The sequence below is a fragment of the Bacillus swezeyi genome (genome assembly GCF_030908325.1).
GTDB lineage: Bacteria > Bacillota > Bacilli > Bacillales > Bacillaceae > Bacillus > Bacillus swezeyi.
In genome coordinates, this window is sequence record NZ_CP133085.1 from 283563 (window position 1) to 514248 (window position 230686).

Here is a 230686-nt window from a genome sequence, read left to right on the forward strand (position 1 = left end):
GTCGAATACCATACGAATATTTTGAAAGCCCTTCAACAAAGAGATCCTTATCAAGCCTATCATCATATGTATGAGCATTTGAAATTTGTGCGCGACAAGATATTGAATGGTCTAAATGGTGAAAATACTGTTCATTAGCCGTTTGGACAATTAGAAAAAGGACAGTCTTGAGCCGTTTGACAGCGCTTTCTATTTTTGGAGCGGTACGCCTGATCATACTTGCTGCACCGCTTCAAAATCGATGATTAAAAAGGGGAGTTGGTCTTAACCTATGGCTGCACATGTAAATCAAAACGAAGCCCCGCTTTACATTAAGGTGAATGCAAAAGACAATGCAGCGATTATCGTCAATACAGGGGGTCTTGCCAAAGGAACGGTATTTCCTTGCGGGCTCGAGCTGCAAGAACGCATTCCCCAAGGGCATAAAGTGGCTCTGGCAGACATAAGCCAAGGCGGCGCTATTATCCGCTACGGTGAAATCATTGGCTATGCCGTCAAACCGATTGAAAAAGGCGGGTGGATTTCTGAATCGCATATCAGACTGCCGGAAGCCCCGCCCCTCGAAGAATTGCCGATCTCGAACAGAATTCCAGAATCAATGCCGCCTCTTGAAGGGTACACATTTGAAGGATATCGGAATGATGACGGGAGTGTCGGAACGAGAAACGTCCTCGGCATTATGACAAGCGTACAATGTGTGGCAGGCGTTCTCGACTACGCCGTTAAACGAATTAAAGAAGAGCTCCTTCCTAAATACCCCAACGTTGACGGAGTGGCGGCATTAAATCATCAGTACGGCTGCGGAGTGGCCATCAACGCTCCTGAAGCAAACATTCCGATTCGAACGATTCAAAATATCGCCAGGCATCCTCATTTCGGAGGTGAAGCGATGGTGATCGGACTAGGCTGTGAGAAGCTGCTTCCGACGAGGATAGCGCCTGAAGGCGGCGCCGAAAACATTCTCTCATTGCAGGAACGGCAAGGGTTTCAGCAAATGATACAATCGATTATGGAAATGGCCGAAGAGCGTTTACAAAGACTGAATGAGCGAAAGCGGACAACATGCCCGGTCTCAGATTTGGTCATCGGTCTGCAATGCGGGGGCAGCGACGCTTTCTCCGGTGTAACCGCCAACCCGGCTGCGGGGTATGCAGCCGATTTACTGGTTCGCGCGGGTGCCGCGGTGTTATTTTCAGAAGTAACCGAAGTTCGTGATGCCGTTCATTTATTAACACCGCGCGCTGTCAATGAAGAAGTTGGCCGCGCCCTGATTCGGGAAATGGCCTGGTATGATCGCTACCTGGAAAGAGGTGAATCAGACCGAAGCGCCAATCCGTCGCCCGGGAACAAGAAAGGCGGGCTGGCAAACGTGGTGGAAAAATCGCTCGGATCGATTGCGAAATCGGGAAGCAGTCCGATCAATGCCGTATTGGCGCCCGGTGAAAGGGCGGTGCAGAAGGGGCTTATTTTTGCGGCAACGCCTGCCAGTGATTTTGTGTGCGGCACTCTGCAATTGGCCTCGGGAATGCATCTCCAAGTGTTCACCACAGGCAGAGGCACGCCGTACGGCCTTGAGATGGCTCCGGTTATCAAAGTGTCAACCCGGCATTCATTGTCAGAAGATTGGCGCGATTTAATCGACATTAATGCCGGGCGAATCGCAACCGGTGAAGCCTCAATAGAGGATGTCGGCTGGGAGATCTTCCGGACGATTCTGGATGTTGCAAGCGGGAGGAAAACGTGGGCTGAACATTGGGGACTCTCCAATGATTTGTGTTTGTTCAATCCGGCGCCTGTCACTTGAGCTGAATAGTTATTACTTCATTAGTGTGGAAGGCAGATTGATATATCGGTCGCAAGCCCCGGAAAATCGAGAGGGACTAGAAAAATAAATAATTTTGTAAAAAACACACGCTTTTCAATTACAATGAGTGTAATTGCACGTGTGTTTTTTATTTTGAAAAGGATGGGTGAAGAGATGCAGCGTATATTGCTTATTGAAGATGATCATTCGATCAGTGAAATGGTCAATCATTATTTAACAAAAGAAGGATTTCAGGTCGTCCTTGCCTTTGATGGAGAAGAGGGCATTCGATTGTTTCAGCAGGACAATTATGATGTGATCCTGCTCGATGTCATGCTTCCTAAACTGAACGGAATGGATTTTCTGAAAATAATCCGCGAACAGAGCAAGGTCCCGATTTTAATGATTTCTGCAAAAGACGGGGATGTGGAAAAAGCGCTGGGGCTTGGCTTTGGTGCGGATGATTATATTGCCAAACCGTTTTCGATGATCGAACTGACCGCAAGAATAAAAGCCGCCATTCGGCGGGCAACGCAATATTCCGTCAGTGAGCCGGCAAATCAAAAAATATTACGTGTCCACGAGCTTACGGTTGATATAGAAAATGTATCCGTACAAAAAAATGGTGAACCGCTTGAGCTGACATCAACGGAATGGAAGATGCTGACTTTGTTTGTGACAAACCCTAAAAAAGTGTTTACAAAAGAACAAATCTATCGTTCGGTTTGGAATGAGGATTATTTTGGCGATCAAAATATTATTAACGTCCATATGAGGCGCCTGAGAGAAAAGATAGAGGATGATCCTTCCTCCCCACAATATATTAAAACGCTTTGGGGCATCGGCTATAAATTAGGAGAGTTTTAGGATGACAATGTTATGGATTGGCATTCTGATAATTTTAGCGTCTCTCAATATCTTTCAATATAAAATGAAAAAACAACGGGACCGAAACTTGAAGTACACCACGGAAAAGCTCAGTGTGATGCTAAATGAGCAGGCGGCTGATCAAATTTTATTAGGAACAGATGATAAAGTACTGCGGGCTCTGCTCGTGCAAATTAACCTGTTTGTTGAGGAGCATCAGCACATAACAGCCCGTTTTGCAAAAACGGAGCAGTCTATGAAACGAATGCTGACCAATATGTCCCATGATCTGAAAACTCCGCTGACCGTCGTGCTCGGATATATCGAAGCGATCCAAAATGATTTAGACATGGCCGAAGAGGAGCGAGAAAGGCTGCTGGAAAAGCTTTACCAAAAAACAGGTGAAATCATACAGCTGATGGATTCTTTCTTTGACTTGGCCAAGCTTGAATCAGAGGATAAGCAAATACTGCTCACTAAAATACATATCAACGAAATATGCAGAAGAAACATTCTCCAACACTATGATGCTGTTCAGGCAAAAGGTTTTAAAGCAGTCATCGACATCCCGGATACTCCGGTTTATGCACATGGAAATGAAGAAGCGCTTGACCGGATTCTGCAAAACCTTTTATCAAATGCGATTCAATATGGTGCAGACGGAAAGCTGATCGGACTCTCCCTTACATATGATGAAACGCGGATTGTCATTACTGTATGGGACCGTGGGAAAGGGATTAGTGAGCATGATCAGCAGAGGGTGTTTGAAAGGCTGTATACCCTTGAGGAATCGAGAAATAAAGCGTTCCAGGGAAGCGGGCTCGGTTTAACAATTACAAAAAGGCTCATTGAGAAAATGGGAGGGGACATCTCTCTCCAAAGCAAGCCTTATGAACGGACAGCGTTTTCCATCACGTTAAAACGAATGACCTACTAGCAAACGTAAGAATTTCTTAAGAAACAAGAAATAAAAAAGACAGCGTCCATCGCTACAATAGACGCATAGCAGAGACAGGAAAGGAGAAACAGTGTTGACATACATCGTACAAACAAGCGGGCTCACCAAAACATTCAAAGGTCAAGAAGTTGTTTCAAATGTAAGCATGCATATACGAAAAGGAGAAATATACGGTTTTCTCGGCCCGAACGGAGCCGGGAAGACGACCATCATGAAGATGCTGACGAGCCTCGTAAAACCGACAAGCGGTGAAATCAATATCCTTGGGCATAAGCTGACAAATCGATCATACGAGATTCTCGGCAAAATAGGCAGCATGATCGAATACCCGATTTTTTATGAAAATCTGACAGCTATAGAAAATTTAAATCTGCATTGCGAGTATATGGGATATCACAATAAAGCCAAGATTCAAGAAGTGCTGGACATGGTGAATTTAAAAAATATCGACAGCAAACCCGTCAAAACATTTTCGCTTGGTATGAAGCAGCGTCTTGGAATAGCGCGGGCCATTCTCACCAAACCCGACTTGCTCATCTTGGATGAGCCGATTAATGGCCTTGATCCTATCGGAATTAAAGAAATCAGAAACTTATTTCAAGTATTGAGCAAAGAGTATGGAATGACATTGCTCATCTCAAGCCACATCCTGAACGAAGTAGAGCAAATTGCAGATACAATCGGAGTGATTCGGGATGGCAGACTTGTTGAAGAAGTGTCTATGGAAAGCGTAAGGGGACGGAACACTGAGTATATTGAACTCGTGACGCCGAATCAATTGCAGGCTTGCTTTGTGCTTGAACATGAGCTTCAAATTGCTAATTTTAAAATCCTAAATGATAAAACGATCCGAATTTATGATGCCGAAGCTTCTCAAACAGCCATTTCCAAAGCCCTGGTTTTGAATGATGTAGAAATTGAATCCATGAATAAAAAGCATACTTCGCTTGAGGACTACTTCCTCAGCTTAATCAACGGCAATGCGGTCAATGCATAAGGAGGCGGGGAAATTTGCTGAATTTGATTAGAATCGAAATGAAAAAGCAGAAGCTGGGCTGGTATGTACGCGGAGCCATTTTTGCCAATTTAATCATTCTCGGTTTTCTGTGGATGGTTACCTACACAGAAGGCAAGGATACGTTCCAAACTATTAATGAAACATTTCTTGTGATCGGCACTTTCGTCAGAGCAGTTTTTATCATTTTCGGCGCTGTGCTGATCTCAAAATTAGTGATTTCAGAGTTTAAAAACAAGACAATACTTGTGATGTTTACGTACCCGATCAACCGAAAAAAGCTGCTGGCTGCTAAACTGCTGATCGCAGGCGGGCTGACCTTCTTCACGATATTGATATCAAATGCATGCGTTGCAGCTGCTTTTTTTCTGCTGAACTCAATCTATGATCTCATACCCGGTGAATTAACAGCTGATATGGTTTCTCAGCAGGCTCTAAAAATGATAGTTTTTGCTTTCGGCGCCGCAGGAACCAGTTTAGTACCCATCTTTTTCGGGATGCGAAAGCATTCCACTGCGGCAACTATCATTTCGTCTGTCGTGATCAGCATGCTGATCAGTTCCACAAGCCCAGGCTATTCTATTTCTTCAATTGTTTATATTCCCTTATCTCTGGCCGCTGTCGGTCTGGCTTTTTCCTTTATGGCTGTTAGGCGAATCGAAAAAATAGATGTATTTTAACGGAGTTGAAGTTCAATGCTGAATTTGATTAAATTGGAGTTTCAAAAAACAAAATTAGGGTGGTATTACAAAGGTGCAGTGATTGCAAATCTATGTATTCTCGGTTTGTTGTGCTTGATCGGGTCAGAGGAAAAAAGCCTCCCTCAAGTAAAAATGTCGATGGCTGATGCGGCATCCACGCTGCTGCTTATAGGGGTTTTTGTGAGGTCTGTGTTTATTGTTTTTGCAGGCGTGTTGATTGCCAAACTGGTCATCGGAGAGTATAAAAATAGAACCATCACGGTTATGTTTACATATCCAGTCAGCCGAAAAAAACTGATGGCTGCAAAACTTTTACTCACTGGCGGAATAACCTTTTTTACAATCATTGTGTCCGAACTGGTTCTTGCATATATTTTCTCGCAGCTCAATGATTTTTATCAATTCAGCCCGGAAAAGCTGACGATGCAAGCCATAGGAAATGAGATTGGCAGTATGCTGATTTATGCTGCTTCCTCCACAGGATTGAGTTTTATTCCATTATACTTTGGAATGCGCAAACAATCAGTTCCTGCCACCATTGTGTCATCCTGCATTTTGATTACGCTGATCAGTCAGCAAAGTCCTGGATTTTCGCTTGCTTCTATTATTTATATCCCGATTTCATTGGCTGTAGTAGGGATTGTCATCGCGTTTTGGTCTATTCGAAAAATTGATCGGGAAGATGTGTTATAATATCGGCTATTTGTTCAACCGTAAAATCCGGCCATTTAGCGAAGGTGCTTCAAAGTGAAGAAAATAATATGATCGCTCAAAACATATGAAGTGCCATAACTGACAAATTGACGGAATACCGGCATTTACCTATACTTGAAGAACTGAAACAACAAGAAAACGGGTGAACATGTCATGGAATTTGAAATTCGCTATATTTCTTTTTACGTCATCCAGGTCGATGGCAAGGATGAGCAGGCCAACAAGCAATATAAACATTTTCAGACGCTGGATACAGAGGAATTTGAAAACAGTGAGCTGAAGGATTTCTTAGACGGGGAATTGAAAAAAATCGTCAAGCGGAAAGCCGAGCGCCATCCAAAGTCAGAGCAGGTGCCGACGAAAATCGGCCGCTTCATCACAGAGCCGGGGCATGAGCTTGATTCTAATCCGAACTACAATCTGTTTCACAAAACAAAACTGGCAGAGACAAAGGAAGAATTCAATGAACTGAGCGAACAGTTCGTCCGCACATACCTCGACACGAGCGCCGTCAGGGGAGGCGTTTTTTTAGTGGCGACAGCCGTACCGCGCAAATACTTCGATGATACATTTGTCTTTGTCATGAAGTGCGACTTTGAACCGAAGGTCGCTTCGATCGCCGATGAATCCTCGCTGATCCGCAAGGTCGAAATGGCGATCACGACAAAAAACATGAAATCGATTCAGTATCCGCACATGCCTGAAGAGGGGATGACAGAGGAAAGCGAAGTGAAAATCCACCAGGCCTCACACGCGCGCTACTTTGAAGATTTCTTAAAGTTCGTCGAGTACGGCGAGTCGATGCCGGAAATCATGAAATCGCAAGTGATGAACATGGTGCAGGAACATGTGTATGAAACATATGAGGACAGCAGCGAAGAGCGCCAGCAGTTTGAACACGACCTCGAAATCTGGGAAGCGAGCGAAAAGCGGGAGATTCAGGAACGCCTTGATACGCATCAGGTGGTCGAAGCCGCCGCCCAGATCGTCGAGCATGTTCCCGAGGCAGAGCTGAAAATGAAGCTCGGAGAAACCGAGATTAAAGGATTGCTTGCCGACTTCGGGGACTCGATCCACCTCGCAAAAGTGAACGGCCGCTATGTGGCGCTGATTGAAGCGGAGACGATTTCGTTTGAGAAAGGCAGTTCTCCGGTGGAGTTTTATAAGCCTGAAGGGCTGCATGAAGTGATTGAGCGGATTCGGAATAAGGATTAGAGAAAGTTGGACACTTTTATTGGAAAAAGGCATCCGCACATGTGGGGTGCCTTTTGTCTATTTCACTTTTTGCTTTTCTCGAAAATGAAATGACGGTTTTAGGATCGAAAATAAACTTAGGAATGTACATTCACTATTTTAGATGAATGAGGTGTTCATGATGTTAGAAATGAAAGCTGGGGCGGCGATCCAGATGACTTTTTTGTTTCATTCGAGTTTTTCAAACGATTGATATGAAGAGCGGTGTCTTTGGCGGAACCTGCATAAAAGCACTTTTCATCGCTGATGGCTTCGTTCAGGCTGACCGCCGCTAGATGTGCGGGAATTCCTGAAGGCTGAATTTTAATGCCCTTTTTTCTGCTTTCATAAGTGCACTTCCTTTATCAGGATGATTTACATGATACTTGAATTTTTCGTTGTGAGTCATCAGAAAACCTGTTAAAATAAATCTAATGATAAAGAACGGAGGGATTTCCTAAAATGGGATACATTAGATTCCGATTGAACTTTGTCCTCGCTAACTAAATAGTGAACAAAGTCTCTGCCTGTATGCAGGGTAATCGGGATTGGTCTGCCTATTTTTAGGGAACCCTTATACAATAAAAGAGGGGGAGGCGCGGATTCCTGCGCCTCTTTTTTTTCTTTAAAAATGGAAAACCGCTCTTGCTGAAGAATAACCTTCAGTTTATTTTTCATATCTTTTTTCCGTTTACTGACAGCACAGGCAGATGACCTGTGTTTTTTGATGGAGAAAATCAGTAAAGGGGAAATCATAGATGACAAACGTACATGAGCAAATTGAAAATATGTTGAAATTGGCGGAGAAACACGGACTTCAGCTAAATAGGGAAAATGCACAGATGAATGAGTCGGGCATGGATTTTCAAGTCGTTTTTGCCGATGATGCATCTGGGATGAGATGGGTGCTGAGGAAGCCGAGGCGCGAAGATGTGATTGAAAGGGCCGCGGCTGAAAGCAGGGTGCTGAAGCTACTTCAGCACCACCTCCCTGTTGACGTGCCGGATTGGCGCATCCATACACCGGAATTGATTGCGTATCCGAAGCTTGTCGGAGTTCCGGCCGCAGTCATTGATATGGAGATTAAAAATTATGTATGGAATATGAATCATCAGCCGCCGTCTGAAGCGTTTGTCAGATCGTTAGCCAAAACGCTCTCAGCTTTGCATGGAATCAATCATCAGACCGCGGCTGAAGCGGGGATACAAGTGATGAATCCGCATGACGTACGGCAAACAAAAGCGGAGCAGATGGAGCGGATCAAAGAAGAGCTTGGTGTCAGTGACGTTCTCTGGGAGAGATGGCAGAAATGGCTGTCTGACGACTCGTATTGGCCTTGGTATACCGCGTTTATTCACGGAGATCTGCATCCGCCCCATATTCTGATTGACGCAAATGATCAAATCACAGGCCTGTTGGATTGGACGGAAGCAAAAGTCGCCGATCCGGCGAAAGATTTCCTCCTTTATCAGACAATTTTGGGAGAAGAGGAGACGGCCCGGCTGATCGCTCATTATGAGGAGGAAGGCGGCCGCGTCTGGCCGCGGATGAAAGAGCACATTGCTGAAATGCAAGCCGCCTACGGTATTGAAATCGGCATGTTTGCTCTTCAGACAAAACAAAAAGAGCACCTGGAGATGGCGCATGAGGCGCTAGGGGTAAAATAGGGAAGAGGTTGATAATGAGTTGAGGCTATCGATCTATTCGATAGCCGTTTTTTATGACAGAAAAACCTTTTCTACCAACGCAAAAAAAGCCGCTTTTTCGTCTTTTGGCAGTTTGTCGAACATTCTGTCAATCAATGCTTGACGGTTTTCCACCATTTGCGCGGCGATCCGTTTTCCCTCTTGTGAAAGTTCAAGCCAGACGGTGCGGCGGTCTTCATTATTCCTTGATCTGATGACAAGCCCTTCTTTTTCCAAATGGTTCAGAGCAGTCGTTGTCGCTGAGGGAGAAAGCGATACCTCCTGCAAAATGGTCTTTACCGTACATGTTTCGTGTCTGTAAATGATACGCAAAATAAACCCTTTAACGCTTGTGACGTTTTTGGGGAGCGTTTCTTCGTCTAGTTTTTTTGAAGAACGCAAATATTTCGTCAAGGCATGATCCAATAGATGGGCTTCAATCCGATGGTGCTTCATGAAGGTTTCCTCATTTCCGGCATCGTGTAAAAGGGGATCAGAATCAATCCACTGATCTAATCAAACATAGGTCAATTTTATCATAAGTCAAGGCATTGAAAAAATGTTTTAGCTATTTGTGAATCATCCAAATTAATTACTTTTGTTATTAATTCACAAACGTAACAATTCCATAATGAAATTGTTTTACAATGGATATTTTTTGTTTTAGAATGAATTTGTGCGTCACATAATCTAACCAGATTTTGTGAGAAACAAAGAAAATTTGGAGATGAAAATTTTGGGTACACTTCAGCAACTAATCAATGATCATATGGAAAACTCAGATGAGTTAGAAGCATTGTCCGGGGGAAACCGAACATTTACGTTTAAGGAATACCATCAACGGATCAGCCAACTGGCTCATTATCTGCTGGAGGAAGGTGTTCAAAAGGGAGATCACATTGCGGTTTTATGTAAAAATAACCACCACTTTCCCGTCATATTGCTGGCATCATTAAAAATCGGCGCGACGGTCGTTCCTTTAAGCTGGCAGCTGACATCTTATGAGTTAAAGGGAATCTTGAATAACTGCCAGCCGAAGGTCATGTTTTACGACATGGAGTTTGCCGATATATTGTCACCGCTTCGCAAGCAGTTTCAGTTCTGCCTGATGATCGAAGCGGGCGCAGGAATGAATACGACCGAACAGTTTGAAAGCCTTTTTACGGATCGGCCATTGCAGGTCAAGGCTGAGCAGGTGACAGAACATGATTTGGCTTTAATGCTGTTTACCTCCGGCACGACCGGGAATCCGAAGGGCTGCATGGTGAACCACGGCAGTCTGACAGCTTATTTGACAGAGGTGAATGTCAAAGCGAAGCGGCTGAAAGGAACCCGCTTTTTAGCAAGTCACCCGCTGTATCACATGAGTTCGCTCAATCATGTATTCCAGGCGGCTTTTGAAGGAATTGCGCTTTATTTCTTATGGGACCCGGAACCGTATGAGATACTGCAGGAGATCGAGAAAAAACGGATTCAAATGATGATGGCGTTTCCTTCTGTTTACACTTATATGCTTGAGGAAATGAAAAGGCACCAATTTGACCTGTCATCCGTTAAGATGTTTGTTTCAGGCGGAACAAAGGTGCCGGTGCGTTTGATCAAGGATTACAATGACTGCGGAATCCAAATGGTGCAAGGTTATGGAAGTACAGAGGCATGGACGGTCAGTGTGTGGCGGCCTGACATGGGCTGGGATAAAGCCAATTCGGCCGGTAAACCGATTCCGAATGTCAGTGTGAAAATCGAAGATCCGGACACACATGAAGAGCTTCCAAGAGGTGAAGTCGGTGAAATCGTCATCAAAAGCCCTTATGTTTTCGAAGGATATTATCAAAACCCGTCTGCTACGCAAAAGGTGCTGAAGGACGGCTGGTTTTATATGGGAGATTCGGGCAGACTTGATGAAAACGGATTTTTATATATTACCGGACGCTATAAAGATGTGATTGTATATGGCGGGGATAATATATACCCTGACCAGGTGGAAGAAATTATCGACCAAGTGCCTGGCGTCGTGGAATCAGCCGTTATCGGCGTTCCTGATGAGATGTACGGAGAAGTTCCAAGAGCATATGTCGTAAAAAATGAAAACTCAAATCTGTGTGAGGAAGACATCATATCATATTGTAAAGAACGCCTGTCAGACTATAAAATTCCTGAAATCGTATTTGCGGAAAATCTTCCGAAAAACAGGCTCGGCAAAATTGTCAAAAAAGATTTGCGGGAGCTGGCTGTAAAAGGGCAGCAGTGAGAAAAGCGGGAGCTGAACTACGGCTGCTGAAGCGGCTGCCAGAGGGGATCGAATAAGCGGTAGTCTGCCAAAGTAAAAAACCGGCTCAGGAACAAGGGAACTGAGCCGGTTTTTTATGACTACATCATCTCTGGATCTGTCACAAGGATCGTCTTAATGGATGTAATTTCCTTTTTCTCTTTTGTTGCCGGGTCAATGCCCATCAGGTTGTGAATGGCCTCTTCAAAATTCTCCACCTTTACCTTTTCTGTGATCAGCGTTGAGAGCTGAGGAAGGTCTGAGGCGCAGGCTAAAGCCGCTTCCATGATCTGTCTTGCCTCTCCGGTTCCCACAATGGTTACGCCATTTGAGAGCGGCTGAAAAGGTTTGACCTTCATTTCATATGTGTCATCAAAACCCATGGGAACAAGTCTTCCGCCTTTTTCAATCAATGGATAAGCCCACTCCAGCTGATTGCCAATGGCATCAAAAATGACGTCAAATTTTCTTCCTTGATTGATTCGGTAAACTTCCTCAAGGCTTAATTCTTCAGGATGATATACGTGATCAGATAGCTGGCGCGCGGCCTCCGCTCTATAGTCTCCGATCTCTGTTGCAACCGTCAGCCTTGCCGATTTTTTTGCCATCATCTGAACAAGCAGGCCGATTGGGCCCGATCCTAATACCAATACGGAGTCATCCGGTTTTATTGCGGCTTTTTCCAACACATTCAAAACGCAAGATAGGGGTTCAATTAAAACGGCCCGCTCCTACTCCATTGAATCTGGTATTTGATAAATAAATCGATCTTCATCCACATAGTATTCTGCAAAAGTTCGATGAGCTCCGATTTTCAACTGCCAGTCATCAAACGTCTCACAATAACAGGTCAGCCCCTTTCTGCAATAATAGCATTTTCCGCAGAACTGGGTAGGATCAATAATGACTCGATCACCGACCTTGACATTTTTGACGTCTTTTCCGGTCTCGACGACCACTCCGCAAGATTCACGGCCCATGATCATGTTGTGGGCAGCGTACATTTTTCCTTTCAGTACATTAAGATCGGTTCCGCATATGCCGGTGCCGTATATTTTCACTTTATCTTCATTTGATTTTTCAATTTGGGGTTCGCTTACATCTAAATATTCCAGTTGATCTGAGGGTGTCCTTAAATATTTGTAAAACATGAAATATAGGGTGTTGGAGTGCTATTTTTATGTTATGTTAACAATAATTGGTTTTTGAGAGATCTGTTGTTTAAGAGAGGTTTTTTGCAATCGCTAGACCATCTAAAAATGACCCAAGGAGATAAAAGATGAAAACTAGCCTGTTGTGGATTAGTTGTTTTTCTTACGGATTGATTGCTTTTACTCTCGTTATTCTCGGAGCAATACTGCCGGAGCTGCTGGCACATTATTCTCAAAGTTACAGTGATGGCGGAGTATTGGTGTTTTCTCAATTTACGGGCTTTTTAATAGGGGTGCTTGGAATGCCTCTATTGGTCAAAAAACTGGGGAGAAAAAAGGTCGTTCTTGCCGGCTTGGCCTCTGCTTTTTTTATTTGTGAGTCTTGCCGGGCTTGGAGCAGGTTTAGTCGAACCTTGTGTCGGAACGATCATTCTGACGATTATTAAGGATAAACAAGCCTCAGCTATGAGCAAGCTGGAAGTTGCTTACGGATTGGGAGCGCTTTTTATGCCTTTGTTATCAAGCTTTTTAATCAGCAAAGGCTTATGGACATGGGCTTTTCTTGTATTAGGGCTAAGCGCATTCATGCTTATGATCGGCTGGAAACGACTGAAATTCGGACATTTGGATGGGCTGCTGGCTGATCAAGAAGGCGGTCAGAATCAAAAGGTCCAGCACCGGTCAAGCTATCGTGAAAAAAGTCTGCTGTTTATTTCTTTAGCTGCTGTCTATTTCTTCTTTTATGGAGGCAGTGAAGTATCCATTGTCAACTTTATGCCGGCGATTTTCGCTGAAAACTGGGAGATCTCCAATTCGCTGGCAACGATTTCGGTGACGATTTACTGGTCGGGAATGGTCATTGGACGAGCATTAACGGGGATCGTGTCCGAGAAACTCACCTACCATCGTTTTCTCAGGCTGATTAACATCGGCAGCTTGGCTGCACTTGCTGCATTAGCAGTCAGCGGCAGCGTTTGGGCGGGGTTTGCCCTTTGCTTTTTGATCGGGCTGTTTATGGCAGGAATGTTCGCGATCGCTTTGATCATTACCAATCATTTTTTCCCCGGGAAAACGGAGCAGACGACAAGCATTTTGCTTGCTTCCAATGGACTCGGAGGCGCAATGCTGCCGATCGCCATGGGGGGGAGCTTGGATCGTTTTCCGATTCAAACGGCATTTTGGCTATTGACTGTTTTAGGGGTCATTATGTTGTTTCTTGTGCTTGTGCTGCAGATATTGGAATCCACTAAGTCACGTATTCTCAAAAAATCCGAAAATAGCGGTGTTAAATCTATTTAGGCTTTTGCAAAACCGGTGTCCGTTTGTACAAAGGCATTGGCTTTTTATCGTCCAGCCGCGATATGGCGATTTATATTTCCGCTTTTTGTAACCTTTCCCAATTTCGAACCCACTACAACAATAGGAGGTGGAAAAGATGAGCTACAAGCGGAAAACATTGATGACACTTATCTTGCTTTTGCTGATGGCGGGCTGTGGAAGGGAGACGGAGACTCTTGACCGTTCAAAGGAATCTCCTAAACAACGGTCATCATCGAATATGGAGCAGTCTTTTGCAGCAGGTGAACAGAAATTCGCTCTCGCTTTATTTCACGAAATCATCAAACAAGAAGGGACTTCCGAAAATGTATTGATCTCCCCGTACAGTGTTCAGCAGGCTTTGGCCATGACGGCCAACGGCGCCCAGGGAGACAGCCGAACCGAGATTCTAGACACTTTATATCTTCATCAAATGAACATCTCAGATATCAACAAAACGTCAAAATCTCTTCTTCAATCCTTTCAATCACTTCCAAACGGTGAGCTGTCCGCCGCCAATTCGGTGTGGTCAAAGCGGGAGATCAAAAAGAGCTTTATAGACAGGATCACAGGTCTTGGGAATGCTTATCAGCTTGATCAAGATCCGAAACAGGCCGCTGATCAAGTGAACGGCTGGGTATCAAAGAAGACTAAAGGACGCATCGATCGAATCATTGATGATGTCGGCCCTGACATTCTCGCTTACATCATTAACACCGTCTATTTTAAAGAAAGCTGGAAAGAAGAGTTTGATCAACATTTGACCGTTGATCAACCGTTTTATTCAGAAGCCGGCTCTGCCAAAAAACACCCCATGATGACACAGACAAACCGCTTTCCATATTTGCAAAACAAGCATTTTCAAGCCGTCAAGCTTCCCTTTAAAGACGAACGCCTGTCTTTAGCCGTTTTTCTTCCGGAAAAAACGGAAAATCTCCAGTCCTTTCTGAAGCGATTAACCTATCAAAATTGGCGCAGGTGGCAAGCGGGATGGAAAATGAAACAGGTGGAGCTCAAACTGCCGAAGTTTTCTTTTGAAACAGAAGCCATTTTAAATACGCCTCTGAAAAAGTTGGGAATGCGAACGGTTTTTCAACAGGCGGATTTTTCAAATCTATTTGCCGGAAAAGACGAGGCTTATATAAATGAAGTCAAGCACAACACATTTATCAAAGTGAATGAAGCCGGTACTGAAGCCGCTGCTGCAACGAAAGTCGAAATCGTTGAATCAGCATCTGTGCCTGATGTTGTGATGACTGCCGACCGTCCGTTTTATTTTGCGGTGATCGATGAAAAAACCGGCATCATTTTATTTCTCGGCAGTGTTGTTGACCCTGGAAAGACTAGCTGAAATCCTCCAAATCAAGGAACAAACACGCGGAGGGTATATTTTTACCATTATTTATTAATATCACTTAAAACTTACATTTTATTACCGATATAAGGAAAGGGAGTTCCTTTTTGGAGATCAATGAATGGGAGGCAAGACAAATGAAAAAAAGTTTATGCTTTTTGATGTTCAGTCTTTTGTTGTTATCGGTTCCGGTGTATTCGGCTTCAGCGAGCGTTTACGAAGACGAGTACGAACCAAATAATTCAGCCGCTAACGCGTATGATATCGGATTGTGGAAATATAAGACGATTTCCGCAACGATTCATAGTCCCGAAGATCAAGATTTTTATAAGTTTTATGCCACAAAAGGGGAACAGCTTGCCGTTCACCTCAAGAATATCCCGGCAGGTACAGATTATGATCTCGTTTTATTAAAAGACACCTACGGCTATCCCGCCGTCGATTCTTCCGAAAGAACGGGAACCCAAAATGAAATCATTCGTTTTGATGTTCCTGAAACGGGAAAGTATATCGCCGCTGTCAAATCAAAAAATGGCACATATGATGGATGGGGGTTTTACAGGCTTGAATTTATAGACAGAATGAAAAGCGGCACATATACGGCCAGATTGTCTCCATCAGCAATATCCAGCCCTGGAAAAGGGACCGTCTCGCCAACTGCTGTCGTGAATCTGGCAAATGTCTCAGCCATTCCTAACGGAGCGGTCGTAAAGAGCGTATCGGCAGAAGGAACGATTTCCCCGAGTCTTGGCAACACCTTTAGAGAAGTGTTAAACAAAGAAGAAGGCGTCTGGCATACGACCGTTTCCGGAGGAACACTGTTCCCGGACATTAAATTGGAAAACGGACTGCCTGTCAAAACGACATGGAATGCCAGGTATTACTCACTTGCATGGAGCAGTTCAACTTGGAAATCACCGCAGTTGAAGATCAACTACCAATATGACCAAACATACGATTGGTAAAATATACCGATATAGAAAGGAGCTCCCATGAATATTCGAGATACGGTAAAACTTGCGCTTTTTACAGAAAAGCTGATGGATTCACTTTCAAAGCAGTCAAACACAAAAAAGTCTGAGACCGAAGCCGCTGCAAAAAAAGATACGCTGACTATCAGCAAAGAGGCTGAAGAAGCGCAAAAAAACGGACAATCTGGAAAAACGCGAATGAATGGTGCACAGTCTGCCATTTATTCTCTCTATGTAGACAGACAGCGCCTCAGCAGCACGATCGAAGAAACCCTCAGCGAAAACGGTATCACCCTTGCAGAAAATGAAAGCATCCAGATTCATATCGATGGCAAAAATCACATTACAGTTGAAGGGACTCTTGATGATCAAAAAAGAGCGCAAATAGAAAAGGCGCTGAATGGGGTAGAACAGCTGGGAGCGAGGCTGTTGAGCCATTGGGACTTAGTCGGTGAACAGAATGGAACGCCAATAGACAAAGCCGTTTACGAAAAATGGCATGTCAATGAGTTTTTAAAAACGATGGCAGGGCAGACTCTGTCTGACGTCGGTTTGAATGAAGCGGGAGAAATAACAGGCGGAAATGAAAAGCTCGGCCACATTATACAAGCAGCCGCCGATCCGAAAAGTGATTTGGAAAACAGCTTTCAAAACATGTTGAAAAAGCTGAAGAATGTACTAAAAAAAGGACCTGACACAATCGCCGACAGATCCGCTTCGTTCGGCTATTCCGGCGGAACGCTCATTGACCTGAATGTTTCGAAAGGATTTTCCACCGGACAGATTGAGGAGTGGCTGGATGATTCGTTTTTAAGAAAGGCCATCCTGAATGGCTGATCGTGGGAAATAGATTGTCATATTGCAAAAATAAGCTATGAAGTATAAAGCAGGCCGGGGGGGGGCTTGCTTTTTTTTAGACAAAAAAATTAAAAATTTCGCATTGACTCTCACGTTGCGTGATACTTTATAGTCAATATCAAAGGGAGGTCAGATTCATGAAAATGAAGGTGAAGGAAGTTGCTGATCTAGTCGGCATCAGTGTGCGCACACTGCATCATTATGATGAAATCGGATTGTTGACTCCGGCGGAGATAACCGAGGCCGGTTACCGGCTCTATTCAGATGACGATCTGGAAAAGCTGCAGCAGATTTTGTTCTTTAGAGAGCTCGACTTCCCTTTAAAAAAGATTAAAAACATTCTCGATAGTCCTTCTTTTGACCGGAATGAAGCGCTTCAGATGCACCGGAAAATGCTTTTGGAGAAACGCAGGCGGCTGGATCAAATGATTGAGACAATCGACAAAACGATACAATTTGCGAAAGGGGAAATTGAAATGACAAATGAAGAAAAATTCGCAGGCTTCGATTTCAGCCAAAACCCATATGAAGAGGAAGCGCGTGAACGCTGGGGCGATGAAGCCGTCGACAAATCGAAGGCTCATATCGCCGCCATGTCTGAAGATGAGCGAAAAGCGATGGAACAGCGATATGACGCCATTTACAGAAAAATCGCCGCCATCCGAAAAGGCGAGCCTGACTCAGAAGAGGCACAGGCGGCCATTAAAGAGTGGTATGATTTTTTAAACGCCAATACAGGCCATCACTATTCGCTTGAAGCTTTCAAATGCCTCGGGCAAATGTATGTCGATGACGAACGCTTTACGAAAAACATCGATCAATACGGCGCCGGCTTGGCGAAGTTCATGTGCGACGCCATGGCGGTGTTTGCGGATCGGAATAAGAAATCATAATAGTTGGTGCTTTTTCAAAAGGTTATAGAAAATGACAAAATCGCCTCCTTTATAGCATAAGGGGGCGATTTTCACACAGCCATAAGGCTGTTTCAACAGAAAGCCATGAATCATGTATTGTATTCATGGCTTTTTTCGTTCCTTCATTTTGTTTTGAAGTAAGAAAACGCTCTCGGCATTTGAGAGCGTTATGGTAAAATATTCTTTGTACACAAAAGCTATGTGCTCACTTAAGGGAGTTCTTGCTCATCCCCATTTGAAAGGGGGTGATGCATCATGACAACATATGAAACAATCTCTTTAATGATTGCTTTTGGCATGTTAATTGCCGTGTTGTCTAAGAAAGAAAAATAGACACTCCCTTAAGCCCTAGCAAGTGAAAGGGATAGTGTCTACATTAGAGCTATCTGAGCAAGCCCCTTGGTGGGCCGCTTTGTGTACAGCGACTCGACTGTTGGCGCAGTCGGGTCTTTTTTATTTTATGCATTTCTTAAAGAAGAAATACATTTTACATGTGGTGATCATACAGTGTTTCTTCTTATGTGAAATGCATGGCAAAGAAGAATTAGGCTTATGAAAATAGGTTATTCCATACATTTATATTACTAATTCGAGTCTGCAAAAGCAACTCATAATACGCGATGAGTTCATTCAAAAAATGAACATATAACGCTGATTGACACATGCCCATTTTCAAAGTAATATATTTTACAAATCATGTACGGTCAAACGATATTGAAGAAGAGCAAGTACGTGTCAGAGCTGGGGTTTTAGAGAGTCGGTGGCTGGTGTGAACCGATACCCCCCTGATGCCGAATGGGCTTCTGAATCGCATCGCTGAAGCGCAGTAGGCGATGCCGGGATGTTCTCTCCGTTATCAAGAGAAAAATATCGAAAGGGTATTTCCTTTCCGTATTTTTGTGAGCGAATCGTTTATGCGATTAATAAAGGTGGTACCGCGAGACCCTCGTCCTTTTGTGACGAGGGTTTTTTGTATTTTTTAAGGAGGTGGTGGCAATGGAAGAAGGGTGGCCGGTGTGGCCATATGGTTCAAATCGGAAAGGAGGTGGACGAATTGGTGATCACGACAGATGATCTGGAAACCACGTGTCCAAATTGTAAAGGAAGCGGCAAAAAAGACCGGCTCCCTTGTCCGAAATGCTCGGGAAAAGGTGTCATCCTGACGGGGCAAGGAAATACATTGCTTCATTTTATCAAAAAACATCTTCATGAATAAAGGATGAGTGTAAGAAATGAAACGAGCTGAGAAGAGCATAGTTGAGCAGAGCGAAGATTTGCGGGGCAGTCTTCATGTGGCTGCCGGCCTATTTTTCATGGTATTTGGGACGATGTGTTTTGCATCAAAATCGATCTTTGTCAAATGGGCTTATGAGCAAGGTGCAGCACCCGAGGCGGTATTGTTATTTCGGCAATTGATTGCGGCGCCCATGTTTTGGCTGATTTATATGGTCTACCGTTCAAAGCTGCCGGCTAAACCGAAACATAAGGATGTCATTAAAGCCTGCATGGCGGGGCTGCTCTGTTTTTTTCTGTCGCCATTGTTTGATTTCATCGGCCTTCATCATGTCTCGGCGATTGTCGAACGGATGCTGGTCATGAGCTATCCTATTTTCGTATTGATTATATCCGTTGTGTGGAAAAAACAGATGATGCCGATTCGTGATCTGATTGCGATTTTGCTTGTGATCGGCGGGCTGTTTTTCGCTGTTGGCGGCTGGGATGCACAAGCGGTCAAAGCGAACATGGCGGGAGCGGCTTTGATTATTCTGTCGGCCATCTTTTATGCCGTTTATTTGGTTGTATCGGGACAACTTGTCCATCAAATCGGCGGCATTCGCATGAATGCATACGGAATGTCGGCGGCAAGCCTGGCAATGGCCGGTTATACAGGGGTTCAAGCAGCGGGAGAGCAGCCGGTCAACTTGGTTTCCTACCATCCCTCAATGTACGGTTTATTTATCATGATTGCGGTGGTCACGACGGTCATTCCTTTTGTGTTCATGCTTGAAGGCATTAAGCGGCTCGGAGCGGAGCGAGGGGCTTTCATTTCAATGGCCGGCCCTGTGCTCACCATTTTCTTCGGGGTCTTGTTTTTAAACGAGCGTTTAAGCTCCATCCAGTGGCTTGGATGCTTTATTGTGCTGTTGGTCATTAGTTTATTAGAGTACCGAAAACTAAAGCGGTAGAATTGTTAGTACAGCTGCACATCTGATCTAGAAACGCACATGCTTTCAGATGGCAGCTGTACATCTATGTTTTTTTGATAACGTATGTCTTAGCCGCGAAGACGTGAACAGCTTGTTTCTTTTTTTCTAAAAAAACGACTGTGAGATAAAACAGCCTTGATATGATAGCACCCATGAAGGGATGTAGCGGACGCCATGATGTGCTGACCGGTAGCGAAGAGATAATGCGAATTCTAAAAACCGCCTTTCCAATAGTGCCTTGAAGCTTTGTCAACCGTATCAACAGCGGATACAAAATGTATACGAGTACTGCTGCTGTGATCACAAAAGGAGAACCGACTTCAAGTCAGACGAGACGTGCAACCCAACCGTAATCAGACAGTCGGTCAACAGTGCGCCTTGTACATTGCAATGTGTATAACGTCCTCTCTATGATGCTATAAATGGGGGATGAATCCTGATTTTCGACAAGTATTTTTATAGGATGATAAAATTTGACTATTCCGCTAAATCATACTCATTTTCACTAACCGATTTCCCACTCTCCAAAGTTTTGATAAAATAAATAAGTTGTAGTAAATGATACGGAGGTTTAATCGTGGGAAAAGTAAAGAGAAATATGCCCTGCCCTTGCGGAAGCGGCCTGAAATATAAAAAATGCTGCGGCAAAACGGAGGCGGAATTTCCGTCTATTGCGGTGCAGGAACTGAAACAAGTACAGAAAGATGTCATGGAATTTGCTTTTACGGAACATAAAGAAACGATCGATCAATTTCTCAACCAATATTCTTTTCTATCAGATTTAGAACAATCCGCGCAAAAAATATGCGTCTTTAATTTAGGGGTATGGGGGGTATTTTCCCAGCCGCTCGCAGAAGGCGGGTTGACGATTTTTGAAGACTACCTGAAGAGAAAAGGTTCATCCATTCTCAGATCGCAGACAAAAGAAGCCGTTGAAACATGGACAAATTTAGCCCCGGCTTTGCTGCGCGTGAAACATATCGGAGATGCTCTGATTCGTTTTGAGGATGCCGTTACAAATGAAGAAGTAACCGTGAAGATGAATGTGAAGCGGGAAGGGCCTTTTGTAGGCGAGTATGTGCTCGGATTTCCGATCAAGGTCGGCGGCCATACGGAATTCTTTTTGCAATTCACGATCTATCCTGCAAAAATGGCAGAGGCTCTTAAAAGCAGGCTAAGCGAAGCTTTGGATCGGTTTACAGGAGAAGGCGGAGCGAAAGAACAATTGATGAGAGAAGATTTTCACCATGTTTTAATGAAGCTTTGCCAACAAGAAGAGCATCCATCGCCTGAACAGGCTCCTCAAGAAATCGAATGGGCCAATGACATGGAAAAAGAGACAGCGCTTGTTATTGAAAAAGGGATGCTTGATGAAGGACATTCGGAAACGTTTGCTTCCTGGGCGGTCGGACTATGGAAGTCATATTGCGCCAAAAAAGCGCCGGTCATCAAAAAAACCGAAGCATTTGCGGCTGCCTTAGAGTATTTTATCAATACGGTTTCCAAATCGGACAAATCGGTATCACAGGCAAAGCTTGCGAAAAAATACGGTGTCAGCGCATCGACCGTATCGAATCGTTTCAAAGATATTGAATCTGTCTTAAAAGAAGAGCTAGATCATCATCTTGAGCTGATGCCTTCTTAAAATGAATATACGCTGTGGACTCAGGGCCGCTAAAACCTTCCGGGAAATCGGAAGGTTTTTTTATGTTTTATACATTTTGATTAAATCTTGAGAAAAATGTTTTAAGATATCGTAGCCCAAACAATAAAACAGGGAGAGGGTTATACGATGGATACGATTCTACTGGAAACAAATCATCTTCAGAAAAAGTTTGGAAGAGCTTCAGCTCTCTCAGATGTCTCACTGACAGTCTATAAAAACAGCATTTACGGGCTTTTGGGGCCTAATGGAGCCGGAAAGTCCACGACCTTAAAACTATTAACCGGAATTTTGAATCCGACTTCAGGGGATATTCTTTTTGCGGGGCGGAAATGGCAGAGGTCCGTTTTAAAAGACATCGGTTCATTAATAGAATCCCCGCCGCTTTACAACAATTTAACTGCTTTTGAAAATGTTAAGGTTCATGCGACATTATTGGGTCTTCCGGATGCGAGAATAAAGGAGGTGCTCAAAATCGTTGATCTGCAACATGCCGGGAAAAAAAGGGCAGGTCAGTTTTCGATGGGGATGAAGCAAAGGCTTGGGATCGCCATTGCTCTTTTGAATCACCCTAAATTATTAATACTTGATGAGCCCACAAACGGACTCGACCCGATCGGCATCCAAGAGTTGAGAGAACTCATCAGATCATTTCCCGAGAAGGGGATTACTGTCATATTATCAAGCCACATGTTGTCAGAAGTAGAGCAGATCGCAGACCATATAGGAATTATCAGCAGCGGCTGCCTCGGATATCAAGGGAGAATAAATAAGGGGGACGACCTGGAGCGCCTTTTTATGGAGGTTGTCAAATCAACCCGCGGGATAGAAGGTGGAGAAAGATGATCGGACAATATGTAAAAGCGGAAAATCTGAAGTTTAAAAGAACCTTTTCGAGAAAAATGATTTTTCTTGTACCTTTTATCAATATTTGCTACGCCTTTTTCATGAACCCCGGATACTTTGTATCGGGTACATATAATTGGTGGTCTATCATTTTGATGCCGGTGCTGATCGCATTGCTGTGTGCGCTGTCTCATCAAAAGGAAAAGAAAGCGTCAAATTACAACGGGATTTTTTCGTCGCCGATTCAGTTGCATATGATGTGGTATGTAAAAATAGGAGTCATTGCTATCTATTCATTAGCGTCTCAAGTTGTTTTCTTAGGCTTTATGTTTGTCATGCAGCTGATCATTCCTCAATTTCCAGCTGTCAATTTTACTGTTGTTAGCGCGAGTCTGCTGCTTTGGATCACTACTTTATGGGAAATACCGCTCTGTTTATTCATCGCGAGAAAGTGCGGGTTTACGGCTGCCGTCATGTTGAATCTGCTGGGCAGCGTCATTTTCGGCAATATGTCGGCAGCAAGCCCTTTTTGGTGGGTAAACCCGTGGAGCTGGCCGATCAGAGTCATGTGCCCCGCGATTGGCATTCATCCAAACGGTCTGCCGCTCGAAACCGGCGATCCTTTGAATAGCTGGTCGGTTGTTCCTTTAGCCGTGGTGCTTTCTGTTCTTTTTTGTACTGTTTTGTTGATGTTGACCAGGCGGTCTTTTTCTCCCGCTGTCGACCGTGGAGCAAAAAAACGGGGGGCGGTTTGATTTGTTGTTATTTTTCAGATGTTTGCTTGCTGATGTTAGAAAAACGAAACGCACCTCTTTTATATGGCTGCATGCAACGATTCCTTTCATATGCGCCGGTTTCTTTCTGCTTTATTTCTATCACAGGGAGCATCAGCCAGATCAATTGTATCGGGCATATATCGAAGCTATTGCGGTTGCTCTGCCGCTTCTCATTGGGATTGTGTGCGGAATGGCAGCGTCTTTGGAAGAGCAGGCAGGCAAATTTCAAGTCCTGTTGGGAGGTACATCTCCCAAACTGGCGGCTTATTTAAGTAAAATGACGCTGCTAATCGTTATGAACATCTGTGCAATTTACCTGGCTATCGGTCTGTATCTGTTCGGATTGAGATTTCTTTTTCATGTGCCGAATCTTCCATATTCTCTTTTTGTAGAGGGCGGGGCATGGCTTGCCGCCGGAAGCGTCGCACTCTATTTCATCTATTTTTTTATCAGTTGTGCCTTTGGAATGGGAGCATCAGTTTTAATAGGAGGAGCTGGTCTTTTGATGACCGCTTTAATGAATACGGGACTGGGTGATGCGGTCTGGAAATATAATCCCTGGGCATGGGGGATTAGATTGGCAGAATATAAAGGAGCCGAGCAATTCAGCCAATTCGATGCTTTCTTATTATCTCTCCTGCATCAAGAAATCAACAGAGGGGCATTGATCATGGTGTTTGCTATAATAACTTTATTCATTGTGAGCATGATTTGGTTTATCCGCTGGGAGGGAAAAAAGGCTTATGAGTAATGTGAAAAGGGTGGTCGCTGAGTGGCAAAGATTTTAGTAGTAGATGACGAGAAAGATATTCTGATACTCATACAAAATATTTTGCGCAGAGATGAGCACCAAGTGCATACACTGGATCAGGTTCCCATGGACACCCTCGACGTTTTTGAAGGCTATGATTTAATTTTGCTTGATGTCATGATGCCGGAAGTGGACGGATTTGAACTGTGCGGGAAAATCCGCCCGATTGTAGACTGTCCGATTCTGTTTCTCACAGCTAAGACAGAGGAAGAAGCTATTGTGAAAGGCCTCATGACAGGAGGAGACGACTATATTACCAAGCCATTCGGCGTTCTTGAACTCAGTGCCAGAGTCAACGCCCATTTAAGAAGAGAACAGAGAGAAAAATATCAGACAAAACGGCTGATTTCTGGTTTTTTATTTCACTTTGACAGCAAGGAAGTATTTATTCATGATCAAAAATTAAATTTGACAAAAAATGAATATAAAATATGTGAGCTATTGGCTGTACATAAAGGGCGTATTTTTACAAGAGAAGAAATTTATGATCAAGTATATGGTCTGGATGGAGATGCAATGCATTCCACGATAACCGAATTTATCAGAACGATTCGAAAAAAATGCAAAGAATATCATGCAGACCCCATTAAAACAGTATGGGGTGTTGGATACAAATGGGAGTAGGCAAAAGAAAAAAGACGCTGCGCAAAGAGCTGATCAAGTATATGGTGACTTTGTCCTTCAGTTTAATCGCTGTCACTGCGCTATATGTTGCCGTCAATACGCTGGGAATGAATGCAGGCTTGTTTTATCCGGCCAATTATTATGAACACAAAGCTGAAAAGCTGAAGCCCCTGATTCAATCAGCTGAACGAATAGAGGAAGGCATGATTCCGGATACGATGAGATATGCCGTTCTTGATAAGAAATCAAAACAAAAAACGGCAGGAAACATAAAGGAATCCGACCTTCCTCTAGTGAGGAAAAAAATAGGCAACAAGCCGTATGTCAATTATAAGCAAAAAGGTTACTTGATCATTGAACGCAAAGACGAATATTGCGTATTAGAGTATTCCATGCGGGCTGAATTCCGTGCTTCTTTTCTGAGAAAGCATTTTCCGAATTATGAGCTGACAAGTCTATGCATCATGGTGATCCTTCTAATGACAGTTATTTTTATTGTGACGACTCTCTTTGCCAATCGATTAAAAAAACATTTTGAAACATTGAACACAATGGCCAAACATATCAAGAAGCAGAACCTTCATTTCACACCGGAATTTTCAAATATTAAAGAGTTTGATCATGTGATTGACTCGCTAATTGATATGAGGGATGCCCTGAAAGCCTCTCTTCAGGCGCAATGGCATTTAGAGAAAACGAAGAAGGAACAGATCGGCGCATTGGCCCACGATATTAAAATTCCAATGACGATTATTAAAGGAAATGCCGAATTGCTGAGTCTATCACCGCACAATCAAGAGCAGTCCGATTATATTAAGTATATTCTTGATGCCGGAGATAAAATCGACCAATACATTGACCAATTAATTCATCTGTCGAAAACAGAGGAGACATTGCATATCGAGCTGAAAAGAACCAAGGTGAAAGACCTGGTCGAAAGCGTGCTGAATGATACGGCAGCTTACTTAGGAAGCAAAGATATTGAAATTGTAGTAAAAGAACAGAACTTGGAAGGGCAAAAAACGGCAATCGACACCGGCCTTCTTCACCGGGCGCTGATGAATATTCTGTCGAACGCCGCAGATCATACGCCTGAAGGGGGGAAGATTGTTTTGGAAGCTGCCTGTACAAACGATACTCTCATTTTTACTATTACAGACAGCGGAAAAGGCTTTTCTCCGGAAGGGCTAAAAAAAGCAGCCCAGCTTTTCTACATGGAGGATAAAAGCCGGACATCCAATGGACATTACGGCATGGGACTTACCTTTGCGCTCAGCATTGTCAAGCTTCATCAAGGCGATTTGGCGATAAAAAATGCAGAGACGGGGGGCGGCCAAGTCAGCATAATCATTCCGTTGTTTACAGAATAAGGGCTTTTTCCGTTTCGGGTAGATGACGCTCCGAAACGATTGACGGTTGATAACTGATAAACCTCAAAACCTTCCGAAGCCGTTCGGAAGGTTTTTTACGGTTCCTGAAGCTCCTTTTTTAGACATTGATAAAGCCTCGCACCCGCCTGTTTAAGCGGATAGGCTGACGTTTTGCAAAGGATGCCGAACGTCACGCTGATCGGGTTGTCCTTGATGAGGCGGACGGCTGTTCCAGTGGGAGGGGGAGAAATGATGCTTTTGGGAATAAGGGCGATGCCGAGCCCTGCGGCCACATAGTTTTTCAAAGCGGTCATACTGCCGACCTCCATTGTATTCATTTGACTTCCCGGCAGCTCCTGAAAAGCGATTTCGACTTTTTTTCGGTATGTGCAGTTGCTGGCCGTGATCAACAGACGGTGATCCCTGATATCTTTAAGAATGATGCTCTCATTTTTGCCGGCGGGGTGTCCTTCAGGCATTAACACAGCCAGTTCCTCAGCATAAAGCGGTTCAAAATAGAGGTCTGTTCCCATTGCCGGAGTTGAACAGACGGCAAGGTCGAGATCTCCCTGAACGAGCCGTTCTCCCAATGTCGCCGAGTTCGCAATATCGACGGATACTCGAATCTTCGGATAATCCGCTAAAAATTTCCCCAAAATTCGGGGCAATTGGGAGCTCGCGATCGGTTCGACTGCCCCTAAACGAATATGTCCCGCCTCTCCAAGCAATAAATCTGCCATGTTGTTTTGAAGGTGGTCCATATCCTTGACGATATGTCTGCTCTGTTCAAAAAAAAGCCTGCCCGCTTCAGTCAGCCTGAAGGTTTTCCCTCGTTCAAGCAAACGAATTCCGACGTCTTCTTCGAGTTTTTTGATTTGCATCGTAACCGTGGACTGGGCATAATTTAATTCCTCTGCCGCCCGGTTAAAACTCCCGCATGTCACGATTTTATGAAATGTCTTTAACGTTTTCAGATCCATCACCATCACCTCAATATCAATTCAATAAAATTGAACCAATCATTCAAATGATTCAATTATACAAAACTAAAAAACCATTATACACTATAAATCAAATCAAAGGAGGAGTGATAAAATGCCGTTTGTCCGAATTGATCTTGTAAAAGGCAGAACAAACGAAGAGCTTCGCTGCATCAGCCGATCTGTTCACCAGGCGATGACGGAGTCAATCGATGTTCCGAAAGACGATTATTTTCAAGTCATCACACAGCATGATGAGGAAGAGTTTTTCTTTGATCCGAACTACATGAACATCCAGCGAACGAAGGGTTTGATCTATGTTCAAATCACAATGAAAGAGAGGCCGCTCGAAAAGAAGCGCTCTTTATATCAACATATTGCAGATCGATTGAAGAATGACGCGAACATTCGCAAGGAGGACGTCATGATCATTGTAACCGAAAATGTGAAAGAGAACTGGTCGTTTGGAAATGGTACGGCACAGCTTGCATCAACTGAAAAAGGAGTGCTGAAAAATGGACATGAAAAATAAAACGGCTCTTGTGACAGGAGGCGGCACGGGGATCGGAAAAGCAGTATCCATTGCCTTAGCAAACCGCGGCGTGTCGATTGTTGTAAACTATTCACGTACAAAAGCCGAAGCTGAAGAAACGGTTGAGATGATTAAAAGTGAAGGCGGGCGCGCAATCGCGGTGAAAGCAGATGTTTCACAGGTAAGTGAAGTAGAAGACATGTTTGAAGCAGCGGTACAGGAGTTCGGGACTGTCGATTTTCTCGTCAATAACGCAAGCATCACCAGACAAATTGAGCTTGGCGACTTGGATGCGGCTACTGAGGAAGTCTGGGATGAACTGTTTGCCGTTAATGTCAAAGGGATGTTTTACTGCGCCAGGGCGGCGGCTCCTTTCATGAAGAAAAATAAACAAGGTGCCATCGTAAATGTCGGCAGCATCGCCGGGCTGACAGGTTCTGGTTCATCTCTTCCATATGCCGTATCGAAAGCTGCGGTTCACGGGCTTACGAAATCATTGGCACATGCGCTTGCACCGGAAATTAGAGTTTGCAGTGTGGCGCCCGGTGCGGTCTCTACGAGATGGTGGGAAGGGCATGAAGAAAAAATGAAGCGGCTCAGCCAAAAGCTCCCGCTCGGGCGGGTCGCGGAACCGGAAGACATCGCCATGCTGATCTGCGCGGTTTTGGAACAAGAAGCAATCACAGGCCAAATTATAACGGCAGACTGTGGTCAAACGTTGTAGCAATCCTCTTGTTCTGAGTATTTTTCCCTATTCCTATATGAAACTATTTACCTTATGATGAAACATATAGAAATAGAAAAAAGAGGGAAGTCTGCATGAGACGTTTACAATCTTTAGAAGCAATCGAAAAAGTAAAAAGTGGAGATCGGCATATTTTACGGGATGCGGAATGGTTAAAATATCTTTTTTTGACAGAGGAACAAAATATTAATTTGGAGCGGGTTTCTTCTCTGGAAAAGATGCCTTCTCACCCCGTTCTTCTTTATGTTGAAAAAACGCTGCACATTTTGGAGCAAACCGATATTCCGCAGCATGAAAAAGACATCATCGAAGAGGTTCTCATTTGGAGTGAGGCAGCTAAATGCGGTCAGCCCCATAAAAGAAAGGAATGGCGGGACAAAGGGTTCCAGCTCGCGATTCATAATATAGGATCGGCGCAGATTTATGCAAATCGGAACAAGACACTTATGCCTGATCGGCAAGACATTGAGGAACTGGTATATATTTTGATTTTGACGCACGGCCTTGTCGGACAGTATATCCGCGGGGAAACGAGGTACCGGCAATTCACGCCTCTGATTGATTGGATTGAAGCATCTAGAGCGGCGGACATCGACATGAAACGGGTTCTGTATGGACTGAACAAATGTATTATTGCAGGGGTTTCGCCTGAGCTTTGGGAATCAATTGAGCAAGACGTGAACCAGGTCATTATGCAGATTGCCGAAGGGAAAAGGAACAAGGACTGGCCGTTTCCGGAAAGAATGAAAAAATTACGGAAACAAGCGCTCAGTTTGGGGGAAGACAGCAGCTTTTATGAGCGATTTCTGAAGGAGCATTCGGCTGAAGAGGTACTGCGGCAGTTGTTTGAGAAAGCAGACTTGTGGTATGTGGAATCTGCACTTTCTGCGTTCAGTTTCGAAGAGTTTGTCAAAATCTTTTTGCTGATCCTTCGTTCAGCCAATCCTTTATCAATCAGGCACATCAGCTTTGAACCGCTGATGAAGGATATGTACCGCGACTATCAAGGTGTACGGCATACGAATATTTATAAGAAGCGGATTATCGAAGCATGCCTGAAAGACATGTCCATCAGCGATTTGCTTTATGGCGAGGTGCCGGTGAATGAGCATGTATCGCTTTCTGTCCAGCCGTTTGATCAAGCTTCTGAAATTGTAGGTGTCACTTTTTCGTTTTCAAAGGCCGGACTGAAGCTGATCGAATTTTGCCAGGAAGCGGAGAAGTCGCCTTTATATGAACGGGCGATCGTACTGCTATATGACTTTTTTGAGTTTCGCAAGGATTCATTTGACCGCCTGCAAAATGAGCAGGCTTATTTGTCTGATATGAATGGTGCGGAAGATTATAAAAAGAAGATTGCAGATTATGCCGTAGGAGAGAAGATGCTTGATATCGGAGCCGGCGGCGGAGTAATGCTTGATTTGCTGACAGAGCATCATCCGGAAGCCGAGATCATCGGAATCGATCTGTCGGTCAACGTCATTGAAGAGCTGCAAAAAAGAAAAGTGCGGGAGCATAAACCGTGGCAGGTCAAACAGGCTGATGCATTGGATTTGCCTGAGTACTTTGAACAAGAAAGTGTCGACACCATCGTTTTTTCATCCATTTTGCATGAACTGTTTTCATATATTCCGTATGAAGGTAGGAAATTTAATCACCGCGTCATCTCGAAAGCATTAAAAAGCTCATTTGACGTACTGAAGGCAGGGGGCAGAATCATTATCAGGGACGGAATCATGACAGAAGACAAGGGTGAGCTGCGCTGTATCCGCTTTAAAGATCCGCGCGGAATGGATTTTCTGAAAAGGTATGTCCGCGATTTTAAAGGGCGCAGCGTACAGGTTCTCAAGATGGAGAAGGATGCGGCGATGCTGTATGTCAATGATGCGATGGAATTTCTCTATACATATACATGGGGGGAAGAAGCGTACCCTCATGAAGTGCAGGAGCAGTTTGGCTATTTTACGCCTTCGGAGTTTAAAGCCTGTATTGAGAAAGAGCTTGGGGAATGTGCGAATATTCTTGTGTTCGAGCATTATTTGCAGAAAGGGTATGAAGAGCATCTCTCTCCTAAAATTGAATTGACCGACCGGCATGGTGATCCCGTTTCTTTGCCTGACAGCACCTGTTTTATTGTCATTGAGAAAAGATAGCAAAAAAGCACCTTCTAAAGGTGCTTTTTGCGTTAGTTTTTAAAGAAGCTGCTGAAGTAATCCTCAGTCGTGTAATCATTAAGGTCAAGCTGCCATTTGCCGTCTTTTGTTTTGTTCATTTTGACTTCAACGGTTTTTTCGCTTGAAGCGGTCTCTACCTTTTTGAGTTCTTCCACCATGGCGTCGATTGTAGGGCTGATTAGTTCCTCGCGGGAAATGTAATCTTTTCCGCTGTTTTTGACGTATTCTTCCATTCTCTTTTGAACTCTTTTTTCGAGATCTGAGCTATCGATCGGTGTGACTGTTGTTTCAACTGTCGCTTCGTCGCTTGTAATCGTTTTTGTAACCGCTTTGACTTTTGCTTTGTCCTGATAGACGTTTTGAATAGTGCTGATCAGCTTGTTCAATTTCTTTTTATCGACTTGATCTTCATCATAGATGCCCATATTCTTGATAAGCGATTTTTGGCCGCCTTCAAGATAATCAGTAACGATTTCACGTTTGTTTTCGCCCGTCAATTTTTCAAAGTTGTCGTTATCCTTGCCGAAAAGCGTGATATCTGTATAAGCAAGCAAGGCTTTGGCCGGATCGTCAAGCTTTTTGGCAGTATCTAAAATGTCGCTGCTGCCGCCGTCGATTGTGAATTCAATCGGCTCGACTTTTTCGTCGCCATAAGTTTCAGGTGTATATTCAAGCTGAAACTTTTCGCCTTTATCAACCTGGTAGTAAATATATCCTTCGGTTGATTTATCAGGATTTAGCGAGGCGGACGAAAGCCCTTCATTATTAGAATACATTGACACATCCGAAACTTTAGAGTCGTCCTGGTAAAGACTGAACGATCTCTTGTTGATGGACAATGGTTTTTGGCCTGTATTCTTTATGGACACTTTTACTTTTAAGATAAGTTCGCCTTCACCTAGTTTTGTTGTTGAATCCTCAGGCAGTGTATATTCGGAGCTGACAACTTTAACCTCTGCATTGTCCGCTTTTTTTGTATCTTCTTTTTCACCGCTTGCGCTTTTATTGCCTCCGCAAGCTGCTGACACGACGGCTACGATCATCAAAAGCATCATCAGAAAAAACTTTTTGCTGCGCATGGTCTGTCTCCTTTTTTATTAATTTTTTCAATGTTATGTAAATGAAAAGAAAATGCCGGTTCAGTGCATAAAGCCCTCTCTTCGGGATGGATCTTACTCAAGTCCCGGTCATTTCATTTATCTAACAGTGAAAATTTGATTATAAATCTTCCTTTTTCCTCAGTTTCTATAAAAAAACAGAAACAACATCACTCATTTTAAGGTTTAAAGAATCATTAATAAATAGGTGATAAATACTAATTTTGGACAATGATTTGCAAGATTAGACATGATTTCAAAGTTTGGGTAGTACAAAGAGACTAAAACTTTAGGATGACACAAGTGTGTATTAAATTGAAGAAAATCCATTTTTTTCAGCGTTCAGCATAAATATTCACTAGAGAAATATAAGAAATCGCTTCGGAAAGTCAGTGAAGGAGAAACCGATGGACAAATCCCTGCGGATGAATAAATAGTCCTGGTTTCGGGTTTCCTTAACTTAAGCTTAAAATTTAGTAGATCAATCGATGCAGAATGCCTTGAGATTTTCTCTCTGGTTGATGGCGCAGAAATGATTAGAGGGGACTGGCAGTTCACAAGAGGAATGCTTTTGCTAAAACAGCCGGCGGTGATCGGCTCAAATGAAGAATCGGCGAACATCCGATGCTAGAGAGGGTAAAGGCACTCGGCTCAACATGAAGTGAAAAGCCGAAAAGGCTCTTCACTTGATGCCAATCATCATTGCGATGATGATTGCGGCAGCGCCGATGATGAACCAGCCGACGATCAGTTTCCAGACAAACTTGATCCAGCGTTCATAAGGAATGCCGGCAATCGCGAGCGAAGCCATCAGTACACCTGAAGTCGGAATAATGGAATTGGTAATACCGTCTCCATATTGATAAGTAAATTTTCGTCAAGAAATGGAGGTGAGCTGATCGCCCTTTTAGAAGCTGATTCTATTGTTAGTTTTACTTTATCTAAAGCGGTTGAAAAAACAAGATGTCCTTTTTTGGGTCTCCTAGAAAGGGATAAGGCTCGATTAGTGGGGTAGTATAGCTCTGTTAATCAAAAAAGAGCCGGCGGTGCGTCAGATCTTCGAGTGGAATCCATAAGGGCCTTTACCATCTCCAATCGGGATAAACGGCAGGAAAGATTGCTCTGTTCTGATCTGTTATGAACCGGTTATCCCCATTCAACCAGTTTGCGTCGTAAAGATCTTCCATTAAAAAAGCTTCTGAATTTTTCGGAATAATTTCTCTGTACAGCCACAAAGCCATAACATCATCATTTTTAACTTTGACCTTATAGTATGAATTCACCTCATAAAAACAGAAAATTAACAAAATTTAAACAGGTATGAAAGGGATGGAGTCAGAGAAAATACAAATACATAAGCTACATACGAAGAAGCAGGGAGAGATCGAAAAACATGATGAAAAAGCAAATATTGTTTATGGTTTTAGGCTTATTGCTGATGATTACCGGGTGCTCCGGTTCAAATGAGCCTTTAAATGAAACAAAAGCTGAAGCGAAAACGGAAACCAAGACAGTCAACACGGCTCAAAAAAATCAAGATTTGCCCAATATAAAACTCCTGGCCACAGGCGGAACGATTGCAGGCGCGGATAAGTCAAAAACGTCGACGACCAATTATAAAGCGGGTGCGGTCGGGGTTGATACACTGATCGAAGCCGTTCCGGAGATGCAGGATCTTGCGAATATCAGCGGCGAACAGATCGCTAATATTGGCAGTCAAAATATGACAAATGACATTTTGCTGAAATTGAGCAAACGTGCCGGGAAGCTGCTGTCTTCTGATAATGTCGACGGGATTGTCATCACTCATGGCACAGATACTCTGGAAGAAACGGCTTATTTTTTAAACCTTGTCATCAAAAGCGATAAACCGGTCGTCGTTGTCGGATCTATGAGGCCATCAACAGCAATCGGAGCCGATGGGCCTGCGAACTTATACAATGCCGTAAAAGTAGCGGCGAGCGAGAAGGCGAAAGGAAAAGGAACGCTTATCGTCATGAATGACCGCATCGGAGCCGCACGGTACGTGACAAAAACCAATACAACTGCTCCTGATACATTTAAGTCGGAAGAGATGGGCTTTCTCGGCAATATTGCCGACGACATTTATTTTCATAATGAAGTGACGAAAAAGCATACGATAGAAACGGATTTTGACATTTCAAAAATCGATAAGCTTCCTCAAGTCGACATTATTTACGGTTATCAAAGCGACGGGCGCTATTTATTCGATGCCGTTGTCAAAGCAGGGGCGAAAGGGATCATCTATGCGGGGAGCGGAAACGGCTCGATTTCCGATGAAGCAAAAAAAGGCGCCGCAGCGGCTGTGAAGAAAGGAGCGGCCGTCATTCGCTCCAGCCGTACCGGAAGCGGAGTCGTAACACCGAATCCGGAGCTGGAAAAGAAACATCTGTTGGCCTCCAATTCGTTGAACCCGCAAAAATCCCGGATTTTGCTAATGCTGGCACTGACCAAAACAGATGACCCTGAAAAAATCCAGAAATATTTTAATGAGTATTGATCAGAAAGCTGCCGATGATTCGGCAGCTTTTATAAATCCTGTGTTAACCGGATCATATCGATGCATTGGATGCCATTTTCATAAATGGGTTCTGAATAATGCCTTATAAAAAAATCCCGGTCTACCCCTGTGATTCTGAATCCGCATTTTTGATAGAGAGCCAGCTGTCCGATGCTTGAATTTCCGGTGCCCATTTCAATCGTTTTGAACCCCTCTGATTTTGCCGTTTTTAGTGCATGCATGATCAGTTGTTTGCCGATTCCCTTTCCCTGCATCTCTTCTTTGACTGCAATGTTGACCAATTCGGCCGTTTCAGGCCTTGTTGCCAGCAGTATATAAACCCCGGCAATTTCCCGGTTGATTTCAGCAGTAAAACATTGTCCTCTTTTGGCATAGTCTTTAACTAGTTTTTCTGAAGGATCTGCCGACAGCAGCAAGTCCATCGGAAGTGCGTTTTCCGATGGAAGTTTTCGAATGATCATTTTATTTTCCTCCTATCCTAAACAATTGAAATCCTCGAGGGGCTCGTGCAAAATAGTAAACACAAGCGAACTCAAAAGAGAGGTACCGATATGAATATATCTGAATATATGGCGTATGACGCCGTTGGCTTATCTAAGCTTATCAAAAAAAAGGAAGTGGCAGTAGACGAATTAATCGATACCGCTTTCGGCCGCCTGGAGCAAGTCAATCCCGGGATTAATGCGGTCGTGCGGACGAGAAAAGACCGGGTCAAGAGTGAAAGCGGACAGCTTGATGTTTCACGGCAGCCGTTCGCCGGTGTGCCCATTCTCTTAAAAGATATTTCCCAAGCGATAAAAGGGGAGCCGCTGACAGCTGGTGCGAAGCTGCTCAAGTCATACACCGCAAAGCGCGATTCGAATTTTGTCGCCAGGCTGCGCGATGCAGGGTTTTTATTTCTCGGGCATACGAATACACCTGAATACGGATTGAAAAATATTTCTGAGCCTGAGCTGTACGGGCCCACGCGGAATCCGTGGAATCCCGCTTATTCGCCGGGAGGGTCGAGCGGCGGCTCGGCAGCGGCGGTGGCAGCGGGAGTTGTTCCCGTGGCGGGAGCGAGTGACGGGGGAGGCTCCATCCGGATTCCGGCTTCTTTTGCCGGCCTTTTCGGTCTGAAACCGACCCGCGGCAGAACGCCTGTAGGGCCTGGAGCCGGGCGGCAATGGCAGGGTGCGTCCATTGATTTTGTTCTTTCTCGAACTGTCAGGGACAGCGCGGCACTGCTGGACATTCTCCAAACGATCCAGCCTGAGGCCGCTTTTCAAACACCTTTATTCCCCGGCCGTTATGCCGAGGATATGAAAAAAGGGGCAAGCCGCCCTATGAAAATCGCTTTTTCAGTACAATCTCCAGTCGGCACGCCTGTCAGTGATGAGGCAAAACGAGCCGTCTATCACACCGTTAAATGGCTTGAAGCAGAGGGGCATGATGTTGAGGAACAGACAAATGGAGTTGACGGACTCCGTTTAATGGAAAACTACTATTTGATGAACAGCGGTGAAATTTCCGCAATGATTTTAGGGATGGAAAAAACGCTTGGAAGACCGATCACAGCGCAGGATGTTGAAATCGTTACATGGGTGCTGAATGAAGCCGGTAAAAAAGTGACGGCCGCTGAATTTACGGCAAGCCTGGCCTCGTGGGATAAAGCTGCCGCGCAAATGGCGGCATTTCATGAAACATATGATGTATATGTCACGCCTGCAACGGCATTCCCAGCTCCAAAGATCGGCGAGCTGACCCATACACAAAAAGAAACCGAAGAACTCATGAAGGTTGGCGGAATGGAAAAGAGCGAGCAGCAGTCGCTTGTGTATGAGATGTTTTTGAAGAGCTTGACGTATACCCCATTCACACAGCTTGCTAACTTAACCGGACAGCCGGCGATGAGCGTGCCGGTCCATATGACAAACGACGGGCTTCCGCTGGGGGTTCAGTTTACGGCGCCGAAAGGAAAAGAACATTGGCTGCTTCGAATCGCCTTCACATTAGAGCAGTCTGATTTATGGATTGGCATGAAAGGAAACCCGATGCTCGGATAAATAGCCAGTAAAAGAAGAACGGCCTTAAACGGGCCGTTCTTCTTTTTTTTCATACAGCATTTCAAGCTCATCGACCAAGGATCCGACATATTCAACAGCCTGACGGATCGATTCATCAGTCGACATATCGACGCCGGCGTTCTTTAAGAGGTCGAGAGGTTTCATTGTTCCGCCTGCTTTCAAGACGTTCAGCCATCTGTCCACAGCCGGCTGGCCTTCACGCTTGATCATCTGTGAGACAATTGTTGAAGCCGTCAATCCTGCTGAATACGTGTAAGGATACAAACCCATGTAATAGTGAGGCTGGCGCATCCAAGTCAAGCTTGCACCTTCATCAAGCACCACTTTCCCGCCCCAGAATTCAGACAGCACTTCACTTGTTTGTTCGGACAGTACAGACGCGGTGAGGGCATGGCCCTGTTCAGCAAGCTGATAAACTCTGCGCTGATACTCCCCCTCAAGCAGGTGGGTGACGAAATTGTGATAATACGTACCCATCAGCTGATTGATGACCCAGCGCTTCATTTTCGGATCATTGGTTTTTGAGAACAGGTGCTGGGCGAGGAGCATTTCGTTCATCGTCGAAGGCGCCTCAATGAAATATAATGACGGCCGGACATTCATGATCCGCTGATGGCGGTTTGCGAAGTAAAAATGGCCGGCATGGCCGAGTTCATGGGCAAGGGTAAAGACATCCCTCATCGTATCTGTCCACGTCATCAGGATATATGGATGTACACCGTACGGGCTTGAGCAAAACGCACCTGTTGACTTGCCGATATTGTCAGCCAAATCGACCCACCTTTCCGTTAAGGCGGTTTGCATCGCTTGCGCATATTCAGGGCCCATCACTTGTAAAGCCTCGACAATCATGTTTTTTGCATCTGCAAAAGTGGTTTTGGGGTTGAAGCCGTGGTCGAGCGGGGCCTGCAAATCGCAGAAACGCATCTCGTCCAGACCAAGCATGCGTTTTTTCAAGCCGGCATATCTGCGCATATGAGGAGCAAGCTCGCGTTTAATGACATCAAGCTGGTTATGATACATATCAAGCGTAACGCTCTGCGGCTGAAGGAGCATATGGGTGACCGATTCATATCCGCGCAGGCGGGACATGGCCACTTGTTTTTTGACTTCTGTTTCATAGGCGGCGGCTATTGTATTTTTATAATTTTGCAAAGTATTGACAAAGGAATCAAAAGTTTGTCTGCGGATGTCCGTATCAGGGGAAAACATGTAACGGCCTTCATATAGAGCGAACGAATTTGCAAGCTCTTTGCCTTCGCGGTTCTGAATCGGCTCAAACTGCATATCTGCGAGTTTCGCCATTCCGAAGATTTTGTAGGGCGCTCCGTATACTTCGCCCAAAACGGCCAACGCTTCTTCCGTTTCCGGTAAAAGCTTGTACGGCTTGCGCTCTAAAATTTCCGTCAGCATTTTTCGGAAAGGTTCCAGTTCTTTTTCATTTTTTATGTACGTTTCAATGAAAGCTTCAGGAAGGTCAAGAATCTCTGATTGAATAAATGAAAGGCCTGCATTGATTTTCGCCTGCAGCGCGGCCATTTTAGAAGCATTGGCTTGGTTGATGGGATTCGTCAAATCTTCTGATTTTTTGAGGTGAGTATAGGCGGCGGCCTGGTTCAAACGCTGCATGATCTTCTCTTGCATCGTTAAACACTCAAGCAGGACATTCGCTCCTTCATGAAGTCTGCCTTTAAAGGCGGCGATTTCTGACAGCTCGCGCTCAATTTTAAGCAGCTCGTCTTTCCAAGCTTCATCTGAGGGAAATAAATCAGTCAGCTTCCAGGTCAGTTCTTCAGGCACTTCTGAACGGTTCAATCTCTTTTCAGCCACTTTTTTCAATGTATATCCTCCAATTCAAAATATTTCGTGTTTCTAATTAATTATATAGAAGTTCGAGGGGGAATGAAATAAATAAAAAACGACGATTTCTAACGAAACCATCGTTTATTTATTAGGTTCTGTTGTTCCGTCCGCCCATGCTTCTCATCACAAGGCTGACGATAAAGATGAGTATGATCGCGCCGATCAGGGCGGGGATGATGTTGAAGCCGCCAATCGTCGGCCCCCAGCGTCCTAATATCGTTGACCCCAGCCATGAACCGATAAACCCGGCAATAATGTTTCCGATAATCCCTCCTGGCACATCCCGTCTAATAATAAGGCCTGCAAGCCAGCCCAAAATACCTCCGATAATTAATGACCAAATAAATCCAAACACGGATTCATACCTCCTTGATTCTTTCCGTCTTAAGGTTAGTTTTTGAAATTGATGAAGAATTATACACCTTTTTTCTACATGAAACCATTCGGATTATCAAACGTATGACATACAAACATCATGAAACGGCATACAACTTTTAAAAACCAGAGAGGAGCTTGACATGAGACAACCTTTGGAAGAATTAAAAGGTTTTTGCGAGTTTGCTGAAAAAGAAATGAAACGGTGGAAAGTTCCCGGCGCTGCTGTTGCGGTCATAAAGGAAGATGAGGTCGTGATGGCGGAAGGTTTCGGATATAAGGACAAAGAACGGAAATTAAAAGTGAATCCGAACACGATGTTCGCGATCGGTTCAGCGACTAAAGCCTTTACAACCGCATCGATGGCGCTTTTGGCTGATGAAGGAAAAATGGAATGGGATCAGCCGGTCAGGGAATACCTGCCGGAGTTTGACATGCATGATTCTGTTGCGGCTGAACGGCTGACCCCCAGAGATTTGGCATGCCACCGTTCCGGCCTTCCCCGGCACGATATGATGTGGTACAATTCCCCTTTTTCAAGAGAGGAGCTCCTCAGGCGGATTCGCTATCTGGAGCCGAATCAGGGTTTTCGGTCCGTGTGGCAGTATCAGAATCTCATGTATACGACAGCCGGCTACCTAGTGGGAAGAGTTGCCGGAACGACGTGGGAAGATTTTGTGCGCGAGCGGCTGTTTAACCCTTTAAATATGAAATCAAGCAATTTTTCAGTTGAAGACATGCAAAAGCATCCTGACCATTCCCTCCCATATCAGGAAAAAGGCGAATCGGCTCAACAAATCCCTTTCCGCAATATTGATATGATCGGACCGGCGGGTTCGATCAATTCGAATGTGGTGGATATGGCCAATTGGGTGAGATTTCAGCTTGGCAGCGGCAAGTTCAGCGGAATATTATCGGCTGCAAGTCTGAATGGAATGCATACCCCTTGCATTCCATGCGACTCGCTTTTTAAAGCGAAGGAGCTTCCGGTTTGCAGCTACGGACTTGGCTGGTTTATTGAACCTTACCGGGGATATCACATGATTCATCACGGAGGAAATATTGACGGTTTTTCATCACTTGTAGCTTTCATGCCTTATGAAAAAATCGGCATCGTCATTTTGACCAATATGAACGGCAGCCTGCTTCCGAATGTGCTGGCATACAATATATTTGACCGTATGCTCGGTCTTGAGGAAATCGACTGGAGCGGCCGGCTGAAAGGTGAAACGGAAAAAATCAAAAAAACTGTCTTTGGACAGGACCGCACTGCAGATTTAAGCAGGATCGAAGGAACGGAGCCATCCCATGGTCTTGAGGATTATACGGGGATATACGAGCACCCGGGCTACGGTGAAATGAAAATAGAGCTGGCGGACGGAACATTGCAAGCGCTGTTCAATTCGTTTGTGATGCCTTTGACTCATTATCATTATGATACGTTCGAGATGGAGCTGAAGCTTACCGAGACGAAAATGCTGGCGTCATTTACCGCAGATGTGAACGGACATATCAGCAGGTTATCTGTTCCGTTTGAAATGGCGCCGGGCGCGAAAGGAATCGAGTTTGTCAAAAAGCCTGATGAGCGATTGCACGATCCTGAATTTCTCGCATCGCTTACAGGGAAATATGTGCTGGAAGACGGAACAGAGGTTGCCGTTTCCCTCAGAGGAGAGCGGACGCTGTCGGTTGCGTTGCCTGGACAGCCTGTTTACGAGCTATTACCTTACCGTGAGATGACGTTCCAATTGAAAAATCTTCCTGGATACAGCATTCGGTTTGAGACGGATGATTCCGGACAGGTGAAAGGCCTTCGGTTTATCCAGCCGAACGGGGAGTTTCCTGCTGTCCGGAAATAACCGCTCAGGGGACATCAATCGCTTTATTTCCCGAGAAATATACAAGGTTGTCGAACAGACTCAATTCTGCTGCTATTCAGCGCTGGCTTCCAAAAGCAGATCTGCGAGATGGACGGCTCTGACTCGGTCTGACAGTCCTGCCCGTTCGATGCCGAGCTGCATTTGCAGCAGACAGCCGGGATTTGCTGTGACGATCGTTTCCGCCTGAACCGACTTTGCTGCTTCCATCTTAGAATCGAGGATTTTCATCGACATTTTTGCTTCGACAATATTATAAATTCCTGCTGAGCCGCAGCAGCTGTCCGCATTTTTCATTTCCTTAAACTCAATTCCTTTAATGCTCTGGAGAAGCCTGCGGGGCTCGGCAGACGTTTTCATCACATTGCGCAGATGGCAGGAATCTTGATAGGTCACAGTCTGATCCGGCAGTTCAAGGGTTTTTTGCTCAAAATCCAGCTCCAAGAGGATTGAGGAAAAATCCCTCAATTTTTCTGTGAAAGCCTTTGCCCGTTCGCACCAGTATGGATCATCTTTCAGAAGGTGATCATATTCATTTAAAAATGCTCCGCATCCTCCTGCATTTGTCACGATGTAATCAGCATCTGATTTTTCGAATGCTTGAATGTTCCGTTTTGCCAATTGAACGGCCAGATTTTTCTCTCCGCTGTGTCCGTGCAGGGCGCCGCAGCAGGCCTGGAGCCCGGGGATGACGACCTCGCATCCCGCCATTTGCAGCAGTTTTATGGTCGCCATGTTTGTATCTAAAAACAAGGTATCCATGAGACAGCCTGAGAAAAAAGCGGCGCGCTTTTTGTGTTCGCCGACCGGCGGCAGGCGGTCCGGCCGTTTTTTCAGCTGTTTTAGATCCGGGACTTTGGGCAAAATGCTTTCCATTTTTGCAAGATGCTCCGGCAATATCCGCAGCATCCCGGATTTGCGGATGATGGTTTGCATGCCGGAACGCTGATAAAAGCCAAGCATTCCGGTCAATGCCCGGATTCTGTTTTGGTGAGGGAAAAGCCCTTTAAATACAGCACTGCGAAGAACTCTTACGGGAAATGAGTGTTTTTTATGCTGCTGAACAATGTCTCTTGCCTCCTCCAATAAACGCCCGTACTGAACACCTGACGGACATACGGGTTCACAGGCGCGGCAGCCGAGGCAAAGGTCAAGCGAGCGTTCGACATCTCCATCAGGCTCAATCACCCCGTCAACGACCGCTTTCATTAAAGCGATGCGTCCCCGCGGGGAATGGCTCTCCTGATAGCCGGATTCTATGTAGGTCGGGCAGGATGGAAGGCAGAATCCGCAGCGCATGCAATTGAGCAGTTCTTCTTCATCCATCCGTTCTTTAAATTGCTGCTGTATCGCCTTTTTTTCTTCAGCTGTCGTCATCTTGCCACCACCACTCGTTTGCGGGAGTCTTTCGCAAATATCTTCCCGGGATTTAGAATGTTGTTTGGATCAAATGCTTGCTTTACGGCTTTCATCGCGGCCACTCCCGCTTCCCCGATTTTAAGTTCCAGATAAGGGGCTTTCATTTCGCCGACCCCATGTTCCCCGGTGATTGTGCCTCCGAGTTCAACGGCCTTTTTGAAGATATCCTCAAAAGCCTGTTCGACCCGTTCCATTTCTTCGCTGTTCCGAACGTCTGTCGTGCATGTCGGGTGAAGATTCCCATCACCGGCATGGCCGAATGTACAAATGGTGATTTGATGCTTTTCAGCAATGCTGTTTATCGCTTTAACCATTTCGGCAATTTCTGAACGGGGGACTGTGGCATCTTCCAAAATTGTTGTCGGCTTCAAGCGCGCTAAAGCGGAAAGTGCAGCTCGCCGCGCATTGCGAAGGTTTTCAGCTTGAGCTTCCGTCTGTGCTGTCTGCACAGATACGGCATTTCCTTTTTTGCAGATCTCTTCAATGATGCCGATATCTCGTTCGACCGTTTCAGGCGAACCATCCTGCTCAATCAAGAGAACTGCTTTGGCATGGACCGGAAGGCCGATTTTTGCAAAATCTTCAATGACTTGCAGTGTCGGCTGATCGAGAAATTCAAGTGTTGTCGGAATAATTTTATGAGCGATGATGTTGGATACGGATTTGGCTGCAGAGTCGATATCTTGATAGAGGGCGAGGACGGTTTTCTTTGTTTCGGGAGCCGGGATTAATTTTAATGTCGCTTCAGTGATGATGCCCAGTGTCCCCTCAGAGCCGACAAACAGACGTGTCAGGTCATAGCCGGCGACATCTTTGGCGAGCTTGCCTCCGGTGCGGATGATGTCTCCGTTTGCCAGAACGATTTCTAAAGCCATCACATAATCGCGGGTCACCCCATACTTCAGGCCGCGCAGACCGCCTGAGTTCTCATTGATATTTCCGCCGATTGTTGAAATTTTCATTGAACTTGGATCAGGCGGGTAAAACAGCCCTTTTTCTTCTGCTGCTTGAATCAAGTCAAGAGTGATGACGCCGGGCTGAACGGTCATGGTCAAATTTTCTTCGTCGATTTCCAAAATCTGATTCATATGTTTAAACAGCAGGACGATTCCGCCTTCTGTCGGACATGTACCTGCGCAGAGATTTGTACCCGAACCTCGCGGCACAATCGGGATGTGATGAGCATTGCAGATTTTCAGTATGTTTGATATTTCTTCTTTGCTGCGCGGCGCGATGACGGCATCAGGCATTGACTGGAACTGTGGTGTGGCATCATAAGAATAGACGAGCCGCCCGGCGTTTGAATCATCATAATTTGTCCGCCCGACGATAGCAATCAGCTTGGATTTGATTTGGGGGGAAATCATTTTTGATCACATCCTTTACCAATCATTATACAAAATAAAACGTTTTCAAAAAATCATTCTTTTAACCTTATAAACTAAAAACAACCCGCTTTCAAAAGAAATGGGTTGTTTTCAGTGTGAAGAGAAGGCATTATTGTGTCAGCTCGATCGCTTGGTCCAGAACTTTTGCTCCGTTCATCATTCCATATGCCATTTGGTCAATGATATCGACCGGTGTCTGGTATTGTTCCGCTCGTTCTGCAATTTGTGTTTTTAAATAGCGGACTTGCGGTCCGATCAATATGACATCAATATCATCCATATGGCTTTGTAAATCCGCTTCAGCATAAGCGTTGATTTCTGCGACTATTTCACGGCTTTCCGCTTCTTCTCTCATTTTTTTCACCAGCATGCTGGTCGACATTCCGGCAGAACATACAAGTGCTATCTTCATTTTTGGTTTTCTCTCCTCAGCTCTTGATATAAATGAATCATTTCTTTCGCTACATCTTTTACAGTCATTGACGTCATCAAATGGTCTTGTGCATGGATTAACAATAGATTGGGTGAAAGGCCTTCGCCTTGTGCTTCTTTTTGCAATAAGCGGGTTTGCGCCTGATGCGCTTGAAGCAGTTCCGCTTCTGCTTCTTGGATCTTTTGATTCCCTGAATCGTACTCGTTATTTTTCACATACTGTAATGCTTCCATTGCAGATGAACGCGCATTTCCAGCATGCAAGATGATTTCAAATGAGACCTGTTCTAAATGTAGTGTATCCGCCATGAAATTCACCCCTTGTTTAGTTATTTTGTTGCCTGATGCAGAGCGGATCGTTCTGCCGCTTTAATGAATGGCAGGTAGAGCAAGACAGCCAGCACCAGGTTGAAGATTTGCAAAAAGACTCCCCGGATTGATCCTCCGGTTACGAGATAACCGCTGACAATCGGCGGCGTCGTCCACGGGAGAATGGCTACAGTTTTCGGAACGAGCCCAAAGGCTAAAGCGATGTACGATGTAACCGTTAAAACTAATGGAATCAATAAAAATGGAATGAACATAATCGGATTTAATACGATAGGAAGGCCGAACAGAACAGGTTCATTAATGTTAAAAAGGCCGGGTGCGAAGGATACCTTTCCGATTGTTTTGTAGTGCTTCGATTTCACGCCGATGAAAATAGCAGCGAGCAAAGCCAATGTTGTCCCTGATCCTCCCATAAACACATAGGAATCAAAGAAGGGCTTGGTCACGATATAAGGCACTTCAAAAGCGCTCATTCCTTGCGAGAATAAATGCTGATTTTCCTGAATGAGCGGAAGGTAGATGGATTCCATGATCGGTCCCAGGATATTTGTTCCGTGCAATCCGAAAAACCAAAGCAAGTGATTCAAAAAAGTAAAAACCAAAGCTGATCCAACCGTATTGGATAGGCCTTGCAGCGGTTCCTGGATCGCGCTGAAGACCAGCTCGTGTATGCTTTGTCCGAAAAAATAAACGATCAGAGTGTTAAATAATCCTGCTGCCGCCAATATCACAGCAGCCGGCAATAAAGCGTTCAAGGATTTTGTAACGCCATCAGGTACACCATCAGGCATTTTGATTTTAAGTTTCTCATTTTGAGAGAAGAGCCTGAATGCTTCCGTTGATAGCAAAGCCACGATTAATCCGACGAAAAGGCCTTGAGCCCCCAGCCAAGTCATTGAAAAACCGAAGTCTTCTGTCGTCGGTGTAAGTACGGCGAATGCCCCGACCCCGATTAATGCGGCGGAAAGACCATCAGTCTTATAAGACTCTGCAAGCTTGAAACTGACAGCTGCAACGGCCAGCAGACTTAAAATGGCAAATGAACCATTCCATATAGCTCCGCCGGCAGCCGTCCATCCTTCTCCAAAAAGGCCAGTCATGAAATCTTGAAATGCCGGTATAGGGAAATGATTGACCAGTATGGCAAGAGAGCCGATGATGATTAAAGGCATAATGGCAATGAATCCATCGCGTATGGCAATTAAGTGCCTTTGGGAGCCGATTCTTCCAGCGATCGGCATGATTTTAGATTCGATGAACGCCATGATTTTATTTTGTTTCATCATGTACATTTGCCTCCTCAAAGAACTGCGGGAGATAACGTTTATGAGCCTCAAGCATTTCATTCATCACCGATTGGGCTTTATGATCAGATGAAATCAGCGGATTCATGATCATAGCGGAATACAACATGTTGTCATCACCCGTGACCGCTGCTTCGATGACTAATTGTTCGAATTTTTTCATAGAGATCACCGCACCGCTGATTGAATCTGGCAGTTTTCCGACTGTCAGCGGTATGGGTCCGCTTTTTGTGATGACACTGTTGACTTCGATCACAGCATCATGTGGAAGATCTGGTATGCTTCCTTTATTCAATGTGTTGACGGTCTGAATATCCATCGAATGATGATAAAGCGAGTTCATTAATGAGCAGGCTGATTCACTATAATAAGCCCCGCCGCGTTCTTCCAATTCTTTAGGCTTTTCATGGATGTCTGCGTCTTTGTATTTTTCAAACAGCTGCTTTTCTACGTCCATGACGGCTTCTGCGCGTGTCCCTTTGTTTTTGTATGCTTCGATATCTTTTGCGAGCACATCTTCATACTGATAGTAGTACTGATGATACGGGTTCGGAAGCATGCGCAAAGAACGTAAAAATTGGCGATTCCAAGGCAGCATCGCAATATTGGAAGGAGAATAGTCTATGGTGTCATTCAATAGATGATCTATTGTCTCCTCTGTGCGGTCTACTCCGTCTATCCATACCTTTTGTCCGAAGACGAAATGGTTGAGCCCTGCGAATTCAATCATGACACGGTTCACATTTACGTCGAAAATTTCTGCGATGCTGTTTTTCATGTTATAAGGGATATTGCAAACCCCGATGACTTTTTGATGGGCTCCATGCTTCAATAAAGCTTCAGTCACGATGCCTGCTGGATTTGTAAAATTGATCAGCCACGCTTCTGGACAAATCTCTTTTATATCGCGAGCGATGTCCAGCATGACGGGAATGGTCCGCAAAGCTTTAAAAATACCGCCGGCTCCATTTGTTTCTTGGCCGATAAGACCATGGCTGAGCGGGATTCTTTCATCCAGCGCTCTGGCCTTCAATCCTCCGACTCTTATTTGAACCGTGACAAAATCCGCATGTTTAAGCGCTTTCGCACGATCTTTTGTATAGCTCAATTCAATCGGAACATCCGCATGTTTGATCATTCGCTTCGCGAGTTCTGAAGTGATGCGTACTTTTTCTTCCCCTTCCTCAATGTCGACGAGAACAATCTCTTTCACTGGAAAATGCTGATGCCGTTTGATGATTCCTTCAATGATTTCTGGTGTGTAGCTTGATCCCCCGCCTATAATGACTAACTTCAGCGCCATAATCCCCCTCCTCAAATCTCTATTTTTGAAAGCGCTTAACACAATTGAAACTTAACATGTAGTAACAAATTTGTCCATACATATTTGTTATAACAAATTATTTTTTTTGAGAACTTTTTGTGTTATTCTATAGTTAATAATTTCACGCCAAAGGAGAAAATGAATGGTAAAGCAACCACAACTCCACAGTCGAATTAAACAAGATATTGTAGATAAAATAGAGAGCGGCTATTACCCGTCTGGCAGCCTGCTTCCGACGGAGTCCGAATTTTGCAAAATGTATGATGTCAGCCGAACAACGCTGCGGACCGCCTTGAATCATTTGCTTATGGAAGGAGCTATTTACCGCAAACAGGGGAAAGGGACATTTGTCGCAAAAGGAAAAGTAAAGCAGATCTTAAGTTCCAGCAATCTTCGCTATGCAGATCAATTAAAAGCGCAAGGTATTAAACCGAAAATCAAAGTTGTCGATTTGCAAAAAATAAAACCAGTCAAAAAGATCCAAAATCGCCTTGGGATTGATGGTGAACAAATGGTCTATCAGGTGAAGCGGATTCGGTATGCAGATGAGGAAGAAATCCAGTTTGAAACAGCCTTTATCAGAGCGGATCTCGTGCCGGAGATAACGGAAGAAATGGCCAATATTTCATTGTACCAGTGCATTAACAGTCAAGGAAATACGATTAAAAGAACCGAAGAGCAAATCAAAATCTTTATTTCCGATGAAGAAATTGCACAGCATTTGAATATCACACAAGGCACGCCTTGCTTCCAGATTGCAACACAAACATTTTTGGCGTCTGAAGAAGTCGTGGAGTTTTCTCTGGCTTATTTCCGCGGAGACCGCGTTGAATTCTTCATAGAACGCGACTATGAATCAAGGGGGTTATGAAGGATGAAATCTTTAATCATAAACGCCGATGATTTTGGATTTTCAAGGGGAGTCAACCTCGGCATCATTGACGCGTTCCAGCGCGGGGTGCTCACATCGACTACGATCATGACCAATATGCAAGAAATGAAACATGCCGTCTCACTTGCAAGGGAAAATCATGAACTTGGGGTCGGCGTTCATTTGACATTGACAGCAGGACGTCCGCTTCTCAGCGGGCTGCAAACGGTTACGGATGAAGATGGGGATTTTCGCAAGCTTTCATACTATCAAGGTTTTTTCGATATCGACCTTGATGAAGTGTATAAGGAATGGAGAGCACAGATAGAAAAAGCCCTCTCCTGCGGCTTGCATCTAACGCATATCGACAGCCACCATCATATTCATACATACGGAAATCTTCCCGAGGTGTTTGTGAAGCTGGCGAAAGAGTATGATCTGCCCTGCAGGAAGGTGAACGATCATCATCCTTCCTTGTGGAAGAATGTGAGATCGAATGATGCCTTTGAGTTGAAAGTGGACAGACTGAAAGACTTATCATCCTTCCTTGATCTTCATCCAGACGCGGAAGCTATTGAAGTAATGTGCCACCCGGCTTATGTTGATAAATTACTGCTCGAAAAATCTTCATTCCATTATCCGCGGGTCTATGAGCTTTCATTATTGACAGACCCTTCGTTGAAAGCGGCTTTAATACAATGTTCGGATATTCGCCTTATTTCTTATGCCGGTCTTTAAATCTACAATTCTTGTAAAAACATGAAAAGGGCTCATGTTTATCGTCAGCTTGCCGGTTCTCCAAGTCTGGATGCTGGAAATGTCCAAGGCGTTTCCAAGCATTCAATACTAAACAGCATTGACAATTCAGAATATTATAATTATTATAAATTTGTCATAACAAATTTTGCGTCATTAAGCTTTTGCATGAAGCTATTCTTGCTATATAAGGTCTAGACATCTATACGTGTTTCAGCTTCATATTGCTTTAACCGATATAAACCCGCTATTTTTCCATCAGGATAGATTCAAACCGCCATTCTAATGTTTGACCTCCATCCACACTTACGGTTTGAATCCGCATATGAAACCCAAAAATGTAAGCGTTTTCTTATTGTCGTCTTCATTGTCATCAGCTGCTATGTCATGACAAGGCGAATATAAACCTATTGAAAAGGGGGTGAACAAAATAGAGTTTCATTGATGAACAGCCAAAAAAATTGATGAAAAGGAGATGAAAAAAGTGTTTTCAAACAAAAAGTTTCTCGTTTGTTCTTTCATTTTTGCGATGATTTTAAGTCTGTCGTTTTTTAATGGGGAAAGTGCAAAAGCCAGTTCTGACAAAAGCTATAAAATTATCGGCTACTATCCGTCCTGGGGCGCTTATGGAAGGGATTTTCAAGTATGGGATATGGATGCTTCTAAAGTCAGCCATATTAATTATGCATTTGCTGATATTTGCTGGGAGGGGAGGCATGGAAACCCTGATCCGACAGGCCCGAATCCTCAGACATGGTCTTGCCAGGATGAAAACGGAGTGATTGATGTTCCAAATGGATCAATCGTTATGGGAGACCCATGGATCGATGCGCAAAAGTCAAATCCCGGTGATGCTTGGGATGAGCCGATTCGGGGCAACTTTAAACAACTATTGAAGCTGAAAAAGAGCCATCCTCATTTGAAAACATTCATATCAGTTGGCGGATGGACTTGGTCAAATCGCTTTTCAGATGTTGCGGCAGATCCTGCGGCAAGAGAAAATTTTGCTGCTTCAGCAGTAGATTTTTTAAGAAAATATGGGTTTGATGGAGTCGATCTTGACTGGGAATACCCGGTTAGCGGAGGGCTGCCGGGAAACAGCACCCGTCCGGATGATAAAAGAAACTACACGCTACTCTTGCAGGATGTGCGCGAAAAGCTTGACGCCGCAGAAGCAAAGGATGGCAAGAAATACTTGCTGACGATCGCCTCCGGCGCCAGCCCTGAATATGTAAGCAACACTGAATTAGATAAAATTGCTGAAACCGTTGATTGGATTAACATTATGACCTATGACTTTAATGGCGGATGGCAAAGTATAAGCGCCCATAACGCCCCATTATTCTATGATCCAAAAGCGAAAGAAGCCGGCGTTCCAAACGCTGAGACATATAACATTGAAAGCACCGTGAAGCGCTACAAGGAAGCCGGTGTCAAAGCGGACAAATTAGTGCTTGGAACACCGTTCTACGGCAGAGGCTGGAGCGATTGTGAATCTGCAGACAACGGAGAATATCAAAAATGCGGACCGGCAAAAGAAGGGACGTGGGAAAAGGGGGTATTTGATTTTTCAGATCTTGAAAAGAACTACATCAATAAAAACGGATATAAAAGATATTGGAATGATCGAGCAAAAGTGCCGTTCTTGTATAATGCGGAGAATGGAAACTTCATTACCTACGATGATGAAGAATCATATGGATACAAAACCGATTTTATTCAATCAAACGGATTAAGCGGGGCTATGTTTTGGGATTTCAGCGGTGATTCAAATCAGACTTTGCTCAACAAGTTAGCAGCCGATTTAGGGTTCACTCCGGGTGGGGATCATCCAGAGCCGCCTTCATCTGCACCGAGTAATTTGCGTGTGACCGAAAAAACCGTAACCAGTATCAGTCTGGCGTGGGATGCACCAAGCGACGGAGCAAACATCGCAGAGTATGTGCTGTCATATGAAGGCCGGTCCGTAGCGGTTAAGGAAACATCGGTGACAATCGGGGAATTAAAGCCGAATACGACATACTCATTTACAGTATCAGCAAAGGATGCGGACGGAAAGCTCCATACCGGACCAACTATAGAGGCAGCAACAAACTCTGATCAAACATGTGGATATAACGAATGGAAAGATACAGCCGTCTACACAGGCGGAGATCGAGTCGTCTTTAACGGTAAAGTGTATGAAGCGAAATGGTGGACGAAAGGAGAGCAGCCGGATCAGGCCGGTGAGTCGGGTGTATGGAAATTAATCGGTGATTGCAAATAAATCAGTTTGATAGAAAACGATAAAGAGAGATTGGGATTCCCGTCTCTCTTTATGAGAAAGGAGTATGAATGAAGTGAAAAGAGCCGCTTTATTTACCTTATCATCGATGCTGCTCCTGTCACTGTTGATCCCGTCCCAGAACATTTCCGCAGACTCCCCAAGCAAAAAACAGGCTTGCCGTCCAGAAGGGCTGTGGGATTCAGGCGTTGCAAATATTCCATATTGCGATGTATACGATCGGGAGGGGCGCGAAAAGCTGGCCAATGATTTAGACCGCAGAATGATCGGCTATTTTACGGGCTGGCGTACGGGAAAAGGCAATCAAGATCGTTATTTAGTAAACGATATCCCCTGGAAGTACTTAAGCCACATTAATTATGCATTTGCTCATATCGGAGAGGATCATCGGGTTTCAATCGGGAGCGAGGCGGATGTGAACAACCCGTCTCTAGGGATGACCTGGCCGGAGTATCCGGATGTAAAGATGGATCAAACATTGCCGTATAAAGGCCATTTTAATCTTCTTCACCAGTTTAAAAAGAAATACCCGGATGTAAAAGTGTTGGCGGCAGTCGGCGGCTGGGCTGAAACCGGCGGTTATGTTGATAAGGATGGGAACCGAATACCAAGCGGGGGCTTTTACTCTATGACAACGAATGGTGATGGATCTGTGAACCACAAGGGAATCAACACCTTTGCCGAATCTGTCGTAGCGTTTCTCAGAAAATATGAATTGGATGGAATTGATATTGACTACGAATATCCCACAACTATGCAAGATGCCGGTAATCCGTCAGATTGGAGCATATCCAACCCGAGACGCAAGGGGTTAAATAAAAGCTTCGATGTATTGATGAAAACATTAAGAGAAAAACTTGATCAAGCATCTGCTGAAGATGAACAATATTACATGCTAACCATTGCGGCGCCATCATCAGCCTATTTGCTGAGGGGCATGGAAACATTTAAACCGCTCCGATATGTCGATTATGTCAACATCATGTCCTATGATCTCCATGGAGCCTGGAATGAGTTTGTCGGACCTAACGCTTCCTTATATGATAACGGCGAGGATGCAGAGTTAAAGCAGTCCAACATATACAGCACGCCGGAATATGGGGGGATCGGCTATTTAAATACAGACTGGGCTTACCATTATTTTAGGGGAGCAATGGAGGCAGGCCGAATCAATATCGGCGTTCCTTATTATACGAGAGGCTGGAAAAACGTGAGCGGAGGAGTAAACGGTTTGTGGGGCAGCGCTAAAAGTTCTGATTGTCCTCAAGGCCTTACCAAATGCGGCGACGGGGCAGTCGGGATCGATAATATTTGGCATGATCAAGATGAGCAGGGAAATGAATTGGGAGCAGGGGCAAATCCGATGTGGCACGCCAAAAATCTTGAAAAAGGCATTGCCGGTTCTTATTTAGAAAGGTACGGACTAAGCAAAGCCGATTTAAAAGGCTCTTACACTAGACATTATGACTCAGCGCTTGCGGCACCTTGGCTATGGAATGACGAAAAGAAAGTGTTTCTATCTACTGAAGACGAGGAATCAATAGAAACAAAGGCCGACTATGTCATTGAAAAAGGAATCGGCGGTGTCATGTTTTGGGACTTAAGCGGTGACTATGATTGGTATCCCGACAGAAATGACAACAATGGAGAGTACGGTATCGGCAGTACATTAACGAGAACCTTATATCATAAATTTGCGGACGCGCCACCATACGATAATCGGCTCAGCACGTCACCTTTGCCTGGCGAATCACTTGATATCAACATAGAGTTTACCGATTATCCATTAGGAGATCAAAATTACCCGATCCATCCGAAAATGAGGCTGACGAATAACAGTGATGTCACAATAACAGGAGGATCTGTGATCGAATTTGATGTACCTACCTCTACTTCACCCCGATTTGGAAGCTGGAGCGGTGACCAGGTTGAAGTGATTTCTAAAGGGCATACAGGGCCGAACCTTGGCGGGCTGACAGGAGATTTCCACCGCGTCGGTGTGACCCTATCAAATTGGAAGTCAATTAAACCAGGTGAGACAGAGGAGTTTCAGCTTGTCTATTACTTGCCTATCAGCGGACCATCTCATTTCACCGTCACCATAGATGGGAAAAAGTACAGTCTGAAAGGCTAGTGAGGGCGGCTCCTATTCCGGCAAGCACAGCTGTAGCAAAAAACGAAGACAAGCCCGTTCCCGAGGGAAGCGGGCTTGTCTTCATGTCCTTATTGTTTTATTGCGCGCTGTTCTTCCAGTTTGTTAAATTATCAAAGACTTCTTTTGTGATGCGGGTGCCTCTGTTGTATGAAGAACCTCCGTATACTCCATTCGTATGAACCGCAAGAGAGCATGGGCCGCTGCAATTCGTCCGTGAACTGCTTTGTTCAAATACAGGTGAACCGCTTTGCCCTCCGTAAGTGTCCATCGCATATTGCAGTTTGTAAGTTTCTGATACGGCGATCGATCCTGAATGCTGCCACTGGGTGCCCGATGGTTTGTCACCTGGATATCCGCTGACGGTCACGCTTGTCCCAACGAGGGATGAAGTGGTGTATGAATATCCAAAATAACCGACGGTGTTGCCGATTGGCTCACTGAGTTCGATGGCGCCGTAGTCATAATTGGTGTTTCCGCTTCTCCAGCCCGACGGAATGAAATAACGCGTCGATTTAACAGATCCGTAAGGGGAGCTTGAACCATTTCGGCCAGGGGAAACGGTGGCTGTCCCCGCGTATGAACCGCTTGATGTGTCATAGATGCAGTGTCCCGCCGTTGCAACGGTTTTCGGGCCGATCAGCCAGCCGGTGCAAGAGCCGATACTGCTTGAGATATGAACGATTGCTCTGTAAGGATATGCGGTTGTATTGGTGACTCTTGCCCGATCATCTGATCCGATCACGGATTCAAGGCTGTATGGGGATTTGGCAGGCGCTGTTTTTACCGCCTTTTCACCTTGAACAGAACCGCTGCTTTTACCGGTGCCCCTAAATGCTTTTGCATATGCTCCGTTTTGATCGCTCATAACATTTGGGTCATAGGTAACCGATGAATCAGAATGGTATGAAGGATCGTTTGAAACCGGAGTATGAGGCGATGGTGCGGCTTGTGCGGAGTGAATGCCCATAGAATAGATAGAAATTCCAATAAGACCGGTGATAAAAGTACGTTTGACGCTTTTTTTCATAACCAAATCATATCACTTCCTTATTTTGTTTTATTTGCAAGTTAGATATTAACAAAATAATTCTGAATTTTCCATATAATTATAAAAGATCATCCTAAAGATAGATAATACGATTTTGTTTTTATATGAATTATTCCGGGTAATCGAAGAGAAAGAAATGTAAGAGGAGGGCTTTCTGTGTATAGAGATTTAAAAGGGAAGACAGCCATCGTAACCGGTTCTTCCAAGGGAATCGGAAAGGCGATTGCCGAACGGTTTGGCAAGGAAAAAATGAATGTCATTGTCAATTATCACAGCGATTCCGCAGGTGCGCGAGAAGCGGTTGACAATATTAAAGCAGCCGGAGGCGACGCTCATGCGGTGAAGGCGGATGTTTCTGAAGAAGCGGGAGTCAACGCGCTTCTTCAAGCAGCAGCTGAACATTTTGGAGCCATTGATGTCATGGTGAATAATTCTGGCTTCAACGGCAAAGGCGCACTTCCTCATGAGCTGGGCATTGATGAATGGCAAAAAGTGATGGATGTCAATTTAACCGGTTCATTTCTCGGTGCCAGAGAAGCTGCAAAATATATGCTGGAGCGAGATGTCAAAGGAACCATTCTCAATATATCAAGCGTTCATCAGCAAATTCCGAGGCCGAACAATGTTCATTATGCAGCATCAAAAGGCGGTATGAAGCTTTTAACCGAAACACTCGCACTCGACTACGCAGAAAAAGGCATCCGCGTCAATGCGATCGCCCCGGGAACGATTGCAACAGAGAGCAATGAAGATTTGGAGGGGAGCCATCAAACAGAACAGTTAAAGAAAATCCCGATGAACGCATTTGGCAGACCTGAGCAAGTGGCTTCAACGGCGGCTTGGCTCGTTTCGCAGGAAGCCGGCTATGTAACAGGCGCTACATTATTTGTTGACGGCGGGATGACGCTGTATCCTTCACAGCTGGAATCATAACTGAATGGTCTGCTCTTTCGCCAGCCGGTGCATTTTGAATTTTCAGGTGGAAAATGAGAAAATAAACCAAAACAAACCGGCTGGATGGGAGAGTATATATGATGTTTAAAGAACTCAAGCAAACCGTCGGCAAGTTAAGTGAACAGGAAGCGAAAAGCGTCTTGCTTAACATTTTGCTGACGATTGACATGCATCAGGAATCCAAAAATTCAAAGAAAGAATTTTATCAGCAAATGGCTGATATATGCGAAGACTTGAAGAAAACCCGGGATCGCCCGAAGCGCAGTCGGGCAGTTAAAGCTGTTCACATCACTTTTGGCCGTGCGGCTGCCGGAACTCTAAAAATGATGCTTAAACAGCTGGGAAAGGAACATGAAGAAAGCACTATCACCCTTCCTCAAATATTTTCAATCGGTCCGCTTCATCAATTGGATTCAAAAGAAGGCCGTATGAAACGCCTTGAATGGCTGAAGGAGCGGCTCAACGATTTTTTTGATGAGCTTGAAGAAGATTATCACTGTTTTGAAGAAGAGATTGCCGCGTTAAACAGCATTTCTGAGCATACCCGTGTCATCATTTGGGCAGGAGAGAATGCATATGAGCAGACAGGTTTGAGATTCGTGCACCAATTGCTGCATAAGAAGCCAAATGACATTTTTCACATCCATACTTCAAAGGCTTTTCCTTATATCATTCATTCAGGTGAATTGAGTGATGAAAAACTTAGATTGATTTATGAGAAAGGTCATCATAAGTCAAGCGTGACAGCTGAAGAGCGGCTGAGCTTGGCAGAGGAATGGAAGGCTTTGTCTCAGGAGGACAGCGTGCTGAGAATTTGGGAAGACCGCAGAATAAAAAGCGTGGAGGAGACCTTCTATGATTCATTCATCATTGAAAAGGCAAAACAGCTTCAGAGAAGCCGTTCAAAAAAAGACTTCATTGTTTGCCCGAGGGTCATCGGAGAAGTTCTCGGCCATTTAGATGACCGTATCGGCGATGAATTTATCGAATATCGCATCCGAACGTTAATTTATAAAGGGGTTTTTGAGATCAAAGGCGTCCCAAAAGCGATGAGATACTACAGTATAAGGCTGAAATAGGTTTTACTAATCAAATCCATTTATCTCAATTTTTATGAAACTCTTAGACCGCCGTTTCGTACATAGTGTTAAAAGAAATGGAAAGAGAGGGAGAATTAGATTTGGCCAGTGAACAATTAAAACAAAAGGCGCGGCAAATCGGTGCGATTCCAGAACAATATCAGCTCATCATCGAAGAGTATGGCGAAGATCGTGGAACAGAAGGAGGGGCTTTTTTTGTTTGGCAAAACGCTGACAACGAAGAACACATTTCGGTTGAATTGGATCATGATGGACGATTAATCAGTCTTTCAAAAGAAAACGTCCCATTCGAAAAAAATGCCCTCCCGGAGGCCCGGTTGCTGGAGATGGCCCTTCAATTTGTCGAACACCATTATCCGCATGCGGCTGAAGAATTTGTTTTTCAAGAGAAAAAAGAAACAGAACAAGCTGTTCAATATACGTACGCTCAGACCGTACTTGACCTGCCGCTTCCGCAAACCGGCTTCTATGTGAACATCGCTAAAAGCGGAGAGGTGATGAAGTTTCGCTATGACGGCGGAACGCATTCTTATTCCATTCCAAAACAGATTGCTGATAATCAGCAAGTGATCTCTCATTATCTTGACCAAATTGAATTTGAACTGGCGATAGAACACATTCGTCAAGAACTGTATGAAGGAGGAGATGATCAGCCGCATCTCATTTATGAAACAGAGTTGCCGTTTATCAGCTATCCTGCCTCTTCCTCAGCCGAATGTGAAATAAAACAAAATGTCGATGATGAAGATCAGGCAGAAACGCTGCCGCTTCCTTTATTGTCTGGAGCTGAGCGTGAAGCAGATATCGATGAAATGATCGGGTTCAGTCCGTCTTTTCGGAAAATTCGCGAAGCAGACTTGGGAGATTCGATTGGAACCATCTGGCGCGAAGGAAGCGATCCAGAGCCAGACGACCGGAGTATAGCGGGGTATTTTGAAAAGCGTAATCAAAACACGCTGAAAATCACGAAAGATAAGAAGACTGGGAAGCTAAAGGGGGTGGCATCTTTTATTCAAAACGAAGGACCTCCCGTTTGGACCGAACAAGCATGCCTTAAACAGGCATTGCAGTTTCTCTATCAGCTTTACCCAGAGGCTGAAAAACTTTTCCGAATGCATCCTTCGGAAAATGAAGAGAATGAGCGCACAGCCCATTTTCAGTTTGACCTCCAATATGAAGGCGTGCCGTTAAGATTGGGATTTGCCAATATCAGCATCGACCGGACAAACGGCCGGGTCGCCGGATATCTCGGTCCTGATATTGAGCCGGAAACGCTGAAAAGGCTGAATCCGGCGCCGGCTATTTCGGCTGAAGAAGCAAAAGCCGTTTTTGCTTCAGCCTTTGATGTTTCGCTGCAATGGGAGAGGGATTACAAACGGGAAATAAATGATCTTTACAAGCTCGTCTATCGCCCTGTATACCCGGTATTTATCGATGCCCATGACGGAAAAGTTTTTATGATGAAAACGATCTGAGAAACGATGATGACAGCGTGCGGCCGGGATACCATTTCAGTCTTCAGCACCTGTGGCGATCGGGTGTTCGGGATAGCTGATCCAATCGCTCCAGCTCCCGGCATACAGCTTCACATTTTGAAATCCGGCTTCCTTTAAACCAAGCACATTAGGGCAGGCTGATACACCTGACCCGCAATAGACGACGATTTCGCTGCTTCTGTCTAATGAGGCGTAGTGCTGTTTCAGCTGTTCTTTGCTTTTCCATTTACCCTCTTCTGTCAAGTTGCCTTTCCAAAAGTAGTTTTTGGCACCAGGAATATGGCCCCCCTGTTGATCAAGAGGTTCGGTTTCTCCAGTGTATCTGGCCGGTGCACGCGCATCAATCAAGATGGTATCTTCTCGGTTGAGCCGGTCTTGTACCTGTTTGGCATTCAACAGTTCCACTTCTTTAAGCGTCAGCTCAAAATCACGCGCAACAGGATGCGGGATTTCAGTCGTGACGTCATACCCGGCCTTTACCCAATTAGAGAATCCGCCATCCATAACATAGACACTGTCATGGCCGAGGTAGCGGAGCTGCCACCAAAAGCGCGCCGCAAACATGCCGCCGCTGTCATCATAGACCACTACGGCAGTATGGCGGTCTATTCCGATTTCGCCAAGTTTCTTTGCCAGTTTTTCCGGAGAAGGAAGAGGGTGCCTGCCGCCGTGTTTTTCTAATTCCCCTGATAGATCCTCTTTCAAATCAACATATACGGCTCCAGGCAGATGTCCTTTCATATACGCTTTCCGGCCTTCTTCAGGCCTCGTCAATTGGAATCTTACATCAGCAATGACCGTTTGCTCAGGTTTTTCCTTCAATCGTTTGTATACCCATTCCGGGCTTTTGACTGTTGACAATTTGCACCCCTCCGCTTCGAATTTTTTGTGCAATTCTGATAATAGAAGAATAGCTTTATTCCAGTCAGGATGTCAAAGAAAGCTGTGAGGCAATTTTTCTTGGTCATCACCCAAATGAAAAAGAATATGATAAAGGTGACGACACAATGGGGGTGGAATAAAAATGGCAGTGGTTAAGGCTACAGCTAAGGACATCGACCTTTTGGCAAGGCTTTTGAGAGCGGAAGCTGAAGGTGAAGGGGTGCAAGGAATGCTTATGGTCGGAAATGTCGGCATCAACCGGATCAGAGCAAATTGTTCCGACTTTGTAGGGTTGCGCACCATTCCGCAGATGATTCATCAGCCGCATGCCTTTGAGGCTGTGACACACGGGTATTTCTATCAAAGGGCGCGGGACAAGGAAAAGCGTTTGGCGCGGAGGACGATCAACGGGGAGCGGCTCTGGCCGGCGAAGTACAGTTTGTGGTATTTCAGACCGGCGGGGGCGTGTCCCGGACAGTGGTATAATCAGCCGCATGTCGGGCGCTACAAAGCACACTGTTTTTATGAACCGACAGCTGAAGAGTGTGAAAATGTTTATAATACGTTTTAACACGGCAATCCCTTTTCAGATGGATCAGCACCTTCTGAAAAGGGTTTTTTGTTTTTAAAAACCCCGCTCTGGCCTATAGAAAAAGCTCTGCCAACCTTTCAAACGACTGCTTTTTGTCTTCAAACCGGTATACATTCGTCAAAACCATGATTTCTTCTGTTTGATAGCGTCCTGAGAGCTCAAGCAGTTTTCTTTTGACTGTTTGAGGAGAGCCGATGACCATTCGTGCGCGGTTTTTGAGTATTCTCATTTTATCTGAGGCAGTGTATGATGCAGACTTTGCTTCTTCAATGCTCGGAACGAGGCTGGACAGCCCTTTTTCGACCCGAAGCAGCCACAGATCCTGGCTTAAGCTGAGCTCCTCGGCCTTTTCATCGGTTGCTGCACAAACGACAAAGACAGCGGCTAATGAATGGGGCCGGGGAAAGAAAGAGGAAGACTGAAAGCTTTCATGATAGGTTTTAAAGGCGTTTTCCCCTCTTTCGGGATTGATGAAATGGCCGAATACATATCCGGCTCCCGTATCGGCAGCCAGTTTTGCGCTGTTTTCTCCGAGCCCCAAGAGCCAAGGCTCCGGCGGGGCTGTCGTGAGGGGTGCGGCTTTTATTCCGGCATAGTCGTGTCCGGAAGGAATGGCGTCTGTCAGATAGTAAATCAGATCTTGAAGCTGTCTCGGAAAATCCTCCAGGCTTTTATTGATTCCATCCGTCAGCGCGAGACGTGTTTTAGCGCCGCCGCCTGGGGAGCGGCCGAGACCCAGGTCGATTCGTCCGGGATAAAGCGCTTCAAGCTGACGGAAGTTTTCAGCTACTTTAAAAGGGCTGTACTGTGGAAGCAGCACACCGCCGGAACCGACACGGATGTTGGCGGTTTTTGCCGCGATATGGGCGATCATGATTTCGGGAGCAGTGCTTGCGAGGCCGCGTGTATTGTGATGCTCGGCAAACCAGTATCGTTTGTAGCCCCATTTATCCGCAAATTCCGCCAGCTTTGTCGAATGCTTCAGCGCCGTGTACGCATCTGAGCCTTTTGATACAGGTACTTGGTCGAGAATGCTGAGTTGTATCATCGTCTCCGGCCTCCCTTTTGGCTTCCTCATAAGTGTAAAACAAGCATATGAAAAAAGGCCGGCAGGGTCAAATCAATAGAGTCAGCCTGATGATAAACAGAATCAGTCAAAACATGACAGGGTTGAAACAAAAACGAAATATAAATGTAATATAACTTGGCACCTATTGTCGAAAATAGATGTTATAATAACGTTTGTACATAAGTTTCGGATATATTTACCATAGGTCATAAGTCTTAAAGAATCATTTTTTCACACATTCATATTTTGCGAAATTTACATATTGAAAGACAAAGAATACATAGGGAAAGAGGAGTAAAAGTGAAGAAAAAAGTTTATGCTTTTGGTTTGGCGTCGGTTATCGGGACAGCTGGTCTATTTACCCCTTTTATGAACAACACGGCATCAGCGGAAACATCCCAGCAGAAGCAAGAAATCCAGAAAAAACGTTCGGAAGTTAACTCTAGCATTGAAAGCAAAAGAAACGAAGTTGCAAAGCTTCAAGATGAGCAGAAAAAGCTGGAAGATAAAATCAAAGAGCTTGATCAAAAAGCGCTTGAAACAAGCAATAAAATTGAAACAAAGCAAGAAGAAAATAAAAAAATGAAAAAAGAAGTGGAATCTCTGAAAAAAGAAATCAAAGAAACTGAAAAGCGGATTGAAGAGCGTTCAAAAGTGATTAAAAAACGCGTGCGCAGCCTGCAGGAAAACGGCGGATCGCAAAACTACATCAATGTTCTTCTAGGCGCGCAAAGCTTTGGAGATTTCATTACCCGCGCAACTGCTGTTTCAACGATTGTCGATGCGGATAAAGACCTGCTGGACGAGCAGGAAAAAGATAAAAACAAGCTTGAAAAAGCAATGACTGATTTAAATACGAAGCTGGATGAAATCCAGAAAACATTGGCTGATCTGAAAACCCTTAAAAAAGATCTGGATAAGCAGCTGAAAGACCAGGCAAGTCTTTCTGAACAGCTGAAGTCCAAGCAGGCGAAAGCTGAATCAGAGTTAAGCGACCTGAAAAAAGAATCCGGCTCGCTTACAAAAGAAGAGGCCGCACTTGAACAAAAAATTAAAGAAGAAAAAGCCGCAGCAGCCGCTGTAGAAAAAGCAAAACAAGAATCAGCTACAGCGAAAAAGTCTGATTCAGGTTCAATCAGCAAATCCAGCGGTTCTTCTGACAAGGGTTCATCAAGCAGCAGCAAAAGCAGCAAAAGTAGTAGTCCGTCAAGAAACTATTCTTCCGGCTCGGTTGTAAGCAGCAATGGAAGTGCGATTGAAGGGGCGATCAGCACAGGTTCAAGCATCGTCGGCAGATCTCCGTACAAATGGGGAGGCGGACGCTCTCAAGCTGATATTAACAACCGTCGTTTTGACTGTTCATCTTTTGTACGCTGGGCTTATGCGTCAGCTGGCGTAGAGCTGGGATTCGGCGCCACAACAAGCACACTTGTCGGCAAAGGCCGCGCTGTCAGCGCATCTGAGATGAAACGCGGAGACTTGGTCTTCTTTGACACATATAAAACAAACGGCCACGTGGGAATTTATCTAGGCAACGGAACTTTCTTAAACGATAATAGCTCACGCGGAGTATCGGTCGATTCCATGAGCAACTCGTATTGGAAAGCTGCCTTCAACGGAGTTGTAAGACGGGTCGTTGAGTAACACGCAGAAGAAGAAAAACCGCCATTCCGAAAGGAATTGGCGGTTTTTTTCGCAAGTACTGACTTTTTGTAAACCCAAACGATGATTGTAAACATTTATCTTACCTCGACTATTTCTCCATGCTGTTGTTGGTCTCGCTCAAAAATCTAACAGGGTTTTGAGTCATTCCCTAAGTTGCTAACAAAGCTGGAGCTTCCAAATGGGCTGAGTGCATTTTTGGGTTAATCGTTTAAAAATAAGCCAGAAGAAAAGACTGTCTCATTCATTACTTGACTTTTGTTTTACTGTTGGAGAAAAATCTCCGTTGGGGGAAATAGTACACAAGGCGAAACTTTATCCATAGTAACAATAAATTTTGGCCGCAGAGAAAACCACCCAAGATAAAGGGTGGTGATACAAATTTATTTAAAATCGTTAAGTCTAATGATTTTTGAAACTGAAAAGTCTCCAACCTTGTATTCTAAGAACAGCTATTGATAGCTATATCAAATGCATCTTCAGGAATATATGTTTTTCCGCCCTTATCTTTGAAAGGAATTTGATTCTCCCTTAAACATTTTTTGTTTTCCTCGGTAACAGTGTCTGCTCCCCACTGTACATCCTTATCTGTATAGTTTTTTTGACAAGCTGAAAGAAAACAAGCGATAGAAATAAGTATAATTATTTTCTTCAATAAAAAGCACCTTCCCTTCTTTGAAACATTCTTTCCATCTATTAAGAACTAATGCACAAGAATTTACATCCAAAGGGATAGATAAAGAAATGGATCTTAGTAACAATGAAACTGGAAGATTTCTTGCGGTTCAAAACTATTATACATATAGTAGTGCACAATATAGTAAGACTTTAGAAAAATGGTTAAACAGGGAAGTCTGGTGAGGATTGTGAAGGGGAAATTAGCAGTTACAAACGGTACTACCGGAAAATTTTTGGACCTAACTTAATTAATTTCAAATTAGGTTTATAGGAACATCAGGTTAATTATGTTATCGAAAATTTTATGGATTTCAACGTTACAAGACACCACCCGTTTATCACGGGTGGTGATTATTTACAGCGGCAGGTCGCGTTTTTTAAAGATCATAATGCTGATCAGAAAAGCGGCCGAGCCGATGGTGAATAGAATGAGAGATACTTCCGCGATATTGGCATTGCCGTTGACAATATCGCTCGGTCTGAATAAAGAGAAAATCGATATGTTTCTTAACCATTCTGTTTTCTCGCTTAATTTGCCGATCAGATCTAAACTGAAGAATAAAAATGTGATGCCTCCGGAAAGCCCGAGGGCTCTTTTTTCATCATTTGAAATGGCCGAAAAGAGAAACGAAATGCCGCTGACCGCAAAGAAAAGCAAGAAACCAAGCAGATTGAGCATAAGAAACCTGGACATATTGAAGTCATACTCATCCCCGAGCATCAAGTGGTAGCCTGCCAGCCCGGCAATGGTTGTCACGGCCATGATGACAAATAAACCTGTAGTCAGGACGCTTGCCTGTGTGAAAGCAACTTTTCCCCTCGTTGTCGGCGTTGATAATATATAAGCCATTGAACCTTGATCAACCAGTTTTGCCAAAAGCTTAGTCGACAGCATCACAGAGAAGATCGAAAGAATAACGATAAAGATAAGGCCGTAATATTCTCCTGACATAAAATCCTCAAGGTTTCCGAGCCCGTTTTCAAATCCAAAAGCGTTTAGAAAACCTTCAGGCATCGATTTGATCAGTTTCTCAATATCCTCTGCATTTCCTGCCATGCTCGGATAGATGCCCAATATGAGTAGAATATAGAAAGCGGAGCCCATCGCATAGCTCATGATTCCTTTCATATTCGTTTTCATCATTTGTTTGTAGAGGGCAAGATTCATTGCACTGACCCCTTTCTGTCATAGTAATCCATAAACACTTCTTCCAAGCTTTGTGATGAAACATCGATGTGCCGAATCTGATATTTGGCGGTTTCTTTAATCAATTGGTCATGATTACCCAAGACGGCGACTCTGACCCGATTGTCCTGACGGGATTCGATTTGCAGTCCGGATTCCATGAATGCCGGAATGTCGGCAGGGTTTTCAAACGTTACTTCAAACACCTTCCGCTGCATCGACTGCAGCTCGCGAATATCTTTGACAGCGATGATGATGCCGTCTTTAATGATGGCGGCCCTGTCACAGGTCTTCTCGATTTCCGGAAAGCTGTGGGAGGACATTAAAAAAGTCGTTCCTCTGGCTTTTTCTTCGAGCACGATGTCAATAAACACTTGTTGCATCAGCGGGTCAAGGCCTGATGTCGGCTCATCAAGGATGATCACTTCAGGACTGTGCATGAAAGCGGCGACAATCCCGACCTTTTGCTTCATGCCTTTTGACATTTTTCTAATCGGCGTGTGAACATCGAATTGCAGCCGTTCGATCAATTCGTTGCGCTTGGCCGTATCATGAACGCCCTGCATGTCTGCCATAAAATCGAGAAACGTTTTTCCTGTCATCCCCTCGATAAAAGCGATTTCCCCCGGGAGATAGCCGATATGCCGCTGAACCTCGCCTTGTTTTTTCAAAATGTCCATCCCGTTTACTTTTATGTCACCTTTATCAGCTCTCATAAAGCCCATGATATGGCGGATGGTCGTCGATTTTCCGGCGCCGTTCGGTCCTAAAAATCCAAAAACTTCTCCTTTTTGCACGGCAAATGATACATCAAATATGCCTTTTCCGTTTGAAAATTGCTTTGTCAGTCCTTGAACTGTCAGCATGGTGGCACCTCCAACAAATGAAAGATATGAAATAATTAAATAAAAATATTACATAATTTATTTTACGTTCATATGAACTTTTTTGTCAATGAGAATTGATGAAATATTTTTATGTTATAATTTCATTAAGAATTTTTAATAAGGATGGTTATATGAACGGATTTGAAAAAAGAGCTTTGCTGATTAAAGAAAGGATCAGGAAAACGACGCTGGAAATGCTTAAAACGTGGGAACCAAAGCGAATCCGGATAACCGATATCGCAAAACAGGCAAACGTATCACAAGTGACGATTTATAATTATTTTGGCAGCAAAGAAGCGCTGTTGAATGAAGTCTTCAAAGAATATATTGACCAAGCCGTCGGCGAGTTTGAAGAATATATGAAAAAAGATATACCGGTAAAGGAAAAGATCGAATTGATGATTTTGCAAAAGAAAGAAGCCAATGATCAACAGTTTGCTTTGACGATGGTGAAGGAGCTGATGATTGAGGATAACGAAATCATGGACTATATAAAAAAACAATATGACGACAAAATCATCCCCCTGATGCTCCAAATGATAGAAGACGGCCACCGGTCAGGCGAGATCTCTCCTAAAGTCACCGCACAGGGCCTTCTCGTTTTTATGAACATGATTATTGAACATTCCAAAACATTGGGTGAAGAATATGAAAAGAACAGACAATTTGCGGAAGAGATGCAGCATATTTTTTTCTACGGCCTTTGCGGAAGGCCTTAGCCACAGGGCGGGCAAGGGAAAATCCTTCGTTTTGAACAATTGTGTCATCTCTGTCATTTCTGTGAATGGGTGAAACAATTTCCTCGCTTTTCCGTATATAAGGCAGATACAAAAAACGAAAGGATTTACCAATGATGAAGTACTCCTTTTTCTTTTTTATGCTCATTGCTTTTTTTCTTCTCTCGGGATTTTCTATAGCGGGTCAATCTTTTTCAATTGACCGTGTTGATATTCAAGCCAATGTCAAAGAAAATGGCGATTTGGATGTTCAGGAAATGTATACATACGATTTCAAGGGCTCCTTCAATGGGGCGACAAGATCGTTCAGCAAGGATGAAACAGGGCGCATCAAAGGCTTTAAAGCGTACCTGCTTCCGAAAGACGGGGGAAAACGAGGCGGGGACCGGCCGTTAAAAACAACACTGGAAGATGGAACCTACTTTGCTTATACCTCATCTAAAGATGAAAGAAAAAAAGTGCTGTTTCACTATGTTGTCGAAGATGCCGCGCAAAAATTTGAAGACACCTCTGTTTTACGTCATTCTTTTTATGAAAAAACAAACACAGACTATCATCATGTGAAGATCCAGGTGAAGCTGCCGGATTCGGTAAAGGCATCCGATATTCATGCGTTCCTGCGTGATAAAGGTGACGGTGAGATCACTAAAGTTCACAACCGAACCGTTACTTACCAAAGCGGTTTTTTCCGGGCGGGGACAAGCTCAGAGCTGAGAATATATTTCCCGCAAAGCGCCCTGCCAAAGGCGGTCCGCCACCCGTCCTACGAGACGAAAGAAGATTTGCTGGCAGAGGAAAAGAGTGAGGCACACCGTTATGCCAAGCGGGATGAACGGCTGGGAAGCGCAGATAGGCTGACATGGATTTTTTCCAGTATTATCGGTTTGCTGATTATCTTTATCCTCTTTCTTTCATTGATGAAAAAGAAGCGCCAAAAGCTGCTGCCGATTGAAAGGCTGGAAAACTTTGATCCTGTGCTGGTTGCTTTCTTATTCAAAAAAGGAAACTTCACAGACTCCGACTTGCTGGCCGGTCTGCTGTCGCTTTATCAGCGGGGGCTGATCACAATGAAAAAGGTGAAGGCGGAAGATCGGTTTCTTCGTGACAGCAAAGCGCCTGATGAGACATATCAATTCGAATTCTCGGGCCATAAATCAGAGCTGCCGAAGCCGGATCAGCTCTTAATTGAAAAGCTGTTTGAACAAAAGGGAAATGACACTTATTCGTTCAGGCTTGACTCGCTCAGCGGACCGACCGAGGAGGAAATTGAACAGGGGGAAGGATTGGAGAAGTACGAGCGAAAGAGAATCATTCTTCAAAACGTCGTTCAAAAATGGACGGAAAGCATTAGACAAGATGCTGTATATAAAGAGTTTTTCCAAGAGAACCGCTGGCTCCGGATGCTGTCGCTTTCACTGCTTTTCGTCCATACAGGGCTCCTGCTCTATATCCTGTATGCGGATATTGCGCCTCAAGCCGGTTTTATGTCGGCGTGCATCATATTTGGGTTTGCCTTATCGGCGGGGATTGTTCTGGCCAAGTTTAAACTGTATACCATCTTGTTTTTTCTCGGGCTGTTTTTTGCATCTGTCTTTACGGACAGCATCCATACCATTATGTTTTACGGTGTATGCCTCGGGCTGTCTATTCTGTTAATTGCCCTCATTCCGTCTATTAAGGAAAGCAGGTGTGCCTCCATCTACAGGAGTTCGGTTCTTTCATGGAGAAATCAGCTGAAAAAAGGAGAATGCCTTTCAGGCAGAAGCCTTTCTGAAAATGAAAACATCATGGTATATGCGATTGTGCTTGACATTGAGGATGAATCCATGGCATTTATCAAAGAATCGGAAAACAGGCTTGAACATGCCTTTCCTATACTTGGAATGGCCGCTGCCGGCTATTTTCATTATCCGTTTTACAGCTGGCAGCAATCAGCGGCTGCTCAGAATCATGCCCATGAGGCGGGAAGTTCGGGATCGGACGGGGGCAGCGGAGCAGGGGCTTTCTAATCGACGACCAACAACTCAAGTGTGGCCCGAAACCTTTGCAGTCCAGGAAGAGCGGGTCTCGGGCTTTCACAGGATGTGATGATGGCGGTGTTCGGAGAGGACGTCCGCGCACTTAACCGTCGTTCCTTCCTTTTAGATGTGATGACGGCGGAGTTCAGGCAGGACGCCTGAGCCTTCCTTGAACGTGAGCACCGACTCAGCAGGCCTGACAACGAATGCGATGGTTTGTCGACACGCTGAGGTTATCGACTTTGCGATAGCCTTTTCATCAGCTTGGCGATTTCGGTCTTGTAAAGATTATTCCCGCATCCGCTGTTCCGCCGTTTTTGTGCTTGGGGTGACGGGTTTATGCCCATAGGCTTTCGCCAGACCGAATGCCGGCATGTTGTGATAAAAAGTTTCGTAGCGGCCCTTCGGGATCGTATATGTTTCATGATAAATGCCGACAGCGCCTGATGCGGCTGTTTTTTGATAAAAGCGGCGCCAGGCTGCCATATGCTTTTTCCCTTTTGCATAATCGGTCAAAGCTTCGAAAGAGCGCCAGTATTGAATAAGAAAGATCGTCCGGAAATTGATGGATGATTCTAAAGAGAGGAAGCCAAGATTCTTGTTTTGATAAAGCTCGCGAATCATTGGAGGCATAGCAGTAAAAACCGGCCACCATTTATGAACTGCGTGCCATTTGTTGATTCTCATGCCAATCACAAATACAACCACTTCATCCTCGGGATCAGCCGTAAAAGGCTTAGTGATGATCGTTTTTCCCATCTGTCTCGTCCTTTCCGCTTGTCAGCCGTCTGATTGTCGCTTCACACCATTCGATTCCGGCCAGTGTGCTGCGCTTTCCAAAATCCAGTGTAAACAGCCAGTACTCAGCATCTGTTGAATGATCGCTGCACGACACGATCGACTGTTCGATTGCTTGATACGTCTCATACCGTTCCTGCAGCTTGTGCTGATATTCCTTGACTTTACGGCAGTCACCGAGCGCTTCTGCTGTTTGCAGAAAAATAGCTTTAGCAGAAACTCGTTTTTCTCTGTTGCAATTTCCTTGATCGGCTCTTCCAGCCAGCTTTGCAGCGCTTTTTTTCCCTCGGCTGTGATCTGGTACTCCTTTCTGTCCGGTTTTCTTTCTTGTGCAGCTGGTGCAGCCGTTACCAATCCGGCTTCTGTTAATTGATTGAGAGCTGGATAGATTTGGCCGTAGCTGATTTTCCAAAAGTGATGCAGGCTTTGATCGATCATTTGCTTCATTTCATATCCTGTCCGATAGCCGGCTGTCATCAATCCGAGCAATGCATAAGTCGTCTGGTTTCTCTTTGTCATGAATGCCGCCTCTCTATACCTTTTTGATATATGGTAGCGAAACCGTTTTTCATTTGCAATATGATGACACAATTTCTCTATCAATGGATTAGGCTCAAAAGATTATAAAAAAATATGAATTTATACGAAACTTTTAGATGGATCAAGCCGTATATATAGTTAAGCGAGTTAAATAATGATTCATTAGTCGTGTATTTGTGCAGAGATGAATCACGCTGGCGTGATCATTAGATTTTTTAAAGCTTTTTAACTTATGCAGCAAAGTTTATGATGAATGAGGGAGTGAACGATTTGGCTATTTCTTTAGAAAAAGGTCAGCGGGTTGATTTAACAAAAGGTAATGCGGGGCTTTCAAAAATTATGGTCGGCCTCGGCTGGGATCCTGTTGCTTCTGGCAGCGGCGGTTTTTTTGGTAAACTGTTTGGAGGGGGCGCCCCGAATATCGATTGTGATGCCTCTGTGCTGATGCTGGAAAATAACAGAATGACAGAAAAGAAGAATGTCATTTACTTCGGAAATTTAAGAAGCAGATGCGGCAGTGTTGAGCATACAGGCGACAATTTGACAGGGGAAGGAAGCGGCGATGATGAGCAGATTATCGTAGATCTTCACAAGGTTCCCGCACATATTGACAAGCTGGTGTTTGTCGTCAATATATACGACTGCGTCAAACGAAACCAGCATTTCGGAATGATCGAAAATGCATTCATACGCGTTGTTGATATGAATCATCGTCAAGAGATGGTCAAATACAATCTCAAAGACGACTATTCAGGACGGACAAGCCTGATTGCGGGAGAGATATACCGCGACGGAGGCGAATGGAAATTCACGGCTGTCGGAGAAGGCACAAACGATACGAGCATTACGGAAATCGTCAAACGCTACGCCTAACTAAAAAAGCGAAAAGGAGCGATGGAGATGGCAATCTCACTAGCGAAAGGGCAGAAGGTCGATTTAACCAAAACAAATCCCGGGCTTTCAAAGGTAGTCGTCGGATTGGGCTGGGACGTCAATAAATATGACGGAGGAGCCGATTTTGACCTTGATGCCAGCGTATTCCTGCTGGATGCCGAAGGCAAATGCGCTTCAGAAAAAGACTTTATTTTCTATAACCAAACACAAGGCGGCAACGGTTCTGTTGTACATACAGGCGACAATCGGACAGGCCAGGGCGAAGGAGACGATGAGCAGGTGGCGATCGACTTGAACTCCGTACCTGCCGATATTCATAAAGTTTCTTTTGTCATTACAATTCATGAGGCGGAAGCCCGCAGCCAAAACTTCGGTCAAGTGTCAAACGCCTATGTCCGCGTGATCAATGAAGATTCCGGCGAAGAGTTAATCCGCTATGATTTGGCTGAAGATTTCTCGATTGAAACGGCGCTGATCACCGGTGAACTTTACCGTCATGGCGGAGAGTGGAAATTTTCAGCGATCGGCTCAGGCTATCAAGGCGGACTGGCGCGGATTGCCACTGATTTCGGCCTGCAAATCGGCTAGCTATTTGGATCGGAAGACACAGAATGCACTGACTGCAGCGGCCTGATATTTCGTAAGGAGGTTTTACACATGGCTATTCAGTTATCTAAAGGACAGCGAATCGATTTAACGAAGACGAATCCGGGCCTAACAAGGGCATTGATCGGATTAGGCTGGGATACAAACAAATATACCGGCGGAGCAGACTTCGACTTGGACGCCTCCGCCTTCCTTGTCGATGGCAGCGACAAATGTGTGAACGATCACGACTTTGTTTTTTACAATAATCTTGAACATCCGAGCGGTGCTGTCATCCATACGGGCGACAATCGGACGGGCGAAGGTGAAGGCGATGATGAGCAAATCATTGTCGATTTTTCCAAAATTCCTGCACATGTTGAAAAAATCGGCATCACGGTTACGATTCATGACGCAGAAAGCCGCAGCCAAAACTTTGGACAAGTCTCCAATGCATTTGTCCGGCTGGTTGATGAGTTTACAAATGAAGAGCTGCTTCGCTTTGATTTAGGCGAGGATTTTTCGATTGAGACAGCGGTTGTGATTTGTGAATTGTACCGCCACGGATCAGATTGGAAATTTAATGCCATCGGCAGCGGATTTTCCGGAGGATTGGCATCGCTTTGCCGCAATTACGGCTTGCAAGTTTAGTTTTGCTGACTGAACCACGCTGTGGTTCAGTCTTGCTTTTCAATATTAGGAGGTAACCAAAAGTGGATTTATTTCATCATATTATTTCAGTTTACGCCTCGTTTTTTGACTGGGACATGTGGGTCGAGGTCTTAACCGATCCAGTCTCTTGGGGGCTGATCGGCTCTCTCGTTGTGCTGGAAGGACTTTTATCAGCGGATAATGCCTTGGTTCTCGCTGTCATGGTCAAACACCTTCCGGAAAAACAGCGCAAAAAAGCGTTGACCTACGGTTTGATCGGTGCATATTTCTTTCGATTTTTATTTATCGGGCTCGGCATGATCCTGATTAAATTCTGGTGGATCAAGCTGGTCGGCGCCGCATATCTGGCGTGGCTCGTGATCAAGCATTTCTTTATCGGTGAAGGCGATGATGAATCCAACGCCTTGAAAAAAGACAGCTGGATGGTTCGAGTTTTCGGGGTTTTCTGGGCTACAGTCATTTCTGTGGAACTCATGGACCTTGCCTTTTCAGTAGATAGCATTCTTGCCGCATTTGCGGTGTCTGAAAAAGTCTGGGTGCTGTTGATCGGCGGTATGCTCGGCATCTTAATGATGCGGACAGTCGCGAAATTCTTCCTTAAGCTGATTGATAAAGTGCCAGAATTGGAAACAACGGCATTTGTTTTAATCGGAATCATCGCATTGAAAATGGCCGGAAGTATATGGCACATTGAAATGCCGCACAGCGTGTTCTTTATCATTCTGATTGTCGCTTTCGCAGCTACATTTATCATTCATTATATGAACAAACAAAAGGCTGTCAAAGAACAAACGGCTGCTTCAAAAGAAGAATAAAAACGCAAATACAAAAAGGGGGGGAGTGGATCTGCTCCGTCCCTTTTTACATCATAGGAGAAATCAATTTCCTATTCAGAAGAAGGTGACCCGTGTGCAATACTTTCATTTTTTATCCCCCTCTCAAAAAGAACATGTCTTTTTCAAACAGCCGGAGCCGGTGACGAAAGATTCTCCGAAACACATACTTGAGTATGCGCTGGGAGCTACGCTTTATGTTCCGGGAAACCGCAAAGATATTGCGGACATGATCATTAAGCAAAAATATCCCGAACTTTGCTCGGTTGTTTTTTGTCTTGAAGATTCAATCGGTGACTGTGAAGTTCTTCAGGCTGAAAACAATCTTGTCAGTCAGGCCGATATCATTTATCAGGCTCAAAAACTGCGGACAATGGACAGCGATGTTCTGCCGCTGATGTTCATCCGTGTGCGGGAGCCTGAACAAATGCTTGAACTGGGCAATAAGCTGGGCCGGGCGCTGCACTTGTTTACCGGGTTTGTTTTCCCTAAGTTTTCAACATTTAATGCTGAGCACTATCTCGATACGTTATCAAAATTATCAAAAGAATCCGGCATCACCTTATATGGAATGCCGATTTTTGAGACGCCTGATTTACTAGCGATGGAAACAAGGACAAAAGCATTGCAGGAATTGAAATCGACGCTCGTCTTTTATCAGGATGTCATTCTGAACATACGGATCGGCGCTACTGATCTGTGCGGCCTCTACGGGTTGAGAAGGAAGCCGCATACGCCGATATACAGCATTATGGTCATCGCTGATTTTATCAAAGACATGATCAATTATTTCGGATTGCAGTTTGTAATATCCGGACCTGTATGGGAGTACTTTGAAGACACTGCCCAAACCGATGCGCTTCTTACGGGCCAGACTTCGTATTGGACAAAAGGCAGAGGTGGAGATCTGCATTGTTTCAATGCATATATGGACGGACTGATCAATGAAACACGTCTTGATCTCGCCAACGGCATTCACGGCAAAACCGTGATACATCCGACACATTTAAGAGCGGTGCAAAGCCTTCATGTCATTTCAATTGAGGAGTACTTGGACGCCTTAAGTATTGTCGAAAGTGCTGACGGCACCCGCGGTGTTGTGAAAAGCTCTTTTTCCAATAAGATGAACGAAATCAAGCCGCACTTGAGCTGGGCGAAAAAAATACTTTTAAAGTCAGAGATATTTGGGGTGTATCATGAAAACCGCAGCTACATGGACATACTTGCAGCACAAAAACCGATTTCGAATATTGGATCATATGGAAGTTGAATTGTCGATTGCTGACAATCCGCTCTCTATCCCGCCCCAGGCGTTGTTCGAGATGGCGGCGAGAATCAATAAAAAGCGGGGCTTTTTGTTTGTCAGCAAAGTCCTCGGCAAACACATACCGGTTCATCCTTTAAAGCCGCTGCTTGCCTCAGGGCTGTTGGCGATGGAGCATGCCGAGAGAACTTCCGGGTCTGTGATGGATGTGAAAGCCGAAGTGGCGGCAGGGCTTTTAGAGGAGGATCATGAGAGTGTGAAAAAGGCTTATGATCTTCTGAAACAGCAGCGCATTCAGCTGTCTGAATCTCCGATCGTCATCGGGTTTGCGGAAACGGCGACAGCGCTCGGGCACGGTGTGTTTGACTGTATTGAAGACGCGGCGTTTATTCATACAACAAGAGAGGCCTTGCAGGACATTCATCCGGAGCTTGTATTTGAAGAAGAACATTCTCACGCCGTTGATCAGCGATGCTATACAGACGGGCCGGTGTTTGCCTCTGAGGGACCTGTGATTCTTGTAGACGATGAAATCACAACCGGAAAAACGGCGCTGAACATCATCAAAGATATCCAGAAAAAGCACCCGCGGAAGGCGTATGCAATTCTTTCTCTATTAGACTGGCGCTCTGAGGCGCATAAAGAAGAGTTTCGCAAAGCGGAAGCAGAGCTCGGTGTGACCATCTCGACGACCGCTTTGCTGTCCGGGGCTGTCGCATTTCATGGAACAACGCTGGATCAATCATCCTATGATTATGAGCCGGAGGGCGCTGCACAGAACGTTTCCGTCCGCCAAATTGATCTTGGTGAGTACTTCACAGCGCTTCCGCATGCAGCAGAAAAGACTGGTGAAGCCTCATTTGTGAAAGAGACCGGCCGTTTTGGCATCACTCAACATGATAGACGGGATATCGGGAAGGCCTGTCAGAAAGCGGGCAACCGCCTTCATACAATGCGAAAAGGGAAGCGCGTGCTGTGTTTAGGGACAGGCGAGTTTATGTATCTTCCGATGAAAATCGCGGCTTTTATGGGGGAACATGTTTCCTATCAATCAACAACGAGAAGCCCGATTCATCCGTCTGACAGAGAACGCTATGCCGTAAAGAACGGCTACTCCTTCCCAAATCCGGAAGATGAGGCTGTGAAGCATTTTGTCTATAATCTCCCAAAGCAGGGCTATGATGAAGTGTTTGTGTTTGTTGAAAAGCCGGTCACACAAAAGTCGCTGCGGCCGCTCCTTGAGATTTGCAGCGATAGAAACATAGAGAATGTCACCATTGCGACTTTTTCCAAAGGAAGTGATAGCCATGACTGATAGAGCGGTGAGGATGGGCAGCTATCCAGCATCTGATGTGACCTTTCTTCTAAAGGACCTGTCAGGCATTTCAATCGAAAAAAGCACAAAGGAAAGGGAAAATCTGATTCAAAGCGGCACACATTATTCAGAAATGCTGCCTGTTGAATATAAACCGACAGGCGAATATATGAATTTGTTTTATGCGTCGCTTGAAGACAGCAAGCGAAAGGTAGCCGAAGCTGTCGCGATTGTCGCTGAACAAATTGTTCAAAAGCGCGGATTACATACAGTGCTGTGCAGTTTGGCGCGGGCCGGGACGCCGATCGGCGTGCTGATTAAGCGGTATATTGAATATAAGCATCATAAAGCGCTCCCTCACTACAGCGTTTCGATCATCCGCGACAGAGGAATTGACGAGAATGCGCTGCACTATATCCTTAGGCGCCACCCCGGAGATTCGGTTGCATTTATTGACGGCTGGACGGGAAAAGGCGCGATTACAAAAGAATTAACGAGGGCTGTTTCCGATTTTAATAATAAATACGGAACAGCGCTTTCTTCTGAGCTGGCGGTCCTGGCAGATCCGGGATACTGCTCATCGTTATTTGGAACGAGGGAAGATTTTCTTATTCCGAGCGCCTGCTTGAATTCCACGGTATCCGGTCTTGTCAGCAGAACCGTGTTAAATGAAAAATGGATTGGAAAAGACGATTTCCACGGAGCAAAATATTATGCTGATCTGCTTGAGGAAGATGTATCAAATCTCTATGTCGATGCAATTGCCGCCGAGTTTCCCGCAGTAGAAAAAACGGCCGCGGAAACGGCAGCCGTGCTGATGGAGGACAGGGAGGAACCGGATTGGCGCGGACTGGCGTCAATCAACAGCATTCAAAAAGAGTTTGGCATTGATAACACGCATCTCATTAAACCCGGTGTTGGTGAGACAACGCGTGTCCTGCTGCGCAGAGTGCCTTGGAAAATTTTAATCAAGCCCGGTTCAGAAAAACGGCTGAAACACATCTTGCTTCTTGCCGAAGACAGGGGCGTCCTGGTGGAAGAATACACGGATATGTCATACAGCTGCTGCGGATTGATACGTCCGGTCGGGAGGGACAAATGAAAGCTTTCGCGAGTGATTTAGACAGAACACTGATTTATTCAAAAAAAATGATCGACACCTATGGGGGAGAGGCCGGCTGCCAGCTGATCGAAACGCTTGACGGCAGAGAGATTTCCTTTATTTCGGAGAAGACGAGGGAGAACCTTCGCAAGATCCATGAAGAAATGCTGTTTATTCCAGTCACGACCCGGACGACGGAGCAATACAAGAGAATCACCTTTTTTCAAGAGGCCGTGATTCCTGAATACGCGATTACAACGAATGGAGGCTGCATTTTAAAAAACGGCAGTCCAATCAGGGAATGGTCCAGCTTCATCGATGGGCAGCTTCAATCCTGCATGCCGATCAAGGACATGCTGGAGGAAATCGCCAAGCTTCCGTTGTCACAGCTGGCAGAAAGAGTCAGGACGGCACACCACTATTTTGTATATTTGATTTTCAGTGAAGAAAATGTGGGCAAGATCAATGCCTCTGCCGCAAAAGCATGGGCGGCTGATAAAGGATGGCAGGCATCTCTGCAAGGGAGAAAGCTTTATTTTATTCCAGAGCCGCTGAATAAATGGAGAGCGGTTGATTATTTAAAAAACCGGCTGAACATTGACGAAGTATATGCGGCTGGGGATTCGCTGCTTGATTTTGATTTGATCGCGCAGGCTGATTACGGTGTTTCTCCCGCCCACGGAGAAGTGCTGCAACATCATCCCGATCTCAATGCAACAGTCCGGCTGGGCATGAATGCAGCAGACGATATAACGGAACATATTGTTAACCTCCTGATTCCTTCAAGCCAAAGAAAACAAACAATATTTTAGGATGATCAGTCATGATTAAAATAATTGATCTCAGCAGCCGCGACATTCTCAGTTCCCAGCAAGCTTGTGAAGAATGGGGAATTGACTCGTCAACGCTCCGCAAAAGAGTACACGATTTTCCTGTAGGAACAATCAGAAAGTTTGGGACAACCTATGCTGTGACCAGAGCCGGCATGTGCGCCGTTTTTGGACGGGAAAATGAAACCCAAATGAAGAAAGGGGGGACGGCTGAGCGCTATGAATCATGATGTGAACATTCAAAACGCACAGGTTAATGATGATGAATGGAAGCAGATCGTCCATAAGCCGCTATCAGAAAGAACCCCTTATGAAAAAGGCGATCGACTGACGTTCAGCCGTGTGGCTGGGCGGATTCTCGGGACGCCGCATGATGAAACAGATTACTATATCCATTTGCATGAGCTGTATGTGTCAGACGATTTTCATGTTTTGAGCGAGACGCTTGAGAAGACAATTGCTCCGGAAAGGTTTCAGGCCATACAGCAAATCCATATGATCAATCAGAAAGAAAAAGGGCTTTCCGTCAATCGGTTTGTCGCTTTTCTTGACGGAGAGCAGCTTATCGTCAAGCATCCCAATCCCGCCATGCACCGGCATTTAAGGAAGTCGCTTATCGAAGTGCTGCAGACGTTTCAGTCTTCCCATGAAACGGGTTTTAACGATCCTGACTTTCGCCGGGTTCTTCTTGATCTTGTCAAATGGATGGGCAATCATCTTGAGAAGTGGCTGAAAGAGGCCGATATTGAAAATGACATGCCGAAAGTGATTTGGTACGGGGATACAACAAAAAGCCAAAGGTATTTTTTATACTACTTGATGCTCGTCGGGTGTGATGTGCTGATTTTTCATCCGGAGGGAAAGGATTCATTTCAGGAAATCGATCCGGATCAAAAGCTTTCTTTTGTCTACTCTTATCCGGGAACCTCCGCACTCGAGCCGTTTCCGACAGAAAAACCGCAGCGCAAATCAACGGTGGCTTACCGCTCAACAAAGGAATTGGACACTGTGCTGCACAATGAAGATTCCCTGATGTATAAACCGTGGCAATTCAGGGAGCACACTCCGGTTTCCGTCACACTGAAAACTACCTATGATGAGCTGTTTTTAATCGCAAAAGAGCGCGCTTTTATCAGGCCGAATTTTCAGGCGTCCAAATCAACAGTGGACATTCCTAACTTGTTTGCGATGGTCATGGGTGTCTCCGGCAATGAGAAAGAGTACTGGGACCGTTTGCAGACATTGACGGAGTATAAGGAGTCTTATACGATCCGGCGCTTTCCGTTTACAAGTGAAGAGAAGTCGAATTATCAGTTCCATTACGGCCATGCTCTTGATCAAACAGGCGGGATCGATCCCGGCCGGTTGATGGAAAGCAATGTCTGGCGCTACAAGCATTTGCCTGAGGGCGTTCAGCGCGGCATAGCCCAAGCCGTTTCACGGATGTGCAAAAACCCGAGTCTTTTGGCATTAAACAATGAAAAAGAAGCGGATGTGCAGCTGTATCTGTTTACACAGGCAGTATGCCTTCCGCCGGAGCTTGTGAACCTGATTCAGACTTTTGACTATTCACAGACAGTGCCGAAACTGATCTTGTATCATACCGAACAGACAGGCGCATTATCGCGGTCGGATGCTGCGGCTCTGCTTTTATTAAATGAAATCGGCATCGATATCATCGTTTATAATCCTCCGGGTCATAAATGCATCGACCACTATATTGATGATCAGCAGTTTGATACTCACTGGCTTGATGAAATGTCATTCAATCAGGAGTTCAAGGAGCCGTCAATCGTACGAAAGTTCATCAATAAAATCTTTTAAATAAGGGGGCCATCCAGATGGCAAATACGAATGAAACAAACATCGTCAACATCAATAAAGAGGAAGAAATCACGGTTGAAAAAGCGGAGGATATACGTGTCAAACTGCGCCAGGAACCTGAAGTGCAAAGCCTTGCCCAGCAGATTGACGCGAAAAATCAAGTGGCGCTTTTAGAATTCGGAAAGGAACCTGCTCTTGAAATTTCCAAATTCTCCGACCGCATTCTCTCAATGATGAGAACGAACAGTGTCACAGATTCTGGAGCCATGCTGACCCAGCTCGGCAAAATCATGGACCGCTTTGACAAAAACGATTTTGAAGAACAGAAGGGCCTTCTGTCTAAATTCTTCAAGCGCGGCAACAGCTTAATCGAGAAGATATTTAAAAAATATCAAACACTCGGCGGTGAAATTGAAAAAATCAATGTCGAAATTTCCAAGTATAAAGATGAAATGACAAAATCGACAGTAACGCTCGATGAAATGTACGAGAGCAATCTCAACTACTATGTGGAACTAGAAAAATATGTCGTGGCCGGCCAAATGAAAATAGAAGAATTGCAGCAGCTGATCCCTGATTATGAGGCGAAAGCGGCCAGCGGCAACCAAATGGCGCAGATGGAGCTCGACACGCTTCGTAACGGCATTCAGGCATTGGAAGAACGAGTGTATGATCTAGACATGGCGCGGATGGTTGCGATCCAAACAGCACCGCAAATCCGCCTGCTTCAGCGAGGAAACACAAAGCTGATCGGAAAAATCAACTCCGCTTTCATCATCACGATTCCGATCTTCAAAAACGGCATCATCCAGGCTGTTACCGCCAAGCGCCAGAAGCTTGTCGCTGATTCAATGAGCGAACTCGACCGCCGTACAAACGAAATGCTGAAACGAAATGCCGAGAACATTTCCAGCCAGTCCGTCGAGATTGCCAGAATGTCAGGCAGACCTAGCATCGATATTGAAACAATCGAACAATCTTGGAATACGATTGTCAAGGGGATGCAGGAAACCAAGCAGATCGAAGAAGAAAACAAACGTCTGCGCGAGGAAGGATCAAAACGTATTCTTGAGCTTCAGAACAATATAAAAAAAACCGCATTGAACGGTTAATGCGGAAAGTGAGCCGCCCTCGGGCGGCTTTTTCATTTCAGATATGTTCATAGAAATGAAGAAAATCTCGGCATGAGGGGAGCAGTTTTTTATGTTATGATGGACAATGAGAGTGATATGGAAAAAAATATATAAAAATGAAGCGGGTGGAAATCATGGTCACATGGTGGTTGGCGTTCGGCGGCGGTTTCTTGTCGTTTATTTCTCCGTGCTGCCTGCCTTTGTATCCTTCTTTTATTTCTTACATTACCGGGATTTCAGTCAGCGATTTGAAACATCAAAACTCAAAACATATGAATCAATCCGTGATGATTCATGCAGCATCTTTTTTGGTTGGGTTTTCCGTTATCTTTTACATACTGGGTTTCTCGGCCAGCTCAATCGGACTGCTATTTGTGAAGTACCACAATTTGATCCGGATGCTGGGCGGAATTTTTATCGTTGTCATGGGGCTGTTTTTACTTGGGGTTTTTCGCCCTGCATTCATGTTGAAAGAACGGCGGTTTTCATTTAGAAAAGGAAAAATAGGCCTATTCAATTCGATGGTGGTGGGGGTGATCTTTGCCGCAGGATGGACGCCTTGCATCGGCCCTATTTTTGGCACGATTGCATATGCAAATTTTGAAAACCCCAATCCCGCTTACACCTTTATGACGGTGACCGCCTATTCATTGGGATTTGCGGTTCCTTTTTTGCTGATGGCTTTTTTTATCGGAAAAATAAAGCCGTTCATGAAATACTCGAATATGCTGATGAAAGCGGGCGGCGCCATCATGATTATCATCGGTGTCCTTCTTTATACAGACAATATGATATGGTTTAATATTTGGTATTCGAATTTGACAAACCTTTTCTAGATTCCCTCCGCGCCCTGCGGCGTCAGATGCACGGGAGGACGCGGGGATCACCCTGCCTTACGCCAACAATATATACAACTAAGCCTTCTTTGCGGCACTGAAAAATGACCACCGGCTTCAGTCTCACACCTTGAGGAAACGAGCGGCGGTGAATTGCCGCACGAAAGAACGACCAAATACAAAAAGCTGATGGGCCGTCTTGAACGGTTCACCAGCTTTTATATTTTAGGGGGCTTTTGAGGCAGCCCTTTCTAAATTCTGATTGATTTCTCCGCGGCTTTCCATTGTTTTTTCCATCCGGCCTGAGCGAGTAAAAGCAGCCCCAGGGCTAAAAAAGCGATGCCGGAAAAGGTGAGGAATCCGCTTGAATAAGTGCCGGTTATTTGCTTTAGCGTTCCAAGAATATTCGGGAGAAAGAATCCGCCGATTCCCCCGGCAGCACCAACGATCCCGGTCACCATTCCGATTTCTTTTTGAAAGCGCTGGGGCACAAGTTGGAATATCGCGCCATTCCCCATGCCGAGGCAGCCCATCCCGATAAACAATGCAGCCGTGACAACCCCGAGCGACGGGAGCATGCTGACGGAGCACATGCAAAGAGCCACACCGACAAACAAAAATTGGAGCAAGCGCACACCGCCAATTTTATCGGCAATCCATCCGCCGACAGGGCGGAGGCAGCTTCCGGATGCGACCACAAGCGTTACAAATTCGCCGGCTCTGACCGCAGGGACGGAATACTGGGATGCGAAAAAGTAGCTTAAAAAGTTTGACAGGCCGACAAATCCCCCGAATGTCACACTGTAGAGAAGGCAAAAATACCAAGTGTCCCTTTCTTTAAAGACAGCAAAATATTCTTTAATCGGTTTTGGCTTAGGCTGATTCGGAGGCTCTTTCGCCATCAGGAAATAGCTGATAAAAACGAGCGTCAATGGAATCAGCGCCAATCCCATCACACCGTTCCAGCCCGCATGCTCCGCAATACGCGGGCCGAACAGCGTGGCAAGCAGTGTTCCGCTGTTTCCCGCACCGGCTATACCCATAGCAAGACCCTGCAAATGCGGCGGATACCAGCGGCTCGCCATTGGCAGAGAAGCGGAAAAACTTGCTCCGGCAACTCCTAATAAAATCCCGATAACATACAGTTCGCCGACAGTTGATCCGAACTGCCATCCCCATATCAGCGGGATCATCGTCACCAGCATTCCGCCGATGGCCGTCTTCTTCGGACCAAAACGGTCGGTTAAAATGCCTAAAACAATGCGGAAAACAGACCCGGCCAACGTAGGAATAGCGACAATCAATCCAACCTGTGAAGGTGATAAATCAAAATCCGCCGTGATATAAACACCAAGCGCCCCAAGCAAAACCCAAATCATAAAGCTGACGTCGAAATATAAAAAAGAAGACAACAAGGAAGGCGCATGCCCGCTTTTCCTCAAATCCGCCAATTTCAATTGCAACACTCCCCATCCGATAGATTCTAGAACTTATCATGACAAAATAAAATGGGGTTGGCAGTATTTTTGTCAGCTTTACTTACAAACTAAAAGATTGAATATTTAAAATATTAATATTGAACCGCAGTGTCTGTTTTGGAATGTTGAGCGGGTGATGAGTCATCATTCAAGAATTTAAAGTAAGGCAGGAGAATACCGAGGCATCCTGCTATACAAATGATTGCGCCGATCATGAAAAACATCGGGCGTATTCCGAATACTTCACTGAACCTTCCTCCAATTAAAACGCCGATCATCATGGCACCGCGGTTGATGAAAAGGCGGACGGAAAGTATATTTCCCAAAAGGCGGCGGGGAACCTTTTTTTGGTACAGGGATGTATTGTGAACATTGAAAAAGGGAATAAAAACCCCTGCGGCGGCTTCAATCAGAATGGCTGCCCAAATGGCCGAGGCAAAGCTTAAGAAAATGTAGGAAACCCCTCCGGCAGCCAGAGCGCCGAGCATCATCAGGCGCCGGCTTGTCAAGCAGCCAAGCTTTCCGGCGGCCATCGAGCCAGCGAAATAGCCGAGCGGGAATGCAGCCATAAAATATCCATAGTCCAGTTCACTGCCGCCAAGCTCATCTACTATATACGGGACGTTCAGAACCATTGTGACGCCGACGCCGAATTGGACAAAGGCGAGAAAAATGCCGAGCCAGGCGAGCAGCCGCTGCCTAAAGAAATACCGGATTCCCCCTGATAATTGCTCCAGCCAGCTTTGTCTTTCTTCTTTGTATTCCGGCCGTTTTTCTTTAAGAGTGAAAAGGAAGCCAGCGCTCAAAAAGAAAAACAATGAAGCGGCAGCGAGCGTTTCTTCCGGGCCTAGCCATGCGGCCAAAAAACCCCCAATCGGAGGCGCGATAAACCCCATGAGACGCAGCGTTCCATCGATATAAGCATTGGCTTGTATGAGCTGTTTCTCTTTCACAATGGTCGGGATCACGGCCGTGCCGGCCGGAGCATAGAGAGGCTGAATGAGCCCAATCACCGCCTGCAGCAGCAGCAGGTTCCAAAATTCAAGATTTCCGCAAAAAATCATTAAGATCGGGAAGAGAAATACGAAGGCCCGTGTCAGCTGGGAGAACAGCATGATGTTTTTTCTGCTCCATCGGTCTATAAAAGGGCCGATGATCAGCTGCAAGGCAAGAGAGGGAATAAAATAAACGAGCCAGAAACTGCTCATGGCAAGCTTAGAACCCGTCAATTCATATACAAGCAAAGAATTGGAAAGGGCTCCAATCGCGCCGCCAAGCTCTGAGACAGCCTGTCCGAGCCATAGCGCAAGAAAGGATCTGTTTTTAATAAAACCATTCACCGTCTGAGACATTACCATTCTCCCTACTTTCTCCCTAATGGATTTCCATGGATGAATTTTATAATTTTTGGCTTTTTTATACAACGATAAGGTATATTTTTACCAATAAATGCACAAATTTAGGGAAGAAATAAGTGGAGACACAAAAAAGACAAAAATATAAATGCATAACTCTTGAAAAAGTATGTGAAATATTGCACAATATGAATGTGAAATACTTCACAAACAACTTAGAATTAAAACTAACGGCAAAGGATGATGAAAAATGGCAAACCAAAAAGTCAATCGTACAGTTTTAATCGGTGCTGGATTTGTTGGAAGCAGTTATGCGTTTACGTTAATTAACCAAGGAATCACAGACGAACTTGTGATCATTGATTTAAATAAAGACAAAGCAATGGGCGATGTTATGGACTTAAACCACGGGAAAGCATTTGCGCCGCATCCTGTGAAAACTTGGTACGGCACGTATGAAGATTGCAAGGACGCCGATATTGTCTGCGTTTGCGCAGGAGCAAACCAAAAGCCCGGTGAAACCCGCCTGGATTTAGTCGAAAAAAATCTGAGGATTTTTAAAGGAATCATCGGAGAGGTCATGGCCAGCGGATTTGACGGTATTTTCTTAGTTGCTACAAATCCGGTCGACATCCTCACTTATGCCACATGGAAGTTCAGCGGCCTTCCGAAAGAGCGCGTGATCGGAAGCGGTACGACTCTTGACACTGCACGTTTCCGCTACTTGCTCAGCGAATATTTCGGTGTCGCTGCCCATAATGCGCACGGCTATATCATCGGTGAACACGGGGATACGGAGCTGCCTGTCTGGAGCCATGCGAATATCGGCGGAGTACCCGTCAGCGATTTGCTGAAAAAGAATGAGAACTACAAAGCGGAAGATCTTGATGAACTGTTTGACAATGTGAAAAATGCAGCTTACCACATTATCGAGAAAAAAGGTGCGACATATTACGGAGTTGCCATGAGCCTGGCGCGTATCACGAAAGCCATCTACCGCAACGAAGAAGCGATCTTAACCGTCAGCGCCCATCTTGACGGCGAATTCGGCGAAGAAGACGTTTATATCGGAGTTCCGGCAGTCGTCAGCCGAGACGGAGCAAAGAAAATCATTGAGCTTGATCTGAATGAAAAAGAAAAAGAGCAGTTCAAGCATAGTGCAGGCGTGTTAAAAGAGATCTTAGAACCGCATTTTGGACCGAAAGCGTAACCTAATGAACACTATAAAGATAGAGAGATGATGACAATGTGGCAGCAGATATACGATCCGTTTGGGAATGAATTTATTAGTGCTTTTGTCGCCATTCTGCCGATTCTTTTCTTTCTGCTTGCGCTGACCGTATTGAAAATGAAGGGAATTATTTCCGCCTTTTTAACGCTTGCGGTCAGCTTTCTCGTATCCGTGTTCTTTTTTCACATGCCGGCCGCTAAAGCTGTCTCCGCTGTTTTTCTGGGGATAGCAAACGGTCTGTGGCCGATCGGATATATTGTGCTGATGGCTGTATGGCTCTATAAAATATCTGTTAAAACAGGGAAGTTTAAAGTGATCAGAGCGAGCATTGCCGGTATTTCGTCCGATCAGCGGCTTCAGCTGCTGCTTATCGGTTTCAGTTTTAACGCCTTTTTGGAAGGTGCGGCGGGTTTCGGGGTGCCGATAGCGATCAGTGCCGTTCTGCTTGTCGAGCTTGGTTTTAAACCGTTGAAAGCGGCATCCCTCTGTTTAATCGCAAATGCGGCTTCCGGCGCTTTTGGAGCGATCGGTATTCCTGTTATTACAGGGGCGCAAATGGGAGGTTTGACACCGCTTGAACTTTCCAGGACATTGGCCTGGATGCTTCCGGTCATCGCCTTTGCCGTTCCTTTCCTGCTCGTTTTCATTTTGGACGGGTTCAAAGGAATAAGAGAAACGCTGCCGGCCCTTCTAGTCTTGAGCGGAAGCTATACGGCCGTCCAGGCATTTACAATGATTGCTCTTGGGCCGGAGCTTGCCAACATTTTAGCTGCTTTAATCAGCATGGGCGCTTTGGCGCTGTTCCTCAGAAAATGGCAGCCGCGCCATATATACAGGGAAGCGGGTAATGAACAGGAGTCGGCTGAGAGATACAGTGCAGCAGACATCATCAAAGCCTGGTCGCCGTTTTATATCTTGACAGGCGTGATTGCCCTATGGAGCCTGCCGGTTTTTAAAGGGCTCTTTCAGGAAGGCGGTTTGCTTCAGAAAACAACGATCTTATACAAAATCCCTTTCCTTCATCAGGAAGTGTTGAAAACACCGCCGATTTCTCCTGAAGCGGCACCGCTTGATGCCGTGCTGAAACTTGATTTGGTTTCAGCAACGGGAACGGCCATTCTGCTCGCCGCGATCGTCACGATTCTGCTGAGCCGAAACATCAATTTCCGCGGCGGCATCTCCTGTTTGAAGGAAACGGGCCGGGAATTATGGATTCCCATTCTCACCATTTGCTTCGTCATGGGCTTTGCCAACTTGGCAAACTATGCAGGACTTAGTTCTTCCATCGGCTTGGCGCTTGCAAAAGCCGGCGATATCTTTCCGTTCGTCAGCCCCGTATTGGGCTGGATCGGCGTATTCATAACCGGTTCTGTTGTCAGCAACAACGCGCTGTTCGGCCATTTGCAGGCAGTCACCGGAGCCCAAATCGGGACAAGTTCCGCATTGCTGCTCGCCGCGAATACCGCGGGCGGCGTAATGGCCAAGCTGATCTCGCCACAGTCGATTGCGATAGCAACAGCCGCCGTTCAAGAGACGGGACAAGAATCAAAATTATTCAGTCAAACCGTCAAATACAGTCTCATCCTGCTTCTTATCATATGTATTTGGACGTTTGTCCTCTCCAAGCTTGGAATATAAAGAAAAAGCCTTTTTCTCTAACGGGAAAAGGCTTTTTTGCTGAAGCTGTCTTCTAACAGGTTGTTCTATCCGGGCCCCTTTTTGAATACATTTGTACAAGTTATCGCGAAGGGGGAACGCGGTGTGTTGAACATTTTTCTCAGCTATGTCTTTTTGGGTCTGTCTTTGGCCGCACCGGTCGGTCCGGTGAATGCGGCGCAGATTGACAGAGGAATGAAAGGCGGTTTTTTCCACGCCTGGCTTTTTGGACTCGGCGCTGTTACGGCTGATGTCTTGTATATGGCGCTGATTTATTTTGGGGTCGCGCAGTTTCTGACGGCGCCATTTTTAAAAACGTTTTTATGGCTGTTTGGTTTTTTTGTTTTAACCTATACAGGAATCGAGAGTCTGGTCAAGGCAAAGGAAGTATCGCTCATGAGAGAGGGTAAAGGGAAGGAGGCGTACCGTAAATCTTTCTTCTCCGGCCTGGTGATCTCGCTTTCAAACCCTCTCAGCATCATGTTTTGGCTCGGCATCTACGGCAGCATCCTGGCGAAGACGATTGAAGCCTATGAATCCTATCAGCTCCTGATATGCAGTTCAGGCATCTTAATCGGCCTTTTTTTGTGGGATTTGGCGATGTCTTTTCTGGCCGGGACATTCAGAACGTTTTTAAGTCCGAGAATGATTCAGGCGACGACATGGATCGCGGGGGTCACATTAATCGTTTTCGGCTGTTATTTCGGTTACCAAGGAGTTCATGAACTGATGCAGCCAGCGGACTGACACCGGATCATGGCTCCTTTTGTTCTTGCTGAGCAGCCCATTTCTTTTTCATCAGCAGCGTCACAAGTGCGATAATGGCGAGAAACAGCAGGCTGACAAAAAAGCCCGGTCTGCTGTTTTTTTCAAATAACGTACCGGAAACGGCAAATAAAATCAAAACAAGCGCCGTTGTGATTTGAATATTTCCTTTTAGCTTCGGTTTCGTCAGTTTTTTGCTTGAGAATAAGATAAACATCCAATTGTAAAGGAGCATCAGACTGGCAGCGGTTGTCATGTGTTCGTAAAGCGCTTTCGGAAGCAGAAGCGATAAAATGATGGAGACAGCAAGAACGAGTACTGTCAGTCCCAGTGCCGGCCATGACACTTTTGCTTTTTCTTTTTTGGCAAAACACGCCGGTGCATCACCGTTTTTCGCCATTGTTCCCATCAATGTTGTGACAGCAAACAAGGAGGCGGTCAAGGTAGAAAACCCGGCGATGATGAAAATCCCGTTGAAAATGTCCATGATCAAATCAAGATGAAAATCTTTTAATGAAGTAATAAACGGACTGTTTTGTTCAGTAAATGCCCCATGAGGAACGAGCAGCATGGCCAGACCGATCGACACGACGTAAAATGCAGCAAGTGTTATCAGCATCAGGCTGCCCGATTTCGCGGAGTCTTTCGGATCTTTTAAATGAATCGCCATCAACCCCATGACTTCAATTCCGCCATAGGCGTAAAACGTATAGATTAATCCCGTCCATAATCCCATGAAGCCGAAAGGGAACAGCTCCTGAATCCGGTCGGGAACCTGCGCATCGGGAGTTTTCCCGGGGAGAACGCCGCATAATGCCAGAATTGCGATAATGATAAACATGACAATGGCCGCCGTTTTCAGGACCGCCAATATGTTTTCTGTTTTTTCAAAGCTGCTGCGGCCGGTGAAAATCACGATCAACCCGAGAATGGCATAAATCGATGCAAACACCCACAGCGGGGTCTGGTCAAACCAATGGCGCGTAAACAGTGAGATCGCGGTCAATTGGCTTCCGATAATCAGCATTTCAGATGACCAGTAGACCCAGCCATTGCTAAAACCGGCCCAGTTCCCAAACGCTTCCCTTGCATAGGAACAAAAAGACCCCTCAACAGGGTGGTCGGCTGTCAGCTTTGCCAGTTGCTGAAAGACGAGAAAAGTTCCGAGGGCAGCAAGAAGAAAGGCGGCTAAAACCGAAAAGCCGCTTTTTTTTATGGCGATGCTTGATCCTAGAAAAAACCCCGTTCCTATCGTGCAGCCGATACCGATTAATGACAGCTGCCACCATTTTAAATCTCCTTTTTTCGCTTGTCGCTTCATAATTTCAACCCCTCTGATGTCATCGTTATTTTGCCAGCGGGCTCTCATTTTTATGCGTATCTGCAGTCTGAAAGCGGCATGGGACGTGCGTTGATATTCACTTCAAAACGAAACATATGCTATAGTTAATACATAGTAAGAAACGGTTCATCAGGCATAAGGAGGAAATGAAGATGTCTTTGCAGGAAAAAATTATCAATGAACTGAATGTAAAGCCTTCTATCGATCCAAAACAGGAAATAGAAAAGCGGGTCGGCTTTTTAAAAAGCTATTTGAAAAAAACCGGAGCTAAAGGCTTTGTTTTAGGGATAAGCGGAGGACAGGATTCTTCACTTGCGGGCAGGCTTGCTCAGCTGGCTGTGGAAGAATTGAGAGCTGAAGGGGTTCAGGCTGAATTTACGGCGGTCCGTCTGCCGCACGGCGTTCAGCAGGATGAGGATGATGCCCAGCTGGCGCTGACGTTTATTCAGCCGGACAAGTCGCTTGCCTTTGACATTGCGTCAACGGTCAGCGCTTTTGTTTCGCAATTTAAGTCTGTTACAGGAGAAACGCTTGCCGATTTTCATAAAGGCAATGTGAAAGCACGGGTGCGGATGATTGCACAATACGCAATAGGCGGACAGCATCAGTTATTGGTAATCGGAACCGATCATGCGGCAGAAGCTGTTACAGGCTTTTTCACCAAGTATGGAGACGGAGGCGCCGATCTTTTGCCGCTGACAGGGCTGACAAAACGCCAAGGCCGCAGCCTGCTTGAGGAGCTCGGCGCGCCTGAGCGGCTTTATACGAAATCACCGACAGCCGATTTGCTTGATGAAAAACCTCAGCAGGCCGATGAAACAGAGCTCGGCTTGACGTATGAAAACATCGACGATTACCTTGAAGGAAAAGCCGTCTCCAGCGAGGTGGCCGAGGCGATCGAAAAACGCTATAGGGTGTCTGAGCACAAACGCCAAGTGCCTGCTTCAATGTTTGATGATTGGTGGAAATAGATGAAGGAAAGAGGCTGTTTTAGGACTCAGCCTCTTTTGTATTTTTGCCCCTGTCTACTTTTATATCATTAAAACCAGATTTGTCATATACTAAATATAATTGTTGATTCCTTTATACAAGGAGGAGTAAAGCCTAGAGATGAATGCCAAAAGAGCCATTCCTGTGAGAGAAAAGAATATCGTGCTGATCGGATTTATGGGTGTCGGCAAAACGACGATCGGCAAGCTGGTCGCCGAAAAACTGTACCGCGACTTTATTGATATTGATCAAGAAATTGAAAGAGATTTTCAGATGAGCATTCCCGAGATGTTTACACAAAAAGGGGAAGCGTTTTTCCGGAAGACGGAAAAAGAATATATTGTTCATATGTGTGAACATACGAGGGGCAAAATCGTCTCTCTCGGAGGCGGCTCTTTTCAGCAGGAGGAGATCAGAAAGAAATGCCTTGAACACTGCTTCGTCATTTTCCTTGATTTAACATGGGAGAATTGGAAAGAGCGGATCGATTTGCTGCTTGAAAACAGACCGATTCTTCACAACCGCTCAATTGAACAAGTGAAACAGCTGTTCAATGAAAGAAAGAGCATCTATGCCCTCCACCATTTAAGAGTTGAAACAGACAATCTTTCCGCCGAAGAAGTCGCCGACTGCATTGTGGACGCGCTGAACCCGGGCGGAGAGCTTTATCAGTCTTAAACAAACGTTTGATTAACCCCTTCTAAACAATTGAAAAAACGTTTTTTGATGAAGTTAGCGCAGCTTGGTCTGAGTGATGGAAATGAGATATTGAACGAATCAACACCGGTTGCGTCATTGTTAAAAGCGATATAGAGGCGCTAAGAATGCGTCTGAATAATGCGGAAGACAATGATCATCTGGTCATTGTCTTTTTTATGAAGACGCGATCTGCCCGATTGAACTTGTATAAGAAAGGCGGCTGTTTTATGCCGCAATATGTGCCGTCAACGGTTCTCATTTCACTTGGCTGAGGTTTAGAGAGCCGGCACTTTTACTGGATATTTCAGCTCTGAACGGGCATTTAAGCTGATACACTTTTCCGGGTGCTTTTGGATGTGGCCCGTATAGAAGCATTGTGCTCCAAGCTTGATCGGAAAGCCAGAAGATTGGCTGATCCGCCCGTCCGGCAGCACCGACCTTCTGGCCTTGTTTGAAGGATTGTCCTTTTGATACAGTATAAGAGCTCAGGTGAGCATCATCAGTTTTCCAGCCGCTATGCGGTTCTTTGCTGCAGAGATTGCTGATCCATTTTTCGCCCCGCCGGAAAGGATTTCATCAGGCAGTATTGGCCGGGTTGTGATTTGTACGTGTTTGGTTTGAGGGCATTTAGCCGCCTCTGGGCGGATCATCACTGAGCATTACTGCCAAAGACAGCGAAGCAGCAAGCTTTTTTATGACGTTTACTCTGCTTGTGATAGCTGATGAGGCCATACAATTCATAGATTCAAAAAGATAAATGCATGGTAAGAAATGTCGCTTACTCTTGGCTATGACCTTATAATGGTTTAATAGATAACACAGACTGGCGGTGCATCTCAACATGAAACAGCGTATTCGGCAAGAGCTGAAAAATATCGAATCAACATATAATGTGAAAATCCTTTATGCAGTGGAATCCGGGAGCAGGGCTTGGGGATTTCCGTCACAGGACAGTGATTATGACGTCCGATTTATTTATGTTCATCAAAAGGATTGGTACCTGTCAATTGACGCAAAGCGCGATGTCATCGAACTGCCGATTCATGACTTGCTGGATATCAGCGGATGGGAATTGACAAAGGCTTTACGGCTGTTCCGTAAATCAAATCCCCCGCTGCTTGAATGGCTTTCTTCAGGAATGGTCTATGATGAAGCTTTTTCTTTGGCAGAAAAAATGAGGCAGCTTAAGTTTCGGGCTTTTTCACCAGCCGCTAGTATGCATCATTATTTAAACATGGCTTCGGGAAACTTTCGCCACTACCTGCAGCGGGAGCAGGTAAAGATTAAAACATATTTTTACGTTCTCCGGCCGATTCTCGCATGCCAGTGGATTGAAAGCCGGCATACGGTTCCGCCCATTGAGTTTCAAACGCTGCTTGAGGCGCTTCTTGATGAGGGACCGCTAAAAACGGAAATTCGTCATTTGCTTGAGCTGAAAAAGACGGGAGAGGAGTTTCATCTTGAGCCGCAAAATCCTTTGCTTCACGAGTTTATCGCCAACGAGCTTGAGCGGCTGCATCCGGCGGCAAAGGCAATTAAAACCAATCAGGCAGATTTGACGCCAGAGCTTGACAGACTGTTTAGAGAAACGCTAGACGAGGTTTGGGCATAACATGATATTCCCTTTAAGAATTCTTAAAGGGTTTTTTCTTTGCATTCTTGGGGAAAGGGTTTAGTATAACAGAAAGCGTTTTCAATTTTGTTTTTCTTAAATAGGAAAACACTGCTTTAGAACAGCAAAAAAAGCTCAAGGCATCCGAAAACGCATCCTGTTCTTTACCGAAGTTTCCTCCTAATTCTATAGTCGTATACCTTTCAATGTTTTAGGCCAAAAGTTTCTAATAAAATACCAGCAGATGTAAAACGTTGTGGGAAAAACACAAAAATCGTCAGCTTTTTTGTTTTTTCGAAATATTGTGAATCAACCCTTGGCTCTTATAGAATTAAGAATATAAAGAAATATTTCATGAGATGGCGGGGTGTGATAATGGAAGTGATAACAAGAGACTTTTTTCTATTCTTATCTAAAAGCAGCATCCTGAATCGCCTAGCGAGAAATTGGGGGAGTTCTGTAGCGACTGGAAAAATTATCGGAGGAAAAGATTTTGAAGCTTCAATTCCGGTTATCAGAAAGCTTAATGAGCAAGGGTTGACTGTTACTGTTGATCATTTAGGCGAATTTGTTGACAGCAAAGAAGTCGCAAGAGAACGCACACAGGAATGCATTCGGGCCATTCAATTGATTGCACAGGAACAGCTTGAGTCACATGTTTCCTTGAAGATGACGTCATTGGGGCTCGATATTGACCTTGATCTTGTAAGGGATAACATGAACAGCATTTTGGAATGTGCTGAACAGCATCAAGTCATGGTAACGATTGACATGGAGGATGAAGTGCGCTGTCAAAAGACGCTTGACTTGTTTAAGGAGTTCAGGCAGAGATATGAATATGTCAGCACCGTTCTCCAGGCTTATCTATACAGAACTGAACAGGATTTGGAGGAGCTGAATCAGTATGATCCGTTTTTCCGTCTTGTGAAGGGAGCTTATAAGGAATCGCCAAACGTGGCGTTTCCGGACAAAAAAGATGTGGATGAGAATTATAAAAAGCTCATTAAAAAGCAGCTGCTGAGCGGCCATTACACAGCCATCGCAACTCATGACGACAAGATGATTGATTTCACAAAAGAAATTGCGGATCAGCATCAAATCGGCAAAGACCGTTTCGAATTTCAAATGCTGTACGGCATGCGCAACAAAACCCAGCTGGAATTAGCGAATGAGGGCTATAATATGCGCGTCTATCTTCCTTACGGAGATGACTGGTACGGATACTTTATGAGACGGCTTGCCGAGCGGCCTGCCAATATTGCATTTGCATTAAAAGGCATGACCAAAAAATAAAACGATAAAAAGGGGAGATTAGAATGACAACACCTTACAAACACGAACCATTTACAAATTTCGGGATCGAAGAAAACAGGACAGCATTTCAAAAGGCGTTGGAAACGGTAAATAATGAATGGCTGGGTCAGTCCTATCCTCTTGTTATCGATGGAGAAAGATTCGAAACAGAAGACAAGATTGTGTCGATCAACCCTGCAAACAAAGAAGAAGTCGTGGGCACAGTATCAAAAGCGACCCAAGATCATGCTGAAAAGGCCATCCAAGCGGCAGCGAATGCGTTTGAAACATGGAGATATACTGATCCTGAAGAAAGAGCGGCTGTTTTATTCCGTGCGGCAGCCAAAGTTCGCCGCCAAAAACATGAATTTTCAGCGCTTTTAGTCAAGGAAGCCGGGAAACCATGGAATGAAGCGGATGCAGATACGGCAGAAGCGATCGACTTTATGGAATATTATGCACGGCAAATGCTTGAGCTTGCAAAAGGAAAGCCTATCAACAGCCGTGAGGGCGAACGAAATCAATATGTGTATACACCGACTGGGGTAACGGTTGTTATTCCACCATGGAACTTCCTGTTTGCCATTATGGCGGGTACAACAGTAGCCCCGATCGTTACGGGAAACACGGTTGTTCTGAAGCCGGCCAGCGCAGCGGCAGTCATTGCGGCAAAGTTTGTTGAAATTCTCGAAGAAAGCGGTCTTCCAAAAGGGGTCGTCAATTTTGTCCCTGGAAGCGGCGCTGAAGTCGGAGACTACCTTGTGGATCATCCGAAAACAAGCATCATCACATTCACAGGCTCAAGAGAAGTGGGAACGCGCATTTTTGAGCGGGCAGCGAAAGTTCAGCCTGGCCAGATGCACTTAAAACAGGTCATCGCGGAAATGGGCGGAAAAGATACGGTTGTCGTTGATGAAGACTGTGATGTTGAATTGGCTGCGCAATCCATTTTCGCATCTGCATTTGGCTTTGCCGGTCAAAAATGTTCTGCAGGTTCACGTGCTGTCGTTCATGAAAAAGTGTATGACCAAGTTTTGAAGCGCGTCATTGAAATAACAGAATCCAAGAAAGTCGGAGAGCCTGTCAGCTCGGACGTTTATATGGGCCCTGTCATTGATCAGGCTTCCTTCAACAAGATCATGGACTATATCGAAATCGGAAAGCAGGAAGGTCGCTTGGTCAGCGGAGGAAAAGGCGATGATTCAAAAGGCTATTTCATCGATCCGACGATCTTTGCTGATTTAGATCCAAATGCGCGATTGATGCAGGAGGAAATTTTCGGACCGGTCGTTGCCTTTTCAAAAGTAAGCAGCTTTGATGAGGCTTTGGAAGTGGCCAACAACACTGAATACGGATTGACAGGCGCGGTCATCACCAAAAACCGCGATTATATCAACAGAGCAAAACAAGAATTCCATGTAGGGAATCTGTATTTCAACCGCAACTGTACAGGTGCAATCGTCGGCTACCATCCGTTCGGCGGATTTAAAATGTCTGGAACGGATTCCAAAGCTGGTGGACCGGATTATCTGGCTCTCCACATGCAGGCGAAAACGATCAGCGAAATGTTCTAAAAAAGGGGTCAAACGGGGGTGAAGGCAGCCTTTTTAGGCTGCCTTCAAAAAAAGAAAAATTAATCTAAAAATTCAGATAAAACGGCATCCTGGGGGGGATTCTTATTCAGAACGTACAATTGGTCATTTCGATCGTCATTTATATGATTGGTATGCTTTTTATCGGGTATTACGCATATAAACGGACAGCGAATCTTTCGGATTATATGCTTGGCGGACGGACACTCGGTCCCGCGGTTACAGCGCTTAGCGCAGGTGCATCAGATATGAGCGGCTGGCTGCTGATGGGTCTTCCGGGAGCGATGTTTGCCACAGGCTTGAGCGGTTCATGGATCGTCATCGGGCTTGTACTCGGCGCATGGGCAAACTGGCTTTTTGTAGCGCCCCGTTTAAGAACCTACACTGAAGTGGCGGGCAATTCGATTACAATTCCGGCATTTTTGGAAAACCGCTTTCATGACAAATCAAGGATTCTCCGAATGTTTTCAGGACTCATTATTATTACCTTTTTTACATTTTATGTATCATCGGGCATGGTCTCCGGCGGCGTGTTGTTTAACAGCATGTTTGATTTGGATTACCATACAGGCCTCTGGGTTATCTCAGGCGTTGTCGTGGCCTACACGCTTTTTGGCGGCTTTTTGGCAGTCAGTTGGACTGATTTTGTCCAAGGCATCATTATGTTCGTCGCCTTAATCCTTGTGCCGATCGTGACGGTGATTCAGACGGGAGGGCCTTCTGAAGCCTTTACGGAAATTCGTTCAATCGATCCGAACCTTCTCAATATCTTTAAAGGAACGAGCGTCCTCAGCATCATCTCCTTATTTGCATGGGGTCTCGGCTACTTTGGACAGCCTCATATTATCGTGCGATTTATGGCTATATCCTCAGTGAAAGAAACAAAAAAAGCCCGCCGGATCGGCATGGGATGGATGATTTTCTCGAGTGCAGGCGCATTGCTGACCGGATTAATCGGACTTGCTTATTATTCAAAAAATGGGCTTCAACTGGATGATCCGGAAACCATTTTTATTCAATTAGGCAATATCCTGTTTCATCCGCTGATCACAGGGTTTTTGATTTCAGCCATCTTAGCGGCTGTTATGAGTACGATATCCTCTCAATTGCTTGTCACTTCAAGCTCTTTAACGGAAGACTTATATAAGACACTATTCAAACGCTCTGCTTCTGACAAAGAACTCGTCTTTATCGGCCGGCTTTCTGTACTAGCTGTTTCTATTATCGGGCTTTGTCTCGCATGGACAAAAAACAACACAATATTGGGACTTGTCAGTTACGCTTGGGCGGGTTTCGGCGCTTCATTCGGTCCCGTGATCATTTTGAGCCTATATTGGAAGAGGATGACAAAATGGGGAGCGCTTGCAGGTATGGTTGCCGGGGCACTTACCGTTATCATTTGGGCTGAAGCCGGGCTTTCCGATGTGCTGTACGAAATCATTCCAGGCTTTGCAGCAAGCTTATTGTTTGTATTTGTCGTCAGTCTGCTGACTTCAAAACCGAACCAGCAGGTTGTGGAGGAATTTGATGAATATAAAAAAGTGATTTGATGATGATGGAGATGGGGTGAACCATTCTCCGTCTCTCTTTTTATAGGACGCCTCTGTCTCAACCGGCAGGGGCCGTCCTGAATTTTTAAAAAGTCCGATATAAGTCTATACAAGATTGTAAAGGAGAAGTATGATTAAGTTAAAAACGAGTAGGAGAAAGGATATGGAAGAGCTATTAGAACAAGTTGTTTCTCTTTCAAACATTAACGAGATCATTGATTTTATCAGCGATGAGTTGAAAAAACCGGTCATTCTGGAAAGCGCAGATTTTTTCTTATTGGCTTATAACTCCTATTATATTAACCATTTTGATGCAGCAAACCAGCAAACGATTTTTTCCAAAAAATGTCCGCTGTCGATTTTTGAAAAATTTGTCGAGGAAGGTATCATTGATCAACTCAAAACAATTCCGACTCCTTTTCGGGTAAATCAAATTGAAGAAATCGGTCTAAACCAGCGGGTCGTCGTCAGCGCCAAACATAAAGATGAAGTCATGGGCTATATTTGGATACAGGAGATTGAAGACAATCTGTCTGATGAAGAACTTGATTTCTTATATAAAGCTTCCTTTCATGTCGGGAAAATCATTTACAAGAAAAAGCAACTTAAGCAAGAGAAAGATGAAGAGGCGGAAGAGCTTTATAAAAAAGCGATAAACGACCAGTTTCAGACGGAGAAAGAGCTGAAAGCCGCCGCTGATAAGGCCGGTGTTGTTCTGCCTGCCGTGTATACCGTCATGGTGCTTCAAGTCGTTGACGGGGAGGATGAACTGCTCGATGATCTGAAGGAGACGATCAGATCGTATTTAAATCTGAAAGACAACATCAGCCATGTCCTAGAGGATCATTCCAACATCGCCATCATTGTCGGCAGTGTGTCGCGCAAGCGTTCCGCTCTGGCTGCGGCCTCGGAGTTAATCAACCGGCTTTTAACCCATCTGCGCTCACAAATGCTGCCCCTCATCTTTATCGGGGTCGGCAATGAATACAGCAGCCTGCTGTCGCTCGGCAAAAGCTACAGGGAGGCGCTGCAAGTGACAAAAGCAGCGGAAATCACGGGAAGCCAGGAACACATTCCTTATGAATACCAAAAGCTCGGCCTTTTCAGATATCTTGACCAAATCGCCGCAAAAAACGACCATCTGCAATATGTGAACCCAGCTCTGCTGCTGCTGAAAGAAAAAGATAAAGAAAGCCACACCGAATTCTTAAGAACCCTTGAGATTTATCTTGTGAATAACTGTAAAATCAAACCATCCGCAGAGCAGCTGTTTATCCATCAAAATACACTAAACTACCGAATTAAACAGATATTGGATATGACATCGATCGATCTGAACGATTTTAATACGAGATGTCAGTTATTTATCGATTTGATGCTGATGAAAAAAGGCGGCTATAAATCATAAAAGCTATGTAAACCAGAACACCCGGCAGCCGGGGTTCTGTTCCCCTTGTCTAAAAAAGAGCCGGTACATGATGCACCGGCCTTTAATATGTTCTATACACATAAGGATCTTTTGGTTCTTTTATCTTTGACCAATCTTTCACTTTCAGAACCGGGATCGTAGATTTGAACGGCTGATAATATTCCGATGACAGCGTTCCTTTTACATGAAGCCACTGATCGTCTTTTATATCCATATCTTTCGGGAATTCGACCAGCATCCCGTAGACCCCAGAGTCGGCGATACAATGAATGATTCCGAAGCGGAGCACGAAAAGCTGTCTGTCATTAATCGATTCTCCTTTAAAAGCAAAACCGTTGAATTCAATCGTTCTGTCAAGAAACTCCCCTGGATAATTATAAATGGTTTCCATGCCTTTCAAATAATCGTCATCTTTCAAAGAGATCTGCTTTTTTCCTTCATAGTCCTTCATCGCTTTCTCCATCAGTTCATCATAGCCTTCCTGGCCATAATAGACGCTTGTATCGGGACGAAGATACTGGGTTTGAGCGTAGTGATCAGGCTGCTCGATCGCTTTAAAAGAAAAGCCCTTCGATTTGACGATATTCGAATCAAGCGTTGCAGCCGGAAGAAAAAGCCCGGTGCATAAAGGGAATAGAAACACCAAATAAATCAGCATTCTTTTGAGAAAAGGCTTATCTTTCTCATGATCGTGATCATGTCCGCAACCGCAGTCATGACCGCATTCTTTCCCGTCCGTGCTTTTCATATAAATATAAAATTGCACCGCCGTCAGAATGGCCAGCAGAAAAATTGCAATATAGGAAAGATAAGCGTATTTCATATTAATATATTTCGTTAAATTCCCGGAAGCATGGAGATGAAAAAAGAAGAACGTAAAAAACATCAAAATGAATGTGCGAAACATGATCTCACCCCTTTACCAAAAGTGATCCGGCCAAGACGATGACAGCGATATAGGCGATCAAAACGAACACAAAACGTTTTCTGAAGATGCCGAGCATCATCAGCAGATTTTTGATATCCACCATTGCTCCAAAAACGAGAAATGCGATAAGAGAGCCAAGAGAAAACGTACTGCTGAAAGAAGACGCGATAAAGGCATCAACCTCTGAGCAAAGAGATAAAACAAATGACAGCCCCATCATGACGAGTGAAGAAGATACGTCATTCTGGCCGATAGCCAAAAGGGTCGATGTTTTAATATACGTCTGCATGGCCGCTGCGACAAATGCTCCGATGATCAAGTATTTTCCCACTGAGAAAAACTCATCAACCGCATGGCGAAGCGTTCCGCCAAGCTTTTTCAAAAAGGACTGATGAGCATGTCCGTGGTGGTGATGCCCGTGTGATTCGCCCTCAAGCAGCTGATTTCCTTTAAATTGAAATGAGATGATCATTCCCGCGATAAGAGAAACTGCAATCGCCAAGCCGCCGCGGTAAAGCACGACATCCCATTTGTTTCCGAAAGCGATAAATGTTGAAAATAAAACAATCGGATTGATGATCGGAGCCGTCAGCATAAATGCCACAGCCGCATGCAGCGGCACTCCTTTTAAAAGCAGGCGCCGGGCAATCGGTACGATCCCGCATTCACAGGCCGGGAACAACACACCGGCAAATGTTCCGGACAAAACAGCGAGGAATCGGTTCTTCGGAATAATCTTCGCCATCATTTCTTCCGTCACAAACATCTGAATCAAACCTGATATAAAAACTCCGATTAAAACGAACGGAATTGCTTCTATTAATATACTGATAAAGATTGAATTGAGCTGCAGAAAGGATTGTGAAGCCACAAAAAAACCTCCGCAATAGCATTTTTTAGTTCCAATCTAGCATTATATCATAAAAGAATTGATTTTAATAAGAAGGACTAATTTCATATATGTGGAAAGAACTCATCGAATGTAAGCTGGGGGGCGGAGAGGCGCGCCAAAAGTGAGCAGCCGCGGATAGGTCTGCCTATCCGCATGCATCATGATCAAGTTGGGCGTATAAGGGTGAACGTCTCACCCCATTTGGCGTAATCGTTTCCTGCAAGTCTTGCGATGGGACGCAGCGCGTCTGTCCGGATGTATCCCTTTTCAGCGTCATATACTTCATCTGCTAAATGAAAGCACACAATCCGTCCGATCAGCAAGTCATTGACAGTTTCTGCTTGATCATTTTGAAATGTCAAATGCCGTTCCAGCTTACATTCGAAACGGACCCGGGCTTCCCGAATACCGGGAACTGAAACTTGATCGCTTTCAATTGTTGTGAGGTCGGTCAGGTCTAGCTCGCTTTGATGGGCAGGAAGAGCTGCTGCCGTCTGATTCATATCTTCAGCTATATTCTCATCGACGATATGAACAACGAATTCCTTCGATTCAGCGGCATTGCGGGCCGTGTCTTTCATTTCACCACCCTGGGTTCTCCCGACAGAAATGGATAGGAGCGGAGGATCGGCGCTGATCACATTGAAAAAGCTGAACGGTGCTGCATTGACTACTCCATTGACAGTCGAGGCTGTTGTCACGAACGCGATCGGTCTTGGGACGACAGCCCCTGACATCAGTTTATAAGTCTCTTTCACGGTTAAATTCCTTGGGAAAAGAGTGAACATACTAAAGCCTCCTTCTTTTTGAACACATGATAACACGAAAGAAATAAATTCACATTTCTGATATGATAAAAATATTCAAACAACTAAATGAAAAGGGGACGAAATAGCATGCAGCAGCCTTATGATTTGCCGCTGGAACAACTATATACATATAAACCTGAACGGACGGCCCATGGGGATTTTAAAGATTTCTGGAATGAAGCGCTCGCTGAACTTTCTGAAGAAAAAGCGGAGCCTCATCTCGAGCCGCATGATTATCCAGCCGATGGCGTAAAAGTCTTTTGGCTTACATACCGCAGCATCGGGGGAGCGCGCATTAAAGGCTGGTATGCAGTTCCTGACCGGAAAGGACCGCATCCTGCCATTATCAAATACCACGGCTATAATGCCAGCTACGACGGGGATATTCATGACATTGTCAATTGGGCCTTGCACGGCTACGCGGCATTTGGAATGCTCGTCCGCGGGCAGAACAGCAGTGAAGACACAAGCGTCTCTCCTCATGGACATGTGCCGGGCTGGATGACAAAAGGGATACTTGATCCGAAAACATATTATTACAGAGGTGTGTACCTTGATGCAGTAAGAGCGGTCGAGGTTGTCAGCGGCTTCGCCGAAGTTGATGAAAAACGAATCGGCGTGATCGGTGCAAGCCAGGGCGGCGGACTGGCTATCGCGGTTTCCGCATTGTCCGACATCCCAAAAGCGTCCGTTTCTGAATTCCCATATTTGAGCAACTTTCAGAGAGCCATCGATACGGCGATAGATCAGCCTTACCTTGAAATCAACTTATTTTTCAGAAAGAACAGCAGCCCGGACATTGAACAGACAGCGCTGAAAACCCTGACTTATTTCGACATTATGAACCTTGCTGAATCAGTAAAAGCACCCGTTCTTATGTCGATCGGTTTGGTGGACACCATCACACCGCCATCAACCGTATTTGCAGCATACAATCATTTGAACACAGACAAAGATATTAAAGTGTACCGCTATTTCGGACATGAATATATTCCGGCATTCCAAACCGAAAAGCTGGCCTTTTTGAAAAAGTACTTAAAATAAATGTGAAGAACATCCGGTCAGGCTGCCGGGTGTTTTTTATGTCTTGATTGAAGAATATATCGTATTATAAGATATAAATGGAGAGGGTGAGTGTAATGGATTTTGAAGAGTTGATTCGAGAGATTAATCAAGACTGGACAGACATTTATTACAATTTGCACTATAAGCATGATGACAACCTTTCGCATCATGCTGTTCGATTGCTGCAGCATATTGAAAAAAATCAATATGTCACTATCGGCGGTTTAGCCGAGCTTCTAGATGTGTCCCACAATACCGCATCAGAGCATGTAAAACGGCTGATTCAAAAGAATCTTGTTCAGAAAAAAAGGGACAGCAAAGATGAACGAAAGGTTTATGTGACACTATCGGCTGAAGGTAAAGCGGCAGTAAATCAGCATACCCGGCTTGATCCAAAAAAATTGGAAAAGGTGCTGCAGCAATTAAATGAGGATGAAATCAAAACGGTTAAAACCACATTTTCTATGTTAAGCAGGGAGGTAAAGTCATGTTTTTGATGATCAAAATCGCAGTTTCTGCTGTTTTGATCGGAATTGTAACCGAAATCGCAAGAAAGTCCCCCGAGGCTGGAGGAATCATTGCTGCTCTGCCCCTCGTCAGTCTGCTCAGTTTGTTTTGGCTAAGCATACAAGGGGAGTCTCCAAAACATTTAAGCCAATTTGCGGCAGGGGTATTATGGGGTTTTCCCGCAACTGCATTTCTCCTTTTTATTGTGGTGATCAGTTTAAAGGCGTCATTTCCGATGGTGCTGTCTTTTATTTTTGGAGTATGCGGATGGGGTGGATTTTTACTGCTGCAAAAGGCCGTAATCCGTACGATCTTCGGCTGAAGTTTTAATGTCTTCCTGAATGGTCTTATATTTCCATAGAGCCGGCTCGATGCTGCTTGCCTGCAAGTCGAACGAAACGATATGTCTGCCTGCAGGAACATGCTGCAGCCTGCTGGTGGGATGAATGGGCGGGGGCGGTTCATTTCCTTCAAAGACGACAGAGATGCGGATGCGGTCTTCATCATGGTTTTTATTACAGTAGATGTATATACTTTGGTGATGTCGGTTTGATTGCTTCATTTGTTTGATTCAATGATCTAAAGGCTTTCGGTGCGGAAACGGGCGATCGAATGGTATGGATATACCGACTCCATCTCATAGCATAAAAAGCCGCCGGCAAATCCGGCAGCCTTATGCTATTTTTTAATATATACGTCAGTCCGCTTTTCCAAGTAATCTTGGAGCAAAGCGACAGCCGAGCAAATGCCCCAGTAAATCATGGCAACTAAAATATACATCGTCATATAGTCGAACTCTCGTCCGCCTACGATTTTTGCCTGCTGAAATAACTCCGGCACCGTAATCATAGCGGCGAGGGAAGAAGCTTTTATGAGGTCGAGCATAACGTTTGTCAGCGGCGGCAGAGCGATTCTCATTGATTGAGGAACGATGACATGCAGCATCGTCTGCCGATAGGAAAAACCGATCGACTTTGCTGCATCCCACTGGCCTCTGTCTACCGAAGATAAAGCCGAACGAATAATTTCGGCAATGTAAGCGGCGCTGTTGATGCTGAAGCCAATTATCGCAGCGGACAGCGCCGTAAATTGAATCCCGATATAAGGGAGACCGAAATATAGAATAAATAAAATGACCAAAATCGGAACGCCTCTCATAAATGAGATGTAAACCCTTGCCGGCCATCGGAGCAAAGCGAATTTGGACATCCGGCCGAGCGCAATGAAAAAGCCGATCATCAGTCCGGCAAACATGCTCGCAAAGGAGATCAAAAGCGTATTCCAGATGCCCTGCATCACATAAGGGAATGATTTAGCAGCTAATTCTGCATTGAAAATATACTCCCATTGAATAGAGCCCACTTCGAATCCCTCTATTTGTTCTGATCGACGTCAGCAAAGTCGATATCCTGTTTTTTTGAAACATCGGCATCACCAAAGAATGTTTTGGAAATCTTCTTGATTGTACCGTCTTTCAGCATATCCTTGATGGCTTGGTCGAATTGTTTTTTCAGCTCTGTGCTGTCTTTTTTGATGATCATGCCTTGCTGGTGCGGATAATATTTAAGATCCGGGTGAATCGTCAGATCAAGGTCAGGCATTGCGGCGAGCGCTAGTTTTTGTAAATAATAGTCGTTTAAAATGACGTCGGTTCTTCCGTTAGCCACATCTTTTAAATACTGTTCATTCGTGGCATTATCATAAATCACCTCTTCAGCTCCGTACTGACGGGCGATATCCATATAAACCGTCGTTGCGGCGCCTGCAGCTTTCTTTCCTTTTAGGTCTTTCAGCGTATGAATGCCTGATAAATCTTTCTTGCGGACGATTGCCGTACCATATGAATATTTATAAGGCGTTGTGAACAAAAATTTCTTTTTGCGGTCATCTGTCATTGTGATGTCGTTGGCCGCTGCGTCAACTTGGCCGCTGCCTATTGCCGTAAGCATGCCGTCAAAGCCCATCTCTTTAAATTCGACATCCAAATCAAGCCGTTTAGCCGCTTCGCGTATGACTTCAACCTCATAGCCAGTCAGCTTGTCGTTGCCTGATTCAGTATCATGATATGAAGTGGGATAAAGTGTTCCTGAAGTCGCAACAACGATTTTTCCCTTTTCTTTTATATCATCCCAGGCTGTATTTTTATTTTCAGCCTCTTTTTGAGTGGTGCTGCATGCAGCGGTTATAATAGCAAACGCCATCACTGTTATCAGTAAAGTGAAAGGCTTATACATACGAAATATTTTCACTGAAACAATCCTCCTATTCCTTTAGTCAAGTAAACCATAGCATTGAAGCAGACAATAGGCAATAAGTTAATTTGTATTGGAATAAAATAAAAATTTATTAATTTGAAGCAGGTGAATGCACCCTGCTTTACTTTTGAAAGTGAAAGGCGGATCATAAAAATCGGGTAATATAAACAAATAAGGAGGATCTGAATGATGAAAAATATCTTAATCATTAACGGACACGAAGCATATCCGCATGCGAGAGGCCGGCTGAATCATACCATCTTTTCAGCGATGGCAGATAAGCTGGACGAAAAATATAATATTAAAAAAACGGTTGTCGCAGATGGCTATGAGATCACGGAAGAACACGAAAAATTCAAGTGGGCGGATGCCGTCATTTATCAGACGCCGATTTACTGGTTCAGCCTGCCGGCATTATTTAAAAAATATATTGATGAAATATATGAATACGGCCTTTTTTATCAAGGGGCAGAAAATTATGGCCGCGGCGGTCTGTTTACGGATAAAAAGTACATGTTTTCGACAACATGGAATGCGCCTCAGGACGTATTCTCCAAAGAGGGAACTTTTTTTGAAGGGAAAAGTCTGGACGAAGCCTTGTTCCACCTTCACAAAATGCAGGAATTCGTCGGTATGAAACCTTTAAAAACTTTTTCTGTGCATGACGTCATCAGCAATCCGAATGTTGATCAATACATTAAAGATCTTGATGTACATTTAAAAGAAGTATTTTCAATTTAAACCGGCTGCCTCAGGCGCCGAAAGGCCTGACGATTGAAGAGCTTTGCTATTTCGGAAGACATCCCCATAAAAAGCTGCTGTCAAAGTATACAAAGGAAGATCATGAAATGGTTGGACTGGTGCAACTGGTATGACGGGATTGCGCAGCCGGACGCTTGATGCTCTTTCAGGCGGACAAAGGCAGAGGGCCTGGATTTCGATGTCATTAGCTCAGGGAACGGACATGCTTTTGCTTGATGAACCTAGGCCCTTTCTAGATATAGCCCGCCAAATAGAAGGACTGGAGCTGTTAAAGCAGCTGGATCAGGAGCACGGCCGTACGATTGTTATGTACTGCACGATTTAAATCGAGCTTCCCAATACGCTAATCCGCATTGGATGGCAAAGTATACAGTGCAGGAGCGCGAGAAGAAGTATTTACGCCGAATCTGTTCCGCGGCGTTTTCGGGCTGAGTGCTATTATGAAAAGCCCTGCGGTCCAAATGCCGATGTGTCTGCCGACAGGGCTGTGCGGAAGGGCGCTGGCAAAAACAACATCATATTGAAGAATGAAGGTTTGAGCCGCTGGCACAAGCCTCTTTTTTCGTTTTTAATCAAAAGGTCATGTTACAGTTAAGATAAAAAACTAAACAGGTGATGTCATATGTTTTTGAAAAAACTGACTGTGCTTCATGAAAAAGTCCCTTCTTACTCAAAATATCCTTTTTCAATTCCTGCGCTTAAATCTTTAAGAGAGCTGGCGTTTCAGAAAGATGTCACTTTTTTTGTGGGCGAAAACGGCTCCGGGAAATCGACACTGCTTGAAGCGATCGCTGATAAGTGCGAATTTAACACGGCCGGCGGGGGAAGAAATAATACGTATGAAGTACATGCATCCGCTTCTGCCTTTGGGGACTTTATCAGACTTTCCTGGCTTCCTAAAGTCACAAATGGCTTTTTTCTGCGGGCCGAATCCTTCTATCATTTTGCCTCTCATATTGATGAAATGGACAACAACGGCTTTATCAATTACGGAGGCAGGTCTCTTCACGAGCAGTCACACGGCGAATCTTTTTTGTCGCTTTTCAAGCACCGTTTTAAAGGAAAGGGCATCTACCTTCTTGATGAGCCTGAAGCAGCTTTATCTCCGGCAAGACAGCTGGCTTTCTTAAAAATCCTCCATGATCTGACCAGGAATAAACAAGCTCAGTTCATCATCGCCTCGCATTCTCCGATTTTATTGGGATATCCGGAAGCTCAAATCTTCAGCTTTGACGGTGAAAACATTGCTGAAGTCAGCTATGAAGATACCGATCATTACAGTTTGACAAAGTATTTCCTGCAGCATCGTGAAAAGCTTCTTGCTGAACTGTTTTCAGAAGATGTTTGATGTGAAACGCGTTTCATAGGATATGATAAGGATCAAACCGGATCAAAATACGATATAGGAGTGGAACAATATGATTCATCAACAGTTACGGCCATTTCCGGATCATTTCTTGTGGGGATCGGCTTCAGCGGCCTATCAAATAGAAGGGGCCTGGGATGAGGACGGAAAAGGCGCATCGGTTTGGGACGTATTCACAAAAATTCCCGGGAAGACGTTTAAAGGCAGCAACGGAGATATTGCAGTCGATCACTATCACCGCTTTAAAGAAGACGTCGCTTTGATGGCTGAGATGGGATTAAAAGCATACCGCTTTTCAGTAAGCTGGCCGCGAATTTTTCCAAAAGGCAGAGGAGAGGTCAATGAAGCGGGCTTAAAATTTTACGACGATTTGATAAATGAGCTGCTCGCTCATCATATTGAGCCTGTTTTAACGCTATATCATTGGGATCTTCCCCAAGCTTTAATGGAGGAGTATGGCGGATTTGAATCCAGACAGATTATTGAAGATTTCAATACCTATTGTATAACGCTCTACAAACGTTTTGGAGCCAGGGTGAAATATTGGGTATCCCTTAATGAACAGAATTACAACTTGAACCATGCGTTTATCACAGCTATGCATCCTCCGGGAGTAAAGGACAGAAAACGTTTTTATGAAGCAAACCATATTGCGTTTTTAGCCAATGCCAAGGCAATCGATTCGTTTCGCCAATATGTTCCCGACGGAAAAATAGGGCCAAGCTTTGCTTATTCCCCTGCATATCCGTTGTCAAGCCGTCCGGATGATATTCTTTCTTTCGAAAATGCCGAGGAATTTACGAATAATTGGTGGCTAGATATATATTGCTGGGGAACATATCCGAGTATTCCATTTCAGTATCTGAAGGAAAAAGGATGGGCGCCGACGGTACAAGATGGGGATATGGAGCTTTTGGCAAAAGGGAAACCTGATTTTGTCGGGGTCAATTATTATCAGACCATCACATATGAAATGAACCCTCTTGACGGCGTATCAGAAGGGAAAATGAACACGACCGGCCAAAAGGGAAGCAACCAGGAAACCGGAATGCCAGGGTTATATAAAACAAAAAAGAACCCTCATCTGGAAACATCGAATTGGGACTGGGCCATTGATCCGATCGGGTTGAGGATCGGTCTGCGCAGGATCTCCAGCCGCTATCATCTTCCTGTCTTTATAACGGAAAACGGTTTGGGGGAATTTGATAAGGTTGAAAAAGACGGTGAGATTCATGATGAATACAGAATTGCTTATTTGCGTGCACATCTTGAACAATGCAGACAGGCAATTCATGACGGTGTCGATTTAATCGGCTACTGCAGCTGGTCCTTTACGGATTTATTGAGCTGGCTCAACGGCTATCAAAAAAGATACGGATTCGTCTATGTCAATCGTGATGAAGAACATCTAAAAGATTTAAGAAGAATAAAAAAGGATAGCTTTTATTGGTATCAAAATGTGATCAAAACAAACGGTGAGGAGCTTTAACATGAAGGCGCTGTGCAATTCAGCGCCTTCATCAATTGCTCAGTCATTCCTAAAGTCGAGAATGTAGGTGATGGCTTGCGAATGAACTTGATCAGGCATAACTGTATAGCATGTCAGCTGATAGGATCCTTGCGGAATATCGCACGTCAGCTTTTTTGATAGGACGCTTGTAATCTCGATTCCGCCTTCAAGCACTTCGAAAGAAACGGATATTTGCCTTTCAAAGGATTCCACCGGCTCAGGGCAGTTTAAACGAACTTGCACTAAAGATGTTGTGTTTTCGGCTGCTTCAAACGAAACCGCATCCTCTAGAGCTGTATAGCCTCTTTTAATATCTTCGTCTGTCCAATCCATTACAGGCGGTTTGCCGCCTTTTTGATAAACGGTAAACTGATGGTATGACATCGTCATTTCCTGGGGTCCCCATGTTTTCCTCAAAGGCCGTTCCTCCAATTGTATTATTTGATGTTGAAAAGCACTTTTGTTCCGTCAGGGTAGTCGCTCACCTGATTGCCGACCCAAGACCCCGCTCCGCGGTTATCAGACGGGCTGATATACTCAACCGACGCTCCTGTTCCGCCTTCTTCACACATGGCCATTGGCCATTCGTCACGATCATAGCCTGATTTTGCGGGAACGTCCTTTAATGATTCCTTCCGCCTTTCATCCGCACCGTCCCTGTCAATCGTGCAGATCTTCGAGTGCCCTTTTTTTATGGCGGTTCGAATGTGGGCTCCTGTTTCAGGATAGCGATCCGCTGGGAAATCAAGCATTTCATCATAGCCGGAGCTTCTCTTATGCCCGGCGGGCTCGTGTTCTGAAGAAAAGAAATCTCCCGTTGTCATTCCGATGATCACGGCCGCTATTACGACCAAGCTGATCAGCAAAGATTTAATTTTGTCCATTCTTGTTGTCCTGCTTTCTGATAGTTAATCATTCAGCCGCGGCCGAAAATAAACACAACCTTATTATCGTAAAGATGGCCTGAGAAATAAAGGGGAGACTATTAGATTTTTCCTTGAGAAAATATAGAATTGCCGGGCCGCACAATCTATTTTTAAAAAATCTGCGATAAAAAAGAGGTTTTGAAGATTAAAAATCTAATTTTCTCATAGCAAAGAAAAATATTCATTAAAATCATGCCCCCTTATAAAAGGGTGCTGCTCGAATGATATAAAAAAATACGGATCACCGGATAAGGAGCTGATAGATTTGTTTCGCAAGCTATTTAGATCATTGAAAAACAGCGGATACCGCCGATACAGCAGCAGCGACTACGGGCGGAGGCCTTATAAAAAATACAGCAGCAGCGATTATCGAAAAAAAGGGTATGGCCATCATCATTACAAAAGAAAACATAAGAAATTTTTCAGCAGCAGCTGATTGATGTGAAAGCTTTTATTAGATGGATGTTTGACCGGCCCCTCAAAAAGGGAACCCAAATCTGCGGACGATATCAAATTCGGAATGTGCTCGGGATGGGAAGCTATGGCATCACTTATCTTGCCAGCGAGCTTGGCGGGGGGGATGTCTGTGTTGTCAAACAGCTGCGGCAAACAAAAGTATGGACATCAAGCGGGCGGCGGTCTTTTGATCGGGAAGCTGAAATTTTGCAGGGTTTGGATTTACCTGCGGCGCCCCGGCTTTACGATGTGCATAGAAGCGGGCGCAGCTGGTTTATCGTAATGGAATATGTTGATGGGAAGAATTTCGAAGATTTGATTTTTTATGACGGATGCATATTCGATGAACAGCAAACCATTCTTATATTGCTGGAGGCGCTCCAAATCACCGCTTCGCTTCATTCACGCGGACTGATTCACCGCGACTTGCGAATGCCTAATATTCTTCAGACAGGAGAAGGCATTCGCATCATCGATTACGGGCTGGCATGCCGCCTGACCGAGAGCGAAACCGCACTTTACCGACACCCCGAAAAAAGGCTGATGCGATCTGTTTCTGTAAAAAGCGATTTTTATGCGCTGGGGCATTTTGCACTTTTCCTTCTTTATTCCGGGTATATTCCGGCGGCAAAGAAGGAAAAAAGCTGGGAGGAAGAGCTTAGCATTTCGTCCGGTCTAAAGTCTGTTTTGCGAAAAATGCTGCAGATTGATTCACCTTATGAAAGCGCGCAGGACATCATCGCTGATTTGGCATCCTTAAATATGACTTCCCGTGTAGTAATACAAGAAAATATTTGATCAAAAGGGATGGGTCTTCAATGAATGCAGTTCTAATAACCGGAGCCGGGCCGACGGGATTGGTGCTTGCGCTGTTTTTAGCCCGGAAAGGAGTGCCGCTTCGCATTATTGATAAAAATACAGGCCCCGGCCGGACATCACGGGCAATGGCGGTTCATGCCCGCACCCTTGAGTTCTACCGTCAGCTTGGGATAGCTGAAGAGGCGGTTCAAAAGGGCATTAAAGTCAATGCCGTTCATGTACGTGAAGGTCATAAGGAAAAGGGGCGTGTCAATCTTGGGGACATTGGAGAGGGATTAAGCCCGTATCCATTTGTGCTCAGCTTTGCCCAAGACGAGCATGAGCGATTTTTACTTAAGCATCTTAATGCGGCAGGAGTCGAAGTTGAATGGAAAACAGAGCTGGTTTCTTATTCGGATAAGGGCGGCTTTGTTGAGGCAGAGATTAGGAAAGAGGAACAAACGGAAGTGATCGAAACGGCCTTTCTCTGCGGCTGCGACGGAGCTCACAGCACTGTACGCCGCGGATTGGATTTAGACTTTCCGGGAGGGACGTACGAGCATACTTTTTATGTAGCAGATGTTAAAGCATCAGGCGAAGCTGCTTCAAAGCATGATCTGAATCTTTGTCTTGAGGAAGCCGGCTTTTGTATTGTTTTTCCTGTAAGAAGCACCGGCATGAATCGGTTTGTCGGCATTGTGCCCTCTGCTTTGGAAAACAGAGAGACCCTCTCCTTTAAGGATATCGCTCCCTTTGCAGAAAAGCTTCTGCATGTCAAAGTACATGAAGTCAACTGGTTTTCAACCTATCGCGTTCATCATCGGGTGGCTGATCAGTTCAGAAAAGGGCGTGTCTTTATTTTAGGAGATGCGGGACATATTCACAGTCCTGTCGGCGGTCAAGGGATGAATACAGGTATCGGTGATGCCGTCAATTTAGCATGGAAACTGGCGGGAGTGCTTAATGAACGTGTGGATGAAATAATTTTGGACAGCTATGAGACGGAACGGATTGCATTTGCCCGCTCCCTTGTGGCTACTACTGATCGGGCGTTTCAGGCAGTGGTCGGACAAAATGCCAGGGGAAGGCTGGTTCGGACTGTGCTTATTCCCCGAATTGCACCGTTCTTTCTTCGATTCCCGCCTATAAAAAAGGCGGCTTTTAATAGAGTGTCGCAAATTCGCATTCATTATCGAGACAGCCTACTAAGCATGGGAAAGGCCGGAAAACTTCAAGGCGGAGATCGTCTGCCCTGGATCAGCGTTGGAAGGAATGACAATTTTGAAGCGCTGAAGACCGCCGCTTGGCAGGTTCATATTTATGGGAAGGCAAACCCGGGGCTGTTAACAATCGCTAAACAACACAACCTCCCATTGCATGAGTTTGCATGGAGCAGGGCCAGTGCTAATGCAGGTTTACGGCGCGATGCTCTCTACCTTGTTCGCCCTGACGGATATATTGCTCTTGCAGACAGTGAACAGACTATCAACAAGCTGACAGAGTATCTTTCTAAATTTAAAATCAGGAACTAAATGGCTGCCGATTAGCCGGCAGCCGTATTTTCGATTATTTCATTTTGACTTCTCCAATCAGTTTCCGCAAATCTTCAGCCAGCTTGGCCAGCTCGTTTGCGGAGGCTGAAACCTCTTCCATTGCCGCGAATTGCTCCTCTGTAAGGCATGCTGCCGATTTCAAGAAATGTTGGTTTAAAATAAAGTTTGATCATGTTTACTCCTGTGTCGCGCCCTTTTGTGATTTAAGAAAAAAGTTATTTCGGTTGCTGCTTTTTTAACATAAGTAAAAATTAAAACCTCGGCATAAGCCCAGGTTTTTACTCATCAAAATATCTTTTTATTATATTCTATATAATTTTTGCTAACAGTAAGGTGATTGATTTAAGGAAACGATCTTGTTATTTTTCTTATTCAAAAAAATTATTTTGTTTAATTTGATCTATTCGTTTTTTTCCCCATTCATACATCATCTCAACGATTGGTAGCAATGTCATTCCAAGCTCAGTCATTGAGTATTCGACTTTTGGAGGAATTTCCGGAATTACTTCTCTATGAACAATGCCATCTTCTATCAGTTCACGTAATTGGTTTGTTAATACCTTATGAGATATTCCTGAGAAAAGTCTTTGGAGTTCGCTGAATCGATGTGGCCCTTCCACACCTAAATGCCACAAAATAACAACTTTCCATTTTCCACTAATAATCGATAAGGTAAGTTCTTTTTCACAATGATAATCATGATTTAATATTCTCTCTTTAATTTCTTCTCTTAATGTATCTGACATAGGGAGTAACTCCTTTTCTTATAATAGTAACCGTTTGGTAACCTCCGCACAAAAAAGTGCATTCTTCACAAAGCAGAAAAGCGCCGGTAGAATGAATTTATCTTAAGATCAATTTTTTATATTACAGGAGGCAAATGATATGAGCAAAAAAGCTTTATTTATTATACCACCAGAAAGATTTAATGAAGATGAATTATTTCAACCAAAAGAAGCTTTAAAAAATGCGGGAATTGATGTAACTATTGCAAGTACAAAAACAGGTGAAATTACTGGTGACTATCAAGGAAAGACAAACGCTGAAGTGATCTTCTCCGAGGTTTCAGCCACTGATTATGATGCTCTTGCTGTCATAGGGGGATCCGGTACGAACGATCATCTATGGGGAAATCAAGAATTGCTAAGCTGCTTGAAACAAGCTCATAAACAAAATGTTCTTGTAACAGGAATTTGTGCCGGGGCTGTAACTGTAGCTAAAGCAGGGTTACTTACTGGCCGAAAAGCTACTTGCTACCCAGTTGACGTACAAAAGAACGAATTAAAAGCTCATAACGTAGAGTATGTTGAACAACATGTCATAGCACATGATGATATTATTACAGGCGATGGACCAGATGGTGCAAAAGAATTTGGAAAGAGCCTTGTTGAAGCATTAAGTTAGTTCTTAAATTTAAGTGAAAAACTTGTTTGGATATGAAGCCGTTCGGAAGTTATTCCGAACGGCTTCTTTTCATAATTAGGTGAATCAACGTTTTCGTCTTCTGAAGAGCCAGGCTCCTGTATAAAAAATGCCGATTACATCACCCTCTGATTTTTGATCGGCATATAAAAGAATGACAAAACCCTAAAACTCCGGTGGTAACGGGGTTTTTAGCGGCAGTGTCGCCCAGGTTCTTTATTACGTCCTTGCTTCCTTAGCGGTCGTCAAGGCTTCAGCTTGGTCTTTTTTATATGTCATGTAGCCTTTGACCTGCTGATGTACATCCTTTTTCAGCTTATAGGCTTCACTTTTCTGGTAAGCTGATGCATTGTAGCGGATGGGAGAGGAGCTTTTTCCTTGACGGGTTGCACCGATTAAGGCGGAGTAGTCGGCGGTAATCATTTGCTGAGCCATTTCAGAGGCTCCGTATTCGTTTTTTAGCAGTTCGTCGAGATCCCCGACGGCTTTAATGGTGTCTTTTCGTTTTTGGTTTGCGGCATTCAGCTGCTGTTTAAATTCATCAGCTGGAAAAGGTTCTAAGGAAATTAAATCGTCGATCTTAACTAAAATATTTTTCAGTTCTTTTTTTTGCGCGGACACCATGTTATGAGAGTGAGTATGGACGTTTACGAGTTCTTGTTCAAGAAACTGAACATCAACAAATGTCTCTCCTGAAAGCCCAGCATTTTCGACAGCATTTGATATCCCGTCCAGAAACTGGATCTGCATATCGGTCAGGTCAAGCCATCCGTCTACGATTCCGGATTGGTCTCTATAAAACGCTTTAATTGTGTCAGCGCCTTTCCCTTGGAAATCTTCATCCAAATCTGCCACGCTTTGAAAAGCATTTTTTAAGCTGACGAACTGTTCTCTCAAACTTTTGTAATCATTTGCCCGCTGCTTCATGGCTGATTGTAAAGTTTCCGCTTCATAGACCTTCATTTTTTGTGCCCTTTCTAAGTCTTATTTAGTACAGAGTTTACCACTTTACAGAAAAAAGTTGGGCGAAAATCCTGAATATCCATAAAAATGAATCTTTTAGATTAGTTTCAAAAACCTAATGGGAGTTTTAGCATATTTCAAATGAATACTTTAGCAGTTCATAGGTCCTGATTCGAGTATGGTGAGTTTAGGATTCAGCTTTTAAAACCAAAACGTCTCCAAAGAAAAGGGCGAGGCCCCTGATGATAAAATTGTGAAATACTGTGAACAAATCTAATGAAAATGTGATTTTATGGTATCTTAAAATAAAAAATTAAAGAAAAAAGACTTCGAAAAATTTAAAAAGATAAAATTGACTGTCTTCTTTCACTTTATTAGTATTATAGTCAAATATTTTAAAAAGAAGGTATTTTTTGCAGAAACCTTGGGGGAAGGGGAAAACGAGAATTGAATGAAGAAGGATACCGGATTGGAATAGATATTGGAGGGACTTTTACTGATCTTTCTTTGCTGAACCTGAAAGATGGCAGCATGACAGCCGTCAAAACACCGACAGTTCCGGAAGATCCTGCTCAGGGGATTATCAATGGGCTGGCGCTTTTAAAGGAGAATGATATTCAGCCGTCGCAGATTCACTATTTTGTACACGGTATGACAATCGGTTTAAACACATTAATACAGCGCAAAGGAGCCAAAATCGCCCTGTTTGTAACAGAAGGCTTTCGTGATATTCTTTCGCTTCAGCGTCTGCGCCTCCCGATTCCGTACGATTTTAGGTCGCGAATGCCGGAGCCGCTTATTCCCCGTAAATACGTATTTCCAATTAAAGAAAGAATGCTTCACGATGGATCTGAGAAGCTGCCGCTTCATTTAGAAGACATTGACGAAGCTGTCGGCAAAGTTTTGAAAGAAGGAATAACCGGAATCGTTGTTTCTTTTCTTCACAGCTACCGGAATCCTGTTCATGAACGTCAAGCTGTTGAGCGAATCAAACAGCAAGCGCCTGGGTTGGAAGTCGCGGCGTCTTCGGAGCTTTGGGCGCAGCTGAGGGAATACGAACGAACTGTCATATCAGTCGCCAATTTATACATAAAGCCTAATGTGCAGCGCTATTTTAACACGCTCAAAGATAGACTCGCTGAGGCCGGTATTCCGGCGGAGCCGTTTATTACCCAATCAAACGGAGGGCTGATGGATATTGAAACGGCTGCCTCGGCACCTGTCAAAACGCTTTTCTCAGGTCCGGCGGCAGGTGTTATCGGAGCGATTCGCGCTGCTGAATCCGCCGGCTCAGGAAATGTGATCACGTTTGATGTCGGAGGAACAAGTGCTGATATTTCCATTGTAGAAGAAGGAAAAGCAGCACTGACCCAGTCCAATCAAATTTCGGGCTTCCCGATCACCATTCCGTCTGTTGCGATGTATTCGATTGGAGCAGGCGGTGGGTCTGTTGCTTGGATTGATAATGGCGGACTTTTGAAAGTGGGGCCGGAATCGGCAGGCTCTGACCCGGGCCCAGCATGTTATGGAAAAGGGAAGCGGGCTGCACTGACCGACGCGTTTCTGATTTGCCGTTACTTAAATCCTGATCGGTTTGCATCCGGGAATATGAAGCTTTTCCGGGAGAAATCCGAGCAGGCGCTCATGCCTGTTGCGGAACATTTAGGCACAGATGTGGAGCGGGCTGCCGACCAAATGATTCAGGTCGCTGTTGCCAATATGTATACGGAGTTAAGCAATGTGATGGAGCAGCACGGGTTTGATCCCCGTGAATTTAGTCTGCTGGCATTTGGGGGCGCAGGCCCGGTAACAGCAAATTTTCTGGCGGAAGAAATTCAAGCGAAAAACGTGCTGATTCCCCCGAGTCCCGGCACACTATCCGCTTTAGGGGCTTTAACCGCTGATTTTGTCTATGATGCCGTACTTTCAAGGCAGGTTCTTCTTGACGAACTGGATGCGGACCAATTAAAGGAAGAGTTTTCAAGACTGACGAAACAAGCGGAAAAATGGCTTGCTGAACAACGTGTAGAGGTGCTGACGGAGACATCTCTTCTCTGCTTGCTTGATGCCCGTTATAAAGGGCAGGCATACGAGATTGAACTGCCTGTTTCACAGGTATGTATCGAAGAAAAGAACATACGGGAAATCGCAAAATCCTTTCATCGCATCCATCAGCGTAAATATGGACACAGTGATGAAAAAACAAGCATTGAACTGATGAATTTGCGCGTACGGATCATAGGAAAGACGCCAAAACCTTCAGTAGAAGAAAGCCGCCGAACCGCAGGGCCTAAAGCGTTGCCAATCAGCCGGAGGGCGGTCATGATTAAAGGCAGCATATACCAAGCCGCTGTGTACAACCGCTGTGATCTGCCATGCGGTCAGCGGATTGAAGGGCCGGCCATTATTGAGCAGGATGATTCAACCACGCTGATTTTGCCAAACTGGCAGGGAGCCGCGGATCAATCAGGCAACTTTATCATTGTGCGGAAGGAGAGCGAAAAATCATGCGAACAGATCCTGCCCGGCTGGAAATGATGAGAAGCTATTTTAATGCAATAGCCGCGGGGATGGGGCACGTCATTGAACGGACTTCCTTTACAACATTTGTGAAAGAGTCTGCAGATTTTGCAACTGCTCTTGCAACCCCTGATGGAGAATTCTACGTTTATCCAAAAACAGTTGGTGTGACGATTTTTTTAGGGTTATCGTTAAAACGCGCAATTAAGGAAAGCGGACCGTTTAAACCGGGAGACATTGTCCTGACAAATGATCCTTATTCAACAGACGGCTTGGCGACTCATTTGCCTGATTTACACGTTTTTAAACCGATTTTTAGCGGCGGTGAGATTATCAGTTATGCCTGGGCCTTTGTCCATTGCAGCGATGTAGGCGGAATGGTTCCCGCCAGTATTTCGCCAACGGCGACCGACATCCACCAGGAAGGTTTGAGAATTCCGCCCGTCAAGATTTACAAAGAAGGGAAAGCGGATCGCGATATATTAAGTGTTCTCCGGGCGAACAGCAGAGCGCCGGAATTAAACGAAGGGGACATTAACGCGATGATTGCGGCAGTCAATACAGCGGAAGCCCGATTGAAGAAGATGATCGGGAAGTTTGGAAAAAAAGAAGTCCAGCAGGGAATGGAAGATTTGCTTGAGCAAGCGTCCATAAGGGCCGGCAAAGTCATCGGCCGCATCCCTGAAGGAACGTACAGTTTTTCTGATTATCTTGATGATGATATGGTCTCTGACGTTCCGATCCGCCTTGCTGTTTCCGCAAAGGTTTCCGATGGGAAAATCACACTGGACTTCTCAGACTGTGATCCGCAGGTGCAGACCGCTTTTAATCTTGTTACAAACGGAAGCAAACACTCATTTTTATATCAAGGTTTGATCAATTATATCATTAGTGAAGATCCGTTTATTCCGGTTAACGGGGGACTGACGAGGCCGATTGGCGTCATCGCTCCAAGGGGAACATTGGTCAATCCGGAATACCCCGCCTCAGTGGGGATTCGTCATTCGATCACGATGAGACTGTATAATGCTGTGCTCGGTGCATTGGCCAAGGCGCTGCCGGAGGACATTCCCGCTGCGGGAGCAGGCCAGTCGGCCATTGTTGTTCTTTCAGCGCCCGATGAATCAGCGGGCGGCAGGAAGATGTCTGTTGTGGAACCGATGGGCGGCGGAGGCGGCGGCCAGCATGACATGGACGGCGCAGACGGAATTGACCATGCATCGGGATTTTTAAAAAACACGCCAATCGAAAGTCTTGAGCAGCATATCGACATCCATGTTCATCGTTATGAGCTGATTAAAGATACCGCTGGAGCTGGCTTTCACAGGGGCGGTCATGCGATCGGGCTCGAGTTCGAAATCACCGCATCTGAATCAATGGTAACGGCAAGGGGAATGGAACGTTTGCGTTTTCAGCCTTGGGGACTTGCAGGCGGAACAGCAGGAGCCCTCGGACGGGTTCGTCTTCATCCAAATGAGCCCCGCGAAAAAATGATTCCGAAAATTGATGTGCTAAAGCTGAAGCAAGGGGACATCCTCAGCATTCATTCACCGGGCGGAGGCGGCTGGGGAGATCCGTTCACAAGGGAACCAGAGCTTATTTTAAGGGAAGTTGAGGCTGGGCTGCTGAGCGAGGATGCAGCCTATCAAAAATACGGTGTGGCACTGAAGAAAAATGGTGAAGGACGCTTTGCCATCGATAAGGAAGAAACAAGCAAAATCAGAAAGAACAGAGCAGGTGAGCACCTGAAACAGTGGGATTTCGGCGTGGCAAGGGAAGCGTACGAAGGGCTATGGACAGAGGAAGCCAGTACTACCCTCGCTCAGCTGCTTCGACAGCTTCCGGCAAATCAAAGATCGCATGTAAAACATTTGGTGCACCGCTATTTTTCAAAAGAAGATCATCGGCTGATCAATACACAGGCTGTTGCAGCTGTTTTTGAGAAACTGGCAGGAAAAAAATAATACGAAAATGGTGAGAAACAATGAAAAGAAACATCTCTGTTTTGTTTATTCTGTCTCTTGTTTTGATGCTTCTGCTTTCCGCTTGCGGCGGAGGCGGCGGCCAGCAAAGCAAAAAATCCGATACAGTCGTTATCGGTGTCTATGGCGGTGATTGGGAAAAATATATAAAGCCGAGCATTGAAGCATTTGAGAAAGATACGGGACTGAAAGTCAAAGTGGTCTCTGGAACAGACTCTGAGTGGTACACAAAGCTTAAAGCCTCTAATGGCAAAAATGCGCCATACGATCTTTTGATTTTGCAGCCTGATACGATTCAGCGGGCTCAGTCGGCAGACCTGCTGGAGCCTATCGATCAAGAGAAGGTTCCCAATTTAAGCGATTTGTATCGTTCCGTTCAGAAACGCTTTACTTTCGACGGAAAGCAATATGCCGCCGGTTTCAGCATGGGGCAGCTCGGGATTGCTTATCGAAAAGATCTCGTACCGCAGGAGCCGAAGCGGTGGACGGATCTTTGGAACAGCAGCTATCAAGGCCATGTAGCCATCTCCTCTCCAGCTTATTCGGCAGGTCTTCAGTTCTTGTCCGGTTTGATTAATGCTCAGGGCGGTTTGGAGTCAAATCAAAGAGATATGAACAAAGCATTCAACAGTTTGGCGGATTTAAAAAAGAATGTAGTAGCCTTTCCTGATAATCCCGGTTCGATTCAAACGCTTCTTGAACGGGGAGACGCCTGGGTAGTTCCATTCTGGGACGGCCGTGCCTTTTCTCTTCAGAACTCAGGGCTTGATTTGGGGTTTGCATATCCTGAAGAAGGTGCTGTGGCAGCTGTCGCGAGCTGGGCTTTAATGAAAGGAAGTCCTAATGAAGAAAATGCCTACAAGCTTCTCAATCATTTGATCAGTCCCGATGTTCAAAAGGACTTTTCTGATAAAACGTATTACGGCATGACCAATAAAAAAGTGAAATACAGTGATGATTTAAAAGGGAAGGTGAAAGTCGGAGAAGCTTATTACAGCAATTTAAAATGGGTGGACTATGAAACTGCAGCAAAAGAATTAGGCGATTGGACAAATCGCTGGAATCAAGTACTAGGCGGAAAATAGGTGACAATCATGAGTGCAATTCAGATTCAGCATGTCAGCCGGCATTTCGGAGATACCATCGCATTAGAAGACGTACAGCTTGAAGTCGAGGAAGGGGAGTTTTTTTCTTTGCTTGGTCCGAGCGGCTGCGGAAAGTCAACACTTCTTAATATCATAGCCGGGTTTCTTCAACCAACTTCTGGTTTTGTATATATAGGAGGAGAAAATATTACTGATTTGCCGCCATATCATCGACATATCGGCATGGTTTTTCAAGACTATGCTTTGTTTCCTCATTTGAATGTTTTTGACAATGTTGCATATGGTTTAAAGGTTCAAAAAATGCCGCGGAAAAAGCTCAAAGAACGGGTAATGGAATGCCTGGCATTAGTCAGGCTTGAAGCGTTTGCAGAGCGAATGCCCCATCAGCTTAGCGGCGGGCAAAAGCAGCGTGTGGCGATTGCCCGTGCATTGGCGGTTCAGCCATCAGTGCTGTTGCTTGATGAGCCGTTAAGCAATCTTGATGCAAAACTGAGAAAAGATATGCAGTTTGAGCTGCGCAGCATTCAAAAGCGTGTCGGCATTACAACGATCCTGGTGACTCACGATCAAGAGGAAGCTTTGAGCTTATCTGACAGGGTTGGAATTCTTGGCGATGGAAAGCTTCAGCAGCTCGGAACCCCATTGGATGTATACCGGACGCCGGCAAATCGGTTTGTTGCGGAGTTTATCGGACAGGTGAATTTGTTTGAGGCTTATTCGGCAGACATGCAGCCTGCTTCATCAGGATATCGATATGAGGTGCCTGGTTTTGAAGTTGATGAAGGTGTACCGCTCTCTATTGAAGTGAGCGGGGAACACGGCCCTTCTGTGTTATTTATGCTGCGCCCCGAACGAATTTCAATTCTTCCCGAAGAGCAAAACGGCCAGTCAAATGGAATGCCAGCTACACTAACGGAGGTTGGCTATATTGGAAATGCGCTCCGGCTGAAAGCGGCTTTAATCAAGGGCGAAATTACCATTCAAGCGCCTGATCCGCAGTTTCCCAGGCTGCCGAAGCCGGGAGATAAAGTTTATATTGACTGGGAGCAGGAAGACCTTGTGCCTCTTGGTTTAAAGGAGGAGCCAAATGGCGGGCGATAACCAAAAACGATTTTATTGGCTTTTACTGATGCCTGCGCTTTTGTTTCTCGGCGTTTTCCTCGTCTTTCCGTTTGTCCTCCTGCTGATTTTAAGTTTCAGAGATGTAGACGGGATGATGAATATGCTGGATACGTACAGCTTTTCTCATTACATCGAAGTGTTTACTTCAGACGTCTATTTAAAAACGGTCGGAACGACGCTTTGGACAGCACTGAAAACAACCGTTTTCTGCCTTCTTTTGGCATATCCGGCGGCATATTTGCTCGTTAAGGCGCCAACCCGTAAATGGCGGGCATTGTTTTATATTTTACTTGTTTCCCCGCTGCTCACAAGTGTCGTGATCCGGACGTTTTCCTGGATTGTGCTGCTTTCGCAAAACGGAATCATCAATGAAGCGCTGCTCAGTATGAAGCTGATTGAAAAGCCCCTGCCGCTTTTATGGAATATGAACGCGGTTATTATCGCATATGTTCAGGTCATGCTGCCGTTTGCCGTCTTGCCTCTCGCCGGATCTTTAGGCGAAGTAAAACCGAATCTCAAATATGCTTCAATGAGTCTTGGAGCAGGGCGGCTGCGGACGTTTTTTTGCGTCACGCTGCCTCTGACAATTCCCGGAATGATCACAGGAGCGATGATCGTTTTTTCGCTGGCTGCCGGAAGCTATATTACGCCCCTTTTAGTCGGGGGAAGGATGCAGCCGCTGCTCCCGCTTTCAATCTATCAGCAGGTGATGCAAGTGTTTGATTTGCCGCTTGCGGCTGCCATGTCTTTTACTTTATTGGCCGCTGTATGTGTGATCATTGCTATCCTGGGGATACTCCTCAAACGATGGGAGGCGAGAATGAGTGGGTAGTAGATTGCGCCGCAAGTCATCAGGGAAGTGGATTGATGTATTCGTTTGGACCACAGGGACTTTCGTTTATCTTTTTTTGGCACTTCCCGTATTTGTCATCGTTCTGTCGGCGTTCAGTCCATCCGAGTATCCGAAATTTCCGCCGTCGGGCTTTTCTCTTCGCTGGTTTGCCAGCGTTTTCAGTAGCGGCGAATGGATGGATTCCATTGGGGTCAGCTGCCTGCTGCTAATGATTGTGACGCCGCTTACGGTCATCCTTGGAACCGCAGCCTCCTATGCTTTGGCAAGACTCCAGTTTCCGGGCAAGGATGCGATTCAATCTTTTATTTTATCTCCGCTGATGATTCCCCAAATTGTTTTGGGAGTGGCTCTTCTTTATTTGTTCACAATGATGGGGATGAACGGAAGTGTCGCGGGGCTGGTGATCGGACACATGCTGATCAGCCTCCCATATGTGGTCCGGACAGTCGGAGTCAGCGTGTCGAATTTGGATCCAAAGCTCGAGCAGGCTTCCATGAACCTTGGAGCAGGACCTGTCCAAACCTTTTTGAACGTGTCCCTGCCGCTGATGAAACCGGGCATGATTGCGGGAGCGGTGTTTTCTGCTGTGACGTCATTTGGAGAAATCTCAATCAGCCTTTTTGTATCTTCACCAACGGTTACACCCGTACCGATCAGAACGTTCAGCTACATTGAGCAGACATTTGATCCGAGCGTCAACGCCATTTCTGTCATATTTATTGCGATTTCCGTCATTGCGCTGATAGTCATTGAGCGGACGATCGGGCTTTCAAAAACGATGTAGGACAGTTTTTTGATTTAAGGCAAGCAGTCTGCTTGTCTTTTTTGTTTTTGTAAAAGGATTGACAATCACGCATCAAATAAGTAGTTTGCCGGTAGTTGTTTAATATAGTTTAAGTTCTATCTATGATTCTTTTTCTATAAAGTAAGAAGGGATACATGGCGGGATCAATATCTGTATGATCTTTAAAAATTTTGTAAAATAAAATACCGAAAAAATATATTATAAAAATAATTTCACCCAAATTTTAAGAAATGTTAATAAAAAATGAAACTGCCATTGGAAATATGCGGGTTAAAACGATTCTTTTTCGTTTTCCCGCATATTTTTTTAGAAATTTCGGAATCGCGCATCAATCTTTTCGCCTACCCTTCGGTATCCCGCATGAATCTTTTCACCTATTTTTCGGTGAAAAAAACAAATTTTTCATTTAAAGTGAACTGTGAGCAGAAAATGAATATATTTCAGAAAAAGCAGATAAAGGCAAACCTGCGGAAACGCAGGGACGCAAAGCCATGGCCTAAGGTGCGGACGGTGCTAAGGTTGACAGGTTGCCGAATAAACAGGGAGTCACCCGTTTTTATTCGGGTGGACTCTTTTCATTTTATTCCCAATATAACTTTTTATTGGAAGTGATCAATCTGTGACAGCGCAATCCACACATCGCAAAACCGCAAAACAGTTTTGCGGTTTGCTTTAGGCCCGTCATAAATAACAAAGCATAAAGGAGGAAAATAAAAAATGGAAAACACATACTACCCATTGACACATGCTCAAAGACGAATTTGGTATACAGAAAAGTTTTATCCCGCTACAAGCGTTTCAAATTTGAGCGGTTTTGGAAAGTTGAAATCAGAATCAGGAATAGATCCAGGTATATTGACTGAAGCGATTCGGCAGTTTGTCCGCACAAATGAAACAATGCGTTTTAGGCTGATGTTTGATGAAGAGGATGAACCAAAACAATATGTAGCCGAACATAAACCGTTTGAAATTGAGTATTTTGATGCCGCAAAAACAGGCAATGTGAGTGAGATTTTAAAATGGGGACAAGCTGAAGCACGCCGGCCTCTGCCTCTGTATGACAATCCATTATTTAAGTTTGCAGTCGTACATATCAGCCCTGTAGAAAGCTGGTTTTTTGTAAAAGTTCATCATATCATCTCTGACGGCATTTCTATGACACTCCTAGGTAACCGCATCACAGATATTTATTTGAAGCTTTCCAATGGGGAAACTGACCTCGAAGCTGTACAGTCATCATTTACGGAACACATTCAAAGTGAATTGGATTACGAAGACTCCAAACGGTTCCAAAAAGATAAAGCTTATTGGAACGCGCAATATGAAGACATTCCCGAACCCTTATCTTTAAAGCAAAGTGATTCTAACCAAATTTGTTTAGATGCGGTTCGTCTTTCTAAAGAGATTTCCCCTGCCCTGTACAAGAAAATTCAAGCGTATAGTAAGGATTACAACATTAGTGTGCTCTCCTTGTTCCTATCAATCTTACACATTTATATGCATCGGGTGACCGGCCAAACAGATGTCGTACTCGGCACATTTATGGGAAACCGGACAAATGCAAAAGAAAAACAGATGCTCGGCATGTTCGTTTCGACTATTCCGATGAAAGCCAGCCTTGATGCGCAGCAGGACTTTACTGCATTTGTGCAGGAAAGGATGAAAGAGCAGCTTAAAATCATCAGACATCAAAAGTATCCGTACAATCTGCTGATCAATGACTTGCGGGAAAGGCAGTCTCATTTAAATAGACTGTTCGCTGTTTCTCTTGAATATCAGGTTATGCAATGGCAGCAAAAAGGGACGATCTCATTTTTAACGGAGCCGATTTTCAGCGGCAGTGAAGTCAACGATATCTCCATACACGTGAAAGAAAGATGGGATACAGGGACGCTTGCGATCGACTTTGATTACAGACAGGAACTGTTCAGCGCGGAAGAAATGGTCATTTTATATGAGAGGCTTATGACGCTGCTTGAGGATGCCATCAATATGCCCGACAAAAAAATTAAGGATCTCGACCTCATTCCTGAACAGGAAAAACAGCAGCTGTTAAAGAAGGCTTCTGGTTCTTTGACCAAGTATGACAAGCAGATGACCCTGCACGGTTTATTTGAACAACAAGCAGCCAAAATTCCAGAAAAAACAGCGCTTGTGTTTGAGGGGAAACAGATTTCATATCGGGAGCTTAATGAGCAGGCAAACCGGCTGGCAAGGACGCTTCGCAAAAGGGGAATTGGTCCGGACGCTCCGGCAGCCGTTTTGATGGAGCGGTCAGAACGGACGATAACGGCCATATTAGGGATTCTCAAAGCGGGAGGAGCTTATGTGCCGCTCGATCCAAGCTTTCCGAGCGAGAGAATTCAATTCATGCTCAAGGATTCAGACGCAAAAGTCGTGATTACTGACAAGGCATTTGAGGCTGATACTGCTGAAGTACTGTCGTTTTCCGCAGCGCTTTCTGAAACGAAGGAAAGCGGCAATCTGCCTTCATCAGCAGGCGCCGATCATCTCGCTTACATTATCTATACTTCTGGAACAACGGGTCGTCCGAAAGGAGTCATGATTGAGCACAGACAGGTTCATCATCTTGTGAGGGGGCTTCAGCAGGCTGTAGATACATATGATCAAGCCGATTTGAAGATTGCGATTTTGGCTCCGTTTCATTTTGATGCTTCCGTCCAGCAGATTTTCACATCCCTTTTGCTTGGCAAGTCTCTGTATATCGTTCCGAAAAGGGTCGTTTCCGACGGGCGCGCATTATCCGCTTATTATCGCCGTCATCAGATTGATGTAACCGACTGCACGCCGTCTCATTTACAGCTTTTGATTGCGGCGGATGACCTTCGCGGAATAAAACTGCGGCATATGCTTGTGGGAGGAGAGGCATTATCAAGGGTGGCGACCGAAAAGCTGCTTCGATTATTTGCAGAAACGGCTGAATCGGTTCCTTTTATCACGAATGTTTACGGCCCGACGGAAACTTGTGTCGACGCCTCGGCATTCACGATTCCGCATGACGGGCATTTCCCGTATGATACCGCCTATGTACCGATCGGCAGGCCGCTTGGGAACAATCGTTTCTACATTTTGGATGAAAACGGAGCGCTTCTGCCCGACGGTGTCGAAGGCGAATTGTATATCGCGGGAGACGGAGCCGGCCGGGGATATTTAAACCTTCCTGACATGACGAAAGAAAAATTTTCAGCGGATCCTTTTGTTCCCGGATATGTCATGTACCGAACAGGAGATATGGCAAGATGGCTTCCTGACGGTACGGTTGATTTTATCGGCCGAAAAGATGACCAGGTCAAGATTCGCGGCTACCGGATTGAGCTCGGAGAAATTGAATCGGTTTTACAGCAGGCGCCAAATACCGAGAAAGCAGTTGTGCTCACACGGCAGGGATCAGCCGGCGGTCTTGAGGTTTGCGCATATGTTGTTCCGAAAAACGGATCTGCGGTTTCGGTGCATGAGTTAAGGGAGCATCTGTCCAAACAGCTGCCTGATTATATGCTGCCTTCTTATTTCGTCGAGCTTGATGAAATGCCGCTGACGCCAAGCGGTAAAGTTGATCGAAAAGCTTTGCTTCGCCATGAGGTGAAGGCTTCGGGAGGAACAGAATATACGGCGCCGAGAAATGACCGTGAAGAAAAAATCGCGCACATTTGGAAGGAAGTGCTAGCCGCTGAAAAAGTCGGCATTTTTGATCAGTTCTTTGAACTCGGCGGCCACTCGCTGAAAGCGATGACGATGCTGACGAAAATCCACAAAACATTCGGTGTTGAGGTTCCTCTGCAGTTCCTGTTTGAAAAACCGACTGTAGCCGCTCTTGGTCAATTTGTTTCTGAAGCGGAGCAAAACGGGTTCACAGCGATCGAACCAGCAGCAGAAAGTGAAGATTATCCTCTTTCTCTGGCCCAGCAGCGGATCTATATCGTCAGCCAGCTGGAAGGAGCGGGAATCGGCTATAATATGCCGGCCGCTGCAATGCTTGAAGGCATACTGGATCTTCAGCGTCTTGAGGCCGCTTTTCAAAAGCTGATCGAAAGGCATGAGGCGCTCCGTACTTCATTTGTATCTGTCAATGGAGAGCCGAGGCAAAAAATTCATCAAAAGGTGCAGTTCAATATTGAGATGATCCAAGGCGGAGACAAGCCTGTCGAACAGATCATGAAATCGTTTGTCCGCCGTTTTGATCTGAGCCGCGCACCGCTGCTGAGAGTGGGGCTCGTCCGTCTTGAGGAAAGCAGGCATATGCTGCTGTTTGATATGCATCACCTGGTTTCTGACGGGGTTTCCATTTCGATTATTTTACAAGAGCTGGCTGGGCTATATAAAGGTAAAGCCTTGCCTGAGATGCGTTTGCACTACAAGGATTACGCTTCTTGGCAAAGAGAACAGGCTGCAGGCGGCTATCGAAGAGAAGAGGAGTATTGGCTAAGCGTCTTTTCCGGGGAGCTGCCTGTACTGCAGCTGTTAACAGATGAGCCCCGTCCGGCTGTTCAAAGCTTTGAAGGAGACAGAGTTTCTGCTGTCGTGCCAAAAGAGATCAAGGAAAAAATGACTGGGCTGGCGGAAGAAAACGGAGTGACACTGTATATGGTCATGCTCGCCGCTTACAACACGCTCCTTGCAAAATACGCCGGACAGGAAGATGTGATTGTCGGGACGCCGACAGCGGGCCGAAGCCATTCCGATTTGGAAGGAATCGTCGGAATGTTTGTCAATACGCTGGCGATCCGCTCAAAAGTTGATCGGGAAAAAACGTTCGCTGATCTGTTGCATGATGTGCGGGAAACGGTGCTGAACGCATTTGAACATCAGAAATATCCGTTTGAATGGCTTGCGGAAAAGCTGAATGTACCGCGTGATTTAAGCCGCCATCCCATTTTTGATACGATGTTTATTTTACAAAATTCAATCGAAGACATTCCACTGCTCGGCGACTTGCGCCTTTCAATCCATGAAACGAATTTCAACATTGCAAAGTTTGATCTGACACTGCAAGCGAAAGAAGAACACGGTGAATTGATTTTCGATTTGGATTACAGTACAAAGCTGTTTAAAAAAGATACCGCTGAGAGGATGCTGGCGCATTACCTGAATCTGCTGAAAGACATGACAGCCGATCCGCATCGGAAAATCGGCGATTTCAGCCTTTTGACTGAGGAGGAAACGAATCGGCAGCTCATCGCGTTCAATCCGGGGCGAAGCGATTATCCGCGGGAGCAAACGATTGTTCAGCAATTTGAGGAGCAAGCGGCAAAAGCAGGAGGTCGTCCAGCCCTTCAATTTGCAGACGCGGTATATTCGTACACCGAGCTTAATGAAAAAGCGAACCAATTGGCAAGACGCCTCCGTGAAAGAGGTGTGAAAACCGGAACAACAGCTGCCATTCTTACCGCCAGGTCGGCTGAAATGGTTGTCGGAATTCTTGCCGTGTTAAAAGCAGGAGCCGCTTATGTCCCGATTGATCCCGATCATCCGGAGCAGCGCATCAAACACTTCTTTCATGACAGCGGAGCATCGGTTCTTTTAACGCAAAAGGCGCTGAAGCCGCTTGCTGAAGGCGCTGAATTTGCGGGGGATTTGGTCTTCCTTGACGATGAACAGCTCTATCGAGGTTACGCGGGCAATTTGTATATTCCGATTTCTCCGCAAACTTTAGCAAATCTTACGTACACATCGGGAACAACCGGAACGCCGAAAGGCAATATGGTGACACATCGTAATATTTTGCGTACGGTGAAAAACGCGAATTATTTGGAAGTCTTGGATTCAGATATTGTGCTTTCGATTTCCAACTATGTATTTGATGCTTTCATGTTTGATGTGTTCGGCTCATTGTTAAACGGCGCCAAACTGGTGGTTGTTCCGAAAGAGACGATCCTTGACATGGGACGGCTTGCCGACGTGCTTGAAAAAGAAAAAATCTCCGTCTTAATGATTACGACTGCTTTATTCAATCTGCTTGTCGATATGCGCCCTGACAGTATGAGGAATTTGCGAAGAGTGCTGTTCGGCGGTGAACGTGCATCTGTCGATCATGTCAGAAGAGCCCTTAAGGCCGTTGGAAAGGGACGTCTTCTTCATATGTACGGGCCGTCTGAGAGTTCTGTCTTTGCGACCTATCATCCTGTCAATGATATTCCTGACAATGCGCAGTCTGTGCCGATCGGAAAACCCGTCAGCAATACGGAGGTTTTGATTCTTGATTCGGCTGGAAAAGTACAGCCGGCAGGAGTTGCGGGTGAATTGTGCGTCGGAGGAGACGGACTTGTCCGCGGCTACTTTAACCGACCTGAGCTGACGGCGGAGAAATTCACAGCACATCCGTTCAAAAAAGATCAGAAGGTATACCGGACAGGCGATATGGCGAGATGGCTTGCCGACGGATGCCTTGAATTTATCGGCCGGATCGATCATCAGGTCAAAATTCGCGGACAGAGAATCGAACTCGGCGAAATCGAGCATCATCTGTTGACGCATGACATGATTCAGGAAGCCGCCGTTCTGGCTGTTGACACCGAATCGGGAGATAAAATGATCTGTGCGTACATTGCTGCTGATCGAGAGCTGTCAAGCCGTGAGCTTCGTGAACATGCGGCTTCGGGGCTGCCTGGCTATATGATTCCGTCTCTGTTTATGCAATTAGACGAGCTTCCGCTCACAGGAAATGGAAAAGTGGACAGAAGAGCGCTGCCCGCACCTGACGCCGCACAAAGCGTGCAAACGGAATATACGGCACCGCGGAATGAGACAGAAGCCCGTCTTGCTGAGCTTTGGCAGGAAGTGCTCGGTATCTCTAAAGTCGGGGTGTATGACAATTTCTTTGAACTTGGCGGACATTCTTTAATCGGAATGACACTCATTGCCCGCATCCAGCAGGAGATGGATGTTGCTCTTCAGCTGAAAGATTTGTTCCAGTCGCCGACAATCGAAAGCCTGGCAGAAATGGCAGCAGAAGCGGAAAAAAAATCGGCGGTCTATATTGGAGCGGCGGAAGAGCAGGAGACATACCCTGTATCATCAGCTCAAAAACGGCTTTATGTCCTCCAGCAGCTTGAAGGCGCCGAGAAAAGCTATAACATGCCAGCTGTTCTTCAACTCGAAGGGAAGCTTGAGTTAGGGCGGCTGGAAGCTGTTGTACAAAGTCTCATCTTGCGCCATGAAGCGTTCCGAACATCGTTTGAAATCAAGGACGGTGAACCTGTCCAGCGGATTTGGAAGAATATCGGGTTTACGATTGATGTAAAAGATGCAGATGAGCGGGAAGCCGAAAAATTGATTGGAGCATTCATCAGGCCGTTCGATTTAACTCAAGCGCCGTTATTCCGAATGAACATCATCCGTCTTGCAGAAGAAAAACACCTTTTGTTAGTCGATATGCACCATATGATTTCAGACGGTGCCTCAGTCAGCGTTCTGATTGAAGAGATGACAAGGCTGTATGCAGGAGACACGCTTGAACCGCTGCGGATTCAGTATAAAGACTATACGGTATGGCAGCAGAAGAATCTGCAAACCGAACAGGATAACAATCATGAAGAATATTGGCTTAAGGAGCTGGCTGGCGAACTGCCCGTTTTGACGCTGCCGACAGACTATTCTCGTCCGGCCGTTCAGACGTTTGAAGGGGATCGTCTCAGCTTTGCGCTGAAACCGGAGCTGGTGCAGTCGCTGAGGAATATTGCACAGGAAACGGAATCGACCTTATATATGGTGCTCCTTGCTTCATACAGCACGTTTTTATCCAAGCTCAGCGGGCAGAGCGACATTGTGGTCGGCTCTCCTGTTGCGGGAAGATCACATGCCGATTTGCATAACATCATCGGTATGTTTGTCAATACATTGGCGATGAGAACGCATCCGCAGGGAGAGAAAACTTTTTCCGGATTCTTGCAGGAAGTCAAAAAAACGGTGCTTGGCGCATTTGAGCATCAAGACTACCCGTTTGAAGAGCTGGTCGAAAAATTGCACGTTGAGCGCGACATGAGCCGAAATCCGTTATTCGATGCGGTGTTTTCCATGCAAAATGCCGATTTGAAAGAATTAACAATGAAAGGGGTCACACTTCAGCCGTATGAATTTGAACATCAGACGGCCAAATTCGATCTGACCCTGGCCGCAGCGGAAGAAGATGGGCTTGTCCGCTTTGAAATGGAATATAACACGGCTCTCTTTAAGCATGAATCAATCAAGCGCTGGAGCGGATATTGGCTTCATCTTCTTGAAGCTGTCGCGGAAAATCCGAATGTCCGCCTTTCAGAGATTTCTCTGTTGGATGAAGCGGAAAAACGGCGGATTATGAACGGATGGAATGACACCGCGCTTGACGTCCCGGCAGACAAAACGATTCACGAGCTGTTTGAAGCGCAAGCCCTCCGCACACCTGACCGCGGGGCTGCGGTGTACAACGGCCGCAGGTGGACGTACAGAGAGCTTAACGCCCATGCCAACCGCCTCGCCCGCCTGCTCATCGAAAAAGGGGCGCAGCCTGACCAGCGGATCGGCATCATGGTCAAGCCTTCGTTGGAAATGGCGGCCGGTGTGCTGGCGATTTTGAAAGCAGGAGCGGCCTATGTGCCGATCGATCCCGACTATCCGGCCCAGCGGATCGGATATGTGCTAAAAGACAGCGGTGCGGAGCTGCTTTTGACGCAACCAGTTTTAGCCGTTCCTGAAGATTTCAACGGGGAAGTCATTCTGCTCGATTCCATGCTGAATGGAGAATTGACAGATGAAGATGACATGAACCCGCAGTCAGGGGCGAAGCCCGACAACTTGGCGTACTTGATCTATACATCAGGGACGACAGGCGAGCCGAAAGGCGTCATGGTCGAACACCATTCCCTCGTGAACCTGTGCTATTGGCATCATCATGCATTTGAGGTCACAGAACAGGATAAAAGCGCGAAATACGCGGGCTTCGGCTTTGACGCATCCGTATGGGAGATGTTCCCGTACTGGATCGCCGGAAGTGAGCTCCACATCATCGATGAAGCGATTCGGATGGATATCGTCCAACTGAATCAATATTTCGAAGAACACGGCATCACGATCACATTCCTGCCGACACAGCTGTGTGAACAGTTTATGGAGCTGAACAACCGTTCATTGCGCGTGCTTTTGACTGGCGGAGACAAGCTGAAGCGGATTGAAAAGCGCGGCTACACGCTCATCAACAACTACGGCCCGACAGAAAACACGGTCGTTGCGACAAGCACGGCGATCGACCCTGATGAAGGAATGCTTTCGATCGGTCAGCCAATCGCCAATACAAGGGCATATGTGCTTGGAGAAAACAACCAAGTACAGCCTGTCGGTGTCACGGGTGAACTGTGCATTGCCGGCCGCGGGCTTGCGCGCGGCTACTTGAACAAACCTGAGGAAACAGCGAAGCGCTTTACGGAAGATCCGTTTGTGCCGGGAGAGCGCATGTACCGGACGGGAGACGCGGTCAGATGGCTCGCGGACGGACGGCTTGAATATATCGGCCGGATCGACCAGCAGGTGAAAATACGCGGCTTCCGGATTGAGCTTTCTGAAATTGAAGTCCAGCTTACACAGCTCGCTGAAGTCCAGGAGGCAGTCGTCGCCGATATCGAGGACGCCTACGGCAATAAAGCGCTGTGCGGCTATGTCACATCAGCGGAACAGCTTGATACAGAAAACATGGCCCGTCAGCTTGCGAATGTGCTGCCAGACTACATGGTGCCGGCGTATTGGATGCAGCTCGATCATCTTCCGATTACGGCGAACGGAAAAGTCGACCGGAGGGCGCTTCCGCAGCCTGACGTTGAAGCGAAAACAGCTGAATACAAAGCACCGCGAACGGAGACGGAGCAGCTGTTGGCGGATGTTTGGCAAGAGGTTCTCGGCATTGAACGAATCGGAATCAGCGACAATTTCTTCACACTCGGAGGAGATTCGATCAAAGGGATTCAAATGGCGAGCCGCCTGCAGCAGCACGGCTGGAAGCTTGAAATGAAAGAATTGTTCCAGCACCCGACAATCGAACAGATCAGCTTATATGTACAATCGGCTGATGATCAGCCGGTTGATCAAGGGCCTGTCGAAGGAGAGGTCGAACTGACGCCGATCCAGCGCTGGTTCTTTGAACGCGGCTTTACGAACCCACATCACTGGAATCAGTCGGTTATGCTTCATTCTCCGGCGGGATTTGACCCGGAATTTGCCGGACGGGCTTTAAGCAAGCTGATGGAACACCATGACGCCCTTCGCACCGTTTATAAACAAAAGGGAGAACGAATGGTTCAGTATAACAGAGGCCTTGAAGAAGCAGCGGTTCTTCCAGAAGTGATTCATTTCAATGAGTCCGGTGAAGAACTGGAAGCTGCCATTTTGCGGGAAGCCAATCGAGTTCAAAGCAGTATTGATTTATCCGAAGGACCGCTCTTGAACGCGGCAATCTTTAAAACAGGTCAAGGCGACCACTTGCTGATCGTCATTCACCATCTCGTTGTTGACGGGATTTCATGGAGAATCCTGCTTGAAGATTTCGCTTCCGGTTATCTTCAGGCTGAAAAAGGAGAACCGATTGTTCTGCCGGAAAAATCTCATTCTTTCGCTGAATATGCAGATCGTCTTAAAGAATACGCCGGCTCCAAAGCCTTTGCAAAAGAAATCGGCTATTGGAAGGAGATCGAGAATGCCGCGTCAGCTCCGCTTCCTAAAGATTTTGAAGCAAGAGACGGACGGATGTGCCACTCGAAAACAGCGGAATTCTCCCTTTCCAAAGAACAGACGGAACAGCTGACGACAAAAGTTCATGAAGCATATCACACAGAAATGAATGACATTTTACTTGCAGCTCTGGGCTTTGCGGTAAAAGAGTGGACTGGGCAGGATGACTTACTCGTCAGCCTGGAGGGACACGGCCGGGAGGATATTATCGACGGCTTGAATATCTCCCGGACTGTCGGCTGGTTTACAAGCCAGTTCCCGGCGCTGATTCAGATGCGCCATGCTGATGATACAGGCTATCAAATCAAACGGATCAAAGAAGATTTGCGCCACATTCCGAATAAAGGGATCGGCTATGGCATTTATCGCTATTTGACGGAAGAAGGCAAACAGACAAAGCCGATAAAGCCGGAAATCAGCTTTAACTATTTAGGTCAGTTTACGGAAATGTCGGAATCCGGTCTGTTTTCAAGATCATCCATGCCGTCCGGCGACCCGCTGAGCCCTGACACAGAAAAGCCGAATGTGCTCGATATCGTCGGTTTTATAGAAGACGGTGTTTTGACGATGTCGATTGTCTACAGTTCCTTGGAATTCAAAGAAACCACAATCACAGCAGTCGCCGACAGCTTTAAAGCATATTTATTGCAGCTGATTGATCATTGTTTAAATCAAGATGGAGACGAAATAACCCCTAGCGATCTAGGAGATGATGATCTGACGCTTGAAGAACTTGATAAATTGATGGAGATTCTCTAACAAAACATACGAGGTGCCTTATGGGGAAACAAAAGATTCAAAAGGTGTATCCTTTAACACCGATGCAGGAAGGGATGCTGTATCATGCGATGCTTGATCCGGAATCTTCCTCTTATTTCACACAGCTCGAACTGTTCATAGACGGTGATTTTGATTTAGCGATTTTTGAAAAGAGCGTGAATCAGCTTGTGCGCTCTTTCGATATCCTTAGAACGGTTTTTGTTCATCAGCAATTGCAAAAGCCGCGCCAGGTCGTCCTGGCCGAACGGCAGGCGAAGGTTGCCTTTGAGGATATTGCCGATTTGGACGAAAAACAGCAGACGATGCGTATCGGCCAATACAAAAAAGAAGTCCAGGCAGCCGGATTCAACCTGGCGAAAGATATGCTGTTTAAGGTGGCGGTCTTCCGGCTTGACCATCAGCAATACCACATGATTTGGAGCAACCATCATATCGTGATGGACGGCTGGAGCATGGGCATATTGATGAAGCGGCTTTTTCAACATTATGAAGCGTTTCGCTCAAATCGTCCAGCTCCGATTGATCAAGGAAGGCCGTATGCAGACTATATTAAATGGCTCGGACGGCAGGACAGGGATGAGGCGTTATCCTATTGGGAGAAGCGTCTTGCCGACTTGGAGAGCCCGAGCGTCATCCCTGGCCGCAAAACATCTTCGGACCAAGAATCTTACCAGAACGAAGAACTTGCTTTCGTCTGGGACAAAGATATGGTGGATGCCGTCCAAAAGGCGGCAAACCGCTATAACGTAACGGCTCCCAATCTATTTCAGGCGATTTGGGGAGCGGTCCTTGCTAAATATAATGCGGCAGAAGACGTGGTGTTCGGCACGGTTGTGTCCGGACGCCCGGCGGAAATCAACGGCATCGAACATATGGCGGGATTGTTTATCAACACAATTCCCGTCCGTCTGAAGGTTGAAAAGCGTGTTTCATTTGCCGAGCTTTTCAAACAGGCGCAGCAGCATGCGATTGAAGCGGAACAGTACGATTATCTGCCGCTTTATGACATTCAAAAGAAATCCGCGTTGGACGGGCGTTTGATCAGCCATCTCGTTGCGTTTGAAAATTATCCGCTGGATCAAGAACTCGAAAACGGAACGATGACAGAGCGCCTCGGCTTTTCAATCAAGGCCGCCGGAGCTTTTGAACAAACGAATTACGATTTGAATCTGATCGTTTATCCGGGAACAGAATGGACGATTAAATGTAAATACAACAGTGCGGTTTATGAGGCCGCCTTCATTAAAAAGGCTGTGGAGCATCTAACAAGACTTGCCCGCATTGCGCTTTCAAATCCTGAATCAGAGGCGGGCAGCGCTGGACTTTTATCAGAAAGGGAACAAATAGCGCTGCTTGCATTTAATGACACGACAACGGACTATCCGCGGGAAAAAACGATCCCAGAGCTCTTTGAAGAACAAGCGGAACAGACACCTGAAAAAACAGCCGTCGCCGCGGGCGAAAAAAACCTTACATACCAAAGGCTGAATGAAAAAGCCAACCAGCTTGCGAGAAAACTGCAAGCAAAAGGTCTGGTGCACGGCGGAGCCGCCGCCATCATGATGGAGCGTTCGCTTGAATCTGCCGTCAGCATGCTGGCAGTGCTGAAAGCAGGCGGTGTTTATGTACCGATTGACCCAGGCTACCCTGAAGAGCGAATTCGCTTTTTGCTTGAAGACAGCGGCGCGAAAATCGTCATGACGAATCAAAGCACACAGGTTTCATTGGAAGGGTATGAGGTGATGGCCGCAGATGCGGAGGACGCTGAAAGAGAAGATGCAGCCAACCTTGAATATATCAACAAGCCGAATGATCTCGCTTATTACATCTATACATCAGGATCAACGGGCAAGCCAAAAGGTGTCATGGTGGAACACCGCAATATCGTCCGCCTCGTCAAAAATGCCGGATATATCCCGCTGCACGAAGACGTGCGCATGGCGCAGACGGGTGCGGTCAGCTTTGATGCCAGCACATTTGAGGTATTTGGCGCACTGTTAAACGGCGGGACTCTATACCCGGTGCCGAAAGAGACGCTCCTTGATACAAGGCGTTTCCGGACATTTTTGGAGGAAAACAGGATCACGACGATGTGGCTGACCTCACCGCTCTTCAATCAGCTGGCCCGGCAAGATGCGGAGATGTTTAAAAATTTAAGCGATTTACTGATTGGCGGAGATGCGCTCGTACCGGCAGTCGTCAACCAGGTTAAACGCGTGTCCCCCGGGCTCTCGCTTTGGAACGGATACGGCCCGACGGAAAATACAACATTTTCAACCTGTTTTTTAATCGATAAAGAATATGAGCGCACAGTTCCGATTGGGAAGCCGATTGGAAATTCAACGGCGTATATTCTTGATCAACAAAACCAGCTTCAGCCAATCGGCGTACCGGGTGAGCTATGTGTCGGCGGAGACGGTGTGGCCCGCGGCTATTTGAACCAGCCTGAACTGACTGATGAAAAATTCGTCGGCGATCCGTTTGCCGAAGGAAAGCGGATTTACCGGACGGGCGACTTGGCAAAATGGCTTCCGGACGGAAATATCGAATTCCTCGGGCGGATTGATCATCAAGTCAAAGTCCGCGGCTTTCGGATCGAATTGGGAGAGGTTGAAGCAAGCTTGGCCAGGCTTGACAGCATCGCAGAAGCCGCTGCCGTCATACGGGAAAACAATGCAGGGGAAAATGAAATTTGCGCTTATTACACTGTCGCCCGGGCGAGGCCGGCGTCACAGCTGCGGACAGAGCTTTCTCAATCACTTCCGGAGTATATGATGCCGTCTCATTTGATCGAACTTGAGAAAATGCCGCTGACGGCCAACGGAAAGATTGACAAACATAAGCTTCCGGCCCCTGAGGCTGAGGAAACGGATGCTGCATACAAAGCGCCGGAAAATGAAACGGAAGAAATCCTTGCTGCCATCTGGGAAGAAATTCTCGGCATCAAGTGCCCGGGAATCGACGACAATTTCTTCTCCGTCGGCGGGCATTCTTTGAAAGCGATGATGCTGACTGCCAAAATACAGGAGCAGATGCAAAAAGAAGTTCCGATCAAGGTATTGTTTGAAAAACCGACGATCAGAGGGCTTGCGGCATTTCTAGAAGGTGAATCAAAAGAAGATGCGCCGCCGATTGAGCCGGCGCCCCCAAAGCCTTATTATCCGGTGTCTTCAGCGCAAAGGCGCATGTACATTCTCAACCAGCTTGAAGAAGCGAGCACGAGCTACAACGTCCCGGCCGTGCTGCTTTTGGAAGGGGCATTGGACAAGGATCGTCTGGAATCCGCGTTTCAAGCTTTAATCAACCGCCATGAAACGCTCCGGACATCGTTTGAATTAATCGATGGAGAAATTGTTCAAAGCATCCGGCAAAACGTACCGTTTGAGCTGACGGCTTCTCAAGCCGAAGAAGCGGAAGCAGAAACGAAAATCAGTGAATTTATCCGGCCTTTTCAATTGAATCAGGCGCCGCTTGTGCGGGCGGAACTCGTTCAATTGGAAGAAAAACGCCATTTGCTTCTGATCGATATGCATCACATTATTACCGACGGAAGCTCAACCGGAATTTTCATCCGCGATCTTGCCCGGTTCTACCATGGCGGCGATGCGCCGGCTCCTAAACTGCATTATAAAGACTTTGCCGTATGGCAAAACGATCAGGAGCGCCAAGGACAATTGAAAGAAGAGGAGCAATACTGGCTTGATGTTTTCAAAGGCGAGCTGCCTATGCTTGATCTGCCGTATGACTTCCCGCGTCCGGCAAAACGAAGCTTTCAAGGCGAGCGGGTTGTCTTTGGCATTGATCAGAAGCTTACAAATGAAATTAAGAAGTTGCTCTCTGAATCTGATGCAACGCTTTACATGTTCCTTTTGGCCGCATTCAATATCCTGATTTCCAAGTATGGATCACAAGATGATATTATCGTGGGATCACCTGTGGCCGGGAGAACGCATCCCGATGTGAATGACATTCCGGGCATGTTTGTCAACACGCTGGCACTTCGCAATCGTCCTGAGGGAGAAAAAACATTCAAGCAATTTTTGCAGGAAGTCAAAGAAACAAGTCTGCAGGCATTTTCAAAGCAAAGCTACCCGCTTGAAGAATTGATTGAAAAACTGCCATTGGCAAGGGACACAAGCCGCAATCCATTGTTCAGCGTCTTTTTCAACATGCAAAATATGGATGTCCCAACATTGAAATTAGGAGATTTGCAGATTTCTTCCTACGCTGTACGGCACCGTACCGCAAAGTTTGACCTGTCTCTTGAGGCTGTTGAACATGACGGGGAAATCGGTTTGAACTTTGACTATGCCGTCTCTTTATTTAAAGAAGAAACGATCAGACGCTGGAGCGGCCACTTCTTGAACGTGATCAAAATGATCAGCGAAAATCCTGATATCAAGCTCCAAGATATCGAACTGCTGTCAGATCAAGAGCGGGAGATGCTGTTGGATGAAGTGAAACACTGTCAGGCAGAAAATCTTGAAGAACGGCCGTTTCATGTGCTGTTTGAAGAACGGGCAGCCAAGACGCCTGACCTGCCGGCCGTTGTTTGCGGAGAAACGAAACTCACATACCGGGAGCTTGAAGAGAGAGCAAATCAGACGGCGAATGTTCTGCAGGGAGAAGGCGTCGGAAAAGACGATATCGTGGGGATTATGATGGATCGTTCTGCAGATGTCATCGTCTCGATTCTTGGTGTAATGAAAGCAGGGGGCGCGTATTTGCCGATTGATCCGGATATGCCGTCGGCAAGGGTGGAATATATGCTTGAAGACAGCGGAGCCCGCTGGCTGCTGATTGAGCCTTCCTATCAAACCGCACTTTCAGGTCAATATAAAGGCAAATTCATAGATATGGCAAAAGACACGCTGAATGCAAGCGCTGAACGCCCTCATTCAACCCATGACGGAGCGGGTCTCGCGTATATCATCTACACATCCGGGACGACGGGCAATCCGAAAGGCGTTCAGCTGGAACACCGCAATCTTGTGAACTATGTTTCTTGGTTCAGCAGTGTAGCAGATTTGTCAGAGTCTGATAAAACAATGCTCCTGTCTTCATATGCATTCGATCTCGGGTATACGAGCCTTTTCCCGGTGCTTCTTGCCGGAGGTGAGCTGCATCTTGTCCCGAAAGAAACATATACAGAACCGGAGCGGTTAAGCCATTATATCGGTGAACAGGGGATCACATATATCAAGCTGACGCCGTCGCTGTTCCATACGGTCGTTCAGCCGCAAAGCTTTGCTTTAACAAAGGGGCTCAAGTCATTGAGATTGATCGTACTTGGGGGAGAAAAAATCAATCCGGCCGATGTGATGCGCTTCCATTCCAGCTATCCGAATGCCCGGTTTATCAATCATTACGGGCCGACGGAGACGACGATCGGGACAGTTGCGAAAGTGATCGATCGGGACGGGATTGCCGAATTTGCCAAACGCCCGACCATCGGACGGCCGATTTCGGGCGCCGGAGCCTTGGTATTGGACGCTTCCCGCCGCCTTGTGCCGCCCGGCGCGGCAGGCGAACTGTATATTATGGGACAAGGACTTGCGAGAGGGTATTTGAACAAACAAGAGCTGACTGCTGAACGGTTTGCTGAAAACCCTTATGCCCCCGGCGCGTTCATGTACCAGACGGGAGACCTCGTACGCCGTCTGCCTGACGGAGAGATTGAATTTTTGGGACGGACGGATGATCAGGTGAAAATCCGCGGATACAGAATTGAATTAAAAGAAATCGAAGATGCCTTGAAAGAGCTCGAAGATGTTGAAAGAGCGGTCGTTCTCGCTTTTGCGCCCGATTCCGGGCTGGAAGAGCTGTGCGCCTATATTCAATCGAAAGGAAAGCCGTCAGCTTCTAACCTGAGGGAGCAGCTTTCTGAACGGCTGCCGTCATACATGGTGCCTTCATATTTCATTACGGTGGATGAAATTCCGCTTATGGCAAACGGGAAAGTGGATCGCAGCGCGCTGCCCGATCCTCAGACTTTAAACAAACCAGGCGCTTCCTATACGGCTCCGTCAACAGAACTGGAGAAAGCACTGTGCCTAATTTGGGAAGATGTGCTCGGCATCAGGCCGATCGGAATTGAAGACAATTTCTTTGATCTTGGCGGACATTCTTTGAAGGGAATGATGCTGACGGCTGATATTCAATCCAAACTGGAGAAAAAAGTGCCGTTAAAAGCGCTCTTTGAGTGCCCGACAGTCAGCCGGCTCGCACGCTATATCGAATCATCTGAAGGGCCGTCAGAGCAAAGCAGGATTCAGCCTGCTGAAAAACGCGACTGGTATCCTGTTTCATCCGCACAAAAACGGATGTATGTCCTTCATCATATCGAAAAGAACGGGACCGGCTACAATATGCCGTCTGTTCTCCTAATGGAAGGCGCTCTTGATATCGATCGGTTAAGACGGTCGTTCATATCATTGGTGGAATGCCATGAATCGCTGCGCACTTCATTTGCGGAAATCGATGGCAGCCCGGTTCAAAAGGTGCACGAAAAAGCGGACATCGAATTGAAGGTCACCGATATTCAAGAAGAAGACGCCGAAAAAGAAATCAGCCGTTTTATCAGACCGTTTGCTTTAAGCAGCGCTCCGCTGCTCCGCGCTGAATTGATGCGAATCAATGAACAGCGTCATCTGTTGCTGATTGATTCCCATCACATTATCGCCGATGGTGTATCAAGAAGCCTTTTCGTCAAAGAAATTGCGATGCTCTACAGGGGGGAAGCGCTGCCGGAACCGAAGCTTCATTACAAAGATTATGCAGTTTGGCAGCATGAACCTCACCAGCAGGAAAGCATTCGGAAACAGGAAGAGTTTTGGCTGAATCAGTTTAAGGAAGCCGTTCCGGAACTCGGCCTTCCGCTAGACTTCCCGCGTTCTCCGGTGCAAAGCTTTGCCGGTGATCAGGTTCACTTTAAAACGACGAAGGAAACAGCGCTGAAAATCCGCGGTTTGGCAGCGGAGACGGAAACGACATTGAATATTGTGATGCTGGCCGTATTCAATATCTTTTTAAACCGTCTCTCTGGCCAAAAAGACATTGTCATAGGTTCGGCGGCAGCGGGCAGAACAAACGCCGACCTCAAAGACATGCCGGGTATGTTCGTCAACTCATTGGCGCTTAAAAACCATGTGCCGCTTCACTCGACGTTCAGCGAATTTTTGGAGGATGTCAAACACAACAGCCTCGCTGCCCTTGACCATCAGGACTACCCGTTTGAAGAGCTGATCGCAAAGCTTGACCTGCCGCGCGATATGAGCCGAAATCCGCTTTTCAATGTCATGCTGACAGTAGAAAATCCTGATAAAGAGACGCTCGACTTGGATGGATTAACGATCAAACCGTATGACATTTCACATGCCGCTGCGAAGTTCGACCTGACATTGGGGGCTTTTGAACAGGGAGAATCAATCGGTCTGCAATTTGAATATGCTATTGATTTGTTTAAGGAAGAAACGATCAAGCGCTGGAGCGGCTATTTGCTCAATCTGCTCGAAGCGGTTGCGGATAATCCGAATGTCCGCCTTTCAGAGCTTTCACTGCTGAATGAGACGGAAAAACGGAGACTCGTTGAAAAGTGGAATGAAACTGCACTCGAAGCGCCGGAAGACAAAACGATTCACGAGCTGTTTGAAGCGCAAGCTCTCCGCACACCTGACCGCGGGGCTGCGGTGTACAACGGCCGCAGGTGGACGTACAGAGAGCTTAACGCCCGCGCCAACCGCCTCGCCCGCCTGCTGATCGCAAAAGGAGCATGCCCTGACCAGCGGATCGGCATCATGGTCAAGCCTTCGTTGGAAATGGCGGCCGGTGTGCTGGCGATTATGAAAGCGGGAGCGGCCTATGTGCCGATCGATCCCGACTATCCGGCCCAGCGGATCGGATATGTGCTGAAAGACAGCGGTGCGGATCTGCTTCTGACGCAAACCGATCTGATGGTGCCAGACACATTCACAGGAGAAGTGATTTGCCTGAATGGAGAAGCTTCCATCCTGTATGGCGAGCTTCATGCTGAAGATGAAGCCAACCCAGTTTCAGGGGCGAAGTCTGACAATCTTGCCTACTTGATCTATACGTCAGGGACGACAGGCGAGCCGAAAGGCGTCATGGTCGAACACCATTCACTTGTGAACCTGTGCTATTGGCATCATGATGCATTTGAGGTCACAGAACAGGATAAAAGCGCGAAATACGCGGGCTTCGGCTTTGACGCATCCGTATGGGAGATGTTCCCGTACTGGATCGCCGGAAGTGAGCTCCATATCATCGATGAAGCGATTCGGATGGATATCGTCCGCCTGAATCAATATTTCGAAGAACACGGCATCACGATCACATTCCTGCCGACACAGCTGTGCGAACAGTTTATGGAACTGGACAACCGTTCACTGCGGGTGCTTTTGACTGGCGGAGACAAGCTGAAGCGGATTGAAAAGCGCGGCTACACGCTCATCAACAACTACGGCCCGACAGAAAACACGGTCGTTGCGACAAGCACGGCGATCGACCCTGATGAAGGAATGCTTTCGATCGGTCAGCCAATCGCCAATACAAGGGCATATGTGCTTGGAGAAAACAACCAAGTACAGCCTGTCGGTGTCACGGGTGAACTGTGCATTGCCGGCCGCGGGCTTGCGCGCGGCTACTTGAACAAACCTGAGGAAACAGCGAAGCGCTTTACGGAAGATCCGTTTGTGCCGGGAGAGCGCATGTACCGGACGGGAGACGCGGTCAGATGGCTCGCGGACGGACGGCTTGAATATATCGGCCGGATCGACCAGCAGGTGAAAATACGCGGCTTCCGGATTGAGCTTTCTGAAATTGAAGTCCAGCTTACACAGCTCGCTGAAGTCCAGGAGGCAGTCGTCGCCGATATCGAGGACGCCTACGGCAATAAAGCGCTGTGCGGCTATGTCACATCAGCGGAACAGCTTGATACAGAAAACATGGCCCGTCAGCTTGCGAATGTGCTGCCAGACTACATGGTGCCGACGTACTGGGTACAGCTCGATGAACTGCCGATTACGGCGAACGGAAAAGTCGACCGGAGGGCGCTTCCGCAGCCTGACGTCGAAGCGAAGACAGCTGAATACAAAGCACCGCGAACGGAGACGGAGCAGCTGTTGGCGGATGTTTGGCAAGAGGTTCTCGGCATTGAACGAATCGGAATCAGCGACAATTTCTTCACACTCGGCGGAGATTCGATCAAAGGGATTCAAATGGCGAGCCGCCTGCAGCAGCACGGCTGGAAGCTTGAAATGAAGGATTTGTTCCAGCATCCGACGATTGGCGAGATCAGATCGTATATCGAATGGACGGACGGCAAACCGATCGATCAGGGGCCTGTCGAAGGAGAAGTCACATTGACGCCGATCCAGCGCTGGTTTTTTGAACGCAGCTTTACGAATGAGCATCACTGGAATCAGTCTGTCATGCTTCATGCCCCGGCAAGATTTGATCCTGAGCTCATCGAGCAGACATTGGAGAAATTGACCGAGCATCATGATGCCCTGCGCATGGTGTACAAAAAGGAAAACGGCCGCATCATTCCTTATAACCGCGGTCTTGGTGATAAGGCATTTTCCTTCAGAGTGGTTAATCTTCAGTATGTCACAGATATTGAAACGGAAATAGCCGCTCAAGCGAAGCGGCTGCAGGCAAGCCTTGATATCGGAAGAGGGCCGCTGTTAAAGGTAGAACAGTATCAAACCGCTGCAGGCGACCATTTGCTGATTGTCATTCACCACTTAGTGATTGACGGTGTGTCATGGAGAATCCTGCTGGAAGACTTTGCCGCCGGTTATCTTCAAGCCGAAAAGCAGCAGGAGATTGTCTTCCCGGACAAAACGAATTCATTTAAAGACTGGGCTGAAGAGCTTGAGTCCTATGCCCAGTCGGAACAATTCCTAAAGACTGCCGAATATTGGCGCCAGCTTGAAAAAAAGCCTGTTCCGGCATTGCCGAAAGACCATGTTGTCGCAGAAAGAAAAGTGAAAGACTCGGCCGCTGTTTCATTTGAATTAAGTGATGCAGAAACGAAGTTGCTTTTGACAAAAGTTCACGAGCCATATGGGACGGATATCAATGACATCCTCCTTTCCGCCCTCAGTCTGATGATCCAAGAATGGACAAGGGACTTAAAGATCTGCATCAACATGGAGGGGCACGGCAGGGAGGAAATCATTCCAGGCATGAACATTTCGAGAACATTGGGGTGGTTTACTGCACAATATCCCGTTGTTTTAACATGTGCTGAAGACGGCGGTTTGTCTGAGATGATTAAAAACGTAAAAGAACATCTGCGGCAGATTCCTGATAAGGGTATCGGATACGGCATTCTCCGCTATTTAACAGATCAACAAAAAGCAGATGCCGATTTCTCAATCAAACCGGAGGTCAGCTTTAACTATTTAGGTCAGATTGACAATGAAGTTCAAACCGATTTCTTCGGACCGTCCTCTTATGATATGGGAAATCAGGTCTCAGAAGCGTCGGAAGCGCTCTACGCCTTGAGCTTCAGCGGCATCATCAGCAAAGAAAAATTAAACATGTCATGCTCCTTCAATACAAAGGAGTTTGACAGGGAGACCGTACAAGAACGAATGGACAGGTTTAAATCCTTCCTCATTGCATTAATTAATCATTGTACGGCCAAAGAAGAACGCGAATTTACGCCAAGTGACTTCACTGCCGGCGATCTTGAGATGGAAGAAATGGGCGACTTGTTCGACGTCCTTGAAGAAAATTTGAACTAAACATGCAGGATTCACCCGCTTCACAGCAAGCGGGTGAATCCATGAAAGGGGGAAGCGATCATGAGCCAGTTTAAAAAAGAGCATGTGCAGGACATTTATTATTTATCACCGATGCAGGAAGGGATGTTGTTCCATACACTGCTGCACCCCGGACAAAGCTTTTATATTGAACAGATCAGCATGCAAGTGAAAGGCTCCTTCCAAAAAGATATTTTGGAAAAAAGCATGAATGTCATCATCGACAGATATGACATTTTTCGAACCGTATTCGTTCATGAAAAAATGAAAAGACCGGTTCAGGTCGTCTTAAAAGAAAGATCTTTTCAAGTAGAGGAAATCGACTTATCCGGCTTTTCTGAAAAAGAGCAGCATAAAAGAATTGAAGATTATAAACAGAAAGACAAAGAAAAAGGGTTTCATCTTTCGAAAGACATTCCGATGAGGACCGCTATTTTTAAAAAAGGACCGGATCATTATGAATGGGTATGGAGCTACCACCATATTCTGCTTGACGGATGGTGCTTCGGCGTTGTCGTGCAGGAGCTGTTCAAGGTGTACAATGCACTTCGCAAAAACGAGCCTTACAGCTTGAATTCCGTCAAACCATACAAAGAATATATTAAATGGCTTGAAAATCAGGATAAACAAAAATCGCTGGCCTATTGGGAAACCTATTTAGACGGTTTTGAGGGACAGACGACGTTCAGCGAACAGCGGAAAAAAACAAAGCAAACCGGCAATCAGCCTGAAGAACTTCTGTTTTCTCTTCCGAAAGAGGAAACCGAAGCTTTTACACAGCTTGCAAAGGCGCACAATACGACATTAAGCACCGCTCTGCAAGCGGTATGGTCCGTACTTTTGAGCCGCTATCAGCGGTCCCGCGACTTGATTTTCGGTACGGTTGTCTCAGGACGACCCGCGGAAATTAAAGGTGTGGAGGACATGGTCGGCTTGTTTATCAATGTCGTCCCGAAACGGGTCACATTTGACGCGCAGACGACTTTTACAGAGCTGATGGCCGACTTGCAGAAGCAGTCGCTTGAATCTGAGCCGCATCAATATGTGCCGCTTTATGATATCCAAAGTTATACGGCAGCGCCGGCTTTAATCGACCATATCATCGTTTTTGAAAATTATCCGCTCCAAGAAGCCAACAAACAGCAGGAAGAAGAGAATCTAGGCTTTGCAATGGGAGATGTCAGTGTTTTTGAAAAATCGAATTACGATCTGAATCTGCTTGCATCGCCGGGTGAGGAAATGCTGCTGAAGCTGGCTTACAATCGGAATGTCTATGATTCGTCATTCGCCAACCGCCTAAAAGAACAGCTTTTGGCGGCAATCGGACAGATCGTCAAAAACCCGGATCAGCCGCTGGATGATATATGTGTGATTCCTGAAAAGGAAAAAGAGCGTCTCGTTGCTGAATTTCATGTTCAGCAGGGTGGAGAAAAAACAGCTTTAACGATTCCGAAATGGTTTGAACGGTGTGCTGAATCAATCCCTGAACAGCCCGCGGTGTCGGCAGCCGGCCGCACGCTTACATATGCCGAGCTGAATGAAAAGGCAAATAAACTAGCTCATATGCTGCGCAAAAAAGGTGTCAGCGCCGATCGAGCCGTCGCCCTCTTTTTCCGGCGTTCACCAGAAATGGTCATCGCGATACTTGCGGTGTTAAAAGCCGGCGGAGCTTATTTGCCGATTGATCCGGAGTATCCGGAAGAGCGCATCCAATACATGCTTGAAGACAGCGGAGCGGTATGCCTCCTGACTCAGGAAGAGCTTTCCGGCCAGGCGGCATCGCTCTCCTTCACAAAGGAAACGATTTTAATCGAATGTCCCGCCGTTTCCGAGGAAAGCGGAGAGAATCTCCGTATTGCCCGACATTCGGATGACCTCGCTTACATCATGTACACATCAGGTACAACGGGAAAACCGAAGGGCAATCTGACGACGCACGCCAATATCGCGAGGGTCGTCAAAGAGACGAATTATATAGATCTCACTGAGCGGGACACGGTACTGTCTCTCTCAAACTATGCGTTTGACGGTTTTACATTTGATCTATACGGCGCCCTTTTGAACGGAGGAAAACTGGTGATTGCCGATCAGGCGACAATTCTCCATATCGGAAAGCTGACAGAAACGATTCAGAAAGAAAACATCAGCGTTATGTTTGTGACGACGGCCCTGTTTAACCTGCTTGTCGACGCAGGAACGGATTGGATGAAAGGCATTCGCAAAGTGCTGTTCGGCGGCGAGCGTTCATCTGTGAACCATGTCAAAAAGGCGTTCGCTGCGATGGGGCCTGACAGGATCATCCATGTATACGGTCCGACGGAAACAACCGTTTTTGCGACTTTTTATCCGGTCGACAGTGTAAGTGACGATGCCGTTTCCATCCCAATCGGCAAGCCGTTGAATGAAACCGCGGCTTACATTCTGACGGAAAATCGCCAGCTCCAGCCGCTCGGAGCGGTCGGTGAACTGTGTATAAGCGGTGCGGGAATATCACGCGGCTACTTGAACAGGCCTGATCTGACTGCTGAAAAATTTGTCCCTCACCCGTTTAACAGTGGGGAAAACATGTATCGGACAGGCGATCTTGCCCGGTGGCTGCCGGACGGCAACATTGATTTTATCGGGCGGATCGATGATCAGGTGAAAATCCGCGGACATCGGATCGAGCTCGGCGAAATTGAAGAGCAGCTTCTCCGCTGTGAAGGCGTCAAGGAAGCGGTTGTCCTTGCTAAGCGAAGTGAGAGCGGAGACTCGGTCTTGACCGCATATGTCGTTTCCATGCCTGGAGCTGAGGTCACAGACGAGGCGCTTCGCAGCCGGCTTGCTCGGAAACTCCCGGCCTATATGGTGCCGTCAGCATATACCATACTTGAAGAACTGCCGCTGACAGCAAACGGAAAAGTCAATCGGCGGCTTCTTCCGGAAGCGGCGCATAAAGCCGGTGGAGAAGAATGCAGAGAGCCGCGCAATGAGACGGAAGCCAAGCTTACGGCGATTTGGTCGGAAGTGCTGGGAAGGCCGCAGATCGGTATGGATGAGAACTTTTTTGAAATCGGCGGCCACTCATTGAAAGCAATGGCTGTCACTTCCCGGATTTTGAAGGACCTCGAAATTGATGTTCCTGTGAACGTATTGTTTGCAACGCCGACGATCGCGGACATTGCCGCTTTCATCGAAAGCGGAGGGCAAACAGGTGAAGCCGAAAGAACCGTCTTCAATCAGGAAAGCCGCCGGCAAGTGTTTGCATTCCCGCCTGTCCTCGGGTATGGCATCATGTACGGCAAACTTGCCGAACAATTGCCGGAATACAAGCTTCACGCTTTTGATTTTATTGAAAGTGCTGATCGTGCTGAGCGCTTCGCGGAAACCATCAGTCATCTTCAGCCTGACGGCCCGCTGACCTTGCTGGGGTATTCAGCCGGATGCGGGCTTGCCTTTGAGGTGGCACAGGAGCTTGAAAAGAACGGACGAAACGTTGAAAAATTGATCATGATCGATTCATATATGAAAAACAATATCAGCGATTTGCAAGGGCGTACAGTCGAAGACGACGTGGCTGCGCTGATGGAAGCCAATAAGGACAATGAGTATCTGCAAATCAAGGCGGTTGCGGAAGGCATCGCCAAAAAGATGGGTGCGTATTATTCGTATTTTGTGAACTTGATTCACCAGGGAAGGGTCGGCGCCGATATTCACTTTATTCAGTCGGAACACACGAACCCGCTTCCGGCATGGCTTTCTTCCTGGAAAGAAGGGACGCGGGCTTCTTATCATGAATATCAAGGTTGCGGAAAGCATGATGAAATGCTTGCTGAAGGTTTTGCCGGCCGCAACGCAGAGCTCATCAAAAGCATTTTGGGAGAGCGTGCTGCTGTAAACGGAGGTGCAAGATAGATGAATGATGTAATCAAACATTTCGGATCTGCTTCCAGTGACATTCAATTGATTTGCTTTCCATTTGCAGGCGGCTATTCGGCATCATTCCGTCCGCTTCATGAACATTTGAAAAGGGATTTCGAGATGCTGGCGATCGAACCGCCGGGGCACGGGACAAATCGAATGGAGCCTGTCGATGATTTGGAAAAGCTCGCCGACATGTATTTAACGGCGCTTCGGCCGAAGCTCTCCCGTCCATTTGTGCTGTTTGGCTACAGCATGGGAGGAATGGTCGTATACAGACTGGCGCAAAAGCTTGAAAAGGAAGGCGTTTATCCGAAAGCTGTCATCATTTCAGCGATTCAGCTGCCTTGTATCAAGCGGAAAAAAGTTTCTCATTATGATGATGATGCTTTTCTCGACCATCTCATCCAGCTGGGCGGAATGCCCGAGGGACTGGTGAAGAACAAGGAAATCATGAACTTTTTCCTGCCTTCATTCAGAGCCGACTACAGGGCGCTGGAGACGTTCAGCCATACTGACCATGCTTTGCTCAGCTCGCCGGTCCATATTTTAAATGGAAACAAGGATGAGAAATGTATGAAGGATGCATTCGGCTGGAACAAATGGGTGAAGGATATTGATTTTCATTATTTTAAGGGCGGCCATATGTTTCTGCTTTCAGAAACGGAGCAGGTTGCCGCGCGCATCAGATCAATCGTCGCGGCGATCGGCAAGCGATCTGTTAAAACCATTTAAAAGAAGCGGAAAATCGGTGTATAACATTAGCCGATCTTCCGCTTTTTTCAGCTATTTGCGTATTTCTTTTTTGATTGAATGGCAGTGGCGCCGATAATGCCGGTGATAATCATCACGCTTCCGAGGAAATGAAACCATTCAAGCGTTTCCCCAAGCCATAATATTCCCGCTAAAATCGTCACCAATGTAGCTAAATGATTAAACATACTGATTTTCGCAGCTTCGATTTTTGATAAAGCATAGTTTGATAAAAAGGATGTCGCCAACGATGATAAAACACCCAAATACAAGATGGCCAGCAAAAACACCGGGTCTGTATAAGGTGTAAAGAAGCCGGCGAGCGTACCGTTTGCCATATGCTCCACTCCGGCGATTCCGTTGAAAAAGAGAAAGCCGGCGCAGATGGTCACATATGTGATCTCAAGAGAACTGAAGGTGCGCGTCATCTTTCTGGCCAATACATTGTAGCCTGCAGATGAAAGGGCCGAAAGCAAAATAAGCGCGGCTCCTCTCAAATCGGAGCCTCCGGCATCAGCGTTTTTCATAAAGAAAATGCAGGCCACCCCCGCTGCCGACAAGACAGTGAAAAAGAACTGGCGTTTCGTAAATCGTTCCTTCAAAACATAAGAAGCTAATATCATCGTGAAAATCGGAATCGCCGCTTGAATGATGCCTGCTTCCGAAGAAGACGTATAGACGAGCCCGAACACTTGAAAAGCAAAAAACATGACAGGATAAAATAACGCCAAAGGCAGGATCACCAGCACGTCTTTAAATCTGAGCCTGATGTTGACCCAGCCGAATAACAGGGGAAAAAGCGCGGCCAAAAAAGCTATGGTAAAGCGGTGGGCCAGGATATCAACCGGTCCCGCCGTGGTGAGCGCCAATTTTATAAAGAAAAAAGAAAACCCGATGATAAAAGCGTATAATAAAGCTGCAAGATAAGCAGATTTGTTCATGGTTGACAACTCCGTCGCGTATGCATGCAATACTGTATATTTGCCGGCTTCTGTCATCTTATCTGGAAGCGAAGTTTGGCACAATACAAAAAATACTGATCTGTACCGATACAGAGTTCAGACAAGGGAGAATAACATGCAAAAATACGTCGAGCTGATGAATGAATTAGAGGCTCTCATCGAAGGGAAATCCTATCAAGAAGGGGACAGGCTGCCGTCCATCCGCACGCTTGCCGCGCAGTTTTGTGTAAGCAAAAGCACGGCAATTCGGGCATTAAGCGAACTTGAGAAGCGGCATCTCATTTATTCAGTGCCTAAAAGCGGCTACTACGTCGTGAAAAAAACAAATAAACAACTGAGCCGCCGGGAGACTGTGATTGATTTCGCCGCTTCAGCACCTGATCCGGATGTTTTTCCATACATTGATTTTCAGCATTGCATCAATAAAGCCATTGATACATATAAAAATGATTTGTTTATTTATGGAACGCCCAAAGGGCTCCCGTCATTAATAGAAGTGATCCAAAAAGAGCTTGCAAATACTCAAGTGTTCACAAATCAGGACAATATTTTCATCACGTCAGGCGTCCAGCAGGCTTTGGCATTGCTTGCCTCGATGCCTTTTCCGAACGGGAAGCGGAAAATTTTAATTGAACAGCCAAGCTACCATTTATTGATCAAGTATCTCGAAGTCCACGGTCTTCCGGCAATCGGCATTGAACGAACGGCGCAAGGCATCGATATTCAGCAATTGGAGCGCATCTTTCAAACAGAAGACATCAAATTCTTCTACACGATGCCGAGGTTTCACAACCCGCTCGGGACCTCCTATACGGAACAAGAAAAAAAGAGCATCGTCAGGCTGGCGGAAAAGTACGATGTGTTTATCGCCGAAGATGACTATCTCGGCGATCTAGAGGGGAATAAAAAGGCGGACCCGTTATTCGCTTATGATGTTTCTTCACGTGTGATCTATTTGAAAAGTTTTTCGAAAGTGATTTTTCCGGGGTTGCGCGTCGGAGCAGCGGTACTGCCTGATTCGTTGGCAAAGGTGTTCAATCAGTATAAACAGCTGCTCGACATCGACAGTTCAATGCTGTCGCAGGCCGCTTTAGAAATTTATTTAAAAAGCGGGATGTTTGAAAAGCATAAGCAAAAAATCCGTTCATCATATGAAAAAAGATCAAGCCTCTTGAATGCTTTATTACAAGAGGTTTCTATGGCGGCGGGGCATGCGGCGGAATTCCGGCCTGCTGAACAGCCGTGCATCCATGCTCATCTGGTATTGGACCGTAAGCTTTCGGCTTCCCGCCTAATTAAAAGCATGAAAAAGCGCAATATCCTGCTGGAGCCTATTGCTCCTCATTATTTGTCATCCTTTGAAAAAAGAAATCTATTAAAAATCAATACATCCAATGTAAAGGAAGAAGATATTCGGCGCGGCATCGAACAATTAAAACAAGTAATTGAAACAGCTTTCTATTAAAAGCCCGGCGGTGAGCATGCAGTCCATAATGCAGATTCGCCGCCATTACAGTTCATCATAGCTTTTCATGACAATCCCGTTTGAAAAATCATCGGCAGCAGAACAAACCGCCATTTTATAACCGGGATCGATATCATATGTTTTGAGATAGCAGGGAGGATAGTCCGGCGGCGTTTCAATAGAGGCGCGGCCCTGTTCTCCGAGTTTGACGGAGAATGAATCAAGCGGCAGTGACAGGCCTTTTCCCGCCTGTTTAATAAAGCTTTCTTTCATCGTCCATAAATGATAGAAATAAGATAGGCGTTCCGCTTCTTTTTTCTCCATCAAGTCGCGATGCTCAGAAGGTGAGAAAAACCGCTCCGCAATAGCAAAATTGATCGGTTTGATTTTCTCGACATCCACCCCGATCGGCGTGCTGCCGGCCCCGCAGACGATCCATTTTCCCGAGTGGGAAATGTTGAAATGAAAGTCGGGCAGGCCTGCGACAGACGGTTTTCCGTACCGTCCCTCCGTGAATGTGATCTGTTCATTCGGCAAATCGAATGTTTCTTTGATGATATGCCTGATCAGGACTTCCCCGATCAGTGTCCGGTTTGCATCCTCCGGAAATTTGTATCTGTTGACTTTTTTTCGTTTCTCTTCAGACACCATGTCCATCATCCGTTGAAATTGATCGGACCCGGGCAGCTGATCCATATAAACAGCGTAAATCTTCATCAAATGCAACCTCTTTACATGATATTTTTTTCTTATTTTGATTTTAGCAAACAGACAGCCGGAAAGATACATTGGTGTTGTACAGGTCTGTATTTCCCCATAATATGAATGTATGTGAAATGATTGGAGCGAAATATATGTTAAGCGGAACATTGATAAAAGATACGTTTTCCGGGAGGGAGCTTTTAATCTATCTGCCTCCTTCATATCAGACTGGGGCTAAGCGTTATCCCGTCCTGTACGTTCATGATCGGGGAGATCTGTTTGATCCGGCCTACAGCGGCAGTTTGTCAGCTATCGAAAAGCTGTGTTCGAATCACGAGCTGCCTGAATTGCTGCTCGTAGGAGTGGCTGCGGAGAACAGGGAAAGCGAATACACCCCCTTTTCTGAGCCGCATTTAATAAAGCCTGGTCAAACGTACGGCGGAAAAGGCGCTTTGTATGCTGCGTTTTTGGCGCATGAGCTAAAGGCTTATATTGACCGAAGCTACCGGACGGATCCAAGACGTGAAAGTACCGGAATGATTGGGAAGTCGTTCGGCGGACTGATCTCAATCTACACCGCGTACCTCGCTTCAGAAACCTTTGGGGAAATCGGCTCTTTGTCAGGGTCTTTCTGGTTTCCGGGAATGACCGAATTTATGCGCGTTCAAACCTTTGAAAATGCAAATCTGCGCATCTATATGGATGTCGGGAGCACGGAAGGAACAGACCGAAGCAATCTTCAGAAGGAGATGATACCGAGGACGAAGGAGGCCTTCCGCATTTTAACCGAAAGCATGATGTCCTGGGAAGATCTGAAATTTGTCATGGATGAAGGCGGAGCCCATCGGCTTGAGCGGTTTGCGAAACGTTTTCCGGAAGCGGTCAAATGGCTGTTTGGCCCCTGTCACAACAACGCACAGAATGACAGGAGCTTTTAAAACAGAGATGCTATTGTAGAAAGCGAGAGGAGAAGAATAATGGAAATCCTGAATCGTTTGGCTGAAAGCATTGACTATATTGAGAAGCATCTCGATCAGCATTTGCGGCATGAGGATATCGCCAAGATTGCCTACTGTTCAAAATTTCACTTTCAGCGGATGTTCTACATGCTGACAGGCGTCACCCTCGCCGACTACATCCGCAAGCGCAGGCTGACGGTTGCGGCCCAGGAACTGGCTGCATCAGACGTTAAAGTCATTGACGTTGCCCTCAAGTATGGCTACAACACACCCGAATCATTTTCCAAGGCATTCAGCAGGCTTCACGGAATGAGCCCTTCGCAGGCGCATGAAGAAGGCGGGACGCTCAAGGCTTTTCCGCGTCTTTCCTTTCAAATCAGGATCAAAGGAGTGGAGGACATGAAATACAAAGTTATTGAGAAAGAATCGTTTCAGATAATCGGCAAAGCGTTGGAAGTCACTGTGAAGGATGGTCAAAACCAAACGGCGATTCCGGCTTTTTGGGACGAATTAAATCAAAACGGGTTCACTGATTCTTTGCAGCCGTACGCCGGACCGCTTGGCTTTCTTGGCGTATGTATGGATTTTAACGATCAAGCCGACACGTTCAACTATTGCATCGGCATCGAAAAAACGACCGCTGACCTCCCGGAAGGCTGTATCGTAAAAGAGATTCCCGCCGCGACTTGGGCTGTATTTGAAGCTGTCGGTCCTGTTGATCAGGCTGTGCACCAAACGTGGGATCGGATTTTCTCAGAATGGTTTCCGGCAACAGGCTATGAACTTGCCAATGCTCCTCAACTTGAAGCATATCCGGAAGACGGGGATGTTATGGCAAAGGATCATGTCACTCAGATTTGGATACCGATTGTGAAGAAATAATGGCAGGGAGAAAAACGTATGACATGCATGTCATACGTTTTTCTTCAACGACATATGTACAGGCTCAGCCGCTTTCCGCCGCCGTCCGGCTACTGTTAGGACAAGCAGCTGTTTGGACTGCGGCAAAGAAAAACGCAAAATCAGACCTGTCATGATGGCGGTCAAAACAGTGCCGATGCCGATCGGTCCTCCGAGCAGCCAGCCGATGAATAAAATCGCCAGCTCCATTCCGTTGCGGACCCACTGAACATTCCAGCCCGTTTTTTCTGATATCAAAAGCATCAGGGAGTCGCGGGGACCCGCGCCCAGATCTGCCGATACATAAATGCCGACCCCGTACCCGATAAAAATGATGCCCAGAAAGAATACGACAGAGGCAGAAAAGAGCGTCTTCGGATCTGGAAGAATATAATTAAAGAAATCTATAAAAATACCGATCAGCAACATGTTTAACACGGCGCCGATTTTCGGCCATGCCTTTGTAAAAAATGATGTTAAGCCTACGATGACGGCTCCGACAATGATCGCCCATTGGCCGACCGAAAGCCCCAGCAGCATAAACAGGCCATAATGGAACGCATCCCAGGGACCGATGCCGAGCGCTTTTCCTTCAATCGTAAGAGAAACCCCAAAAGACAAAACAAGCAATCCGACAAAATAAAAAAACCAGCGCAGAACGAGTTCACGCTTCAATGGATTTCCCCTCTTTCCAAAAAAACAATCGATTGTCATTGTAGCATAATCTGCTTCTCAGCAGAATAGGAATTCTTCCCTTAATGCCGGTGATACAAGCATTTCAGCTGCTAAACGCCTTGCCCGGGGCGGAGTTGACTTAAATCCAATAATATCCTGCATAGGTATAAGGGACAGCACTCGAGGTCTGTCCCTACTTGTCTAATACAATCTTTCTCCCCGTCTCAGCAGACTTGCGTACTGCATCCAACAGCTCATGCAATTTTACGGCGTCATGAAAGTCGGGAATGTCCCGCGTGTTTTCCGACATATCTTTCGCTAACACATGATACGCTTTTTCAACATATCCTGCCGGATGCATGTCTTTTTCTGAGGAGCGTTTGATGACTTTCCAGCAGATATCCTCTGTTCCTTTCAAAAGAGAAGCGGTGTCGGGATATGTCAGTTTTTCGATGATGAGATTGCCGAATTGCACATGTCCCAGAGACCTCCGTTGTGACAGCCGAAAAGCGCCTTTTTCCCCTTGGATTTCTAAAAGAAATGCCGGATAAACCCCGCCTTGAATATGAATAGAGGCTGATGCCCCGTTCGTCAGCGTTCCGTTTATTAAAATTTGGTCGGCAGTGTTTTTAGGAATGGTTTCGCCTGTTTCCTGAACGACGGCTGCCGGGTAATTGCTGTTCATCACAGCAGACAGGTCATGAAAGCCGCCCAGGATATAGCAAAGCGCGTCAAGAGAATGTCCGCCGTTGATGGCCAGCAGGTCTGCGCCATTTTCTTTTTCGAAAAGATAGCTGTTTTTCCGGTCGGTTATTCCGCCTTTTCCTTGAGTGGCCACTTTCATTGTGCAGGACAGCACTTTCCCGATTTCGCCATTTTCCACCGCCTGCTTCAAGCAATTGATTTCCGGAGATTGTCTCGCCTGCAGTCCTACGGCATGGTGGATCTTCGCCTGTGCTGCTAAATTTGCCAGCTCTTTGGCTTGAGTTGTGTTTAAGCACAGCGGCCATTCGCAATAAATATGTTTATGCTCCGCTATGGCTGCAATTAAAGCTTCATAATGGAAAGGAACCTTGACACTGACGACGACTAGATCGACATCTTTTGATTTCGTCAATGACCTGTAATCTGTAAATGCGAGCGGCGCATTTATGACAGCAGCGCTCTTTTTCGCTGTTTCCATTTTGGACGTTCCGATCGCCGTTATTTGAAAATGTGGACTTTCTTGAAGGACTGGAATATGAGTGCGGCTCGCCCACTGATTATTCATAGAGCCTCCGATGATGCCCGTTTTGATGATGTGATGTTCCATCAATGATCCCCCCCGGTGCCGATTAAGTGGCAATTCAATTCAATCCAAGTATAATGAAAAATGATCATCATGAAAAATGCTAATAAGTGATGCTTATATCAAAATTTTTGATGAGGAGGCGAAAACAGATGGATATCGAAAACATGAAGGCATTCGTTGCTGCCGCAGAACTGCAAAGTATTTCGGCTGCCGCCGCAAAGCTGAATCATCTCCAATCCAATATGACGGCTAAAATCAAAAAAATGGAAGCTCATTATGAGCAGGAGCTGTTTATCAGAAGCTCTAAAGGGGTCCAGTTAACAAAAGAAGGTAAAGTACTCTATGATCAGTTTAAAAAAATGCTGCTGATATGGGAAGAAACCGAAAATAAGATGAAAAAGTATGATGAAAAACTCCGGATAGGCGCCATGATGTCTGTCGGCGGAGCACAGCTTGCCGGCTCTCTAAGCCGGCTTTATCAAATGTATCCGGACTTGTCGGTGACATTGAAAACAGGGTCGACGGAGTACATCGAGGAGCAGCTTCTGCTTGGACATATTGATTTGGCCTTCACGATCGGATCATTGGATAACAAGAACATCCATTACGAAAAATCCGGGATTGAAGAGATGGTCATTATAGGGGGCGGCATCGAAGAAAACACGGGATTAGAAGCCTATTTAGAGGGTAAAAATCTGCTTATGCTTTCAGATAAATGTTTGTATCTCTCCATCCTGCAAGATCTTTTTGCAGAAAAAAAGATCAACCAAGGCGAAATCATCGAGGTCGGCGATATGCAGACGCTCGTTCAGCTGGCTTCCATCGGTATGGGCATTTCCCTTGTTTCCAAACGGATTGCAAAACGCTTCAACATCAATCAATTTTTAGAGGTGCCACCGTCTTATCGATATGTCAATATGTATATGATCACCCGGGTTCATCACCAGCTGACCCCGATAGAAAAGCAGTTCGCAGAGCTGAGCCATACGCTGATGGATCATTGAATAGTATTTTGGGAAAATGTTCATTTATGTTAAATGTTGTGATACCATCATTGAAAAAGGGTGATTTAGCTGCTGATCATTTTAAGGTTCATCAGTCTGTATGTATTGGCCGCCGTCATATTGATGTTTGTATCGGAATTTGCGCCTTTTTTGGCGATGCCCCTTTGGATCGCTTCCATCATCGCTCTTGCCGTTTGTCTGTATCTTGTCATAAAGATTGAAATAAAAGCCTTAAAAAAGGGAAATAAAAAGCATTAATTCCGCTTCTTTTTATGGAGAGCATGAACTGAAAAGAAATAGATTTAAGCCATCCCGGCGACAAACAATAAAAATTCATCCTGCGGAATCCAAGGTAGTCATTCAGATAATAGACATGAGTCAAAGCGCTTCTTAACAAGATGTTAAGAAGTTTTTTTATTGAATAGCCGTACATCCCCAACAATAAGCCACCTGAACCATCCGAATTTACAGGTACTGGACTCCCTTCAATACTATTCTCTTGTACTCGGTAAGTGAGGGCGTGGTTACTTTATTCAGAGGTTTCAACTTTTTCTTTTTTCTTACTTGGACTATTTTTTGTTGTTATTTCTTCCTGTCTCTCAGTCGCATCATATGAGAAGGAATATTTCCCTTGATAAGTATCTAAACTTGAAACGAATTGAATAGGAAATGAGATTTTGTTTTTTCTTGGAATGACCGAAAAATGGAAAAACAATATGCCGTTTGGTAAAGTGGAAATGAACAGGCAGCGGTTTAAGCAGGTCGATAACCGTCTTTTTAGAATTGAACTTCATTTTTGATAGGAATGGTGAAAATGGATCTTACTTATGAGGTACACACAATCAAAACATTTCATCGCGGATGGACGAACTATTGTTACATAATTGTAGATATTGTAAGCAGATCTGCAATAGTTGTTGACCCTTCGTGGGAACTTAGTAAAATAACAAATAAACTTTCTGAATTAGAAGTTGATTTGTCAGCAATTCTATTAACGCACTCTCATTATGATCATGTAAATCTGGTAGAGCCGCTATCGAAATTGTTTAATCCCCATGTTTATATGTCAAAAAAAGAAATTGATTTTTATCAATTCAGATGCAGAAATTTAATCGCGCTAAATGATCGGCAAACCATCAGCATAGGTATCACGAAAGCGCTGTGCTTGCTTACACCGGGCCATACAGCCGGCGGGATGTGTTATCTTTTTTCTGATAGTATATTCACCGGAGATACCGTTTTTACAGAAGGATGCGGGATATGTGAGGATCATGGCAGTTCAGCGGAAGATATGTTTGAAAGTATTCAAAGGGTCAAATCGGAAGTTCCGTCTGAAGTGCGGGTTTACCCGGGCCACTCATTTGGTAAAACACCGGGTCACACGATGGATGAACTTTTAAAACATAATATTTATTTTCAAATTGATAAAGAAGAACATTTTGTAAAATTTCGCAATAGAAAAAATCAGAAGGGTATTTTTGATTTTAAATAATTCCTTCTTCTATCTTCTTAGAAATGATTCTAATAGACTATTTTTCTTCTGGAAACGAAAGATAAGTCTTTGGGAAAATGATGAAAAAGAATTACTTGGTTTTATAGGAATGGTTTTAAGCATGAGGTGAAACGCATTGTTTACATCTTTTGTTACAAATGCCCAGGTAGGCCGATATTCTTATGTTTTGTTACATTTCCTGATTCGTTAAGCCCACATGCAAAAAAGTAGGGAAGAAGCTGTGTAGACTGTAGGAAAAATTGACTTGACGGATAATATTTACAAGGTTACCATCAACTTGGACATGCTTCTTTATCAGGGCAACATTCATCATTTTATATCGTAAGTCTGTAAATTACTCATCTAAAAGCGGGAAGGGTGGCTTTAAGAGAATGATCACATATGTTTTTCCGGGGCAAGGTTCACAGAAACAGGGAATGGGCAGCGAATTATTTGATGAATTTAAGGAACTGACGGCACTAGCAGATGAGATCTTAGGATATTCGATCAAACGCCTTTGCGTAGAAAATCCCTATTCCAACTTAAACAAAACCCAATTTACTCAGCCGGCCTTATATGTGGTAAACGCATTAAGCTATCTGAAGAAAATACAGGAATCAGCAGCAAAACCCGATTTTGTTACGGGTCATAGCCTGGGAGAATACAATGCGTTATTTGCGGCTGAAGCCTTTGATTTTGAGACAGGTTTACAGCTTGTCAGAAAAAGAGGCGAGCTGATGAGTATGGTAAGAAACGGCGGTATGGCGGCCGTTATGGGACTGAGTGAAGAGCAAGTTGCGGAAGCATTGAAAGAAAACCATTTACATACAATTGACATTGCTAATGTCAATGCCCCATATCAAATTGTGATTTCAGGTCAAAAAGAAGATATTGAAAAAGCCGCATCCATTTTTGAAGCCATTACAGAAGTTACGATGTTTCTCCCCTTAAACGTCAGCGGTGCGTTTCATTCAAGATACATGAATCAAGCAAAACAAGAATTTGAACAGTTTCTTCAATCATTTCATTTCTCTCCTTTGTCTATACCGGTTATTTCAAACGTTTTTGCCCGCCCTTACACAAACGAATCAATCAAAACGACGTTGTCGGATCAAATAAACCAGTCAGTCAAATGGACTGAGAGTATTCGCTTTTTAATGGGGAAAGGCCAAATGGAGTTTGAGGAAATAGGTCCAGGACATGTATTAACCGGATTAATTCACCGTATTAAGAAAGATGCAGAACCAATGCCCCGTTAAAACAGATTTTCTTGAGAGAGCATAACTGCGCTTCATTTCATAAACCGGGGAAAAAGGCACGGCTCCCTGTGTATAGGGTTAAAAGTTTGGGGGGCGCATGATTCGATGGACACTGTTAACGTTCAATAAAATTTATATACTGTAACATAAAGAGGCTGATGAAAAAAGTCCGTCCCATATTGGACATTTGCACTATTCCAGTCGGTCTGCTCATGATGAAAAACCATCGCTCTATAAAAAGACATACCCGTTTTATCTAAACCACACCTAAGCCATAATAGAGACGATGTTTTTGATGATGCCATTGTCAATTTACATTAAGTTTGAGATATCAACACTACACCAAGATCACTTCACAAACGAATTCAACATCAAGAACAACACTACATAATATCTTCAGTTGATTTTTAAGCTCTTCTTCACTTTCACATCATATTTTTCGGTTTGACGCGGTTGCTTGTTTTGTATCAGGCTGCTGTGTATCTTCTTTTTCAGCATATTTTTTGAGGACATATCGGCAATTCGCTCGTTAATTACATAAAAAAGAAGGTTATGCAAATGAACGAACCAATCGTTTTGATGTTTTCCGGACAAGGTTCCCAGTACTATCATATGGGAAAGGAATTGTTTAATGAAAACACTGCATTTCGTCATTACATGCTTGAGATGGATGCCATTGTTACCCGGCGAATCGGGAAGTCCATTGTCAGTGAAATGTATAATCCCGCTAAACGTGTGTCAGATCCATTTGATCGCATTCTTTATACGCATCCGGCTATCTTTATGGTTGAGTACTCTTTATATCGGGTTTTGTCAGAGATCGGGATCAAGCCTGATTACGTGCTGGGGTATAGTTTAGGAGAATTCGCGGCAGCCGCCGCTTCCGGTGTTATAGAGGCGGAGGATATGTTGGAATGCATACTTGAGCAGGCCATGATCATCGAAAAAAATTGCGATAAAGGAAATATGCTGGCTATACTCGATAAACCGCAATTATTTAATGATTATCCGCAGCTGTTTGAACATAGTGAATTAACCTCAATTCATTATGATTCACACTTTGTGATTTCGGGTGAAAATGAAAACATACAGCGGATCATTCATTTTCTAAAGGAGAGTCAGATACTTTATCAGCTGCTGCCTGTATCTTACGGATTTCATTCTTCACTTATTGATTCTGCAGAAGGAGCCTATAAAGAGTTTTTAAGGTCAAAATCTTTTGATAGTCCTTCAATATCTTGGATATCCTGCCTGACGGGAAGCGGCATTCATGAGATTCATAACCATTTTTTTTGGGATGCGGTAAGAAAACCAATACGATTCCGGGAAGCTATTCGATTTTTGGAAAGTCAGCATACATGCCGGTTCGTAGATTTAGGGCCTTCAGGAACCCTGACTGCTTTTGTCAAACAGCTGCTCTCGGGAGATTCAGCGAACCGCTGTTATTCTATTATCACACCATTTCATCAGGAGCTGAAAAACTTGAAGACGCTTGAGTGTTTACAGAAACTAGAAAGGAAGTAAACAAGATGATTACATATGTTTTTCCGGGACAAGGCTCCCAGCAAAAAGGAATGGGCCAGGGGCTTTTTGAGCATTATCAGCACTTGACGGACCAAGCAGATGACATACTGGGATATTCAATAAAAAAACTTTGTACAGAAGAAGCCTATTTAGATGTAAATCATACGCAATATACTCAGCCGGCTTTATACGTTGTAAATGCATTCTGCTATCTGAAGAGAGTGGAGGAGACCGGTGAAAAACCTGATTTTGTAGCCGGTCATAGCTTGGGAGAATACGATGCGCTGCTTGCAGCGGGCGCATTTGACTTTGAGACCGGATTAAAACTCGTGAAAAAAAGAGGGGAGCTGATGGGGCGGATTACCGGAGGCGGAATGGCCGCGGTGATCGGCCTGAATAAGGAACAAGTGGCAGCCGTATTAAAAGAACATCATTTACATACGATTGATGTAGCAAATGAAAATACTCCCCGCCAAATTGTTATTTCCGGGCTGAAACAAGATATCGAAAGAGCGGGAACTGTTTTTGAAACCATCAAGGATGTGAAGCTGTTCCATCCTTTAAACGTGAGCGGAGCTTTTCACTCAAGATATATGAATGAAGCAAAACAGGAATTTAAGCAATTTATTGATACATTCAATTTTAAGCCTTTGTCTATTCCTGTGATCTCCAATGTATACGCAGAGCCTTATCATCAGAAGAGGTTAAAAGAGACATTATCTGAACAAATGAATAGCACGGTGAAGTGGACGGATAGTATTCGTTTTCTAATGGGAAGAGGAGACATGGATTTTGAAGAGATCGGTCCGGGAAAAGTGTTAACAGGCTTAATTCAACGTATTAAAAACGAAGCGGAACCGTTAATAAAAAATGATGCCGCGGTTCAAGAACCAGGTGACGGGATGTTATCTGCTTCAAGCCCGGAGCAGTTGGAGCGAGAAGAGCGTGATGCCCATTCATCTCGTTTTCCTGATGAGATTACGGCATTTTCCTTAGGAAGTACAGAATTTAAACAAGATTATAACCTTACATACGCTTACCTTGCCGGAGGAATGTACCGCGGAATTGCTTCGAAAGAAATGGTTGTAAAGATGTCAAAAGCGGGGATGATGGGGTTCTTTGGCACAGGCGGTTTGAATCTGAATAAGGTTGAGGATGCGATTTTGTCTATTCAAGGCGAATTGGAGCAGGGACAAGCCTACGGCATCAACCTGGTGCACAATATGAAGCATACTGAATCAGAAGAAAAAATGATTGATCTTTTATTGAAGCACAAGGTGAGGAGCTTGGAAGCCTCCGCATTTTTAAGTGTCACACCTGCTTTAGTGAGATATCGCGCCAAAGGATTGAAACGGAGTCCAAGCGGTGAAGTGATATGTGCAAATCGTATCATAGCGAAAATCTCAAGGCCTGAGGTTGCGGAATCATTTCTAAGTCCTGCGCCGGAGAATGTTGTAGAAAAGCTTTTAGGAGAAAATAAAATTACAACTAGTGAAGCTGAGTTATTGCTGGAGATCCCTGTGGCAGAGGATATTTGTGTGGAAGCAGACTCAGGCGGTCATACTGACGGCGGTGTCGCATACAGCCTGATGCCGGCGATGACATTATTAAGAGACGAAATGATGAAAAAGTATCGATACGATAAAAAAATACGAGTCGGTGCGGCAGGCGGGATAGGAACTCCTGAGGCGGCGATGGCTGCCTTTATGCTCGGTGCCGATTTTATTTTAACGGGTTCAATCAATCAGTGTACGGTAGAAGCGGCCACAAGTGACAGAGTGAAAGATTTATTGCAGCAAATGAATGTGCAAGATACGGCGTATGCGCCGGCGGGTGATATGTTCGAATCGGGCAGCAAAGTGCAAGTGCTGAAAAAAGGCGTGTTTTTTCCGGCACGAGCCAGCAAGCTGCATGAATTATACCAGCGATTTGGATCATTGGGTGAAATCGATCAAAAGACCTTAACTCAGCTTGAGGAGAAATACTTTAAACGCAGTATCGAAAAAGTATATGAAGATATTAAATTGCATTATCCTGCGGCAGAGATTGAGAAGGCCGAACGGAATCCGAAACATAAAATGGCATTGATTTTCAGATGGTACTTTAGGTACAGCTCGCATTTGGCGATCAGCGGAAGCGAAGAGTCTAAAGTCGATTATCAAGTTCACTGCGGCCCCGCGTTAGGAGCTTTTAATCAATGGGTGAAAGGCTCGGAATTGGAGAACTGGCAGAACCGCCATGTGGACGATATCGGAAAAAAATTAATGACGGAAACCGCAAAGCTACTTAACGACAGAATTGCGTTATTTTCTCAAGCGGCACTTTAAAACCTATTTTGTAATAATAAAAGACTGAATGTTTCGAAATCGTATTGATAACAAAACACCTGAAGTCATGTTAAACATTTCAGCCCAAAGGAGAGACGAACGTTATGAATAAACAGAAAGTCTTTGAAGTATTGGTAACGAATATATGTGAGGTGCTTCCGGAATTGGACGGGCACCGTTTTGAGCCCGAAGATCGATTAGCTGATTTAGGAGCTGATTCTGTAGACAGGGCTGAAATTATAACGATGGTGCTGGAGGATTTATCATTAAAAATTCCTCGTGTTGAGCTGTCTGGTGTGAACAACATCGGCGAATTAGCTGAGGTGCTTTATGACAAAGTACAATCCGTCTGAGGTGCTGGTGACCGGTGTCGGAGTAACGGCAGCGATCGGCCAAGGAAAGGAGGCTTTTGTTTCTTCGTTATTGTCTGGGAAGCATGCCTTTGATGTGATGCAGCGTCCGTGCAGACAAAAAGACAGCCGGTTTATCGGAGCTGAAATTCCTTCGTTATCTTATCCGGAACGGCTTTCTAAAAAACTGTTAAGAAAAGCGTCATTTTCCAGCCGCGCTGCTTTGGTTACCCTCTCAGAAGCCTGGGAGGAGGCGAAGTTAGACGATGCTGATTCCGCGCGTATAGGGCTAATAGCTGGAGGATCAAACTTTCAGCAAAGAGAGACCTTACAGCTCTATAAAAATTATAAAGACCGCTCTGGTTTCATTTCGCCGGCTTATGGCCTGTCTTTTATGGATAGCGATCTTTGCGGGCTTTGTACAGAACAGTTTGGAATCACCGGTTTAGCTTATACGGCGGGAGGTGCTTCCGCAAGCGGCCAGTTGGCGGTGATTCAAGCGATTCAGCAAGTCCTGTCAGGAGAGGTTGATATTTGCATCGCACTTGGGGCGTTAATGGATATTTCCTATATGGAATGTGAGGCGCTCAGGGCTTTAGGCGCTATGGGAACGGACAAATATGCTGATGAGCCGGAAAGCGCGTGCCGTCCATTTGATCAGAACAGAGATGGATTTATTTATGGAGAATCCTGCGGCGCATTGGTGATAGAACGAAAAGATACGGCCGTCCGCCGGGGCGTAAAACCCTATGCTGCATTGTCTGGATGGTCAATCAAAATAGACGGGAACCGCAACCCTGATCCTTCTTTAGAAGGAGAGATTCATGTCGTACAAAAGGCTTTGGAGAGAGCCGGTCTTTCACCTGAAGATATTGATTATATTAATCCACATGGCACGGGTTCTTTCATTGGAGATGAGATTGAATTGAAGGCGCTGCATGCTTGCGGTCTTTCTCATGCCTATATCAACGCAACAAAATCAATAACGGGTCATGGGCTCAGTGCAGCAGGCACTGTTGAGATGATTTCTGTACTGCTTCAAATGAAAGAATCACGCCTGCATCCGAGCCGGAATTTACATGATCCAATCGATCCTTCCTTTCATTGGGTGAAGGATCAATCAATTTCACACAACATCAAAAACGCGTTGAGTTTAAGCATGGGTTTTGGCGGAATGAATACCGCTGTTTGTATACAAAACATTGAAAAATGCGAAGGAGAATCATAAATGGTTTCTGCCGGAATAGAAGCGATGAATGTCTTTGGCGGAACGGCATACCTCGATGTCATGCAATTAGTCAAGTACAGACATTTAGATACTGCTAGATTTGAAAATTTATTAATGAAGGAAAAAGCTGTGGCACTGCCTTACGAAGATCCTGTGACCTTTGGGGTGAATGCGGCTAAACCGATTATCGATTCATTAAGTGATCAAGAGAAGGACCGGATTGAATTGCTGATCACTTGTTCCGAATCTGGGATCGATTTTGGGAAATCGTTAAGCACGTATATCCATGAATATTTAGGGCTCAATCGCAATTGCCGTTTGTTTGAGATAAAACAGGCGTGTTATTCAGGGACTGCCGGATTTCAAATGGCGGTGAATTTTATATTATCCCAGACGTCTCCGGGCGCCAAAGCGCTGGTCATTGCCAGTGATATTTCCCGTTTTTTAATCGCTGAAGGCGGAGACGCTTTAAGTGAGGATTGGTCTTATGCCGAGCCGAGTGCCGGAGCGGGAGCGGTGGCTGTTTTAGTAGGGGAAAATCCCGAGGTGTTTCAAGTAGATCCCGGGGCAAACGGCTATTACGGCTATGAAGTGATGGATACGTGCCGTCCCATCCCCGACAGTGAGGCGGGAGATGCTGACCTGTCTTTAATGTCATATTTGGATTGCTGTGAACAAACATTCTTGGAGTATCAAAAACGTGTACCCGGCGCCCATTATCAAGATACGTTTCAATATCTTGCCTATCATACGCCTTTTGGCGGGATGGTGAAAGGGGCGCACCGGACGATGATGCGTAAGATGGCAAAGGCGAAAACGGCCGAGATTGAAACCGATTTTCTGAAGCGGGTACAGCCGGGTTTACTCTATTGTCAAAGGGTCGGAAACATTATGGGGGCTGCATTGCTTCTGGCGTTGGCCAGTACGATTGACAAAGCGCAGCTTGACTCGCCTAAACGAATCGGCTGTTTTTCCTACGGATCAGGCTGCTGCTCTGAATTTTACAGCGGAATTACAACGCCTCAAGGCCAAGAACGCCAGCGCTTATTTGAAATAGAGAAGCACTTAGACAATCGATATCATCTTTCGATGGATGAATATGAAATGCTGTTCAAGGGGAGCGGGATGGTCCGGTTCGGGACGCGTAATGTCAAACTGGATCTTGAGATGATTCCGGGAGTATTGCAGTCACATCAACAGAAACCGCGACTGTTCTTGGAAGAAATATCTGAATTTCATCGCAAGTACAGGTGGTTGTCGTGACATATCAAACAATTAAGGCTCGGTTTGAAGGGTCAATTTGCTATCTCACCTTTCATCGTCCTGACGCTAATAATACGATTAATGACAAATTAGTAGATGAATGTTTGCAAGTGATGAATCAATGTGAAACATCGTCCGTTACGGTCATCGTTTTAGAAGGGCTCCCGGAGGTATTTTGTTTCGGAGCGGATTTTCAAGACATATATCAGGAGATGAAACGCGGCAGAAACCAAGCGGGTTCCCAAGAACCTCTCTATGATTTGTGGCTGAAATTGCAGACTGGTCCTTTTATCACTATTTCACATGTGCGGGGAAAAGTGAACGCCGGAGGTCTTGGATTTGTGGCTGCCAGTGATATTGTCATTGCAGATGAAACGGCATCATTCAGTCTGTCTGAACTATTATTTGGTCTTTATCCAGCTTGTGTTTTGCCGTTTCTGATTCGCCGGATCGGCTATCAAAAAGCGCATTATATGACATTAATGACAAAACCGATTTTTGTTCAGGAAGCCAGGGAATGGGGCTTGATAGATGCCTGTGATGCTCAAAGCGAGGTCCTGCTGAGAAAGCATTTATTGCGTCTGCGGCGGTTAAATAAAAAGGCAATCGCGCGGTATAAACAGTTTATCAATTCATTGGATGACCACCCGCGCCGAACGAAATCCATGGCTTTGACTGAAAATCAAGACATGTTTTCCGACCCTCAAAATCAAATGGGAATCATAAGGTACGTTGAAACGGGGCAGTTCCCTTGGGAAAACCAATAAACTGTGTAAAACACATACAATCAGAAACAGTTAGGAGGACATCATGACGCATTCTGTTGTAGAGCTTTTTGAAATCGAGCCCGCTATTATTCAGGTGAAGATGCATGACCGTGTTCATAAAAACGCGTTTTCGCAAGAGCTCACAGACGGATTAATTCAAGCGTTCGAATACATTCGCAATCAACAAAGCTATAAAGCAGTGATTTTAACAGGATACGACAATTATTTTGCTTCAGGCGGAACACAAGAAGGATTGCTGAGAATCCAGCAGGGAATCACCCAATTTACTGATGACAATCTTTATTCTCTGGCACTTGATTGCAAAATTCCAGTCATTGCTGCCATGCAGGGTCACGGAATTGGGGGCGGCTTTGTCATGGGTCTCTTTGCTGATTTTATTATTCTGAGCAGGGAGAGTGTGTATACGACAAATTTTATGAAATACGGGTTTACGCCTGGTATGGGTGCCACTTTTATCGTTCCCCAAAAACTCGGGTTCAGCTTGGCGCAGGAGTTATTAATGAATGCAGGCAATTACCGCGGAGCCGAACTCGAAAAGAGAGGGATACCTTTTAAAGTTCTCCCTCGATCGGACGTATTGAAGTATGCTGCGGAGCTGGCGCGTGAGCTGGCGGAAAAGCCGAGAAACTCCTTAATTACATTAAAAGACCACTTGGTTGCGCCGCTTCGCGAGCAGCTTCCCCGCGTGATAGAACAGGAGCTCGTTATGCATGAGAAAACATTTCATCAAGACGAAGTCAAAACGAGAATCACAGGTTTGTACGGGAATTAACTGAAAATAGAAACGATCGTCGTGTGCTACATAAAAATTTGCAGGTGAAATGGAGGCAGCTCTATGAGAAATGATGTGAATACCCGCGGATTAGCTAATCCTTCTGTCAGTTACGGGGAGCCATTACATATATCCGAAGATCAACCGGCTACAATACCCGAGGTATTATATAAAACTGCAGCGGAGCTTGGGGAGACAAAGGGGATCATTTATCTGCAGCCGGATGGAACTGAGATTCATCAATCTTATGGCCGTTTATGGAATGATGCGCTGCGCATCGTCAAAGGACTCCGTCAATCTGGTCTGAAAGCAAAGGATCATGTGATTTTGCAGCTTGGCGACAATTCACAATTTATCCCTGCCTTCTGGGGCTGTGTTTCAACTGGAATTGTTCCGGCTCCTTTAGTTGTTGCCCCGATGTACACAGAGTCGAACAGCGGCACTCAAAAGCTGAAAGACGCATGGACACTTCTTGACAGGCCGCCGGTGATTACGAATCGGGATTTACTTCAGGAAATGACCGATTGGGCAAAAGAGCAAGAACTTGAAGGGTTTCGCGCCCTGGCTGTCGAGGACCTTTTCTGTGATGAGATGGAAACCGGCTGGCATCAGGCTCATCCTGAAGATTTGGCGCTTCTGCTGCTGACTTCAGGGAGTACGGGAACTCCCAAAGCAGTCATGCTCAATCATCAAAACATTTTGAGCATGGTGAAAGGTATTATTCAAATGCAAGGTTTTACGAGAGAGGATATCACGTTTAACTGGATGCCGTTTGACCATGTCGGAGGTATCGGGATGCTGCATTTGCGGGATGTTTATCTCGGCTGCCAAGAAATTAACGTCGCAAGTGAAACGATTTTGATGGAACCTCTAAAATGGCTTGATTGGATTGATCATTACCGTGCTTCTGTTACGTGGGCGCCGAATTTTGCTTTCGGACTGGTCACTGATTTTTCTGATGAAATGAAAAATCGAAACTGGGACCTGTCGTCAATGCGTTATATGCTCAATGGCGGTGAAGCGATGGTGGCTAAAGTGGGGCGCAGAATACTGGAGCTTTTAGAACCTCACGGATTGCCTGCTGACGCGATTCGTCCTGCATGGGGCATGTCCGAAACATCATCCGGAGTGATTTTCTCTCATGAGTTTACCCGTGCAGCAACAAGCGATGATGATGATTTTGTGGAAATAGGTTCACCGATTCCGGGATTCTCCATGAGGATTGTGGATGAACATAATGAATTGGTTGAGGAAGGCGAGATTGGCCGTTTTCAAGTCTCTGGCCTCTCTGTTACGAGCGGTTATTATCGGCGCCCGGATTTGAATGAGAGTGTGTTTACAAAGGATGGATGGTTTGAAACCGGCGACCTCGGTTTTTTGCGCAATGGGCGTCTAACCATTACGGGCCGTACGAAAGACGCGATTATTATTAATGGTGTCAATTACTACAGTCATGCGATTGAATCCGCAGTTGAAGAGTTAGCGGAAATCGAAACTTCTTATACTGCTGCTTGTGCTGTTCGTGTAAATAACAATACAACGGATCAGCTGGCTATCTTCTTTGTTACTTCCACCGAGATGAATGATGATGAAATCGATCAGCTTCTTAGAAACGTACAATACCATGTCACGCAGACGATCGGTGTGACTCCTGAATTTTTGCTGCCGGTCCATAAAGAAGAGATCCCGAAAACAGCTATAGGAAAGATCCAGCGTGCGCAGCTGAAAACGGCATTTGAAAATGGAGCGTTCGATCACTTGCTGCACAAACCGAACCGCATGAACGGTGAGGGAGAGAAGCAACAAGCAGTTGATGCCAAAAGAATAAGGGAGGGTATACAGGAATATCTGCTCAGCTGTTTTACTGAGGAGCTGAATGTTTCCCGCGATTGGATTGAGCCCAACACCAATATCCAAAGCCTCGGTATTCACTCTATTAAGATGATGAAGCTCATTCGGGCGGTCGAGAAAAAATATCGCATCAGACTCACAGCGAGAGAGTTATACAAGTATCCTACGATCGAATCACTGGCTGACTATCTATCTGAAAAAGAAGAAATACGCAGCATTCTTTCTGATGACAGGGAGAACATTGATAAAACTCAAACAGAGGCAGAAAAAAAGCAAGCAACCTTTCAATCTCTTTCTGAAGTTCAAAAAGGTTTGTGGACATTGCAGAAAATGTCACCTGACAAAAGCGCTTATCATGTACCGCTCTGTTTCCGATTTACGTCAGCGCTTCACCTTGAAACATTAAAGCAAGCTTTTCACCTTGTATTAAATCAGCATCCGATATTAAAGCACGTGATTCAAGAGAGAGACGGAGTACCTTGTCTCAAAAACGAGCCAGCGCTATCTCTTGACATCAAAACAGAAGACATTTCGGGTATGAAAGAGTCTGACACGACTGCTTATCTTAGAAAAAAAGTAAAGGAACCGTATGTAAAGGAAAACAGCTCGTTAATGCGCGTCCGGGTTTTTTCCAGATCAGAAGAAGAGCATTTTTTACTTGTGGTCATTCATCATATTATTTTTGACGGGATTTCTTCCGTGACGTTTATTCGCAGTCTTTTTGACAGCTATAAGCTTCTATTAGAAGGACGGGAGCCGAAAGAGTCTGTTTCTCCGGCAGTGTATCATGATTTTGCCGCTTGGGAACAGAACATGCTTGCCGGTGAAGACGGCGAGAAGCATCGTTCGTACTGGCGGAAACAGCTATCGGGAACATTGCCGAATCTTCAGCTGCCGACTGTAAGCACCAGTTCGTCCGTTTCTGAGTTAAAGGAAGACACATACGCTCGGCGGCTGCCCAGCAGCTTAATGAAACGAGTCAGAACGTTTGCCAAAGAGCATTCTACGAATGTATCAACGGTATTGCTGAGCTGCTATATGATGCTGTTAGGCCGTTATTGCGATCAGAAGGAACTGATTGTCGGTATGCCTGCAATGGTGAGACCGGAAGAGCGATTTGATTCCTCTATTGGACATTTTCTCAATATGCTCCCTATTCGGAGTGAGCTGAAAGCGGCGGAAACTTTTTCTGAGTTCGTTTCAAGATTGCAATTCACAATCCTTGATGGGCTGGATCATGCATCTTATCCTTTTCCGAAAATGGTGCGGGATTTGAATATCTCTCGCCAACAAGCAGGTTCACCCGTTTTTCAGACAGCTTTTTTCTATCAGAATTTTCTTCAATCTGGAAGTTATCAAAGTCTGTTGAGCGGATATAAGGATTCCTTTTCTGTTGACTTCGTTGGGAGTATTCATCAAGAGGGTGAATACGAATTGGTGTTTGAGCTATGGGAAGAAGAAGAAAAAATGGAGCTGAACATCAAATACAATACCGGGCTGTTTGATACCGCTTCTATTTCCGCTATGTTCGATCACTTTATTTATTTAACAGAACAGGCCGTTGTGAATCCTTCTCAGCCTTTAAAAGAGTATTCCTTATTATCCGGGGAAGAGGAACAAATGATTCTCAGAACGTGGAACGCCACTGACAAGAATTATCCATATACGTGTTTTCATGAGTTATTTGAGCAGCAGGCGAAAAAGACGCCTAATCGGGCGGCTGTCAGCTATAAAGGTGAAACACTGACGTATCGGGAGCTCGATGAAAAAAGCACACAGCTGGCCATGTATTTGCAGGCGCATGGAACGGGACCGGATCGCTTGGCAGGAATCTATGTGGATCGATCGCTGGAAATGATTGTGGGATTGTTGGCGATTCTCAAGGCCGGAGGAGCATATGTGCCGTTAGACCCGTCTTACCCGGCTGAGCGATTGGAATACATGCTGAAGGACAGTGAAGTCTCCATTACGCTGACCACTTCCGAATTAGTAAATACTTTAAGCTGGAACGGGGTCCAGACGGTTCTGTTAGATCAAGACTGGGATGACATCACTCAAGCCGCTTCTGATCGGAGAGTTCTTTCACGCACCGTTAAGCCCGAAAACTTGGCTTATGTCATTTATACCTCCGGCAGCACAGGAAAACCAAAAGGGGTCATGATTCCGCATAAAGCGTTGACAAACTTTCTCGTTTCCATGAGTGAGACGCCTGGTCTTTCATCAACGGATAACATGCTTGCTGTGACAACCTACTGTTTTGATATAGCCGCTTTAGAGTTATATCTGCCTTTGATGAAGGGGGCGCAGTGCCATATTTGTCAAACTGATCATACAAAAGACGTTGAAAAACTGAAACAGGACATACAAAATATTAGACCGACAATCATGCAAGCAACCCCTGCCACATGGAAAATGCTCTTTTATTCAGGCTGGAAAAATGAAGAGAGAGTCAAGATTCTATGCGGAGGCGAAGCATTACCTGAAAAATTAAAGCGATATTTTCTAAATACGGACAGCGAAGCCTGGAACATGTTCGGCCCTACCGAAACAACTGTCTGGTCTGCGATCCAGCGTGTGAATGAAGAAAACTCTAACATCACGATAGGCCGGCCCATCGCAAATACACGGATTTATATTACCGATTCTCAGCTTACGCCTGTCCCGGCCGGTGTCCCGGGAGAGCTTTGCATTGCGGGGGACGGAGTGGCAAAGGGCTATTACAACCAGCCTGAATTAACGAATGAAAGATTCATAGACAGCCCTTTTGAACCTGTGTCAAAGCTTTATAGAACAGGCGACATGGCACGCTGGCTCCCGGGAGGCAGGATTGAATATATCGGCCGTATCGATAACCAAGTGAAAATACGCGGATTCCGTATTGAACTTGGCGATATTGAAAGCCGGCTCAATGAACATCCAGCTATTCAGGAAAGCGTCATTGTTGCAGCTGAACAGGACGGAGACGAGAAGCTTGCCGCCTATTATACAGTGAAAGCTGCAAATTCATCTCTTGCATCAAGGGAGCTGCGAAATTATTTGAAAAACAGTTTACCAGCCTATATGGTGCCTTCTTATTTTATCCAGCTTGACCATATGCCGTTAACACCGAACGGCAAGGTAGACAGAAACACTCTGAAGAACCGAGAAATGACAGCACAGCAGCCAAAGCAAAGGAATATGTCTTCTATAAAGATACAGGAAACCATTTTATCCATTTGGCAAGATGTACTGAACGTTTATGACATTGAGCCGGAAGACGGATTTTTCGATGTGGGAGGCGATTCGCTTCTCGCTGTTACGGCGGCCGAACGCATCAAACATGAACTATCCTGTGAGTTTACTGTCACAGACTTGTTTGAGTACTCAACGATTAAAGGCATCAGTACATACATCACTGAACAGCAAATAACGGATACTGGATTCTCTTTACCGTTAGAATCAGCGGAAAAATCAGATGAGCCTATTCATATGCAAAATGTCACTGGTGAACTTCCGGATTATTATGAGGACAGTGTAGCGATTATTGGGATATCGTGTGAATTTCCGGGTGCGAAAAACCATGCTGAGTTTTGGGAGAACCTTAGAGACGGCAAGGAAAGTATAAAATTTTTCAGTGAAGAAGAGCTTCAGAGTTATGGTGTTTCAGAGGAACTGACAGGGAATTCACGCTATGTCCCGGCTAAATCCTCGATTGAAGGGAAGGACCGGTTTGACCCAAGCTTCTTTCAAATATCACCTAAAGACGCTGAATTTATGGACCCGCAGCTGCGGATGCTCATGACTCACTCCTGGAAAGCGATAGAAGATGCCGGTTACGTTTCCAAACAGATTCCGGAAACCAGTGTTTATATGTCGGCAAGCAATAATTCATATCGCGCGCTCTTGCCAAATGAAACAACGGAGAGCCTTGAAACGCCGGATGGTTATGTATCGTGGGTGCTTGCGCAGAGCGGGACGATTCCGACAATGATTTCTCATAAGCTCGGATTGAAAGGGCCTAGCTATTTCGTCCATGCCAATTGTTCGTCTTCTTTAATCGGATTGCATTCCGCCTATCAAAGCCTGTTGTCTGGCGAGTCCGCTTATGCTTTGGTCGGCGGCGCGACATTGCACACCGAGTCAAATATCGGATATGTGCATCAGTCAGGTTTGAATTTTTCAAGTGATGGACATATTAAGGCGTTTGACGCTTCTGCCGACGGAATGATAGGCGGTGAGGGCGTTGCCGCTGTATTGCTGAAAAAAGCGGCGGATGCCGTACAAGACGGAGATCACATCTATGCGTTGTTAAGAGGTATAGGTGTAAATAACGACGGAGCTGACAAAGTCGGTTTTTATGCTCCAAGTGTAAAAGGACAGGCGAACGTGATTCAAAAGGTCATGAATCAAACGAAGATCCAGCCTGAATCCATCAGCTATGTTGAAGCGCATGGAACAGGAACGAAGCTTGGAGATCCAATCGAGCTGTCAGCTTTGACGGCGGTTTACAGGCAGTATACAAATAAAAAGCAATTTTGCGGAATCGGATCGGTGAAATCAAATATCGGACATTTGGATACGGCTGCCGGGTTGGCAGGCTGCATTAAGGTTGTGATGAGCCTTTACCATCATGAGCTTGCTCCTAGCATCAATTATAAGGAGCCGAATCCAAATACAGACTTAGCCAATTCTCCTTTTTACGTCATCGATCAAAAGAAAGCATTAAGTAATGAAATAAAAACGCACAGGGCTGCACTCAGTTCGTTCGGACTCGGCGGGACAAACACTCATGCGATTTTCGAGCAATACAAAACGGTTTCTGCTGATCAGAAAAAAACAGGGGCCTGCATCATTCCGATATCGGCAAAAAATAAGGAGCGGCTGCATGAGTATGTGCATGACATTCTGACACATTTAGAAAGAAGAGGGCTTGAGAACGGCCGGCTGTCTGATTTCGCTTATACCCTTCAGGTCGGGCGTGAAGCGATGGAGCATCGGGTTGTCTTTACCGCTGGCCATGTGGATGAGTTAAAACAAAGGCTGTCTGATTTTATCAATGGAAAAACACCGATTGAAGGCTGTTTTCAAGGAGAAAAGCAGCAAGCCAAGGACGTTTCATGGCTGACTGAGGATGAAGACAGCGCAGAACTGATTGGGAAGTGGATCGCTAAAGGAAAAGTGAACAAGCTGGCGGAGATATGGAGCAAAGGAGCGCATATTGATTGGTTGCAGCTTTACAAAGATGTGCGCCCAAACAGAATGAGTCTGCCGACATATCCTTTTGCAAAGGAACGATACTGGGCATCACAGGATGATCACAAGCTTAAGGGAAGAATGTCCGCTCATCAGACCGGTGTCAGTGTATTGCATCCGCTGCTTCATCAAAACACGTCAGACTTTGCTGAGCAGAGATTCAGTTCAGTTTTAACAGGTGAGGAATTCTTTCTGACAGACCATGTGGTGAGAGGGAAGCCGGTGCTCCCTGGGGTTGCCTATCTTGAAATGGCGCAAATGGCTGTAAACAAGGCGATTGGCGGTGCGAACGAGCAGGATGTCAGAATCAAATTGAATCATGCCGTTTGGGTTCAGCCTGTAGTGGTCGAGGAACAGCCGGTTCATGTGCATATCAGTCTTTTTCCGGAAGAGGATGGGAAAATCACATATGACATTTACAGTACAGGAGAAGGGTCAGACTCAGTCATACACAGTCAAGGCAGTGCCGAACTGATAACTGCAGCAGAAAAACCGGCATGGGATCTTGGTGAATTACAGCACCGCTGCAGCCTGAAGGAGATTTCGCCTCACCAATTCTACGAGGAAGGCAGAAGCAGAGGAATGTTCCATGGTCCGGCATTCCAAGGAATTCAGAAAGTGGATATCGGAAACAAGGAGGTTTTGGCACGATTGCAGCTGCCTGCTTCTGTTTCTGACACGCAGAAACGTTTTATACTGCATCCAAGTATGATGGATTCCGCTGTGCAGGCCGCTACAATCTGCATCATGCAGGAATTTACCGAGCAAAAGCTGATTTTGCCGTTTGCGCTTGAAGAGCTTGAAGTGATCAAAGGAAGTACGTCCGCGATGTGGGCATACGCCCGTTTAAGTGACGTCGATCGCAGCGGGGAGATGGTGCAGAAAGCGGATATCGATTTGCTTGACGAGACTGGGGACGTATGCATAAGGATGAAGGGATTCTCAACAAGAGTATTGGAAGGAGAGGTTCATTCATCAAAACCTGCATTTACTCATGAACAGTTACTGCTTGAGCCAATATGGAATAGGCAGGATGAGGTTATCGATAAAGATGTGACATCATACGCAGAGCATCTCGTTGTCATCTGCGAAACCGAACGAAATGTCAGTGAAGACATGGCAGCCCGCATGCAGAATGTTCGTGTCATTACGTTAAATGAAGCTGAAGGAAATATCGCTGAACGTTTTCAAAGCTACACACAGCAGGTTTTTGAACTCATTCAAAGGAAGATTCGCTCCAAAGCTGAAGGTCATCTAATCATCCAAGTTATCGTGCCGGGGAAAGACGAGAAGCAATTGTTTGCGGGAATGTCCGGATTACTCAAAACAGCAGAATTGGAGTACAGCAAACTTACAGCCCAGGTCATTGAGATCGAGAATCCGGAAGAGATCATTGGCCTTCATCAAAAGCTGCAAGACGACAGTCAGAGGCCTGATGACAAACAGATCAAATATGAAGCTGGAGGCCGTTTTGTCAAAGATTGGCGTGAAATAGAGCTGCCGGCAGCTGCTGAGCCTCATATGCCATGGAAGGATAATGGCGTTTACCTTATCACAGGCGGAGCGGGGAGCTTAGGTCTTCTGTTTGCAAAAGAAATTGCCAATCGAACAGTTCATCCCGCAATCATTCTGACGGGGCGCTCAGTCTTAAGTGAGCGTAAGGAGCAGGAGCTGGAGGCTCTCCGGAATTTAGGTGCAGAAGTAATCTATAAACAAGCGGATGTGGGAGATCAAAAGGCGGTCTCGCGGATCATGGATGAAATCAAAGAGATGTACGGCCATCTCAATGGTATCCTGCACGGTGCAGGCGTCATAAAAGATCATTTCATTGTCCATAAAACAAATAAAGAATTTCAAGAAGTGTTACAGCCAAAAGTGGACGGATTGTTTTATTTAGATGAATGCAGCAAGGACTGGCAGTTGGACTTTTTCATCTTGTTTTCATCCGTGTCCGGATGTTTAGGAAACACCGGACAAGCAGACTATGCAGCAGCCAATACATTTATGGATGCATTTGCCGCATACAGAAATGCGCTTGCCGCGTCTAAGAAGCGGCACGGCTCAACGATTTCCTTCAACTGGCCGTTGTGGAAAGAGGGCGGTATGCAAGTCGATGCTGAAATTGAAAAAAGAATGATGAAAAACGTGGGAATGGTCCCGCTGCAAAGTGATCACGGCATTAAAGCCTTTTATCAAGGAATCGCTTCAGAAAAGCCGCAAGTATTCGTGATGGAAGGTCAGCTTGCGAAAATGAAGCAAAAACTGCTCTCTTCCGGGTCTAAAATCAAACGGCTGGATCAAAAAAGCGCAGATCATCATAACGGACAAACTCGAAAATTGGAACAGTCTTTCATCCAGATGGTCGGAGAGATTTTAAAAGTAAACATTGAAGATATTGATATCAATACAGAACTCAGTGAGTACGGATTCGATTCGGTTACATTTACTGTATTTACAAACCGGATTAACGAAGCGCACCGATTGGAGTTAGCGCCGACCATTTTCTTTGAATATGGAAGCATACAAAGCCTGGCTGAATACGTAATGGCTGAGTATCAGGATGAATGGCTGCATCAAGATGCATCCGTCAGCGGCGCTGATGAGCAATCAAACTCTTTACATGCTGCAGACAGCCTGCAAGCTTCGCTAAGTCACATGGTCAGCGTCATTTTAAAAGTAAACGTTGAAGATATCGATATCAATACAGAGCTCAGTGAGTATGGATTTGATTCAGTTTCATTCACTGTATTTACGAATCAGATTAACGAAGCTTATCAATTGGAATTGACGCCGACGATTTTCTTTGAATATGGAAGCATACAAAGTTTGGCTGACTATCTGATAGATGAATACAAAGAGGCTATTGCCGGAGAGCACGCAAAATCATCGGTTCCTGACGAGTTACAAGAAACAGCTCCTGCGGCGCCAAGCATCACAAAGAGGAGAAAACGGCGCTTTAAACAGACTGTGATGACGAAAGAGGAAAGAAACACAAATCAAACAGCCGATTTTGAGCCGATCGCCATTGTCGGCATCAGCGGCCGATTCCCTGGAGCTCATGACATAGATGAATTCTGGATAAATCTTGAAGAAGGAATAGACAGTATCACGGAAGTTCCGAAAGATCGGTGGGATTGGCGGGAGCATTATGGAAACCCTGACTCAGAAGCCAATAAAACCGACATTAAATGGGGCGGATTTATTGATGGTGTAGCCAAGTTTGATCCGTTGTTTTTCGGTATATCACCGCGAGAAGCCCATTATGTAGATCCTCAACAGAGGCTGTTAATGGAATATGCATGGAAGGTGATAGAAGATGCCGGGTGCTCGCCGCAGAGCCTTTCAGGTACAGCAACAGGGCTCTTTATCGGCACAGGAAATACAGGATATAAAGATCTATTTAACAAAGCAAACCTTCCAATTGAAGGTCATGCTGCAACAGGCCATATGATTCCTTCGGTCGGTCCGAATCGAATGAATTATTTCTTAAATCTTCACGGTCCGAGTGAACCGATAGAAACCGCATGTTCAAGCTCACTTGTTGCGATTCATCGCGCTGTGACCGCTATGCAAAGCGGAGACTGTGAGATGGCAATCGCAGGAGGCGTGAACACGATATTAACCGAGGAGGCGCACATTAGCTACAGCAAAGCTGGCATGCTGAGCAAAGACGGTAGGTGTAAAACATTCTCTGCTGATGCGAATGGTTATGTCAGAGGAGAAGGTGTCGGAATGGTCATGCTGAAAAAGCTGACAGATGCTGAGCGCGATGGGAATCATATTTACGGCGTCATTCGGGGTACGGCAGAAAATCACGGAGGAAGAGCCAATACGCTGACATCGCCTAATCCGAAAGCGCAAGCTGATTTGCTGATGCGTGCATATCGCAGGGCAGGCATAGATCCGAGTACAGTCACATATATCGAAGCGCACGGAACGGGGACTGAATTGGGAGACCCGATAGAAATAAACGGGCTGAAAGCCGCGTTTAAAGAACTGTCCAATATGGAAGATCATACCCAGCCAGAAGTTCCGGACCATCATTGCGGGATCGGCTCAGTTAAGAGCAATATCGGTCATCTAGAGCTTGCCGCAGGTATTTCCGGATTGATTAAGGTGCTGCTGCAAATGAAGCATAAAACCTTAGTCAAAAGCCTGCATTGCGAAACGCTCAATCCTTACTTGCAGCTTACAGACAGTCCGTTTTACATTGTTCAAGAAAAACAGGAATGGAAGGCTGTCAAAGACCGGAACGGAAATGAACTGCCGCGCCGTGCCGGAATAAGTTCGTTTGGGATTGGCGGAGTAAACGCCCATATTGTGATTGAAGAATATATTCCAAAAGCAGGTTCCCGACATGCGCTTTCCGAACAGCCGAACATGATTGTACTGTCGGCTAAAAATAAACAAAGGCTTACGGATCGGGCTGCGCAATTGCTGGGTGCCATTCGTGAGAAAAAATATACAGATCAAGATCTGCACCGCATCGCCTATACGCTCCAAGTCGGGCGGGAAGGAATGGATGAACGTCTGGCGTGTATTGCGGGCACGATGCAGGAGCTCGAAGAGAAACTGCAAGCGTATATTGACGGCAAGGAAGGGGCTGAGGGGCTCTTCCGCGGACAGGCTAATCGAAACAAAGAAACCTTGGCCATTTTTTCTGCAGATGAGGATTTGGCAATGGCTATTGAAGCTTGGATCAGAAAAAGGAAATACGCCAAGCTTGCGGATTTATGGGTCAAAGGCGTCGCGATCGATTGGGGTAAATTGTATGGTGAGGTCAAACCGCACTTGATCAGTCTTCCTTCATACCCATTTGCGAAGGATCACTATTGGCTTCCGGCAGAGGAACACCTTTCAGAACCGGACATCGCAGATCATAGTGAAAAACGCAACCCATGTGTTTTGACAAAACAATGGAGCTTAAGTGCGGTTACCCCGAAAGAGCCGGGGACACGAACCGTTGCGATCCTGAGCAATGAAGAGACGGCAGAGTTGGCGGCTGAAGTGTCTAAGTATTTTCCGAATCATCTCATGTTAGATGTGAGCCGGGTCGAAAGTGATCAGTCAAGCGATGATTGGAAACGATTTGACGGCCTTGTGGATTTAATCGGTTGCGGCGGACATGAGGAAGAACAGCTTGATTGGATTGAATGGATTCAAAGGCTGGTTGAAGACGGACATAAAGAGGGAATCATGCTGCTTTGTGTGACGAAAGGGCTGGAATCATTCCAAAACACATCCGTCCGGATGACAGGGGCTTCCCGCGCTGGTTTGTATCGTATGCTCCAAAGCGAATACAGCCATCTCACATCAAGGCATATGGATGCGGAAGAATCCGTTGATCATCATATTCTCGCGGCTCAGATCGCTGAGGAGTTTTATTCCGATTCTGAGGATACGGAGGTTTGCTACAGGGAGGGCATGCGATACCAGGCTTACCTAAAAGAGAATCCGGAAACCTGGAAAGGAACCGAAGAGCGAAAGACCTTCCCTGAAGAACATGTGCTTCTCATTACAGGCGGGACAAGAGGAATCGGACTATTATGCGCCCGGCATTTTGCAGAACACTATGGAGTGAAAAAGCTGGTGCTGACAGGACGTGAGCAGCTTCCTCCGCGAGAGGAGTGGGCTCATGTTGAGACATTAAATACTTCCGCGGCACAGAAAATCCGAGCGGTGCGGGAGCTGGAGGCACAAGGCGTACAAGTACAAATGCTGTCGTTCTCTTTATCTGATGAGACTCAAGTACAGCAAGCCTTACATGAAATCAATCAAACATTGGGACCGATCCGCGGAGTCATTCATTGTGCAGGCATAACGGACATGGATACCTTGGCGTTTATCCGAAAAACGGCTGCTGATATGCAGCGAGTGCTAGAGCCGAAGGTGGCGGGGCTTACAACCCTGTATCACCATGTAAGTCATGAACCGTTACAGTTTTTCGTATTATGTTCTTCTGTCTCGGCCATTATTCCGGCACTTTCAGCGGGACAAGCTGATTACGCCATGGCCAACAGCTATATGGATTATTTTGCAGAAGCACATAAGGAAAATATGCCAATTATCAGCATTCAGTGGCCGAATTGGAAAGAAACCGGTATGGGGGAAGTGACAAATCATGCTTATCGAGAAAGCGGCTTGCTGAGTATGACGAATTCAGAGGGCTTGCGTTTTCTGGATCAAATATTATCTGGAACCTTGCAGCCGGTTGTCCTCCCTGCTGTGGCGAATCAGGAAAATTGGAAACCAGATCAGCTGATGAAGCGGCGGGTCCGGCAAGAGGCTGGATTGAAGGAAGAAACTTTGCGCAGACCACAGGCTGAAAAAGTCGAGAAAACCGCAGGACAGGCTAAACATGAGCTGCTTTTAGATGAAACACGGACATGGCTTGTTCAATTGTTTTCTGAAGAGCTGAGAATCGATCGGGAACACTTGGAAATTGATGATGTATTTCAGGATTATGGTGTGGATTCTATCATCTTGGCGCAGCTGCTCCAGCGTATTAACCGAAAGTTAGACGCAGCGCTCGATCCATCTATTCTTTATGAATATCCAACGATTCAGCGCTTTGCCGATTGGCTTGTCGGATCTTATACCGAATCCTTAACTGCTCTTTTTGGAGAGTCAGAAAATGCGGAAGCGTCATTGGAAAACAGAACTGAGGCAGTCATATCTGTTCCTGCGGAGAATCGTGCTTCTGTCGGCCAAAGACAAGCGCCAGCATCCTTTTCACCGGATTCTCATGCAGAGGATATCGCCGTTGTCGGACTATCTTGCCGCTTTCCGGGGGCAGATACACTGGAAACATATTGGTCATTATTATCTGAGGGACGTTCGTCAATCGGTCCGGTTCCGGCAGAGCGCTGGGGTTATCAAACGCCGTATTATGCCGGAGTCATTGATCACGTCAGCCATTTCGACCCTGATTTCTTCCTGCTCCATGAAGAAGATGTAAGGGCGATGGACCCGCAAGCATTATTGGTGTTGGAAGAGTGTCTGAAGCTTTGGTATCACGCCGGATATACACCAGAGGAAATAAAGGGCGAATCCGTCGGCGTCTATCTTGGAGGCAGAAGCCAGCACAAGCCTGATGAAGAGAGTCTTCTTCATGCGAAGAATCCGATCGTGACAGTCGGCCAGAATTATGTAGCGGCTAATATTTCACAATTTTTTGATGTCCGCGGTCCGAGTGTTGTGTTAGATACAGCATGTTCATCAGCTTTAGTCGGCATGAATATGGCCATTCAGGCCCTCCTTAGCGGAGATATTAAAGCTGCTGTAGTAGGCGGGGTCAGCTTGCTCGGTTCAGACGCCTCTCACCGTCTGTTTGACCAGCGCGGCATTTTAAGCAGGCAATCATCCTTCCATGTATTTGATGAGCGTGCTGATGGCGTTGTTTTAGGTGAGGGTGTCGGAATGGTTCTGTTAAAAACGGTAAAACAGGCCTTGCAAGACGGAGATACCATTTATGCTGTGGTCAAAGCGGCCTCGGTCAATAATGACGGAAGAACCGCAGGGCCGGCAACACCTAATCTGGAGGCGCAAAAGGAAGTCATGAAGGCCGCGCTTGCCAAAAGCGGAAAAAAACCAGAGGACATCAGCTATCTTGAAGCAAACGGATCAGGTTCAATGGTAACCGATCTGCTTGAGCTTAAAGCGATTCAATCCGTATACCGTTCCGGGAATTCTAATTCCCTTTCGCTCGGATCAATCAAGCCGAATATCGGACATCCGCTTTGCGCTGAAGGAATCGCAAGTTTTATCAAGGTTGTGCTGATGCTGAAAGAGCGCAGTGTTGTCCCATTTTTATCAGGTGAAAAAGAGATGTCACATTTCGATAAGCAGAAAGCGAATATCACGTTCAGCCGAACGCTGGAAAAATGGAAAGATCCGCTGCCTGCTGCGGCCATTAACTGCTTTGCCGATGGTGGGACAAATGCCCATGTCATTTTAGAGGCGTGGGACGAAGATGAAAAACGTGTGATCAAGCGCAGTCCAATATCACCTCCTGAATTAAAGAAACGGGCGTTTTCGGCCGGCGCGTCAAAGCCGGAAGCAAAGACCTTAAAAATGGATACGGCAAACATATGGGATACTTATGAAGTGGAGGTCTAACGTGAAAAATATAACGAAGCAACTCACTCTATCGTTAAAAAATCCGTTTATTTATCACCATGTGGTTTACGGACAGCATGTCCTTCCGGGATTGGCTTACATTGATATGATCTACCAGATATTCAGAGAACACGGCTATTCCTGCTCAGACCTTCAGCTGCGGAATTTATCGATCTATCAGCCGCTGACTGCGGGACGGGATTCGGTGATTGTGCTCAATATCCAATGCGCGGAGAAAAAAGAAGGGCATTGGCAAATAACAGCCAAAGGCTTCGAAAAACGTCACGGTAAAGAAGCTTCAGATGAAAAGCTCTATATGAAGGCTGATATGCACACCGCCGTGCCGGCAGTATTTGAAGAAACACTGGAGCTTAAACAGATCAAAGCATCTGCGGACACTATTATTCGGCTCGATGATGTGTATGAACAGTGCAAACGTCAGGAACTCGTGCACAGCGGATATATGAAGGCGCAGGGGGGCATTTATGAAGAGGAAGACGGCGTGCTCCTTGATCTTTCTCTTAGCTCAGAAGCCATGCTTCATGCAGAAGGCTTTATGTTTCATCCGACTCTCATTGACGGGAGCGGGGTGGGCGCCAACAATTTACTCACATCTTTGCTTAAAGGAGAACAGAGGCTGTTTTTGCCTCTGTTCTATGAATCCTTTTCCGCTTCAGCCCTTTTGCAGACGCATTGCATGACGAGAATTAAGCGGTCCTCAGTCCGTCAGGAAAAAGAGCTGATTTATGTAACGCTTGAATTTTTTAATGCTTCCGGAGAAAAGGTGGCTGAACTGAAAAACTTCACAAGTAAATTAGTACGGGAAGCAGAGCTTATTAATGGAGATCGCAAAGATTTACCGCAAAGTCAAGAGATGAGAAAAGATACAGCTGCACTCTCGCAGGCTGCTGAAGGAATGATGGAGGTGTCATCGGCAGCCGACAGTACGGGGCCATACGAGGCGGCTGAACAATTCGTCAGCCAATTAATCGCAGACAAAATCAATATGCCGCTCGAACAGATTGAAAAGCAGGTCGGCTATTACCAGATGGGGTTGAATTCATCCGGTTTGCTTGAAGTGGTAGAAACGATCAGTGACAAAATCGGCGAGAGCCTTTCACCGACTCTCCTGTTTGAGCATACCACGATTGCGGAGTTGTCAGCGTTTCTTTCTGAGGAGTACGGTGAGCATTTTAATTCCTCTCATTTTATTGAACAAAATGAACGAAAGCACGCCGCTTTTAGCACAATCGACCGCGGTGCTGCTGAAAGCAGGGAGAAAAGTGTACATGCAGATTCTTCTCAAACTGCACCTCTGAAGGCGAAAGAAGGGGATATTGCGATTATCGGCATGGCGGGCCGGTACCCGAAAGCAAACAATATACACGAATTTTGGAACAATCTGAAAAAGGCAAAGAATTGTATTAGCGAGATTCCCGAGTCACGCTGGGACTGGCGGCGCTTTGAAGGAATCACCTCTCCTTCAGGAAAAAACATTTCTAAATGGGGCGGTTTTATTGATGATCCAGATTGCTTTGATCCTCAATTTTTCAGAATAACGCCGAGAGAAGCAGAGACAATGGACCCTCAGGAGCGGCTGTTTTTAGAAACATGCTGGGAAACGATTGAGGATGCAGGCTACACGCCGAAGACTTTAGCCAAACCTAGAGGACGGAACAAAAGGCAGCATGTAGGCGTTTTTGCCGGCGTCATGCACAAGGATTATACATTAGTCGGTGCTGAAGCAGCATCGAAGGAAAATGTGTTTCCTCTTTCTCTCAACTATGCGCAAATCGCCAACAGAGTGTCCTATTTTTGCAATTTCCACGGCCCGAGTATGGCGGTCGATACGGTATGTTCCTCATCTCTGACTTCCGTACATCTGGCGTTGGAAAGCCTTCGTCACGGAGAGTGCGAGGTCGCATTAGCTGGCGGGGTTAACCTTTCTCTGCATCCGAATAAATATATGACGTACGGGGTTTGGGATATGTTTTCCACTGACGGGCACTGCCGCACGTTTGGCAAGGACGGGGACGGCTATGTGCCGGCAGAAGGAATCGGCGCGGTCTTATTAAAGCCTTTGCGCCAGGCGGAGGAAGACGGAGACCGTATTTATGCAGTGATTAAAGGAAGTGCTGTCAACCATGTAGGAACGGTTAGCGGCATTTCTGTGCCAAGTCCTGTTTCACAAGCTGATCTGATTGAGACATGCTTGGAGAAAACAGGGATTGACCCGCGGACCGTCAGTTATGTGGAAGCGCACGGAACCGGTACATCTTTAGGAGATCCGATCGAATTACAGGGGCTGGTGAAAGCGTTCCGCCAATATACACAGGATCGGCAGTTCTGTTCGATCGGTTCTGTCAAGTCAAATATCGGGCACGCGGAATCCGCAGCAGGTATCAGCGGTTTAAGCAAAGTCGCCCTTCAGCTTCACCATCAGACCCTCGTGCCTTCTTTACATTCAGAAGAGCTGAATCCGTACGTGGACTTTGAAAAATCGCCATTTTATGTGCAGCATGAAACAGAAACTTGGAAGCAGCCTGTTATCAAGGAGAATGGCGAGGGCGAGGGAATCATCTATCCGCGCCGGGCGGGCATCAGTTCGTTCGGGGCCACGGGGTCCAATGCGCATGTGATTTTAGAAGAATATATTCCTGAAACAGCGGAGCAGGCTGTATCTGTTCCTGACACTAAACCGGTGATTATTCCGCTTTCTGCCCGGAATCAAGAACGTCTTCATGTGTATGCGGAACGTCTTCTGGATTTTCTTCACGATGGACTCCAGATCAGGGATGTGGCTTATACATTGCAGGTTGGCCGTGAACCGATGGAAGAACGGGTTGCTTTTTTGGCAAGCGGAATTCAAGAATTAATCGGCCAATTGGAAGCTTATCTAGAAGGACAGGAAACGATTGAACATTGCTGGAAGGGCCGCATGACAAAAGAAAACGGTGATACATCGATTTCCGCGGAAACGGTACATAAATGGCTGGAACAAGAAAATCTAAACCTGATCGCCGAAAAGTGGGCCGATGGATCTGCGGTTGATTGGAAGCTCTTATACGAAGTCAACAAACCAAAGCGGATCAGCTTGCCGACATACCCTTTCGAGAAAGTGCGGTATTGGGTGCCGGAGAAAGAGGCAGGGACTGACTTGTCAAAACAGAATCTGACTGAAGGCCGCGTCATTCATCCTCTTTTGCATGAAAATGTGTCCGACATATCGGGTGTGCGTTTTCGTTCAGTGTTCACAGGGCGCGAATTTTTCTTAAAGGATCATGTCATTAAGGGTCAGCACATTTTACCGGGCGCGGCCTTGTTAGAAATGGTTCGGGCGGCTGTAGAAAAGGCGGCTGCGGATCAGATGCAGACAGGTATTCGTCTCCAAGATATCGTTTGGATTCGCCCTGTTGCCATCACGGATCTGCAATCAGACATATACGTTCGTCTTTATCCGGAAGACAATGGCGACATTTTCTTCGAAATCTGCAGGGAGGAGATTGACAGCACAGGGGAGGACCCGATGATATACGGCCAAGGAAGTGCTGTGCTATGTCAGGCTGAAGATACTCCTAAACTGAACATTGAAGAGGTGAAGGCAAGCTGCAGTGAACGTATTCTGTCACCTGCTGCATGCTATAACGTATATGCGGAAATGGGAATTGATTACGGTGACGGCCACAGAGCGATTGACAATATATATGTCGGGGCAAACGAAGCTCTAGCTAAATTGACTATGCCGTCTGTGGTCTCCCATACACAAGACCGTTATGTTTTGCATCCGAGCATGATTGATGCGGCATTTCAAGCTTCTATCGGTCTGAGGCTTGGAACAGAGGATGCCAGTTTGACAGAAAGACAAGCAATGCTGCCTTTCGCATTGCAGGATGTCCAAATCTTCAAAGGCTGTGAAACTTCGATGTGGGCCCGCGTTAAATACAGCGAGGATAATATCGCTGCGGATCGCATACAGAAGCTGGACATTGATTTATGTAATGAAGAGGGCCGGGTATGCGTGCGAATGAAAGGTTATTCTGCCAGAACTTTAGAAACCGAGACACATTTAGAAGCTGTTTCATCTGGAAAAATTGGCACGCTTATGTTTGAGCATATATGGGAAGAAAAAGCAGTTTCCGGGAAGTATGAGTTAATAGAATATCAGAAGCATAAAGTCGTAGTTTGTGATATTGCAGAAAGGCAGATCGAAAGAATGCGGGACGAGTTTGACTGTACGGTTTTAGAAAAAGACGGGCAGGCAGTTCATGAACGGTTTGAAGCGTATGCCGTGCAGTTATTCGAAGAAATCCAACAGCTGTTAAACTCAAAAACTGGCGGAAATGTCCTCATTCAAGTCGCTGTTCCTGCATTGAACGAACCGCAGCTGCTAAACGGTTTAACAGGACTTCTTAAAACGGCCCAGCTGGAAAATCCAACATTCACCGGCCAGCTGATTGAGTTTGATTCAGAGATATCTGCAAGCGATCTGGCTGAAAAACTAACAGAAAGCAGGCAATATCCTCATGATCACCATATCCGATATTGGCAAGGGAAACGGTATGTAAGCAAATGGAAAGAGGCGGATGCTGATCAACTGGGCGCCGACATGCCATGGAAGGATAAAGGGGTTTATCTGATCACAGGCGGTGCAGGGGGGCTTGGCTTCCTATTTGCAAATGAAATTGCAAGCAAAACGCATGGGGCTGTCATGATTCTCACAGGCCGGTCTCCGCTCAATGACAGGAAGCAGTCACAGCTTCAGAAGTTACAGGAAATGGGCGCGCGTGTTGTTTATAGACAAACCGATATGACTGAAAAAGAAGCTGTTACGGCTTTAACGAAAGGGATTCAAGAGGAGTACGGCAGCTTGGATGGCATCATTCATAGCGCAGGCATTATAAAAGATAATTTCATTATTAAGAAAAAGAAAGACGAAATTCAAGACGTGCTTGCTCCAAAGGTAACCGGCCTGATCCAGCTTGACGAAGCCACAAAAGATATCCCGCTCGACTTTTTTATCCTTTTTTCTTCAAATGCCGGAACAGTGGGAAGTGCGGGACAGGCAGATTACGCAATGGCGAATGCTTTTATGAATACATTCAGCGAATACCGGAATGGCCAAGCAGCACAGCACAAGCGTTACGGGAAAACCCTTTCCATGAGCTGGCCGTTGTGGAAAGACGGGGGCATGCATGTTGATGCTGAAACCGAAAGAATGCTGACGAGAGATACGGGTATGATCGCCATGGAAACAGATCACGGAATTCAGGCATTATACCATGGATGGGCCTCGGGAAAATCGCAGCTGATGGTGGCTTCGGGCGTCCTAAGCAAAATTCAATCATTTTTGAACCAAACAGGAAATGGACAATCTCCAGAATTAAAATACAACAGTGAAATTCAGCATACAGAGCAAGCAAACACCATGATGGGAGTCGACGAAGAGACGCTGAGAGAAAAAGCAGAGGATTATTTCAAGAGTGTGCTTTCTTCAGTTACCAAGCTGCCTGTCAGCCAGATTGACGCTGAAGCTCCTATGGAGGACTACGGAATCGATTCTATTATGATCATGCATGTAACGGGACAATTAGAAAAAGTATTCGGTTCATTGTCCAAAACATTGTTCTTTGAGTATCTCAATATTCGGTCATTATCACAGTATTTTGCTGAATCTCATAGAGAACAGCTGTTACACATCTTGGGGATTGAACAAGAAAAACCTTCTCTAAAAGAGGAAAATAGAGATTCAGAAGACGAAGAGAGAGAAGAGATTTCTGTTCCCCGAAGAAAGTCTGGTTTTGTCCCTATGCAAAGAAAAGTACAAAAGCCGTTAATTGAAAAAGAAACGGAAGAGATTGCGATTATCGGAATCTCCGGCCGCTATCCGCAAGCGGACAACATCGATCAATTGTGGAAAAACTTGAGGGACGGCCAGGACTGTATTACAAATATTCCTGAAGACCGTTGGGACCACAGTCTCTATTACGATAAAGATAAGGACAAACCGGGAAAAACGTACAGCAAGTGGGGAGGATTCATTAAGGATGTAGATAAGTTTGATCCGCAGTTTTTCCATATTTCTCCTCGTGAAGCGAAGTTAATGGACCCGCAGGAGCGTTTATTTTTGCAATGTGTTTATGAAACGATGGAGGACGCCGGATATACTAGAGAGCATCTCGGCCGTAAACGGGATACCGAGCTTGGCGGAAACGTAGGCGTTTACGTCGGTGTCATGTACGAAGAATATCAGCTGTACGGAGCGCAAGAACAAGCGCGGGGCCGGGCTCTGGCTTTACCGGGAAATCCATCCTCCGTAGCAAACCGGGTATCCTATTATTTCGATTTCCATGGACCGAGTATGGCTCTGGATACGATGTGCTCATCTTCATTAACCGCTATTCACTTGGCTTGCCAAAGCTTGCAGCGCGGTGAATGTGAGGCCGCTTTCGCGGGGGGAGTCAATGTTTCAATCCACCCAAATAAATATTTGATGCTTGGGCAGAACAAATTTATGTCAAGCAAAGGCAGGTGTGAAAGCTTTGGACAGGGAGGAGACGGCTATGTGCCGGGAGAAGGCGTTGGAGCAGTACTTCTTAAGCCATTGTCTAAAGCGGTTGAAGATGGCGATCACATCTATGGAGTCATTAAGGGTACGGCCATTAACCACGGAGGAAAAACAAACGGATACTCAGTCCCTAACCCGAATGCCCAGGCACATGTCATTAAAAAGGCGATTACAGAGGCGCAAATTGACCCGCGGGCAATCAGTTATATTGAAGCGCACGGCACGGGCACCTCACTCGGAGATCCTATTGAAATAACAGGACTGGCTAAAGTGTTCACAGAACATACGAAAGACAAACAATTTTGTGCCATAGGTTCAGCCAAATCAAATATCGGGCACTGTGAAAGTGCGGCGGGCATTGCGGGGTTAACGAAGGTATTGCTGCAAATGAAATACAAACAACTGGCGCCTTCCCTGCATTCAAAGGTGCTGAATCCGAATATTGACTTCCTCAATTCTCCATTTAAAGTACAGCAAGAGCTTGAAGAATGGAAGAAACCTATTATTCAGGTAAATGGAAAAGAAATCGAATATCCGAGAATCGCAGGCATCTCTTCATTTGGCGCCGGAGGAGGCAACGCCCATATTTTAATAGGAGAATATGTTCCGAAATCTGAGCCGGAACGTTCTTCAGCAGGACAGCCGGCTGTCATTGTGCTCTCAGCAAAAAATGAAGAGAGACTTCAAAAACGGGCGGAACGATTGCTGGATGCCATCCGTGAGCAGCGTTATTCTGAAGCGGATCTGCCTCGGATCGCGTATACGCTTCAAGTCGGACGTGAAGCGATGAATGAGCGTTTAGCGTTTACGGCTGAAAATATGCAGGAGCTTGAAGAAAAGTTGAATGACTTCATCTCCGGAAAAGAACATATTGAACATCTATACCGCGGGCAAGTGAAACGCAATAAAGAAACGATGGCAGTTTTTGCGGCTGACGAAGATATGGCGAAGACAATTGAAGCATGGATTCGCAAAGGGAAATTCGCGAAGTTTTTAGACCTTTGGGTAAAAGGATTAAATATCGATTGGAACATGCTTTATCAAAATGGTAAGCCGCGCCGCATCAGCTTGCCTGCCTATCCTTTTGCAAGAGACTGCTATTGGATAGAAGAAACTGTGATGAAGGCGGATGAAAAAAGACCGGTGAAGCCGGCTGTTACAGCGCAGCCAGTCATCCAAGAGCCATTTATTCCTGAAAAAGTCAGCGGTAAGCCCGCCAATATTTCCTTGCAGCCTTTGACGGCAAGTCAGGAAACACCGCAAAGGACAGCCGTTCCGCTGCAGCCGGTTAAAAAGCAGCAAACCATGTCTGCTGAGCTGTTATGCGATGAACTGACGGCAAGCTTAGCAGAAGTGTTATACATGGATCAAAACGAAATCGACCCGGATGAAGCCTTCATTGATATCGGAATGGATTCCATTACCGGGCTTGAATGGATAAAAGCAATCAATAAGCAGTATGGTACATCGTTTATTGTGACAAAGGTTTATGATTATCCGACAATCCGTGATTTTGCCGTTTTCTTAAAAGATGAATTAAGCACACAAGCTGAAGAAGAGATCGCAGGAAACCATCCGCCAAAACAAGAGGAAACGTATGCGCCGATAAAACGGGAAACCGTCTCTGCTAAACCGGACAATATTTCTTTGCAGCCTTTAGGCCTTCATCAGCCTGTGCAGAAGAAACCAATTGAAGACATTCAGTATGCAGCTGCTGAGATATCGGTATCGAGCCAATATGGTGGGACAATTGAAACACTGCATGATGAATTAAAGGAAAGCATCGCAGAAGTGTTATACATGGATCCGCACGAGGTCGATATTGATGAAACCTTTATCGATATCGGAATGGACTCCATTACAGGGCTTGAATGGATAAACGCAATGAATAAACAATATGGAACATCATTTTCAGTCACCAAAGTTTATGATTATCCAACGATTCGTCAGTTTGCAGACATGTTAAAAGCCGAGCTTGTGAAGCATAGTGACAGAAAAAAAGAAATAGAGGATGGGCCTTCTGCAGAGGACACACAACCTGCAGTACGGGCTGAAGCGAAGCCTGCAGAGCGGCCCGTTCAGCTGCCAGTGATGAAAGAACGTGAGCGGAAAACAGACCGTTCTTATCAAAGTCACCGAGACGATGCGATAGCCATAGTCGGGATGTCAGGCAGATACCCTGGTGCCAAGGATGTAAGAGAGTATTGGGATAACTTGGTCAATGCGAGAAATGCGATCCGTGACATTCCGAAATCGCGGTGGGATGTGGACAAATACTATGACCCGGCACTGAATCAAAAGGGGAAAGTCTACTGCAAATCACTGGGGATGCTGGATGATATTGAACATTTTGATCCGCTGTTTTTTAATATTCCGCCGTCAGAGGCTGAGCTGATGGACCCGCAGCACCGAATCTTTTTGCAGGAAGGTTATAAAGCATTCGAGGATGCCGGATATAACGCCCAAACATTAAACAATAAAAAGTGCGGGGTTTATCTTGGCATTATGAGCAATGAATACGGGGTGATGCTGAATCGGAATCAGGCCAGAGCAAGCGCCACCGGGAACAGCTTTGCGATAGCGGCAGCGCGTATTCCGTATTATCTGAATTTAAAAGGGCCTGCAATTCCGATTGATACGGCATGTTCATCCTCATTAGTCGGCACACATTTAGCACGCCAAGCATTGGTAAACAAAGAAATTGATATGGCGCTGGTGGGCGGTGTCAGCTTATATCTGACGCCGGAGTCTTACATCAGTATGTGTGAAGCCGGCATGCTGTCTCCTGATGGACAATGCAAAGCATTTGATAATGGCGCAAATGGTTTCGTTCCCGGAGAGGGTGCAGGAGCACTCGTTCTGAAACGGCTGAAAGATGCAGAAGCGGATCGTGATCATATCTATGGCGTTATTATCGGTTCGGGCATTAATCAGGACGGGAAAACAAACGGAATTACAGCACCGAGCGTGAAAAGCCAAATGGATCTGGAACGGGATATATACGAGACATACGGGATACATCCTGAAAGCATCAGTTATGTTGAAATGCACGGCACCGGAACAAAACAAGGGGATCCAATTGAACTAGAGGCGCTGTCAACCGTATTTAAAGAGAAAACAGACAAAAAGCAATTTTGTGCGATCGGTTCAGTGAAAAGCAACATTGGCCATACATCAGCGGCAGCGGGTGTAGCCGGTGTTCAAAAAGTGCTGATGTGCATGAAACACAAAACGCTGGTGCCTACATTGAACTTCTCTGAGCCTAATGAGCATTTTCGATTTGAAGATTCGCCTTTGTATGTCAATACGGAGCTTAAGCATTGGGAAACGGCTGATGGAAAACCGCGGCGGACCTGTGTGAGTTCCTTTGGATACAGCGGAACGAACGCCCACCTCGTGATTGAAGAATACCGGCCTGAAAGGGACAATGATCCAGTACCAGATCGCCATCATTCAAAGTTATTTGTACTCTCAGCAAAAAAAAGGCAGCAATTGAAGGTCTATGCCCAATCAATGAGAGATTTCGCAGATTCCAATAAAGATATCAATCTGGATGATATGGCATATACCCTTCAGACTGGCCGGGAACCGATGGATTACCGAATGGCATTTTTGGCTGATTCGAGAGAAGCGCTTATGAAAACTCTTGAAGACTATATTGCAGATATTCCCAATACAGAAATTTATGCTGCGCATGTCAAAACGAAGAAAAGCGAAATGAAAGTATATGAAACAGATAAAGATGCCAAAGCCCTGCTGGAAACATGGATTGAGAAGAAAAGGCTGGAGAAGCTGGCGGAATTATGGGTGAAAGGGCTGCGGATCGATTGGAACGAGCTTTATAGCGATCACATGCCTCACCGAATCAGCCTGCCTGCTTATCCGTTTGCAGAAGAGTACTATTGGCTCCCAAACGAAGATGCCGCAGCAAAAGACAGCCGTTCGGCATTGCAATCTGCTGCACCGATGACGACACACTGCTTTTTACAAAAACAGTGGCAGCATTGCCCGGTTACATCAGCAGAACGTAAAAGCCAAACGGTTGCCATATTGGCAAACGCCGAGACCATGACATTAGCCAGCGAGCTTTCCGTGTATTTCTCGAACTATCGCATGATTGACAGCCGAGAGCTTAAGCATTTATCAGATGCCGACTTGGAAGATGTCGGCGGAGCAGTGGATCTGATCGGCTGCGGAATGAGCCATGAGCAATCGATAAGCTGGATCAGTTGGCTGCAAAAACTGATTGAGCATGGCCGTAATCAGAAGCAAAATTTGACTGTCTTGTGTGTGACGAAGGGGCTCGAGTCTTACGAAAATAAAGCTGTTAATCTGTCCGGTGCTTCCCGGGCCGGTTTATACCGAATGCTTCAAAGCGAATACAGTCACCTTACATCAAGACATATGGATACAGATCATGTAACAGCCGAAAAGGAGCTGGCCAGACAGATTGCAGATGAGTTTTATGCTGACAGCACAGATACCGAAGTCTGTTATCGAGACGGGCGGCGTTATCGCGCATATTTGGAAGAGCGAACAGCAGATGCTGTTGATCAAGAACAATTATCGTTTCCGTCAAACCGGGTGCTGCTGATTACAGGCGGGACAAGAGGACTTGGATTCGTGTGTGCGCGTCATTTTGTGCAAACATACGGGGTAAAACGATTGGTGCTCACCGGCCGTGAAGAGCTGCCTCCGCGTGAACAGTGGGATTTGCTCAAAGAGAAAAACACGCCGCTTGCTCAGAAAGTGAAAGCCATCCAAGAGTTGGAAGCAATGGGCACCCAAGTACAAGTGCTGTCCCTTCAGCTGTCCGATCCGCTTGCTGTTAAACAGAGCATCGAGACGATTCAGCATACAATGGGATCAATTGGCGGAGTGATTCATTGTGCCGGGACAGTGAATAAACATAATCCGGCGTTTATAAGAAAATCAGCAGAAGAGATACAAGCCGTACTGGAGCCGAAAGTCGATGGGCTTCAAACATTATTTGACCTGCTCAAAGATGAACCGCTGCAATTTTTTGTTTTATTTTCATCAGTATCAGCCACCGTTCCTGTGCTTGCAGCCGGACAAGCTGATTATGCGATGGCGAATGCTTTTATGGATTATTTTGCAGAATCCCGTAAAGGTGAATATCCGATTGTCAGCATTCAGTGGCCAAACTGGAAGGAGACCGGCTTAGGCGAGGTTCGAAGCAAAGCTTTAGAACAGACCGGACTAGTAAGCTTGAAAAACGATGAGGGACTGCAGCTCCTGGATCAGATCCTTTCTGAAAAACGGCCAGCCGTCGTCCTGCCGGCGGTGCCCAATACAGATGTATGGCATCCGGACAAGCTCATGCGCCATTCTCTCACAGTTAAGGGGTTTCCAACTGCTGAGACAAAAGAACAAGACAGCACTCAAAACTTGTTCCGTGAAACCGTTGGATGGCTTGTGACTATTTTTTCTGACGAGCTAAAGATAGGCGCTGAAGACCTTGAAACCGATGAGCCTTTTCAAGAGTACGGAATAGATTCGATTATTTTGGCTCAGCTATTACAGCAGATTAATCAAAAGATAAAAGGAGATATTGATCCATCTATTTTATTTGAATATCCGACAATAGAATCTTTTGCAAAGTGGCTGGTATCTGAATATGAATCCGCCTTACCGGATGTTGTACAACCAACTGCCTCACAGAAGCCTGCTGCGGCGTCATTGCCACTCGATCAGGCTTCTGCGGCGGAACAGCAAACACAAAAGGGGAATGATGTAAAACCGGCGCTTCATGCAGAAGACATCGCGATCATTGGCCTGACATGCCGATTCCCCGGCGCTGAAACGCTTGAGGCATACTGGGATTTAATACGTGAAGGTCGGTCAGCGATCAAACCTGTGCCGCCTGAACGCTTTGGTCATTCAAGCTCTTATTACGCCGGGGTCATTGAGGATATGAACCGATTTGATCCGGATTTCTTCCTGATGTCCGATGATGATGTCAGAGCAATGGACCCTCAGGCTTTGGCTGTATTGGAAGAAAGTCTGAAGCTGATGTACCACGCCGGCTACACTGAAAAGGAAATGAAAGGCATGCGGGCTGGTGTTTATATAGGAGGACGCAGTCAGCACAAACCTGAACAGTCCAGTCTTTCAAAAGCGAGAAATCCGATTGTGGCCGGGGGGCAAAACTATTTAGCCGCTAATATTTCACAATTTTTTGATTTGCGGGGACCGAGTATCGTGCTGGATACAGCTTGTTCCTCTGCATTGGTCGGCTTGAATATGGCCATTCAGGCTTTACGAAGCGGAGATATCGAGGCAGCGGTTGTCGGCGGTGTCAGTTTGCTTGATACAGATGCGCATCAAATGTTTCAGGAGCGCGGACTTTTATGTGAAAAGCCGTCTTTCCATGTATTTGACAAGCGGGCAGAAGGCGTCGTTTTAGGAGAAGGCGTGGGAATGGTATTAGTCAAAACAGTCAGCCAAGCGATTGAAGACGGAGACTCTATCTATGCTGTCATTAAAGCCGCGGCTGTTAACAATGACGGAAGAACGGCAGGCCCGTCCTCACCGAATCTTGAGGCGCAAAAGGACGTGATGCAGTCTGCGCTTGAGAAAAGCGGAAAAAAGCCTGAAGAAATCAGCTATCTTGAAGCAAATGGATCAGGCTCCGTAGTGACGGATTTACTTGAGCTTAAGGCGATTCAAGCCATTTACCGTTCCCACTGCAAAGCTTCACTAGGAGTGGGGTCGGTTAAACCGAACATCGGCCACCCATTATGTGCAGAAGGGATAGCGAGCCTGGTTAAGGTCGCTTTGATGCTGAAACATAGACAATTGGTTCCGTTCCTGTCAGGAGATGAAAAAATGCCGCATTTTAATGTAGAAGAAACGGATTTGTATTTTTGTAAAACACCAGCCGCGTGGAAAGAGAAAATGCCGGCTGCGGCGATCAATTGTTTTGCTGATGGAGGAACGAATGCCCACCTGATTATAGAGGCCTGGGATGACTCGGCTGAGCGTCCAATCAGAAGAACGCCCCTGCCTCTCCCGGCATTACACCGGCGGCCCGTTTTAACAGAAAATCGAGCTGTATCAGCTGAAACCGTGCGGGGACAAGAGCTTTCAGATACGGGTGCTTCTAAAGAAATGTTTTGGAAAACTTTCAAATAAGAGAGGAGTGGGAATATGATAACTGAACAAATGCACATCTCGTTAAATAATCCTGTCATGTGCAATCACAAGGTATATGGACAAGCGTTATTACCCGGCCTTGCTTATATAGATTTGATTTATCAAGTATTCCAAGAACATGGTTACGCTTATCAAGAGCTTGAATTAAAAAACCTGACCATTTTTTACCCTCTGATCGCGGAAGCATCGTATGACATTGCCCTGACAATTCACGTGTCTGAAAGCAAAAAAGGGACATGGTCCGTCATCATCGACGGACAAAAACAGCATGGAGCGTCGTTATCGGACAAAAAACGATATGCTGCGGCTGAAATGCATCATCAAGAACCAGCTGTTTTCACGGAAAAGATTGATCTTAACCAATGGAAAAAAACGGCCGATAGAATTCTGAATCTCGATGATATCTATGATCAATGCCGCCGTCAAGATTTAGTGCATACAGGGATGATGAAAGCAGAAGGACAAGTATATGAAACAAAAGAGGGCTCTTTGATTGATATCACTGTCGAACAAGAAGCATTGCTTCATTCTGAGGCTTTTATGTTTCATCCGACGCTCATTGATGCCAGCGGGTTAGGGTCAAGCACCCTGCTCTCAAAGGTAAATAAAAATGAACAGACTGTATATCTGCCTTTGTTTTACGAATCCTTTTCAGCTTCAGAGCGATTACAAAAAGAATGTGCGGCGCGAATTCAAGCTTCATCCGTGCGTCAGAAAAACGAGCTCACTTATATGACGATTGAATATTTTAATTCATCCGGACAAAAAGTAGCCGAACTCAAAAATTTTGCAAGCAAGTCTGTCCGGGACGCGAAGGCCTTTCAGCCTGAAAAAGAAATCGATCAGCCCCAGGAAGAGAGACTGCTAAAAGAATCTTCTGTCTCTCATGACGCTGGCCGGGAATACAATGCGATTGAAGGTTTTTTACGTCAGCTGCTGGCTGAACAGCTTGAAAAACAGGCAGAACAAATGGATATCCATGCCGGCTATTATGAGCTTGGGTTAGATTCGCCGTCCCTGCTTGAAATGGTTCAGGCGATAGGATCTCAGATTGGAGAGGAACTCTCTCCCACTTTGCTGTTTGAATATACAACGATTGCAGAATTATCAGCGTATCTGGCTGAAAACTATTCGATTGGAGAGGCGGACGATGCTGTCCGCCGGTCTCCTGCACCAAAGCCGGAGTCTTTAGATGCTGTCCCCTCTGCATCAAAAAAAGCGGAGGACATTGCGATTATTGGGATGGCAGGCCGTTATCCTAAGGCGAAAAACATACAACAATTTTGGGAAAATCTGAAGGCAGGTACAGACTGCATCAGTGAAATCCCGAAATCGCGCTGGGAATGGAAGGAATTCGAAGAGCTGACATCACCTTCTGGCAAGCCCTTCTCAAAATGGGGCGGGTTCATTGAGGATGCTGATTGCTTTGATCCTCAATTCTTCAGAATCTCTCCAAGAGAAGCGGAAACCATGGATCCTCAAGAACGCTTGTTTTTAGAGACGTGCTGGGAAGCTATTGAAGATGCGGGTTATACACCAGAGACAATTGCCGAACCGCGGGGCGAAAATAAAAGACGGCATGTCGGCGTATTTGCCGGTGTCATGCATAAGGACTACTCCCTTATAGGTGCGGAGGCTTTATCCGAACAGAATCCATTCCCTCTGTCACTGAATTATGCGCAAATTGCCAATAGAGTTTCTTATTATTGTAATTTCCATGGGCCGAGCATGGCGGTGGACACGGTCTGCTCCTCCTCCTTGACTGCTGTTCACTTGGCAATAGAGAGCATCCGAAATGGAGAATGTGAGGCCGCGCTGGCGGGAGGTGTCAATTTATCGCTGCATCCGGCTAAATATATCAGCTATGGCAGTGTTGGGATGCACTCTAGCGACGGCTATTGTCATACATTCGGCGAAGGCGGTGACGGATACGTTTCTGGAGAAGGGGTTGGAACGGTATTATTAAAGCCCTTGCGAAAAGCCGAACAGGACGGTGACCGGATTTATGCCGTCATCAAAGGAAGCGTCATTAATCATGTAGGCAAGGTAAGCGGCATTACGGTTCCGAGCCCTGTAGCGCAAGCCGATGTCATTGAAGCCTGCTTGGAGAAAACAGGGATCGATCCGCGTACGGTCAGCTATGTGGAAGCCCACGGCACCGGCACCTCTTTAGGAGACCCGATTGAAATTCAAGGATTGGTGAAAGCTTTCAGCCGGAATACGCAGGATCAGCAATTCTGTTCGATCGGTTCTGTGAAATCAAATATTGGTCATGCCGAATCTGCGGCCGGCATCAGCGGCTTAACGAAGACTGCTCTGCAGCTGCATTATAAAACGCTTGTGCCATCTCTGCACTCAGAAGAGCTGAATCCGTATTTGGAGCTGGAGCAATCACCTTTTTTTGTTCAGCATGAAACAAAGGAATGGCAGCAGCCCTCACTTTCAGAAAATGGCAAGGAGATCAAGTATCCCCGCCGTGCCGGTGTAAGTTCATTTGGAGCGTCAGGATCCAATGCGCATATCATTTTGGAGGAATACATCCCTGTAGAGAACGGCTCAGCCCCTGTTTCAGTGAAATATGAAGAGGCTATTATTCCACTATCCGCGAGAAATAAAGACAGGCTGCATGCTTACGCCGGGAAACTCCTTGAGTTTCTCCACGAGGACATGAATCTTTTGGAGCTTGCTTATACGTTGCAGGCAGGACGGGTGGAGATGGAGGAGCGGGCAGCCTTCATCGTTAAAGACATAAAGGATTTAACTCATAAACTTCAAGCATTTGTAAAAGGTGAAGAAGTCGATCACTGCTGGACCGGACAGGCCAAGGAAGGCCATGAGTTTGCCGGGACAAAATCGGCGGATTTGAAGAGCCTCGCGGAATCATGGGTTCAAGGAAAAAAGGTCGGCTGGGATGAACTATACAGCGATCGCAAGCCGCTAAAAATAAGTGTCCCAACCTACCCGTTTGCAAAAGAACGCTATTGGATTCCGGCACCTGAAACGAAAACCAGCGACGCAGCGAACAGTTCATTACATCCGCTGCTGCACCGGAATACGTCAGACTTTACTGAGCAGCGCTTTAGCTCTAGCTTTACAGGCAAGGAATTTTTTCTATCAGATCATATTGTGCAGGGACAGAAAATTCTGCCGGGCGTTGCCTATTTAGAAATGGCAAGAGAAGCTGCGGAAAAAGCAGCGGGTGATCTGGAAGATGGACAAAGAGTTGTGTCGCTCAGAGACATCGTCTGGATTCGCCCTATTGCGATTGAAAGTGAACCAAAAGAGATACATATCGGCCTTTATCCTGAGGATAGCGGAGAGATTACCTATGAGATTTACAGCAAAGATGAAAATCCGATGATACACAGCCAAGGGAGTGCAATCATATCGGTTGAACCGGATACTCCTGTTTTAGACCTTCAAGCGCTGCAGGCGGAATGCAGTCTGGGCACAGTGACGTCAGAACAATGCTATGCGGCGTTTCGGAAGATAGGGCTTGACTATGGTGAGGGCTATCAAGGGATTGAAAAAGTGCTTGTCGGACAAGAACAATTGCTTGCAAAAATCTCCTTACCCGCTTTTTTGGAAGACGGCAAGCAGCAATTCCTGCTTCATCCGAGTTTGATGGATTCCGCCTTCCATGCATCGATTGGTTTTATCGTAAGCTCAGTCAATAAGGATGCTCAAGCTCATAAGCCGTCTCTGCCGTTTGCGATGCAGGAGCTTAATATACTTGGCCCTTGCCCTTCTGACATGTGGTCATATATTCGATTCAGTTCAGACAGTAAAGCAGAGGACAAAATCAGAAAGTACGATATTGATTTATGCGATGAAAACGGGAAAGTTTGTGTGCAAATGAAGGGTGCTTCCATTAGAGCGCTGGAAGGGGAACAGCAGTCACATGCAGTCATAGCCGCTACTTCTTCACCAATAGGGCATACGATGATGATTCCTGTCTGGGAACCAGTTTCTCCGGATGCGGAGGGAGGCGGTGTTTCGGTTGCTGGTGAACAAGCCGTTTTATTAGGGGGTACTGAGAACGAACGGAAGTTAATGAAACAGCGCTATCCTCAGGCTCCCGTTTTGGATATCAAACCTGCAGATCACATTGATGCGATAGCGAAGAAGCTGCAAACGTACGGCAGCATTGACCATGTGATGTGGATTGCCCCGTCACACTCAGAGCATATGTTTATCGAAGGACAGGAAGAAAACGTTCTTCAAGTATTTAAGCTTGTAAAAGCACTTCTTCAATTAGGCTATGGCGGGAAAAAGCTGGAGTGGTCCATTGTAACCGTCCAAGCGCAGCCGATTACTCAATATGAAGCTGTCAATCCTGCTCATGCAAGCATTCATGGACTCGCAGGGACAATGGCTAAGGAATACCCGCATTGGAAGATCCGCCTGATTGACCTTGAAGAAGGCTGCACTTGGCCGATCAAACAGATGTTTACACTCCCTGCAGATCGTCACGGGCACGCTTGGGCCTATCGGAATCAGCAATGGCATCAGCAGCAATTGATCCCATATCAGCAATCTCCGTCAGATGACACGTTATATCAAACGGGCGGAGTGTATGTGGTCATCGGAGGTGCGGGGTACATCGGAGAAGCATGGAGTGAGTATTTGATCCGCCGCTATCAGGCGCAGATCGTTTGGATTGGACGCAGTCAAATCAATGATGCCATCCAGGCGAAATTAAACCGTCTCTCAGCACTTGGACCTGAGCCTTACTATATTGCAGCCGATGCCGCGGATATCCATTCATTGCAGCACGCTTATGAACAAGTGAAAAAGCGCCATTCTCGCATTCATGGGATCGTTCATTCTGCAATGGTTTTATTTGAGCAAAGCCTGGAAAATATGACGCTGGAAGAATTCAGAACCGGACTGGCGCCGAAGGTGGATGTAAGTGTTCGTATGGCCCAAGTATTTCAGCAGGAGGATTTGGATTTTGTTCTGTTTTTCTCTTCGCTTGTGGCCCATATCAAAAATGTGAAGCAAAGCCATTATGCCTCTGGCTGCGCGTTCGCAGATGCTTTTGCTTACCGGCTTTCCCAAAGCTGGACTTGTCCCGTTAAAGTCATGAATTGGGGATATTGGGGGAACAGTGAAGCGGCCGGAGATGAAAATTATGTACAGCTCATGAATCAAATTGGCTTAGGCTTAATTGAACCTGAGGAAGGGATGAAGGCGTTAGAAGCACTGCTTTCAGGGCCTGCCAGCCAAACGGCTTTCATTCATACGACTAAACCTGTTGCAGTCGAAGGTGTGAATCAGAAGGAATTCATCACTCTTTATCCGCAGCACCCTTCGATAGACGCCGAAAGCTTGAAGAGGCGCCTGCCGGAAACAGAAGTAATAGAAAGAGTAACACACGAGGAGCTGGACGATCTCCTTTACAGAATTCTGTTAGCACAACTGCAGACGGCCGGGCTGTTTGAAGGTCATACATTATCGGTTGAACGCCTTCAACGAAACAAGAATACTCGTGGATTTTATGAAAAATGGCTCCGGCAAAGCGGCGAATTCCTTCTGCAGCATGACTTTCTTAAGAAAGATGGAGATTCGTTGGTGAGGAAGGGTAAGGCAGAGGATATCGATATGCTTTGGAAAGAGTGGGATACGAGAAAAGCGGAATGGCTCAAAGACAGCAATACAAAAGCGATGACCGTGTTAGCTGAGGCCATGCTGAAAGCATTGCCGGATATCCTGACGGGGAAGGTGCCTGCGACAGATATCATGTTCCCGCATTCCTCAATGGAATTGGTGGAAGGTATTTATAAGCATAACCAAGTTGCAGACTATTTCAACGCAGTGCTTGCCGATACGTTGACGGCTTACGTAGATGAACGGCTGAAGCAGGACCCTAAAACCTCTATTCGCATTATGGAAATAGGGGCAGGCACTGGCGGCACGAGCGCGGGAATCTTTCAAAAACTGAAAACCTATCAAAATCATATAGGGGAATATTGTTATACAGATCTTTCTAAAGCGTTTTTGCTGCATGCAGAAAAAGAGTACGGGGCGGAAAATCCTTACTTGACATATCAGCAATTTGACGTGGAAAAACCGATTGACCAGCAGGAAATCGAGGCAGGCGGCTATGACATTGTAATTGCCGCTAATGTCCTTCACGCGACGAAAAATATTCGTCAAACGCTGCGGCATGCAAAAGCGGTGATGAAGCACAACGGATTGCTGTTACTGAATGAAATGGCGGGAAACAGTTTGTTCCCTCACATCACCTTCGGACTGTTGGAAGGCTGGTGGCTGTATGAAGATCCTGCACTGCGAATTCCCGGCTGTCCTGGTCTATATCCAAACAAATGGAAAGAGGCATTAGAAAGCGAAGGCTTTGAATCCGTGTTCTTCCCGGCGGAAGCTGTCCATGACCTCAGTCACCAGATCGTAGCAGCCTCAAGCAACGGAGTGGTGCGCCGTATGGCTATGGAAAGTGTGCCTTCTGCAGAAAAGGATTTTTCTCCAACATGGAAGGAGCCGGCACCTGTCCAAAACATAGCTTCAGAGATAGGCGGACAATCAAATGATGCCGTCTTGATAGAAAAAAGCACCGAGTATATGAAAAAACTTATCGGAGAAACATTGAAAATACCTGCAAATAAAATTGATTCATCTGAACAGCTTGAAAAGTACGGCATCGATTCTATTGTCGTTGTCCAGCTCACGAATACATTACGTAAGGAACTAGAACATGTGAGCAGCACTTTATTTTTTGAGTATCAGACAATAGACGCGTTAGTGGAACACTTAATCAAAACGAAAAAAGAAGCGCTCATGAAACTGACGGGTCTTGACCGTCAAGTGCAAAATGACAAGCCGATCACAATCAATAACGAATCGTCACAGGAGGCTGGGCAGGCGTTTAAAACAACCCAGCGCTATCGTAAGCTTGGCCGCAGCCGCGAGAAGGAAACGCCATCGCCATCACAAGCTCCGGCCAGCCGTGATGTTGCCATTATCGGTATATCCGGACGTTATCCGCAGGCGGAGACAGCAGAAGATTTTTGGAACAATCTGAAAGAAGGCAGAAATTGTATTGAGGAAATTCCGAAAGACCGCTGGGATTGGAAAGCATATTACGATAAAGAAAAAGAGGGCTCGATTTATACAAAATGGGGCGGATTTATCAAAGGTATGGATACATTTGATCCTTTATTCTTTCAAATTTCTCCGCTGGAAGCAGAAAGAATGGACCCTCAGGAACGATTATTCCTGCAAACCGCCTATGCGAGTATTGAAGATGCGGGATACACGCCTGACACGCTCTGTTCAAGCAGAAAGGTCGGTGTCTTTGCCGGGGTCATGAACAAAAATTATCCTACCGGCTACGGCTATTGGTCCATTGCCAACAGGGTATCCTATTTGCTGAATTTCCAAGGGCCGAGCCTTGCAGTTGATACGGCTTGTTCGTCTTCTCTGACTGCGATTCATTTAGCGTTAGAAAGCATTTACAGCGGATCGAGCGATTGCGCCATTGCCGGCGGCGTCAATTTAGTTGTCGACCCTGTTCACTATCAGAATTTATCTGTCATGAACATGCTTTCTGCAAGTGACAAATGTAAATCATTCGGTGATAACGCAGATGGGTTTGTTGACGGAGAAGGAGTGGGCGCCGTCATTTTAAAGCCTCTGCAAAAAGCAATAGAAGACGGTGACCATATTTATGGGGTGATAAAGGCAAGCTCCATTAACAGCGGAGGCAAAACCAATGGATATACGGTTCCAAATCCGAATGCCCAAGCCCGGATGATTAAAGAAGCCATTCAGCGTGCCGATATCCCGGCCCGAACGATCAGTTATCTGGAGGCACACGGAACAGGCACTGCATTAGGAGATCCGATTGAGATTGCGGGATTAACAAAAGCGTTTGAGGAAGATACGCAAGAAAGACAGTTCTGTGCAATCGGCTCCAGCAAGTCCAATATCGGTCATTGTGAAAGTGCAGCCGGCATCGCTGGTTTGACAAAAATCCTTTTTCAGTTTAAATACGGTCAAATCGCGCCATCATTGCATTCTGAGCGTTTGAACCCAAATATTGAATTCAGCCATACTCCGTTTATCGTTCAGCAAAAGCTCGGTGAATGGAAGCGTCCAATCATCGACGGACGGGAAGTGCCGAGACGCGCCGGATTAAGCAGTTTTGGCGCCGGAGGGTCAAATGCCCATATGATCTTAGAAGAATATATTCCGAAAACCGAGGCACAAACGCCTCAAGCTCATCCTCCTGCTCTGATCGTGCTGTCAGCGAAAAACAATGAACGGCTTCGAGAAAGAGCGGAGCAGCTGCTCTCCGCCGTTCGCGAAAAAAGGTACAGTGAAACAGATCTTATCCGGATGGCCTATACGCTGCAGACCGGCCGTGAAGCAATGGAGGAAAGGCTTGGCTTTATCGCCGAATCAATAGCAGATCTTGAGAGCAAGCTGCAAGATTTTATAGAAATGAAAGCAGAGGATCTGTATCTCGATCGTATCTACGATAACAAACAAGCATTAGCTGTCTTATCAGCTGATGAAGACACGGAAAAAATGATAGACGCCTGGATGAGCAAAGGAAAATATACGAAGCTGCTGGATCTTTGGGTGAAGGGCTTATCTTTTGACTGGACGAAGCTGTACGGAGCCCATAAGCCGATCCGATTCAGCCTGCCGACATATCCTTTTGCAAAGGAACATTACTGGGCACCGGGTGTTGAAAAGAGAACAACGTCCTTTGAAAACAATATAGAACAAGAAGAGGAAGAAAACTTCGAGGTTATGACTTTTAAAGAAGTGTGGACAGAGCAGCGGGCATCTCTCACATCGAAAAGCTTCAAAACGCTCGTCTGTTTTCTGACTGACAGAGAAGAGCAAAAAGCATTCGCTTCATCTGTGAAAAGCTTTGATCCAGAGACCAAGGTCATTTTTATTGCACAGGGTAAGTTGTACGGGAAACAGTCTCAATACGCCTATCAAATTGTACGGCAAGACCCCGGCACTTTTGAGAAAGCCTTCCGGAGTATTCAGGAAGAACATGGTGAACCGGATGCAATCCTCTATTTGTGGGCGGCGGAGGACTCAAGCATTATTCAGGATTATTCCTGTGCAGTCTATTTATTGCAAGCCATGGCGGCCGCGAAGCTTCAGCCTGTCCGAGTGTTATTGGCGGGATGTTTTGAAAACGGTCTTGACCGAAGTTATCTGGAATCATGGATTGGATTCGAACGTTCACTCGGGCTTGTCCTTCCGAATACGAAAGTGACAGGAATCTTTCAGGCAGCTGATCAAAATCTAAAAGAATCAATGGACGATTGGACAAGTAAGATCTGGACGGAGCTGCAGGCTGCAACTGAACAAACGGTCTTGTATCAGAATGAGAAACGTTATGTATGTCAGATTGAACAAACCACGATACAACCAAACAACAGCAAATTGAAGTCCGGAGGGACTTACCTGATTACAGGCGGTTTAGGAGGGCTCGGTTATTTACTCGCTAAGCATTTAGCTAAAAACTATGCCGCAAACATCATTCTGACAGGGCGAACGCCTATCAATGAAGAAAAACAAAAACAATTAAAAGAATTGAAGGATCTAGGCGGCGAAGCCATGTATGCAGAGGCGGATGTGTGTGATCCGATCGCTATGGGAGACTGCGTGAAACGAGGAAAAGACCGGTTCGGCGCCATCAATGGCGTCATTCATGCCGCCGGTATCGAGAGCGAGTCTGCTATTTTTGAAAAAGAGATGGAAAGCTTCCGGCGCATTATTGAACCGAAAATCAATGGAACGATAGCGCTTGACGAGTGGCTTCAAAAAGAAACCCTTGATTTTATTTGCTACTTTTCATCGTCTTCCGCTATTTTAGGAGATTTTGGTTTTTGTGATTATGCGATAGGGAATCGGTTCCAAATGGCTTATGCACATTACAGAAACGAGCTTCATCACGGCAAAACGTTTGTCATCAACTGGCCTGTATGGAAAGATGGCGGGATGACAATCGGGGATGCCGAAACAACCGATATGTACCTGAAATCAAGCGGCCAGCGCTTCTTAGAAGCGGATGAAGGCATCCGTATGTTTGAACACATCTTGTCTCAGGAGGATGCGCAGCATCTCATCATAGCCGGTCAGCCAAGCCGGGTCCGCCGCTTTTTAGGAATGACTGAACATACAATGCCAGAACCGGACATGATAAACCCTCCTGTACAAGAAACATCGGGTGAGATGAAGACGTTAAGCGTTGAAAAACGTTTGGAAATGGACTTGAAAGAGCATATTCACACATTGCTTAAGATCTCAAAAGATAAGCTGGACTTGAATAAGAACTGGGCCGACTTTGGATTTGATTCCATCTACCTGGCTAAATTCTCGAACGTGTTAACTAACCATTACAAAGTCGAGATTACGCCTGCCCTATTTTTTGGCTATTCGTCTTTAAAAGAATTGATCCACTACTTTTTAACGGATCATAAAGAGCTGATCGAGGAATTTTACCGGGATGACACAGCTGGCGTACAGAAGCAGACTGAAGCTGATGAGCCTGTTCCTGCAGCACCCAAGTCAGAAAACAACAATAAAAGCGGTCGGCAGCATTACGCAGAGCCTATCGCCATTATCGGAATGAGCGGCAGGTTTCCTCAAGCTGATTCGGTCCATGAATTGTGGGACAATCTGAAACACGGGAAAAATTGTATCTCTGAAATTCCGAATGACCGCTGGGACTGGCGTGAAGTGAAAGGAGATCCAGAAAAAGCAGTGCCAAGATGGGGCGCATTTTTGAAAGACATAGACCAATTTGATCCGCTGTTTTTTCACATATCGCCTAAAGAAGCCGAAAGCATGGACCCGCGCCAGCGAATTTTTCTGGAGGAAGCTTGGCATACATTTGAGGACGCAGGATATATGGGAAAACGGATTAAAGGAAAGTCCTGCGGCGTTTATGTGGGTGTGGAAGAAGGAGAATATGCGCATTTAACCGGTGAGACGGATTACATTACCGGTACTCAAAACGCCACATTAGCTGCGCGAATCGCATACGCATTAGATTTAAAAGGACCTAATATGGCGTTGACGGCGGCATGTTCCTCAGGACTTGTAGCCATTCATCAGGCTTGTGCAGCCTTGCGTCAGGGAGACTGTGAAATGGCTATAGCCGGCGGCGTCAGCCTGAATATTTCTCAAATGTCTTATGAGGCGCTGACACGAGCCGAAATGCTTTCTCCAGACGGAACATGCAAAGTGTTTGATCAGGATGCCAATGGGCTTGTGCCTGGTGAAGCGGTAGCAGCTGTACTGCTGAAACCATTATCAAAGGCAATTGAAGATCAAGATCACATTTATGGATGTATCAAAGCAAGCGGCGTGAATTATGACGGCAAAACCAATGGAATGACAGCTCCCAATCCTTTTAGCCAGGCGGAATTAATAGAAAGCATTTATGAAAATTATCAGATCAATCCGCTGGATATTCAATATGTGATGGCGCACAGCACTGGATCAAATCTGGGAGATCCGCTTGAAGTCCAAGCACTGACGAGCGTGTTCAGCAAATATACGAAACAGAAGCAATTCTGCACGATCGGCTCGATTAAATCATTAATCGGACACACATTTGCAGCTTCCGGTGTGGTTGCTTTGATCAGTATGCTGATGGCGATGAAAAATCAGACCATTCCGGCTACTCATGATTGTGAAACGAGCAACCCGTATATTCAGTTTAAAGAAAGCCCTTTTGTACTTCACAAAGAGAATCAGCAATGGCTGAGAAAAAATCATAAGCCGAGGATGGGAACAATCAGCACAACGGGTATCAGCGGTACGAACGCGCATGCTGTAATTGAAGAATACATTCCGGATGAGCAGCCATGCCTGCATCCAGAGCCAACGGAATGTCCGCAAGTTATCGTGCTTTCTGCTCAAAATGAGGATCGGCTTCACGATGCTGTTCTGCAAATGCTTGAGTATGCAGAGCATCATGACAACCTTTCTTTACCTGATGTTGCATATACACTCCAGGTTGGAAGAAAAGCAATGGAAGCAAGACTGGCGATCGTAGTGAATCATCAGGAACAACTGGTGCGAAAATTGAAGGAATATGCAGAAGCGGTGAAGAATGGTGAATCATTCGGCCAATTTACATCCTTTTATACAGGGAATGTGGAAGACATTTCAGAAGAACGAGATGAAACATCTCTGAAAACGGTCGTCATAGAAAAAGATTTTAAAAAGATAGCAGCTTGGTGGGCGAAAGGAAATCAAATTTCATGGGAATTGCTCCATGAAGACAATAAGGTCCGTATCGTTCCGTTACCCGGCTATCCATTTGCAAAGGAACGCTATTGGATTTCATCAGATACCCAAAAACCAAATGCCATGAGGCTGTCGTCACAAGTCATCCAAAGTGAGACTGACGAGTCCAAGGAAGAGAAACACATTCAAGACATCATCGTACAATTTCTAGAACGAGAGCTGAGCCTGTCACGGCATCAAATCAGTTTCAAAAGGAACTTTCAGGAATATGGGATGGATTCGATTCTTGGCCGAAAGCTGATGCGTCATTTAGAAAAGACCATTCGGATCAAGTTGACCGGCCGGGAGATCCTTGAATTCCAGACAGTCCAAGCGCTTTCTGCTCATATGGCTCTAAAAGCTGAAGGGCAAAATCAAAGCGCGGCAGCCCAGCCGCAAAATCAAATGAAAAGCCTGTACACTGACGAGCAGATCATCGGTTTGATGCAAGAGGTGGCGCAAGGAAAATTGGATTTTAAGAGTGTGCAAAACATCATAGAAGGGAGTAAATCGTATGAATCATAAAGAAATTCTCGATGCCTACAGATCAGGAGAATTATCCATTACTGAGGTAGAAGAACATCTTCAAGGCATGAAGCGTCAGTTGAAAAGCCCGCTTTCAGAAGGTCAAAAAGGGTTATGGATGCTTCAAAAAATGTCTCCTGATATGGGTGCATATAATATTCCTTTATGCTTTCGCATCAGCAAAAAATTACATGTCGAGACGTTCAAGCAAGCCCTTCTGTTTGTACAGAAACAATATCCTGTTTTAACGAGTGTGATTCAAGAGGAAAACGGCATTCCTTTTCAAACGGTTCAGCCGTCACAGGCCCTTCATTTTGAGGAAGCGGATATGTCAGCTATGAATTCAGCTGAGATATTGCCCTTCCTAAAAGAAAAAGCTAAAGAACCTTTTCATCTGGAAACAGGTCCGTTAATGCGCACACATCTTTTTCATCAGTCAAAGGAAGAATGCGTTGTGCTTATAACGGTTCACCATATCATATTTGACGGTGTGTCAATGCTGACATTTATATCGACGCTTTTAGAGGCGTATCAACAATTGCTGCAAGGCGAAGAGTTGGTGATGCAGAATTTACCAGCCGATTATCCTGACTTTGTTGACTGGGAAAATCGTCTGCTGGACGCTAAAGAAGGAGCTGAGCATCTCGCTTATTGGAAAGAGCAGCTTTCCGGGACGCTGCCTGTTCTTGAACTGCCGGCCGACCGTCCCCGTCCTTCAGCACAAAAATATAAGGGGCAAGCTTACAAAAGCTTGCTCCCTCATCACCTGAGCAAACAAATAAAATCGTTTGCCCGTTCTCACAATGTGAACGAATCTGTTGTGTATCTCTCCATTTATAAAGTACTGCTGCATCACTATACAAAACAAAAGGACATCATTGTCGGCGTTCCGACTATGGGGCGGCCTGAAGACGGTTTTGAATCGATCATCGGATATTTTATCAATATGATGGCTGTTCGGAGCAAAGACATAGGAACGCAAACATTCAAAGAGTTCCTTCGAGACCTGCAGCTGACAGTGGCCGACGGCCTGGACCATGCGGCATACCCGTTTCCGGCACTGGTAAGAGAACTGAATGTAGATCGCTCAGCAGCCGATTTTCCGGTTTTTCAAACGGCCTTTCTCTACCAGAACTTCTTTCAGACAGCAGGCTTACAAAAAATGCTGGAACAATATCAAACTCTCGGCATCGAATATATCGAAGACATTCGGCAAGAGGGAGAATTCGAGCTGGCACTGGAAGTGTATGAACAAGAAAATGAAACAGTGCTTCATCTTCTGTATAACCCTGATGTATATGAATTATCCTCCATTGAAAGAATGATGGAGAACTATATCAAACTCGCTGAAAACATCATTCACGATCCGTCATTATCACTTGAAACATACTCTTTACAGTTAAATCAAGAACAAATCAACTTGTTCGAGCAATGGAATGCAACAAAGACAAATGACGCCAAAGACAAGTGCATACATGAGATTTTTGAGGAAAAAGCGAGAATAAATCCCGATGCGATAGCGGTCGTATTCGAAGAGGAGACTCTTACATATAAGGAATTAGATCGAAAAAGCACATCGCTGGCCATCTACCTCCAGGAACAGGGGGTAGGACCTGAACGCCCGGTAGGAATTTGTGCAGAGCGTTCGTTTGATATGATGATCGGAATTTTGGGGATTCTTAAAGCCGGCGGAGCGTATGTGCCTTTAGATCCGAACTCCCCTCAAAAGCGATTAGAGTACATGCTCAAAGACAGTGAAGCATCCATTGTCCTTACCCAATCTAAATTTTATGACAAAGTAAACAAATTAAATGATGACCATGTAAAAGTAATCAATATTGATTTGGCTTACAGTCACACTAATACGGCACAACAAAACAGAGAATTGAAACGGGAAGTAAAACCGTATCATCTCGCCTATATCATTTACACTTCGGGCAGTACCGGTCAGCCTAAAGGAGTCATGGTAGAGCATCGGAGCATTATGAATACGCTGAATTTTCTTGAATCTCAGTATCCTGTTACTGCTGTTGATGCTTATTTATTAAAGACGAACTATATTTTCGACGTATCCATATCGGAATTATTCGGCTGGTTTATCGGAAATGGCCGTCTCATTATTCTTCCGCCGGATGGAGAGAAATCACCACAGCTGTGCATGGATGTGATTGAAAAATATAAAGTGACCCATATTAATTTTGTTCCAGCCATGCTGCATGTATTTTTGGAAACGGCGAAAGACAACAGGCAGTTAACTGAGGATGGACCGATCAAATACATGATGGTTGCAGGAGAGGCCTTTCCTAAGGAATTGGTGAAAAAGGCGGTAACCATCTTTAAAAACTGCCGTGTTGAAAATATTTACGGACCAACGGAAGCCTCCATTTACGCTGCGTATTTCGGATGCGGAACAGGGGATATCGCCAGTCATCATACGCCGATTGGCAAGCCTGTATCTAATACGAAGATTTATATCGTGGATCAGCATCTGAAACCTGTTCCGATCGGCAAGCCCGGGGAGCTTTGCATCGCAGGAGACGGATTGGCAAGGGGCTATTATAACCAGCCCGGTCTGACAGCCGAAACATTTATTGACAATCCATTTGAACCAGGGACAAAGCTTTATAAATCCGGTGATTCAGCAAGATGGCTGCCTGACGGCAATATTGAATATTTAGGCCGTATTGACAGCCAAGTGAAAATTCGCGGTTTCCGAATTGAGTTGGGCGCAATAGAAACGAAGCTGAGTGAATATCCGGGCATTTTAGATCAGGCAGTAGTGGTCAAACAGCTGGAGGGCCATAAAAAGCTGGCTGCTTATTATACTGAGCAAAATGGACATCCGCCTATCGATCAAAAAGAATTGCGCCGCCACCTGAAATCCAGCCTGCCGGAATATATGATACCTGCACACTTTATCCGCCTGGATGAGATGCCGTTAACGCCGAGCGGGAAAGTGAACCGCAAGGAATTGGAACACCGCAAGGTCATTTTAAATAAAAGGAAAACACATCACTTACAGCTATCAGAAGTAGAAGGCAAAGTGCAGCTCATTTGGGAGAACATGCTGAAAGTCAGCGGCTTTGGGCCGGAAGACGGATTTTTCGATGTGGGAGGTGATTCACTTCTCGCCGTGTCCGTGGCGGAACGGATCCAAAAAGAATTTGATTGTGAATTCAGTGTAACGGAGCTGTTCGAGTACGCCAATATCCGGGCCATCAGCCAATACATTATTGATATGAAAAACACAGATGCGGCGGCCATACCTCAAGATGAAAGCAAGCGGAATGTGAAGAGGGAGAAACAGCCGGAACAGCAAGGGCTGCCGTCGTATTTTGACGACAGTATTGCCATTGTAGGGATCTCCTGCCAGTTTCCGGGTGCGAAAAATCATCATGAGTTCTGGAATCAAATCAAAGAAGGCAAGGAAAGTATTCGGTTTTTCTCTAAAGAAGAGCTTCGTGAATATGGTGTGCCTGAAGAATTGATCCAACATCCTGATTACGTTCCTGTGGAATCTGCGATTGAAGGAAAAGATTTGTTTGACCCAGGTTTCTTTCAGATCTCTCCTAAAGATGCTGAGTTTATGGACCCTCAGCTCCGTCTCTTATTGCTGCATTCCTGGAAAGCAATTGAGGATGCGGGCTATGTGGCAAAAGAGATTCCGGGAACAAGCGTATATATGTCTGCAAGCAACAATTCATACAGAACGTTATTGCCAAAGGAGACGACAGAAGGGCATGAATCTCCGGATGGCTATGTCTCATGGGTATTAGCCCAAAGCGGAACCATCCCGACAATGATCTCGCACAAGCTCGGATTAAAGGGGCCAAGCTACTTTGTACATTCCAATTGCTCTTCTTCACTAGTGGGTTTGTATCAAGCGTACAAAAGTCTAACATCTGGTGAATCTGAATACGCGCTTGTTGGCGGCGCAACCTTGCACGCACAGTCAGGAATAGGCTATGTGCATCAAAACGGATTGAATTTTTCAAGCGACGGGCATGTTAAGGCATTTGATGCTGCAGCTGACGGAATGGCCGGCGGAGAAGGCGCAGCTGTCGTCCTATTGAAGAAAGCTGTGGATGCGGTAAAAGACGGAGATCATATTTACGCCATCATGCGCGGAATAGGCATCAATAATGACGGGGCTGATAAGGCAGGCTTTTATGCACCAAGCGTAAAAGGCCAAACAGAGGTCATACAGAACGTATTGGATGAAACCAATATCCATCCCGAGACTGTCAGCTACATTGAAGCACACGGTACAGGGACTAAATTAGGCGACCCTATTGAAATTTCCGCCTTAAACAAAGTGTACAAGCAATACACGGACAAAATACAATTTTGCGGAATCGGTTCGGTGAAAACCAATATCGGACATTTGGATACAGCCGCAGGATTAGCCGGCTCCATTAAGGTTGCCATGAGCTTATACCATAACGAACTCGCGCCGACCATCAACTGCCATGAGCCGAATCCGAATATTCATTTTGACAGCTCTCCATTTTATGTTGTCCGCGAACGAAAGCCGTTAGAGAAAAATGCAAGTGTACATCGGGCGGCGCTGAGCTCGTTCGGGCTTGGCGGAACGAACGCTCATGCGATTTTCGAACAATATGAAAATGCCCATGATACAAAAGCGGATAACGAAGGCAATCGACCGTACCTTATTCCGGTATCGGCAAAAAACAGGGAGCGGCTGCAAGCATATGTAGAGGAGCTGCTGACATTTGTCAGTCAAAACGAGCTAGCGCAGATCTCATTAAGGGATTTGGCATACACCTTCCAAGTCGGCCGGGAGGCGATGGACAGCAGAGTCGTTTTTATAGCGAACGATATGGAAGAATGGAAACAGCAGCTGGAGAGTTTTGTGAATGGAAAACCATTGACAGAAGGCTGTATTCAAGGAGAAAAAACGCGAATGAAATCCGCTGAGCTCTTGCTTGGAGATGATGAAACAGAAGAACTTGTTGCATCATGGATTTCCAAAGGCAAACTGAAAAAGCTTGCCGAAGTGTGGGCCAAAGGTTTTCGTGTTGAATGGCGCAGCCTTTACCCGAATACGAAGCCGCACCGTATGAGTCTGCCGACATATCCTTTTGCTGAAGAACGGTACTGGCCTGAGATCGGCACGGACAATAGCAAAACAGCCGAACCATCGCGTATGCATCCTTTGGTTCACCATAATACATCTGTTTTATCGGAGCAGCGGTTCAGCTCCATCTTCACAGGACAGGAGTATTTTATTACCGAGCATATCATTAAAGGGATGGCGATTTTGCCGGCGGCTGTCACGCTTGAAATGGCAAGATCCGCTATCGAACAAGGAATTGGCGGTTTAGAAGATCAAGAAAACGGAATCCGCCTGAAAAATGTGGTTTGGATGCGTCCGGTTGTAGCGGGAGATGAGCCGGTTAAAGTCAACATCGGACTCTATGATGAAGACGGCGGACATATTCTTTACCGGATGTATGGTGAACCGGAATCCGCTGACGCAGAACCGATTGTATATAACCAGGGCATAGCGGAAGTATGTCAGCCGCAGCATTCAGAGGCATTGGATCTAGAGGCGGTAAAGAATCAATGTCATCAAGGCATAATGGACGCCTCCTTATTTTATGAAGGCATGATTGGAGCCGATTACGGTCCTGGATACAAGAGTGTAGAGGCTGTTTATAAAGGAGACGGCCAGCTGCTCGCCAAATTATCGCTGCCGGAATCTGTCTCGCATACGTCAGACGATTATGTTCTTCATCCAAGTTTAATGGATGGAGCGTTACAGGCGGCAGAATATTTGCAAAACGTCACCAGGGCGGAGCTTTCTGACAGTGAAGACTTTCAAGCGGCACTGCCATTTGCTTTAGAGGAGCTTGAAGTCTTTCATCAATGCGTTTCTGACATGTGGGTTTATGTTCAATTCAATTCGAAAAATAAACCGGGCGATTTGATACAGAAAGTCGACATTGATCTATGCGATGAGCATGGCACCATTTGCTTACGTATGAAAGGATTTTCGACGAGAGTGATGGAGGCCGACACACAAACCGGATCATCAAACTCAGAGACCTTATTGCGTCAGTCTGTTTGGAAAGAACAAAAGGCTGACGCAAAAGCGGCAAAAGAATATGCAGAACATCTCGTGTTCCTCTGTGAATGTGATCAAGACATGAGAAAAAAGATCGAAGCAGAAATGGAGCATGTTCATGTATTCAGCCTCGAAGAAAGGCCTTCTTCAGTGGATGGACGTTTTCATTCGTATACGGAACAAGTGTTTAAAAAAGTGCAGGCGATGATGCGCACTAAACCGCAAGGAGATATTCTGATTCAGGTCGTGACTTCCGCAGAAGGCGAGCGGCAATTGTTTTCAGGATTGACAGGACTGCTGAAAACGGCCGAACTGGAAACTGCCACACTAACCGGGCAAATGATTGAAATCAGCAGTGAAGAAAGCGGGGAAAGTATTGCCGGCAAACTGAAAGAAAATCAAATGAGCAGCGGTGCACATATCAGATATCAAAACGGTAAACGATTTATTGCAGATTGGATTGAAATGAAAACGGCAAGCCGTGACATCGGCATGCCGTGGAAAGACGATGGCGTCTACCTGATCACAGGCGGTGCCGGAGGCTTAGGCTTTATTTTCGCAAAAGAAATTGCGGAACAAACGAAGAATGCGACAGTCATTCTGACGGGCCGTTCACCTCTAAATGAAAGTAAAAGGGGAAAAATTGAAGAGCTTTGCGCCAGGGGGGCCATGATCACCTATCAGCAAACAGATGTTACCGATAAAATCGAAGTGTACCAGTTAATGAACGATATTCAGAAAAAACACGGCCGTCTTGATGGGATTCTTCATAGCGCGGGAATCATTAAAGATAGCTACTTGGTCAATAAATCAGCAGAAGACCTGCATGAGGTGCTGGCGCCTAAAGTAAAAGGACTCGTTTATCTGGATGAAGCGAGCAAGGATTTGGCATTGGATGTTTTCATTCTCTTTTCGTCTCTTTCAGGAAGTATGGGCAGCATCGGTCAGGCTGATTATGCGGCAGCGAATGTATTTATGGATATGTATGCCGGATACCGCAATACACTCGCTGGAATCGGTCAGCGGCATGGCAGGACGCTTTCTGTAAACTGGCCATTATGGAAAGAGGGCGGCATGAAGGTCGATCGTGAAACGGAGACAAGGCTTGTGCAGCTGGCCGGAATCGTTCCTCTTGAAGCGGACAAAGGCATACAGGCTTTTTATCAAGCGCTCAATACCGAGGCAAACCAGGTCATGGTGATTGAAGGCGACGTTCAAAAAATAAAACAAAACATGCTGCCAAAAACAGCCTCAGCGCCTATTGAAAAGAAGGAAACAGAAACCATGATTGAATCGGTAAAGAGCATTGATACAGGCAGTTTGCTGGATAAAGTAAAGGCGATGCTGAAGCGGGAGGTTGCCAAGCTATTAAAGGTTAAACTTGAAACGATTGATGACCATGCCGAAATGACGGGGTACGGTTTTGATTCCATCTCCATGACGGAATTCACCAACCATATCAATCGGATCTATAAACTGGCGCTGACGCCAACCGTCTTTTTTGATCACCCGACGATCCATGAGTTTGGCAAGCATTTGTCAGAAGAATATCAAGCGGTATTTGCGGAAACATTTGCGGTGCGGACCAGGCCGAAAGCCCAGGCTCAGCCTGCATCTGAACAGGATAAAACGATGCATGTCACAGCTAAAAGGCGCCGGAAGCAGTCAGTTATGCCGCCAAAAACCATACAGAGTGAATCCGGGCCCGAGCCAATCGCAATCGTGGGAATAAGCGGCATCTTCCCTATGGCGAAAGATGTCGATGCCTACTGGAAGAACTTAAAAGAAGGCAAAGACTGCATGACGGAAATCCCGAAAGACCGATGGGATTGGCGCGAATATGAAGGGGACCCTGCGAAGGAAGCCAATAAAACGAATGTAAAATGGGGAGGTTTTATCGACGGCATTGCGGAATTTGATCCATTATTCTTTGGCATCTCCCCGCGTGAAGCAGAACAAATGGAACCTCAGCAGCGCTTATTACTGACATACGTATGGAAAGCGATCGAAGATGCAGGGTATTCGGCAAAAAGTCTGTCAGGCACAAAAACAGGCGTATTCATCGGAACGGGAAATACAGGATACAGCTCTCTTTTATCAAAAGCGAACTCGGCAATAGAAGGCTCAGCGGCGGCTAACACGAGCCCTTCAGTCGGCCCGAACCGTATCAGTTATTTCCTTAACCTGCATGGGCCAAGTGAACCTATCGATACGGCGTGCTCCAGTTCATTGGTAGCTATCCACCACGCCATTTCCTCAATCGAGGAAGGCACTTGTGATATGGCATTAGCCGGCGGCGTTAATACGATTATTCTGCCTGAGGTGTATATCAGCTTTGATAAAGCGGGTGCCCTGAGTAAAGAAGGCAAATGCAAGACGTTCTCAAATCGAGCCGATGGTTTTGCTCACGGCGAAGGAGCCGGCATTCTGTTTCTAAAGAAATTAAAAGCGGCTGAAGAAGCAGGGGACCATATTTACGGAGTGATAAAAGGGAGCGCAGTCAATCACGGCGGACGTGCCGCCTCTTTGACGACGCCTAATCCGAAGGCACAGGCGGAAGTCATTCAAACGGCATTCCAAAAGGCAGGAATCGATCCCAAAACTGTGAGCTACATTGAGGCTCATGGAACCGGAACGGAGCTTGGAGACCCGGTTGAAATTAACGGATTGAAAGCGGCTTTTAAAGCGCTGGGTGTAAACGAAGGAGACACATCTGCCAATCATTATTGCGGCCTCGGTTCAGCGAAGACAAACATCGGGCATTTATCGCTTGCAGCCGGTGCAGCAGGCATCATTAAAATATTAATGCAGCTTAAACACAAAACCTTGGTGAAAAGTCTTCATTGCGAGACTGTCAATCCGTATATTCAGCTGGAAAACAGCCCGTTTTATATCGTTCGGGAAACAGAAGAATGGAAAGCAATACAGAATGAGCGGGGACAGGAGCTGCCTCGCCGTGCAGGCGTCAGTTCATTTGGTATCGGAGGGGTAAACGCCCACGTGCTCATCGAGGAATATATTCCGAAGGCGGACACAGGTAACATACCGTCGATCACTTCTGAACAGCCGTGTATTTTCGTTTTATCAGCCAAAAATGAAGCAAGGCTGAAAGAACACGCACAGCAGCTGGCAGAAGCGTTAGGTCAGCATACTTATAAAGACGCAGATCTCGCAAGTATCGCTTATACGCTGCAAGCCGGACGAGACGCGATGGAAGAACGGCTGGGGATCATTTCCGGGTCCATTGAGGATTTGCAAGACAAGCTAAAAGACTATGCAGCAGGCAAAAATAATGTGGAGGATGTATATAGAGGGCGGATTGATAAAGGTACGCTGCAAATGCTGACAGAAGATGAAGAAATTCGAGAAGCGGTAGAAAAATGGATGGAACGCGGAAAATATGCAAAACTGCTGGAATTATGGGTGAAAGGGCTTGATGTGGACTGGATGAAGCTGTATGGCGAGAATCAGCCACAGCGCATCAGTTTGCCGACATATCCGTTTGCGAGAAACCGTTATTGGATCTCTGATCAAATTGAAAGCGGAAGCCTTGAAACCGACAAAAAAGCATCTTCCATCAACGCGGCTGTGTTGCATCCATTAATGCATCAAAACACATCGAATCTATCGGAACAGCGGTTTAGCTCCATCTATACGGGAGAAGAGTTTTTCCTTGCGGATCATGTTGTCAAAGGCCAACGGATCTTGCCGGGGGTGGCGCATCTCGAAATGGCGCGGGCTGCCATCGAGCAGGCGGCAGAGGTACAAAACGGTCAGTACAGCATGACGCTGAAAAACACAGTGTGGGTGCGGCCGATTGTGGTGGAGGACCAGCCGCTGCAAGTAAACATCAGGCTTTTTCCGGAAGAGCATGGTGACATTACGTATGAAATCTACGGCAACCCGGAAACGGCGGGTGACAAACCAATCGTATACAGTCAAGGCAGCGCTGTATTAAACCCTGCTGCGGATACGCCGGTCATTGATTTACAATCCCTGCGCCAGAAGTGTCAGCAAACTCGATTCACTGTAAACGAAGTATACGACACCTATAAAATGATCGGTTTTGACTACGGTCCGGCTTATCGCGGGGTGGAAAAGATTTATACAGCTGAACATTTTGTATTGGCAAGCTTGTCATTGCACCCGTCTGTTTTGGATACGGTCAGCCAATTCAACATGCATCCGGGTCTGATGGACTCCGCTTTGCAGGCATCCAGCATTTTGACAGGCGCAGGAGATAACCGGCTGATGCTGCCTTTTGCGGTTCAAGAGCTTGAAGTCTTCGGGACATGTTCCTCGAAAATGTGGGTATACGCCAGATACAGTGAAGACAGCAAAGCGACTGATAAGGTACAAAAGCGGGATATCGATATATTAGATGAGAACGGCAATGTTTGCGTACGGATAAAAGGATTGTCTTTCAGAGCGGCAGAGAATGATACTGGATCAGCGGAGCCCGATCAAACAAAGGAAACTTTGATGTTTGAGGAAAAATGGATGCCTAAGGATACCGACAAAGACGCTCCGGAGCCTAAATATCAACGGCATATTGTCATGCTTTGTGACATGAACGGACTCTCAAAAGACAGCATTGAATCAAAGCTCAATGGAACGGAATGTATAGTATTGGAGTCTTACCGGGAGGGTCTGGCAGAGCGATTCCAAGATTATGCCGAACAAGCGCTTGAGACGATTCAGAGTATCCTCAAAAGCAAGCCGCAAGGCAATGTTCTGATCCAAATGCTTACCTCCGCACAAAGAAAGCATTACTCATTCTCAGGGCTTTCGGCGCTCCTTAAAACGGCCGGTCTGGAGAATGCAAAGCTGAAAAGCCAGACGATTGAAATCGATACAAACGAAACAATTGAAAGGATCGCAGATATAGTACAAGAGAATAAAAGAAACACAGGAGATCAGCGCATCAAATATGAAAAAGGCAAACGGTACATCAAGGAATTAAATGAAATTCATACGCCTGAACGAGAAATCAGATTGCCGTGGAGGGATAAGGGTGTGTACCTTATTACAGGCGGCGCAGGGGGACTTGGATTTATTTTTGCGAAAGAAATTGCAAGCCAAGTCAACCAGCCTGTTCTGATTCTTACAGGCCGGTCCGCGCTTAGCGCCGATCAGTATTCACAGCTTAACGAATTGCAACGCATGGGTGCTCGCGCGGAGTACAGGCAGATCGATGTAACCCAATCGGCGGCTGCTTCCGAGTTAATCACAAGTATCACCGCTGATTACGAAGACTTGAATGGCGTGATTCACAGCGCTGGACTGATTAAAGACAACTATCTCATGAATAAAACGAATGAAGAACTAAAGCAGGTCCTCGCCCCTAAGGTAAAAGGACTCGTAAATGTGGATGAGGCAACCGAGCATCTCGCGTTAGATTTCTTTATCCTCTTTTCTTCAATATCTAGTGTCACCGGCAGCGCGGGGCAGGCGGATTATGCGATGGCTAATGCCTTTATGGACAGTTATGCTGCTTATCGTAATGCGCTTGTGACCGCCATGTACAGACACGGCCAAACATTGTCGATCAATTGGCCGCTGTGGAAAGAGGGCGGTATGCGTGTAAATAAAGAAACTGAAAAAATGACAATGAAAAATACGGGCGTTACAGCTATGCGAACCGAAACCGGTATTCAGGCACTTTATAAAGGCTTGGCCTTCGGTAAAGATAACGTCATCGTCATGGAAGGTATCAAAGACATGATGAGGGAAAAGCTGTCTCAAAAGCAGCCTTCTGAAGGTGTTTCGAAAAAAACAACGCAAGAACCGGTGACCCAGGAAGCAAGAATCGATCAAGACAGCTTATTGGACCAAATACAAGAAGTTTTAAAGCAAGCAATCTCTCAATTGCTCAAAATCAAACCTGAAGAGATTGATCCGGATATGGAGTTTAATCAATATGGATTTGATTCAATCACTTTGACTGAATTCGCTAATGCACTGAATGAACAATACAAACTGGATCTGACGCCTACAATTTTCTTTGAGCATGCAACCGTTCATGCCTTTGCTGCGTATTTATCAGCTGAATATCAGGATACATTCTCTGCGCAATTTGCAGCAACTGTCAAAGAGGAGCAGCCTGTACAGCCTGCGGAAAAAGCCATGAAAGACATCAGGTTTTCAACCGAAAACCGTTTTGTTAATCCAAAGGAGCTGCCAGTGAAGAAGGCAGCCGAGCATGTGCCTGAGCCTGAACCCATTGCCATTGTAGGGATGAGCGGCGTTTTCCCAAAGGCAGAGGATGTAGAGGAATACTGGATGAATTTGAAAGAAGGGGCGGATTGTATTACAGAGGTTCCAAAAGACCGCTGGGATTGGCGTGAGTACTACGGAGACCCTCTAAAAGAAGCAAATAAAACGAACGTCAAATGGGGCGGCTTTATTGATGGAGTGGCCGACTTTGATCCGTTGTTCTTCGGCATTTCCCCGCTTGAGGCTGAGCAGATGGAGCCTCAGCAGCGTCTATTAATGACCTATGCTTGGAAAGCGATAGAAGAAGCGGGACATTCAGCCCAAAGCCTATCAGGAACCAAAACGGGCATATTCATCGGTACTGGAAACACGGGATACAGCTCTCTTCTGTCAAATGTAGATATCGAAGGCTCAGCAGCTGCTAATATGAGTCCTTCTGCCGGACCGAATAGAGTCAGTTATTTTCTGAACATTCATGGACCGAGCGAACCGATTGACACCGCATGCTCAAGCTCACTGGTCGCCATTCACCATGCGGTTTGCGCAATTGAAGACGGAAACTGTGAAATGGCGATCGCGGGAGGCGTCAACACGGTTGTAACACCGCAAGGCCACATCGCCTACGATAAAGCCGGGGCTCTGAGCAAAGAAGGAAAATGCAAAACGTTCTCTGACAAAGCCGATGGATTTGCGGTCAGTGAAGGTGCAGGCATCCTCTTCCTGAAAAAACTTAAAGCTGCTGAACGCGACGGCGATCATATTTACGGTGTGATCAAAGGAAGTGCAGTCAATCACGGAGGCCGCGCGAATTCTTTGACGACTCCTAATCCGAAGGCTCAGGCAGAAGTCGTAAAAACCGCTTATGTGAAGGCGGGAATTGACCCGAGAACCGTGACATATATTGAAGCGCACGGAACTGGAACAGAGCTTGGTGATCCGGTGGAAATCAACGGACTGAAGGCTGCTTTTAAAGAGCTGTACGAGAAAACGGGAGATCCTTCTGTTCATGCCAGCCATTGCGGATTGGGTTCAGCAAAGACGAACATCGGCCATTTATCGCTCGCGGCCGGTGTGGCTGGTGTCATCAAAATCTTATTGCAGCTAAAACACAAAACGCTGGTAAAAAGTCTGCACAGTGAGACACTCAATCCGTATATCAGATTAGAAGACAGTCCGTTTTATATCGTGCAGGAATCCAGAGAGTGGAAAGCGCTGCGAGATGAAGCGGGACGGGAGCTGCCTCGCCGAGCCGGAGTCAGTTCATTTGGCATAGGCGGTGTCAATGCCCATGTGGTCATTGAGGAATATATTCCAAAAGAGACCGCTCCTTCTGAACAAGCGCCGGCAGTGACATCACAACACCCGGGCATCTTTGTCTTGTCGGCAAAGGATGACGACCGCCTGAAGGACCAAGCACAGCAATTAGCGGATTTTATCAGCAAGCATTCCATTACAGATCATGATCTCACTGATATTGCTTATACACTCCAAGAGGGGCGCGATGCAATGGAGGAGAGACTAGGGATTATCGCCGCCTCGGTTCAAGATTTGCTGGAAAAACTGCACCTCTTTATAGAAGGACAAACCAATGCGAAGAACATGTGCAGAGGCAGGGCAGATAAAGGGATATTACAGACGCTCAGGTCAGACGAAGAAATTCAGAAAACACTCAAAAATGACTGGGAGCCTGGAATATATGCAAAACTGCTTGAATTGTGGGTGGCAGGATTAAAAATAGATTGGAACAAACTGTATAGCGGCAAACAGCCAAACCGCATCAGTTTGCCGACCTATCCATTTGCAAAAGAACGCTACTGGATAACGGATATGAAAGATGAAGCCATTACACATAAGGTATCGCCAAAAACTGTCGCTACAGCAGCTTTGCACCCGTTAGTACAGACCAACACTTCCGATTTGTCAGAGCAGCGTTTCAGCTCAACCTTTACAGGCACTGAGTTCTTTTTCACCGACCACAAGGTGAAGGGAAAGCCGGTCATGCCGGGGGTGGCATATCTTGAGATGGTGCATGCAGCCATTTCGCAGGCAGTGCGGGGACTCAAAGATCATCAATCTGTTATCCATATAAAAAATGTTGTTTGGGTGCAGCCGATCGTGGCGGATGATCAGCCTGTCCAAGTGCATATCAGTCTTGATCCTCAGCGCGATGGTGAGATTGCTTTTGAAATCTTTACAGAAGACGGGGAGAACGTACGAAAGATACACAGTCAGGGCAGTGTTGAAATAAGCGGAGCAAGGGACATTCCTTCCCATAACATCAGCGCGCTGCAAGCGCAATGCAGTCAAAGCGCACTTGCAAACGAACAGTGCTATGAGTTATTTAAAGCGATCGGCATAGAATACGGACCCGGTTTTCAAGGAATACAGCAGCTTTACATTGGCCGCAATCAAGCCTTGGCAGAGCTTTCACTGCCTCCTAGTGTATCTCAAACGCTGAACGAATTTGTTCTTCATCCGAGTATGACGGATTCTGCTTTGCAGGCGTCGATCGGGTTAAAGCTGAATTCCGGTGACAAACAGCTTTCATTGCCTTTTGCACTGCAAGAGCTTGAAGTATATAGTCCATGTACAAATAACATGTGGGTGTCTGTCACATCTCGTCCAAACGAGGACAGAATACAAAGACTTGATATTGATTTGTGTGATGAACAAGGCCAAGTGTGTGTAAGAATCAAGGGCATCTCTTCAAGGATGATGGAAGAAGACATTCAACGCCCGGAAGAACTGAAATCGTCCGAAATTGAGGCGTCTCTTAATGGAGCACTTCTAATGGCCCCGGTATGGGATCAAGTGAAAACGGAGAAGAGCGGGGACATTCCGTCTGCTGATGAGCGTGTTGTCATCCTCGGAGGGGATGACAACAGCAGAAGCGCTATGCAAAGACAGTTCCCGCTTGCCAAAGAGCTGCACATCGAGCCGCACGATTCTATTCATGAGATCGCAAACCAGCTTGAAGCATTTGGTGCGTTTGACCGTATTGTGTGGATTTCTCCTTCCCGTGTTACGGAGTGCGAAGTCGGTGATGGAATGATTGAAGCCCAAAACCAAGGCGTTATTCAATTGTACAGACTTATTAAGGCGATGCTTTCTTTAGGCTATGGAGAGAAGACGATAAGCTGGACGGTCGTGACGGCGAATACGCAATGTGTTGATCAGCATGACATTGTCGATCCAATTGATGCCGGTGTTCACGGTCTGATCGGCTCGATGGCAAAAGAATATATAAACTGGCAGACAAAGCTGATCGATGTAGATCAAAATGAGGATTGGCCGGTGTCTGAGATCTTTTCCTTGCCTACCGACCGAGAGGGAAATACTTGGGCGTATCGGAACAAGATCTGGCATAAACAGCGTCTGATCCCTGTACACAGCAATCAGCCGGTGCACACCAAGTATAAGCACGGAGGCGTTTATGTTGTCATAGGAGGCGCGGGCGGAATTGGAGAAGCCTGGAGCGAATATGTGATTCGAACATACCAAGCACATGTCATTTGGATTGGCAGAAGAAAAAAAGATGCATCCATTCAAAGCAAGCTGGACAGACTTGCGCGTTTAGGGCCGGCTCCGTTTTACATCGAAGCTGATGCGGCAAACCGAGAGGAATTGGAGCCCGCTTATGCGACCATCAAACAAATGCATCGGGAGATCAACGGCATCATTCATTCTGCCATCGTTTTGCAAGACCAAAGCCTGATGAATATGAACGAGGAACGTTTCAGAAATGTTCTTTCTGCAAAAGTGGATGTAAGTGTGCGAATGGCTCAAGTCTTCCAGAAAGAGCCCTTGGACTTTGTTTTGTTTTTCTCTTCAGTACAATCATTTGCAAGAGCTTCCGGACAGAGCAATTATGCTGCCGGCTGCAGCTTTAAGGATGCTTTTGCTCATCGGCTTTCACAAGTATGGCCTTGTACAGTGGCTGTGATCAATTGGAGTTACTGGGGGAGCATTGGGGTTGTTTCCTCACCTGATTATCAGCGAAGAATGGCTCAGGCGGGCATAGGCTCCATTGAAGCCCCTGAAGCGATGGAAGCATTGGAATTGCTGCTCGGGGGATCGCTGAAACAGCTTGTGATGATGAAGATGGCAAACGACGAAACCGGCAATGACTCGGGACAGACTGAAGAAACAATTGAAGTGTATCCGGAAACTCATAGCTCCGCCATTCAGAAACTGCGAAGCTATCACCCGGGAGACAGCACAAAGATACAACAACTGTTATAGGAGGGGAAGCGCTAATGCGAAACACAGAAGACATTCTCTGTAAGATGCTGTTAGCACAATTGCAGTCAATAGGATTTTTCAAAGAAAATAAACCCCAGCCGGTGTTGCAGAATTTCTATGGCAGATGGTTTGACGAGAGCCTATCGATTTTGGAGCGGCATGGCTTTCTTCAACAAACGGAAAATGGCTACGCTCTAACCCGCTCAACAGATGACATAAATGAATTGTGGAACGAATGGGATGAAAAAAAAGCAGATTTGCTTCAAGACAGTAACATGAAAGCCATGGTGGTGTTAGTGGAGACCGCACTCAAAGCCTTGCCGGATATTCTGACCGGCAAGGCATCTGCCACCGATATCCTTTTTCCGAACTCATCTATGGAGTTAGTAGAAGGAATCTATAAAAACAATCAAGTCGCAGACTATTTTAACGATGTGCTGGCGGACACTTTGGCTGCCTATATGCAAGAACGTCTGAAACAAGAGCCTGAAGCAAGGGTTCGTATATTAGAAATCGGAGCGGGAACCGGCGGTACAAGTGCGGCCGTTTTTCAAAAAATGAAAGCCTATCAGTCACATATAAAAGAATATTGCTATACAGATCTCTCTAAAGCGTTTTTACTGCATGCAGAGAAAGCGTACGGTCCGGACAATCCTTATTTGACGTATCAGGTATTTAATGTGGAAGAGTCGGCGGCTGAACAACATATAGAAGCGGGCGGCTATGATGTGGTTGTCGCTGCAAATGTGCTTCATGCGACGAAAAACATCCGGCAGACATTGCGAAATGCCAAAGCGGTGTTGAAGAAAAACGGCCTTCTCCTTCTGAATGAAATTAATGACCATAATGTGTATTCACACCTGACATTTGGCCTATTAGAAGGCTGGTGGCTGTATGAAGACCCCGATCTGCGTATCCCGGGCTGCCCCGGTTTATATCCAGACACATGGAAAATGGTGCTTGAGAGTGAGGGATTTCGTTATGTCTCCTTTATGGCTGAACAGTCACATCAGCTCGGCCAGCAGATCATCGCAGCTGAAAGTGACGGAATCGTCCGCCAAAAAATGAGAACAGCGCACTTAACGGAAGAAATCAAAGATCACCGTCAAGAAACACATCATTCACAAATAAAGGCTGAAAAAGGTGAGGAGGAAAACGATTCTCTCCTTGAACAAACGACACAATTTGTGAAAAACACGTTAGCAAAATCCATCAAACTGTCACCGGATCGTATACATGCAGAAACAACGTTTGAGAAGTATGGAATCGATTCTATTTTGCAGGTGAACTTTATTCGTGAGTTAGAAAAACTGACGGGTGAGCTTCCGAAAACGATTTTATTTGAACACAGCAACACGCAAGAACTCGTCGATTATCTCATAAAGGAGCATGAAGGGAAGCTACGGACATCACTGCTAAAAGAAAAATCACATCCCGCAAAAAAAGAAGCACCTGTCCAAACAAAGCCTGAAAGCCCTGCACAACCGTTTACTTATGAAACGCGCCGTTTTGCCGGAGAGCAGCAGACTATCAAAACTCAGCAGGCAAAGGTGAATCCAAAAGAAAAAACCGGGACAGTGAAAAAGGAAAAGGCAATCAATTCCCAAGCAACGACGCCGAATCATCATGGCATAGAGGATATTGCGATTATCGGCATAAGCGGCCGTTATCCGATGTCTGATCACTTAGAAGAGTTCTGGGAGCATTTAATAGCCGGAGACAATTGTATTACAGAGGCCCCGCAATCAAGATGGCGGACATCTTTATTGAACACATTATCGAAAGAACCTTTACAATCATCAGATAAGAAGCGCTACGGCGGATTTTTAGAAGACATAGATGCGTTTGATCATCATCTTTTTGAAGTGGATCAGAACCAAGTGATGGAAATGACGCCAGAACTCCGATTGTTTCTAGAAACCGTCTGGGAAACATTTGAGGACGGCGGCTATTCCCAAATCCGATTAAATGAACTGCAAGACAGCGAAGCGGGTGTGGGCGTCTTTGTTGGAAACATGTATAATCAGTATTTTTGGAATATCCCTTCATTAGAACAGGCGGTACTGAGCTCTAATGGAGGAGACTGGCATATTGCAAATCGCGTTTCTCATTTTTTTAATCTGACAGGACCGAGTCTGGCTGTCAGTTCCGCATGCTCCAGTTCATTAAACGCAATCCATCTTGCGTGTGAAAGTTTGAAACTGAAAAGCTGTTCGATGGCAATAGCCGGCGGTGTCAATTTAACACTGGATCTCTCCAAGTACGATGCGCTGGAGCGCGCAAATCTTTTGGAAAACGGACATCAAAGCAAAAGCTTTGGCACAGGAAGCGGACTTATTCCGGGTGAAGGTGTCGGAGCTGTCCTGCTAAAACCGCTCTCTAAGGCGATAGAAGATCAGGATCATATTTATGCCGTTATCAAAAGCAGTTTTGCCAATCATAGCGGCGGAAGACAGATGTATACAGCGCCAGATCCGAAGCAGCAAGCTGCATTAATCGCCAAGTCGATTCAGCATTCCGGCATTGATCCGGAAACAATCGGCTATATTGAATCTGCGGCAAACGGCTCAGCGTTAGGCGACCCGATTGAAGTGATCGCATTAACGAACGCATTTCAACAGTACACAAATAAGAAGCAGTTTTGCGCGATAGGCTCTGTGAAATCGAATCTTGGACATTTGGAGGCGGCTTCCGGCATTTCTCAGCTGACGAAAGTTCTGTTACAGATGAAAAAGGGAACGCTTGTGCCGACGATCAATGCCGCTCCTGTCAATCCAAATATTAACCTGGAAAACACAGCATTTTTTCTTCAGAAACGAACGGAGCCGTGGCATCGGTTAAAAGATTCTGAAACAGGAAAGCATCTGCCCAGAAGAAGCATGATTAACTCTTTCGGGGCGGGAGGGGCCTATGCGAATCTCATTATAGAAGAATTTATCGGCGCCGCACCTGAGAAACAAACAGTGTCTCACCAGCAGGAATGTCTGGCCGTTTTTTCAGCGAAAACGAAATGGAGCCTGCTCAGCTATCTTGAAAAAATGCGGGTGTTTTTAGAAAAGAACCCTTCTTCTGCTATTGAAGCAGTTGTACATTCATTACACAGGATCAACCACGACTTAGAACATAGGGCTGCTTTTACGGTTACGTCGACGCAAGAATTGATTGAAAAACTAAAGATTTTCCAAACATCAAAAGAAAGCTCACTCCAGCAAGGTATCTATACATCCTTTGATTTACAATCAGGTGCGATTTCTCCGAATGCAGGATTAGCCCATGAAACAGCGCAGCAATGGGCAGCGGGGGCCTCGATTCATTTTGACCATATACATCAAGGGAAAGGATCTGGCTGGATCAATCTGCCTCACTATGCATTTGACCATAATACAGCATTTCATTTTGATGCCCTGCCGGATGAAAATGGGAAAAGACATGATGAGCAGACGGCTCATCATCCGTTGTTCCAAGATTCATTCGATTACGATGAGCCTTATGTTCAAGGCCATGTGTTCAACAACGAACGGGTGCTCGTCGGTGCAACCTACGCAAGTCTGGTGATTGATGCATTTTTTGACATGTTCCCTGAGGAAAACAGCGGCCGTATCAGTAAATTAAGTTATCTAAACCCTGTTGTCATAAAACAAGGGCAAACAATTGAACTGAAAACTGAGCCGCTTCAAAAAGATCATGAACTCGATTTGCAAATCATGTATCGTGAGCAGGCATCTGAGACCTGGAAGCCTGCCGCAATCGGACAATGTCAAAAGGGTCATTTTGAAACAAAAAAAGTCAACATCGAAAGATTAAAACATTCGTTAATCGAGCTGGATCATATTGAACAAATGTATCAAACCGGCGATGGCGGCGCTGAGTGGGGAGACTTGTATAAAACCATTACTCATCTATACAGAGGCAATGACTCGATCCTTGCAAAAGTGCGTTTGTCTCAAAACGGCATGGCAAATGCGCATCACTACACTATAAGCCCATTGATTACAAACAGCGCTTACTTGGCCATTCTCAGTTTCGTAGAACAATTCGACATAGCGGGCCGTTTCTTGCCATTTGGAATCAACGATATACAATTCACAAAAAATAAAATAAGAGAAGATTGCTGGCTTCTGATCACATTCGTTAAGAATACCGGTGAAATGCTGTTGTTTGACGTAGATGTGATCAATGAATCGTCAGAGACGGTACTGCGCTATTCAGGGTACTCTTTAAAGCAATTCCGTTTGACAGATCAAGGGGAAAAAGAGGGGAATCAGGAAGTCCAAATGTACGATATAAGAGACCGTATTCGAAGCTATATCACAGATAAACTGGCTGACAAGATGGCCGATCCATCAAAACTGTCTCTGACAAAAGTTCATATCATGGATTTGGGGATCGATTCTTCCCAATTGATTGCATTGACAAGAGAGCTGGAATCAGAGACAAAGATCGAATTAAACCCTACTTTGTTTTTTGAATATCCGACTGTTCAAGAATTGACCGATTTTTTTGCGGAAAAACATGAAAGATCCTTTGTTCAATTGCTTGGCGGGGCCAATCAACAGCAGGCATTCCCCGATATAAAAGAAAACAAAATAAAACCAATTCAAACAGATGAAAGAAAGACGGATGAAACAAAAGAATATCCGGCAGACGGTATAGCCATTATCGGCATGTCGGGACAGTTTCCGAAAGCAAATAATGTAACGGAATATTGGGATAACGTGATTCACGGAAAGAACTGTATTTCTGAGGTGCCGGAAGAACGATGGGACTGGCGCGAATATGCCGAAAAAGCTGAAGGGGAGCAGTCAAGCCTCCAATGGGGCGGTTTTATAGAAGGCATAGGTGAGTTTGACCCGCTGTTTTTTGGCATTTCACCGAAAGAAGCGGCGACAATGGACCCTCAGGAGTTTCTGCTTTTGACACATGCGTGGAAGGCGATGGAAGACGCCGGTATAACAGGCCAAGCCTTATCCAGCCGCCCGACAGGAGTTTTTGTCGCAGCCGGCAATACCGATGCAGCTGTGATCCCTTCTTTAATTCCAAACCGTATATCCTATGCGCTGAATGTAAAAGGGCCGAGTGAATATTATGAGGCTGCCTGTTCCTCAGCTCTTGTCGCTTTGCACAGAGCTATTCAATCCATTCGAAACGACGAATGTGAGGAAGCCATTGTCGGGGCTGTAAATCTGCTGCTCTCACCAAAAGGTTTCATCGGCTTCGATTCAATGGGATACCTGAGCGCGGAAGGAAAAGCCAAGCCCTTTCAAGCAGAGGCAAACGGGTTTGTCAGAAGTGAAGGTGCAGGGGTTCTCATCATTAAACCTTTACAAAAAGCAATGGAAGAT

138 protein-coding genes, 5 pseudogenes, 1 riboswitch and 1 other annotated feature (2 of these 145 only partly in view) are annotated in these 230686 nt (G+C 45.7%); of the genes and pseudogenes, 103 read left to right on the top strand and 40 right to left on the bottom strand.

The window, feature by feature from the left end; all coding sequences use genetic code 11:
• The 9 genes from RBH91_RS01600 to RBH91_RS01640 all read left to right on the top strand — a co-directional run.
• Positions 1 to 138: the final stretch of a FadR/GntR family transcriptional regulator gene (locus RBH91_RS01600; protein WP_307893224.1), read on the top strand. It extends 576 nt beyond the left edge of the window; 138 of the gene's 714 nt are visible here — the last part of the coding sequence; its start codon lies off the left edge, out of view; its stop codon occupies positions 136 to 138.
• Between the two features lie 133 nt (positions 139 to 271).
• A complete protein-coding gene (garD, locus tag RBH91_RS01605) occupies positions 272 to 1804 on the top strand; it encodes a galactarate dehydratase (RefSeq protein ID WP_307893225.1) in 1533 nt (510 codons plus the stop codon).
• A gap of 186 nt (positions 1805 to 1990) precedes the next feature.
• Entirely contained in the window at positions 1991 to 2671 is a 681-nt protein-coding gene (locus RBH91_RS01610) for a response regulator transcription factor (RefSeq protein ID WP_307894615.1), read from the top strand.
• Between the two features lies 1 nt (position 2672).
• Entirely contained in the window at positions 2673 to 3608 is a 936-nt protein-coding gene (locus RBH91_RS01615; protein WP_307893226.1) for a HAMP domain-containing histidine kinase, read from the top strand.
• Positions 3609 to 3702: 94 nt separating this feature from the next.
• Positions 3703 to 4626, top strand: a complete 924-nt coding sequence (locus RBH91_RS01620) for an ABC transporter ATP-binding protein (protein ID WP_307893227.1) — start codon at positions 3703 to 3705, stop codon at positions 4624 to 4626.
• Between the two features lie 14 nt (positions 4627 to 4640).
• Positions 4641 to 5324 carry an ABC transporter permease gene (locus RBH91_RS01625; protein ID WP_404802461.1) on the top strand — a complete coding sequence of 228 codons (684 nt, stop codon included), beginning with the start codon at positions 4641 to 4643 and terminating at the stop codon, positions 5322 to 5324.
• A gap of 15 nt (positions 5325 to 5339) precedes the next feature.
• Positions 5340 to 6038 (top strand): ABC transporter permease, encoded by a 699-nt coding sequence (locus RBH91_RS01630; protein ID WP_307893228.1) that lies wholly within the window; start codon positions 5340 to 5342, stop codon positions 6036 to 6038.
• Positions 6039 to 6212: 174 nt separating this feature from the next.
• Entirely contained in the window at positions 6213 to 7274 is a 1062-nt protein-coding gene (locus RBH91_RS01635; protein ID WP_307893229.1) for a DUF3900 domain-containing protein, read from the top strand.
• 776 nt (positions 7275 to 8050) lie between these two features.
• The gene (locus RBH91_RS01640; protein ID WP_307893230.1) at positions 8051 to 8959 is read left to right on the top strand and encodes a macrolide 2'-phosphotransferase; all 909 of its coding nucleotides are present in this window, start codon (positions 8051 to 8053) and stop codon (positions 8957 to 8959) included.
• A gap of 51 nt (positions 8960 to 9010) precedes the next feature.
• On the opposite strand, the gene RBH91_RS01645 is transcribed toward RBH91_RS01640, so the two are convergent.
• Positions 9011 to 9433, bottom strand: coding sequence for a MarR family transcriptional regulator (locus RBH91_RS01645; protein ID WP_307893232.1), 423 nt, complete (start codon positions 9431 to 9433; stop codon positions 9011 to 9013).
• Positions 9434 to 9713: 280 nt separating this feature from the next.
• Here RBH91_RS01645 and RBH91_RS01650 point away from each other — a divergent pair, with 280 nt between their 5' ends.
• Positions 9714 to 11228: a class I adenylate-forming enzyme family protein gene (locus RBH91_RS01650; protein WP_307893233.1), complete on the top strand. Its 1515-nt coding sequence runs from the start codon at positions 9714 to 9716 to the stop codon at positions 11226 to 11228.
• Positions 11229 to 11347: 119 nt separating this feature from the next.
• Here the strand turns inward: RBH91_RS01650 and RBH91_RS01655 are convergent.
• Positions 11348 to 12397, bottom strand: a pseudogene (locus RBH91_RS01655) (zinc-dependent alcohol dehydrogenase).
• 128 nt (positions 12398 to 12525) lie between these two features.
• Between RBH91_RS01655 and RBH91_RS01660 the strand changes: the two are divergent.
• The 14 genes and pseudogenes from RBH91_RS01660 (at position 12526) to RBH91_RS01725 (ending at position 26108) form a co-directional block, all read left to right on the top strand.
• A pseudogene (locus RBH91_RS01660) lies at positions 12526 to 13696 on the top strand (MFS transporter).
• Between the two features lie 136 nt (positions 13697 to 13832).
• Positions 13833 to 15065 (top strand): serpin family protein, encoded by a 1233-nt coding sequence (locus RBH91_RS01665; RefSeq protein ID WP_307893234.1) that lies wholly within the window; start codon positions 13833 to 13835, stop codon positions 15063 to 15065.
• A 140-nt stretch (positions 15066 to 15205) separates the two neighbouring features.
• A complete protein-coding gene (locus RBH91_RS01670) occupies positions 15206 to 16033 on the top strand; it encodes a PPC domain-containing protein (RefSeq protein ID WP_307893235.1) in 828 nt (275 codons plus the stop codon).
• A 27-nt stretch (positions 16034 to 16060) separates the two neighbouring features.
• On the top strand, positions 16061 to 16876 hold the full coding sequence (locus RBH91_RS01675) for a DUF4885 family protein (RefSeq protein WP_307893236.1): 816 nt from the start codon (positions 16061 to 16063) through the stop codon (positions 16874 to 16876).
• 158 nt (positions 16877 to 17034) lie between these two features.
• On the top strand, positions 17035 to 17790 hold the full coding sequence (locus RBH91_RS01680; RefSeq protein WP_307893237.1) for a MerR family transcriptional regulator: 756 nt from the start codon (positions 17035 to 17037) through the stop codon (positions 17788 to 17790).
• Between the two features lie 276 nt (positions 17791 to 18066).
• Complete coding sequence (locus RBH91_RS01685) at positions 18067 to 18144, top strand: putative holin-like toxin (protein WP_125921372.1); 78 nt, start codon at positions 18067 to 18069, stop codon at positions 18142 to 18144.
• A gap of 372 nt (positions 18145 to 18516) precedes the next feature.
• Positions 18517 to 18768 (top strand) — a binding site (T-box leader).
• 97 nt (positions 18769 to 18865) lie between these two features.
• On the top strand, positions 18866 to 19027 hold the full coding sequence (locus RBH91_RS01690; protein ID WP_307894617.1) for an anti-TRAP protein: 162 nt from the start codon (positions 18866 to 18868) through the stop codon (positions 19025 to 19027).
• Between the two features lie 16 nt (positions 19028 to 19043).
• A complete protein-coding gene (locus RBH91_RS01695; protein ID WP_076758014.1) occupies positions 19044 to 19997 on the top strand; it encodes a DMT family transporter in 954 nt (317 codons plus the stop codon).
• A gap of 598 nt (positions 19998 to 20595) precedes the next feature.
• On the top strand, positions 20596 to 21663 hold the full coding sequence (locus RBH91_RS01700) for a YecA family protein (protein WP_307893239.1): 1068 nt from the start codon (positions 20596 to 20598) through the stop codon (positions 21661 to 21663).
• 147 nt (positions 21664 to 21810) lie between these two features.
• Positions 21811 to 22527, top strand: a complete 717-nt coding sequence (locus RBH91_RS01705) for a lantibiotic protection ABC transporter ATP-binding protein (RefSeq protein ID WP_307893241.1) — start codon at positions 21811 to 21813, stop codon at positions 22525 to 22527.
• On the top strand, positions 22524 to 23282 hold the full coding sequence (locus tag RBH91_RS01710) for a lantibiotic immunity ABC transporter MutE/EpiE family permease subunit (protein ID WP_307893242.1): 759 nt from the start codon (positions 22524 to 22526) through the stop codon (positions 23280 to 23282). The genes RBH91_RS01705 and RBH91_RS01710 overlap by 4 nt, the downstream gene beginning before the upstream one ends.
• Position 23283: 1 nt before the next feature.
• Positions 23284 to 24054 carry a lantibiotic immunity ABC transporter MutG family permease subunit gene (locus RBH91_RS01715; RefSeq protein ID WP_307893243.1) on the top strand — a complete coding sequence of 257 codons (771 nt, stop codon included), beginning with the start codon at positions 23284 to 23286 and terminating at the stop codon, positions 24052 to 24054.
• Positions 24055 to 24075: 21 nt separating this feature from the next.
• Positions 24076 to 24738, top strand: coding sequence for a response regulator transcription factor (locus RBH91_RS01720; protein WP_076758030.1), 663 nt, complete (start codon positions 24076 to 24078; stop codon positions 24736 to 24738).
• On the top strand, positions 24729 to 26108 hold the full coding sequence (locus RBH91_RS01725; protein WP_307893244.1) for a sensor histidine kinase: 1380 nt from the start codon (positions 24729 to 24731) through the stop codon (positions 26106 to 26108). Before RBH91_RS01720 ends, RBH91_RS01725 begins: the two co-directional genes overlap by 10 nt.
• Before the next feature lie 95 nt (positions 26109 to 26203).
• Here the strand turns inward: RBH91_RS01725 and RBH91_RS01730 are convergent, their stop codons facing one another.
• The gene (locus tag RBH91_RS01730; RefSeq protein ID WP_307893245.1) at positions 26204 to 27088 is read right to left on the bottom strand and encodes a LysR family transcriptional regulator; all 885 of its coding nucleotides are present in this window, start codon (positions 27086 to 27088) and stop codon (positions 26204 to 26206) included.
• A gap of 115 nt (positions 27089 to 27203) precedes the next feature.
• On the opposite strand from RBH91_RS01730, the gene RBH91_RS01735 reads away from it, so the two are divergent.
• From RBH91_RS01735 to RBH91_RS01745, 3 genes are all read left to right on the top strand, one after another.
• Positions 27204 to 27620: a tautomerase family protein gene (locus RBH91_RS01735; RefSeq protein WP_307893246.1), complete on the top strand. Its 417-nt coding sequence runs from the start codon at positions 27204 to 27206 to the stop codon at positions 27618 to 27620.
• Positions 27604 to 28344, top strand: coding sequence for an SDR family NAD(P)-dependent oxidoreductase (locus RBH91_RS01740; RefSeq protein WP_307893247.1), 741 nt, complete (start codon positions 27604 to 27606; stop codon positions 28342 to 28344). The genes RBH91_RS01735 and RBH91_RS01740 overlap by 17 nt, the downstream gene beginning before the upstream one ends.
• Positions 28345 to 28439: 95 nt before the next feature.
• Positions 28440 to 30518 carry a class I SAM-dependent methyltransferase gene (locus RBH91_RS01745; RefSeq protein WP_307893249.1) on the top strand — a complete coding sequence of 693 codons (2079 nt, stop codon included), beginning with the start codon at positions 28440 to 28442 and terminating at the stop codon, positions 30516 to 30518.
• Positions 30519 to 30550: 32 nt separating this feature from the next.
• On the opposite strand, the gene RBH91_RS01750 is transcribed toward RBH91_RS01745, so the two are convergent.
• Together RBH91_RS01750 and RBH91_RS01755 are read right to left on the bottom strand one after the other, a co-directional pair.
• Positions 30551 to 31618, bottom strand: coding sequence for a DUF5105 domain-containing protein (locus RBH91_RS01750; protein ID WP_076758040.1), 1068 nt, complete (start codon positions 31616 to 31618; stop codon positions 30551 to 30553).
• A 700-nt stretch (positions 31619 to 32318) separates the two neighbouring features.
• Positions 32319 to 32507: pseudogene (locus tag RBH91_RS01755) on the bottom strand (YfcC family protein); the annotation flags it as partial.
• Between the two features lie 522 nt (positions 32508 to 33029).
• On the opposite strand from RBH91_RS01755, the gene RBH91_RS01760 reads away from it, so the two are divergent.
• Complete coding sequence (locus RBH91_RS01760; protein ID WP_307893250.1) at positions 33030 to 34157, top strand: type II asparaginase; 1128 nt, start codon at positions 33030 to 33032, stop codon at positions 34155 to 34157.
• Positions 34158 to 34186: 29 nt separating this feature from the next.
• Here the strand turns inward: RBH91_RS01760 and RBH91_RS01765 are convergent, their stop codons facing one another.
• A complete protein-coding gene (locus tag RBH91_RS01765; protein WP_307893252.1) occupies positions 34187 to 34639 on the bottom strand; it encodes a GNAT family N-acetyltransferase in 453 nt (150 codons plus the stop codon).
• A gap of 90 nt (positions 34640 to 34729) precedes the next feature.
• On the opposite strand from RBH91_RS01765, the gene RBH91_RS01770 reads away from it, so the two are divergent.
• Positions 34730 to 36223: an amidase gene (locus RBH91_RS01770; protein WP_307893253.1), complete on the top strand. Its 1494-nt coding sequence runs from the start codon at positions 34730 to 34732 to the stop codon at positions 36221 to 36223.
• 24 nt (positions 36224 to 36247) lie between these two features.
• On the opposite strand, the gene pepF is transcribed toward RBH91_RS01770, so the two are convergent.
• On the bottom strand, positions 36248 to 38083 hold the full coding sequence (pepF, locus tag RBH91_RS01775) for an oligoendopeptidase F (RefSeq protein ID WP_307893256.1): 1836 nt from the start codon (positions 38081 to 38083) through the stop codon (positions 36248 to 36250).
• A gap of 112 nt (positions 38084 to 38195) precedes the next feature.
• Complete coding sequence (locus tag RBH91_RS01780; protein WP_076758057.1) at positions 38196 to 38462, bottom strand: GlsB/YeaQ/YmgE family stress response membrane protein; 267 nt, start codon at positions 38460 to 38462, stop codon at positions 38196 to 38198.
• 163 nt (positions 38463 to 38625) lie between these two features.
• Between RBH91_RS01780 and RBH91_RS01785 the strand changes: the two genes are divergently transcribed.
• Entirely contained in the window at positions 38626 to 40341 is a 1716-nt protein-coding gene (locus RBH91_RS01785) for a serine hydrolase (RefSeq protein ID WP_307893257.1), read from the top strand.
• A gap of 72 nt (positions 40342 to 40413) precedes the next feature.
• Here the strand turns inward: RBH91_RS01785 and RBH91_RS01790 are convergent, their stop codons facing one another.
• From RBH91_RS01790 to RBH91_RS01815, 6 genes are all read right to left on the bottom strand, one after another.
• Positions 40414 to 41736: a (Fe-S)-binding protein gene (locus RBH91_RS01790; RefSeq protein ID WP_307893258.1), complete on the bottom strand. Its 1323-nt coding sequence runs from the start codon at positions 41734 to 41736 to the stop codon at positions 40414 to 40416.
• Positions 41733 to 43145 carry a glycolate oxidase subunit GlcD gene (gene glcD, locus RBH91_RS01795; protein ID WP_307893259.1) on the bottom strand — a complete coding sequence of 471 codons (1413 nt, stop codon included), beginning with the start codon at positions 43143 to 43145 and terminating at the stop codon, positions 41733 to 41735. The genes RBH91_RS01790 and glcD overlap by 4 nt, the downstream gene beginning before the upstream one ends.
• A 130-nt stretch (positions 43146 to 43275) precedes the next feature.
• Positions 43276 to 43578: a PTS sugar transporter subunit IIB gene (locus tag RBH91_RS01800; protein WP_307893260.1), complete on the bottom strand. Its 303-nt coding sequence runs from the start codon at positions 43576 to 43578 to the stop codon at positions 43276 to 43278.
• A complete protein-coding gene (locus RBH91_RS01805; protein ID WP_307893261.1) occupies positions 43575 to 43907 on the bottom strand; it encodes a PTS sugar transporter subunit IIA in 333 nt (110 codons plus the stop codon). Before RBH91_RS01805 ends, RBH91_RS01800 begins: the two co-directional genes overlap by 4 nt.
• 20 nt (positions 43908 to 43927) lie before the next feature.
• Positions 43928 to 45211, bottom strand: coding sequence for a PTS cellobiose transporter subunit IIC (gene celB / locus RBH91_RS01810; protein ID WP_076758344.1), 1284 nt, complete (start codon positions 45209 to 45211; stop codon positions 43928 to 43930).
• On the bottom strand, positions 45198 to 46535 hold the full coding sequence (locus RBH91_RS01815) for a 6-phospho-beta-glucosidase (protein ID WP_307893262.1): 1338 nt from the start codon (positions 46533 to 46535) through the stop codon (positions 45198 to 45200). Before RBH91_RS01815 ends, celB begins: the two co-directional genes overlap by 14 nt.
• 163 nt (positions 46536 to 46698) lie before the next feature.
• Here RBH91_RS01815 and RBH91_RS01820 point away from each other — a divergent pair, with 163 nt between their 5' ends.
• The 4 genes from RBH91_RS01820 (at position 46699) to RBH91_RS01835 (ending at position 52601) form a co-directional block, all read left to right on the top strand.
• Positions 46699 to 47427 carry a GntR family transcriptional regulator gene (locus RBH91_RS01820; RefSeq protein ID WP_307893263.1) on the top strand — a complete coding sequence of 243 codons (729 nt, stop codon included), beginning with the start codon at positions 46699 to 46701 and terminating at the stop codon, positions 47425 to 47427.
• Positions 47428 to 47430: 3 nt separating this feature from the next.
• Complete coding sequence (gene chbG / locus RBH91_RS01825; RefSeq protein ID WP_307893264.1) at positions 47431 to 48165, top strand: chitin disaccharide deacetylase; 735 nt, start codon at positions 47431 to 47433, stop codon at positions 48163 to 48165.
• Between the two features lie 493 nt (positions 48166 to 48658).
• Positions 48659 to 50449 (top strand): glycosyl hydrolase family 18 protein, encoded by a 1791-nt coding sequence (locus RBH91_RS01830; RefSeq protein WP_307893265.1) that lies wholly within the window; start codon positions 48659 to 48661, stop codon positions 50447 to 50449.
• Between the two features lie 73 nt (positions 50450 to 50522).
• Positions 50523 to 52601: a glycosyl hydrolase family 18 protein gene (locus RBH91_RS01835; RefSeq protein WP_307894618.1), complete on the top strand. Its 2079-nt coding sequence runs from the start codon at positions 50523 to 50525 to the stop codon at positions 52599 to 52601.
• A 97-nt stretch (positions 52602 to 52698) separates the two neighbouring features.
• On the opposite strand, the gene RBH91_RS01840 is transcribed toward RBH91_RS01835, so the two are convergent.
• The gene (locus tag RBH91_RS01840) at positions 52699 to 53655 is read right to left on the bottom strand and encodes a trypsin-like serine peptidase (RefSeq protein WP_307893266.1); all 957 of its coding nucleotides are present in this window, start codon (positions 53653 to 53655) and stop codon (positions 52699 to 52701) included.
• 171 nt (positions 53656 to 53826) lie between these two features.
• Between RBH91_RS01840 and RBH91_RS01845 the strand changes: the two genes are divergently transcribed.
• From RBH91_RS01845 to RBH91_RS01855, 3 genes are all read left to right on the top strand, one after another.
• Positions 53827 to 54603 carry a glucose 1-dehydrogenase gene (locus tag RBH91_RS01845; RefSeq protein ID WP_307893267.1) on the top strand — a complete coding sequence of 259 codons (777 nt, stop codon included), beginning with the start codon at positions 53827 to 53829 and terminating at the stop codon, positions 54601 to 54603.
• A 101-nt stretch (positions 54604 to 54704) separates the two neighbouring features.
• On the top strand, positions 54705 to 55703 hold the full coding sequence (locus tag RBH91_RS01850) for a DUF1835 domain-containing protein (protein ID WP_307893269.1): 999 nt from the start codon (positions 54705 to 54707) through the stop codon (positions 55701 to 55703).
• 101 nt (positions 55704 to 55804) lie between these two features.
• Positions 55805 to 57199, top strand: a complete 1395-nt coding sequence (locus RBH91_RS01855; protein ID WP_307893270.1) for a YcdB/YcdC domain-containing protein — start codon at positions 55805 to 55807, stop codon at positions 57197 to 57199.
• A 36-nt stretch (positions 57200 to 57235) separates the two neighbouring features.
• On the opposite strand, the gene RBH91_RS01860 is transcribed toward RBH91_RS01855, so the two are convergent.
• The gene (locus RBH91_RS01860) at positions 57236 to 58081 is read right to left on the bottom strand and encodes a sulfurtransferase (protein WP_307893271.1); all 846 of its coding nucleotides are present in this window, start codon (positions 58079 to 58081) and stop codon (positions 57236 to 57238) included.
• 163 nt (positions 58082 to 58244) lie between these two features.
• Here RBH91_RS01860 and RBH91_RS01865 point away from each other — a divergent pair, with 163 nt between their 5' ends.
• Complete coding sequence (locus RBH91_RS01865; protein ID WP_076758089.1) at positions 58245 to 58673, top strand: cell wall hydrolase; 429 nt, start codon at positions 58245 to 58247, stop codon at positions 58671 to 58673.
• A 73-nt stretch (positions 58674 to 58746) separates the two neighbouring features.
• Here RBH91_RS01865 and RBH91_RS01870 read toward each other — a convergent pair whose 3' ends face one another.
• A complete protein-coding gene (locus RBH91_RS01870; RefSeq protein WP_307893272.1) occupies positions 58747 to 59742 on the bottom strand; it encodes an LLM class flavin-dependent oxidoreductase in 996 nt (331 codons plus the stop codon).
• A 321-nt stretch (positions 59743 to 60063) separates the two neighbouring features.
• On the opposite strand from RBH91_RS01870, the gene RBH91_RS01875 reads away from it, so the two are divergent.
• On the top strand, positions 60064 to 61407 hold the full coding sequence (locus RBH91_RS01875; protein WP_307893273.1) for a C40 family peptidase: 1344 nt from the start codon (positions 60064 to 60066) through the stop codon (positions 61405 to 61407).
• 460 nt (positions 61408 to 61867) lie between these two features.
• Here RBH91_RS01875 and RBH91_RS01880 read toward each other — a convergent pair whose 3' ends face one another.
• The 3 genes from RBH91_RS01880 to RBH91_RS01890 form a co-directional block, all read right to left on the bottom strand.
• Positions 61868 to 62080 (bottom strand): lipoprotein, encoded by a 213-nt coding sequence (locus tag RBH91_RS01880; protein ID WP_307893274.1) that lies wholly within the window; start codon positions 62078 to 62080, stop codon positions 61868 to 61870.
• Between the two features lie 378 nt (positions 62081 to 62458).
• Positions 62459 to 63271: an ABC transporter permease subunit gene (locus RBH91_RS01885; RefSeq protein WP_307893275.1), complete on the bottom strand. Its 813-nt coding sequence runs from the start codon at positions 63269 to 63271 to the stop codon at positions 62459 to 62461.
• Entirely contained in the window at positions 63268 to 64155 is an 888-nt protein-coding gene (locus RBH91_RS01890) for an ABC transporter ATP-binding protein (RefSeq protein WP_076758103.1), read from the bottom strand. The genes RBH91_RS01885 and RBH91_RS01890 overlap by 4 nt, the downstream gene beginning before the upstream one ends.
• Positions 64156 to 64307: 152 nt before the next feature.
• On the opposite strand from RBH91_RS01890, the gene RBH91_RS01895 reads away from it, so the two are divergent.
• Positions 64308 to 64895: a TetR/AcrR family transcriptional regulator gene (locus RBH91_RS01895; protein ID WP_307893276.1), complete on the top strand. Its 588-nt coding sequence runs from the start codon at positions 64308 to 64310 to the stop codon at positions 64893 to 64895.
• A 134-nt stretch (positions 64896 to 65029) separates the two neighbouring features.
• Complete coding sequence (locus RBH91_RS01900; protein ID WP_307893277.1) at positions 65030 to 66922, top strand: DUF2207 domain-containing protein; 1893 nt, start codon at positions 65030 to 65032, stop codon at positions 66920 to 66922.
• Positions 66923 to 67219: 297 nt separating this feature from the next.
• Here RBH91_RS01900 and RBH91_RS01905 read toward each other — a convergent pair whose 3' ends face one another.
• Entirely contained in the window at positions 67220 to 67690 is a 471-nt protein-coding gene (locus tag RBH91_RS01905) for a DUF4188 domain-containing protein (RefSeq protein WP_307893278.1), read from the bottom strand.
• Positions 67668 to 68248 (bottom strand): annotated as a pseudogene (locus RBH91_RS01910) (PadR family transcriptional regulator). The gene RBH91_RS01905 and the pseudogene RBH91_RS01910 overlap by 23 nt, the downstream one beginning before the upstream one ends.
• A gap of 291 nt (positions 68249 to 68539) precedes the next feature.
• On the opposite strand from RBH91_RS01910, the gene RBH91_RS01915 reads away from it, so the two are divergent.
• The 12 genes from RBH91_RS01915 (at position 68540) to RBH91_RS01970 (ending at position 79557) form a co-directional block, all read left to right on the top strand.
• Positions 68540 to 69142 carry a TerD family protein gene (locus tag RBH91_RS01915; RefSeq protein WP_076758112.1) on the top strand — a complete coding sequence of 201 codons (603 nt, stop codon included), beginning with the start codon at positions 68540 to 68542 and terminating at the stop codon, positions 69140 to 69142.
• Positions 69143 to 69169: 27 nt separating this feature from the next.
• Complete coding sequence (locus RBH91_RS01920; RefSeq protein WP_076758114.1) at positions 69170 to 69751, top strand: TerD family protein; 582 nt, start codon at positions 69170 to 69172, stop codon at positions 69749 to 69751.
• Positions 69752 to 69820: 69 nt separating this feature from the next.
• On the top strand, positions 69821 to 70399 hold the full coding sequence (locus RBH91_RS01925) for a TerD family protein (RefSeq protein ID WP_076758117.1): 579 nt from the start codon (positions 69821 to 69823) through the stop codon (positions 70397 to 70399).
• Positions 70400 to 70461: 62 nt separating this feature from the next.
• Positions 70462 to 71235, top strand: coding sequence for a TerC family protein (locus RBH91_RS01930; RefSeq protein ID WP_076758119.1), 774 nt, complete (start codon positions 70462 to 70464; stop codon positions 71233 to 71235).
• Between the two features lie 94 nt (positions 71236 to 71329).
• Positions 71330 to 72523, top strand: coding sequence for an HpcH/HpaI aldolase/citrate lyase family protein (locus RBH91_RS01935; protein ID WP_307893279.1), 1194 nt, complete (start codon positions 71330 to 71332; stop codon positions 72521 to 72523).
• Complete coding sequence (locus tag RBH91_RS01940; protein WP_307894619.1) at positions 72513 to 73832, top strand: phosphoribosyltransferase family protein; 1320 nt, start codon at positions 72513 to 72515, stop codon at positions 73830 to 73832. The genes RBH91_RS01935 and RBH91_RS01940 overlap by 11 nt, the downstream gene beginning before the upstream one ends.
• Positions 73825 to 74934 carry a cysteine protease StiP family protein gene (locus RBH91_RS01945; RefSeq protein ID WP_307893280.1) on the top strand — a complete coding sequence of 370 codons (1110 nt, stop codon included), beginning with the start codon at positions 73825 to 73827 and terminating at the stop codon, positions 74932 to 74934. Before RBH91_RS01940 ends, RBH91_RS01945 begins: the two co-directional genes overlap by 8 nt.
• Positions 74931 to 75746 carry an HAD family hydrolase gene (locus tag RBH91_RS01950; RefSeq protein ID WP_307893281.1) on the top strand — a complete coding sequence of 272 codons (816 nt, stop codon included), beginning with the start codon at positions 74931 to 74933 and terminating at the stop codon, positions 75744 to 75746. Before RBH91_RS01945 ends, RBH91_RS01950 begins: the two co-directional genes overlap by 4 nt.
• Before the next feature lie 11 nt (positions 75747 to 75757).
• Positions 75758 to 75994, top strand: coding sequence for a helix-turn-helix domain-containing protein (locus tag RBH91_RS01955; RefSeq protein ID WP_076758132.1), 237 nt, complete (start codon positions 75758 to 75760; stop codon positions 75992 to 75994).
• The gene (locus RBH91_RS01960; protein ID WP_307893282.1) at positions 75984 to 77588 is read left to right on the top strand and encodes a YceG family protein; all 1605 of its coding nucleotides are present in this window, start codon (positions 75984 to 75986) and stop codon (positions 77586 to 77588) included. The genes RBH91_RS01955 and RBH91_RS01960 overlap by 11 nt, the downstream gene beginning before the upstream one ends.
• A gap of 17 nt (positions 77589 to 77605) precedes the next feature.
• Complete coding sequence (locus RBH91_RS01965; RefSeq protein ID WP_076758139.1) at positions 77606 to 78700, top strand: toxic anion resistance protein; 1095 nt, start codon at positions 77606 to 77608, stop codon at positions 78698 to 78700.
• A gap of 155 nt (positions 78701 to 78855) precedes the next feature.
• Complete coding sequence (locus RBH91_RS01970; RefSeq protein ID WP_307893283.1) at positions 78856 to 79557, top strand: cytochrome c biogenesis CcdA family protein; 702 nt, start codon at positions 78856 to 78858, stop codon at positions 79555 to 79557.
• A 251-nt stretch (positions 79558 to 79808) separates the two neighbouring features.
• Here the strand turns inward: RBH91_RS01970 and RBH91_RS01975 are convergent, their stop codons facing one another.
• Together RBH91_RS01975 and RBH91_RS01980 are read right to left on the bottom strand one after the other, a co-directional pair.
• Positions 79809 to 81014 (bottom strand): nitrate/nitrite transporter, encoded by a 1206-nt coding sequence (locus RBH91_RS01975; RefSeq protein WP_307893284.1) that lies wholly within the window; start codon positions 81012 to 81014, stop codon positions 79809 to 79811.
• Positions 81015 to 81127: 113 nt separating this feature from the next.
• Entirely contained in the window at positions 81128 to 82375 is a 1248-nt protein-coding gene (locus tag RBH91_RS01980) for an MFS transporter (RefSeq protein WP_307894620.1), read from the bottom strand.
• A 265-nt stretch (positions 82376 to 82640) separates the two neighbouring features.
• Here RBH91_RS01980 and RBH91_RS01985 point away from each other — a divergent pair, with 265 nt between their 5' ends.
• From RBH91_RS01985 to RBH91_RS01995, 3 genes are all read left to right on the top strand, one after another.
• Positions 82641 to 83600: an L-lactate dehydrogenase gene (locus RBH91_RS01985; RefSeq protein WP_307893285.1), complete on the top strand. Its 960-nt coding sequence runs from the start codon at positions 82641 to 82643 to the stop codon at positions 83598 to 83600.
• Positions 83601 to 83636: 36 nt separating this feature from the next.
• Positions 83637 to 85259, top strand: a complete 1623-nt coding sequence (locus RBH91_RS01990; RefSeq protein ID WP_307893286.1) for an L-lactate permease — start codon at positions 83637 to 83639, stop codon at positions 85257 to 85259.
• A 126-nt stretch (positions 85260 to 85385) separates the two neighbouring features.
• Positions 85386 to 86024: a LysE family translocator gene (locus RBH91_RS01995; protein ID WP_307894621.1), complete on the top strand. Its 639-nt coding sequence runs from the start codon at positions 85386 to 85388 to the stop codon at positions 86022 to 86024.
• 7 nt (positions 86025 to 86031) lie between these two features.
• Here the strand turns inward: RBH91_RS01995 and RBH91_RS02000 are convergent, their stop codons facing one another.
• Positions 86032 to 87363: an amino acid permease gene (locus RBH91_RS02000; protein ID WP_076758152.1), complete on the bottom strand. Its 1332-nt coding sequence runs from the start codon at positions 87361 to 87363 to the stop codon at positions 86032 to 86034.
• A 173-nt stretch (positions 87364 to 87536) separates the two neighbouring features.
• Between RBH91_RS02000 and nadE the strand changes: the two genes are divergently transcribed.
• The 8 genes from nadE (at position 87537) to RBH91_RS02040 (ending at position 96528) form a co-directional block, all read left to right on the top strand.
• Positions 87537 to 88355 (top strand): NAD(+) synthase, encoded by an 819-nt coding sequence (gene nadE / locus RBH91_RS02005; protein WP_076758155.1) that lies wholly within the window; start codon positions 87537 to 87539, stop codon positions 88353 to 88355.
• A 139-nt stretch (positions 88356 to 88494) separates the two neighbouring features.
• On the top strand, positions 88495 to 89052 hold the full coding sequence (locus RBH91_RS02010) for a shikimate kinase (RefSeq protein WP_307893287.1): 558 nt from the start codon (positions 88495 to 88497) through the stop codon (positions 89050 to 89052).
• A 146-nt stretch (positions 89053 to 89198) separates the two neighbouring features.
• Positions 89199 to 89345: a hypothetical protein gene (locus RBH91_RS02015; RefSeq protein ID WP_307893288.1), complete on the top strand. Its 147-nt coding sequence runs from the start codon at positions 89199 to 89201 to the stop codon at positions 89343 to 89345.
• Between the two features lie 569 nt (positions 89346 to 89914).
• Positions 89915 to 90685, top strand: a complete 771-nt coding sequence (locus RBH91_RS02020) for a nucleotidyltransferase domain-containing protein (protein WP_307893289.1) — start codon at positions 89915 to 89917, stop codon at positions 90683 to 90685.
• A gap of 381 nt (positions 90686 to 91066) precedes the next feature.
• Entirely contained in the window at positions 91067 to 91978 is a 912-nt protein-coding gene (locus RBH91_RS02025; RefSeq protein WP_307894622.1) for a proline dehydrogenase family protein, read from the top strand.
• 23 nt (positions 91979 to 92001) lie between these two features.
• Entirely contained in the window at positions 92002 to 93552 is a 1551-nt protein-coding gene (gene pruA, locus RBH91_RS02030; RefSeq protein ID WP_307893290.1) for an L-glutamate gamma-semialdehyde dehydrogenase, read from the top strand.
• 119 nt (positions 93553 to 93671) lie between these two features.
• Positions 93672 to 95120, top strand: coding sequence for a sodium/proline symporter PutP (gene putP, locus RBH91_RS02035; RefSeq protein WP_307893291.1), 1449 nt, complete (start codon positions 93672 to 93674; stop codon positions 95118 to 95120).
• Between the two features lie 163 nt (positions 95121 to 95283).
• Positions 95284 to 96528 (top strand): PucR family transcriptional regulator, encoded by a 1245-nt coding sequence (locus tag RBH91_RS02040; protein ID WP_307893292.1) that lies wholly within the window; start codon positions 95284 to 95286, stop codon positions 96526 to 96528.
• Positions 96529 to 96610: 82 nt separating this feature from the next.
• Here the strand turns inward: RBH91_RS02040 and RBH91_RS02045 are convergent, their stop codons facing one another.
• From RBH91_RS02045 to RBH91_RS02055, 3 genes are all read right to left on the bottom strand, one after another.
• Positions 96611 to 97456 (bottom strand): TIGR03943 family putative permease subunit, encoded by an 846-nt coding sequence (locus RBH91_RS02045; RefSeq protein ID WP_307893293.1) that lies wholly within the window; start codon positions 97454 to 97456, stop codon positions 96611 to 96613.
• A 4-nt stretch (positions 97457 to 97460) separates the two neighbouring features.
• Positions 97461 to 98348 carry a permease gene (locus tag RBH91_RS02050; RefSeq protein WP_076758171.1) on the bottom strand — a complete coding sequence of 296 codons (888 nt, stop codon included), beginning with the start codon at positions 98346 to 98348 and terminating at the stop codon, positions 97461 to 97463.
• Positions 98349 to 98533: 185 nt separating this feature from the next.
• Positions 98534 to 99157, bottom strand: coding sequence for a flavin reductase family protein (locus tag RBH91_RS02055; protein ID WP_307893294.1), 624 nt, complete (start codon positions 99155 to 99157; stop codon positions 98534 to 98536).
• Between the two features lie 108 nt (positions 99158 to 99265).
• Between RBH91_RS02055 and RBH91_RS02060 the strand changes: the two genes are divergently transcribed.
• The 3 genes from RBH91_RS02060 (at position 99266) to RBH91_RS02070 (ending at position 101072) form a co-directional block, all read left to right on the top strand.
• On the top strand, positions 99266 to 100222 hold the full coding sequence (locus RBH91_RS02060; protein ID WP_307893295.1) for an acetylxylan esterase: 957 nt from the start codon (positions 99266 to 99268) through the stop codon (positions 100220 to 100222).
• Positions 100223 to 100317: 95 nt separating this feature from the next.
• Positions 100318 to 100740 (top strand): MarR family winged helix-turn-helix transcriptional regulator, encoded by a 423-nt coding sequence (locus RBH91_RS02065; RefSeq protein ID WP_307893296.1) that lies wholly within the window; start codon positions 100318 to 100320, stop codon positions 100738 to 100740.
• Positions 100731 to 101072, top strand: coding sequence for a DUF3147 family protein (locus RBH91_RS02070; protein WP_076758179.1), 342 nt, complete (start codon positions 100731 to 100733; stop codon positions 101070 to 101072). The genes RBH91_RS02065 and RBH91_RS02070 overlap by 10 nt, the downstream gene beginning before the upstream one ends.
• Here the strand turns inward: RBH91_RS02070 and RBH91_RS02075 are convergent.
• The 3 genes from RBH91_RS02075 to RBH91_RS02085 form a co-directional block, all read right to left on the bottom strand.
• On the bottom strand, positions 101031 to 101312 hold the full coding sequence (locus tag RBH91_RS02075; protein WP_307893297.1) for a hypothetical protein: 282 nt from the start codon (positions 101310 to 101312) through the stop codon (positions 101031 to 101033). The genes RBH91_RS02070 and RBH91_RS02075 overlap by 42 nt on opposite strands.
• Positions 101313 to 101428: 116 nt before the next feature.
• Positions 101429 to 102112 carry an amino acid ABC transporter permease gene (locus tag RBH91_RS02080; protein WP_076758181.1) on the bottom strand — a complete coding sequence of 228 codons (684 nt, stop codon included), beginning with the start codon at positions 102110 to 102112 and terminating at the stop codon, positions 101429 to 101431.
• Between the two features lie 11 nt (positions 102113 to 102123).
• Positions 102124 to 102984 carry a transporter substrate-binding domain-containing protein gene (locus tag RBH91_RS02085; protein WP_307894623.1) on the bottom strand — a complete coding sequence of 287 codons (861 nt, stop codon included), beginning with the start codon at positions 102982 to 102984 and terminating at the stop codon, positions 102124 to 102126.
• A gap of 210 nt (positions 102985 to 103194) precedes the next feature.
• Here RBH91_RS02085 and RBH91_RS02090 point away from each other — a divergent pair, with 210 nt between their 5' ends.
• From RBH91_RS02090 to RBH91_RS02105, 4 genes and pseudogenes are all read left to right on the top strand, one after another.
• On the top strand, positions 103195 to 103746 hold the full coding sequence (locus tag RBH91_RS02090; RefSeq protein ID WP_307893298.1) for an NAD(P)H-dependent oxidoreductase: 552 nt from the start codon (positions 103195 to 103197) through the stop codon (positions 103744 to 103746).
• A pseudogene (locus RBH91_RS02095) lies at positions 103743 to 104291 on the top strand (ABC transporter ATP-binding protein); the annotation flags it as partial. The gene RBH91_RS02090 and the pseudogene RBH91_RS02095, both read left to right, overlap by 4 nt.
• Before the next feature lie 98 nt (positions 104292 to 104389).
• Positions 104390 to 105115 (top strand): AAA family ATPase, encoded by a 726-nt coding sequence (locus RBH91_RS02100; RefSeq protein ID WP_307893299.1) that lies wholly within the window; start codon positions 104390 to 104392, stop codon positions 105113 to 105115.
• A 70-nt stretch (positions 105116 to 105185) separates the two neighbouring features.
• On the top strand, positions 105186 to 106622 hold the full coding sequence (locus RBH91_RS02105) for a glycoside hydrolase family 1 protein (RefSeq protein ID WP_307893300.1): 1437 nt from the start codon (positions 105186 to 105188) through the stop codon (positions 106620 to 106622).
• A 39-nt stretch (positions 106623 to 106661) separates the two neighbouring features.
• On the opposite strand, the gene RBH91_RS02110 is transcribed toward RBH91_RS02105, so the two are convergent.
• Together RBH91_RS02110 and RBH91_RS02115 are read right to left on the bottom strand one after the other, a co-directional pair.
• The gene (locus tag RBH91_RS02110) at positions 106662 to 107060 is read right to left on the bottom strand and encodes a competence protein ComJ (protein WP_076758188.1); all 399 of its coding nucleotides are present in this window, start codon (positions 107058 to 107060) and stop codon (positions 106662 to 106664) included.
• A 20-nt stretch (positions 107061 to 107080) separates the two neighbouring features.
• Positions 107081 to 107527 (bottom strand): NucA/NucB deoxyribonuclease domain-containing protein, encoded by a 447-nt coding sequence (locus RBH91_RS02115; RefSeq protein WP_307893301.1) that lies wholly within the window; start codon positions 107525 to 107527, stop codon positions 107081 to 107083.
• Positions 107528 to 107834: 307 nt separating this feature from the next.
• On the opposite strand from RBH91_RS02115, the gene RBH91_RS02120 reads away from it, so the two are divergent.
• Genes RBH91_RS02120 through RBH91_RS02130 form a run of 3 tightly spaced genes read left to right on the top strand, consistent with a single transcriptional unit; the run spans position 107835 to position 110355 of the window.
• Positions 107835 to 108005, top strand: a complete 171-nt coding sequence (locus tag RBH91_RS02120; RefSeq protein ID WP_164470202.1) for a hypothetical protein — start codon at positions 107835 to 107837, stop codon at positions 108003 to 108005.
• Positions 108006 to 108010: 5 nt separating this feature from the next.
• Positions 108011 to 108823, top strand: coding sequence for a serine/threonine protein kinase (locus RBH91_RS02125; RefSeq protein WP_307893302.1), 813 nt, complete (start codon positions 108011 to 108013; stop codon positions 108821 to 108823).
• 20 nt (positions 108824 to 108843) lie between these two features.
• Positions 108844 to 110355 carry an FAD-dependent monooxygenase gene (locus RBH91_RS02130; RefSeq protein ID WP_307893303.1) on the top strand — a complete coding sequence of 504 codons (1512 nt, stop codon included), beginning with the start codon at positions 108844 to 108846 and terminating at the stop codon, positions 110353 to 110355.
• 389 nt (positions 110356 to 110744) lie between these two features.
• Here RBH91_RS02130 and RBH91_RS02135 read toward each other — a convergent pair whose 3' ends face one another.
• Entirely contained in the window at positions 110745 to 111122 is a 378-nt protein-coding gene (locus RBH91_RS02135; RefSeq protein ID WP_076758194.1) for a winged helix-turn-helix transcriptional regulator, read from the bottom strand.
• Between the two features lie 139 nt (positions 111123 to 111261).
• On the opposite strand from RBH91_RS02135, the gene RBH91_RS02140 reads away from it, so the two are divergent.
• Entirely contained in the window at positions 111262 to 111780 is a 519-nt protein-coding gene (locus RBH91_RS02140) for a DJ-1/PfpI family protein (protein WP_076758196.1), read from the top strand.
• Positions 111781 to 112017: 237 nt separating this feature from the next.
• On the opposite strand, the gene RBH91_RS02145 is transcribed toward RBH91_RS02140, so the two are convergent.
• On the bottom strand, positions 112018 to 112761 hold the full coding sequence (locus RBH91_RS02145) for a ribonuclease YeeF family protein (protein ID WP_307893304.1): 744 nt from the start codon (positions 112759 to 112761) through the stop codon (positions 112018 to 112020).
• Between the two features lie 447 nt (positions 112762 to 113208).
• On the opposite strand from RBH91_RS02145, the gene RBH91_RS02150 reads away from it, so the two are divergent.
• The 10 genes from RBH91_RS02150 to RBH91_RS02195 all read left to right on the top strand — a co-directional run bounded on the left by RBH91_RS02150 (position 113209) and on the right by RBH91_RS02195 (position 148064).
• The gene (locus RBH91_RS02150; RefSeq protein WP_307893305.1) at positions 113209 to 115299 is read left to right on the top strand and encodes a hydantoinase/oxoprolinase family protein; all 2091 of its coding nucleotides are present in this window, start codon (positions 113209 to 113211) and stop codon (positions 115297 to 115299) included.
• On the top strand, positions 115269 to 117245 hold the full coding sequence (locus RBH91_RS02155; RefSeq protein ID WP_404802462.1) for a hydantoinase B/oxoprolinase family protein: 1977 nt from the start codon (positions 115269 to 115271) through the stop codon (positions 117243 to 117245). The genes RBH91_RS02150 and RBH91_RS02155 overlap by 31 nt, the downstream gene beginning before the upstream one ends.
• Positions 117246 to 117265: 20 nt before the next feature.
• A complete protein-coding gene (locus tag RBH91_RS02160) occupies positions 117266 to 118348 on the top strand; it encodes an ABC transporter substrate-binding protein (protein WP_307893307.1) in 1083 nt (360 codons plus the stop codon).
• A gap of 9 nt (positions 118349 to 118357) precedes the next feature.
• Entirely contained in the window at positions 118358 to 119470 is a 1113-nt protein-coding gene (locus RBH91_RS02165; protein WP_307893308.1) for an ABC transporter ATP-binding protein, read from the top strand.
• Positions 119457 to 120323, top strand: coding sequence for an ABC transporter permease (locus RBH91_RS02170; RefSeq protein ID WP_307893309.1), 867 nt, complete (start codon positions 119457 to 119459; stop codon positions 120321 to 120323). Before RBH91_RS02165 ends, RBH91_RS02170 begins: the two co-directional genes overlap by 14 nt.
• The gene (locus RBH91_RS02175) at positions 120316 to 121128 is read left to right on the top strand and encodes an ABC transporter permease (RefSeq protein WP_404802463.1); all 813 of its coding nucleotides are present in this window, start codon (positions 120316 to 120318) and stop codon (positions 121126 to 121128) included. The genes RBH91_RS02170 and RBH91_RS02175 overlap by 8 nt, the downstream gene beginning before the upstream one ends.
• Positions 121129 to 121597: 469 nt before the next feature.
• Positions 121598 to 121684: riboswitch (cyclic di-GMP riboswitch) on the top strand.
• Positions 121685 to 121866: 182 nt separating this feature from the next.
• Entirely contained in the window at positions 121867 to 132618 is a 10752-nt protein-coding gene (locus RBH91_RS02180; RefSeq protein ID WP_307893310.1) for a non-ribosomal peptide synthetase, read from the top strand.
• A gap of 20 nt (positions 132619 to 132638) precedes the next feature.
• On the top strand, positions 132639 to 143411 hold the full coding sequence (locus RBH91_RS02185) for a non-ribosomal peptide synthetase (RefSeq protein WP_307893311.1): 10773 nt from the start codon (positions 132639 to 132641) through the stop codon (positions 143409 to 143411).
• Positions 143412 to 143471: 60 nt separating this feature from the next.
• The gene (locus RBH91_RS02190; RefSeq protein WP_307893312.1) at positions 143472 to 147323 is read left to right on the top strand and encodes a non-ribosomal peptide synthetase; all 3852 of its coding nucleotides are present in this window, start codon (positions 143472 to 143474) and stop codon (positions 147321 to 147323) included.
• Entirely contained in the window at positions 147324 to 148064 is a 741-nt protein-coding gene (locus RBH91_RS02195; RefSeq protein ID WP_307893313.1) for a thioesterase II family protein, read from the top strand.
• A gap of 47 nt (positions 148065 to 148111) precedes the next feature.
• Here the strand turns inward: RBH91_RS02195 and RBH91_RS02200 are convergent, their stop codons facing one another.
• Positions 148112 to 149023 (bottom strand): DMT family transporter, encoded by a 912-nt coding sequence (locus RBH91_RS02200; protein WP_076758213.1) that lies wholly within the window; start codon positions 149021 to 149023, stop codon positions 148112 to 148114.
• 136 nt (positions 149024 to 149159) lie between these two features.
• Here RBH91_RS02200 and RBH91_RS02205 point away from each other — a divergent pair, with 136 nt between their 5' ends.
• On the top strand, positions 149160 to 150509 hold the full coding sequence (locus RBH91_RS02205; RefSeq protein WP_307893314.1) for an aminotransferase-like domain-containing protein: 1350 nt from the start codon (positions 149160 to 149162) through the stop codon (positions 150507 to 150509).
• Between the two features lie 45 nt (positions 150510 to 150554).
• On the opposite strand, the gene RBH91_RS02210 is transcribed toward RBH91_RS02205, so the two are convergent.
• Positions 150555 to 151226, bottom strand: a complete 672-nt coding sequence (locus RBH91_RS02210; protein ID WP_307893315.1) for a 4'-phosphopantetheinyl transferase family protein — start codon at positions 151224 to 151226, stop codon at positions 150555 to 150557.
• Positions 151227 to 151363: 137 nt separating this feature from the next.
• Here RBH91_RS02210 and RBH91_RS02215 point away from each other — a divergent pair, with 137 nt between their 5' ends.
• Positions 151364 to 152149 carry an alpha/beta hydrolase gene (locus RBH91_RS02215; RefSeq protein ID WP_307893316.1) on the top strand — a complete coding sequence of 262 codons (786 nt, stop codon included), beginning with the start codon at positions 151364 to 151366 and terminating at the stop codon, positions 152147 to 152149.
• A gap of 39 nt (positions 152150 to 152188) precedes the next feature.
• The gene (locus RBH91_RS02220; protein WP_307893317.1) at positions 152189 to 153052 is read left to right on the top strand and encodes an AraC family transcriptional regulator; all 864 of its coding nucleotides are present in this window, start codon (positions 152189 to 152191) and stop codon (positions 153050 to 153052) included.
• 30 nt (positions 153053 to 153082) lie between these two features.
• Here the strand turns inward: RBH91_RS02220 and RBH91_RS02225 are convergent, their stop codons facing one another.
• Together RBH91_RS02225 and RBH91_RS02230 are read right to left on the bottom strand one after the other, a co-directional pair.
• Positions 153083 to 153745, bottom strand: a complete 663-nt coding sequence (locus tag RBH91_RS02225) for a YczE/YyaS/YitT family protein (RefSeq protein WP_307893318.1) — start codon at positions 153743 to 153745, stop codon at positions 153083 to 153085.
• Between the two features lie 193 nt (positions 153746 to 153938).
• Positions 153939 to 155057, bottom strand: a complete 1119-nt coding sequence (locus RBH91_RS02230; protein ID WP_307893319.1) for a Gfo/Idh/MocA family protein — start codon at positions 155055 to 155057, stop codon at positions 153939 to 153941.
• 128 nt (positions 155058 to 155185) lie between these two features.
• Between RBH91_RS02230 and RBH91_RS02235 the strand changes: the two genes are divergently transcribed.
• Positions 155186 to 156040 carry a LysR family transcriptional regulator gene (locus tag RBH91_RS02235; protein ID WP_307893320.1) on the top strand — a complete coding sequence of 285 codons (855 nt, stop codon included), beginning with the start codon at positions 155186 to 155188 and terminating at the stop codon, positions 156038 to 156040.
• A 65-nt stretch (positions 156041 to 156105) separates the two neighbouring features.
• Here RBH91_RS02235 and RBH91_RS02240 read toward each other — a convergent pair whose 3' ends face one another.
• Positions 156106 to 156252 (bottom strand): hypothetical protein, encoded by a 147-nt coding sequence (locus RBH91_RS02240; RefSeq protein ID WP_158027593.1) that lies wholly within the window; start codon positions 156250 to 156252, stop codon positions 156106 to 156108.
• 602 nt (positions 156253 to 156854) lie between these two features.
• Between RBH91_RS02240 and RBH91_RS02245 the strand changes: the two genes are divergently transcribed.
• The 14 genes from RBH91_RS02245 to RBH91_RS02310 form a co-directional block, all read left to right on the top strand.
• Positions 156855 to 157532, top strand: coding sequence for an MBL fold metallo-hydrolase (locus tag RBH91_RS02245; protein WP_307893321.1), 678 nt, complete (start codon positions 156855 to 156857; stop codon positions 157530 to 157532).
• 392 nt (positions 157533 to 157924) lie between these two features.
• The gene (gene fabD, locus RBH91_RS02250) at positions 157925 to 158791 is read left to right on the top strand and encodes an ACP S-malonyltransferase (RefSeq protein ID WP_307893322.1); all 867 of its coding nucleotides are present in this window, start codon (positions 157925 to 157927) and stop codon (positions 158789 to 158791) included.
• A 558-nt stretch (positions 158792 to 159349) separates the two neighbouring features.
• Positions 159350 to 160315 carry an acyltransferase domain-containing protein gene (locus tag RBH91_RS02255; protein ID WP_307893324.1) on the top strand — a complete coding sequence of 322 codons (966 nt, stop codon included), beginning with the start codon at positions 159350 to 159352 and terminating at the stop codon, positions 160313 to 160315.
• 5 nt (positions 160316 to 160320) lie between these two features.
• Positions 160321 to 162642 (top strand): ACP S-malonyltransferase, encoded by a 2322-nt coding sequence (fabD, locus tag RBH91_RS02260; RefSeq protein WP_307893325.1) that lies wholly within the window; start codon positions 160321 to 160323, stop codon positions 162640 to 162642.
• A gap of 104 nt (positions 162643 to 162746) precedes the next feature.
• Positions 162747 to 162995, top strand: a complete 249-nt coding sequence (locus RBH91_RS02265; protein ID WP_076758240.1) for an acyl carrier protein — start codon at positions 162747 to 162749, stop codon at positions 162993 to 162995.
• Positions 162973 to 164220 (top strand): polyketide biosynthesis malonyl-ACP decarboxylase PksF, encoded by a 1248-nt coding sequence (locus tag RBH91_RS02270; protein ID WP_307893326.1) that lies wholly within the window; start codon positions 162973 to 162975, stop codon positions 164218 to 164220. The genes RBH91_RS02265 and RBH91_RS02270 overlap by 23 nt, the downstream gene beginning before the upstream one ends.
• Positions 164221 to 165483, top strand: coding sequence for a hydroxymethylglutaryl-CoA synthase family protein (locus RBH91_RS02275; protein WP_076758245.1), 1263 nt, complete (start codon positions 164221 to 164223; stop codon positions 165481 to 165483). It begins immediately after the preceding gene.
• Entirely contained in the window at positions 165471 to 166250 is a 780-nt protein-coding gene (locus RBH91_RS02280; RefSeq protein WP_307893327.1) for an enoyl-CoA hydratase/isomerase, read from the top strand. The genes RBH91_RS02275 and RBH91_RS02280 overlap by 13 nt, the downstream gene beginning before the upstream one ends.
• Positions 166251 to 166293: 43 nt before the next feature.
• Positions 166294 to 167043 (top strand): polyketide synthase, encoded by a 750-nt coding sequence (locus RBH91_RS02285; RefSeq protein WP_307893328.1) that lies wholly within the window; start codon positions 166294 to 166296, stop codon positions 167041 to 167043.
• Positions 167044 to 167106: 63 nt separating this feature from the next.
• Positions 167107 to 182244, top strand: a complete 15138-nt coding sequence (locus RBH91_RS02290) for a non-ribosomal peptide synthetase (RefSeq protein WP_307893329.1) — start codon at positions 167107 to 167109, stop codon at positions 182242 to 182244.
• Positions 182228 to 195964, top strand: a complete 13737-nt coding sequence (locus RBH91_RS02295) for an SDR family NAD(P)-dependent oxidoreductase (RefSeq protein WP_307893330.1) — start codon at positions 182228 to 182230, stop codon at positions 195962 to 195964. Before RBH91_RS02290 ends, RBH91_RS02295 begins: the two co-directional genes overlap by 17 nt.
• 15 nt (positions 195965 to 195979) lie before the next feature.
• A complete protein-coding gene (locus RBH91_RS02300; protein WP_307893331.1) occupies positions 195980 to 208798 on the top strand; it encodes an SDR family NAD(P)-dependent oxidoreductase in 12819 nt (4272 codons plus the stop codon).
• 67 nt (positions 208799 to 208865) lie between these two features.
• On the top strand, positions 208866 to 225344 hold the full coding sequence (locus RBH91_RS02305; protein WP_307894626.1) for a non-ribosomal peptide synthetase: 16479 nt from the start codon (positions 208866 to 208868) through the stop codon (positions 225342 to 225344).
• Between the two features lie 14 nt (positions 225345 to 225358).
• A protein-coding gene (locus RBH91_RS02310) for a beta-ketoacyl synthase N-terminal-like domain-containing protein (protein ID WP_307893332.1) crosses the window boundary here: on the top strand, positions 225359 to 230686 show its 5' portion. 2358 nt of this gene lie beyond the right edge of the window; only the first 5328 of its 7686 coding nucleotides appear in the window; the start codon lies at positions 225359 to 225361; the stop codon falls past the right edge of the window.

Excerpts from the sequence above, each read along its gene's own strand:
- garD (WP_307893225.1), top strand. The coding sequence starts at position 272 with ATGGCTGCACATGTAAATCAAAACGAAGCCCCGCTTTACATTAAGGTG.
- RBH91_RS01615 (WP_307893226.1), top strand. The coding sequence starts at position 2,673 with ATGACAATGTTATGGATTGGCATTCTGATAATTTTAGCGTCTCTCAAT.
- RBH91_RS01630 (WP_307893228.1), top strand. The coding sequence starts at position 5,340 with ATGCTGAATTTGATTAAATTGGAGTTTCAAAAAACAAAATTAGGGTGG.
- RBH91_RS01635 (WP_307893229.1), top strand. The coding sequence starts at position 6,213 with ATGGAATTTGAAATTCGCTATATTTCTTTTTACGTCATCCAGGTCGAT.
- RBH91_RS01640 (WP_307893230.1), top strand. The coding sequence starts at position 8,051 with ATGACAAACGTACATGAGCAAATTGAAAATATGTTGAAATTGGCGGAG.
- RBH91_RS01645 (WP_307893232.1), bottom strand. The coding sequence starts at position 9,433 with ATGAAGCACCATCGGATTGAAGCCCATCTATTGGATCATGCCTTGACG.
- RBH91_RS01665 (WP_307893234.1), top strand. The coding sequence starts at position 13,833 with ATGAGCTACAAGCGGAAAACATTGATGACACTTATCTTGCTTTTGCTG.
- RBH91_RS01670 (WP_307893235.1), top strand. The coding sequence starts at position 15,206 with ATGAAAAAAAGTTTATGCTTTTTGATGTTCAGTCTTTTGTTGTTATCG.
- RBH91_RS01675 (WP_307893236.1), top strand. The coding sequence starts at position 16,061 with ATGAATATTCGAGATACGGTAAAACTTGCGCTTTTTACAGAAAAGCTG.
- RBH91_RS01680 (WP_307893237.1), top strand. The coding sequence starts at position 17,035 with ATGAAAATGAAGGTGAAGGAAGTTGCTGATCTAGTCGGCATCAGTGTG.
- RBH91_RS01685 (WP_125921372.1), top strand. The coding sequence starts at position 18,067 with ATGACAACATATGAAACAATCTCTTTAATGATTGCTTTTGGCATGTTA.
- RBH91_RS01695 (WP_076758014.1), top strand. The coding sequence starts at position 19,044 with ATGAAACGAGCTGAGAAGAGCATAGTTGAGCAGAGCGAAGATTTGCGG.
- RBH91_RS01705 (WP_307893241.1), top strand. The coding sequence starts at position 21,811 with ATGGATACGATTCTACTGGAAACAAATCATCTTCAGAAAAAGTTTGGA.
- RBH91_RS01710 (WP_307893242.1), top strand. The coding sequence starts at position 22,524 with ATGATCGGACAATATGTAAAAGCGGAAAATCTGAAGTTTAAAAGAACC.
- RBH91_RS01725 (WP_307893244.1), top strand. The coding sequence starts at position 24,729 with ATGGGAGTAGGCAAAAGAAAAAAGACGCTGCGCAAAGAGCTGATCAAG.
- RBH91_RS01730 (WP_307893245.1), bottom strand. The coding sequence starts at position 27,088 with ATGGATCTGAAAACGTTAAAGACATTTCATAAAATCGTGACATGCGGG.
- RBH91_RS01735 (WP_307893246.1), top strand. The coding sequence starts at position 27,204 with ATGCCGTTTGTCCGAATTGATCTTGTAAAAGGCAGAACAAACGAAGAG.
- RBH91_RS01740 (WP_307893247.1), top strand. The coding sequence starts at position 27,604 with ATGGACATGAAAAATAAAACGGCTCTTGTGACAGGAGGCGGCACGGGG.
- RBH91_RS01745 (WP_307893249.1), top strand. The coding sequence starts at position 28,440 with ATGAGACGTTTACAATCTTTAGAAGCAATCGAAAAAGTAAAAAGTGGA.
- RBH91_RS01750 (WP_076758040.1), bottom strand. The coding sequence starts at position 31,618 with ATGCGCAGCAAAAAGTTTTTTCTGATGATGCTTTTGATGATCGTAGCC.
- RBH91_RS01760 (WP_307893250.1), top strand. The coding sequence starts at position 33,030 with ATGATGAAAAAGCAAATATTGTTTATGGTTTTAGGCTTATTGCTGATG.
- RBH91_RS01765 (WP_307893252.1), bottom strand. The coding sequence starts at position 34,639 with ATGATCATTCGAAAACTTCCATCGGAAAACGCACTTCCGATGGACTTG.
- RBH91_RS01770 (WP_307893253.1), top strand. The coding sequence starts at position 34,730 with ATGAATATATCTGAATATATGGCGTATGACGCCGTTGGCTTATCTAAG.
- RBH91_RS01785 (WP_307893257.1), top strand. The coding sequence starts at position 38,626 with ATGAGACAACCTTTGGAAGAATTAAAAGGTTTTTGCGAGTTTGCTGAA.
- RBH91_RS01790 (WP_307893258.1), bottom strand. The coding sequence starts at position 41,736 with ATGACGACAGCTGAAGAAAAAAAGGCGATACAGCAGCAATTTAAAGAA.
- glcD (WP_307893259.1), bottom strand. The coding sequence starts at position 43,145 with ATGATTTCCCCCCAAATCAAATCCAAGCTGATTGCTATCGTCGGGCGG.
- RBH91_RS01800 (WP_307893260.1), bottom strand. The coding sequence starts at position 43,578 with ATGAAGATAGCACTTGTATGTTCTGCCGGAATGTCGACCAGCATGCTG.
- RBH91_RS01805 (WP_307893261.1), bottom strand. The coding sequence starts at position 43,907 with ATGGCGGATACACTACATTTAGAACAGGTCTCATTTGAAATCATCTTG.
- celB (WP_076758344.1), bottom strand. The coding sequence starts at position 45,211 with ATGAAACAAAATAAAATCATGGCGTTCATCGAATCTAAAATCATGCCG.
- RBH91_RS01815 (WP_307893262.1), bottom strand. The coding sequence starts at position 46,535 with ATGGCGCTGAAGTTAGTCATTATAGGCGGGGGATCAAGCTACACACCA.
- RBH91_RS01820 (WP_307893263.1), top strand. The coding sequence starts at position 46,699 with ATGGTAAAGCAACCACAACTCCACAGTCGAATTAAACAAGATATTGTA.
- chbG (WP_307893264.1), top strand. The coding sequence starts at position 47,431 with ATGAAATCTTTAATCATAAACGCCGATGATTTTGGATTTTCAAGGGGA.
- RBH91_RS01830 (WP_307893265.1), top strand. The coding sequence starts at position 48,659 with ATGAAAAAAGTGTTTTCAAACAAAAAGTTTCTCGTTTGTTCTTTCATT.
- RBH91_RS01850 (WP_307893269.1), top strand. The coding sequence starts at position 54,705 with ATGTTTAAAGAACTCAAGCAAACCGTCGGCAAGTTAAGTGAACAGGAA.
- RBH91_RS01865 (WP_076758089.1), top strand. The coding sequence starts at position 58,245 with ATGGCAGTGGTTAAGGCTACAGCTAAGGACATCGACCTTTTGGCAAGG.
- RBH91_RS01870 (WP_307893272.1), bottom strand. The coding sequence starts at position 59,742 with ATGATACAACTCAGCATTCTCGACCAAGTACCTGTATCAAAAGGCTCA.
- RBH91_RS01885 (WP_307893275.1), bottom strand. The coding sequence starts at position 63,271 with ATGAATCTTGCCCTCTACAAACAAATGATGAAAACGAATATGAAAGGA.
- RBH91_RS01890 (WP_076758103.1), bottom strand. The coding sequence starts at position 64,155 with ATGCTGACAGTTCAAGGACTGACAAAGCAATTTTCAAACGGAAAAGGC.
- RBH91_RS01895 (WP_307893276.1), top strand. The coding sequence starts at position 64,308 with ATGAACGGATTTGAAAAAAGAGCTTTGCTGATTAAAGAAAGGATCAGG.
- RBH91_RS01900 (WP_307893277.1), top strand. The coding sequence starts at position 65,030 with ATGAAGTACTCCTTTTTCTTTTTTATGCTCATTGCTTTTTTTCTTCTC.
- RBH91_RS01905 (WP_307893278.1), bottom strand. The coding sequence starts at position 67,690 with ATGGGAAAAACGATCATCACTAAGCCTTTTACGGCTGATCCCGAGGAT.
- RBH91_RS01920 (WP_076758114.1), top strand. The coding sequence starts at position 69,170 with ATGGCAATCTCACTAGCGAAAGGGCAGAAGGTCGATTTAACCAAAACA.
- RBH91_RS01925 (WP_076758117.1), top strand. The coding sequence starts at position 69,821 with ATGGCTATTCAGTTATCTAAAGGACAGCGAATCGATTTAACGAAGACG.
- RBH91_RS01940 (WP_307894619.1), top strand. The coding sequence starts at position 72,513 with ATGGAAGTTGAATTGTCGATTGCTGACAATCCGCTCTCTATCCCGCCC.
- RBH91_RS01945 (WP_307893280.1), top strand. The coding sequence starts at position 73,825 with ATGACTGATAGAGCGGTGAGGATGGGCAGCTATCCAGCATCTGATGTG.
- RBH91_RS01950 (WP_307893281.1), top strand. The coding sequence starts at position 74,931 with ATGAAAGCTTTCGCGAGTGATTTAGACAGAACACTGATTTATTCAAAA.
- RBH91_RS01955 (WP_076758132.1), top strand. The coding sequence starts at position 75,758 with ATGATTAAAATAATTGATCTCAGCAGCCGCGACATTCTCAGTTCCCAG.
- RBH91_RS01960 (WP_307893282.1), top strand. The coding sequence starts at position 75,984 with ATGAATCATGATGTGAACATTCAAAACGCACAGGTTAATGATGATGAA.
- RBH91_RS01965 (WP_076758139.1), top strand. The coding sequence starts at position 77,606 with ATGGCAAATACGAATGAAACAAACATCGTCAACATCAATAAAGAGGAA.
- RBH91_RS01970 (WP_307893283.1), top strand. The coding sequence starts at position 78,856 with ATGGTCACATGGTGGTTGGCGTTCGGCGGCGGTTTCTTGTCGTTTATT.
- RBH91_RS01985 (WP_307893285.1), top strand. The coding sequence starts at position 82,641 with ATGGCAAACCAAAAAGTCAATCGTACAGTTTTAATCGGTGCTGGATTT.
- RBH91_RS01990 (WP_307893286.1), top strand. The coding sequence starts at position 83,637 with ATGTGGCAGCAGATATACGATCCGTTTGGGAATGAATTTATTAGTGCT.
- RBH91_RS02000 (WP_076758152.1), bottom strand. The coding sequence starts at position 87,363 with ATGAAGCGACAAGCGAAAAAAGGAGATTTAAAATGGTGGCAGCTGTCA.
- nadE (WP_076758155.1), top strand. The coding sequence starts at position 87,537 with ATGTCTTTGCAGGAAAAAATTATCAATGAACTGAATGTAAAGCCTTCT.
- RBH91_RS02010 (WP_307893287.1), top strand. The coding sequence starts at position 88,495 with ATGAATGCCAAAAGAGCCATTCCTGTGAGAGAAAAGAATATCGTGCTG.
- RBH91_RS02015 (WP_307893288.1), top strand. The coding sequence starts at position 89,199 with ATGCGTCTGAATAATGCGGAAGACAATGATCATCTGGTCATTGTCTTT.
- RBH91_RS02020 (WP_307893289.1), top strand. The coding sequence starts at position 89,915 with ATGAAACAGCGTATTCGGCAAGAGCTGAAAAATATCGAATCAACATAT.
- pruA (WP_307893290.1), top strand. The coding sequence starts at position 92,002 with ATGACAACACCTTACAAACACGAACCATTTACAAATTTCGGGATCGAA.
- RBH91_RS02040 (WP_307893292.1), top strand. The coding sequence starts at position 95,284 with ATGGAAGAGCTATTAGAACAAGTTGTTTCTCTTTCAAACATTAACGAG.
- RBH91_RS02045 (WP_307893293.1), bottom strand. The coding sequence starts at position 97,456 with ATGTTTCGCACATTCATTTTGATGTTTTTTACGTTCTTCTTTTTTCAT.
- RBH91_RS02055 (WP_307893294.1), bottom strand. The coding sequence starts at position 99,157 with ATGTTCACTCTTTTCCCAAGGAATTTAACCGTGAAAGAGACTTATAAA.
- RBH91_RS02060 (WP_307893295.1), top strand. The coding sequence starts at position 99,266 with ATGCAGCAGCCTTATGATTTGCCGCTGGAACAACTATATACATATAAA.
- RBH91_RS02065 (WP_307893296.1), top strand. The coding sequence starts at position 100,318 with ATGGATTTTGAAGAGTTGATTCGAGAGATTAATCAAGACTGGACAGAC.
- RBH91_RS02070 (WP_076758179.1), top strand. The coding sequence starts at position 100,731 with ATGTTTTTGATGATCAAAATCGCAGTTTCTGCTGTTTTGATCGGAATT.
- RBH91_RS02075 (WP_307893297.1), bottom strand. The coding sequence starts at position 101,312 with ATGAAGCAATCAAACCGACATCACCAAAGTATATACATCTACTGTAAT.
- RBH91_RS02085 (WP_307894623.1), bottom strand. The coding sequence starts at position 102,984 with ATGTATAAGCCTTTCACTTTACTGATAACAGTGATGGCGTTTGCTATT.
- RBH91_RS02090 (WP_307893298.1), top strand. The coding sequence starts at position 103,195 with ATGAAAAATATCTTAATCATTAACGGACACGAAGCATATCCGCATGCG.
- RBH91_RS02100 (WP_307893299.1), top strand. The coding sequence starts at position 104,390 with ATGTTTTTGAAAAAACTGACTGTGCTTCATGAAAAAGTCCCTTCTTAC.
- RBH91_RS02105 (WP_307893300.1), top strand. The coding sequence starts at position 105,186 with ATGATTCATCAACAGTTACGGCCATTTCCGGATCATTTCTTGTGGGGA.
- RBH91_RS02115 (WP_307893301.1), bottom strand. The coding sequence starts at position 107,527 with ATGGACAAAATTAAATCTTTGCTGATCAGCTTGGTCGTAATAGCGGCC.
- RBH91_RS02130 (WP_307893303.1), top strand. The coding sequence starts at position 108,844 with ATGAATGCAGTTCTAATAACCGGAGCCGGGCCGACGGGATTGGTGCTT.
- RBH91_RS02135 (WP_076758194.1), bottom strand. The coding sequence starts at position 111,122 with ATGTCAGATACATTAAGAGAAGAAATTAAAGAGAGAATATTAAATCAT.
- RBH91_RS02140 (WP_076758196.1), top strand. The coding sequence starts at position 111,262 with ATGAGCAAAAAAGCTTTATTTATTATACCACCAGAAAGATTTAATGAA.
- RBH91_RS02145 (WP_307893304.1), bottom strand. The coding sequence starts at position 112,761 with ATGAAGGTCTATGAAGCGGAAACTTTACAATCAGCCATGAAGCAGCGG.
- RBH91_RS02155 (WP_404802462.1), top strand. The coding sequence starts at position 115,269 with ATGCGAACAGATCCTGCCCGGCTGGAAATGATGAGAAGCTATTTTAAT.
- RBH91_RS02160 (WP_307893307.1), top strand. The coding sequence starts at position 117,266 with ATGAAAAGAAACATCTCTGTTTTGTTTATTCTGTCTCTTGTTTTGATG.
- RBH91_RS02165 (WP_307893308.1), top strand. The coding sequence starts at position 118,358 with ATGAGTGCAATTCAGATTCAGCATGTCAGCCGGCATTTCGGAGATACC.
- RBH91_RS02170 (WP_307893309.1), top strand. The coding sequence starts at position 119,457 with ATGGCGGGCGATAACCAAAAACGATTTTATTGGCTTTTACTGATGCCT.
- RBH91_RS02180 (WP_307893310.1), top strand. The coding sequence starts at position 121,867 with ATGGAAAACACATACTACCCATTGACACATGCTCAAAGACGAATTTGG.
- RBH91_RS02185 (WP_307893311.1), top strand. The coding sequence starts at position 132,639 with ATGGGGAAACAAAAGATTCAAAAGGTGTATCCTTTAACACCGATGCAG.
- RBH91_RS02190 (WP_307893312.1), top strand. The coding sequence starts at position 143,472 with ATGAGCCAGTTTAAAAAAGAGCATGTGCAGGACATTTATTATTTATCA.
- RBH91_RS02195 (WP_307893313.1), top strand. The coding sequence starts at position 147,324 with ATGAATGATGTAATCAAACATTTCGGATCTGCTTCCAGTGACATTCAA.
- RBH91_RS02200 (WP_076758213.1), bottom strand. The coding sequence starts at position 149,023 with ATGAACAAATCTGCTTATCTTGCAGCTTTATTATACGCTTTTATCATC.
- RBH91_RS02205 (WP_307893314.1), top strand. The coding sequence starts at position 149,160 with ATGCAAAAATACGTCGAGCTGATGAATGAATTAGAGGCTCTCATCGAA.
- RBH91_RS02210 (WP_307893315.1), bottom strand. The coding sequence starts at position 151,226 with ATGAAGATTTACGCTGTTTATATGGATCAGCTGCCCGGGTCCGATCAA.
- RBH91_RS02215 (WP_307893316.1), top strand. The coding sequence starts at position 151,364 with ATGTTAAGCGGAACATTGATAAAAGATACGTTTTCCGGGAGGGAGCTT.
- RBH91_RS02220 (WP_307893317.1), top strand. The coding sequence starts at position 152,189 with ATGGAAATCCTGAATCGTTTGGCTGAAAGCATTGACTATATTGAGAAG.
- RBH91_RS02230 (WP_307893319.1), bottom strand. The coding sequence starts at position 155,057 with ATGGAACATCACATCATCAAAACGGGCATCATCGGAGGCTCTATGAAT.
- RBH91_RS02235 (WP_307893320.1), top strand. The coding sequence starts at position 155,186 with ATGGATATCGAAAACATGAAGGCATTCGTTGCTGCCGCAGAACTGCAA.
- RBH91_RS02240 (WP_158027593.1), bottom strand. The coding sequence starts at position 156,252 with ATGACAAGATACAGACAAACGGCAAGAGCGATGATGGAAGCGATCCAA.
- RBH91_RS02245 (WP_307893321.1), top strand. The coding sequence starts at position 156,855 with ATGGATCTTACTTATGAGGTACACACAATCAAAACATTTCATCGCGGA.
- fabD (WP_307893322.1), top strand. The coding sequence starts at position 157,925 with ATGATCACATATGTTTTTCCGGGGCAAGGTTCACAGAAACAGGGAATG.
- RBH91_RS02255 (WP_307893324.1), top strand. The coding sequence starts at position 159,350 with ATGAACGAACCAATCGTTTTGATGTTTTCCGGACAAGGTTCCCAGTAC.
- fabD (WP_307893325.1), top strand. The coding sequence starts at position 160,321 with ATGATTACATATGTTTTTCCGGGACAAGGCTCCCAGCAAAAAGGAATG.
- RBH91_RS02265 (WP_076758240.1), top strand. The coding sequence starts at position 162,747 with ATGAATAAACAGAAAGTCTTTGAAGTATTGGTAACGAATATATGTGAG.
- RBH91_RS02270 (WP_307893326.1), top strand. The coding sequence starts at position 162,973 with ATGACAAAGTACAATCCGTCTGAGGTGCTGGTGACCGGTGTCGGAGTA.
- RBH91_RS02275 (WP_076758245.1), top strand. The coding sequence starts at position 164,221 with ATGGTTTCTGCCGGAATAGAAGCGATGAATGTCTTTGGCGGAACGGCA.
- RBH91_RS02285 (WP_307893328.1), top strand. The coding sequence starts at position 166,294 with ATGACGCATTCTGTTGTAGAGCTTTTTGAAATCGAGCCCGCTATTATT.
- RBH91_RS02290 (WP_307893329.1), top strand. The coding sequence starts at position 167,107 with ATGAGAAATGATGTGAATACCCGCGGATTAGCTAATCCTTCTGTCAGT.
- RBH91_RS02295 (WP_307893330.1), top strand. The coding sequence starts at position 182,228 with ATGAAGTGGAGGTCTAACGTGAAAAATATAACGAAGCAACTCACTCTA.
- RBH91_RS02300 (WP_307893331.1), top strand. The coding sequence starts at position 195,980 with ATGATAACTGAACAAATGCACATCTCGTTAAATAATCCTGTCATGTGC.
- RBH91_RS02305 (WP_307894626.1), top strand. The coding sequence starts at position 208,866 with ATGAAGCGTCAGTTGAAAAGCCCGCTTTCAGAAGGTCAAAAAGGGTTA.